This is a genomic window from Pseudomonas hydrolytica, assembly GCF_021495345.1.
GTDB classification, from domain to species: domain Bacteria; phylum Pseudomonadota; class Gammaproteobacteria; order Pseudomonadales; family Pseudomonadaceae; genus Aquipseudomonas; species Aquipseudomonas hydrolytica.
The window spans coordinates 335,365-561,713 of the sequence record NZ_CP099397.1 but is presented as its reverse complement, the minus strand read 5'-3'; the positions used below and the strand labels follow the sequence as shown (position 1 = coordinate 561,713).

The following is a 226,349-nucleotide window of genomic DNA, read 5'->3' as shown; positions in this document are numbered from 1 at the left end:
CTGTCCACCGACCGCATCATCCCGCACTTCCAGAATCTGGCCGACGCCATGCACAAGCACGGCGCCAAGATCATGATCCAGATTACCCACATGGGTCGCCGCTCGCGCTGGGACGGCTTCAACTGGCCGACCCTGATGTCGCCGTCGGGCATCCGCGAACCCGTGCACCGCGCCACCTGCAAGACCATCGAGCCGGAAGAGATCTGGCGCGTGATCGGCAACTACGCCCAGGCCGCGCGCCGGGCCAAGGAAGGCGGCCTGGACGGCGTCGAGCTGTCCGCCGTGCACCAGCACATGATCGACCAGTTCTGGTCGCCGCGGGTCAACAAGCGTACCGACGAATGGGGCGGCAGCTTCGAGGGCCGCATGAAGTTCGGTCTGGAAGTGCTCAAGGCGGTGCGCGCCGAGGTGGGCCCGGACTTCTGCGTGGGCATGCGTATCTGCGGCGACGAGTTCCATCCGGACGGCCTGTCCCACGAGGACATGAAGCAGATTGCCGCCTACTACGACGCCACCGGCATGATCGACTTCATCGGCGTGGTGGGCTCGGGCTGCGACACCCACAACACCCTGGCCAACGTCATCCCCAACATGAGCTACCCGCCGGAGCCCTTCCTGCACCTGGCGGCCGGCATCAAGGAAGTGGTCAAGGTACCGGTGCTGCACGCGCAGAACATCAAGGATCCGAACCAGGCCACCCGTATCCTCGAAGGCGGCTACGTGGATATGGTCGGCATGACCCGCGCGCATATCGCCGACCCGCACCTGATCGCCAAGATCAAGATGGGCCAGGTCGACCAGATCAAGCAGTGCGTCGGCGCCAACTACTGCATCGACCGCCAGTACCAGGGCCTGGACGTGCTGTGCATCCAGAACGCCGCGACATCCCGTGAATACATGGGCGTGCCGCACATCATCGAGAAATCCACCGGGCCCAAGCGCAAGGTGGTGATCGTCGGCGGCGGCCCGGCCGGGATGGAAGCGGCGCGCGTCGCTGCCGAGCGTGGCCACGACGTCACCCTGTTCGAGAAGAAGGATGCCCTGGGCGGCCAGATCACCACCGCCTCCAAGGCCCCGCAGCGCGACCAGATCGCCGGCATCACCCGCTGGTACCAGTTGGAGCTGGCACGCCTGGGCATCGATCTGCGCCTGGGCACCGCCGCCGACGTGGCGACCATTCAGGACATGCGCGCCGACATCATCATTCTGGCCAACGGCGGCCATCCGTACCTGGAGCAGAACGAGCACTGGGGCGCGGCCGAAGGCCTGGTGGTGAGCAGCTGGGACGTGCTCGACGGCAAGGTGGCGCCGGGCAAGAACGTACTGGTCTACGACACCATCTGCGAATTCACCGGCATGTCGGTGGCCGACTTCATGGCCGACAAGGGCTCGCAGGTCGAGATCGTCACCGACGACATCAAGCCGGGCGTGGCCATGGGCGGCACCAGCTTCCCCACCTACTACCGCAGCATCTACCCCAAGGAAGTGATCATGACCGGCGACATGATGCTGGAAAAGGTCTACCGCGAGGGCGACAAGCTGGTGGCGGTGCTGGAGAACGAATACACCGGCGCCAAGGAAGAGCGCGTGGTCGACCAGGTGGTGGTGGAGAACGGCGTGCGTCCGGACGAGTCGCTGTACTACGCGCTGAAGGAAGGCTCGCGCAACAAGGGCCAGATCGACGTCGAGGCGCTGTTCGCGATCAAGCCGCAGCCCTGTCTGTCCGAGTCGGGCGACGGCTACCTGCTGTTCCGCATTGGCGACTGCGTGGCGCAGCGCAACACCCACGCGGCGATCTACGACGCCCTGCGTCTGTGCAAGGACTTTTAAGCGGCCCCCTCTCCCGCTTGCGGGAGAGGGCGGGGGGAGAGGGTGATCTGCCAACTCGGTAGCGGGCCACTCCCCTCTCCCTAACCCTCTCCCCCAAGGGGGAGGGAACCGGTTCGGCGTAACTCTCTCGGTCCCGCCAAGGAGACCAACCGATGTTGAACACCATCCTCCCCATCCTGCTGTTCGCTGCCCTGGCCCTCGCGGTCATCGGCGCGGCCAGGCGCTTCTTCATGTGGCGCCGCGGCCGACCGGCCAAGGTCGACTGGATCGGCGGCCTGCTGAAGATGCCGCGCCGCTACCTGGTGGATCTGCACCATGTGGTCGAGCGCGACAAGTACATGTCCAAGACTCACGTGGCCACCGCCGGCGGCTTCGTCCTGGCCGCCGTGCTGGCGATCGTCGTGCACGGTTTCGGCCTGCACAACCGTATCCTCGGCTTCGCCCTGCTGGCGGCCACGGTGCTGATGTTCGTCGGCGCCCTGTTCGTCGCCAAGCGCCGGCGCAACCCGCCGAGCCGGCTGTCGAAGGGCCCGTGGATGCGCCTGCCGAAGAGCCTGCTGATGTTCGCGGCGAGCTTCTTTATCGCCACGCTGCCGGTTGCCGGGATTCTGCCGGCCGACTTCGGCGGCTGGATTCTGGCCGCCGTACTGACCGTCGGCGTGGCCTGGGGCGTGTCCGAGCTGTTCTTCGGCATGACCTGGGGCGGGCCGATGAAGCACGCCTTCGCCGGCGCCCTGCACCTGGCCTGGCACCGCCGCGCCGAACGCTTCGGCGGCGGTCGCTCGACCGGTCTGAAAGCCCTCGATCTGGACGATCCGAAGGCACCGCTGGGCGTGGAAAAACCCACCGACTTCACCTGGAACCAGCTGCTCGGCTTCGACGCCTGCGTGCAGTGCGGCAAGTGCGAGGCCATGTGCCCGGCCTTCGCCGCCGGCCAGCCGCTCAATCCGAAGAAGCTGATCCAGGACATGGTCATCGGCCTGGCCGGTGGCAACGACGCCCAGTTCGCCGGTTCGCCCTACCCTGGCAAACCGCTGGGTGAGCACAGCGGCGGCCCGCATCAGCCGATCGTGTCGCTGCAAGGCAAGGCGCTGGTGGATGCCGAGACGCTGTGGTCCTGCACCACCTGCCGCGCCTGCGTCGAGGAATGCCCGATGATGATCGAGCACGTCGATGCCATCGTCGATATGCGCCGCCACCTGACCCTGGAAAAGGGCGCCACGCCGAACAAGGGCGCCGAGGTGCTGGACAACCTGATCGCCACCGACAACCCGGGCGGCTTCAACCCCGGCGGCCGGCTGAACTGGGCCGCCGACCTCAACCTGCCGCTGCTCGCCGACAAGCAAGAGACCGACGTGCTGTTCTGGGTGGGTGACGGCGCCTTCGATATGCGCAATCAGCGCACCCTGCGCGCCTTTGTGAAGGTGCTCAAGGCTGCCGACGTGGACTTCGCCGTGCTCGGCCTGGAAGAGCGCGACAGCGGCGACGTGGCCCGCCGTCTGGGTGACGAGGCGACCTTCCAGAACCTGGCCAAGCGCAACATCGCCACCCTGAGCAAGTACCGCTTCAAGCGCATCGTCAGCTGCGACCCGCACAGCTTCCATGTGCTGAAGAACGAATACGGCGCCCTCGGCGGCCACTACGAAGTGCTGCACCACAGCACCTTTATCGACGAGCTGGTGCGCAAGGGTTCGCTGAATCTGGGCCAGAGCAAGGCCACCAGCGTGACCTATCACGACCCCTGCTACCTCGGCCGCTACAACGGCGAGTACGAGGCGCCGCGCGCCGTGCTCAAGGCCATCGGCATCGAAGTGAAGGAAATGGAACGCTCCGGTTTCCGTTCGCGCTGCTGCGGCGGTGGCGGCGGCGCGCCGATCACCGACATCCCCGGCAAGCAGCGGATTCCCGACATGCGCATGGTCGACATCAAGGAGACCGGCGCCGAACTGGTGGCCGTGGGCTGCCCGCAGTGCACGGCGATGCTCGAAGGCGTGGTCGCCCCGCGTCCGGAGATCAAGGACATCGCCGAACTGGTGGCCGAAGTGCTGATCGAGCCCGTCGAGGTGGCGGCAAAAAAGCCGGCAGCCAGGCGTGAACTGGCGGAGGTGCAGTGATGAAACGACTGCATACAGACGTAGGGCGGGTGCAACCCGCCAACACCTGTCCGGCGGGTTGCACCCGCCCTACGCAAGCGCCTGATCAGGAGATCGCAGCATGAGCGACATCATCCGCCGCGACCCGCGCGCCGAGTGGATCGCCCGCAACCGCCTGCATCCGCTGCATGCGGCCATGCAGAGCCAGAACCAGACCAGCTGGATGGGCCCCAACGGCATCATCCGCAAGAACCCGCACGCCATCGCTGCCGGCTTTATCGGCCCGGCCGGGCTCAAGCGCATCGACCGCAGCGGCGCTCAGCAGGGCACCGCCGGCAAGCGCAGCAGCGCCAGCGTCGAAGTCCAGCTGCCGCTGCATGTGATCGAGCAACCGGCCTTCCACGTCTGCGTGGTGCCGGACATGGTCGGCGGGCGCCTGTCCAGCCATGACAAGGACCTGCTCGGCCTGGCCCGCAAGCTGGCCGGCGAGAGCGGCGCCGTGGTCGCCGTGGTGTTCGGCGAGGACAAGGAAAGCGCCTTCGACACGGCCGGCGTCGACCGCTTGCTGCGCATCGCAGGCGATGCCTTCGACGGCTACGCCCCGGAAGCCCGCGTACTGGCCCTGAGCGCCGTGGAAAGCCAACTGGCGCCGCGTCACTGGCTGCTGCCCGACAGCCGCACCGGTGGCGGCGAACTGGGCCGCCGCCTGGCCGCCAAGCTGGGCGAGCGCCCGGCCACGCGCGTCTGGCAGGTCGCCGGCGAGCAGGCCATCGGCCGCGCCGGCAGTGGCCAGCAGGATATCCAGCGCGCCCTGCCCCGCTTGATCCTGGCCGCGGCCGAATGCGCCGAGCCGGTCAGCGAAACCCGCCATGAAGCTCGCCCGCTGGAGCTGGGCGAGAAGGTCGCCCACAGCCTGCCGCGCATCGAGGATCTCGGCCCGGTGGCCGTGGACCCGGCGCAGATTCCCATGGCCGAGGCCGAGTTCATTCTCTCCGGCGGCAACGGCGTGAAGGACTGGGAGCTGTTCCACCAGGCCGCCGTCGCCCTCGGCGCCACCGAAGGTGCCTCGCGCGTGGCGGTGGACGACGGCTTCATGCCGCGTAACCGCCAGGTGGGCGCCACCGGTACCTGGGTCACCGCCCGCGTCTACCTGGCGGTCGGCATCTCCGGCGCCATCCAGCACCTGCAGGGCATCGGCGCCTGCGACAAGGTGGTGGCGGTGAACATGGATCCCGGCTGCGACATGATCAAGCGTGCCGACCTCTCGGTGATCGGCGACTCGGCGGCGATCCTGCGCGCGCTGATGGAACGCGTCGCCGCCTGGCGCCAGGAAGGAAAACGTGATGCGGCGTAGCCCGGATGAAATCCGGGTTCACCACCAGCTTTCCCGGATTGCATCCGGGCTACGGGGACACCATGACTGATCTGAATATCGTCGCCCTGGTCTCGGTCGGCGCCCACCCGACCTCCGGCCGCTCGCGCCGCGCCGAACAGGACGCCCGCGCGGTGGAGCTCGGCCTGCGCCTGGCCGGGCAGAATCTGCAACTGCTGCATGCCGGCGACCCACAGGCCGACGCGCTGCGCGGCTACCTGGGCATGGGCCTGGAACAGCTCGACGTGCTGGAGCAACCCGAAGGCGCCGACGCCCTGCCGCTGCTGGTGGACTATCTGCAAGGCAGCCGTACGCAGCTGGTACTCACCGGCAGCCAGGCGGAAACCGGCGAAGGCTCGGGCATGCTGCCGTTCCTGCTGGCCGAGCGCCTGGGCTGGCCGATGGTGGTCGGTCTGGCCGAGGTGGAGAAAGTGGAGAATGGCGTGGCCCAGGTGCTGCAGGCGCTGCCGCGTGGCCAGCGCCGTCGCCTCAAGGTGCGTCTGCCCTGCGTGGCCAGTGTCGACAATGCCGCCCCGGTGGCGCGCCAGAGCGCCTTCGGCCCGGCCCGCCGCGGGCAGATCGAAGCCCACGAGGTGACGGTGGTGGATGACCCGCTGCTGGCCGAGGCCAGCCTGCAACCGGCCAAGCCGCGGCCCAAGCGCCTGAAGGTGATCAAGGCCAAGACCGGCGCGGAACGCATGAAGGCCGCCACGGCCAAGGCCAGTGGTGGCGGCGGTCAGGTGCTCAAGGATGTCTCGCCACAGGACGGCGCGGAGGCTATCTTCAAACTACTTATCGAGGAAGGCGTCTTACGCTGACGCCCCAAGCCCAGGAGCCACGACCATGATGCACGCCGATCTGATCGACCAGGAAGACTTCCGCGAGCGCCTGATCGCGCTGGGCCTGAGCATTCCGGCGGGGGCCTCGCCGGAGCAGGCCTGCGAACTGGCCGTCAGCGGTCTCAGCCCGGAGCGTGCCGTGGCCCTGCGCCACCTGGTGGAGGAACTGCTCGGCGGCAGCGCCACCCTGCTGCCCAACGTGCGCGAAGCCATCAGCCGGCATCTGCTGCCGGCGCTGGTGCCGAAGCCGGCCTGATACTCCTCGGTGCGCACGGCGCACCCTACGGACGGGCGCCACTGGGTGGGGTGCGCTGTGCGCGCCAATCTTCTACAGAGCCGTAGGGTGGGCGAAGCCCACCCTACACCTGATGCAGACGGCTTTAGCCGCGACCCAAATACAACGGGGCGCCACTGGCGCCCCGTTTTCATTGCGGCTCGATTCAGATGCGCACGCTGGCGAAGGTCGATTCGCCCTGGGCGCGATTGAGCGCCAGCACGGCACTGGAGTTGATCTGCTGCTCGGGAATCGGCAGCAGCACCACCAGGTTGTGGCCCTGCTGACCGGCGCGCTCGTCGCGCGGCGGAATGCCGAAATACTCGCGGTAGCACTTGGAGAAGTGCGGGGTGGAGACGAAGCCGCACACCGACGCCACCTCGATGATCGACATGCTGGTCTGCTTGAGCAGCTGGCGGGCGCGGATCAGGCGCAGCTTGAGGTAGTAGCGCGACGGCGAGCAGTGCAGGTACTTCTGGAACAGACGCTCGAGCTGGCGGCGGGAAATGTCGACGAAGCAGGCCAGCTCGTCGAGGTCGATCGGCTCCTCGAGGTTGGCCTCCATCAGCGCGACGATTTCCTGCAGCTTCGGCTGGTTGCTGCCGAGCATGTGCTTGAGCGGCACGCGCTGGTGATCCTGCTCGTTGCGAATGCGCTCGTAGATGAACATCTCGGAGATGCCGGCGGCCAGTTCGCGACCGTGCTGCTGGCCGATCAGGTGCAGCATCATGTCCATCGGTGCGGTGCCGCCGGAGGAGGTGTGGCGGTTGCGGTCGATGGAGAACAGCCGAGTGGTGATGGCGGCGCGCGGGAAGGCTTCCTGCATCGAGGCCAGACACTCCCAGTGCACGCTGCAATCGTAGCCGTCGAGCAGACCGGCCTTGGCCAGCGCCCAGCTGCCGGTGCACACCGCGCCGAGCTGACGGCCCTGGCGCGCCTGCAGCTGCAGCCAGCTGACGTGCTCGCGCTTGACGCTGTGCTGGATGTCGACGCCACCGCAGACGATTACCGCATCCAGCGCCGGCGCGCTGTGCATGGCGGCATCCGGGGTGATCTGCAGACCATCGCTGGCGCTGACCGGGAGGCCGTCGTGCGTGAGGGTGTGCCAGCGATACAGCTCCTTGCCGGAGAGCTGGTTGGCCATGCGCAGGGGCTCCACCGCCGACGCGAGGGAAATCAGGGTGAAGTTGTCCAGAAGCAGAAAGCCGATGGACTGGGCGACACGGTTCTGGGGTTGCGCCCCTTGAGTGAACTGCGACATCGATGAAACCCTCACGCTAAGCACGGTATGAGCCCAACTTCGAAGTGGGCCTCGGTTTTATTCTGGCTCTGGTTCAAGGGAACCAGATGGCTATCCATACCCAGGCAAAGGTCATGCCTAAATTGATCGCGCGTTCAATAAAAGCGCATCCCTCGCCGAGCAGCGCACCAGACAGGTCTTCCCTGAGCGACGACAGAGCCGACCGGGTCCTCTCCAGACCGCATGCCAGTGGGGCCCTGAGCATTTCGGTAGCACTGTCCGCGGGCGGTGCTACATACCCGTTGCCCGGCAGTAACGGATGGATGGTAACGATCATGACCCATCAGTCACGACTCGTGCTAGCGACACTCGTCGCCTTCGCACCAAAACCTCGCAGATCGCGTCCTGTGCCGGGCTTTCTGCACCAGCAGGGATCAACGCCGCGGCGTTGTTCGTCAGCCCAAGGCTCGCGAGATGCCTGGCTGGATCAGCCGATTCAATGATCAAGTTTTCACCACCTCGACCACGTCTGAAATCGACTCGCGCATATCCAATTGCGTCGTTTTGCTCCGTGCCGGCCACGTCTTTTTCTGGCATGTCGAGGTCGCTTCTCATTCACGGAGCGGCCCGCCTCTTGCTGTGAAATAGCCATTCGCCATTCCCTGGATCTTCCATCCGGCTCCGGCCGCCCGAACAGAGGCATTCCATGAACGGACTTTCTCGTTGGCTGCTCGCTTCTACCCTTGCCTCCTGCGCCACGTTGCAGGCGGCCGAATCGGAACGCTGCGAACTGGTACGCCTGAGCGACGTCGGCTGGACCGACATCACCATGACCACCACGGTGGCGCGCCTGGTGATGAGCGAAATCGGCTACCGCACGCAGGTCAGACGCCTGACGTTACCCGACACCTACCGCGGCCTGTCCGAAGGCCACCTGGACGTGTTTCTCGGCAACTGGATGCCGGCACAGGCCGAACTGGTCCAACCCCTCCTGGACAGCGGCAGAATCGAGAAGCTGAACACCAATCTGCCGACGGTGCGCTACACCCTGGCGGTGCTGACGCCGGGCTACGAGGCCGGGCTGAAGGACTTCGCCGACATCCAGCGTTACAAGAACGAACTCGGCGGGCAGATCTTCGGTATCGAACCGGGCAACGAAGGCAACGAAATGCTCAAGGGCATGATCCGCGACAACACCTTCGGTCTGGGGGGCTTCAGCCTGGTGGAGACCAGTGAGAGCGGCATGCTCAATCACGTCGAACGCGCCCAGCGGCTGGGCAAGTGGGCCGTGTTCCTGGGCTGGGAACCGCACCCGATGAACGAGCGTCTGAAGATGAACTATCTGTCCGGCGGTGACGATTATTTCGGCCCCAACTATGGCGCGGCACAGGTCAACACGGTGGCGCGAGGCAACTTCAGCCAGCAATGCCCCAACCTGGCCCGGCTGTTTCGCAACATGACCTTCACCATCACGGCGGAGAACCAGCTGATGAGCGCCGTGCTGGAGGGCAATACCAACCGCCGCCGCGTGGCCAAGCGCTGGATCGAAGACAACCCGCAGATGATCGCGGCCTGGCTCAAGGGCGTGACCCGCTACCAGGGCGGCCCCATCGACAGAGCCTTCGACATGCCGCTGGCAGCGAACAACTGAGAACCATGGCGGAAAGCCAGGAAAAGACGGCAACGATGGCAGAACCCGCAGAAACTTCGAAGCGCCGATGCGTTGCTCGCTCGCCTCGGCGAACACCCCGTCCAGGCCGGCCCGTCAACCCGACCGTGACCGCACGGTCATCTTGCGCCCAGCGCTACCTTTTCGGCGCCTTTCGGCACATCCCGACCCGTCCTTGTAAATTTTTTTCAACATCGCCACAGCCCCCGCGGCATGCCGCCTGCGCCTCGCTTGGCGAGCCGCGAAGCAAGCCCGGCGCGGCTTTGAGCCTTGGCCAAGGGACAAAAAAGTCTGTTAAGGTTTTTAAAGCGCGTTCTCGATATCCCTTTCCGTCAGCTGCGACAGGGCCCGCTCGAAACGACAAAACGAGCAGCCCGGCCAAGGCCGGAAAGAGGGGAGAACAAGCGGCGTGACGAGGCATGTCGTCGCCCAGCACGTCAGGGTCGCAAACCGATAATTGCGCAGACCCCAAGACTATATCGTTGAGTCAGCCGACAACGTCGCTGCCGCGCTCACCAGAGGCGGCAGACCGGGGCCCACCGCCCCGGACCGAAGAACATATAAGCGCTGGCCCACCTTCGAATCGGGCGCCAGCCCAACAAGAAATTTCGGATGTACGCATGCTCCAGGAAGGAGCATGAAATCCCAAGGGAATGGGCTTCGAAACACTGCCAGAGGGTTCGGAAAGCGGTTTGCAGCACGGCAAGGCCAAGGTCACTCACCAGGGAAATCGACAACGCAGCGAGCAGGCTCGGCCTCGGGTCGCGTGCGTTGCAGCGTGCCCGAGTGTCTCAGTCCCTGCCTGCCGCCAGGCCCCTTCCAACCCCCGACATTCAGCAAACACCCACACAGGTATCAGAGGCCTGACGCAGCTGTTCTACGCTTCGACGATGCGTACCCGGCCGTGTCAGCGCGAACTGGATATCGATTGAAGGGGAAACGTCCCATGCAGTCTGGAAAGATCGTGGTCGAACACCTGTACAAGGTTTTCGGCCCCAACCCACAAGAAGCCATCGACCTGCTCAAGGAAGGCTGGAGCAAGGAGCGGATTCTTGCCGAGAAAGGCGCCGTGATCGGCGTGAGCGATGTGTCGTTCAGCGTCGAGGAGGGCGAGATCTTCGTTCTCATGGGCTTGTCCGGTTCCGGCAAGTCCACCCTGATCCGTCTGATCAACCGCCTGGTCGAACCCAGCGCCGGCGACGTCTACATCGACGGACAGAACGTGGCCAAGCTGCCGCAATCGCAACTGATCGACCTGCGTCGCCGTGACATGAGCATGGTCTTCCAGTCCTTTGCCCTGATGCCTTCGCGCAGCGTGCTGGACAACGCCGCGTTCGGCCTGGAAGTGGCCGGCGTCGGCCGCAAGGAGCGCGAGAAGCGCGCCATGGAAGTACTCAAGCAGGTCGGCCTGGATACCTTCGCCCACAAGTATCCGCACGAGCTGTCCGGCGGCATGCAGCAGCGCGTCGGCCTGGCCCGCGCACTGACGGTGAACCCGTCGATGATCATCATGGACGAGGCCTTCTCCGCCCTCGATCCGCTCAAGCGCCGCGAGATGCAGGACGTGCTGCTGGAGCTGCAGAAGACCCACCGCCGCACCATCATCTTCGTCTCCCACGACATCGAGGAAGCCATGCGCATCGGTACCCGCATCGGCATCATGGAAGGCGGCAGGCTGATCCAGGTCGGCACCCCGCAGGAGCTGATCGAGAAGCCGGCCAACGAGTACGTGCGCAACTTCTTCGACACCGTGGACACCAGCCGCTACCTCACCGCCGGCCAGCTCAAGGCCGACAGCGTGCCCACCTACGTGCACAACGGCAGGGCGCCGGACGCAGCGAAGATCTGCAAGGAGCTGCAGGCGCTGGACAAGCACTACGCCTTCATCGTCGACGAGGACAACCATTTCCAGGGCTCCATCAGCCTGGAGAAGATCGCCCTGATGGTCGACGGCGACGAGCCCAGACCTCTTGAAGCCAACGTCCTCAAGCAGGTGGTGCCGGTGCCGGAAGACATGCCGCTGGAAGACGTCATCAGTCGCCTGGTGGACAACGAGGGGCCGATTCCGGTGGTCGATGCCGAAGGTCATTACTGCGGTGCCATCAGCAAGGGCCGTCTGCTGACCCGCCTGCAGGGGGAATCCCATGAGTGACAAGAAACTCGACCTGGGCAGCTGGGTCAACGACGTGGTCCAGCACCTGCTGGACAACTACAGCGGCGCCTTCGACAGCATCGGCAAGCTGGTCAGCGGCTTCTCCGAGGGTATCGAGAACCTGCTGATGCTGCCGCCGGCCTGGCTGCTCATCGCCATCTTCGTCGGCCTCGGCCTGTGGCGCATCGGCATGCGCTTCGCGATCTTCACCGCGGTGGCCTTCATCCTCATCGTCATGACCGGCTTCTGGGAGCAGACCGTGGTCACCCTCGGCCTGACCTTCTCCTCCACCCTGATCAGTCTGTTGCTGGGCATCCCGCTGGGCATCTGGGCAGCCAAGAGCGAGCGCGTGGCCACCATCATCCGGCCGGTGCTCGACTTCATGCAGACCATGCCGGCCTTCGTCTACCTGATCCCGGCGGCCATGCTGTTCGGTCTCGGCCGCGTCCCCGGCATCATCGCCACGGTGATCTTCGCCATGCCGCCGGCCGTGCGTCTGACCAGCCTGGGGATTCGCCAGGTGAACAAGGAAATCGTCGAGGCGGGCCAGTCCTTCGGCTGCACCAGCCGCCAGCTGCTGTTCAAGGTGCAGCTGCCCAACGCCATGCCGTCGATCATGGCCGGGGTCAACCAGACCATCATGATGGCCCTGTCGATGGTGATCATCGCCTCGATGGTGGGCGCCGGCGGCCTGGGCAACGATGTGCTGGCGAGCATCCAACGTCTGGACATCGGGCTAGGCTTCGAGAGTGGCATGGCCGTGGTGCTGCTGGCGATCATCCTCGACCGCATCACCGAGAGTTTCGGCACCAAGCAGACCGCCAAGCGTGGCGTGTTCGCCTGGTTCAGCGGCAAGCTGCAGCGCCAGTCCTCCTAATCCGTTTCACTTCACAGGGAACCGCAGATGAAAACGATCAAGACCACCGCCGCCTTCGGTCTGCTGGCCTGCCTGCTGATGCAGGGCGCCATGGCCGCCGAGCCGGCCAGCTGCAAGCAGGTGCGCTTCGCCGAAATCGGCTGGGCCGATATCGCCGCCACCACTGGCGTGGCCATGACCCTGGTCGAAGGCCTGGGTTATCAGCCGCGCAAGATCATGGCCTCGGTTCCCATCGCCTTCACCGGGGTGAAGAACGGCCAGGTCGATGCCTTCCTCGGCTACTGGGCGCCCTCGATGGACGCGGTGATCGAGCCGTTCCTCAAGGACGGCGGCGTCAAGGTCCTGGAGAAACCCAACCTCGAAGGCGCCAAGTACACCCTGGCGGTGCCCACCTATGCCGCCGAGGCCGGTCTGAAGAGCTTCCAGGACATCGCCAAGTTCAAGGATCAGCTGGGCGGCAAGATCTACGGCATCGAGCCCGGCAATGACGGCAACCTGCTGATCGAAGGCATGATCAAGAGCGATCAGTTCGGCCTCGGCAGCTTCCGCATGATCGAGTCCAGCGAAGCCGGCATGCTGGTGCAGGTATCGCGCGCCATCAAGAAGAAGGAGCCGGTGGTGTTCCTCGGCTGGGCGCCGCACCCGATGAACACTCAGCACGACATCACCTACCTGTCCGGTGGCGACGACGTGTTCGGCCCCGACTATGGCGCAGCCAAGGTCTACACCGTGGTGCCGCCGGATTACGAAGCGCGCTGCGCCAACGTCGGCAAGCTGCTGAACAACCTGCAGTTCACCGTCGAGATCGAAAGCCAGCTGATGGAAAAGGTGCTGGAGAAGGAAAACCCGCAGAACGTCGCCAAGGAGTGGATCAAGGCCAACCCGGCGATCCTCGACCAGTGGCTGAGCGGCGTTACCACCTTCGACGGACAGGACGGCGTCGCCGCCGTGAAGAAACACGTCGGGCTGTAACCGGCCACGACCCGATTCGGGCTCGCAAGAGCCCGGAAACCTCCTCGCTGAACCTTAGCGGCCGATTTGGCCGTGACGGGGGAGGTTATGCCCGCGAACCGGCAACCTGCTGCGCAACACGGTTCGCAAGGCCCGCAATGAGAACGAGCCAGTCAACGATTTTGCAACTGCCACTCAACTGACGGAGCACCAAAACATGCGCGTATTCAAACACCTCTGCCTTGGCGCTGCCGCCCTGGCCATCGGCATGGGCAGCGCCCTGGCCGCCGACAAACCCACCTTGAAGATCGGCTACGTCAACGGCTGGGACGACAGCGTCGCCGTCACCCACGTCGCCGGTGAAATCCTGCAAAGCAAACTCGGCTACACGGTCGAACTGAAGCCGGTCGAACCCGCCATCATGTGGCAGGGCGTGGCCCGCGGCGACCTGGACGCCACCCTCTCCGCCTGGCTGCCGGCCACCCATGGCGAGTACTACGAGAAGCTCAAGGACAAGGTGGAAGTGCTTGGCACCAACTACTCCGGCGCCAAGATCGGCCTGATCGTGCCGGATTACGTCGAAGCCAAGACCATCGAAGACCTGGAGAAGTACGCCAAGGACTTCGACGGCAAGATCACCGGCATCGACGCCGGCGCTGGCGTGATGCGCCGCACCGAAGACGCCATCAAGGAATACAACCTGGCCAGCATCAAGCTGATGCCCAGCTCCGGCCCGGCCATGGCCACCGCCCTGACCCGTGCCGAGAAGGCGCAGAAGCCGATCGTGGTCACCGGCTGGATCCCGCACTGGATGTTCGCCAAGTGGAAGCTGCGCTTCCTCGAAGACCCGAAGAAGGTCTACGGCGATGACGAACGCGTCGACACCGTGGCCAACCCGGAACTCAAGGGCAAGGCGGCCGATGCCGCGGCCTTCCTCGCCAAGCTGTCCTGGAGCGGCGAAGAAGTCGGTGCGGTGATGCTGGCCATCCGCGAAGGCGCCAAGCCGGAGCAGGCTGCCAAGGACTGGATCGCCGCCAACCCGGAGCGCGTCGACAGCTGGCTGAAGTAACGCCGCCCCGGTAACGCGACAAAGCGGGCTGCGGCCCGCTTTGTCGTTTCCGCAGCCACGGGTACCCGATAAGCCCGTGCGCACGGCAAAGGTGGCCCGCGACTCCCTCTCCCGCCTCCCTTGATTGATCGAACGATCAAAATCCGCCTAGACTCCGGCGCAACTTTCCTCGCTGGAGATCCCCATGCCCAAGGTCGGCATGCAGCCCATTCGCCGTTCGCAACTGATCGCCGCCACCCTGGAAGCCGTCGACCAGGTCGGCATGGCCGATGCCAGCATTGCCTATATCGCCCGCCTGGCCGGGGTGTCGAACGGCATCATCAGCCATTATTTCAACGACAAGAACGGGCTGCTCGAGGCGACCATGCGCCACCTGATGCAGGCGCTCAGCGCCGCGGTGGGCAAGCGTCGTCGTGCATTGGACGAAGACAGCCCGCGCGCCCACCTGCGCGCGATGATCGACGGCAACTTCGACGACAGCCAGGTCAGCGGGCCGGCGATGAAGACCTGGCTGGCGTTCTGGGCCAGCAGCATGCACCAGCCGGCCCTGCGCCGCCTGCAGCGGGTCAACGACCACCGCCTCTATTCCAACCTGTGCGGCCAGTTCCGCCGGGTTTTGCCGCAGGACCAGGCCCGCTTCGCCGCCCGCGGCCTGGCCTCGCTGATCGACGGCCTGTGGCTGCGCGGTGCGCTTTCCGGCGAAGCCTTCGACACCGAACAGGCACGCCGCATCGCCTACGACTACCTCGACCTGCAGTTGAACAAAGCCCGCTAGCCTGTGGCGAAGGCGCGTCGGGGGCGGCGGTCCACTTTGGGTTTGATGGGCTGAAGCCCACCCTACAGCCCACCCAGGCCAATCCACGGGCTGCGGGCAACGCTCCGTAGGGTGCGCTGTGCGCACCAGCCTCCCCCCAAATCCCCCAGCACACTCCCGCACAGAAGGTGCGCGACCTCGCGACATCCTGCAGACGACTGGCGCCCGCCATGTCGCTTTTGGTCACGCCGGGTCGCTTTTATTGATTGATCGTTCAATCTAAATAAAATAGGCTGTTTTCTAGCCAATCATTCGCGCCAGAGGACAGCCCATGCCCCGTTTCGCCGAACAGCAGCTCTACATCGGTGGCCAGTACGTCGCCGCCAGCAGCGGCCAGACCTTCGACAGCATCAACCCGGCCACCGGTGAAGTGCTGGCCAAGGTGCAGCGCGCCAGCCAGGCCGATGTCGACCGCGCAGTGGCCAGCGCTGCCGAGGGGCAGAAGGTGTGGGCGGCGATGACCGCCATGCAGCGCTCGCGCATCCTGCGCCGCGCCGTGGACATCCTGCGCGAGCGCAACGACGAGCTGGCCGAGCTGGAAACCCTCGACACCGGCAAGCCGCTTTCCGAAACCCGCTACGTCGACATCGTCACCGGCGCCGACGTGCTGGAGTACTACGCCGGCCTGATCCCGGCCATTGAGGGCGAGCAGATCCCCCTGCGCGAATCCTCCTTCGTCTACACCCGCCGCGAACCGCTGGGCGTGGTCGCCGGTATCGGCGCGTGGAACTACCCGATCCAGATCGCCCTGTGGAAATCCGCCCCGGCCCTGGCCGCCGGCAACGCGATGATCTTCAAGCCCAGCGAAGTGACCTCGCTGACCGCGCTGAAACTGGCCGAGATCTACACCGAGGCCGGTCTGCCCGCCGGCGTGTTCAACGTGCTCACCGGCAGCGGCCGCGAAGTCGGCCAGTGGCTGACCGAACATCCGGGCATCGAGAAGGTGTCCTTCACCGGCGGCACCGTCACCGGCAAGAAGGTGATGGCCAGCGCCTCCAGCTCCAGCCTCAAGGAAGTGACCATGGAGCTGGGCGGCAAGTCGCCGCTGATCGTGTTCGAAGACGCCGACCTCGACCGCGCCGCCGATATCGCGGTGATGGCCAACTTCTACAGCTCCGGCCAGGTGTGCACCAACGGCACCCGCGTGTTCGTGCCGCGCATGCTGCAGGCGCGCTTCGAGGCCAAGGTGCTGGAGCGGGTCAAGCGCATCCGCCTCGGCGATCCGCTGGATGACACCACCAACTTCGGCCCGCTGGTCAGCTACGCGCACATGGAGAGCGTGCTCGGCTACATCGAGAAAGGCCGCAGCGAGGGTGCACGCCTGCTGATCGGCGGCGCGCGCGTCAGCGACGGCGATTACGCCAAGGGCGCCTACGTCGCCCCCACCGTGTTCACCGATTGCCGGGACGACATGACCATCGTGCGCGAGGAAATCTTCGGCCCGGTGATGAGCATCCTCATCTACGACAGCGAAGAGGAAGTAATCCGCCGCGCCAACGATACCGACTACGGCCTCGCCGCCGGCGTGGTGACCCGCGACCTGAACCGCGCGCACCGGGTGATCCACAAGCTGGAAGCCGGCATCTGCTGGATCAACACCTGGGGCGAATCGCCGGCCGAAATGCCGGTGGGCGGCTACAAGCAATCCGGCGTCGGCCGCGAGAACGGCCTGGTCACCCTCGGCCATTACACCCGCATCAAGTCGGTGCAGGTCGAGCTGGGCGGCTACAGCTCGGTGTTCTGACCGAACAGCCCGTAGCCCGGATGCAATCCGGGTGCTGCCCGACACTTTCCCGGATCGCATCCGGGCTACAGGAGCGCCCATGTCGCACGAATTCGATTACATCATCATCGGCGCCGGTTCGGCCGGTAACGTCCTGGCCACCCGCCTGACCGAAGACGCCGACGTCAGCGTGCTGCTGCTGGAAGCCGGCGGCCCCGACTATCGCCTGGATTTCCGCACCCAGATGCCCGCCGCCCTGGCCTTTCCGCTGCAGGGCCGGCGCTACAACTGGGCCTACGAGACCGACCCCGAGCCGCACATGAACAACCGCCGCATGGAGTGCGGACGCGGCAAGGGCCTGGGCGGCTCCTCACTGATCAACGGCATGTGCTACATCCGCGGCAATGCCCTGGACTTCGACAACTGGGCCAAGGCCAAGGGCCTGGAAGACTGGACCTACCACGACTGCCTGCCCTACTTCCGCAAGGCGGAAAGCCGCGACATCGGCCCCAACGACTACCACGGCGGCGACGGCCCGGTCAGCGTGACCACGCCCAAGGCCGGCAACAACCCGCTGTTCCACGCCATGGTCGAGGCCGGCGTGCAGGCCGGCTACCCGCGTACCGATGACCTCAACGGCTACCAGCAGGAAGGCTTCGGCCCGATGGACCGCACCGTCACCCCGCAGGGCCGCCGCGCCAGCACCGCGCGGGGCTACCTGGACCAGGCTCGGGCGCGCCCCAACCTGACCATCGTCACCCATGCCACCACCGACCGCATCCTGTTCGACGGCAAGCGCGCCAGCGGCGTCAGCTACCTGATCGGCAACGCCAACGAGCCCACCATTGCCCGTGCTCGTCGCGAAGTGCTGCTGTGCGCCGGCGCCATCGCCTCGCCGCAGATCCTGCAGCGCTCCGGCGTCGGCCCCGCCGCACTGCTGCGCGAGCTGGACATCGCCCTGGTGCACGAGCTGCCCGGCGTCGGCCAGAACCTGCAGGACCACCTGGAGATGTACCTGCAGTACGCCTGCACCCAGCCAGTGTCGCTGTACCCGGCACTCAAGCTGCTCAACCAGCCGGGCATCGGTGCGCAGTGGCTGTTCACCGGCAACGGCATCGGCGCCAGCAACCAGTTCGAGGCCGGCGGCTTCATCCGCACCCGTCCGGAGTTCGCCTGGCCCAACATCCAGTTCCACTTCCTGCCGGTGGCGATCAACTACAACGGCAGCAACGCGGTGAACGAGCACGGCTTCCAGGCCCACGTCGGCTCCATGCGCTCGCCCAGCCGCGGGCGCATCCAGCTCAAGTCGAAAGACCCGCGCCAGCACCCGAGCATCCTGTTCAACTACATGAGTCATGAGCAGGACTGGCAGGAGTTCCGCGACGCCATCCGCATCACCCGCGAGATCATGGCGCAGCCGGCGCTCGACCCCTACCGCGGCCGCGAGATCAGCCCCGGTATCGACTGCCAGAGCGACGCCGAACTGGATGCCTTCATCCGCGAACATGCGGAAACCGCCTTCCATCCGTCCTGCTCGTGCAAGATGGGCGAGGACGACATGGCGGTGGTCGACGGCCAGGGCCGCGTGCACGGCGTGCAGGGGCTGCGCGTGGTGGACGCCTCGATCATGCCGGAGATCATCACCGGCAACCTCAACGCCACCACCATCATGATGGCCGAGAAGATCGCCGACCGGATTCGCGGCCGTCAGCCGCTGCCGCGCAGCAACGCACCCTACTTCGTCGCCGGCGAGCGGCCGGTGCGCGGCCAACCGCAGCGCGCGGTATCGGCGGCCTGAGATGGCAGCGAGGGCCCAAGGCCTTTTGGCCAAGCGATTCGCTCCTGCCGGTCAGAGGCCCGTGTAGGAGCGAATTTATTCGCGTCAGCGCCGTCGAAGGAGAGCACTTCCCGCGATAATGGCGGAGCGGCCACAGCCGCCACTCACTGCCGGACGCCTCATGCAATCCACAGTCAGCCAACTCGACCCACGCACCGCCCGCCTGCTGCCCTGGATAGTCGCCATCGCCTTCTTCATGCAGACGCTGGACGGCACCATCCTCAACACCGCCCTGCCGAGCATGGCCGCCGACCTGGCCGAAGACCCGCTGCGCATGCAGTCGGTGGTGATCGCCTACATGCTCACCGTGGCCCTGCTGATTCCCGCCTCGGGCTGGATCGCCGACCGCTTCGGCACGCGGCGCATCTTCTTCGGCGCCATCGCCCTGTTCAGCCTGGGATCGCTGCTGTGCGCCCTGTCCACCTCCCTGCCGATGCTGGTAGGCGCACGCATTGTGCAGGGGCTTGGCGGCGCACTGATGATGCCGGTCGGGCGTCTGGTGGTGCTGCGCGCCTATCCGCGCTCGGAGCTGGTGCGGATCATGAGCTTCATCACCCTGCCCGGTCTGCTCGGCCCGCTGATCGGCCCGAGCCTGGGTGGCTGGCTGGTGGTGGTCGCCAGCTGGCACTGGATCTTCCTGATCAATCTGCCGGTGGGCCTGCTCGGCTGCTGGGCAGCGCTACGGCATATGCCGGATCTGCGCGGGCCGAGCCGCAGCCGCTTCGATACGCCGGGTTTTCTGCTGTTCGGCGCCGCCATGCTGCTGATCACCGTGGCCCTGGAGGGCCTGGGCGAGCTGCACCTGCCGACCATGCGCGTCACCCTTCTGCTGCTCGGCGGCCTGGCCTGCCTGGCCGCCTACTGGCTGCGCGCCGCGCGCATCGAGCAACCGCTGTTCGCGCCCAGGCTGTTTCACACCCGCAGTTTCGCCGTGGGCATCATCGGCAACCTGTTCGCGCGCCTGGGTAGCGGCGCCCTGCCCTTTCTCACGCCCCTGCTGCTGCAGCTGGCGCTGGGCTACTCGCCGGCGCAGGCCGGCATGAGCCTGATTCCCCTGGCGCTGGCCGCCATGGCGGTCAAGCCGCTGGCCAAGCCACTGATCGATCGTCTCGGCTACCGGCGCATCCTCACCAGCAATACCCTGCTGCTCGGCGCGCTGATCGCCAGCCTGGCGCTGGTCGACGGGCAGACCTCGACGCTGCAGCTGATCGTCCAGCTGAGCCTGATCGGCGCCTGCAACTCGCTGCAGTTCACCGCGATGAACACCGTGACCCTGATCGATCTGGACAACCGCGACGCCAGCAGCGGCAACGGCCTGCTGTCGGTGGTGGTGCAACTGGCAATGGGCCTGGGCGTCGCCTCGGCAGCCGCGCTGCTCGGCGGTTTCAGCCGCGAGTTCAGCGGCGACGAGCAGATTCTCCGGGCGTTTCAGGCCACCTATCTGTGCGTCGGCTTGCTGTCGATGCTGGCAGCGGCGATCTTCCTCCAGCTCGACCCGGCCGACGGCCGCCGCGCCAGGCCGCTCGACGTACCACCGGAAGACTAGGCCGGCCTGCTACACTGCCGGCCTGTTTCGCCAGCCCCGAGCCCCAGTCGTGACCACCAACGCCTTCGCCAGTCTGCCCCTGTCCGCCGCCATGCAGGCCAACCTCGCCGCCATCGGCTATGCCGAGATGACGCCGATCCAGGCCGCCAGCCTGCCGCTGATCCTCAAGGGCCGCGACCTGATCGCCCAGGCCAAGACCGGCAGCGGCAAGACCGCGGCCTTCGGCATCGGCCTGCTGCATCCGCTCAACCCGCGCTATTTCGGCTGCCAGGCACTGGTGCTGTGCCCGACCCGCGAACTGGCCGACCAGGTGGCCAAGGAAATCCGCCGCCTGGCCCGCGCCGCCGACAACATCAAGGTGCTGACCCTCTGCGGCGGCGTGCCCTTCGGCCCGCAGATCGGCTCGCTGGAGCACGGCGCCCACGTCATCGTCGGCACCCCGGGGCGGATCCAGGAGCATCTGCGCAAGGGCACGCTCAAGGTCGACGGCCTCAATACCCTGGTGCTCGACGAGGCCGACCGCATGCTCGACATGGGTTTCGTCGACAGCATCAGCGAGATCATCGAACAGACCCCGGCGCGCCGGCAGACCCTGCTGTTCTCCGCCACCTACCCGGCCGGCATCGAGCAGCTCGCCGCGCGCTTTCTGCGCACGCCCGAGCGGGTCGAAGTCGAGGCGCAGCACGATGACGGGCAGATCGAGCAACGCTTTTACGAAATCGCCCCCGCCCAGCGCATGGAGGCGGTCAGCACCCTGCTGCGGCATTTTCGCAAGCAGCCGGTGGTAGCCTTCTGCGCCACCCGCCAGCAGTGCGACGAGCTGGCCGCGCAGCTGGAGGCGGAAAAGATCTCCGCCGCCGCCCTGCACGGTGACCTGGAGCAACGCGACCGCGACCAGATCCTGGCACTGTTCGCCAATCGCAGCCTCAGCGTGCTGGTGGCCACCGACGTGGCCGCACGCGGCCTGGATATCGCCGGCCTGGAGATGGTGATCAACGTCGAGCTGTCGCGCGATGCCGAGGTGCATATCCACCGCATCGGCCGCAGCGGCCGCGCTGGCGAGAAAGGCCTGGCGCTGAGCCTGGTGGCACCGGCCGAGGCCGGCCGGGCCCAGGCCATCGAAGCCCTGCAGGGCAGGGAACTGGCCTGGTACCCGCTGCCGGCGGCCAAGGCAAGCGGCGAGCCGCTGCTGCCGCCGATGCACACGCTGTGCATCGCGGCCGGGCGCAAGGACAAACTGCGCCCCGGCGACATCCTCGGTGCGCTGACCGGCGATGCCGGGCTGCCCGGCAGCCAGGTGGGCAAGATCGCCCTGTTCGATTACCAGGCCTATGTCGCGGTGGAGCGCGACGTGGCACGCCAGGCACTCAAGCGCCTGAGCGAAGGCAAGATCAAGGGGCGCTCGCTGCGCGTGCGTCTACTGTAAGTCGATACGAGGCCTGACGGCCTGCTGCGGGGAGTCGTGCATGCGCAATATCCTGGTGATCGAAGACAGCCCGCTGGTGCTGAAGATTCTCGAACATCTGTTCCGCCAGGAACCGGATCTGCAACCGGTGTTCTGCGCCTCCCTGGGCGAAGCCGAGGTGATGCTGGAAACCTCCGCCGGGCTGTTCTTCGCCGCCATCGCCGACCTGCACCTGCCGGACGCCCCCAACGGCGAGAGCGTCGATCTGGTGATGCGCTATCACCTGCCGTGCATCGTGCTCAGCGGCAGCTACAACGAGCAGCGGCGCGACGATCTGCTGGCCAAGGGCGTGGTCGATTACGTGCTCAAGGAGAGCCAGCACTCCTACGAATACGCCTTCCGCCTGCTGCACCGGCTCGACAGCAACAGCCATATCAAGATCCTGGTCGCCGACGACTCCGACACCACCCGCCACTACATCCGCAACATCCTCACCCCGCACCGCTACCAGGTTCTGGAGGCGCGCGACGGCAAGGAGACCCTGCGCCTGCTCGGCGAGCAGCCGGACATCGACCTGCTGGTGCTGGACCACGCCATGCCCGGCGTCAGCGGCTTCGAACTGGTCAAGCTGCTGCGGCAGAAGCTCAGGCGCAACGATCTGATCATCATCGGCGTATCCGCCGACCCCAAGGGCTCGCTCAGTGCGCAGTTCATCAAGCACGGCGCCGATGACTTCCTGCGCAAGCCGTTCTGCCCCGAGGAGCTCAACTGCCGGGTGATGTCCACCCTCGAGCGCCGCGACCTGCTGCGCGCGCTGAAACAGGCCGCGCAGTTCGACGCGCTGACCGGGCTGAACAACCGCCGCGCCTTCTACGAGCAGGGTCTGCAGCTGCTGCAGCAGGCGCAGCGCGAGGGCCGTGAAGTCAGCGTGGCGATGCTCGACCTCGATCACTTCAAGCAGATCAACGATGGTTTCGGCCATGCCAGCGGCGACAGCGCCCTGGTGGTGTTCGCCCGCGCCCTGTCCGCGACCCTTCCGCAGATGCTGCTGGGCCGCCTGGGCGGCGAGGAATTCGCCCTGCTCAGCCTGGACGAGGCCGACCGGGTAGAGGCCGCACTGGACGAGCTGCGCCACCAGTGCGCGGCCCTGCATTACGCAGCCGGCGCCCCGCCGCTGTCGTTCAGCGCCGGCCTCTACCGCGGCGAACCGGACGATCTGGAAAGCCTGCTGCACGAAGCCGACGTCCGCCTGTACCGGGCCAAGCAGCAGGGGCGCGCACGCACGGTACGAGGCTGATCAAAAACCGTGGCGTTCGAGCGTCGCGGCGTAGCTGCCATCCTCGCGCATGGTCTGGATCGCCCGGTCGAAGCGCGTGGCGATCTGGCGGTGCTCGGGGTGGCCTAGGCGCACCAGGATATGCAGGCCGTTCTCGCTCAACGGCAGCGGCAGGAACTCCAGTTCGCCGCGAATGGCCCGCAGCTCGCGACCGAGGTGATAGCGCGCCACCAGTTCGTCCTCCAGGGCCAGTTGCACCCGCCCGGCGTGCAGCATGCGCGCGGCGTTCTCGAAGCTGACGGCGCCCACCTTGCGCAGCTGCTCGTCGCTGTCGAATGCCTTGGCGTAGGCATAACCGCGCACTACCGCGATGCGATGGGGATACAGGTCGCTCAGGCTGGCGAAACGGATGCCGCTGCCCTTGCGCTGCAGGAAGCGAACGCGGTTGACCAGATACGGCTGCGAGTAATGCCCGAAGGCTTCGCGATCGGCGCTGTACCAGGCGTTGATCAGCACGTCGTAATCGCCGCGCTGCAGCCCCCAAACCGCTCGCTCCCAGGGCACCTCGGCATAGTGGCTGTCGTAGCCCGCCCGTTTCAGGGCCTGCACCACCAGGTCGCTGGCCAGCCCGTTGGCAGGCAGGCGGCGGTCGGTGAAGGGTGGCCAGGGGTCGGCCACCAGCCGTAGCGGCTCGGCCAGCGCCAGAAGAGGCGGCAACAGCAACAGCGGCAGAAGCCAGGTGCGCACTGCGGGCATCGGCATTGATCCATCCTGAGAAGCCAGCCTGTAGTGATAGCAGGCGCGACGAATAGCGTCACTGTTTCATATTTGATACAGCTGCGCAGCCTTTATCGGTCATTCTCCCGCTGGCCGCCGGAACCGGCGACGCAGAGCGGCTTCGGGTAAACTGCGCCGGTCTTCGCGCAGCCCTGCCTGCGCCCGCGAACCGTCAGAGGAAATGTCGTGTTGCAAACCGAGGTACTGATCATCGGCGCCGGCGCCGCCGGCCTGATGTGCGCCGCTACCGCCGCCGCCCGCGGCCGGCGCGTGCTGGTGCTGGACCACGCCAACAAGGCCGGCAAGAAGATCCTCATGTCCGGCGGCGGGCGCTGCAATTTCACCAATATGTATTGCGAGCCGGGCAACTTTCTCTCGCAGAACCCGCACTTCTGCAAATCCGCCCTGGCGCGCTTCACCCAGTGGGATTTCATCGGCCTGGTGGCCAAGCACGGCGTGCCCTACCACGAGAAGAAACTCGGCCAGCTGTTCTGCGACAACAAGTCCAGCGACATACTCGAACTGCTGCTGGCCGAGTGCAGCGATGCCGGCGCGGAGATTCGCCTGAACACCGCGGTGCACGCCATCGCCAGAACCGAAGGGGGTTTCCTGCTGCAGACCGATCTCGGCGAGGTCACCTGCCAGTCGCTGGTGATCGCCTGCGGCGGGCTGTCCATTCCCACCTTGGGCGCCACCGGCTTCGGTTATCAGGTGGCCAGGCAGTTCGGCCACGAGGTGCTGCCGACCCGTGCCGGGCTGGTGCCTTTCACCCTTACCGATCCGCAGCTCAAGACGCTGTGCACGGAGCTGTCCGGGACCTCGGTGGAAGACTGCCTGGTGAGCTGCAATGGCCAGAGCTTCAAGGAGAACATCCTGTTCACCCACCGCGGCCTGTCCGGCCCGGCGATCCTGCAGATCTCCTCCTACTGGCAGCCGGGCGACACCCTGCACATCGACCTGCTGCCGCATATCGACCTGCCCGAGTGGCTGGCGACGCAGCAGCGCGAGCGCGGCAACAGCGAGCTGAAAACCCTGCTGGCCGAGCTCTTCACCAAGAAGATGGCGGCCCTGCTGGTGGACAGCTGGTTCGCCAACAAGCCGCTGAAGCAGTACACCCCGGGCGAACTCAAGGCGATTGCCGAGCGCTTGTCCGACTGGCAACTGGTACCGGCCGGCACCGAGGGCTACCGCACCGCCGAAGTGACCCTGGGCGGAGTGGACACCCGCGAGGTGTCGTCCAAGACCCTGGAATCGCTCAAGGTGCCGGGGCTGTACTTCATCGGCGAGGTGCTGGACGTCACCGGCCACCTCGGCGGCTTCAACTTCCAGTGGGCCTGGGCCTCGGGCTACGCCGCCGCGCAGTACGTCTGAGGCATCCAACACGGCCTGGCGCCTAGGGTGCGCCGCGCGCACCAGTGCCGCCATCGCCGCCTGGCGAGCAACGGATTACCAAGCGTCCGGTGCGCCCTGCCTCGATCCTCGCCATTCTGCTCGGGGAACTGCCTGCGCGGCGCAAAGTCTGCTGAATACGGCGGGTGTCGTAGGGTGCGCCGTGCGCACCAATGCCCAGGCTCGCCGGCCACGCACAACCGGCATCTTTCGCGCCTCGCACAAGGACAGTTCCGCGCCATGACCCTCGACCAAGGCCTGATCTTCGCCATTCTCGTCGCCAGCATGGGGCTGTTCATCTGGGGCCGCTGGCGTCACGACGTGGTCGCCCTGGGCGCCCTGCTGGCCTGCGTGATCGCCGGTCTGGTGAAGGAGGAGGAGGCCTTCACCGGCTTCGGTCACCCGGCGGTGATCACCGTGGCCTGCGTGCTGGTGCTCAGTCACGGCCTGCAGAGCACCGGCGCGGTCAACCGCCTGGCCCAGCGCCTGCTGCCCAGCGGCGCCGGCGTGCTGCTGTCGCTCGCGGCGCTGACCGGTCTCGGCGCCCTGCTCTCGGCCTTCATGAACAACGTCGGGGCGCTCGCCCTGCTGATGCCCATCGCCCTGCAGATTGCCGCGCGCCTGGAATTGCCACCCGGCCGGGTGCTGATGCCGCTGGCCTTCGGCACCATCCTCGGCGGCATGACCACGCTGATCGGCACGCCGCCCAACCTGATCGTCTCCAGCTTCCGCGCGCAGCATGGCAATGGCCCGTTCGCCATGTTCGATTTCAGCCCGGTGGGCGTGGCGGTGGCGCTGGCCGGCGTGCTGTTCATCACCCTGCTCGGCTGGCGCCTGGTACCCAGACGCGAAGTGGGCAACGCCGCCAGCTTCGATACCGGCCGCTACCTCACCGAGGCGCGCGTCAAGGAAGGCGGCAAGGCCCAGGGCAAGACCCTGCGCGAGATCGAGCAGTTGCTCGACGAGGCCGACGCCCAGGTGGTGGCCATGGTACGCAACAAGCTGCGCCTGAGCGCGCCCAACCCGCGCCGCGTGCTGCAGGCCGACGACGTACTGGTGATCGAGGCCGATCCGCAGGAACTGGGTGAGGTGCTGGGCCAGCTCGACCTGCTGCTGGAGGCCGAACGCGAGGCCAAGGAAGCCGAGCAGCAGCGCAAGGACAACGGCGGCGAAACCGAGAAGAAGGAAGCCAACAGCGAGGAGCGCGGCCTGCTGGAGCTGCTGGTCAAACCCGACTCGCCGCTGATCGGCCGCTCCGCCAGCAGCACGCGCTTGCGCAGCCGTTACTCCATCAGCCTGCTGGCCATCTCCAGACAGAGCCACCGCTCGATCAAACGCCTGCGTTCGACCCTGATCCAGAGCGGCGATGTGCTGCTGATGCAGGGCAGCGCCGAGGACGTCAGCGAGTTCGCCAGCGACTACGGCTGCGTGCCGCTGGCCGCCCGCGCCATCAACATTCCCGATCCACGCCAGGCCAATCTGGCCCTGGGCGTGATGCTGCTGGCCATCGCCACGGCTGCCTTCGGCCTGCTCTCGGCCGCGGTAGCCTTCTCCGCCGGGGTGCTGGCCTACATGCTGCTGCGCCTGATCCCGCTGCGCGCGGTGTACGAAGCGGTCGACTGGCCGGTGATCGTGCTGCTCGGCGCGCTGATCCCGGTGGCCGGCGCCATGTCGGAAACTGGCGCCGCCGATCTGCTGGCGCGCGTGCTGATGGAGCATCTGGCCCAGGGCAATGCCATCGTCACCCTGACCCTGCTGCTGGTGGTGACCATGACCCTGTCGGATTTCATGAACAACGCCGCCACCGCCGCGGTGATGTGCCCCATTGCCCTCAGCGCCGCCAGCCAGCTCGGCGTCAGCCCCGACTCGCTGCTGATGGCGGTGGCCATCGGCGCCTCGTGCTCCTTCCTCACCCCCATCGGCCACCAGAACAACACCCTGATCCTCAGCCCCGGCGGCTTCCGTTTCGGCGACTACTGGCGCCTCGGCCTGCCGATGGAGATTCTCGTGGTGCTGGTCAGCGTGCCGCTGCTGCTCTGGGTCTGGCCGCTGTAGTCCATCGTCATGAGGCCGGGGTGACGCCGAGGACCACATCGAAGCGGGCAATCTGCTGGTTGACCTGCCCGCTCACCGGCACGAAAGGCACGATCAGCAGTTCGCGCAGGCGTGGATCGCGGATGGCGTTGAGCAGACCGTCGCGCTGGTTGCCCGGCTCGCCGCGGATATAGCACTGGGTGGCGAAGCGCGGCATGCCGGGCAGGGTCACCGCCAGGTGGATATGCGGGGTACGTCCGGGATAGGACACCGGGCGAATGGTGCGAAAGCCATAACGACCGTCCGCCGCCGTGACGAAGCGGCCATAGCCCTGAAAACCGGGGTCGAGCCGCTGGCGATCGCCGCCACGGCTGTGCAGATAGATGCCGTTGGCATCGACCTGCCAGATTTCCACCAGCGCCCCGGCCAGCGGCCGACCGCCGGCATCGAGGATCGAGCCGTGCAACTGCACGCGAATGCCGCGCGCCTCCTCGGCCCGGCCTTCGACCTGCACCAGATCGTTGTCGCTATCGAGCGGCAGTTGGTCGGGGTAGAAGGGGCCCAGCGTCTGCCGCGGCGTCAGCAGGCGCTCGGCCAGCACCAGCGAAGGGCTGGCCAGCAGGGCGCCGCCGGCGGCGAGCAGAAGATGGCGACGGCTGGACATGGTGCTTTCCTCCACGGCGCGGGTTCGCCTTCGAAGCGGCCAGCGTGGCCAGACCCGGTGGCGCTGTCTCGCAATCAGCCGCTGCCCGAACGGCTGCGGCCGCCCCATTTACCACCGTTCGCGCAGGTGGTGCGCGCAGCGCACCCTACGGATCGGCGCCCGTAGGGTGCGCCGTGCGCACCAACGCTCGAGATGCATCCTGCCCACCAGCATCGCCCTAATCGGTGCGCAGCGACAAACCGCCGCCAGGCCGCTACAGATGCTCCAGCACCCCGGCCGCCGACTGGAACGGCAAACCGTGAGCCTCGGCCACGCTGCCGCAGGTGATCACGCCCTTGGCCACGTTGAGCCCCGCCAGCAGGTGCGCATCCTCCTCCAGGGCCCGGCGCGTGCCCTTCTGCGCCAGCGCTATGACGAACGGCAGGGTGGCGTTGTTCAGCGCCAGGGTCGAGGTGCGCGCCACCGCGCCGGGCATGTTGGCCACACAGTAGTGCACCACCTCGTCGACCACGTAGGTCGGCTCGGCGTGGGTGGTGGCACGCGAGGTTTCGGCGCAACCGCCCTGGTCAATGGCCACGTCCACCAGCACCGCGCCGGCCTTCATCTGCCGCACCATTTCCGCCGTGATCAGCTTGGGCGCGGCGGCGCCGGGGATCAGCACCCCGCCGATCACCAGATCGGCCGCCAGCACCTGCTCACGCACCGCGGCGCGGGTCGAATAGAGGGTGGTGATGCGGCTGCCGTACAGCGAATCGAGCCGGCGCAGGGCATCGACGCTCTTGTCCAGCACCGTGACATCCGCCCCCAGGCCCACGGCCATCGCCAGGGCATGGCTGCCAACCACGCCGCCGCCAAGGATCACCACCTTGCCTGGCGCCACACCGGGCACGCCGCCCAGCAATACCCCGCGGCCGCCACGGGCCTTTTCCAGGCAGCTGGCACCGGCCTGGATCGACATGCGCCCGGCCACCTCGGACATGGGGGCCAGCAACGGCAGGCGCCCCTGGGCGTCGGTCACCGTCTCGTAGGCGATACAGGTGGCACCGCCGGCCATCAGCTCTTCAGTCTGCGCTCGATCCGGAGCCAGGTGCAGGTAGGTGAACAGGGTGTGATGCGGGCGCAGCTTGGCGCGCTCCACCGCCAGCGGCTCCTTGACCTTGACGATCAACTGCGCCTGCTGGAACACCTCGCCCGCGCTCGCGGCGATCTGCGCACCCGCCTCGCGGTAATCCTGGTCGGCAAAACCGATGGCAGCGCCGGCCAGGGTCTCCACCCAGACCTCATGACCCAGCGCGGCAAGTTCGGCCACTGACTGCGGGGTGAGGCCGACGCGGTATTCGTGATTCTTGATTTCCTTGGGTACGCCGATGCGCATAACGACCTCCGCTGGAAGGGTGCGTTGCCTTATCGAAGTCTAGGAAAGACCTGGCAGTCAGCCATCCGTTTTCATCACCATTTTCAGGGGATAGCCCTGCGCCGCAGCTACTTCTTCTCGGCTATTCCCTGCAACAGCTCCACCGGCAGCGGGAAGACGATGGTCGAGCTCTTGTCACTGGCGATGCTGCCCAGGGTCTGCATGTAGCGCAGCTGCATGGCGCCGCTCTGCCGGCCGAGGATCTCGGCGGCCTGCATGAGCTTCTCTGCGGCCTGCAGTTCGCCTTCGGCGTGAATCACCTTGGCCCGCCGCTCGCGCTCGGCCTCGGCCTGCCTGGCGATGGCGCGCACCATCGACTCATCCAGGTCGACGTGCTTGATCTCGACGTTCGCCACCTTGATGCCCCAGGCATCGGTCTGCGCGTCGAGCACCTGCTGGATGTCCACGTTGAGCCGCTCGCGCTCGGCGAGCATGTCGTCCAGCTCGTGTTTGCCGAGCACGGCGCGCAGGGTGGTCTGTGCCAGCTGACTGGTGGCCGAGTGGTAATCCTCGACCTGGATGATCGCCCGCTGCGGGTCGAGCACGCGGTAATAGACCACCGCATTGACCTTGACCGAGACGTTGTCGCGAGAAATCACGTCCTGGGTCGGCACGTCCAGCACCAGGGTACGCAGGTCCACCCGCACCATCTGCTGCAGACCGGGGATGACCAGGATCAGCCCCGGCCCCTTGACCCGCCAGAAGCGGCCGAGCTGGAACACCACGCCGCGCTCGTATTCGCGCAGGATGCGAAACGCCGAGGCGAGCAGGGCCAGGACGATGATTGCCAGTGACAGAAAACTCAATTCGAAACCCATCAGTTACCTCCTCGGGGCGGCGGCTCATCCACCGCGCTGACCTGTAGATGCACGCCCTCGCGCGCGGTGACTCGTACCTGCTGCCCGGGCTGCAGCGGCGCAGCGCCCTGCACCTGCCAGCGTTCGCCCTGCAGTGCCACCCAACCGGCGCGTGGATCGTCCTCACGCACCGCGGCGATGGCCACCAGGCTGCCGACCAGACCGCTGTCACCGGCCACCTGCTGACGTCGCCTGGCCCTGAGCGCCATGCCGACGATGGCCAGGATCAGCGCGGCGCTGACCAGCGCCAGGGTGATGATCAGCGCCAGCGGGATGCCGAAGCCCGGCACGTCGGTGTCGATCAGGATCAGCCCACCGAAGACGAAGGCCACCACCCCGCCGATGCCGAGCACGCCGAAGCTGGGCAGGAAGGCCTCGGCGGTGATGAAGGCGATGCCGAGCAGGATCAGCGCCACCCCGGCGTAGTTCACCGGCAGCAGTTGCAGGGCATAGAGGGCGAGTACCAGGCTGATGCCGCCGAGCACGCCACCGACGCCGCTGCCGGGATTGGAGAATTCGAAGAACAGGCCATAGACGCCGATCATCATCAGGATCAGCGCCACGCTGGGGTTGGTGATCACGGCCAGCAGCCGGGTGCGCCAGTCCGGCGCGTGGCTGATCAGCGGCGCGCCGGCAGTGGCCAGGGTCCGCTCGACGCCCGCGGCCTGCAGGGTCTTGCCATCGAGCTGGCGCAGCAGATCGGCCGTGTCCCTGGCCAGGTAGTCGATCACCTTCTGCTCCAGCGCCTCCTCGGCGGACAGGCTGACGGCCTCGCGCACAGCCTGCTCGGCCCACTCGGCATTGCGCCCGCGCATGTTGGCCAGGCCGCGGATATAGGCGGCGGCGTCGTTGACCTGCTTGGCGGTCATGGCATCGCCCGTCCCCTTATCGCCTTGCGTGGCCTTGTCCTTCTCGGCCTTGTCATCCCCCTCGGGCTGGCTCGGCGCTCCCGGCATGCCGATGGCCACCGGTGTGGCGGCGCCGAGGTTGGTGCCCGGCGTCATGGCCGCGACATGACTGGCATAGAGGATGTAGGTACCGGCGCTGGCCGCCCGCGCGCCACCGGGCGCGACGTAGCTGGCCACCGGGATGGGGCTGGCGAGAATCGCCTTGATGATGGCGCGCATGGCGGTATCCAGCCCGCCGGGGGTGTCGATCTCGATCACCACCAGCTGCGCGCCCTCGTCCACCGCCTTGGCCAGGCCGCGCACCAGATAGTCGGCGCTGGCCGGGCCGATCACGCCGTCCACCTGCAACTGCACCACCGCCCCCGGCGCCGCACTCACCCCCCCCGATGCGCAGAGGATCAGGGCACACAGACACAGACGCAACCAGCCAGGCAACACGTTCGACTCCCGGGAACCGCATTGATACCGAACCCGTGGCGGCGGTCCCTTTCTGAGCATAGTCCACGCCCCCAGGGGCTCCCGCGCCCGCGCGGACGGATGTGCTACAGGGCATGTAAGGGCAGCGGTGCTGGCGCCGAGGTCGCGAACCGCCGCCAGGGCTCGCAGACGGATACCCAGCGGCAGGCCAGTTCCGGTAGGCTGCTCACATCTTTTCCGCCCAGGTCACCCATGCCTCGCCCTCACCTCAGCCAAACGCTGCGCCGCCTCTGGGCGCTGGACAAGTTCAGCGCCAGCCTGCGGGTATTCATCGCCCTGGCCGGAGCCTTGGCGCTGTGCTGGTGGCAGGGTTGGGTGCACGGGCTGATTCCGCTGTTTCTCGGCATCATCGCCAGCGCCCTGACCGAGACCGACGACAGCTGGCAGGGCCGCCTGGGCACCGTGCTGGTGACCCTGGTGTGCTTCAGTGCGGCGGCCTATGCGGTGGAGTTCCTCTTTCCCTACCCCTGGCTGTTCGTCGTTGCCCTGGCCTGTTCCGCCTTCTGCCTGACCATGCTCGGCGCGCTCGGCGAGCGCTTCGCCACCCTCGGCTCGGGCACGCTGATCCTCGCCGTGTACAGCATGATCGGCCTGGAACAGCGCGGCGGCGTTGCCGGTCTGTGGCTGGAGCCGCTGCTGCTGGTAGCCGGCGCCGCCTGGTACGGCCTGCTGTCGGTGATCTGGCACGCGCTGTTCGCCCACCAGCCGGTGCAGCTCGCCCTGGCCCGGCTGTTTCGCGAACTGGGCAAGTACCTCAAGCTCAAGGCGGCGCTGTTCGAGCCACTGCGCCAGCTGGACGTGGAGCAGCGCCGCCTGGAGCTGGCGCAGCAGAACGGACGGGTGGTGTCGGCCCTCAACGCGGCCAAGGAAATCATCCTGCACCGGGTCGGGGGCGCCCGCCCGGCGCCCAAGGTCAATCGCTACCTGAAGCTGTACTTCCTCGCCCAGGACATCCACGAGCGCGCCAGCTCCTCGCACTACCCCTACAACGAACTGGCCGAAGCCTTCTTCCACAGCGACGTGCTGTTTCGTTGCCAGCGCCTGCTGCGCCTGCATGGCGAGGCCTGTCAGCGGCTGGCCACCGCCATCGAGCTGCGCCAGCCGTTCGAATACCGCGAGCTGTGCAGTCAGGCCCTGGAAGATCTGCACGCCTCCCTCGACCACCTGCATCTGCAGAGCAACCCGGCCTGGCGCCGCCTGCTGCGCTCGCTGGGCGCGCTGGCCGGCAACCTGGCCACGCTCGACCAGCTGCTCGGCAACGCCAGCAACCCCGACGCCCTGGCCGAGGAACAGGACAGCAGCCTGCTGGATCGCGAACCGCATTCGCTGCGCGAGGTCATCGAGCGCATCGGCCAGCAGCTGACGCCCACCTCGCTGCTGTTTCGCCATGCGCTGCGCCTGTCCATCGCCCTGGCTGCGGGTTATGGCCTGCTGCACCTGATCCACCCGACCCAGGGCTACTGGATCCTGCTGACCACCCTGTTCGTCTGCCAGCCGAACTACGGCGCCACGCGCCTGAAGCTGGTGCAGCGCATTCTCGGCACCCTGCTCGGCCTGGGAATCGGCTGGGCGCTGTTCGACCTGTTCCCCGATCCGCGCATCCAGGCGCTGTTCGCCGTGGTCGCCGGGGTGGCCTTCTTCGCCACCCGCGCCACCCGCTACACCCTGGCCACCGCGGCGATCACCCTGCTGGTGCTGTTCTGCTTCAACCAGATCGGCGATGGCTACGGCCTGTTCCTGCCACGCCTGATCGATACCCTGCTCGGCGGCCTGATCGCCGGCCTGGCGGTGTTCCTGATCCTGCCGGACTGGCAGGGCCGGCGCCTGGGGCGCATGTTGGCGAACACCCTGAGCTGCAACAGCGCCTACCTGCGCCAGATCATCGCCCAGTACGCCCACGGCAAACGCGACGACCTCGGTTATCGCCTGGCCCGGCGCAATGCCCACAATGCCGACGCGGCGCTATCCACCACGCTCGGCAACATGCTGATGGAACCGGGGCACTTCCGTAAGGACGCCGATCTGGGCTTTCGCTTTCTGGTGCTGTCGCACACCCTGCTCAGCTACCTCTCCGCACTCGGCGCGCACCGTGGCGAACAGCTGCCGCAGGCCGTCCAGGCGCAGTTGCTGGAACAGGCCGAGCACCTCGCCGCCAGCCTCGACGAGATCGCCGCGGGCCTGCGCGGCGAACGCCCGCTGGCGATTCACAGCGACGAAGAGCAGGAACTGGCCCAGGCCCTGGAGCAGATCGCCGACGACGCCGATGAACGCCAGCGCCTGGTGCAGACCCAACTGGCGCTGATCTGCCGGCAACTGGCGCCGCTGCGCACCCTCGGCGCCCATCTGCACAAGGACGGCTGAGGGGCACTAGCAGGCCGACAAAGCTTTCTGCGAGTATTCGAGCAGGCCTATCACCCAGGCACCGCCATGTCCGCCAGCCCATCTTCGTCGCGCACCTTGCCGGTCTCGCTGCCGAGCCTGCTGCTGGCGCTCTGTCTGCTGCTGGCCGGCCCGCAGGCCTGGGCTGGCCTGATGCTGGACGAGACCACGCCACCGCGGAATCTGCACGGGCTGGTGGATTTTCTCGACGATCCACAGGCCGACCTGTCGCTGCTCGACGTCAGCCGCGCCAACGCCCCGTTTCGCCCCTCCAGCGAGCGCCGCGACCTCAGCTTCGGCTACGTGCCGGGCGTGGTCTGGCTGCGCCTGCCGCTGCAGTCCAGCGCGGCCGCAACGCTCTCCTGGCGCCTCGAACTGAACTACGCCTCACTGGACGAGGTACGGCTGTACGACGTGGGCGCCGACGGCGTGCGCGAATCGCGCAGCGGCGATACCGTGCCCTACGCTCAGCGCAGCGTCGGCCATCGCAACCCGGTGTTCGAGATCGTCCTGCGACCGGGCGAGCAACGCACCCTCTACCTGCGCGCCGACTCGCGCGGCAGCATGACCCTGAGCGGTGAGCTGATGTCGGCCCACGCTTTCGAGCAGCACAGTCAGAAGGGCTACCTGGTGCATGCCCTGTATTGCGGGGTGCTCACCGCCCTGGGGCTGTACAACCTGCTGCTGTTTCTTGCCCTGCGCGAACGCCCCTTCCTCAACTACGTGCTGTTCATGTTCGCCTTCGCCGTCAGCGTGCTGTCGCTCAACGGCCTCGGTGCACAATACCTGTGGCCGCATGCCGCGCCCTGGAGCAATCGCATGCTGCCGGTCAGCCTGACCCTGGCGGCGCTGCTCGCCGTGGTGTTCGCGCGCAGTTTCCTGGATACCCGGCAGTGGCTGCCGCGCTGGGACCGGGTGCTGCAGGTACTGTGCGGCGCCACCCTGCTGGCCGTGCTCGCCACCCTGCTCCTGCCGGTGCAGACGGCCCTGCAGACCATGTCGCTGACCGGCCTGATCGTTACCCTGACGCTGCTGCTCACCAGCTTCGTCTGCGTCGGCTACCGGGTGCCCGGTGCGCGTCTGTTCGCCCTGGCCTGGCTGATGCTGCTGAGCGGCGCGGTGCTGCTGGCATTGCGCAACTTCGCCCTGATCCCGTCGAACTTCATCACCCTGTACGCCATGCAGATCGGCTCGGGCCTGGAGATGATCCTGCTGTCGTTCGCCCTGGCGGCCCGCTTCAACGAGCTCAAGCGCCAGCGCGAGGCCGCCCTGCAGCTCAACGAGCAGATCCTCGCCAAACGCGTCACCGAGCGGACCCTGGCGCTGGAGCTGGCCAACCAGCGCCTCAGCGAACTGGCGCTGCAGGACCCGCTGACCGGCCTGGCCAACCGCACCGCGCTGCAGCAGCACCTGGAACAGGCCATCGCCCGCAGTCAGCGGCGCAACGAACTGCTGGCGGTGATGCTGATCGACCTCGATGGCTTCAAACCCGTCAACGACCAGTACGGTCACGGTTTCGGCGATCAGGTGCTGGCCGAGGTTGCCCGGCGCCTCAGGCACTACCTGCGCGACGCCGACCTGCCGGCGCGCCTGGGCGGCGACGAGTTCGTGGTGATCTGCGAGAACGTGCAAACGGCCGCAGACGCCCGCGACCTGGCCAAGCGCGTGCTGGAGGGGCTGGACACGCCCATCTATCTGGAAGAACGGGCCGTGCGCGTGGGCGCGAGCATCGGTATCGCCCTCTATCACGGCGAGGACGACGCCACCGCGCTGATCCGCCGGGCCGACGCCGCGATGTATCGAGCCAAGGCCACCGGACGCAACCGCGTGCACCTCACCGCCGAACCGGACTGACGCGCTGGACAGCCGCCCGTCGGCCTGGGATAACCGCGCCATTTGCAAGCGAAACCGCCACATGAACAAGACCCTGTTGTTGCAAGCCGTGCTCAGCCAGTTGCAGGCCGATCTCGAGCAGGCCAACCTGGCCGCCCTGAGCGCCCACGAAGCGGCCACCCATGAAGAGAACGTCGCCGAGAACAAGTACGACACCCTTGGCCTGGAGGCCGCCTATCTGGCCAGCGGCCAGGCGCGGCGGGTGGAGGAGCTGCGCCAGACGCTGATCACCTGGCGCCAGCTGCGCCCGCGCCCCTTCGACGAAGCGCAGGGCATCGAACTGGGCGCGCTGGTTCTGCTGGCCGGCGAGGACGGCCACGAACAGTGGCTGTTTCTCGGCCCGCAGGGCGCCAGCATGAAGCTGCGGCACGCCGGGCGCAGCATCCAGGTGCTGGGCAATGCCGCTCCGCTGGGGCACCTGTTGCTGGGCAAACGCCCCGGCGATGAAATCAATCTGCCGATGGGCAAGCGACTGCAGCTATTCGAAGTGCTGGCGGCCGAGTGAAGGGAACTATCTGAGCTAGGGTTGGGTAATTAACCATGAACCCCACGTTTGGAGAGCCCACCATGGAAGCGCCCGTCCACAGCCTGCCCGCGCTGTTCAAGCAACTCGGATTGCCCGACGATGCCGCCAGCATCAACGCCTTCATCAGCACCCACTCGCCGCTGCCGGACGCGTGCAAGCTGTCCGAGGCCCCGTTCTGGACGCCGGCGCAGGCCGCGCTGCTACGCGAGGAAATTCTCGAAGACGCCGACTGGGCACCGGTGGTCGACCAGCTCAACGTGCGCCTGCACGGCTGAGCATCCAGGGTGCGCCGTGCGCACCTCGAGTGAAAGGACGATGTCCGTGGTGCGCCTAGCGCACCCTACGGTCGCGTCGTGCCGGTGATCTTGCACGCTTTCATGCCGAGCCCGTCATCTCGCGCCAGGTCAGGTACATGCGCAGGTCGAACTCGATCTGCGCATAGCCCGGCAGCATGTGATCGCAGAGCTTGTAGAAGGCCTTGTTGTGTTCGGCCTCCTTCAGGTGCGCCAGCTCGTGCACCACGATCATCTGCAGGAAGGCCGGCGCCGCGTCGCGAAACAGCGAAGCGACACGGATTTCCTTCTTCGCCTTGAGCTTGCCGCCCTGCACCCGCGAGATCGCCGTGTGCAGACCCAGCGCCCGATGGGTAAGGTCGAGGCGGTTGTCGTAGAGCACCTTGTCGATGGCCGGCGCGTTCTTCAGATGCTCCTGCTTGAGCGCCATCACATAGCCGTACAGCGCCTTGTCGCTCTGCACCTCGTGGCGGCCGGGGTAACGCTGCGCCAGGTAGTCGCCCAGTCGATCATCGGCGATCAGCTGGCGAACCTGTTGCTGCAAGGCGACGGGATAACCCTGGAGATATTTCAACGCGACCGATCCGAACTCATCAAAGGCCTCCAGTGTAACGGATGACGCAGCCCGCTCAGTCGCCGGGCACCACCCGCAGCAGACGACCATCGGCGTTGTCGGTCAGCAGATAGAGCGCGCCATCCGGGCCTGCACGCACATCGCGGATGCGCTCGCCGAGCTCCTCGAACAGAATCTCCTCGCCCGCCAGCATCCCCTCGTGCAGGCGCACGCGGCGCACGCTGCGCTCGGCCAGGGTGGCGGCGAACAGGTCGCCCTGCCAGTCCGGGAACAGTGCGCCGCGGTACTGGGTCAGGCTCGCGGGCGCCACCGAAGGCGTCCAGTGCAGCAAGGGCTGGGTCAGGCCCGGCAACTCGGTGTAGGGGCTGACCCGCGCGCCGGTGTAGTCGATGCCGAAGGTCGCCAACGGCCAGCCGTAATTGGTGCCGGCCTCGATCAGATTCAGCTCGTCGCCACCGCGCGGGCCATGCTCGTGGCTGTACAGGCGCCCGGCCTCGGCGTCGAAGACGATGCCCTGCACATTGCGGTGGCCGAGGCTGTAGATTTCCGCCGCGGCGCCGGTCTGCCCCACCAGCGGGTTGTCCGCCGGCACACTGCCGTCGCGATTGAGGCGAACGATCTTGCCCAGGTGGTTGCCGGGGTTCTGCGCCTCTTCGCGCCAGTCGAAACCATCGCCCAGGGTCAGCACCAGGGTCTTGTCGGCGAGAAAGGCGATACGCCCGCCATAGTGGGAAGCCCCGGCCTTGAGCGGCTGGGCGGTGAACAGCACTTCGAAGTCGCGCAATTCGTCGTCTACCAGCCGGGCGCGGGCCAGACGTGTGTTGTTGGCCTGCGTCGTGCCATGGGCGTAGCTGAGGTAGAGCCAGCGATTGCTGACGTAGTCGGGGTCGAGCGCCACCTCCATCAGACCGGCCTGCGCCGCGACGAAGATCTCCGGCAGCCCGGCCACCGGGTCCGGGTCCAGGCTGCCGTCGGCTTCGACGATACGCAGGCGGCCGACCCGCTCGGTCACCAGGATGCGCCCGTCCGGCAGGAAGGCCAGCGACCAGGGGTGTTCCAGTCCTTCGCTGAAAGTCTCGATGCGATAGGCCTGCGCCTGCGCAGGCACGCTGGCGAGCAGGGCGCCAACCAGCAGCGCACGAATGAGTCTGGACATGGAAGGGGCCTTATGAGGGTAAATCGGAGGACGTCGGCTGCGTCAGATAACGCACCCGCCGCGCCAGAAGAGCGAACAGCAAGGCACCAGCACTGCCACTCGCCATGAGGCCAAGTGTGCCGATCAGGGTGCGATTGGCTGCGATCAGCGTTGGCATGGGCGCCAACATGTTGGCCAGCGCCAGCGCCACCCAGATCGCCAGCGCACCGGCCAGCAGAAAGATCATCCAGCGCAGCGGCGGCAGGCGCTGCGCGCACCAGGTCGCCAGCGGCAGCGCGAAGAGAAAGCCCAGTGCAGCCAGTAGGGCGAAGACCGGGGCGAAGCCGAGCAGGTCCAGGCAGGTGGTGCCGACGCGCACCTGCAGCGGCATCGGCGCGCCGAGCGCCTGCAGCGCGGCGAGGTTGGTCTGGGTCTGGAAGATCGAGGCGAGCAGCGCAGCCAGCAGCACGGCGAGAACGAAGGCGAGCAACAGGCGAGGCTTGCTGGACATGGGTGACGGCATTCCCGAAACGACAGTTCGAGGATTATGGCGCAGCCCGCCAAGCCCCATGCCCCCAGGTGTTTTACAGGGTTTTACCTGCCGCTGCGCAGCCGTCGGTTAAGCGCAGTTACCGCCGGCTTGCGGGCAATTGGACGCCCTATTGGAACCGCTCTTTTTTGCGACCATATATTGACGTCAATAATGCGACGAACGGTGCTCACGCAATGCCCGAAATTGCCGTTATAAAGCGCGCCAGCAGAGCACTTCCGCTCTGCTGTCACGGGCAGTCCTGCTCACCCTTCTAGTTCGCGTGTGTCACCCGCTGGAACGCCAAGTAAGCCGTTACTGACTCCTGGATGAGATGTGCCATCGACTGAAGTTTCCGTCTTTCAGGAGCTTTGATCATGATCGAACTCGCCATGTGGAATCTCAGCGTTCCAGTGGGCGTACCCGCCACCACCATCGAGACACGCGTACTGGCCGGTGGCTACCAGGATCACTATTTTCAGTCCAAGGAAGGTGCGATCTTCTTCTGGGCACCGGTCAATGGCACCACGACCGAGAGCGCCAAGTATCCCCGCACCGAACTGCGCGAAACCTTTGCCGACGGCCGCCTGCGCAACTGGACCTACCCGGAGGCGGACCATTTTCTGCGGGCGTCGCTGAGCGTCAGCCAGGTGCCGTCCACCGGCAAGATCGTCATCGGCCAGATTCACGCCCTGAAGAGTTCCGAGCCGCTGCTCAAGCTGGAGTACCAGTACAAGACCAAGACCGCCGATGGCAACATCGTCGCCAAGGTCCGTCCGAGCCCGGACGCCGCCATCCAGACCGTGACCGTGGCCAGCGGCATCCGCCTGAACCAGCCGTTTCGCTACGTGATCAACCTGAAGCCCGATGGCACCCTGGCCATCAGCCTCAACAGCATCAACTGGAGCGCGCGGATGGACCCGACCTGGGCGGCGAGGCCCCTGTACTTCAAGGCCGGGGTCTACACCCAGGACAACACCGGCTATGAAACCGAAGCCGGCGCCGCGCGCTTCGATCAGCTCAGCATCGAGCACCGCTCGCTGCTCGGCTCGGCGAAGTAACACGGCCCGAGCGCAGGCCATAAAAAAACGCCGCGGCTCCGTGAGGAGCCGCGGCGTTTTTCGTGCAGCGCGCCTGGCTTAGTTGACCTTGGCGGCCAGCTCGCCACTGGCGTAGCGCTTGTACATGCCTTCCAGGGAGATCGGCTTGATCTTCGAGGCGTTGCCGGCAGTACCGAAGGCTTCGTAGCGGGCGATGCAGATGTCACGCATGGCTTCGATGGTCTTGGCGAAGTATTTGCGCGGATCGAACTCAGCCTTGTTCTGCTCGAGGAAGCGACGGATGGCACCGGTGGAAGCCAGGCGCAGGTCGGTGTCGATATTCACCTTGCGCACGCCGTGCTTGATGCCTTCGACGATCTCTTCGACCGGCACGCCGTAGGTTTCCTTGATGTCGCCACCGTACTCGTTGATGATCGCCAGCCAGTCCTGCGGCACCGAGCTGGAGCCGTGCATCACCAGGTGGGTGTTGGGGATGCGCTTGTGGATTTCCTTGATGCGCTCGATGGAGAGCACGTCGCCGGTTGGCGGCTTGGTGAACTTGTAGGCGCCGTGGCTGGTGCCGATGGCGATCGCCAGGGCATCGACCTGAGTGGCCTTGACGAAGGCCGCCGCCTCTTCCGGGTCGGTCAGCAGCTGGCTGTGGTCCAGCACGCCTTCGGCGCCGACGCCATCCTCTTCACCGGCCATGCCGGTTTCCAGGCTGCCCAGGCAGCCCAGCTCACCTTCCACCGACACGCCGCAGGCGTGGGCGAAGGCTACGGTTTGCTGAGTGACGCGGACGTTGTAGTCGTAGTCGGCCGGGGTCTTGCCGTCTTCCTTGAGCGAGCCGTCCATCATTACCGAGGAAAAGCCCAGCTGGATGGAGCGCTGGCACACGTCGGGGCTGGTGCCGTGGTCCTGGTGCATGCACACCGGGATATGCGGGAATTCTTCGATGGCAGCCAGGATCAGGTGGCGCAGGAAAGGCGCACCGGCGTATTTGCGGGCACCAGCGGAGGCCTGGACGATGACCGGCGAATCGGTCTTGTCGGCGGCTTCCATGATGGCGCGCATCTGCTCGAGGTTGTTGACGTTGAAGGCCGGCACGCCGTAGCCGAATTCGGCGGCGTGGTCGAGCATCTGGCGCATGCTGATAAGTGCCATGGTGAAGCTCCCAATCTGGGTTGTTTAATGTACAAGCCTGCCGCAGGGGCAGGCTCGGTTCAAGCTTGAATACCGCTGTAAGTCTAAAGCCGCTGCTCTACTGCGCCTTGCAGCCGCGACCGATCAGATCGTCGGTCGCGGTCCAGTAGACCAGGCCTTCCTCGCCCTTGGTGTGAAACGACAGGCGTCCATCGCTGTACAGCGCGCCGGACGCGGCCGGCTCCTGGGTCAGGCGATAGACGATGTCGTCGCCCCCCAGGCGCAGGTCAACCTGATCGTAGCCGCCATTGGCGAAGCGCCACTGCACCTCGGCCTGGCTGTCGCATACCCAGCGATTCCAGTGATCCGGCACCGCGGGCTGACTGCTGCACGCAGCGAGCAGCACTGCCAGGGCGGAAAGTCCCGCCAATCTGATTCCGATCATTGCCTCTCCTTGTCAGCAACGCTGTTCCGCTGCCGGGCCAGTGGGTTCGCCACTGCTTTGCTCGACACGCTGATCATCCTGAGTGGTCGGCGTGTCGATCTGCGCGGGGCTGAACACCTCGCAGGCAGCTTCCCGTCCACCGCTGGCGCAACCGGCCAGCAAAACACCCATGACTGCAAGAGCGACCCACTTTTCCATGACATGACTCCTTGTGCGATGGTCCAGTCTGTACAGACCATCCGATCACGCCAGGGTTTAATCCAGCGGGTGAAACCCCTTGGCGATGCGCCGCTCACTTGGAAAGGCCAGCGCCTCTCTCTGGCGCGCATGGCGCATCGCCGATTGCCCGAGCCTTACTTGGCGCGCTGCTCCAGCACCTCGACTGCCGGCAGCACCTTGCCCTCGACGAATTCGAGGAAGGCGCCGCCGCCGGTGGAAATGTAGGAAATCTGCTCGCTCACGCCGTATTTGTCGATGGCCGCCAGAGTGTCGCCGCCGCCGGCAATGGAGAACGCCGGGCTTTCCGCGATGGCCAGGGCCAGGGCCTTGGTGCCATTGCCGAACTGATCGAACTCGAACACGCCGACCGGGCCGTTCCACAGGATGGTCTGCGAGGCCTTGAGCATCTCGGCGAACTGCTTGGCGGTCTGCGGGCCGATGTCGAGGATCATGTCGTCGTCAGCCACGTCCTTGACCGACTTGACGGTGGCTTCGGCGTCCTCGGCGAAGGCCTTGGCCACCACCACGTCGACCGGCAGCGGCACGCTGACCTTGGCGGCGATGGCGCGGGCAGTGTCGACCAGGTCGGCCTCGTACAGCGACTTGCCGACCGGCAGTCCGGCCGCGGCGAGGAAGGTGTTGGCGATGCCGCCGCCGACGATCAGCGAGTCGCAGATATCGGCCAGGGAGTTGAGCACGTCGAGCTTGGTCGACACCTTGGAGCCGGCGACGATCGCCAGCATCGGCCGCGCCGGCTTGTCCAGGGCCTTGCCCAGGGCCTCCAGCTCGGCGGCCAGCAGCGGGCCGGCGCACGCGACTTTGGCGAACTTGGCCACGCCGTGGGTCGAGCCCTGGGCGCGGTGGGCGGTACCGAAGGCGTCCATCACGAACACGTCGCACAGCGCCGCGTACTGCTGGGCCAGCTCATCGCTGTTCTTCTTCTCGCCCTTGTTGAAGCGCACGTTCTCCAGCAGCACCAGCTCACCGGCCTTGACCTCGACACCGCCGAGGTAGTCCTTGACCAGCGGCACTTCGCGGCCGAGCGCCTTGCTCAGGTAGGCGGCGACCGGCGCCAGGCTGTCTTCCTCGCTGTACACGCCCTCTTCCGGACGGCCGAGGTGCGAGCAGACCAGCACCGCCGCGCCCTTTTCCAGCGCCAGCTTGATGGTCGGCAGCGAGGCGAGGATGCGCGCATCGCTCTTGACCACGCCATCCTTCACCGGGACGTTGAGGTCTTCGCGGATCAGCACGCGCTTACCGGCGAGGTCGAGGTCGGTCATCTTCAGAACGGTCATGGCATCAGTCCTTCACGGGGGCTGGTTGTACGGAGGAAGTGGATACAGCGAGAAAATGTTCGGCGACATCGAGCATGCGGTTGGCGAAGCCCCACTCGTTGTCGAACCAGGCCAGCAGGTTGACCAGGCGCGGGCCGGACACGCGGGTCTGGCTGCCGTCGACGATGGCCGAGTGCGGGTCGTGGTTGAAGTCGCAGCTGGCGTGGGGCAGCTCGGTATAGGCCAGCAGGCCCTTGAGCGGACCGGCCTCGGCGGCCTGACGCAACACGCTGTTGATCTCGGCGGCACTGGTGTCGCGCGCGGTCTGCAGGGTGATGTCCAGGCAGGACACGTTCACCGTCGGCACGCGTATGGCCTTGGCCTGGACGCGCCCGGCCAGCTCCGGCAGCAGGCGCTCGATACCGCGGGCCAGACCGGTGGACACCGGAATCACCGACTGGAAGGCCGAGCGCGTACGGCGCAGGTCTTCGTGGTGGTAGGCATCGATAACCGGTTGATCGTTCATCGCCGAGTGAATGGTGGTAATGGAGACGTATTCCAGACCCACCGACTCGTCGAGAAGTTTCAACAGCGGCACGCTGCAGTTGGTGGTGCAGGAGGCGTTGGACACCAGCAGCTCGCGGCCGCTCAGGCAGGCCTGATTGACCCCGTAGACCACCGTGGCGTCGATATCCGCCTCGCTGGCCATGGGCTGCGACAGCAACAGACGCGGCGCCCCGGCGTCGATGAAACGCTGCGCCTCGGCACGCGTGACGTACTGGCCGGAGCATTCCAGCAGCAGATCGATATCCAGCGCCGCCCAGTCGATGGCCTCGGGCTCGCGCTGGCGCAACACCTTCACGCAGTCGCCGTTGATGTGCAGACAGTCGCCGTCCACCTTCACCTCACCGGGAAAGCGCCCGTGGGTGGAGTCGAAACGGGTCAGGTATTCGATGCTGGCCTGATCGGCCAGGTCGTTCAGCGCGACGATTTCCAGGCCCGCCCCGGCGCCGCGCTCGTGCAGCGCGCGCAGCACGCAGCGACCGATGCGGCCATAGCCATTGAGGGCGACGCGGTAGGGACGGTTGGACATGGTGTCTCGCAGGTTCGGAGTTCAACCCCTCGCCCGTTGACGGGAGAGAGCTGGGGAGAGGGCCGCCGACAGCCACAACCCTCTTCCCGGCCCCCTCCCGCAAGCGGGAGAGGGGCGACAAGGCATCAGGCGTCCAGCAGCTCTTCGGCGGTAACGACGATGTTCTCGACGGTGAAACCGAAGTGCTCGAACAGCGCCGGGGCCGGGGCCGACTCGCCGAAGCTGGTCATGCCGATGATGCGGCCGTCCAGGCCCACGTACTTGTACCAGTAGTCGGCATGCGAGGCTTCGATGGCGATGCGCGCACCGACCTGCAGCGGCAGCACGGCCTGCTTGTAGGCGGCGTCCTGGGCGTCGAACACGCTGGTCGACGGCATGGAAACCACGCGCACCTTGCGGCCCTGCTCGTCCAGCTTGGCGGCAGCCTGCATGGCCAGGGCGACTTCCGAACCGGTGGCGATCAGGATCAGTTCCGGCTCGCCGGCGCAGTCCTTGAGCACGTAGCCGCCACGGGCGATGTCGGCCAGTTGCTGGGCGTCGCGCGCCTGGTGGGGCAGGTTCTGGCGGCTGAACACCAGGGCGCTGGGGCCGTCGGCGCGCTCGATGGCGTGCTTCCAGGCTACCGCCGATTCCACCGCGTCGCATGGACGCCAGGTGTCGAGGTTGGGCGTGCCGCGCAGGCTGGCCAGCTGCTCGATCGGCTGGTGGGTCGGGCCGTCTTCGCCGAGGCCGATGGAGTCGTGGGTGAACACGTAGAGCACGCGCTGCTTCATCAGCGCCGACATGCGCACGGCGTTGCGCGCGTATTCCATGAAGATCAGGAAGGTCGCGCCGTACGGCACGAAGCCGCCGTGCAGGGCGATGCCGTTCATGATCGCGCTCATGCCGAATTCGCGCACGCCGTAGAACAGGTAGTTGCCAGCAGCGTCCTCTTCGGTGACGCCCTTGCAGCCCTTCCACAGGGTCAGGTTGGAGCCGGCCAGGTCGGCCGAGCCGCCGAGGAACTCCGGCAGCAGCGGACCGAAGGCGTTCAGCGCGTTCTGGCTGGCCTTGCGGCTGGCGATGGTCTCGCCCTTCTCGGCGACGTCCTTGATATAGGCGGCGGCCTTCTCGGCGAAATCGGCCGGCAGCTCGCCAGCGATACGGCGCTTGAACTCGGCAGCCAGCTCGGGGAACGCAGCGGCGTAAGCGGCGAATTTTTCGTTCCAGGCGGCTTCGGCGGCAGCACCGGCAGCCTTGGCGTCCCACTCGGCGTAGATCTCGGCCGGGATCTCGAACGGGCCATGGTTCCAGTTCAGGGCCGCACGGGTCAGGGCGATTTCGTCATTGCCCAGCGGCGCGCCGTGGCACTCTTCCTTGCCCTGCTTGTTCGGCGAGCCGAAGCCGATGGTGGTCTTGCAGCAGATCAGGGTCGGCTGGTCCGCGCTCTTGCGCGCGGTGTCGATGGCCATCTTGATCTCGTCGGCGTCATGGCCGTCGACGTTGCGGATCACCTGCCAGCCGTAGGACTCGAAGCGCTTGGGCGTGTCGTCGGTGAACCAGCCCTCGACCTCGCCGTCGATGGAGATGCCGTTGTCGTCGTAGAAGGCGATCAGCTTGCCCAGGCCCAGGGTGCCGGCCAGCGAGCAGACTTCATGGCTGATGCCTTCCATCATGCAGCCGTCGCCGAGGAACACGTAGGTGAAGTGATCGACGATCTGGTGGCCGTCGCGGTTGAACTGCGCACCCAGCACCTTCTCGGCGATGGCGAAGCCGACCGCGTTGGCGATGCCCTGGCCGAGCGGACCGGTGGTGGTCTCCACGCCCGGGGTGTAGCCGTATTCCGGGTGGCCCGGGGTGCGGCTGTGCAGCTGGCGGAACTGCTTGAGATCCTCGATGCCCAGGTCGTAACCGGTCAGGTGCAGCAGCGAGTAGATCAGCATCGAACCATGGCCGTTGGACAGCACGAAGCGGTCACGATCGGCGAAATTCGGGTTGCTCGGGTTGTGCTTGAGGTAGTCGCGCCACAGCACCTCGGCGATGTCCGCCATGCCCATGGGGGCACCCGGGTGGCCGCTGTTGGCTTTCTGCACGGCATCCATGCTGAGGGCACGAATGGCATTGGCTCGCTCACGACGGCTGGGCATCGCTCAAATCTCCTACGGGGGCTGCTTCTTGATGAAGGGGGCGAAAAAGACGGCCATTTTCGCCCAGCCGGCCCCCGCGGGGCAATGACAGATGGTCGTAGATCGTCGCGAATCAGCTCGCCTGCTCGCTCAGCACGCCGACAGCGGGGCTGCCCGGGCCGCCCAGACAGGGCGCCTGGAACAGTTCGCCATGCCAGACTCCGGCCAGGGTCCGGCTCAGCACCAGCGACCAGACAGCCGCCAGCTGCACCGTCAGCAGCACGCCGACGAAGGCGAAGAAGGCCAGACCGGTCAGCGCCTGCAGCTCGAAGGTGGCCAGGGTGAATACCCCCAGCGGAAAGGTGAAGCCCCACCAGCCGAGGTTGAACGGCATGTTGTCGCGGATGTAGTGCCGGGTGAACAGCGTGGCGATCACCAGCCACCAGAGCCCGGCGCCCCACAAGGCCAGACCGCCGATCAGGCCGAGGTCGCGGGCCAGCTCGGCGGCACCGCTCAGCGGCGTGCCGGCGAAGGCCAGGGGCGCCGCCTGGCCCATGCTCAGCAGGCCGAGGCAGCCGGTGGCCAGTGGCCCCAGCGGCAGCCAGCTGGTGGCGGCGAAATCGGTGTCCGGCAGCTTGTGCAGGGCCAGGCGCAGCAGCACCAGAGTAATCAGCGAGAAGGCCAGCGACAGCGACACGCCCCAGAGGACGAAGCCGGCCACCAGCAACAACTGGGCGTCAGTCGCCGCCAGGTGCGGCGCCAGCGAACCCGCGGTGCTGGCGGCCACCTCCGGCGCGACGATCGGCAGCAGCCAGACCGCGGTGAGCTTTTCCAGCGCATGGTGCTGGCGGGTGAACATCAGGTAGGGCACCAGCAGCGCGCCGAGCAACGCCAGCGCCGCATCCAGCCACCACAGCGCATGCGCCAGGGCGTAGACACCCTCGCCCCAGCGCGGCGCACCGAACAGCAGCAGGCCCTTGATCAGCACCGCCAGGCCCATGGGAATCGCGCCGAGGAACATCGACTGCACCGGGTGCAGCAGCATCGGCGCGATGGTCTCGCGAAACAGCGCCACACGCAGCATGAACAGCAGGCTGAACAGGGCGAACAGCGCCACGCCGAACAACCACAGGCCTTCGGCCAACAGCAGCAGGCCGGGCAGCTGCCACGGCAGATGGGCGACCACCAGCGCCAGTACGCCGGTGCCCATGGTCACGGCGAACCAGCTGGGGGTGAAGTGGCGGATGACGGCCAATGGCTCGGGCAGACGGCTGAAGGGGCGCGGCATGAGTCGGGTGGTCCCGTGGCATGAATGACGAGCACAGGGTAAGAATCGACTTGCCATATGAAAAATACATATTCAGCATCTAAAACATGCCTTCTATTTATGCAAAGCCATGAACCTTCACCACCTCAAGGTCTTTCTCGCCGTCGCCGAGGCCGGCAGCATCAGCGCCGGTGCCGAGCGCCTGCATATCAGCCAGCCGGCAGTGACTCGGGAGATTCGGGAGCTGGAGGCCAGCCTCGACCTGCGCCTGTTCGACCGTCTGCCGCGCGGCGTGCAGCTGACCGAAGGCGGCCAGCGTCTGCTCGATTACGCGCGGCGCATCTTCGTCCTGGAACAGGCGGCCGAGCGCGACCTGCGCGATTTCGCCCAGCTGGAGCAGGGCGAGCTGCACCTGGGCGCCAGCGCCACGCTCGGCGCCTACCTGCTGCCGCCGCTGATCAGCCGCTTCCGCGCCCTGCATCCGCAGATCTTCGTCAGCCTGGAGGTGAGCAATACCGAGGCGGTGACCCGCCAACTGGATGACGGGCGCATCAGCCTCGGCTTCGTCGAAGGGCCTTTCGCCCAGGCCGATTACGACCATCGCCTGCTGGCTCGCGACGCCTTGCTGCCGGTGGTGGCGCCCCGGCATCCGCTGGCCAGAACAGCCGCGCCCTTGCAGGCCAGCGAGCTGCAGGCCTACCCGCTGTACATGCGCGAACCCGGCTCCGGCGCGCGCGCCAGCGTCGAGCAGGCCTATCGCGTCCATGGTCTGGAGCCTCGCGCCGGCATGGCCATCGGCAGCACCGAAGCGCTCAAGCGCCTGCTTGCCGACGGCCAGGGCATCGCCTGGCTGTCGCAGCGGGTGGTCGAGCGCGAACTGGCCAGCGGCGAACTGCAGCGCCTGACCGTGCTGGACCTGCAGATCGAGCGCGAGCTGCACGTGCTGTGGCGCCCCGGTGCCAGCCTGAGCCCGGCGCCGGCGGCCTTTCTGGCGCTGAGCGAGCCGCCGCACTAGCCACACAGCAATATCAAAACTTTTTGATATTGCTGTTGCTGTATGAAAAATGACCGACTAGACTGCGCCACCATGACCCTGCGCGCCCCCCAGCTGGACTTCGACCCCTGCGACGAGCTCGCCGCCCTGTGCAAGGCCGGCGGCGATGCGCTGCGCCTGAACGTTCTGCGCGCGCTGAGCAACGACTCGTTCGGCGTGCTGGAGCTGGCGCAGATCTTCGCCATCGGCCAATCCGGCATGAGCCACCACCTCAAGGTGCTGGCCCAGGCCGGCCTGGTGGCCACGCGGCGCGAAGGCAACGCCATCTTCTACCGCCGCGCCCTACCCGGCGGCCGCCTGCATGCGGCGCTGCTGGACGACATCGACGAGCTGCCGCTGCCAGGCGAGGTGCAGGCACGCATCGCCACCGTGCATCAGCAGCGCGCCACCGTCAGCCGCGACTTCTTCGCCCGCATGGCCGCCAGTTTCCAGGCCCAGCAGGACCTGATCGCCGGCCTGCCGCAATACCGCGACAGCCTGCTGGCGCTGCTCGATGCGCTGCAGTTCACGCCCGATGCCAGTGCCCTGGAGATCGGCCCCGGCGACGGCGCCTTCCTGCCCGAGCTGGCCCGCCGTTTCACCCGCGTCACCGCACTGGACAACAGCCCGGCTATGCTCGAGCTGGCCAGCCAGCGCTGCGCCGCCGAAGGCCTGGCCAACGTCGAGCTGAAGCTGGCCGACGCCCTGCAGGATGAGCAGCCGCCGGCCGATTGCGTGGTGCTGAACATGGTGCTGCACCATCTCGCCACGCCGGCCGAGGCGTTTCGCCAACTGGCGCGACTGGTCGCTCCCGGCGGCAGCCTGCTGCTCAGCGAGCTGTGCAGCCATGACCAGAGCTGGGCCAGGGAAGCCTGCGGCGATCTCTGGCTCGGCTTCGAACAGGACGATCTGGCGCGCTGGGCGACGGCCGCCGGCCTGGTCCCTGGCGAAAGCCTCTACATCGGCCTGAAGAACGGCTTTCAGATTCAGTTACGGCACTTCGCCAAACCCATCATGCGACCTGCCACCCGTTACGGCACACAAGGAACCCACCCATGAGCGAATACTCCCTGTTCACCTCCGAGTCCGTGTCCGAGGGGCATCCGGACAAGATCGCCGATCAGATTTCCGATGCCGTGCTCGACGCCATCATCGTCCAGGACAAGCACGCCCGCGTGGCCGTGGAAACCCTGGTGAAGACCGGCGTGGCCATCGTCGCCGGCGAAGTCACCACCAGCGCCTGGGTCGATCTGGAACAGATCGTCCGCGACGTGATCTGCAACATCGGCTACACCAGCAGCGACGTCGGCTTCGACGGCAACACCTGCGGCATCATCAACATCATTGGCAAGCAGTCCCCGGACATCAACCAGGGCGTCGACCGCGCCAAGCCGGAAGACCAGGGCGCCGGTGACCAGGGCCTGATGTTCGGCTACGCCAGCAACGAGACCGACGTGCTGATGCCGGCGCCCATCGTGCTGTCGCACCGCCTGGTCGAGCGCCAGGCAGAGGCGCGCAAGTCCGGCCTGCTGCCGTGGCTGCGCCCGGATGCGAAGTCCCAGGTCACCTGCCGCTACGAGAACGGCAAGGTGGTCGGCATCGACGCCGTGGTGCTGTCCACCCAGCACAACCCGGAAATCAGCCAGGCCGACCTGCAGGAAGCGGTGATGGAGCTGATCGTCAAGCACACCCTGCCGGCCGAACTGCTGCACAAGGACACCCAGTACCACATCAACCCCACCGGCAAGTTCGTCATCGGCGGTCCGGTCGGCGACTGCGGCCTGACCGGGCGCAAGATCATCGTCGACAGCTACGGCGGCATGGCTCGCCACGGCGGCGGCGCCTTCTCCGGCAAGGACCCGTCCAAGGTCGACCGCTCGGCGGCCTACGCCGGTCGCTACGTGGCCAAGAACATCGTTGCCGCCGGCCTGGCCGAGCGCTGCGAGATCCAGGTGTCCTACGCCATCGGCGTGGCCCAGCCGACCTCGATTTCGGTGAACACCTTCGGCACCAACAAGGTCAGCGAAGAGACCATCATCAAGCTGGTGCGCGAGGTGTTCGACCTGCGTCCCTACGCCATCACCCGCATGCTCGACCTGCTGCACCCGATGTACCAGGACACCGCGGCCTACGGTCACTTCGGCCGTACCCCGCAGCAGAAGACCGTGGGCGAAGACAGCTTCACCACCTTCACCTGGGAGCGCACCGACAAGGCTGCCGACCTGCGCGCCGCGGCCGGCCTGTAAGGCATCGGCACAACCCAGAAGCCCCGCCATGCGGGGCTTTTTGTTGGGCGCCGGGCAGGCGGCACACCGCTTCCTGAGCCCTGCGCCATTCGCGCCTCAGACCCGTTTCGTCTAGGCTCAATCCCACCTCCCAAGCATGGATGCTTGCCATGAAGCGCTGGATCGCTCCGCTCCTCCTGCCCCTCATCGCCCTGGCCGAACCCTGCCCCGACTGGCCGGACAGCCGCGCCCAGGTGGAATTCGCGGCGCTCAGCCAACAGATCGCGCAGTGGGATGACGCCTACCACAACCAGGGCCGCTCGCCGATAGCCGACGAGCTCTACGACCAGGCCCGCGAGCGCCTGCAGCGCTGGCAGCAATGCTTCGCGCCTGCACGACAGCCCCTGCCGGCCCCCCTCACAGGCAGCGCAGGGCCAATCGCCCATCCCGTCCCGCAAACCGGTCTGCGCAAGCTCAACGACGCGGCGATCGGCGAATGGATCGGCAGTCGCGACGACCTGTGGATCCAGCCCAAGGTCGATGGCGTGGCCGTCACCCTGGTCTATCGGCAAGGCCGCCTGCACCAGGCCATCAGCCGTGGCGACGGCCGCCACGGCCAGGACTGGAGCGCACGCGCCCGACAGTTGCCTGCTGTCCCGACGCGGCTGCCCGAGCCGCTCGACCTGGTACTGCAGGGCGAGCTGTACTGGCGCCTCGAGGATCACCTGCAGGCGCGCGATGGCGGCGCCGGAGCGCGCGGCAAGGTGGCCGGAATGATGGCCAGGCACGAGCTGAGCGACCCGGACGGCGCCGCCATCGGCCTGTTCGTGTGGGACTGGCCGGACGGCCCGGCGAGCATGGACGAACGCCTGAGCCAGCTGCAGGCGCTGGGTTTCGCCGACAGCCAGCACTACAGCAAGCCGATCCGCAGCGTCGAAGAAGCCAGGCAATGGCGTCAGCATTGGTATCGCCATCGCCTGCCCTTCGCCAGCGATGGCGTGGTGCTGCGCCAGGGCACGCGCCCCGCCGGCGCGCGCTGGCAGGCGGAGGCCCCGCACTGGGCGGTGGCCTGGAAGTACCCGGCCAGTCAGGCGCTGGCGGTGGTGCAGGCCGTGGACTTTCGCATCGGCCGCAGTGGGCGCATCACGCCGGTGCTACGCCTGCAGCCGGTCGATCTCGACGACAGGCGCATCAGCCGCGTGGCCCTCGGCTCGGTCCCGACCTGGAAGAGCCTCGACGTCCGCCCCGGCGACCAGGTGGCGATCCGCCTGGCCGGCCTGACCATCCCACGTCTGGACAGCGTGATCTGGCGCAGCCCGCACCGGGCGCCGGTCGAGGTACCGCGCAGCGCGGACTACCATGCCCTCAGCTGCTGGCGCAGCAGCCCGTCCTGCCAGCAACAGTTCCAGGCCCGTCTGGCCTGGCTGAGCAGCAAGCAGGGGCTGGCGCTGAGCGGGGTGGGCCCGGGCACCTGGAGCAGTCTGCCCTTGCAGGGGCTGCTCGACTGGCTGGAGCTGGACCAGGCCCAGCTGCAGAGCCTGCCCGGCATCGGCCCGCACCGCGCTGCACAGCTGCAGCAGGCCTTCGCTCAGGCCAGGGACCGACCGCTGCGGCAATGGCTGCGTGCCCTCGGCGCACCTCCGGGTTTCGACGCCGGCGGGCTCGACGACTGGCCCAGCCTGATCGAGCGCCAGCGAGACGACTGGCTGCGTCGCCCCGGAATCGGCCCCAAGGGTGCCGATCGCCTGCTGGCGTTCTTCAGCCACCCCGAAGTTCAGCGCCTGGGCAGGCAACTGCAGCAGGCCGGTGTCGCCGGTTTCCAGCCCCAAGCAGGCCCGCCACGCAGCTGAACCAGGCCAGGTGATCGGTCACCTGGGCCGAACCTCGTGCATCTGCCACGGTCACTCGAAATAGGCACCCACGAGGAAACACCATGATTCGTCAAGCCACCTTGCTCGGCCTGCTGCTGGCCGCCGGGCTGCACGCCACCCCTCTCCTGGCCGCCGAGGCCGACGCCGACGTCGACGTCGACTGCCCGACCAAGCGCCAGATCCTGCAGGAGAAGATCGAGACCGCCCGCGCGCAGGGCAACTCGCAGGAACTGGATGGCTTGCACCGGGCCCTGGGCAATGTCGAAGCCCATTGCGATGAAGCCTCGCTGCACCGTCAGCGCCTGGCCGGCGTGGAAGAAGCACGTCAGGAGGTGCAGCGGCGGGAGATGGACCTGCGCGACGCCATGGGCAAGGGCGACCAGGAGAAGATCGCCAAGCGTCAGGCCAAACTGGCCGAGGCGCGCTCCGAGCTGGAGCAGGCCGAAGCCGAAGCGCGGGCCGATCAGTAAGCGCGGAATGCCTTGTGGCAGGCCTCGCAACTGTCCTCGACCTCACGTACCGCCGGCTCCAGCCGGGAACGCCTTAGCGGCGGCGAGACGGTAGCCTGCACCAGCGCGGCAGTGGCCTGTTCCAGGTCGCGCGCCATCTGCTGGAACTGCTCCTGGCGCTGCCAGAGCTCGGGATTGGCCTTGCTGCGCTCGTCGTCACGGACGTCGGGAAAGTGCTGCCAGGGCTCGCGCGACAGGCGATCGAGCTCGGCCGCACCGGCAACGAAGCGGGCCTCGTCATAGGCGATGCGCCCGCGCAGCATGCCACCGAGATCCTCGCTGACCTTGAGCATCTGCTTGAACAGCGCCTGACGCTGGCCCAGCGGCGAGTCGGGATCGACGCCACCGCAGGCAACCAGAAACAGGCAGGCGCAGGCCAGCAGCAGGGCTTTGAATTTCATCGTGACGCGTCCGGCTTGAAAAACGGTCCGCCAGTATCGCCACTGATCCCCATCAGGCCAAGCGCACTGTTTTACCGCGGGTGTCCCGATGTCCCTGACGCAGGGCATAGGGCGACCAGGCAGCGCCAGCCTGGCCCCACCCCATGGCGCCGCGACTCAGGCAGAGACCACGAACAGCGCGACAATCAGCCCCATGCCGGCGAACCATACCAGCGAGCGCACCGGCCCCCAGTCGGCCAGGTAGCAGATGAGATACAGCACGCGGCTGACGATGAACGCCATGGCCAGCTGATCGAGCAGCCCCTGCTCGGCGCCACCCGCCTGATGGGCGATGATCACTGCCGCGGCGAAGGCCGGAGTCACCTCGAAGCCATTGAGCTGGGCATTGTTGGCGCGCTTGCGCCAGCCCTCGAGGCCGGCGAGGAAGGCGCGCGGGTCGCTGTTGGCCCGCGGCCCGTAACCGGGCCCGAAGAACTTGGCGGTTGTGGTGGCCAGATAGGGCAGGAGGATGGCGATCAGCACGCACCAGTAGGCAAGGGTCATGGAAGCTCCGCATTCGGATGATGGAATGCGCAGCCTGAGCCGTGACCCGGCTGGCGTCCATGGCCCGAAGCGGGGTATGTGAGCGGCGATCCGGCCAATCCCTCGGTGGCAGGTGCCAGCAGCGCGTGGGGCGACGGAAAACCTTGGGCTGCGCCTCGCTGGCAGCTATAATCCGCGAGTTTCACACGGCCGGCACCGCTCCGGTCGTTCCCGCCACCCGTCCGAGGGGCGCTGCAGCAGGTCGGTCGACACCGGTTTGTCAGGCTCGGATGGGGCGTTAACCATACGCATCAACGGCGCCCATTCGCAGACAACGAATGGAGAACTCATTATGAGCGCTGTACTGACGCCTGCCGGCTTCACCGACTACAAGGTCGCCGACATCTCCCTGGCCGACTGGGGCCGCAAGGAACTGATCATCGCCGAATCCGAGATGCCGGCACTGATGGGCCTGCGCCGCAAGTACGCTGCCAGCCAGCCGCTGAAGGGTGCGAAGATTCTCGGCTGCATCCACATGACCATCCAGACCGGCGTGCTGATCGAGACGCTGACCGCCCTGGGCGCGGAAGTGCGCTGGTCGTCCTGCAACATCTTCTCCACCCAGGATCAGGCCGCTGCCGCCATCGCCGCAGCCGGCATCCCGGTATTCGCCTGGAAGGGCGAGACCGAGGAAGAGTACGAGTGGTGCATCGAGCAGACCATCCTCAAGGACGGCAAGCCGTGGGACGCCAACATGGTGCTGGACGACGGCGGTGACCTGACCGAGATCCTGCACAAGAAATACCCGCAGATGCTCGAGCGCATTCACGGCATCACCGAAGAAACCACCACCGGTGTGCACCGCCTGCTCGACATGCTCAAGGCCGGCACCCTGAAAGTCCCGGCGATCAACGTCAACGACGCCGTGACCAAGAGCAAGAACGACAACAAGTACGGCTGCCGTCACAGCCTCAACGACGCCATCAAGCGCGGCACCGACCACCTGTTGTCGGGCAAGCAGGCGCTGGTCATCGGCTACGGTGACGTGGGCAAGGGCTCGGCGCAGTCGCTGCGTCAAGAAGGCATGATCGTCAAGGTCTCGGAAGTCGACCCGATCTGCGCCATGCAGGCCTGCATGGACGGCTTCGAGCTGGTATCGCCGTACATCGACGGCATCAACGATGGCAGCGAAGCCAGCATTGACAAGGCGCTGCTGGGCAAGATCGACCTGATCGTCACCACCACCGGTAACGTCAACGTCTGCGATGCCAACATGCTCAAGGCCCTGAAGAAGCGCGCCGTGGTATGCAACATCGGTCACTTCGACAACGAGATCGACACCGCCTTCATGCGCAAGAACTGGGCATGGGAAGAGGTCAAGCCGCAGGTGCACAAGATCCACCGCACCGGTGCCGGCAGCTTCGATCCGGCCAACGATGACTACCTGATCCTGCTGGCCGAAGGCCGTCTGGTGAACCTGGGTAACGCAACCGGCCACCCGAGCCGCATCATGGACGGCTCCTTCGCCAACCAGGTACTGGCGCAGATCTTCCTGTTCGAGCAGAAGTTCGCTGACCTCTCCGCCGAGAAGAAAGCCGAGCGTCTGACTGTCGAAGTGCTGCCGAAGAAGCTGGACGAAGAAGTGGCACTGGAAATGGTCAAGGGCTTCGGTGGCGTAGTCACTCGGCTGACCAAGCAGCAGGCCGAGTACATCGGCGTGTCCGTGGAAGGCCCATTCAAGCCGGACGCTTACCGCTACTAATGCGTAGGGTGGATAAGCCTCTGGCTTATCCACCGCCGACTTCCCGCAAGGTGGATGGAAAAACGCCATCCACCCTACGTCTCCAAGGCTAGAAACCTATGAGCCAAGAACGCCGCTACAGCTTCGAGTTCTTCCCCACCAAGACCGAAGCCGGGCATGAAAAACTGATGGACGTGGCGCGCCAACTGGCGGCCTACAAACCCGATTTCTTCTCCTGCACCTATGGCGCCGGCGGTTCGACCCGCGACCGCACGCTCAACACCGTGCTGCAACTCGATGGCGAGGTGAAGGTGCCGACCGCGCCGCACCTGTCCTGCGTCGGCGACAGCAAGGCCGAGCTGCTCGAACTGCTCAACCTGTACAAGAATGCCGGCATCAAGCGCATCGTCGCCCTGCGCGGCGACCTGCCGTCGGGTATGGGCATGGCCAGTGGCGAGCTGCGCTACGCCAACGAACTGGTCGAGTTCATCCGCAGCGAAACCGGCGATCATTTCCACATCGAGGTGGCCGCCTACCCGGAGATGCATCCGCAGGCGCGCAACTTCGAAGACGACATCGCCAACTTCGTGCGCAAGGCCAAGGCCGGTGCCGACAGCGCCATCACCCAGTACTTCTTCAACGCCGACAGTTACTTCTACTTCGTCGAGCGCGTGCGCAAGCTGGGCGTGGACATCCCGGTGGTACCGGGCATCATGCCGATCACCAACTACAGCAAGCTGGCGCGCTTCTCCGACGCCTGCGGCGCGGAAATCCCGCGCTGGATACGCAAGCAGCTGGAAGCCTATGGCGACGACGCCGAGAGCATTCGCGCCTTCGGCGAGCAGGTGATCACCGAGATGTGCGAACGCCTGCTGCAAGGCGGCGCGCCGGGCCTGCACTTCTACAGCATGAACCTGGCCGGCCCCAGCCTGGCCATCTGGAACAACCTCGATCTGAAACGCTGACGGGCAGGGAGCCGCGCAGCGGCTCCCGCGCTCAAGGATGAGCCCATGACATTCAAGCGCCTCCTTCCCCTCGCCCTGCTCACGGGGCTGCACGCTGCCCCTGCCCTGGCCAGCTCCGACATGACCTGCGCACCGAGCTGGAAACTGATCTCGGACCAGCTCTCGGCGTGCAACAACCTCGCCTTTCTCAGCCCCGGCAACGACAGCCGGGTCAACCTGCAGCTGCTGCTCGACGATGCCGGCCACCTGAAGCTGACGCGCGAACCGCTGGCACTCGACGGTTACGAGTACGGCTACGGCCTGGTGCCCTTCAGCCTCGGCATGCTCGATGCGAGCCGCGCCCGTAGCGAGGCGACCGAGGCCGACGAGCAAGGCGTCGACCCGGACCTGGCGTACCTGACCCAGGCTTTGCAGCGCCTGGGCATCGACAGCGAAGCGGATGCCTTGGCTGTACAGCGCTTCGCCGAAGGCGAAGGCAATCGCTGCCGCAGCAACGACCTGCAGGCCATGCGCGGCTTCGTCGATGCACTCGGCGCCACGCCGGATCTGGCCGCGAGCGAAGCGCAGGCACTGGCCCGCTCGCGGCGCAGCCTGCTGAGCCTGTGCGGAGAGGGCGATCCGCAAGCAGAGGACATCCTGCCGCCGCCGACGCAGCTGCAATCGCCCGCGGCCCGGGCCTTCGGCGACTACCTGCGCGGCGCCGACGCCTTCTATCGCGGCGACTTCGACCACGCCCATGAGCGCTTCGCCCAGCTCGCGAGCAGCGAACAGCCCTGGCTACGCGAAACCGCCCAATACCTGCTCGGTCGCGTCGCGCTGAACCAGGCGCAGCTGAACGCCTTCGACGAGTACGGTTTCTTCAGTCCGGAGCAGGTGGATAAACCCAGCCTCGACGCCAGCGCGAAGGCCTTCAAGCAGTACCTGAGCAACTATCCGCAGGGCCTCTACAGCGACTCGGCGCGCGGCCTGCAACGTCGCGTGTACTGGCTTGCCGGGGACACCCGGCGCTTTGCCGAGGCCTTTGCCCGGCAATTCGAGCGTGGCGCGCAGCAGGTCGACATGCCCGCACTGATCGAGGAGCTGGACGCCAAGCTGCTGCCCAGCCTCGCCCCGGATGCCATCGAAGACCCGCTGCTGCTGGCCATGCTCGACCTGATCCAGCTGCGCGATCCCGGCAGCAACCGCGAGCCGCGCCTCAGCCTCGAACAACTGCAGGCGCAGCAGCCGCGCTTCGCCAGCCAGCCCGGCCTGCACGCCTACCTGGTCGCTGCCTGGCATTTCTACCGCGGCGGCGATGCCCAGCAGGCGCTCGCCGCCCTGCCGGATGCCGGTTCCGAGCCGATGAACGCCCTCGCCTTCAGCCAGGAAACCCTGCGCGGCCTGGCGCTGGAAGCCAAGGGTGAGAACGCCGCAGCCTTGCAGCACTGGCAGGCACTGCTGGCGCGCAGCCAAGACCCGCTGCAGCGCGCCCAACTGCAACTGGCCCTGGCCTTGAACCATGAGCGCAGTGGCGCACTGGAGAAGGTGTTCGCCACCGACTCGCCGATCAGCACCGCGCCGATCCGCGAGCGCCTGCTGGCCTATGGCGCCGGCCCCGAGCTGCTGCGCCAGCAGGCGGGAAACGAGCAGACTCCGGCAGGCGAGCGCGCAACCGCGCTGTACACCCTGCTCTATCGCGATCTGGATTACGGTCGCTACGCCGACTTTCTCCGCGATTTCGCGCAGTTCCCGTACAAGCCGACACAGCCAGCGCAGCGCCTGGATCCTGGCCTGTTCGCCTGGAGCGGTGGCAGCGATGCCGGCTATGCCTGCCCGAGCCTGGTCAGGATCGCCGAACGCCTCGCCGCCAATGCCGAGGACGCCCAGGGCATGCTGTGCCTGGGCGACTTCATCCGCATCCACGGCCTCGACGAGCACTGGCTGAACCGCCCGCCGGCCGCCGGCGAACTGGGCAGCGCACCGAGCCAGTTCCAGGGCGCATCCTTTTCCCGCCTGGCCGCCTACCAGCTGCTGCTGACTGGGCCGCAGGTCAGCCGCGAGGACAAGGCCTACGCCCTGTTCCGCGCAATCAACTGCTATGCGCCCAGCGGCTATAACAGCTGCGACGGCCAGGACATCAGCAAGGACCAACGCAAGCAGTGGTTCCAGACCCTCAAGCGCAGCTACGCGGACACCCAGTGGGCGCAGCGACTCAAGTACTACTGGTAGGCCTGCTCCTGCTGGCAGCCGGCCTGCCGGCGCAGGCCACGCGCGTCGACGCCGGCGAGCATCAGGCGTTCTGGCTGTGGGCGGGCGTGACGCCACAGCCGGTGCTGGCCCAGGCCCGTACGCTGTACGTGCTGCAGGGGCAGATCGACGGCCCGCGCCGCGCCGGCGATCCCGCGGCGCGCATGCTGGCACAGAACCCGGCCACGCCCAGGCTGTCGAAAGACGTCGAGCTCTGGGTGGTGTATCGCGCGCATACCCTGGACTGGAACGACGAGGTATTCGCCCTGCTGCTCAGCCAGTTGCAACGCTGGCAGCGTGCCGGCAACCGGGTCAGCGGGGTGCAGATCGACTTCGATGCGCAAACGCTGCACCTGAGCCGCTACGCCGTCTTCCTCGAAGACCTGCGCCAGCGTCTGCCTAGGCAGTACCGCCTGAGCATCACCGGCCTGCTGGACTGGGCCGGCAATGCCGACCCGGCGGCGCTGAACCGCCTGGCCGGGGTGGTCGACGAAGTGGTGATGCAGACCTACCAGGGCCGCAGCAGCATCGCCGACCACCAGCGCTACCTGCCGAGCATCGCACGGCTGCAGTTGCCGTTTCGCATCGGCCTGATACAAAACGGCGAATGGCAGGCGCCGGATTACCTGCAAAGCAGTCCCTGGTTCCGCGGCTATGTGGTATTTCTGCTGAACCCGAGCGAACCCGCAACCGACACGCCATCCGCCAGACACTGACCGCCAGCCACCGACAAACACAACACCTGCTTCCGACAACGCATTCGAACTCCCCTCCGCGCCGGCCTTCGTCGCGACCTTGCCACCAGGACCACTTCATGCTCAAACGCCCCCGCATCAACGCCTCCGTCAGCCCCAAGGGCAGCCTGGAAACCCTCTCCCAGCGCGAAGTGCAGCAACTGCGCGAAACCGGCTCCGGCAGCGTCTACCGCCTGTTCCGCCAGTGCGCCCTGGCGATCCTCAACACCGGCTCGCACAGCGACAACGCCAAGACCATTCTCGAGGCCTACCCGGACTTCGAAGTGAAGATCCACCAGCAGGATCGCGGCATCCGCCTGGAGCTGATCAATGCGCCGGCCGATGCCTTCGTCGACGGCGAGATGATCGCCAGCACCCGCGAGATGCTGTTCAGCGCCCTGCGCGACATCGTCTACACGCAGAGCGAGCTGGAGAACAAACGCATCGATCTGGAAAGCTCCGAAGGCATCACCGATTACGTCTTTCACCTGCTGCGCAACGCGCAGACCCTGCGCAGCGGCGTCGAGCCGAAGATGGTGGTGTGCTGGGGCGGCCACTCGATCAGCACCGAGGAATACAAGTACACCAAGAGGGTCGGCCACGAGCTGGGCCTGCGTGGCCTGGACATCTGCACCGGCTGCGGCCCGGGCGTGATGAAGGGGCCGATGAAGGGCGCCACCATCAGCCATGCCAAGCAGCGCAACCTCACCGGCCGCTACCTGGGCCTGACCGAGCCGGGCATCATCGCCGCCGAGGCGCCCAACCCGATCGTCAACGAGCTGGTGATCCTGCCGGACATCGAGAAGCGTCTGGAGGCCTTCGTCCGCGTCGGCCATGGCATCATCATCTTCCCGGGCGGCGCCGGTACCGCCGAGGAATTTCTCTACCTGCTGGGCATCCTCACCCACCCGGACAACAAGGACCTGCCCTTCCCGGTCATCCTCACCGGCCCGAAGAGCGCCAGCACCTACCTGCAGCAGCTGCACGACTTCATCGGCGCCACCCTGGGCGAGGCGGCGCAGCAGCGCTACCGCATGATCCTCAACGACCCGGCCGAAGTGGCCCGCGAGATGGCTGTCGGCATCAAGGCCGTGCGCCAGTTCCGCCGCGAGCGCAACGACGCCTTCCACTTCAATTGGCTGCTGAAGATCGACGAAAGCTTCCAGCATCCGTTCGAGCCGACCCACGCAGCCATGGCCGGCCTGCAGCTGACCCGCGAACAACCGCTGCATGAACTGGCTGCCAATCTGCGTCGCGCCTTCTCCGGCATCGTCGCGGGCAACGTCAAGGAGAACGGCATTCGCCTGATCGAGGAGCACGGCCCGTACGAGATCCGCGGCGAGGCAAGCATCATGCGTCCGCTGGATCGCCTGCTGCAGGCCTTCGTCGAACAGCATCGGATGAAACTGCCCGGCGGCAGCGCCTATGAGCCCTGCTATCGGGTGGTGGAATAGGCAGATCGCCTGTGCTTTCACCGCGCGGGCAAAATCGCTAATCTGGCGCTATGCCATTATTCAAGCGCCAGATTATCGCCATCTTCCTGCTGTGCGGCCTCGCCTTCGCCGCACGCGGCGAGACCTTGCGCGTGGTCACCGAAGCCTGGCCGCCCTACGTCTTCGAGGAGAACGGCCAGCCGGCCGGTCTCGACTACGAGATCAGCCGCGAGGTGCTGCACCGGCTGGGTATCGAACTGGACCTGCAGTTCATGCCCTGGAAGCGCTGCCTGCTGGCGCTGGAACAGGGACATGCCGACGGCATTCTGGACATCTTCCATCTGCCCGAACGCGAGGCGAGCATGCTCTTCGTCGAAGAGCCGCTGAGCGAAGTCGAGTTCGTGCTGTTCCACGCACGCAATCGCCCCTACCCCTATGAGCGCCTGGAAGACCTGCGCGATCTGGTGATCGGCATCTCGCCCGGCTACTGGTACAACAACGAAGCCTTCCGTAACTCGACGCTGTTCAGCCGCGAGGAGGCGCCAACTCACGAAGCCAACCTGGGCAAGCTGGTGCGTCACCGTGTCGACCTGGTGGTCAATGACCGCCGTGCGGGCCTCTTTCTCAGCGCGCAGCTGGGCCTGCTGGATCAGGTCGACTACAACCGCAAGGCCATCGGCCACGACCGCATGTACCTGGCGCTGCGCCGCGACCCGGCGCTGCAGCAGCTGGCGACCGACTTCGCTCGCGAGCTGCGCCGCTTCAAGCGCGAACCCGCCTACGCACGCCTGCAGGCGCGCTACGCCAGGCCCGAAGATTCCAGGCCGTGAACCAACCGACAGGCTGGTAGCTGCGCAGGCCATCAGCTCTGTTATACTCGGGCCTTCCCGCCAGGCTTGCGCCCGGATGCTAGCTCCCAGAAGCCAGCAGTACCGGACGGGATCACGCGCCCCACGCATGATTCAAGCCAGGCAATATCACCCCATAGGGCCACGCCCTCACTACGTACAGGATTGCCCATGTCCTTTGCTTCCCTCGGTCTCTCCGAGGCTCTAGTCCGTGCGATCGAATCCGCCGGCTACACCCAGCCCACTCCGGTGCAACAGCGGGCCATTCCCGCCGTGTTGCAAGGTCGCGATCTCATGGTGGCGGCCCAGACGGGCACGGGTAAGACCGCAGGCTTCGCCCTGCCGATTCTCGAGCGTCTGTTCCCCGCCGGTCACCCGGACCGCGAACAGCGCCACGGCCCGAAACAGCCGCGCGTGCTGGTGCTGACCCCCACCCGCGAACTGGCCGCCCAGGTGCACGACAGCTTCAAGATCTATGCGCGTGACCTGAAATTCGTCAGCGCCTGCATCTTCGGCGGCGTCGGCATGAACCCGCAGGTCCAGGCCCTGGCCAAGGGCGTCGACGTACTCGTCGCCTGCCCGGGCCGCCTGCTCGACCTGGCCGGCCAGGGCAGCGTCGATCTGTCCCACGTGGAAATCCTGGTACTGGACGAAGCCGACCGCATGCTCGACATGGGCTTCATCCATGACGTGAAGAAGGTCCTCGCCCGCCTGCCGGCGCAACGCCAGAACCTGCTGTTCTCGGCGACCTTCTCCAAGGACATCACCGACCTGGCCGGCAAGCTGCTGCACAACCCGGAGCGCATCGAGGTCACGCCGCCGAACACCACGGTCGAGCGCATCGAGCAGCGCGTATTCCGCCTGGCCGCCAGCCACAAGCGCGCCCTGCTCGCCCACCTGATCACCCAGGGTGCCTGGGAACAGGTGCTGGTATTCACCCGCACCAAGCACGGCGCCAACCGTCTGGCCGAGTACCTCGACAAGCACGGTCTGCCGGCTGTCGCGATCCACGGCAACAAGAGCCAGAACGCGCGCACCAAGGCCCTGGCCGACTTCAAGGCGAACAAGGTACGCATCCTGGTCGCCACCGATATCGCCGCCCGTGGTCTGGACATCGACCAGCTGCCGCACGTGGTCAACTTCGAGCTGCCCAACGTCGAGGAAGACTACGTCCACCGTATCGGCCGTACCGGTCGCGCCGGCCGTAGCGGCGAGGCCATCTCGCTGGTCGCCCCGGATGAAGAGAAGCTGCTGAAAAGCATCGAGCGCATGACCAAGCAGAAGATCCCCGATGGCGATCTGATGGGTTTCGATGCCAGCGCCGTGGAAGCGGAGCGCCCGGAAGTGCGCGAACCGCGTCAACCACGCAATGCCGGGCAGAAGAAGCAGAAGGCCGAAGGCGGCGACAAGCCCAAGGGCGAGCGCCACGGCAGCGGCCGCAAGGATAAGGGCAAGGACAGCGGCAAGGAGCAGAAGGCCAAGCCGCAAGGGCAGAAGCGCCGTGGCCAGGGCCCGCGCAACGATGGCCCGAGCCAGCCCGCCGCAGCGATTCCACCGTTGCCTCCGGATCGCGATCCGGAAGAATTTCTCGACGACGAGATCGACAACTTCGGCAACCGTGTCGACTACGTCAGTCCCAACCAGAACAAGCAGCAGGGCCGCGGGCGTCGTCCCGGCGCCGCACCCGCCAATGGCGCGCCGCAGGGCCAGCGTCAGAACGGCAAGGGCCCGCGCAACAACAATGGCGGCGGCAATGGTGCGGGCAAGAACCGTCGCCAGGGCAGCGGCCAGGGCGGACAACCCGGCCAGGGCCGCAACGGCAGCAATCGTGGTCGTGGCCGTCCCGCCCATGACGGTCGCATCACCTCGCTCGACCGCGACGAACTGCCTCGCACAGAGGCCGCCGTGCGCAATCCGCGTGAGAAGCAGCCCGTCATCGTGCACAAGGGTTCGCGCCTGGATCGCTTCCCCACCGCCGAGCAACTCGACGAGCTGAGCAACAGCACGCGCCCGCGCGGCGAGAAGCCGGCACTGCTCACGCGCAATCGCGACGAGTAAGCTGACGCGCAAACGAAAACGCCGCCCGATGGGCGGCGTTTTTGTTTAGGGGGAGAGGCCAGTGGAGAACCAGCCCTCTCCCGCCCTTCGGGCACCCTCTCCCATAAATGGGAGAGGGTCATCAGCTGGGCCGCAAGCGGCCGCTTTCTTTACTGACGAATACCTTCGACCGAGATGATCAGCTCGACGGTTTCCGAAGCCGGGCCGAGATCCTTGGTGATGTCGAAATCCTTCAGCTTCAGCGTGGTGGTGCCTTCGAAACCGGCACGGTAGCCGCCCCACGGATCCTTGCCTTCGCCGATGAACTTGGCGGCGATGACCACGGGCTTGGTCACCCCGTTAAGGGTCAGGTCGCCAGTGATGTCGGCAGTGCCTTCGCCGGTGGACTTGACCGAAGTCGACTCGAAGGTAGCGGTGCCGTGCTTGGAAACGTTGAGGAAGTCGGCGCTGCGGATGTGCTTGTCACGCTCGGCGTGGTTGGTGTCGACGCTGGCGGTGTTGAGGGTGACGCTGACCTTGCTGGCTTCCGGGTTGGCGGCATCGAAGCTGAACTTGCCATCGAAGTCCTTGAAGGTGCCGTACAGCCAGCTGTAACCCAGGTGGCTGATCTTGAAGTTGACGAAGGCATGCTGGCCTTGCTTGTCGATGGCGTAGTCGGCCGCCATGGCCTGGCCGCCGATCAGCGCGGAACCCAGAACCAGTGCAGCGAGGGCGTTCTTCAACATGGGTGTTCTCCTTGCGAGGTTGTCGATCTAGATGGGCCTTGGCCCGGTTGTGAATGACTTCAGCGCCCGAACATCCGCAGCAGGGTGCTGTCACGGTCGATGAAATGGTGCTTGAGTGCCGCCAGGCCATGCAGCCCGGCGAAGATCACCAGCCCCCAGGCCAGGTATTCGTGGATGGCGCCAGCGATGTCTTCCTGTTGTGGGATACCGGTCAGGGTTGCCGGCACACTGAACAGCCCGAATACGTTGATGCCACGGCCATCGGCGGTCGAGATCAGATAGCCGGAGATCATCACGCCGAACAGGCCCAGATAGAGCAGGCCGTGGCCCAGTCTGGAGGCCAGGCGAGTGAGCCGGCCGTGACTGGCCAGCGCTGCGGGAGCCGGGCTGAACAGACGCCACAGCAGGCGCAGCAGCATCACGGCGAACAGCAGGATGCCAATGCTCTTGTGCAGATCGGGCGCGCTCTGCCGCCAGGGGTCGTAATAACTCAGGCCCACCATCCAATACCCCAGGGCGAACAGGCCGAACACGACCAGCGCCACCAGCCAGTGCAACAGCACGCTGACCAGACCATAACGAGCAGAGGTGTTACGCCATTGCATGGGGGCTTCCCTAATCCAGTTTCCGAGCAAGACTAACGGCAAATCTATCGATTTAAAGCGGAAAATTTCGCTATGAAATATCGAGAAATACGATATTAAAAAGGCGTGATTCCAACCCGCCAGCTTAGTCCAGCGCAGCGCCGGGGAAGTTCGTCATACGGGGCCGGACGGCCGTATCCGGCGGATCGGCGGGCGCGCCTTCTGGTAGGCTGTTGCGCTGATGATTGGGAGACGCACCATGAGCTTGAACGACCACTGGATGCAGCGCGACCTCGAGGTCCTGTGGCATCCCTGTACCCAGATGAAGGATCACGAGCGCCTGCCGCTGGTGGCGATTCGCAAGGCCTCCGGCGTATGGCTGGAGGACTTCGACGGCAAGCGCTATCTGGATGCGGTCAGCTCCTGGTGGGTCAACGTCTTCGGCCATGCCAACCCGCGCATCAATGCCCGCATCCGCGAGCAGCTGGAAAGCCTCGAGCACGTGATGCTCGCCGGCTTCACCCACCAGCCGGTCATCGAACTGTCCGAGCGCCTGGTGCAGATCACCCCGCCTGGCCTGAACAAGGTGTTCTACGCCGACAACGGCTCCTCGGGCATCGAGGTGGCGCTGAAGATGAGCTTCCACTACTGGCTCAACAACGGCCAGGCCGGCAAGAAGCGCTTCGTGACCCTGAGCAACAGCTACCACGGCGAAACCGTGGCGGCGATGTCGGTGGGCGACGTGTCGCTGTTCACCGATACCTACAAGGCGCTGCTGCTCGACACCCTCAAGGTACCCAGCCCGGACTGCTACCTGCGTCCCGAGGGCGTGAGCTGGGAGGAGCATTCGCGCGTCATGTTCGCTCATATGGAGCAGACGCTGGCCGAGCACCACCATGAAGTAGCCGCGGTGATCGTCGAGCCGCTGATCCAGGGTGCGGGCGGCATGCGCATGTACCACCCGATCTACCTCAAGCTGCTGCGCGAAGCCTGCGACCGTTATGGCGTGCACCTGATCCATGACGAGATCGCCGTGGGCTTCGGCCGCACCGGCACGATGTTCGCCTGCGAGCAGGCCGGCATCACTCCCGATTTCCTGGTGCTGTCCAAGGCGCTGACCGGCGGCTATCTGCCGATGGCCGCGGTGCTGACCACCGACGAGGTATACGGCGCCTTCTACGACGACTACGCCACCCTGCGCGCCTTCCTTCACTCGCACACCTACACCGGCAACCCGCTGGCCTGCGCCGCCGCCCTGGCGACTCTGGACATCTTCCGCGATGACGATGTGATCGAACGCAACAAGGCGCTGAGCGCGCGCATGGCCAGCGCCACCGAGCATCTCAAGGATCATCCGCATGTCGCCGAAGTGCGCCAGACCGGCATGGCCCTGGCGGTGGAGATGGTGCAGGACAAGGCCAGCAAAGCCGCCTACCCCTGGCAGGAGCGGCGCGGCCTGGCGGTGTATCAGCACGCACTAACGCGCGGTGCGCTGCTGCGCCCGCTGGGCAGCGTGGTGTACTTCCTGCCGCCTTACGTGATCACCCCGGAGGAGATCGATTTCCTCGCCGAGGTGGCCAGCGAAGGCATCGATATCGCCACCCGCGACACTGTCAGCGTGGCCGTGGACAATCGCTATCCCGATCATCGCGATCCGGGTTGAGCGAGCCATAAACGAAGCCCGGTGCGCACGGCGCACCCTACGAAGAAGCGGCGCCATCGCAGTAGGGTGCGCCGCGCGCACCACCCCTTTACACTTGCCGCTTCGAACTTGCCGCCTGCAGCCCTCCCTATGCGCCTTTCCCGTTTCTTCATCGACGCCCCGCTCTCTCTCGGCCAGCATGAGCTGCCCGAAGCCCAGGCCCACTACATCGGCCGCGTGCTGCGACACGCCGCGGGCGACGCGGTGCAGCTGTTCGACGGCAGCGGCCGCGAGTTTCTCGGCGAGCTGATCGAAGTGGGCAAGAAGACGGTACGCGTGGAGCTGCGTGAAGCGCTCGACGGCCTGGCCGAATCGCCGCTACGCATTCACCTGGGCCAGGGCCTGTCACGCGGCGAGCGCATGGACTGGGCGATCCAGAAGGCCACCGAGCTGGGCGCCAGCGAGATCACCCCGATCGTCAGCGAGCGCTGCGAGGTGCGTTTGAAGGACGAGCGCGCCGACAAGCGCCTGGCCCACTGGCGCCAGGTGGCGATCAGCGCCTGCGAGCAATGCGGTCGCTCGGTGCTGCCAGTCATTCACCCGCCGCTGGAACTGTCCGCCTGGCTGCAGCAGATCGAAGCCGACCTGAAGCTGGTGCTGCACCCGGTCGCCGAAGCCCTGCAGAGCCACGACAAACCGAACAGCCTGGCCTTTCTGATCGGTCCGGAGGGCGGCCTGAACGAGGGTGAAGTCGCTCAGGCGAAGCTGGCCGGCTTTCATGCGGCCCGCCTGGGCCCCCGCGTGTTGCGCACGGAAACGGCTCCCGTGGTCGCCCTGAGCGTCGCCCAGCAGCTGTGGGGCGATCTTCAGGCGTAAAATGTCGCCTTGACGTAACAAAATGTGACCTCAAGAGATTGCAAGACGGGCAGTCTTTGTCATGCTCTGCGCGCCGCGTGCGCGACCCGCTCTACCAGCAACCCGCGTCCGGCCGAGGCCGGCGCCCCGCTGCGTCGTTCTCTTCCAATAACAAATCAACGGGCTTCGGTCCCGCCCAAAAGGCGGCCGTGTGCCCAGGAGCATTGCATGAACGAACTGGTCTCGACCCTAAACGGTCTGGTCTGGAGCCCGGCGCTGATCTACCTCTGTCTCGGCGTCGGTCTTTACTTCTCTGTGCGCGGCCGCTTTCTCCAGGTTCGCCACTTCAAAGAAATGATTCGCCTGATGTTCAAAGGGCGTACCGATGAACACGGCATCACCTCCTTCCAGGCCCTGACCATGACCCTCGCCGGTCGCGTCGGTACCGGCAACATCGCCGGTGTGGCCACCGCCATCACCTTCGGTGGCCCGGGCGCCGTGTTCTGGATGTGGATGGTGGCCTTCCTCGGCGCCAGCTCGGCCTTCGTCGAGTCCACCCTCGGTCAGGTCTACAAGGAAAAGCTCAACGGTGAATACCGCGGCGGTCCGGCCTTCTACATCGAGAAGGGCCTGGGTCTGAAGTGGTACGCCTGGCTGTTCGCCGTGGTCACCGTGTTCGCCTGCGGCCTGCTGCTGCCGGGCGTACAGGCCAACTCCATCGCCTCCAGCGTCAACACCGCCTTCGGTATCGACCCGAACGTGACGGCCGCCGTACTGGCCGTACTGATCGGTCTGATCATCTTCGGTGGCGTCAAGCGTATCGCGCATTTCACCCAGGTAGTGGTGCCGTTCATGGCGCTGGGCTACATCATGGTGGCGCTGGTGATCATCCTGCTGAACATCGAGAAGCTGCCGGAAGTCGTGCTGCTGATCGTCAAGAGCGCCTTCGGCCTCGAGGCCGGTTTCGGCGCCATCGTCGGCATGGCCATCCAGTGGGGCGTCAAGCGTGGCGTGTACTCCAACGAAGCAGGTCAGGGTACCGGCCCGCACGCGTCGTCCGCTGCCGCCGTCAGCCACCCGGCCAAGCAGGGCCTGGTACAGGGCTTCTCGGTGTACATCGACACCCTGTTCGTCTGCTCTGCCACCGCCTTCATGCTGCTGATCACCGGTCAGTACAACGTGCAGGCGCCTGACGGCAGCGCGATGTTCACCGGTATCGCCGGTGTCGCCGCAGGCCCGGGCTACGTGCAGACCGCGATGGAGAACATGATGCCCGGCTTCGGCAACGCCTTCGTCGCCATCGCCCTGTTCTTCTTCGCCTTCACCACCATCCTGGCGTACTACTACATCGCCGAGACCAACATTGCCTACATCAACCGCAAGGTGAAGCGCCCCATTCTCACCCTGCTGCTGAAGTTCGGCATCATCGCGGCTACCGTCTACGGCACCGTGCACACTGCCACCTTCGCCTGGGACCTGGGTGACCTCGGCGTGGGCCTGATGGCCTGGCTGAACATCATCGCCATCGTGCTGATGCACAAGGTCGCCTACAAGTGCCTGAAGGACTACGAGCAGCAGCAGGACGAGGGCAAGGACCCGGTCTTCCACCCGGAGAAGCTCGGCATCAAGAATGCCGACTACTGGGGCGGCCACACCTCCGAGGACAATCTGGAAGTCGAGAAGCTCTCAGGTGAAACCTCGCAGCGTTGATACCCCATCGCTGACATGAAAAAGCCCCGGCCAATGCCGGGGCTTTTTTATTCTCCTGTCGAAAGCGGGCTCAGATCAGGCCGGCATCGGCGAGCAGTTGTTCCAGCCCGGCCAGATCGGGGATGCGCACCACTTCGTCGCCGACACGTGCCGCGCCCAGCTCCAGCGGCGCCAGCTCGACGTCGGCGGCGGGCAGATCGCTGGCCACCTTGAACGAACGCGGAATGCCCTGCACCAGCAAGGCGAGGAACTTGACCTTGGGCCGTCCGCCCAGGGCGTTGATCACCGCCACCCGCGCGCCGCTGGCGATCTGCGCCTGGCCGCCGCTGGCGGCCTCGAACGAGAGCAGCGGCAGACGCAGGTCACGCCAGGCGATCTGACCGAGAAACCAGTCAGGCGCGCCATCGCTGGTCTGCGGCGCGCGGTAGGGGATCAGCTCGGCCACCGCCACGTTGGGCAGCAGCAGGGTGCGGTCGGCCAGGGGAACCAGCAAGCCGGTCAGGCTGGCAGCGCTGTTCTGGGTAGCGACGGTTTGACTCATGAAAACGTCCTAGGCGGGCAGGGCCCGATCAACTGCAATGTTCGGCCAGGTGATTGACCAGAGCCACGGCCAGCTCGCGCGGATCGGCACTGAAACTGCTGTAACCACCCTCGCGCAGGCTGTCGGGCATGCTCGGGCAGGCGCAGCTGTCGCCGCGCTGGGTCCAGATGATCCCGCCCTGGCGCTTGACGTAGGCCGCGGCCGCGCTGCCGTCGCTGCCCATGCCGCTGAAGGCGATGACCCCGCACTGGGCGCCGAACTGCTGCGCCAGGTTGAGCATCATCTGGTCGATGGAAGGACTGTAGGGCTCGGGCCAGCCGCGCTCGCTGATCTGCATCGCGCAGTCGTCGGCAAAGCCCATCTCATGGGCGATCGGCACCACCACCACCTCGCCGCAACGCACCGGATCGCCGTGGCGCGCGGTATTGACGTGCCACTGGCTGTGCCGGCCCACGGCCTGCGGCAGCGCCGCCTCGAAACTGGCATCGATATGCTGGGCATAGAGGAAGCCGATCGGCAGCCCGCCCGGCAGCGCATCGAGGAATGCCTTGACCGCCGCCGGACCGCCCAGCGAGGCGGCCAGCAGCCAGACCTGGCGCGCCGGCTCACCCGCCTTGAAAGGCGTGTCGGCCAATGCCTGCGGCAACTCCAAACGCGCCGGACGTTGCGTCTCGTCGAGCAGCGCCTGCAGGCTCGGGCCGACCGCCTGGGTCGGGTCACCGACCAGGCGCTTGAGCTTGCCGAACAGGCTGCGCTCCCAGCGCGGATAGTTTTCCGAATGACGCTCCGGCGCGTGGCCTTCGCCGAACAGCACCGGGGCGCTGGCGCGCTCCAGCAGGCTGTCGACCAGCGGCGAGTCTTCCGACTGGGCCAGGTCCACCAGCCACAGGTCGGTGTCGCAGGCCGCCAGCGCGTCCTCGTCGAGGCGCGCCGGGTCACTGTTGAGCACCACCTGGTAACCGCCACCGGCCAATGCCTGCTGCAGCACATGGCGCTGCAGCGAGGTGTCGGCGATTACGGCGATACGTGCCGCGGATTTGTCTGTCATGTCCGTTTGCCCCGCTGACTATCGACCAACTGCGCGATGGTTTCGAGCAGCAAGGATTCCTGATAGGGCTTGCCGAGGTACTGGTTGACGCCGATGGTCATGGCCCGCTCACGGTGCTTCTCACCGGTACGCGAGGTGATCATGATGATCGGCAGATCCTTGAGGCGCTCGTCGTGGCGCACCAGGGTGGCCACCTCGAAGCCGTCCATGCGCGGCATCTCGATATCCAGCAGCATGATGTCGGGCTTGTGCTCCTGCAGCTGGGCGATGGCATCCACCCCGTCCTTGGCAGTCATCACGTTCATGCCGTTACGCTCGAGCAGACGACTGGTGACTTTGCGCACGGTGACCGAATCGTCCACCACCATGACCAGCGGCGGCCGGTCGACCTCGACTTCCTCGCTGATCGCCAGCTGGCGCGAAGCCAGGCGCGGGGTCAGCTGGTTCTGCAGGTGCGCATGCAGCACGCGGATGGTCGCCAGCAGGTCGAGAATCACCACCACGCGGCCGTCACCGAGGATGGTCGCACCGGAAATGCCGTGCACCCCGGCGAACTGCGGACCGAGGCTCTTCACCACGATTTCGCGCGAGCCGGCCAGGCTGTCCACCTGGACCGCCACCGCGTGCTCGCTGGAACGCACCAGAATCACCGGCAGCGGCAGGCTCTGCCCCACCAGCTTGGGCTGCTGACCGTTGTTCAGCAGGTCGCCCAGGTACTTCAGTTCGTAGGCCTGCCCGGCATACTCGAAACGCGGCGCATCCGGCGCGTAGTAGGCCTCCAGCTCGTACGGAGACACGCGCACGATACCTTCGATGGTGTTCAGCGGGATGGCGTACAGATCCTCACCGGAGTAGACCATCAGCGCGCGGTTGACCGACACGGTGAACGGCAGGCGAATGGTGAAGCGGGTGCCCTGGCCGACCGTCGAGTCGATGCTCATCGAGCCGCCGAGCTGCTTGACCTCCGAATGCACCACGTCCATGCCGACGCCGCGCCCGGAAATCTGCGTGACCTTCTCGGCGGTGGAGAACCCAGCCTCGAGAATGAACTGCAGCACCTCGTGATCGCTCAGGTCGCTGTCGGCATCCATCAGGCCACGTTCGATGGCCTTGCGCCGCACGGCCTCCAGGCGGATACCGCCGCCGTCGTCGACCAGGGTGAGAACGATGTCGCCGCCCTCGCGGCCGAGATCGAGGCGGATGGTGCCGCTATCGGGCTTGCCGGCCGCGCGACGCACCTCGGTCGGCTCGATGCCATGGTCGACGGCGTTACGCAGCATGTGTTCCAGCGGCGCGACGATGCGCTCGAGCACGGTACGGTCCATCTCGCCTTCGGCGTTGCCGACGACGAACTCGACCTGCTTGCCCAGCTCGCCGGCCACCTGCCGCACGATGCGACGCAGACGCGGCACCAGGCGGTCGAACGGCACCATGCGGGTGCGCATCAGGCCTTCCTGCAGCTCGGTGTTGACCCGCGCCTGTTGCAGCAGCAGGGTCTCGGCATCGCGGTTCTTCGCCGCCAGGGTTTCCTTCAGGTCGAGCAAGTCGGAAGCCGATTCGAACAGCGCGCGCGACAGCTGCTGCAGTTGCGAATGGCGGTCCATTTCCAGCGGGTCGAAGTCCTCATAGCCGGCGCGCTCGGCCTCGGCCTGATAGCGGCTGAGGATCTGCGCCTGGGTCTCGGTATCGAGGCGGCGCAGCTGATCGCGCACCCGGTCGATGGTGGCTTCCATCTCGCTCAGGGTGAAGCTGACGTCGCTGACCTGCTGTTCGACGCGGCCCCGGAAGATCGAGGTTTCACCCGCCAGGTTGACCAGGCCTTCGAGCAGCTCGGCCGGAACCTTGACCAGCTCCTGCGGAGCACGACGGGACGCGGCCTCGGCAGCCGCCTCTTCGGCGCGCCGTACGAACGGCAACACCTTGGGCGACTGTACCTGGGCAGGCTGTTCGCTGGCCGCGATGATCGGGTTGACCAATGTCGGCATCGTTGCCGGCTGCGGCTCGACGGGCAGCTCAGGCGCTGGCGCCGCTTCGTTGAGGCTGGTGCTCAGACGCTGACGCAGCTGATCGAGCTCCTTCTGCAGGCCCTCGAAGCCGGACTGCACGTCGAGGAACAGGCTTTCCGGCCAGGGAGCGCCCTGTTGCAGCGCTTCGCTCAGGTGCTGCTCCAGGTCATGGCTCATGTCGCCCAGGCGCTTCTGCCCGGCCAGTCGCGCCCCGCCCTTGAGGGTGTGCAGGATGCGCAGCATTTCATCGACCGCCGCGCTATCGTCGCGCTGAGCTTCCCAGCGGCCCATGGCGGCTTCCATCGCCTCGAGCAGGTCGTCGCCCTCCTCGAGGAAGATATCGAGGATATCGCTGTCGGCCTCTTCCGCGTCGTCGCTCTCGACCACGGCCTTCAGCTGCACGGCCGAAGGCATGCTCAGTTGCTCGTCGGGGTTGGCGCGGAAACGCTTGATGGTCTCGATCAGCGCATCGCCGGAGGGCACCGCGCGCTGGCCGCGCACGGCATCGAGCATCTCAGCCAGGCGGTCGTGGCAGGTCTGCAGCAGGGCGAACAGCTCGGGGCTGGCGCGCAGGCGACCGCCGCAGAGGCCTTCGTAGAGGAACTCCAGTTCGTGCGCCAGATCACCGATCTCGCGAATCTCGGCCATGCGCGCACCACCCTTGAGGGTGTGCAGGTCACGCTGCAGGGCTTCCAGCTCCAGGCTGTTGTCGACGTCGGCCATCCAGCGCTGCAGGGCACCGCCGGCGCTGTCGATGATGTCGAAACCTTCCTCGAGGAAGATCTCCACCAGCTCCGGGTCGCGCTCCTCGTGCCAGCTGGCCGGCGCCGCAGGCTCGGGCTCGGGCTCGGGTTCGGGTTCGGGTTCGGGTTCGGGTTCGGGTTCGGGTTCGGGTTCGGGTTCGGGTTCGACGGAAGCGTCCTCCAGCGCTGGCAGTTCTTCCACCACCCATGCGTCAAGCGGCAGCTCCGCAACAGGCTCGGCTGGCGTCGGCTCGTCGTCGAGCGGCACCTCGGCAATCTCGTCGAGTACGTCTTCATCCTCGACCAGAGCCAGAGGTGGCAGCTCTTCTACTTCGAACTCGTCCAGCTCGACAACCGCCGGCGCCGCTGGCGCTTCGTGAACAGGCTCGACCACGGCGGCCGAACCGCCCTGACGGAACGTGCGGATCTGTTGAATCAGGTCATCACCGGAAACCAGTGGCTGACGCGCCTGCAACTGATCGAGCATCTGCGCCAGGCGGTCATGGCTACGCTGCAGCAGGTCACCCAGCGCAGCAGAATAGTTGTAACGACGGTCGACCAGCCCTTCGTAAAGCGACTCCAGCTCGTGCCCGAGATCGCCGATCGGACGAATCGCCGCCATCCGCGCACCGCCCTTGAGGGTGTGCAGGTCGCGCTGCAGCGACGACAGCGGCAAGGTGTTGTCGGGCTCGCCTAGCCAGCGCTCCAGGGCCTGGCCGGCGCTCTCGAGGATATCCACCGCCTCTTCGAGGAAGATTTCCACCATTTCCTCATCGAGGTCGGACTCGACGGGATCGAAACCCGCTTCCAGCTCGGGCTCGGGCTCGGGCTCGGCAATGCTGTCCTGCGCCTGCTCGAACGAGACAAGCTCCAGCGTCGGCTCCTGCGCCTCCGGCATCGCCTCGCTGTGCTCCAGCGCGGCGGTGGCCTGGTCCAGCTCGATGACCTCGAAGCCTTCCGAGCCAGGGGCAAGCAACGCCAGGGTCGCCGGGTCGATGGCTTCGGCAAGCAGGTCGCGCAGCGCCTGAACGCGCTCGGGCTGGGCGCTGACCTGCAGCGCGGCAGCGACCTGATCCATCATGCCGATCAGCGCTTCATGGGCCTTTTCCGCCTCGTCGAAGAAGCGCTCGCTGACCGCCAGACTGCCCTCTTCGACGGCGCCGTAGAGGTCCAGCAGAGCCTCGCACAGCTCGTCGATCTGCGGCAGCTCGGCCATCTCGGCGCCACGGCCGAGGGTAGTCAGTTCCTCCAGCAGCGCGGACAGTTCCTGGCGCTCGGACGGATGCTCGCGCCATTTGCGCAGCAGGTCCTCGGCGTCCAGCAGGATATCCATGCCTTCGGCGAGGAAGATGCTGATCAGTTGCGGGTCACGGCTTTCGCCGTGCTGCGCCATGCGCTCGTCTTCGAGGTTGGCGAGCCGCTCCTGATGCAGCGCTTGGACGCGGGCGAGAAACTCGCTGGCGCCGGGGATGGCAGCCAATGGCTGGCTTTCCAGATTCTCCAGACCGGCGCGGAACAGCCGCTCGGCGCTGCTGAGCAGCTCGGCAGCGGACAGGTCCACCTGAATCAGGTTGGTCTTGAACTCCTTGACCAGCTTCTCCAGCGGCGCGGCAATTTCCGCCACCGGCAGGATGCCGGCCATGTAAGCGCTGCCCTTGAGCGTATGCAGGGCGCGCTGCAGGTCATCGGTCACCGGTTGCGGCAATTCCTGCGCGCAGTCGGCGAGAAAGCCCACCAGGGTGTCCAGATGGGTTTCCGCTTCGTTGCGGAAGATCTCCAGCAACTGCGGGTCGAGGGGCTCACCCTCGAGGGATTCGCCATCGAGGGTCTCACCCCCGTGAAGCCCGACGTCGGTGAGTTCGTCGACGAGGCTTTCGCCCTCCTCGACGGCAGCGGTAGCCTCGGCAACGCCCGCGGGCTCGGCTACCTGCTCGGCGGCCGGGGCGTCAGATTTTGGGGGCGTCAGGCCCTTGGCCAAGGCATGCGCGGTGGCGGCCAACAGGTCGACGTCGTCGCGCTGGCGCTGCGCCTTGGCGGCGAACTCTTCGACCAGCGCCGGCATCAACGCCACCACGTCGAGCACCACCTGCTGCACCGGCTCGCTTGCAGCGATGCTGCGATCCAGCACGCGATTGAGCAGGTTCTCGATGGACCAGGCCAGCTCGCCGATGATCAGCGCACGCACCATGCGCCCGCTGCCCTTGAGGGTGTGGAAGGCGCGACGGACTTCGATCAGCGCATCCTTGTTGTCGGTATCGGCCTGCCACTGCGGCAGGTATTCGGCGATGGTTTCCAGCACCTCGCCAACTTCTTCGATAAAGACTTCCAGCAGCTCTTCATCCACCGGCTCTTCGTCCGCCGGCGGCGGCAGCAGGCTCGGCGGCACATCGGCGGCAGGCGGGTTGATCGCCTGCACCGGCGCGGCCATCACATCGGCCATCGACAGCGGCTTCTCTGCGGCCGGCGCCTCGACCTCGGGCTCGGGGGCGCTGGGCAGTTCGACTTCCGGCAATTCCAGCTCCGCCAGCTCAAGCTCGTCCCACTGTGGCGTTGCAGCCAGCTGATCCAGGCTCAGTTCTTCGAGTTCCAGCGCAGGCTCGGACTCGGCATCGAGCAAGGGCGCGGCAACGCTCTCCTCAGCCTGCAGCGCCGGCAGCTCCTCGAGCTCTTCCAGCTCGAAGGTGAAGGTATCGGCCGTCTCGCTGGCGGCCGGCAGTTCGGGCTCGGCATCGGGCAGTGCGAGATCGGCAACGGCTTCGCCGGACGTCTCGCCCGGCTCAAAGGCCAGCGGCTCGATCTCGGCGAGGGGCTCTTCGAGATGCTCGTCCTCGGCACTCAGCAGCTCGATCTCCTGTAGCGGGTCGGCCAGCGGTGCCAGGGGTTCTGCCTGCGGTTCGACGCGGTCGAGGATCGAAGGCTTCTCCTTGAGCGGGTAACCCAGGGCCTCCAGGCTCTCCTCGGCCACGTCGAGAATCAGATCGCCCTGGGTGCCATGGTCTTCGGCCAGACGCTCGAGGTAGTACTCGACGCTGGTGATGGCATCGGCCAGGGTGTCCAGGCTCTGCCAGTTGGGCACGGCCTTGCGCGCCAGCAGCTGTTCCTGGATATAGCGGTTGCAGGCGTTGAGCAGGTCGGCAGCGCGCTGCAGCGGAATCATCGCCAGGCCGCCACGGACCTGAGTCAGCAGCTCGGGTACGCGCGCCAGGTGCTCGTGGTTCCACTGCGAGGCAATGAACTCGATGATCGCGTCCTTGGCCTGCTCCAGGCCATTGCGCGCTTCCTTGATCACCAGCTGGTGGATCTGCGCCACGTCGGTGGTCGGCAGGTGGCTCTGTTCGTTCTGGCTGTCGTCGCTCGGACCGACCATACCGGCCAGGGTCGCCTCGACGTAGAGCAGCGCACCGGCGACGTCCATCAGCACCGCGTCGTTGGGCTCGCGCTGACCCAGGGACAGGCTGTGGACCACGTCGATCTGATCGAGGATGACCTTGCGCGGCTGACCGAAGCCCAGCACCGCCAGGGTATCGGCGATCTGCTTGAGCGGCGCCAGCAGGGCGTCCAGCTCGCCGGGTTGGCTGCGATCGCTGCGCACGAACAGGTCCAGGCTGTCCTTGACCCGTACCAGCTCCTCGCACAGCGCGGCGACCACCGAGCGCATGGCGTCGCGGTCGGGGCCGGCCAGACGGGCACGCTCTTCGTCCACCACTTCGGTGTCCGGCAGCGCTTCGTCGAGACGGTACTGTTCCTTGAGGGCGCGGATACGCGGCGACTGCGCCGGCGCCTTGGCCACGTAGAACAGCAGGTTCTTGGTCAGTTCATCCGGCGCAGACTGGTTGATGCCATCGGCGCCCTGTTCGACCAGGCGCTTGAGTTCCTTGTCGACCTGACGCAGCAGGGTGCGCACGGAGGTGCCGTTGACCACGCTGCCGTTGGCCAGGCCTTCGACCATACCGGAGGCGATCTGCCACAGGCTGCCCAGCGGAGCGTCCTTGCACAGGGTTTCCAGGCGTGCGAAAACACGCGCCATGTAGCCGAGGTTGGTGGCCAGATCCTGATTGCGGATCACGCCGACCAGTGCCATCTGCAGCATCTGCCGCAGCTTGCGCAGCAGCACCGGCAATTCGGCGGTGCGCAGGCGCGCCAGGCTGTCCGAGGGCAGCGCGGGCAGGCGCGCGGACATGTCCGGGGAGAACAGGCTGGTTTCCGACAGCAGCTTCTCGCCGCGGGCGGCGCGCAGGTCGTTGAGCAGCGGCAACACCACCATGGGCAGGTCGCGGCGGGCGGTCTGGATGCGGTCGAGGTACACCGGCAACTGCAGGATGGCCTGCATCAGCACTTCCAGGGCTTCGCCCTGGTTGGCCACGCGACCTTCCATCAACGCCTTGGCCAGTTGCTCCATTTCCTCGGCGAGCAATGCGGCGCCGTAGAACTCGACCATCTGCAAGGTGCCGTGAACCTGGTGCACGTAGGTCAGGCAGAAACGCATGCGCGTGGGGTCCTGCGGGTTCTCGACGAACGCCTCCAGGGCCTGCCGCGCCTGCTTCAGGGTTTCCCCTATCTCGCCTTTGACCCACTCCAGGGCGACATAATCATGCCGATCACCCATAGCCACTCCACTCATAAACTTGGCCTTATCCCTTGCGGGTAAACGCCAGAACTCGCTCGTCGGCCACCGGCACCAACTGCGGGTGCTGCCAACCGGCTACTTCGCCCACGCCCACGACCAGCAGGCCACCCGGCGCCAGGCTCTCGGCCAGGCGGTTGAGGATGTCGCGGCGACGCCAGCGGCGGAAATAGATCAGCAAGTTCTGACAGAAAATCACATCCATGCCGGACATTGGCGCCTTGGCCAGTTCCAGCACATTGAGCTTGGCGCAGCACACGCGCGCCGCCAGGCTCGGTACCACCTTGAAACGTCCATCGGCCTGGGCGAAAAAGTAGCGCTCGCGCAGCTCACTGCTCACCTGCTCCAGACGCCGTGCCGAGTAGCAGCCCTCGCGGGCCTTGCTCAGTGCGCCCTGACTGATATCGGTACCGGTCACCGCGAAATGCTCGGGCGACTCGGTGCCTTGCAGAGCCTCGGCGGCCAGAATCGCCAACGAGTAAGGTTCTTCACCACTGGAGCAACCCACGCTCCACAGTTCCCAGGGTTTATCCAGACCAGTCGCCAACCGTTCCTGCAGATACTGCGACAGCACTTCGAAGGACGGCGGATGGCGGAAGAAGCGGGTTTCCTGTACGGTCAGACGGTCCAGCAGGGTCGACCACTCCACCGCGCCACGCGGGCCATCGGTTACCTGGCGGTAGTAGCTGGCGTAATCCGCCACGCCCAGTTCGCGCATGCGCGCGGTCAGGTTGGTCTGCAGGAAGGCGCGCCGCTGCTCGCTGATCACCACGCCGGTGCGCGCCTCGAGCAGCGCCTGCCAGTCGTGGAAATCGGCCTGCGACATATCGGTCACCGGGCGCAAAGCCCACACGCCCGCTGACTGCATACCTTCGCCCTGGGTCATGGCTGTGTTGCGCTGACTGCCGGCAGCCAGCGCACTCCTTTATCAGGCGTCCGGGAGGGTAAAGCCGGACACCGACTTGCGCATCTCACTGGCCATCTTGGCCAGGTTACCAATGCTCTTGGCGGTGGCGGTGGTACCCGAGGACGTCTGCGAGGTGATTTCCTGGATTACATTCATGGTGTTGGAAATATGGCCGGCCGAAGAGGCCTGCTGACGTGCGGCGTTGGAAATGTTCTGGATGAGGGCCGCGAGGGTCTTCGATACCTTCTCGATCTCTTCCAGTGCCACACCGGCGTCCTGCGCCAGGCGGGCACCGCGCACCACTTCGGAAGTCGTCTGCTCCATGGAGATAACGGCTTCGTTGGTGTCGGTTTGAATGGTCTTTACCAGCGCCTCGATCTGCTTGGTCGCCGCCGAGGAACGTTCCGCGAGGCGTTGTACTTCGTCCGCTACCACGGCGAAGCCGCGGCCCGCATCACCGGCCATGGACGCCTGGATCGCGGCGTTCAGTGCGAGGATGTTGGTCTGGTCGGCAATGTCGTTAATCAGGCTAACGATGTCACCGATCTCCTGGGACGATTCACCGAGGCGTTTGATCCGCTTCGAGGTGTCCTGAATCTGCTCACGGATGTTGTCCATGCCGGTGATGGTGTTGTGTACGACTTCGTTGCCCTTGTTGGCGATCGCTACGGAACGTTCCGCTACCGCGGAAGATTCCGAGGCGTTCGCCGATACCTGGTCAATCGACACGGCCATTTCGTTGATCGCCGCGGAGGCACCGGCAATTTCCTGCGCCTGGTGCTCGGAAGCCTCGGCCAGGTGCATCGCCGTGGCCTGGGTTTCCTGGGCCGCACCGGCTACCTGAACGGCGGTCAGGTTGATGGTGGCCACCAGGTCGCGCAGCTGGTCGATGGAGTAGTTGATGGAGTCGGCGATGGCACCGGTGAAGTCTTCGGTTACCGTCGCGGCCACGGTCAGGTCACCGTCGGCGAGGTCGGCGATTTCGTCGAGCAGACGCAGAATCGCCGCCTGGTTACGTTCGTTCTTCTCGGCGGTTTCGGCCAGACGACGGTTGGTCTCACGCACCATCACCAGACCGATGAGAATGATCGAGCCCAGCGCCAGGGCGCCCAGCAGGTAGCCGAACAGGGTATTGAGGGCACGCCCCGAGGCCAGGTCGTCAAAACCGGTAGCCAGTTGCGAGGCCTTGTCCAGCAGGGTCTGCGACACGGTAAAGATCGCGTTCGCCGATTCACGCACCTGGAACAGTTCCGGCGAGGTTTCGAGAATCTCGTCCACCGAACCGGATACGAATTCGAACAGCTCGGAAATCTCCGCCAGACGCTCGAGGGCTTCCTCGTCGGTCACCTGGCTGATTTCCATCGCCGCATTGCCTTCGAGCATGGCGGCCAGTACGCGGCCGAACAGGCTGGCGTCGCGACCGAACATGTCGGCGGCCTGGACCGAGTCTTCGTCACCGGCCAGTACCTTGTTCACCGAGCCGAGAATACGTTCGGCCAGCAGCGACTGACGCTGGGCCACGGAAACCTGGGCTGCCGGTGCACCACTCTCCAGCAGGATGTCGACCACCTCTTCGTACTCGACCTGCAGCTGCGGAATGGTTTCCGCCAGGGTGGCGGCTACCTGGTGCAGAGACAGTACGGTCTGCTCACTGGCAAGAATGGCGTCGGTGTTCTGCCGCAGCGCATCCCAGTCCTGCTGCACCGCAGCCATCTGCGCCTGCACGGCTGCCGGCGCCGGCGGCAGGCCGGTGCTGGCATCGCCATCGGTCAGATAGCCCCAGCGCTGCTGGAAGTCGTTACGGGCTTCGCGCAACAGCCCGAAGGCCGCGGCGGTACCCGCTGCCGCTTCGGTGGCGTCCTTGGCGATACGCTGGGACAGTACGCGCAGCTCACCGGAGTGGCTGATGTACTCGGTATCGTAGCTGGACTGGGTGTTGATGTAGGCGAAGTTCGCGAACAACAACACGATGGAAACGATGAGCACGACGAACAGCGCTGCAATCAGCGTACTGCTGCGCGCCCCCGCCAACAAATTGCCTGCATTGAGTTTTTTCATTATCTGGCCCCCGCCTGGACCGACCGCACTACGGTTCCCATGTAACGCCAAAGGGTCGGCAGAACCGACCCAACCGAAAATCTGTTAGTAAGCCACATCGAGAAAGCCCGGATCGGTAGCCAGCGCACGAGGGCTGAACACCAACCAGGGCTGTTCCCGCTGAAAGACACCGTGGATGAACGGCGCAATGCTCGCCTCGAGGGGCGGCAGTTGTTCTGAAAAGGCATCCACGGGGAAATGCTGCATACCGAAAACCTCGTCGACCGTGAGGCCGGCGAAGATTTCCTGGTGGTCGACCACCAGCACCCGCCGCAGCTTGCGCAGCGGCGACAGTTCATTGCCGAAGAACCCGCACAGGTCCATCACCGGCAACAGGCGGCCACGCACGTTGGCCACCCCCTTGACCCAGCTTTTCACACCCGGCAGCAGGGTGTAACGCGGCTCGTGCAGGACTTCGCCCACCTCCCCCATGGGAGCGACGAACAGTCGCTCGCCCATGCGAAAACCGATACCGCTCCAGGTCTGCACCGCCGCCTGTTGCGACGGCAAGCCGGCCGCCAGGGCGCGACAACGCTGGTCGATCTCGAGGAGAATCTGGAAAGGAGTCTGCACGGACATGCCAGCCTTGGCCTTCTTTTTATTTAGTTAGCGGCCAGCACGGCATCAGCCGGCCAGCACAGCATTGAGGGTTTTCAGCAAGGTTTCTTCGTCGACCGGCTTGGTCAGGTAATCCTTGGCACCCTGGCGCTTGCCCCAGACCTTGTCGGTTTCCTGATCCTTGGTGGTGACGATGATCACCGGAATATGGCTGGTCTCGGCGTCCTTGGTCAGCTGACGGGTCGCCTGGAAGCCATTGAGGCCGGGCATGACGATATCCATCAGCACCGCATCGGGCTTTTCCTGGCGCGCCAGGGCCACGCCGTCGGCGCCGTTTTCCGCCTTGAGCACCTGATGACCATGCTTTTCCAGCATGGCGGTCAGCTTGTACATCTCGGTCGGGGAGTCATCAACAATCAGAATTCGAGCCATGGTGTTTCCCAATACAGAAGTGGCGTGCGGCCGTCAGGCCGGAACGTCAGGAGGCTTGTTCCACCGGGGTGAAGTCAGGCACGTGAGCCTTGATCGCACCGAGCAGCTCTTCCTTGCTGAAAGGCTTGGTCAGATATTGATCGGAGCCGACGATACGCCCCTTGGCCTTGTCGAACAGGCCGTCCTTGGAGGACAGCATGATCACTGGCGTGGACTTGAAAGCACTGTTGTTCTTGATCAGGGCACAGGTCTGATACCCATCGAGACGCGGCATCATGATGTCGACAAAGATGATGCTGGGGTGAGTGTCGGCAATCTTGGCCAGGGCATCGAAGCCATCGACCGCGGTGATGACGTCACAACCCACTTTTTTCAGCAGAGTTTCCGCGGTGCGACGAATCGTTTTCGAATCGTCGATCACCATAACTTTCAAACCGTCGGAATGCTGTTCCATGTTCGCCCTACCATCGCCTCGGTGAGTCGTTATATTCGCGTTATCAGTATGCCTGAGGCCCAGTCTTCGATGGGGCTTGACCCAATCGTCGGGCCTTTTTAGCACACTCTCCAGATGCAATCTATAAGCCTGCCAGAGCAGCTCCAGCCCTTGACCGAGGCCCCGGCCGGCGCCACCCTGACAGCTATCGTTCGGCACGGCCAGCCCGGCCTTCGCCCTCTATCTCGCGGAGTTCTACCCCCATGAGCCTTCGTCTCGGAATCGTCATGGATCCGATTGCCAGCATTTCCTTCAAGAAGGACAGCTCGCTGGCCATGTTGCTGGCCGCTCAAGCACGCGGCTGGTCGCTGTTCTACATGGAACAGCAGGATCTCTACCAGGCCCGCGGCGTGGCTCATGCCCGTATGCGCCCCGTGGAAGTGTTCAATGATCCTCAACGCTGGTTCGCCCTGGGCGCTGAGCAGGACACGCCGCTCGCCGAACTCGACGTGATCCTGATGCGCAAGGATCCGCCCTTCGATAACGAATTCGTCTACTCCACCTACCTGCTCGAGCAGGCTGAGCGCGACGGCGTACTGGTGGTCAATCGGCCGCAGAGTCTGCGCGACTGCAATGAAAAGTTGTTCGCCACCCAGTTTCCCCAATACACACCACCGACCCTGGTCAGTCGGCGTCCCGACATTCTGCGCCAGTTTGCCGATGAGCACCGTGACATCATTCTCAAACCCCTGGATGGCATGGGCGGATCGATGATATTTCGCCACCGCGATGGCGACCCGAACCTGTCGGTGATTCTCGAGGCCCTCACGCAACACGGCCGGCAACAGATCATGGCACAGGGTTACCTGCCCGCCATCAAGGATGGCGACAAACGTATCCTGATGATAGACGGCGAACCGGTGCCCTATTGCCTGGCACGCATCCCGGCCATGGGTGAAACGCGCGGCAACCTGGCCGCCGGCGGGCGCGGCGAGGCCCGCCCACTGACCGAACGCGATCGCGAGATCGCCGCCGGAGTCGGCCCGACTCTACGCGAAAAAGGGCTCATCTTCGTCGGCCTGGACGTGATCGGCGACCATCTGACGGAAATCAACGTCACCAGCCCGACCTGCATCCGCGAGATCGATACCGCCTTCAACACCCGCATCGGCGAACGCCTGATGGACTGCATTGCCAGCAAGCGCGGGCTAAAAGCTTGACGCAGGTGGCAGCCTGGCGCCTGCAACTTGCAGGCGCCCACCGCTACCCGGCAGACTGCGCCCCATTCGAAAGCAGACCCGATACGCGATGAACGCAGCAGCCACCCCACCGACCATGTCCTCCGCCACCGTCCGTCCGGCGGATCGCCTGGGGTTCACCCTGTTTCTCGCTGCTGCGTTGCACGTGGCGCTGATTCTGGGCGTCGGATTCACCCTGGAATCGCCGCCGGAAATCAGCAAGACGCTGGAAATCACCCTCTCCACCTTCAAGAGCGAAGAAAAGCCCAAGGAGGCCGACTTCCTCGCGCAGGACAACCAGCAGGGTAGCGGCACGCTGGAACATGCCGCCGCACCGAAGACCACCGAGCAGGCACCCTTCCAGGACAGCGAGGTGCGCAAGGTCACGCCGCCCGCCACCCCGCAGCAGCCGGCCACCAGGCAGGAAGCGCCCAAGGCCGCCGTCGCCACGCGCGCACCGCAGCAACAGAAGACACCGGTCAAGCGCGAGGAAGCCAAGCCGGTTGCGGAAACGCGCCCGGCGCCAGTGTTCGACGCTGCCCAGCTGTCGGCAGAAATCGCCAGCCTGGAAGCCGAGCTGGCGCAGGAAGTTCAGGCCTACGCCAAGCGCCCGAAGATCCACCGCCTCAACGCCGCCTCGACCATGCGCGACAAGGGCGCCTGGTACAAGGACGAGTGGCGCAAGAAGGTCGAGCGCATCGGCAACCTCAACTACCCGGACGATGCCCGTCGCCAGCGCATCTACGGCAGCCTGCGCCTGCTGGTGTCGATCAACCGCGATGGCTCGCTGTATGAAGTGCAGGTGCTGGAGTCCTCGGGCCAGGCGGTACTCGACCAGGCCGCGCAGCGCATCGTGCGCCTGGCCGCGCCCTACGCCCCCTTCACCGGCGACCTGGCCGATATCGACCGTCTGGAAATCATCCGCACCTGGCGCTTCGAGCGCGGCGATCGACTTTCAAGCAACTAGCGACAACGGCACTGGCCCGACGCAGGGTGCGCTGTGCGCACCATTTTTCAAACGACAGCAGTGGCCGGTGCGCACGGCGCACCCTACGGGATGGCTTGTAGCCCGAGGCTTGTCGTTCCAAACTAGGCGCCATGAAGAATTCAGCCCCCATCTCGCTCAAGCACCACTTCCTGATCGCCATGCCGCACATGGCCGATCCGAATTTTGCGCAGACCGTCACCTACCTGGTCGAACACAACGAACAGGGCGCCATGGGCCTGGTGATCAACAAGCCCAACGGCCTCAACCTGGCCGATGTGATGGAGCAACTGCGCCCCGAGGAAGAGCCGGCGGCGCTGTGCCACAGCCTGCCGATCTTCGCCGGCGGCCCGGTGCAGACCGATCGCGGCTTCGTCCTGCATCCGGCCGGCATGCAGTTCCAGGCCACCCTGGAGCTGGGTGAGCTGGGCCTGTCCACCTCGCAGGACGTGCTGTTCGCCATCGCCGACGGCATCGGCCCGGACCGTTACCTGATCACCCTCGGCTACGCCGGCTGGGAAGCCGGACAGCTGGAGGCGGAGCTGGCCGACAACGCCTGGCTGACCTGCCCCGCCGACAACAGCATCCTCTTCGACCTGCCCTACGATCAACGCCTCAACGCGGCGGCGGCGCGCCTGGGGGTCAACCTCAGCCTGCTCACCTCGCAGGCCGGGCACGCCTGATGAGCGACAAGCCGCTACGCCTGCTGCTGGGCTTCGACTACGGTACCAAGCAGATCGGCGTCGCCGTCGGCCAGGTGATCACCGGCCAGGCCCGCGAGCTGTGCGTGCTCAAGGCGCAGAACGGCGTACCGGACTGGAACCGCGTCGAGGCGCTGATCAAGGAGTGGCAGCCGGACGCCGTGGTGGTCGGCCTGCCGCTGAACATGGACGGCACATCCAGCGAGATGAGCGCCCGCGCCGAGAAATTCGCCCGCCGCCTCAATGGCCGCTACAACCTGCCCGCCTACACCCACGACGAACGCCTGACCACCTTCGAGGCCAAGGGCCAGCGCCTGCGCGAGGGCCAGAGTGGCGGCTACCGCGAGCGCCCCGTCGATGCCATTGCCGCCGCTCTGCTGCTGCAGGGCTGGCTCGAGGAAAACTGTCCGGGCTGAGCGACTCGGCCCGCCACATGGAGTTTCGCCATGCTACCCAACCCCAACGACCTGCTGCCGGCCATGGCCAGCGCCCTGACCCAGCACCTGAACCAGCGCCAGATCGCTGAGCCGCGTTTCATCGGCATTCGCACCGGCGGCGTCTGGGTCGCTCAGGCCCTGCTTGCCGCCCTGGGTCGCGACGATGCGCTGGGCGTGCTCGACGTGTCCTTCTACCGCGACGACTTCACCCAGAACGGCCTGCACCCGCAGGTGCAACCGTCCGAACTGCCGTTCGAGATAGAAGGCCAGCACCTGGTGCTGATCGACGATGTACTGATGAGCGGGCGCACCATCCGCGCCGCGCTGAACGAGCTGTTCGACTACGGTCGCCCGGCCAGCGTGACCCTGGTCAGCCTGCTCGACCTGGGCGCCCGCGAACTGCCGATCCGCCCCGACGTGGTCGGCGCCTGCCTGTCGCTGGCGGCCAACGAGCGGGTAAAATTGTCCGGCCCCACGCCGCTGACCCTCGAACTCCAGACGCTCGCCAACTGAGACTCCCCGCGATGACGCCACTCGCCGCCAAGCGCCCGCTGCAGCTGAACGACCAAGGTCAGCTGCGTCACTTCCTCTCACTCGACGGCCTGCCCCGCGAGCTGTTGACGGAAATTCTCGACACCGCCGACTCCTTCCTCGAAGTCGGCGCACGCGCAGTGAAGAAGGTCCCGCTGCTGCGCGGCAAGACCGTGTGCAACGTGTTCTTCGAGAACTCCACGCGCACCCGTACCACCTTCGAACTGGCAGCCCAGCGCCTGTCGGCCGACGTCATCAGCCTCAACGTGTCGACCAGCTCCACCAGCAAGGGCGAGACGCTGTTCGACACCCTGCGCAACCTCGAGGCCATGGCCGCCGACATCTTCGTCGTGCGCCATGCCGACTCCGGCGCCGCGCACTTCATCGCCGAGCACGTGTGCCCGAACCTGGCGATCATCAACGGCGGCGACGGCCGTCACGCGCACCCGACCCAGGGCATGCTCGACATGCTCACCATTCGCCGCCACAAGGGCGACTTCGAGAACCTCTCGGTGGCCATCGTCGGCGACATCCTGCACTCGCGGGTGGCGCGCTCGAACATGCTGGCCTTGAAGACCCTGGGTTGCCCGGATATCCGCGTGATCGCGCCAAAGACCCTGCTACCCATCGGCCTGGAGGAAAGCTACGGCGTGCGCGTGTTCACCGACGCCAACGAAGGCCTCAAGGACGTCGACGTGGTGATCATGCTGCGCCTGCAGCGTGAGCGCATGCAGGGCGGCCTGCTGCCCAGCGAGGGCGAGTTCTACCGCCTGTTCGGCCTCACCGAGCAGCGCCTGAAGCTGGCCAAGCCCGATGCCCTGGTGATGCACCCGGGGCCGATCAACCGCGGCGTGGAGATCGAGTCGGCGGTGGCTGACGGCCCGCAGTCGGTGATCCTCAACCAGGTCACATACGGCATCGCCATCCGCATGGCCGTGCTGTCGATGGCCATGAGCGGGCAGAACGCCCAACGTCAACTCAACGCCGAGGAGGCCAACTGATGCGTACCGCAATCCTCGGCGCACGCGTGATCGACCCGGCCAGCGGTCTGGACCGGGTCGCCGACCTCTATATCGACGGCGGCAAGCTGGCCGCCATCGGCCAGGCCCCGGCCGGTTTCACTGCCGACAAGACTCTCGACGCCCAGGGCCTGATCGCCGCCCCCGGCCTGGTCGACCTGTCGGTGGCCCTGCGCGAGCCGGGCTACAGCCGCAAGGGCAGCATTGCCAGCGAGACCCTGGCCGCCGCGGCCGGCGGCGTCACCAGCCTGTGCTGCCCGCCGCTGACCAAGCCGGTGCTGGACACCCCGGCGGTGGCCGAACTGATCCTCGATCGCGCCCGCGAAGCCGGGCACACCAAGGTCTTCCCAATCGGCGCACTGAGCAAGAATCTCGCCGGCGAGCAGCTGGCCGAGCTGGTCGCCCTGCGCGATGCCGGCTGCGTGGCTTTCGGCAACGGCCTGGACAACTTCCGCAGCGCCCGCACCCTGCGCCGCGCGCTGGAATACGCGGCCACCTTCGACCTGCAGGTGATCTTCCACTCGCAGGATGCCGACCTGGCCGAAGGCGGCCTGGCGCATGAAGGCCCGACCGCCAGCTTCCTCGGCCTGGCCGGCATCCCGGAAACCGCCGAGACCGTGGCCCTGGCCCGCGACCTGCTGCTGGTGGAACAGAGCGGCGTGCGCGCGCACTTCAGCCAGATCACCAGCGCCCGTGGCGCCGAGCTGATCGCCAATGCTCAGGCCCGCGGCCTGCCGGTGACCGCCGATGTGGCGCTGTACCAGCTGATCCTCACCGACGAGGCGCTGATCGATTTCTCCAGCCTCTACCACGTGCAGCCGCCGCTGCGCTCGCGCTTTGATCGCGACGGCCTGCGCGAGGCGGTGAAGGCCGGGGTGATCTCGGCCATCGCCAGCCACCACCAGCCGCACGAGCGCGACGCCAAGCTGGCGCCCTTCGCCGCCACCGAGCCGGGCATCAGCAGCGTGCAGTTGCTGCTGCCGCTGGCCATGAGCCTGGTACAGGACGGCCTGCTCGATCTGCCGACGCTGCTCGCGCGCCTGTCCAGCGGCCCGGCCGCGGCCCTGCGCCTGCCGGCCGGCAGCCTGGGCGTCGGCAGTGCCGCCGATATCGTGCTGTTCGATGCGCAGGCTTCCACCGTCGCCGGCGAGCAGTGGTACTCCAAGGGCAGCAACTGCCCGTTCATCGGCCATTGCCTGCCCGGCGCGGTGCGCTACACCCTGGTCGACGGGCATATCAGCTACCAGGGCTGAGCCCTTCGAGCCCGCCAGCCGGCGGGCTCGTCAGCGAAATACGCTGTCCCGTAGGGTGCGCCGTGCGCACCAACCTCTGAGGGCAGCGGTGCGCACGGCGCACCCTACCCGCTAACGACCTTCCCACCTGCGACACGCCTTGCACTCGCCACGACATTGGACGAATGAGTGACTCGACAGTCATGATCCACGTCAGGTTAGGCAGCCGAATATTTCCAAACGCCACCGCCCTATGACTCCGCTCGCGCCCACTGGCGCCGGCCTGGCGTCGCGCTGGCCTTGTTCAGGAGCTTTTGAGTTATGTCGCGCTTACCTGTGATCGTGGGTTTTGGGGGTTACAACGCAGCCGGGCGCAGCTCCTTCCACCATGGTTTCCGTCGTACCGTGCAGGAGTCGCTCGAGCCCCAGGCACGCCAGGAAACCCTGGCCGGGCTGGCGCAGATGATGAAGCTAGTACGCGTGGTCGACGGCCAGTACCGCGATCAGGACGGCCAGCCACTGAGCCTGGCCGACATCGAAAGCCGCTACGGCAAGGACATTCTCGCCGGCACCCTGGTGCGCCGCATCGAGAAACAGCATCTGGATCCGGACGCCGCCCACTGGCAGAAGAGCATCGGCCTGGCTCCCGGCCACAGCGGCAGCCTTAGCTTCATCACCCAGCGCAAGCAGCTGCCCGAGCCGCTGCCGGCCAACTGGTCGGTGCAGGAGCTCAACGCCAGCGAGGTGCAGGTCACCCTGCATGACAGCTGCGAATTCAAGGTCGACAGCTACCGCCCGCTGGCGGTGAAGTCCGCCGGCCAGCTGCCCACCGGCTTCGAGCCGAGCGAGCTGTACAACTCGCGCTTCCACCCGCGCGGCCTGGCCATGACCGTGGTCGGCGTCACCGACGCCCTGCGTTCGGTGGGTATCGACTGGCAGCGCATCGTTCAACATGTCGCCCCGGACGAGATCGCCGTGTTCGCCAGCTGCATCATGAGCCAGCTCGACGAGAACGGCTTCGGCGGCATGATGCAGTCGCGTCTGAAAGGCGGCCGCGTCACCGCCAAGCAGCTGGCCCTGGGCCTGAACACCATGCCGGCGGACTTCATCAACGCCTACGTGCTCGGCAGCGTCGGCACCACCGGCAGCATCACCGGCGCCTGCGCCACCTTCCTCTACAACCTGCAGAAGGGCATCGAGCAGATCGCCTCGGGCAAGGCGCGCGTGGTCATCGTCGGCAGCAGCGAGGCGCCGATCAACCAGGAGTGCATCGAGGGTTATGGCGCCATGGGCGCGCTGGCCACCGAGGAAGGCCTGCGCCAGATCGAGGGCAAGCAGGACGTGGATTTCCGCCGCGCCAGCCGCCCGTTCGGCGACAACTGCGGCTTCACCCTGGCCGAAGCCTGCCAGTTCGTGGTGCTGATGGACGATGAACTGGCCCTGGAGCTGGGTGCCGACGTCCACGGCGCGGTGCCGGACGTGTTCATCAACGCCGACGGCTTCAAGAAGTCCATTTCCGCTCCCGGCCCGGGAAACTACCTGACCGTGGCCAAGGCCGTGGCCAGCGCCGTACAACTGCTCGGCCTGGACGCCGTGCGCAGCCGCAGCTTCGTGCACGCCCATGGCTCCAGCACCCCGGCCAACCGCGTCACCGAGTCGGAGATTCTCGACCGCGTCGCGGCCGCCTTCGGCATCGAACAGTGGCCGGTCACGGCGGTGAAGGCCTTCGTCGGCCACTCCCTGGCCACCGCCAGCGGCGACCAGGTGATCGCCGCCCTCGGCGCCTTCAAGTACGGCATCGTGCCCGGCCTGAAGACCATCGACGCGGTCGCCGGCGACGTGCATCAAGAGCACCTGAGCCTGTCCACCGTCGATCGCAAGGTGGGTGAGCAGGCAATGGAGGTGGCCTTTATCAACTCCAAGGGTTTCGGCGGCAACAACGCCAGCGCCCTGGTGCTGGCCCCGCACGTGGTCGAGCGCATGCTGCGCAAGCGCCACGGCCAGGCCGCCTTCGACGCCTACCTGGCCCGCCGCGAAGCCACCCGCGCCGCGGCCGCGGCCTATGACCAGCAGGCGCTGCTGGGCCAGCTGGACATCATCTACAACTTCGGCAACGACATGATCGACGACCAGGCGATCTCCATCACCACCGAGGAAGTGAAGGTGCCCGGCTTCGACCAGCCGCTGGTGTTCAGGAAGGACGAGCGCTACAGCGATATGCTCGATTGAGCCGTAGGGCGGGTGCAACCCGCCATGGACGATGTGGCGGGTTGCACCCGCCCTACAATGTCCGCGCCAACTCGATCAGCTCGCCACGCCACTCGGCAGTGGCCGGCAAGGCCAGGAACGACGGATTGAGAAAGGATTCGCGCGCCTCGTAGGTGAGCACTTCGCCGGCCAGATTCAGCACCTCGCCGCCCGCCCCTTCCAGCACGCCCTGCGCCGCGGCGGTGTCCCACTGCGAGGTGGGCGCCAGACGCGGGTAGCAGTCGGCATTGCCCTCGGCCAGCAGACAGAACTTCAGCGAACTGCCGATATTGGCCAGCGCCGGCTCGCCGAAGCGCGCGACCAGCTCACCGAGCAAGCGCTCCTGCGCCGGACTCGAATGGCGCTTGCTGGCCACCAGGGTAAAGCCCTGCGCCGGCGCCAGACGCACGCTGATCGGCTGCTCATCGCCCGGCGCTTCGCTGCGCCAGGCGCCCAGACCGGCACCGCCGTAATAGCAACGGCCATTGGCCGGAATGCCGACCACGCCGAAGACCACGCGGCCACGCTCGATCAGCGCGACATTGACGGTGAACTCCTCGGAACCGGCGATAAATTCCTTGGTGCCATCGAGCGGATCGACCAGCCACCAGCGTGTCCAGGCCGCGCGTTCGGCCAGCGGAATGTCGGCGGCCTCTTCCGACAGCACCGGTACATCCGGCGCCAGCGCGCGCAGGCCATCGAGCAGGATGTGGTGGGCGGCCAGGTCGGCGGCAGTGACTGGCGAGGCATCGGCCTTCTCCGTCACGGCCACGTCGCTGCGCCAGTACGGCAGGGTCGCCGCACCTGCGGCACGTACCAGCTCGATCACCTGGGGAATATGGGGATGACTCACTGCACGAACTCCCCGCGCTGACTCAGCAGGTCACGCACCAGGTACAGCGCGGCCAGGGCGCGGCCCTCGCTGAACTGGGCGTGCTGGGCCAGGCTGGACAACTCGCGCAGGTTGATGCGGTCGACCCGCATCGGCTCCGGCTCGTCGCCGGGCAGGCGCTCTTCGTACAGATTGCGCGCCAGTACCACCTGGATCTTCTGGCTCATGTAGCCGGGCGACAGGCTCAGCTCGGTGATGTACTCCAGCTCATGCGCACCGAACCCCGCCTCCTCCTTGAGCTCGCGATTGGCCGCCACCAGCACGTCCTCGCCCGGTTCGATCAGCCCCTTGGGCAGCGACAACTGGTAGTCGTCGGTGCCGCCGCAGTATTCCTCCACCAGCACCGCGTGCTCGGCATCGAGCATGGCCACCACCATCACCGCGCCGTAGCCGGCGCCCTTGCCCACCAGGCGTTCGTAGGTACGCTCGACCCCATTGGAGAAGCGCAGCTGCAGTTCCTCGACGCGGAACAGGCGACTGCTGGCGACTATTTCACGGGCGAGCACCGTGGGCTTCTGACGCATGGGGCAACTCCTTGGCGTGACCTGGCGGGTTATCATACCGCGGCTTTTGCGATTATCCCCGGCGCAGATTGCATGATCGCGACGCGGGCCGGCAGATTCACGACTCTCATCACTGGGCGCGCCCATGCCTTCACTCCCCTGGCACCAGATCGACACCGTCCTGCTGGACATGGACGGCACCCTGCTCGACCTGCATTTCGACAACCATTTCTGGCTCAAGCACCTGCCGCAGCGCTATGCCGAGCACCATGGCACCAGCCTGGCGCTGGCCGAGGCCGAGCTGTTGCCGCTGTTTCGCCAACATGCCGGTACGCTGAACTGGTACTGCACCGATTTCTGGAGCCGCGAGCTCAAGCTCTCGATCCGCGATCTCAAGCGCGAGGTGGCCCATCTGATCGCCCTGCGTGAGGATGCCGAGCTGTTCCTGCGCGCCCTGCGCGAAGCCGGCAAGCGTGTGGTGCTGATCACCAACGCGCATCGCGATTCGCTGTCGTTGAAGATGGAACGGGTCGAACTGGCGCCCTGGTTCGAGCGCCTGATCAGCTCTCACGACTACGGCTTTCCCAAGGAGAACCAGCAGTTCTGGTTCGCCCTGCGTCAGGACGTCGGCTTCGATCCGGCGCGCAGTCTGTTCATCGACGACAGCCTGCCGATCCTGCGCAGCGCCGGACAGTTCGGCGTCGCCCACCTGCTCGCCGTGCGCCAGCCGGACAGCCAGGCCGGGCCGAAGGACACCGAGGAATTCGCCGCCGTGGAGGATTACCGCGAACTGCTGCAGGGCCTGTAGCCCGGATGCAATCCGGCAATAGCCTCGAGGCGCAAGGCTGGTACGCACGGCACACCCTACGACGCCGGGCTATAGACCCGCGGTGGACTATGGTGCGGCAGGTGAATGAGGTTGAGGCGGTGCCGACGCGCCCAGCGCACGCACAGGTCGGTGGGCGCCGACAGGCTGACCAGGCTGGCGAAGCCGGCGCGCACCGCCTTGTGGATCAGCTCCAGGCTGCAGCGGCTGGTGACCACGGCAAAGCCGCGACGGGCGTCGCGGCTTTCACGGTTTAGCGCGCCGATCAGCTTGTCCAGCGCGTTGTGCCGGCCAATGTCTTCGCGGCACAGGACGATCTCGCCAGACTCATCGACGAACAATGCCGCATGCAGCGCGCCGCTCTGGCGCGCCAGCTTCTGCACCTGGCCGATGCGCGTACGCAGGTCGGCCAGGTGCGCGGCCGGTGGCAGCGGGTTGAGGCTCAGGGTGTCGAGTTGCGGCAGCGCCTGCTCCAGCGCCTCGACGCCGCACAGGCCGCAGCCACTGGTGCCGGCCAGATTGCGCCGCTGCTGCTTGAGCGCCCAGAAGGCGCGGCTGGCGATCTGCACCTCGGCGCTGAATGCCTCCCCCGCGCGCTTGAGCTGGATGTCGTAGATGTCCTCGGCCGCCGCCACGACTGCAGAAGTCAGGCTGAAGCCGACGACGAAATCCTCCAGCGCGCTGGGCGAAACCATCATCACCGCTTGAGCGACGCCGTTGTAGGCGATGGCCAGGGCGCATTCCTCGGCCAGCACGGCGTGACCATCGTGCGCCGCCTCGTCCAGCTCGACATAGGCGTAACCGTCCGGTGCCGGAGCGGCGGCGCGATCATCGGTAAGCGGGTCGGCGGTACGGCGTGACATGGATGCGGATTCCTCGCGGTCGTAGGGTGCGCCGTGCGCACCAGCCCCTAGCACCTCACGAGACACCCAAAGGCCATGTGCAGTTCATGGAGCGTTCAGACACTAGCAGCCTGTGGCTCGATCTGCCCGCGCAAATCGCGCAGCACCTGCAGCGCGAACTCGCTCAGACCCTCGCCGTCGCTGGCGTCCAGGTGGGCGTAAAGCGCCGTGCGCATCTGCGGGTCCCATTGGCGCTTGAGATGCTGGGCGTATTCAGTGCGCGCCTGGGCGGGGTCAGGCTGGGACGCGAAGAAGGCGCCGATCTGGTTGGCCATCTTGATCAGTTGGGTGGCGTTCATGCCCATGGCTGTGCTCCGCTGAATAACCGGGAAGCCGCAAAGAATAGGCCGGCGTGGCAGTGGTGCGCACGGCGCACCCTACGAACCGGTGCCGGGGCCAGCGGCATCATAACTGCACCACCGGCAGCAGGCTGACCTGCTCGCGGGTGAAGCTATCGAACTCCTGCTGCCACTGCGACGGGACTTCGACCTTGCGCACCTGGACCGCGGTGACCTTGTACTCCGGGCAGTTGGTGGCCCAGTCGGAGTTGTCGGTGGTGATCACGTTGGCACCGGATTCCGGGTGGTGGAAGGTGGTGTACACCACACCCGGCTGCATGCGCTCGGTGACCTTGGCGCGCATCACCGTCTCGCCGGCACGGCTGTTGATGCCGACCCAGTCGCCGTCCTTGATGCCGCGATCCTCGGCGTCCACCGGGTGCAGCTCGAGGATGTCCTCGGCGTGCCAGGCCTTGTTGGCGGTACGCCGGGTCTGCGCGCCGACGTTGTACTGCGAAAGGATGCGCCCGGTGGTCAGCACCAGCGGCCGCTTGCGCGAGGTGCGCTCCTCGGTGGGGATGAACTCGGTGACCACGAAGCGCCCCTTGCCACGCACGAAGGCGTCCTCGTGCATGATCGGCGTGCCTTCCGGGGCCTCGTCGTTGCACGGCCACTGGATGCTGCCCAGGCGGTCGAGCTTGGCGTAGCTGACGCCGGTGAAGGTCGGCGTCAGCGCGGCGATCTCGTCCATGATCTCGGACGGATGCTTGTAGTTCATCGGGTAGCCGAGGGCGTTGGACAACGCCACGGTCACTTCCCAGTCTTCCTTGCCGGCCAGCGCCGGCATCACCTTGCGCACCGGCGAGATGCGCCGCTCGGCGTTGGTGAAGGTGCCGTTCTTCTCCAGGAAGGAGGCGCCAGGCAGGAACACGTGGGCGTACTTGGCGGTTTCGTTGAGGAACAGGTCCTGGATCACCACGCACTCCATGGCCTTGAGTGCATCGGTGACGTGCTGGGTGTCGGGGTCGGACTGCGCCGGGTCCTCACCCTGGATGTACATGCCCTTGAAGGTGCCGGCATGCGCCGCGGCGAGCATGTTGGGGATGCGCAGGCCCGGCTCGTCGAGCAGCTTGACGCCCCAGGCGGCCTCGAACTGCGGCCGTGCCACCGGATCGGAAACGTGGCGGTAGCCCGGCAGCTCGTGGGGGAAGGAGCCCATGTCGCAGGAGCCCTGCACGTTGTTCTGTCCGCGCAGCGGGTTCACACCGACACCCGGACGGCCGATATTGCCGGTGGCCATGGCCAGGTTGGCGATCGCCATCACGGTGGACGAGCCCTGGCTGTGCTCGGTGACGCCCAGGCCGTAGTAGATCGCCGCGTTGCCACCGGTGGCGTACAGGCGCGCGGCAGCGCGCACCGAAGCGGCCGGCACGCCGGTCAGGGCCTCCATGGCCTCGGGGCTGTTGCGCTGTTCGCTGACGAAGGTGCGCCATTGCTCGAAGGCTTCGGCCTCGCAGCGCTCGGCGATGAACGCCTCGTTGATCAGGCCCTCGGTGGCGATCACATGGCCCAGGCTGTTGAGCAGGGCGACGTTGCTGCCCGGACGCAGCTGCAGGTGATGCTCGGCGCGGATGTGCGGGCTGCGCACCAGGTCGATGCCGCGCGGGTCGGCGACGATCAGCTTGGCGCCCTCGCGCAGGCGGCGCTTGAGCTGCGAGCCGAACACCGGGTGGCCGTCGGTGGGGTTGGCACCGATCACCAGCACCACGTCGGCGGACAGCACCGAGTCGAAATCCTGGGTACCGGCGGACTCGCCGAGGGTCACCTTGAGGCCGTAGCCGGTCGGCGAGTGGCAGACGCGGGCACAGGTATCCACGTTGTTGTTGCCGAAGGCAGCGCGCACCAGCTTCTGCACCAGGTAGGTTTCCTCGTTGGTGCAGCGCGAGGAGGTCAGCCCGCCGACCGCATTACGGCCGTACTGTGCCTGGATCTCCTTGAAGCGCCGGGCGGCGTAGCCGATGGCCTCGTCCCAGCTCACCGAGCGCCACGGCTCGTGGATGCTGTCGCGGATCATCGGGGTCTTGATGCGGTCCGGGTGGGTCGCGTAGCCCCAGGCGAAGCGGCCCTTGACGCAGGCGTGGCCATGGTTGGCGTGGCCGTTCTTGTTCGGCACCATGCGCACCACGGTGTTGCCCTTGACCTCGGCGTTGAACGAGCAGCCAACGCCGCAGTAGGCGCAGGTGGTGGTGACGCTGCGCTCGGCCTGGCCCAGCTCAATCACTGATTTTTCCATCAGCGTGGCGGTCGGGCAGGCATTGACGCAGGCACCGCAGGACACGCACTCGGAGTCGAGGAAATCCTCGGCCTGGCTGGCGGCCACGCGCGAGTCGAAGCCGCGGCCGTCGATGGTCAGGGCGAAGGTGCCCTGCACTTCCTCGCAGGCGCGCACGCAGCGGTTGCAGACGATGCACTTGGACGGGTCATAGCTGAAATAGGGGTTGGACTCGTCCTTGGTTTCGGCCAGGTGGGTCTTCACCGGGTCGTAGCGTACTTCGCGCAGGCCGACCACACCGGCCATGTCCTGCAGCTCGCAGTTGCCGTTGGCCGAGCAGGTCAGGCAGTCCAGCGGGTGGTCGGAGATGTACAGCTCCATGGTGCCGCGACGCAGTTCGGCCAGTTTCGGGCTCTGCGTGCGCACCACCATGCCCGGCTCCACCGGGGTGGTGCAGGACGCCGGGAAGCCGCGGCGGCCTTCGATTTCCACCATGCACAGGCGGCATGAGCCGAACGGCTCCAGGCTGTCGCTGGCGCACAGCTTGGGCACGGCGATGCCGGCCTCCTGAGCCGCACGCATCAGCGAGGTGCCGGCCGGCACGGTGATGGCGTTGCCGTCGATTTCCAGGGTTACCGGAGCACCGCTGCGAGCAGGGGTGCCATAGTCGAGTTCACGATACAGGGCCATGGGGACGCCTCCGGATCAGCGGGCTTCGGCGCTGTCTTGCGACACGCCGAAGTCCTCGGGAAAGTGGTTGATGGCGCTCATCACCGGATAGGGTGTCATGCCGCCAAGGGCGCAGAGCGAGGCGCCGAGCATGGTGTCGCAGAGGCTCTTGAGCAGTTCGATGCGCCCCGGCTGCGGGCCTTCGGAACGGGCCACGATGATCTGCGACAGCAGCTCCTCGCCGCGGGTCGAGCCGATCCGACAGGGCGTGCACTTGCCGCAGGATTCCACCGCGCAGAACTCCATGGCGTAGCGCGCCATGTCGGCCATGTCGACGGTGTCGTCGAACACCACGATGCCGCCGTGGCCGAGTACCGCGCCAAGGGCGGCGAAGGCCTCGTAATCCAGCGGGGTGTCGAACTGCGACTCGGGCAGGTAGGCGCCGAGCGGGCCGCCGACCTGCACCGCGCGGATCGGCCGGCCACTGACCGAACCGCCGCCGTATTCATACAGCAGCTCGCGCAGGGTGATGCCGAAGGCCTTCTCGATCAGGCCGCCGCGGGCGATGTTGCCGGTCAGCTGGATCGGCAGGGTGCCGAGCGAGCGGCCCATGCCGTAGTCCTTGTAGTAGGCGCCGCCCTTGTCGAGGATGATCGGCACCGACGCCAGCGAGATCACGTTGTTGATCACCGTCGGCTTGCCGAACAGGCCCTCGATGGCCGGCAGCGGCGGCTTCGGCCGCACGGTGCCGCGCTTGCCCTCGATGCTTTCCAGCAGCGCGGTTTCCTCGCCGCAGATATAGGCGCCGGCGCCGCGGCGCAGCTCCAGATGGAAGGCCTTGCCGCTGCCGAGCACATCATCGCCCAGGTAGCCGGCGGCCGTGGCGCGGGCAATGGTTTCGAGCAGCACCGCTTCGGCGTGCGGGTATTCCGAACGCAGGTAGATGTAGCCGCGCGTAGCTCCAACTGCGAGGCCGGCGATGGTCATGCCCTCGATCAGCACGTAGGGATCGTCTTCCATCACCATGCGGTCGGAGAAGGTGCCCGAGTCGCCTTCGTCGGCGTTGCAGACGATGTACTTCTGCTCGGCCTGGCAACCGAGCACGGTGCGCCACTTGATGCCGGTGGGGAACGCCGCGCCGCCACGGCCGCGCAGGCCGGATTCGGTGACCTCGGCAACGATCGCTTCGGGCGTCATGCCGAGGGCGCGCTTGAGGCCGCGGTAGCCGTCGTGGGCGATGTAGTCCTCCAGCGACAGCGGGTCGGTGATGCCGACGCGGGCGAAGGTCAGGCGCTCCTGGCGCTTGAGGTATTCGATCTCCTCGGTCAGGCCATGGCCCAGCGCATGTGCCTTGCCCTCGTGGAAACCGGCGTCGAACAGGCCGGCAACGTCGCGTGCCTTGACCGGCCCATAGGCGACACGACCGGCCGGCGTGGCAACCTCGACCAGCGGCTCGAGCCAGAACAGCCCGCGCGAGCCGTTTCGCACCAGTTGCACCTCGATACCGCGCGCCGCGGCCTCGGCGACTATGGCCTTGGCTACCTTGTCGGCGCCCAGGCTGAGCGCGGTGGCATCGCGCGGGACGAAGATCTTGATCGGTTCGCTCATGCCTGGGCCCCCTGTTCGGCCAGCAGCGCCAGCACTTCCTCGGCGTCGACACGACCGTGTAGTTCGCCATTGAGCATCACGCTCGGTGCGCAGGCGCAGTTGCCCAGGCAGTACACCGGTTCGAAACTGAGGCTGCCATCCTCGCGGGTCTCACCCAGCGGCAGGCCGAGCTTGCTTTCCAGTTCAGCGGTCAGCGCCTTGACCCCCATCGACTGGCAGGCCTCGGCCTGACACAGCTTGAGCACCTGGCGGCCGGGCGGCGTGGCGCGAAAATCGTGATAGAAGCTGACCACCCCGTGCACCTCGGCGCGCGACAGGCAGAGGTCCTCGGCGATCAGCGGCAACAGCTCGGGCGGTACGGCGCCGAGGCGGTCCTGGATGTCGTGGAGGATGGGCAGCAGGGCGCCGGGCTGGCCGCGGTGGGCGGCGAGCACCTCACGGGTGACGGCCTCGCATTGCTCGGGGGCGAAGCGCTGGGGAAGAAGGGCCATGTTCGATGCTCCAGCCGGCGGCTATACCGGTACTGTCAGGAGATAAGCCGGCCAGTCACGGCTGCCGGTCGGCTTATCCCAGGCGGAGCCATTGGGCTCGCCATATATGAAGTAAAGTTCTTATACTCGGACGAAAAATCGCCCATGAAAGGCAAACTAACATGGGAAATTGGCCACACAAATATGAAGTATTGAGCATATGATCCGTATCGACATCCAGCCGCGCTGGCGTTTCCACCAGCGCGACGGCAGCAGCCTCGACCCGCAGGGCCTGGAACTGCTGCAGGCGGTGCACGACACCGGCAAGCTGACCGAGGCCGCCGCCCGCGTCGGCTACTCCTACCGCCATGCCTGGAACCTCTTGGGCAAGTGGCAGGCGTTCTTCGGCAGCCCTTTGATCGAGCTGGAACGCGGCAAGGGCGCACGCCTGGCGCCGCTGGGAGAGAAACTGCTGTGGGCCGACCAGCGCATTCGCGCGCGGCTGTCGCCACAGCTGGATAACCTGGCGAGCGAGCTGGAACTGGAGCTCAACCGGGTGCTGCAGGCCAGCAATCCCGGCCTGCGCATCCACGCCAGCCACGGTTTCGCCGTGGCGGCGCTGCGCGAATGGCTGGAACGCGACCCCAGCTGGCAGTGGGAGGTGCAATTTCGCAGCGGCAGCGAGGCGATGATCGCCTTGCAGCGCCACGACTGCGAGGTGGCCGGCCTGCACGTGCCGGCCGGGCCGCTTGGCACCCTGAGCATGAGCCGCATCCAGCCCTGGCTGCGCCCCGATCAGCGGGTGATCACCTTCGTCGTGCGCACCCAGGGGCTGATGCTCGCCCCCGGCAACCCGCACGGCGTGCGCGGCCTGGCGGACCTGGCGCGCGGCGAGCTGCGCTTCGTCAATCGCGAACCGGGTTCGGGCACACGCCTGCTGCTGCAGGACCTGCTGCAGCAAGGTGGCCTGGACAGCGCGACCATCAAGGGTTTCCACAACGAGGAGTTTACCCACGCGGCAGTGGCGGCCTTTGTAGCCAGCGGCATGGCCGATGTCGGCTTCGGTGTCGAAGCCGCGGCGCGCCAGTTCGGCCTGGACTTCATTCCCATGGCGCGCGAGCACTATTGCCTGCTGTGCCGCGAGGACAGCCTAGAGCTGCCGGCCATGGCCGCGCTGCTGCGGGTGCTGCAGAACCCGGAGTTTCAGGCACGTATCGGCCAGTTGCCCGGCTACGCCCTGAGCCGCCCCGGCGAGGTGCTGCCGCTGACCCTGGCGCTGGAGCAGTGGGGCCGCGAAAGCCTGTTGTGAGTCGCTGCGCGAAACTGTGAACCCGTTCCGCTTGCCGGCAGACTGCCGACGGAAGGTCGGGAACCAGAGGCGAGCCGCTTCGGTCAATGGAGCAACTCCGCTGCAAAGCGGCTCCCGTGATCGAGGTGTCTATGAAATCTCTGCAGTTGCTCCTCCTCTCTCTGGGTCTGACCAGTGGCGGCGTCGCCCTGGCGGGCAATACCGAAGCCGGCCTTGGCGGTGCTCTGGGCGGCGCAGTGGGCGCCATGGTCGGCCAACAGGTCGGCGGCAATACCGGCGCGGCAGTGGGTGCTGGCCTCGGCGGCGCGGCCGGCAGCATGGTCGGCGCGGATCGCCGCAGCCGTACCGAGGCGGCCATCGGTGGCGCGCTAGGCGCAGCAGGCGGCAACGTGATCGGTCAGCAGGTTGGCGGCAACACCGGCGGCGTGGTGGGTGCAGCAGTCGGTGGCGGCGCCGGCGGCGCGTTGGGCAACCACATGGGTAACGCCAGCTATCGGGATGATCGTCGCGGCTATCGCGAAGTGCATCACCACCACTATCACGGCAAGAAGAAGCACAAGAAGCACTGGCATCGTCATCACTGACGGATGCTGAGCACCCAGGGTTCATGACGACGACCGAAGGCGACTTCGACCTGCGCCTTGAACCCTGATTGCTCGTAGCTACGCTCCCAGCCACGCGCCAGCTCGCGGTAGGCATGGGGCACGCTGAGGCGATCGTTTTCCAGGCGAATGCTCGCGCCATAGCCGGCCTCCGCGCCGTGACGATAGGGCTCCATGCGCCCGACCAGCACGACCTGACGCTGCCGATCCGGCCAGCGCTGGCGCAGCACCTCGGCATCCACCCCCGCATCCACCAGAATCAGACGACTGGCCTGCTGTTGCTCATGCAACAGGCGACGCCGGTGTTCGTCGCGCTCCTGCTGCAACACCTCGCTTTCGGGCCGGGCCCGCAGTTCGGCCTCAGCTGCCTCCAGCGCCTGGCGCGCCTGTTCGACCTGACGCCGATGAACGGGGCCGTCGAGCTCCAGCACCAGCCAGACCTCGCGGGCCGGTTGCCGGCCCCAGGCCTGCTCGTCGGTGCCAGCGGCGAAACCCAGCTCGCGCAGCTTGGCCTCGTCCAGCCAGGGCAGTTGCCAGCCCTCCCCCGCATGCCGCCAGCTCAGCTGCAGGCGCAACACCCCATCGTCCTGCTCACGCAACCAGCCACCGTAGACGCGCTGCAGCTCGCGCTCGCTGAGCAGCAGCTGCGCCTCGGGCGCGCCGCTGCGGTTGTACCAGACGCCGCCCAGCGCCACTGCGTTGCTCAGCAGCACCACGCCGAGCCCCAGCCACAGGGCGCGCTTCATTGCACACCGCCCGGCACGCTACGCCGCCAGCGTTGCAGCATCACCAGCAACAGCACGGCGATCAGCCCGAGCAGGAGGAAGAACAGGTAGCGCGGCAGCAGTTGCCACCACCAGTCGAACAGCTTGGCGAAGAGCATGATCAATGCGAAGACCAGACCGGTATTGACCACCTCGCCCCAGCCGCGGCGAATGCCGAGCCACAGGGTCAGCCCGGCGAGCACGAAACCGAGGGTCTGGTAGAAGGCCTCGATCCAGCCGGTCGGCCAGGCGAGGTAGCTGCCGCTGCCCCAGTAAGACAGCACCAGCACCGGCCCGAGCAGGTAGAGCAGTCCCATCACCCGATAGCAGGCGGCGAAACCCGCATGGCGCCGCTGATCGAGCCATTGCGGCACCAGCATCAGCGCCGCCAGCGGCATGAACAGCTCCGGCCGCTCGCCCAGCGTCCACCAGTGCCAGCCGGCCCAGTCGCCAAGGCGCGCGGCGACGAACAGGCCGAAGCACAGCAGCGCCACCACCAGCAGCAGGCGCTGACGACACTGGTAGGCCAACAGCAGGGCCAGCGCCGCCCAGGGCAGCAGCGCCTTGTCCGAGGGGGTGATATTGAAGATCTGCCCGAGCATCGACAGGTTCAGCACGAAGCAGACGAACGCCAGCACGGCCGCCAGCTTGGCGTAGTAGCCCGAGCTGTCGCGGGCCTGCAGCCAGAAGCAGAGCAGCAGGCTGCCCAGGCTGCTACCAAGCAGGATGGCGACCTGAGCGGGCACGTCGAACAGCCCCCAGAACTGGTAGAACAGGAAGAACAGTCCGGCCGCCAGTGCCAGCGCGCCGAACAGCGAGGCCAGGCGCATGCCCAGCGACAGCTGGCGCGCGCGGGCATCGGCGTCGATGTCCAGGGTCTGCCGGTAGTGCGTCAGCAACTGGCGATGATGGGCGGCGACCGCCTGTTCCTGCGCTTCGCTCAGTTGCAGCACCTGCTCGCGGCGTAGCTCGTCCAGCTCCTCACGGAAGGCGGTGATGCGAGCGGCGCGCTGCTGCGCCTGCTCACGTTCGGGATCGGACATGGACACTACCTGGCAGATGACTGCGCACAGCCTAGCAGGCTGCTCGACCCAGGCGAACCCGCATTAGGCCAGCAGGCGTTCCAGCACTGCGCGCAGGGCCGGCGGAATCGACACCGGCCGATTGCTTTGTCTATCCACGAACACGTGGACGAAACGCCCGGCGGCGCAGGCCTGCTCCTCGCCGGCCCTGAAGATCGCCAGCTCGTACTGCACCGAGCTGTTGCCCAGCTTGCCGACGCGCAGGCCCACCTCGATGGCATCGGGGAAGGCGATGGAGGCGAAGTAGTCGCAAGCCGAGCTGACCACGAAGCCGACCACCTCGCCGGCATGGATATCCAGGCCGCCCGCGGCGATCAGGTAGGCATTCACCGCGCTGTCGAAGTAGCTGTAGTAGGTCACGTTGTTGACGTGGCCGTAGATATCGTTGTCGTGCCAACGTGTGGTGATCGGCTGGAAGTGGCGGTAGTCGCCACGCAGATGTTGGGGTTGGCTCATCAAGGGTCCTTGGGGTGGCTTCGGTGCGCGCGGCGCACCCTACGGCGAAATAACGCCGAGCGTAGGGTGCGCCGTGCGCACCAATGGCAATCTGGTTTCAATAAGCAGCCTGGTAAATGGCCAGCGCCTGCTGCTCGTTCATCTCGCGCGGATTGTTCACCAGCAGGCGCTGCTGCAGCATGGCGTCCGCCGCCAGCGTGGGCAACATGACCTCGCTCACTCCGGCATCGCGCAACCGGGTCGGCAGGCCGCTGCGCTGACTGAAGCCGGCCAGAGCCTCGATCAATTGCTCGGTCTGCGCCGCCGCACTGCCGGCCCGCAACTGTTCGCCCAATACCAATGGCGCCAGCTCGGCATACAGCGGCGCAGCCGCTGGTGCGTTGAACGCCAGCACCTGCGGCAGCACCAGGGCATTGGACAGCCCGTGGGGAATGTGGAAATGCCCGCCCAGCGGGTAGGCCAGCGCATGCACCGCCGCCACCGGGGCGTTGGCGAAAGCCTGCCCGGCCAGGCAGGCGCCGAGCAGCATGGCCTGGCGCGCCTCGCGGTTGCTGCCGTTGCGCACCACCTCATCGAGATTGGCCGCCAGCAGACGCAGGGCTTCGCGCGCCAGCAGATCGGAAAGCGGGTTCTTCTTCAGCGCGCTGGTGTAGGCCTCGATGGCATGCACCATGGCGTCGATGCCGGTGGCGGCGGTGACCGCAGGCGGCAGGCCGAGGGTCAGGTCGGCGTCGAGCAGGGCCAGATCCGGCAGCAGCAGCGGCGAAACCACGCCCATCTTGGTGGTCTCGCCGGTGGTGACGATGGCGATAGGCGTCACCTCGGAGCCGGTGCCGGCGGTGGTCGGCACCTGGATCAGCGGCAGGCGCCGGCCGCGGGCATTGCCCACGCCGTAAATCTCGCTCAGCGCCTGGCCACAGTCGGGATGCGCCAGCAAGGCCACCAGCTTGGCCACGTCCATCGAGCTGCCGCCGCCGAAGCCGACCACCAGCTCCGCCTGCAGCTCGCGGGCCTGGGCCACGGCGGCCAGCACCACGGCCTCGGGCGGATCGGCCAGCACCTGGTCGAACACCTGCACGCCCATGCCGGCGCGGGCGAAGCCCGGCAGCAGGGGTTCCAGCAGGCCCAGGCGGGTGATGCCGGGATCGGTGACGATCAGCACGCGCTGTGCGCCGCGCTCGCGGCACAGTTCGGCCAGACGCAGGCTGGCGCCGGATTCGCAGAGGATCTGCGCGGTGGTGGCGAAGCTGAAGGGATGCATGGGGTGCTCCTCTTGTTGTAGCCCGGATGCAATCCGGGGTTGATCGTGCAATCGGTGGCAGATGGTGCGCACAGCGCACCCTACGTACGAGGCGCACCCTGAAGACGCAGGGTGCGCCGCGCGCACCCATAACCCGCGCTAGAACGCGAAACTGTCCTCATCCATGGCCATCAGGCACTGCGCGCCGCCCAGCAGGGCTTCGCGGTGCGCACTGGCGCGCGGCAGCACGCGGCGCAGGTAGAACTCGGCACTGTGCAGCTTGGCCTGGTAGAACGCCGCCTCGCCGCTCTCTGCCTCGAGCGCATCCTGCGCCCGCGCCGCGGCCTGCAGCCAGAAACCGGCGAGCAGCACATAGGCCGAGTACTGGAGGAAATCCACCGAAGTGGCGCCAATCTCCTGCGGGTCGCGCTGGCAGGCGGCGAGCACTTCCGTGCTCAGCTCACGCCATTCGCCAAGACGCACCTGCACGACGGTCGCCATTTCCTTCAGCGCCGGGCGCGTGGCCTGGGCATCGCACAGCGCGCTAAATTCGGCCTGCAGTGCGGACAACTCCGCACCACCGTCGCCCAGCAGCTTGCGCCGGATATAGTCCAGCGCCTGGATGCCGTTGGTGCCTTCGTACAGCTGGGTGATGCGGCTGTCGCGCATCAGTTGCTCCATGCCCCACTCGCGGATGAAGCCATGCCCGCCATAGACCTGCACGCCATGGCTGGCCACTTCCTGGCCCATGTCGGTGAAGAACGCCTTGACGATGGGAATCAGCAGCGCCGCGCGCTTGCCGGCCGCCTTGCGTGCCTCGGCCGACTCGGCGCCGTGCTCCAGGTCGAGCTGGCGCGCGGTGTAGGCGGCGAGCATGCGGCTGCCCTCGACCAGGGTCTTCTGCGTCAGCAGCATGCGCCGCACATCGGGGTGAACGATGATCGGATCGGCCGCCTTGTCCGGCGCCTGCACACCCGCCAGGCCACGCGACTGCAGGCGCTCACGGGCATAACGCAGCGCGCCCTGAAAGGCCGCCTCGCCTATCCCCAAGCCCTGCAAGCCAACCTGAAAGCGCGCGTCATTCATCATGGTAAACATGCAGGCCAGGCCCTGGTTGGCTTCGCCCACCAACCAACCGGTGGCGCCGTCGAAGTTCATCACGCAGGTGGAGGCACCCTTGATGCCCATCTTGTGCTCGATAGCGCCACACGACAGCGTGTTGCGTTCACCCGGTGTGCCGTCGGCGGCAGCGATAAATTTCGGCACCAGCAGCAGCGAAATGCCCTTCACGCCAGCAGGCGCATCCGGCAGGCGCGCCAGCACCAGATGGATGATGTTTTCGGAGATGTCCTGTTCGCCGCCGCTGATAAAGATCTTGCTGCCACTGACCTTGTAGCTGCCATCGGCCTGCGGCTCGGCGCGGGTGCGCAGCAGGGCCAGGTCGGTGCCGGCCTGCGGTTCGGTGAGGCACATGGTGCCGGTCCACTGGCCGCTGACCAGCTTGCCCAGGTACTGCTGCTTGAGCGTTTCGCTGCCGTGCTTGTGCAGTGCCAGCACGGCGCCCTCGGTCAGCCCGGAGTAGACGCGGAAGGACAGCGACGCGCCCATCAGCATTTCGTGGAAGGCGAAGGCCACCAGCTGCGGGAAGCCCTGGCCGCCGTACTCCACCGGCCCGGTCATGCTCGCCCAGCCGTTGTCCACGTACTGCCGGTAGGCCTCGGCAAAGCCCCTGGGCGTGCTGACCTGGCCATTCTCCAGACGGCAGCCCTCTTCGTCGCTGTTGCGATTGAGCGGCGCGACCTCGCCCGCGGCGAAAGCCGCCGCCTCTTCCATCACGCCGTCGATCAGCTCGCGATCCAGGCCGTTGCCCAGGCGCTCGCAGTGGCCGGCGGCGTCGAACAGTTCGTGCAGCACGAAGCGCATATCGCGCAATGGCGCCTGATAGCTCATACCCGGCCCTCCTGTACGTCGGCAAATTGCTTGTTCTCCGCGGCCAGGCGCTCGATCAGCGCCGCCGGCTGCCAGTGCGCGCCGAAACGCTCGGTCAGTTGCAGCAGGCGCCGATGAATCGCCGCGACACCCTCGCCGTCGGCCCAGCTCATCGGCCCGCCACGCTCGGCGGGAAAGCCGTAGCCGTTCAGATACACCAGATCGATGTCGCGGCTGTTGGCGGCGATGTTCTCCTCGAGAATCTTCGCCCCCTCGTTGACCAGCGCCAGCAGGCAGCGCTCGAGAATCTCCTCGGTGCCGATATCGCGGCGGGTGAAGCCCAGGCGTTCGGACTCGGCCTGCACCAGCGCGTCCACCTCGGGATCGTGCTCGGCCTGGCGGCTGCCGGGTGCGTAGCGGTAATAACCCTGGCCGCTCTTCTGGCCGAAGCGACCCAGCTCGCACAGGCGGTTGTCCACCTGCACCGCCGCATCGTCCTGGCCCTGGCCGGCCAGCTCGCGGGCGCGCCATTCCAGGTCGATGCCGACCACGTCATACATGCGAAACGGCCCCATGGCGAAGCCGAAGCCCTGCAGCGCCGCATCCACCTGATGCGGCCAGGCGCCCTCGAGCAGCAGCATGCGCGCCTCGCGCACGTAGGTATGCAGCATGCGGTTGCCGATAAAGCCGTGGCAGTTGCCGGCCACCACCGCCACCTTGCCCATGCGCTCGCCCAGCTCCTGCGCGGCCTGCAGCACGGCCGGCACGGTCTTGCCGCCACGCACGATCTCCAGCAGCTTCATGATGTGCGCCGGGCTGAAGAAGTGCAGGCCCAGCACGGCTTCCGGCCGCGCGGTGACAGCGGCGATGGCGTCGATATCCAGCGCCGAGGTATTGCTGGCGAGGATGGCGCCGGGCTTCATCACCGCGTCCAGCTCGCGGAAAATGCGTTGCTTGAGCTCGAGATTCTCGTACACCGCCTCGATCACCAGATCGGCGTCGGCCAGCGCCGCGTAGCCGTCCACCGCCTCGACCCGCGCCCGCCGCGCTGCGGCCTCGGCCGCATCGATACGGCCCTTGGCGACGTTGTGCGCCCAGGTGTCCTCGGCCATCACCAGGCCCTGCTCGACCATCTGCGGGTTGTTGTCCAGCCACAGCACACGCAGGCCGGCATTGGCCAGGCTGATGACGATGCCGCGGCCCATGGTGCCGGCGCCGATCACGGCGGCACAGCGAAGCGGCGAGACGACTTGAGTCATTGTTGTTCCTCTCGAGCACCAATAGAAAAGCTTGGGTCACGATAAGCAAGCCGCTACTATTTTTGAAATTTAGTCTTGTGATACGACGTATTCAGTAGATGAATTTCACCAACTTCGACCTCAACCTGCTGCGCGTGCTCGATGCCCTGCTGCGCGAACAGAACGTCTCGCGCGCCGCCGAGCACCTGGCGCTGAGCCAGCCGGCGGTCAGCAATGCCCTGGGCCGTCTGCGCGAACTGCTCGGTGACCCACTGCTGGTGCGCGTGGGCCGGCGCATGCAACCCACCCCGCGGGCCCTGGCGCTGGAGGCGCCGATCCGCAGCGCGTTGCGTCAACTGGAGCAGAGCCTGAGCGCCGGCGAAGCCTTCGAGCCGGGCGAAAGCCGCCAGCGCTTTCGCATCGCCGTCACCGATTACGTCGAGCTGGTGTGCATGCCGCGCCTGCTCGACCGCCTCAGCCACAAGGCACCGGGCATCGGCATCGATATCCGCCACCTCAGCCCCAGCCTGCCGATGGAGGCGCTGGACAAGGGCGAGCTGGACCTGGTGCTGGGCCGTTTCGACGAGATGCCGGCGCGTTTCGCCCGCCGTCGCTGGATGAGCGAGACGCTCAAGCTGGCGGTACGCCGTGAGCATCCGCTGCTGCACCAGCGCAGCCTGGATCTGGAGACCTTCCTGCGCCTGCGCCACCTATGGGTGCACGGCGGGCAGACCCGCGGCATGGTCGATCAGTGGCTGGGCGAACAGGGCCTGTCGCGGCAGATCCTCTACACCACGCCGAACTACCTGCAGGCGGCGCACATAGTCGCCGGCAGCGAGCTGGCGGCAGTGCTGCCCACCGCCCTGGCCCGGCATTTCGCTACCCTGCTGCCGCTTGAGCTGTTCGACCTGCCATTCGCCTTGGGCCCCTTCCACCTCGAGATCGTCAGCCTGGCGCAACGTCAGCGCGACGCCGCGCTGCAGTGGCTGATCGAGGAAATCGTCGCAGTGGGGTAGGGCGGGGCCCTGCAATGGCGGTTTCACCCGCCCGACCTTTGCGCCTGGTGATCGGCGCGCCCGCCCAGGTACCAGCCGAGCACGCCCCACAGCGCGGCGCACAGCGCACCGACCATGGCCACCAGCCAGGCACCGTGGCCGAGCATGTCCAGCCCCGCCTTGGCCCAGCCGCTGAGGGCATCGCCGCCGCGGTAGACCACGGTGTCGATGAAGTTCTTCGCCTTGTACTTGCTCTCGGCATCCAGCGGCGCGAACAGCATCTCCCGCCCCGGCCGGACGAAGGCGTACTCGCCGATGCGCCGCACGATCATCAGCCCCGCCAGCATGGCGAAGGTCGGCGCCAGCGCCAGGCCGATAAAGCCCAGGCACACCAGCGCCGGCACGGCGGACAGCAGCACGCGCACGCCGAGCTTCTGCGCCACGCGGCCGGTGATGAACAGCTGCGAGGCCAGGGCGCCGGCCTGCACGATGAAATCGATCACGCCGAACACCCGTACCTGCGCGGCGCGATCCGGGAACAGTTCGGCCACCAGGCGCGCCTGCTCGAAGTAGAGGAAGGTGCTGACCGAGGTCAGCAGCAGGATGAATGCGCCGATGCCCAGCAGATAACGCGAGCCGAGCATGCGCGTCAGCCCGCTGAAGGGATTGCCCGGCACCGGCCTGCGCGGGCTCTCGCTGGGCGCCGCTCCCGGCCGCCCGGCGCCCTGGCGTTCACGCCAGGCCATCAGGTAGCGCTTGAGTGCCATGGCCGCAGCGAGCAGCACGGCGGCCATCAGCATCAGCCCGGATTCGCCGATGGTGCCGATCAACAGAGCGCTCAGCAGCGGCCCGCACAACCCGCCGACGCTGGCGCCCGCGGCGATGAAGGCGAACAGCCGGCGGGCCTGCGCACCGTCGAACACATCGGCCATCAGGCTCCAGGCCACCGAGACGACGAACAGGTTGTAGACCGAAATCCACACGTAGAACACGCGCGCCAGCCAGACGCTGTCGTGATCGAGGCGAAACAGCAGGACGAAGACCAGCAGATTGAGGCAGAAGAAGCCGTACACCCAGTCGATGAAATGGATGCGCGGCACCTTCGAGTTGAGCCAGGCCAGCAGCGGCACGGCCAGCAGCATGGCGACGAAGGTGGCGGTGAACAGCCATTGCAGGTTGTTCACCCCGCCGGTGATGCCCATCGCCTCGCGGATCGGTCGCAGCATGAAATAGCCGGAGAACAGGCAGAAGAACAGGGCGAAGCCGGCCAGCACCGCCGCCAGCTCCTGCTCCTCGGCATTGATCGCCCGCGCCAGGCGCCGGGTGAGCGCCTGCATCTCAGGCGAACAGCTCGATGATGCGCTGGCGCTGCGCCGCGTCGGGCAGGCGGCCCTGTCCGGCGAGAATGTTGTCGGCCATGTAACGCGGGTTGGAGGTGGCCGGAATCACCGCCGTCACGGCGGGGTTGGCGAGGATGAACTTGAGCATCAGCTGCGCCCAGGAATTAGCATCCAGCTCCACCGTGGCCCAATCCGGCAGCTCCTTGCCGCGCACCCGGTCGAACAGCGCCGAGCGCTGGAACGGTCGGTTGATCAGCACCGCGATGCCCTTGTCGGCGCAGTAGGGCAGCAGCTCGCGCTCGGCATTGCGCTCGCCGATGGAATAGTTGAACTGGACGAAATCCACCGGCTCCTGGCGCAACACCTCGAGCAGGCGCTCGTGGGCGGAATCCAGGTAATGCGTCACGCCGATGTAGCGCACCCTGCCCTGCTCCTTGAGCTCGCGCAGCAGGCCGAGCTGAGTGCGGGTGTCCTGCAGGTTGTGCACCTGCATCAGGTCAATGGTGTCGGTCTTGAGCGCAGCGAAGCTGGCCTGTACCTGACGCTCGCCCGCCGCGCGCCCGGAAGACGACACCTTGCTGGCCAGGAACAGCTTGCGACGCAGATCGTTTTCGGCGGCAAGGGCACCGCACACCGCCTCGGCACGGCCGTAGCTGGGCGCGGTATCGACCAGGCTGGCGCCACCGTTGACCAGCTCGCGCAGCACGTCGCGCAGGGGCTCCAACGCCTCGTCCGTCATGGCCACGTCGTGCGTGCGCGAGGTCCCCAGCCCGATGACCGGCAGGGGCTCGCCACTGCTGGGAATGGTGCGCGTCATCAGCGTGCTGGAGGCCAGGGCGGATGATGGCAACCAGGGGGCCAGGGCGGCTAACGCCGCCAGGCTGGCGCTGCCGTGAAGGAATCGACGACGGCTGGGCATGGCGTGGCTCCTCTTGTCTGCAACCGGTTCGTTATAGGCACAGACCGCACCCGGACCAAGGCGTTACATCGACTTCGATCAGTGATTCGCCCAGGCAGGCGCAGCGTGGAAAACGGCCACAGCCCCGAAAGGACGGGAGCGAGAGGAAAGATGACGATGGCTACCGAGGCAACATGCGGTAACCAAAAACACCGCTGCGCCAGGGCGGGATGGGCGGCGCAGCGGTCGGGAAAGCGAGATCAGGCGGCGCGCGATGGCGACTCGCTGATCAGCATGCCGTGGGACACCAGATAGCAACGGCTGCCGTTGCGCAGCGTCATGGGGCTGCGGCTGGCGATGACCCAACCTTTGCTCAGCAACTGCTCGATATGTGCACGCAGTGCGGGTAGATGGCGCTGTTCCTTCATGGCCGACTCCTCATGTGATGGGTGACGCGGCACCCGCTGGCTCATCCGTGACACAGATCGCAAAATGGTAGTGGCGCAATGCCAGGAAAGAAAGCGGCGCGATTGTGCATTTTTTTGTAGGACATTCGCTATAGGCGGGGCGAATCAGAGCTGAGCGACCGCCGCCTGCTGCGCGGCGTGCGGCGCGGAAAACATCAGATAACCGTCGTCCACCCGGCCATAACGCAGCAGCGCCAGGTCGAGCAGGTAGTTCTGATGCAGCTTCCAGGGCGCGCGGTCGCCCTGCGCCGGCAACAGGTGCGCGGCGCGCTCGATGTAGCCCGACTGCAGATCAAGAAAGGGCTCGGGGCGCACCGTGCCTTCGCCGGCCCGCGGCGTCACCTGGCGCCTGCCGATGGCGTCCATGTGCCTGATCAGGCGGCAGAAGTACTCGCTGGAAAGATCGGCCTTGAGCGTCCAGCTGGCATTGGTGTAGCCCATCACCACTGCCAGGTTGGGCAGATCGCGCAGCATGATGCCGCGGTAGCCCATGCTTTTGGGCGCCTCGAAGGGCACGCCGTCGACCTGCACCTCGATGCCGCCGAACAGCTGCAACTGCAGGCCGGTGGCGCTGACGATCACGTCGGCAGCCAGCTCTTCGCCGTTCTTCAGGCGAATCCCCTGCGCGGTGAAACGCTCGATCTCGGCGGTGACCACCTGCGCCTTGCCCTGGCGCAGCACGCGGAACAGGTCGCCATCGGGCACCGCACAGACGCGCTGGTCCCAGGGCTTGTAGGACGGGCTGAAATGGCGCAGATCGACCCGCTCGCCCAGCTGGCGTCGCACCAGCCCCAGCAGGACGCGTCGCACCAGGTTGGGAAAACGCTTGGCCAGCTTGTAGAAGACCAGCTGCAGGGTCACGTTGCGCCCACGTGCCAGGCGATACACCCACTTCTCCGGCAACACGCGCCGCAGCGCATTGGACAGCGCATCGCGCTGCGGCAGGTTGATCACGTAGCTGGGCGAACGCTGCAGCATGGTGACCTGCGCCGCGCGTTCGGCCAGCGCCGGCACCAGGGTCACCGCCGTGGCGCCGCTGCCGATCACCAGGATGCGCTTGCCGCTGTAGTCGAAACCCTCGGGCCACAGCTGCGGATGGATGAAGGTGCCCCGGTAGTCCTCTAGCCCGGCGAACTCGGGGGTGTAGCCGGCCTCGTAGCGGTAGTAGCCGGTGCACATCATCAGGAACTGGCAGCTCATGCGCAGCGGCTCGCTGTCCTCGCCGCGCTGCACCAGCAACTGCCAGGTGGCGCTGGCGCTGCACCAGTCCGCCTTGAGTACCCTGTGCCGATAACGAATCAGGCCATCGATGCCATACTCGCGGGCGGTTTCCTCGATGTAGCGACGGATCGACGGGCCGTCGGCGATGGCCTGCGGATCGGTCCATGGCTTGAAGTTGTAGCCAAGTGTGTACATGTCCGAGTCGGAGCGGATGCCCGGATAGCGAAACAGATCCCAGGTGCCACCCATGGCCTCGCGCCCTTCGAGAAGGGCGAAACGCTTGCCCGGGCAAAGGCGCTTGAGATGGCAGGCGGCGCCTACTCCGGAGAGGCCGGCGCCGATGATCAGGACATCCAGATGTTCGACGGACATGGCGCACGCTCGCTAGGCTCGGGACGATGAGCATCACCTTAGCCCATGCACCCGTCATCCGGTCTTTAGTGCGGTTCGCCGCTCGAACGCAGCGACGGCTCAGGTAGCCGGCGGCGGCGCGACTGGCCTGGCGCCCCCCGGCAGCGCTAAGCTGTCGCCATGACCACGCCATACCTGACCCCGCTCCAGACCAGCAGCACGGACGCCGCCAGCGGCCTGCGCATCGGTGGCGACTGGACGCTGGCCCATTACAGCCGACTCGAACCCCAGGTGCTGGCCCTGCGCGAACGCCTGCACGGCCAGGAAAGCGTCGACCTCGACGACCTGGCCGCGCTGGATACCGCCGGCGCCGCGCTGCTGGTGGAGCTGCTGGGCAGCGAGCGCCTGCGCCAGCTGGCGCAACAGGACAGTCTGAGCACCGAGCGCCGCGCCCTGCTGCTGGCGGTGGCCGATGCCATGGCCGGCAGTCAGCAGGTGCAGCAACACGCCACGCCTTCGGCGCTGCGCGAGGTGCTCGGGCATATCGGCGAAGCGGTGGAAACCACCTGGTGTCACGGCCGGGAACTGCTCGGTTTCATGGGCCTGACCCTGAGCGGCATGCTCACCATCCTGCTGCGCCCGGCGCGCTGGCGCCTGACTTCGCTGGCCGCGCACCTGGAGCAGTGCGGGCTCAATGCCGTGCCCATCGTCGCGTTGCTGACCTTCCTGGTCGGCGCCGTGGTGGCCTTTCTCGGCGCCACCATCCTCGCCGACTTCGGCGCCAGCATCTACACGGTGAACCTGGTGGCGTTTTCCTTCCTGCGCGAATTCGGCGTGCTGCTCACCGCCATCCTCATGGCCGGCCGCACCGCCAGCGCCTTCACCGCGCAGATCGGCTCGATGAAGGCCAACGAGGAAATCGACGCCATCCGCACCCTGGGCCTGAGCCCGATCGAACTGCTGGTGCTGCCGCGGGTGTTCGCCATGCTCATCGCCCTGCCGATCCTCACCTTTATCGCCATGCTCAGCGGCATAGTCGGCGGCGCAGTGGTGTGCGCCGTGTCCCTGGACATTCCGCTGACGATGTATCTGTCGATCCTGCAGGACAGCGACCTGCTGCGGCACTTTCTGGTCGGCCTGCTCAAGGCGCCGATCTTCGCCTTCCTGATCGCCCTGATCGGCTGCCTGGAGGGCTTCAAGGTCAGCGGCAGCGCGCAGTCGGTGGGCGAGCACACCACCTCGGCGGTGGTGCAGTCGATCTTCGTGGTGATCCTGCTCGACGCCCTGGCGGCGCTGTTTCTGATGGAGATGGGCTGGTGAGCCGCGACACCATCATCGAAGTGCGCGGCCTGTGCAACCGTTTCGGCAGCCAGGTGGTGCACGAGCACCTGGATTTCGACCTCTATCGCGGCGAGATACTCGGTGTGGTCGGCGGCTCGGGCACCGGCAAGTCGGTGCTGCTGCGCAGCATCGTCGGCCTGCGCCAGCCCAATGCCGGCACCGTGCGGGTGTTCGGCGAAGAGCTGCTGAGCCTGTCGGCCGAGCGCCGCTCGCAGCTGGAGCGGCGCTTCGGCGTGCTGTACCAGCGTGGCGCGCTGTTCTCCTCGCTGACCGTCAGCGAAAACATCGCCCTGCCGCTGATCGAGCACGCCGGCCTGTCGCGCGCCGCGGCCGAGCGCCTGGCACGGGTCAAGATCGCCCTGGCCGGGCTGCCGAGCAACGCCGCCGACAAATACCCCAGCTCGCTGTCCGGCGGCATGGTCAAGCGCGCCGCCCTGGCGCGCGCCCTGGCGCTGGACCCGGATATCCTGTTTCTCGACGAGCCCACCGCCGGCCTCGACCCCATCGGCGCGGCGGCCTTCGACCAGTTGATCCGCACCCTCAGCGACAGCCTGGGTCTGAGTGTATTTCTGGTCACGCACGATCTGGACACGCTCTACAGCATCTGCGACCGGGTCGCGGTGCTGGCGCAGAAGAAGGTGCTGGTGGCCGATCGCCTGGAGGCGGTGGCCGCCACCGACGACGCCTGGATTCAGGACTATTTTCACGGCCCGCGTGGACGCGCGGCCGCACAGGCCGCCACCGCGGCAGGGAGTCAATGAATGGAACCCAGAGCCCATCACGTGCTGATCGGCCTGTTCACCGTGCTCACGGTGGGCGCCGCGCTGCTGTTCGCCCTGTGGCTGAACAAGGCCGGTGCCGATCGCGCCTTCACCGATTACGAAGTGATCTTCAACGAAGCGGTCAGCGGCCTGTCGCAGGGCAGCGCGGTGCAGTACAGCGGGATCAAGGTCGGCGACGTGATCAGCCTCGGCCTCGACCCGGAAGATCCGCGCACGGTGCGCGCGCGCATCCGCATCGCCGGCCATACGCCGATCAAGCAGGACACCCGGGCGCGCCTGTCGATCACCGGCATTACCGGCCTGGCCGTGATCCAGCTGTACAGCGGCAGCCCGGAAAGCCCGCCACTGGAAGGCAAGGATGGTCAGCCAGGGATCATCATCGCCGACCGCTCGCCGCTTTCCCGGCTGATGGCCAATGGCGAGGACCTGGTGAGCAACATCACCCGCCTGCTCAACCGCGCCAACCGCATGCTCTCACGCGAGAATGCCGAGCGCGTCTCGCGCACCCTGGAGAACCTGGAGCAGGCCACGGCCGGTATCGCCAGCCAGCGCGACGAACTCAGCGCCGCTCTGCAGCAGGCCGGCGCCGCCACCCGCGAAGCGGCCGAACTGATGCGCACCGCCAACCGCCTGCTCAACGGCCAGGGTAGCCAGGCCCTGGACAACGCCGAACGCCTGATGGCCTCGCTGGAGCGCAGCAGCCGCAGCATCGAGCAACTGCTGGAAAGCAACCGCAGCGCCCTGGACAGCGGCATGCAGGGCCTCGGCGAACTGGGCCCGGCGATTGGCGAGCTGCGCGACACCCTCAGCGCCCTGCGCGGCTTCTCCCGTCGCCTGGAACAGGACCCCACCGGCTACCTGCTGCGCAGCGACAGCATCAAGGAGTTCCAACCATGAAGCGTCTCACCCTGTTGCTGGCCGCCACCCTGCTCGGCGCCTGCTCGATCCTGCCGCAGAGCGAGCCGCTGGACATCTACCTGCTGCCGGCGGCGCAACTGCCGGCGCAGAGCCAACAGGTCGACTGGGCGCTGCGGATCAACAGCCCCAGCAGCAGTCAGCTGCTCGACGGCACGCGCATCGTCGTGCTGCCCGAGCCCGACCGGGTCAACACCTACCAGGGCGTGCGCTGGAGCGAGCGCACGCCGCAGCTGCTGCGCAACCGCCTGCTCGATGCCTTCCAGGACGACGGCCGGATTCAGGCCCTGAGCAACGAGGAGCAGCGCCTGCAGGCCGATCTGGAACTGGTCAGCGACCTGCGCAGCTTCCATAGCGAATATCGCAACGGCATCCCGTACGCGCTGATCCGTCTCGAGGTCAACCTGGTGGATGCGCGCGATCAACGCATCCTCGCCAGCCGCCGCTTCAGCATCAGCCAGCCGGCGAGCGATACCTCGGTGCCGGCGGTGATCGCCGCCTTCGGCCAGGCGGGGGATCAACTGTCCCGCGAGCTGGTGGACTGGACGCTGAACCAGGGGCAGCGCGCTACCCCGTAGGGTGCGCCGTGCGCACCAATGCCTGCGCGTAATCCGGTGCACACGCCCAGGCGTCCCTACGCGAACGACGCCGTCAACCAACCGCGCACTTCGGCATAGGGGTACTCCTCCAATGCAGCGAAGCCGGCCAGCTGGCGCCCCTTGAGCTTGGTCAGCAGCGGCGTGGTCACGCCGCAGAGAAAGCGCGTCAGGCACTCTTGGCTCGGTGTGCAACCGGCATGCTGCAGGTGCTTCTCGACGAAGGCGGCGCACAACGCCTGGGCATTTCGTCCGCTCAAGGGCGGTAATTCCGGTGGTTGCGGCAGGGTCGCGACGCGCCCCTGACACACCGAACAATGCCCGCAGCGTTCGGGCGCCCGTTCGTCGCCGAAGTACAGCGCCAGACGGCGGCTCAGGCATTCGCGGCTCTCGAACAGGGCGAGCATGGCCTGGATACGGGCGATCTCGCTGGCTTCATGGGCGCGGAAGTGCGCATGCAGATCATTGGCCAGGGCTTCGACCTCGAAGCCGCCATCGAGCACGGCGTAAACCTCGGTCATCTGCTTGCTTTCCAGCTCCAGCCAGCCCCTTTCCTGGAAGTAATCCAGCGCCTTGACCACCCGCGCGCGCTCGGCGCCGTACTGTTGATACAACGCGTCGAAGTCCAGCGTCGACCAAGTACGCGCGCGCTTCGAGCAGGCGAGGATCGCCTCGACGAACTGGCGCCGCTCGCCCTCGAACTGTGCCAGCAAGGCTTCGTCCTCCAGCAGCAGCTTGAAGCGGTACTCGGCGAAGTAGGCGTAGCGCGGCGCGATGATGCCGCGCAGCTCCAGCTGTACCAGCAGGGTCTTGAGCGGCAGCGCGCGGATATTGCTGTGCTCCGAGAGCTGGCCGAGCATCAGCTCCCACTGCCCGCCCGTGCCGACCGCGCGCAGGTCGTCGAGCACGGCACGAATGCCGGCGAGCTCCGGGGTATCGCCGTAGACGAAGTTCTCCAGCACGCTGAGACCGTCGCGACTGGCCAGCACCAGGCAGTCCGAGGCCTGGCCATCGCGCCCGGCGCGGCCGATTTCCTGGCTGTAGTTTTCCACCGACTTAGGCAGGTCGAAGTGCACCACGTTGCGGATATCGCGCTTGTCGATGCCCATGCCGAAGGCGATGGTGGCGACGATGCATTGCAGCTCGCCGGCCATGAAGCGGCGCTGGATCGACTCGCGCACCTCGTGCGCCATGCCGGCGTGATAGGCGCTGACCGCCAGACCGTCACGCGCCAGGCGCTCGGCGACCTGCTCGGCAGTTTTCTGCTGGGTGACGTAGACGATGCTCGCCTGACCGCGCCGCGGCGCCAGCCATTGCTGCAGGCGCTGCGCCTTGGCACCGCCAGGCACCGGTTCGACCAGCAGGTTGAGGTTGGGCCGGTAGAAACCGGTGGTGACCACGTCCGCCTCGGCGATGGCGAATTTCTCGCGCATGTCGGCGATCACTTTCGGCGTGGCCGTGGCAGTGAGCAGCAGCACCTGGGCGATGCCGAACTGGCGCTGATAGTCCGGCAGCTTGAGGTAATCCGGGCGGAAGTTGTGGCCCCACTCGGAGATGCAGTGCGCCTCGTCGACCACCAGCAGGGAGATCGGCACCTGGGCGATGAAATTTCGGAAACGCTCGTTCTTCAGGCGCTCCACCGAGATCATCAGAATCTTCAGCTCGCCGCTGCGCGCGCGATTCATCACCTCCATGCTCTGCTCGCGGCTCTGCGCCGAATCGATGCTCGCCGCCGCGATGCCATGGGCATGCAGGAAGGCCAGCTGATCCTGCATCAGCGCCAGCAGCGGCGAGATCACCAGGGTCAGATGCGGCAGGTGCAGCGCCGGCAGCTGGTAGCACAGGGACTTGCCCGAACCGGTGGGGAAGATCGCCGCCGCCGAGCGACCGGCGAGCACGGCGCTGATCACCGCCTCCTGGCCGGGACGCAGCTGATCGAAACCGAAGACGCGTTTGAGGGTGGACATGCGCTGTCACTCCATTGACCGCCGAATGGCCCCTGACCATAACGCGGTTGGGTAGGGTGCGCCACGCGCACCGCAAATAAACAAGGTGCGCACGGCGCACCCTACCCGAAAACGACAAAGCCGCCCGAAGGCGGCTTTGTCAGAGACCACAGGCCAGCTTAGAGCTGCGGGCCGGCGTTCTTGATCGCCTCGCTGACATCGAACTTGGCGAAGTTGTCGATGAACAGCTTGGCCAGGCCCTTGGCGGCTTCGTCGTAGGCGTTCTTGTCTGCCCAGGTGTTGCGCGGGTTGAGCAGGTTGGTCTCGACGCCCGGAACCGACTTCGGCACATCCAGGTTGATGATCGGCAGGTGCTCGGTCTCGGCACCGATCAGCGCACCGCTCTGGATGGCAGCGATCACACCGCGGGTGGTGGGGATGTTGAAACGCTTGCCGACGCCGTAGCCGCCGCCGGTCCAGCCGGTGTTGACCAGGTAGACCTTGGAACCGAAGGCATTGATGCGCTTGATCAGCAGCTCGGCGTAGACGCCGGCCGGACGCGGGAAGAACGGCGCGCCGAAGCAGGTGGAGAAGGTCGACTTGATGCCGCCGCCCGAACCCATTTCGGTGGAACCGACCAGCGCGGTGTAGCCGGACAGGAAGTGGTAGGCCGCCTGCTCGTTGTTGAGGATCGACACCGGCGGCAGTACGCCGGTCAAGTCGCAGGTCAGGAAGATCACGGCATTCGGTTCGCCGCCCAGGTTCTTCTCGCTGCGCTTTTCGACGTACTCCAGCGGGTAGGCAGCGCGGCTGTTCTGAGTCAGGCTGTCGTCGCTGTAGTCGGGGGTGCGCTGCTCGTCGAGCACCACGTTCTCCAGCACGGTACCGAACTGGATGGCTTTCCAGATTACCGGCTCGTTCTTCTCGGACAGGTCGATGCACTTGGCGTAGCAGCCGCCTTCGATGTTGAACACCACGCCCTCGCCCCAGCCGTGCTCGTCGTCACCGATCAGGTAACGCGATTCGTCGGCGGACAGGGTGGTCTTGCCGGTGCCGGACAGACCGAAGAACAGGGTCACGTCGCCTTCTTCGCCGATGTTGGCGGCGCAGTGCATCGGCAGCACGTCCTTTTCCGGCAGCAGGAAGTTCTGCACGGAGAACATGGCCTTCTTCATCTCGCCGGCGTAACGCATACCGGCGATCAGGACTTTCTTGGCGGCGAAGTTGATGATCACGCAGCCGTCGGAGTTGGTGCCGTCACGCTCCGGCACGCACTCGAAGTTGGCGACGTTGAGGATCTCCCACTCGGCCTTGCCGGCCGGGTTGTAGGCGCTCGGGTTGATGAACAGCTGACGGCCGAACAGGTTCTGCCAGGCGGTGGCGGTGGTCATCTTCACCGGCAGGTAGTGCGCCTCGGCGGAGCCTACGTGAACGTGGGAGACGAAATGCTCCTGGGCGTTGTTGAACGACGCGACGCGATCCCACAGGGCATCGAACTTGTCGGCCGGGAATGGACGGTTGATGGCACCCCAGGCGATCTGCGCCTCGGTGCTCGGCTCCTGAACGATGAAGCGATCAGCCGGCGAGCGGCCAGTGCGATGACCAGTGCGTACGACCAGCGCGCCGTTGGCGGCCAGTTCCCCTTCACCACGGCGGATGGCTTCTTCGACCAGTTGCGCGGCGCTGATGTCGGTGTACACGGCGTTGTTGGCTTGCGTCATGAGGGTCCCCGTCGGCCGCTGGCCGAGTCTTCCGAACGTTGTGTAGTGCAGGGGCAACTGCACTACACGGTAAAAAAGTCGCGGGAGTATGCCAGAAAAGCGAACTGCTTGGCAGCCTCCGATCTGATAGAGAACGCCTATCGTTCAGAAAAGTTCATCAATGGCGTGTCTGCGACGGCGCTTCGCTGCCGGCACCGGCGAACAGCTGGGCGATATCGGCGGCATCGAAGGCATAGCGCTCGTTGCAGAACTGGCAATCGATCACCACGCTGCCGCCCTGCTCGGCCAGCAGCAGCTCGGCGTCGGCCTGGCCGAGGCTGGCCAGGGCACTGGCCGAGCGCTCGCGCGAGCAGCTGCAGCGAAACTGCAGCGGCTGCTCGTCGAACAGGCGCACGTTCTCCTGATGATAGAGGCGATGCAGCAGGGTCGGGTTGTCCAGCCCGAGCAGCTCTTCGGCGGTCAGGGTATCGGCCAGGGTCAGCACGTGGTTCCAGCTTTCCTGCCGCTCTTGCGGCTCGCTCTGGTGGTGCGGCGGCAGCTGCTGCAGCAGCAGGCCGCGGGCGCGCTGGCCGTCGGCCTTGAGCCAGAAGCGGGTCGGCAGCTGCTCGGAGCTGGCGAAGTAGTTGGACAGGCACTCGGCCAGGTCGACGCCGTCGAGGTCGACGATGCCCTGGTAACGCTGACCGCGGCTCGGATCGATGGTGATGGCCAGCACGCCGTTGGGCATCAGGCTCTGCAGGTCGGCGTCGGCGCCGATCTGCTCGGCGTCGTAGCGGGCGATGCCGCGCAGCTCACGAGCGCTGGAGCACTCGACCATCAGCAGCGACAGCGGGCCTTCGGCGCGCGCCTGCAGCACCAGCAGGCCGTCGAACTTGAGGGTGCCGACCAGCAGCGCGGCGGCGGCCATCATCTCGCCGAGCAGTTGCGCCACCGGCTGCGGGTAGGCGTGCTTGGCCAGCACATGGGCGTAGCTCTCGCGCAGCGCGACCATCTCGCCGCGCACGTCGGTGTCGTCGAAGAGAAAGCGTTGACTGAAGTCATTCATGGCGGCGGGCTCGAGGTCTGCAAAAAAGGCTGGCGATTTTATGCACAAACGCCCCGCTAACCAAGGCCCGAGTGTCACACCGGCCGCCACTCGTCGCGCCAGGCTGAATAACCGCTGAACCAAAATTGCGAGCCGCTTGCATGGGGGGCGCACACACCTATGATCCGCGCGCCCGAGTCGGGCCGTCGCCAATCAGCAAAGGGAATTCCCATGTCGAACACCTTCATCAACAGCCAGTGGCGCCCACGGGCCCTGCTGGCCTGCCATCTGCTGGCGGCGCTGCTGCTGCTCAGCTGGCTGTGGCAGCCCACTCGCGACCTGTGGGACGGGCTCGATCTGTGGCTGTTCCAACTGCTCAACGATCCGGTGCATGCCGCCGGCCTCTGGGCCAAGGTCTGGGCCATCGGCAGCATGCGCCCGGTGGACCTGGGCGTGGGCGTGGTGATGCTGGCGGTGATGCTCAAGGCCGACCTGGTGTTCCAGGGCCATCAGGTGCGCCGCGCCCTGTTCGCTTTTCTGACTGCCCTGCTGGCTCTGCTGCTGCTGCGTGTCGGCTTCGCCGAACTGGTCAAGGTCATGGGCTGGCAGCGCCCGAGCGCCTCGCTGGTGGTGGAGGGCAGCGCACGTCTGACCGAGCTGTTCCCCGACTGGGAGGAACGCTGGGACATGAAGGACAGCGCCAGCCGCAGCTTCCCCGGCGATCACGCCTCGGTCTTGCTGATCTGGGCCCTGTTCATGAGCTTCTTCGCGCGCAACTGGCGCCTGCTGCTGGTCTGGGCGATTGCCGTGATCGGCATGCTGCCGCGCCTGGTGGCCGGCGCCCACTGGGGCTCGGATGCCTTCGTCGGCGGCGTGTTCCTCAGCCTGCTGGCGCTGGCCTGGAGCTGCTACACGCCACTGGGCTATCGCGCCAGCGAGTGGCTGGAGAAGGTCACCCTGCCGCTCACCTCGCGCCTGGCCAAACTGCCGCTGCTGGGCCGCATGAGCATCGTCAGCGGGCGCTGAAACCTAGGGCTCGCCGTACGCACCGACATCGATCAATGAAGATCCGGTGCGCCTAGCACAGCCTACGGACAGGCGAGGCTATTCGTCCTCATCCGCCCAGGGGTGGCGCAGGCCACCCTCCTGCTGTTCGTTGAACTGATGGATCTGCCGGCGCTGCTTCTTGCTCGGCCGGCCGTCGGTCTGCATGCCAAGGGCGCCGGCCTTGCGCAGGGCAGCAGCCTGCTCGCGGCGGGCGATGCTCTCGTCGGTTTCGCGATACAGCAGCTGCGCCTCGGGGGCGCCGCGGCGCACCGCCGACAGCGCCAGCACGACCACCGTGCGCTCGTCGAAGCCGGTACGCAGCACGTATTCGTCGCCGATCCTCGGCTCCTTGCCCGGCTTGCAGCGCTCGCCGCGGTGATGCACCTTGCCCCCTTCTATGGCCGCCTTGGCCAGCGCACGGGTCTTGTAGAAGCGCGCGGCCCACAGCCATTTGTCCAGGCGCACCTTGTCGTCGTCTTTTTCGCTCATCTGACTCTCTGATGGATTTCGCATCCGGCACGGCCGCCTGATGCAGTTGTCATACGGCACAACTAGAATGCGCGGAATCATAGGCCGTGTAGGCCGCAGGGGACACTCTCACCTTGAAGACTTTCGACCAGCTCAGCGTGATCGGCCTGCGTGAGTGGATCAATCTGCCCGAGCTCGGCATCATCGGCTTGCGCGCCAAGATCGACACCGGTGCCAGCACCTCGAGCCTGCACGCCAGCGACATCCAGCCCTTCCAGCGCGATGGCGAGGACTGGGTGCGCTTCACCGCCTACCTCGGCACCCAGGTGCAGCGCCGCCATCGCTGCGAGGCGCCGCTGGTATCGGTCAAGCGCATCAAGAGCTCCAACGGCCAGGCGCAGAGCCGCTACGTGATCCGTACCGATCTGGCCCTGGGCGATCGCCTGTGGCCGGTGGAATTCACCCTGGCCTGCCGCAAGACCATGCGCTATCGCGTGCTGCTCGGTTCCAAGGCACTGATCACCGGCCAACTGGTGGTCAATCCGGCACTCAGCTACGTGCAGGAAAAACCCTCTCTCTCCTCGTCCCTTCCAGGTGCCCAATGAAGATCGCCGTGCTGTCGCGCAATCCGCGTCTGTATTCCACCCGACGCCTGGTGGAGGCCGGTCAGCAGCGGGGCCATGAGATGCAGGTGATCGATACCCTGCGCGCCTACATGAACATCGCCAGCCACAAGCCGCAGATCCACTATCGCGGCCGGGCGCTGGAAGGCTTCGATGCGGTGATCCCGCGCATCGGCGCCTCGGTGACCTTCTATGGCTGCGCGGTGTTGCGCCAGTTCGAGATGATGGGTGTCTACCCGCTCAACGAGTCGGTGGCCATCAGCCGCTCGCGCGACAAGCTGCGCGCCCTGCAACTGCTGTCGCGCAAGGGCATCGGCCTGCCGGTGACCGGTTTTGCCCACTCCCCCGACGACATTCCCGACCTGATCCAGATGGTCGGTGGCGCGCCGCTGGTGATCAAGGTGCTGGAAGGCACCCAGGGCATGGGCGTGGTGCTGGCCGAGACGACCAAGGCCGCCGAATCGGTGATCGAAGCCTTCTTCGGCCTCAAGCAGGACATCATGGTCCAGGAGTACATCCAGGAAGCCGGCGGCGCCGACATTCGCTGCTTCGTGGTCGGCGACAAGGTGATCGCTTCGATGAAGCGCCAGGCCAAGGCCGGCGAGTTCCGCTCCAACCTGCATCGCGGCGGCAGCGCCAGCCTGATCAAGATCACCCCCGAAGAGCGCATGACTGCGGTGCGTGCGGCCAAGGTCATGGGCCTGAACGTCGCGGGGGTGGACATCCTGCGCTCCAACCACGGCCCGCTGGTGATGGAGGTCAACTCCTCGCCCGGCCTGGAAGGCATCGAAACCACCACCGGCAAGGACGTCGCCGGGATGATCATCCAGTACCTGGAAAAGAACGCCGAACCCGGCCAGACCCGCACCAAGGGTCGCGGATGAGCCGAGCGTTCGACGGCCGCCTGGCGCTGATCGCCCCTGCGGCGGCCATTGCCGAAGACGTACTCGAGGCGACCCTGGCGCAGCTCGACGTGCTGGGCGTGCGCTATCACCTGGGCCGCCACGTGCGCGCCCGTCATCGCTACCTGGCCGGCACGCCGGAGCAGCGCCTGGATGATCTGCACCAGGCCTTCAGCCTGCCCGATATCGCCGCCGTCTGGTGCCTGCGCGGCGGCTACGGTTGCGCGCAGCTGCTGGCGGATATCGACTGGGCCTTGCTGCGTCAGGCCAGCCCGCGCCCGCTGATCGGCTTCTCCGACCTGTCGATTCTGCTCAGCGCCTTCGCGCAGCACGGGCTGCCGGCCATTCACGGTCCGGTGGCCACCGCGCTCGGCCATCAGGTGCTGTCGGCGCCCGGCGGTCAGCGCGAACGCCTGGCCTCGATGCAGGCGCTGTGGAGTCTGCTCAAGGGCCAGCACCGGCAGCTGCCGCTGCGCCATATCAGCGGCCCGCAGCATGCCATCGAGGGCACCCTGCAGGGCGGCAACCTGACGGCGCTGGCCAGCGTCTGCGGCACGGGCGCCGCACTGCACCTGGCCGAGGATTCGATCCTGATCCTGGAAGACGTCGGCGAGCCCTACTACCGCCTGGAACGCAGCTTCTGGCAACTGCTGCACAGCTTCGCCGGGCAAAGGCCGCGGGCGGTGTGCCTGGGCAGCTTCACCGACTGCCCGCGGCGCGGCGTGCACCACAGCCTGGAGCAGATCATCGGCGAATACCTGGCCCCGCTCGGCGTGCCGCTGTACGGCGACCTGCCGAGCGGGCATGGCGACAGCAATTTCCCCTGGCCCTGCGGCAAGAAGGCGCGACTGAGCCCTGGCAGCCTGAGCTGGTAGGCCGCCTCAGCCCTGACGCGCCTGCAGCCAGGCGAGAAACTCGGCCTCGACCATCGGCTTGCCGAACAGATAGCCCTGGCCCAGCGCGCAGCCCTGCTCACGCAGCAGCGCCAACTGGCTGGGCTGCTCGATGCCCTCGGCCACGCATTCGAGATCCAGGTTGCGCGCGATCATCAGGATGGTCTGCACCAGCATGCGCCCGCTGGCATCGCCATCGAGATCGGCAACGAAGCTGCGGTCGATCTTCAGGCGGTCCAGCGGCAGGCGCTTGAGGTAGGTGAGCGACGAGTAGCCCGTGCCGAAGTCGTCGATGGCAAAACGCACGCCCTGCGCCTTGAGCTGCTGCATGTTGCCGATGCAGCGGTCGACATCCTCCAGCAGCACGCCCTCGGTGATTTCCAGCTCCAGCGCCTGCGCAGCTACGCCGTGGCGACGCAGGCAATCCTCGACGCGCGCCACGCAACCGGCCTGGCGCAACTCGCGCGGGCTGAGATTGACCGCCAGCACCAGTTGCGGCCATTGCGCCTGCCAGCGCGCCAACGTCGCGCAGGACTGCTCCAGCACCCACTGGCCGATGTCCTGGATCAGCCCGGTCTCCTCGGCCAGCGGAATGAACTGGTCGGGGGAAATCTCGCCGCGTTCGGGGTGCAGCCAGCGCAGCAGCACCTCGGCGCCAGCCACCGTGTCGTCGGCCAGGACCAGCTGCGGCTGGAACACCAGTTGCAATTGCTGACGGGCAATGGCCTGGCGCAGCTCGCCCTGCAGCTGCAGACGCTGATCGATGGCCGCCTGCATCTCCGGGGCGAAGAAGTGCAGCGCATTGCGTCCGGCATGCTTGGCCCGGTACATGGCGGTGTCGGCCTGCTTGAGGATATCGGCGGCGCGCTGCAGGCCCAGCGGATGCAGGGCGATGCCGATGCTGGCGCTGATGGCCAGCTCGTGCCCCTCGATCAGGCAACTGCCCTGCAGCCCGCGCAGCAGCTTTTCGCCCACCGCGGCGGCATGCTCGGCAACGGCCTGCGGCTCGCTACCCAGCGCCTCGAGCAGCACCACGAACTCATCGCCGCCGAGGCGGGCCAGGGTGTCTTCGGTACGCAGCTCCCGAGCCAGGCGGGTGGTGACTTCGCACAGCAGCGCATCGCCGATCAGGTGGCCGAGGCTGTCGTTGACCGTCTTGAAGTGGTCCAGGTCGATGAACAGCAGCGCGCCCAGGCTGCCTTCGCGGTTCTCGCGATCCATGGCGTGCTGCAGGCGATCGAGCAGCAGACGGCGATTGGGCAGACCGGTCAGCTCGTCGCTGTAGGCCAGCCGCTCGATCTCGCGCTGGTAGCGCTGGCGCTCGGAAATGTCGAGCACGCTGGCGCGGATCAGCAGCTCCTCGCCGGGCATGCGCACCAGGCGCACCTCGCATGGCAGCTGGCGTCCGGCACTGTCGCGATGGGTCCACTCGAACACCGGCGTGTCGCCGGCGATGGCCCGCTGCAGATGCTCCCTGCCGACGCGCGAGGACAGACTGCCGTCCGCCTGGCGCGGCGGGCTGATGCTCTGGATGGTCTTGCCCAGCAGGTCTTCGCGGCGGTAACGCAGCAGTTGCAGCGCGTTCTCGTTGCATTCGACGATGCCGCCCTCCGGGCTGAACAGCAGGATCGCCTCGGGCGCGTGCTCGACCAGGGTGTGGTAACGCGCCTCGGCCTCGCGCCGCGCGCTGGTGTCTTCCACCAGCAGCAGAAACAGCGTCTGCCGGCCTGCACCGCCGCGAACCGCACGCAGGCTGAGGCGGGTGAACACCACCTGGCCGTCGGCCCGCAGAAAACGCTTGTCCATCTCGAAACCGTCGCTGCTGCCCAGCAGCACCTCCTCGAGCCTGGCCTGTTCGCCTGCCAGGTCGTCGGGATGCGACAGCTGGTGCCAGCTGCTGGCCATCAGCTCGTCGCGGCTACGCCCGAGGATGCTGCACAGCTTCTGGTTGACCTCTTCCCAGCCGAAGCTCTGGGTAGTCAGCGCCATGCCGATCAGCGGCGCCTCGAAAAACAGACGCAGGCGCTCGTCGCGCTCGCGCAGTTGCGACTCGGTGCGCTTGCGCTCGCTGATGTCCTGCACCACGCCGTACACCCGCACCAGGCTGCCGTCATCGTCGCGCTCGGCCATGCCGCGCACCCGCACCAGGCGCCCGCCGAGGCGCGCCGCCAGACGCAGCTCCACATCGACCTCATCCAGCCCGCCCAGCGCCGCCTGCAGGGTCTCGATGATCAGCGTCTGGCTCGGCGCGTCGTAGTAGTGCAGCGCCTGCTCGAAACTCGGCGGCCCCAGATGGATGTCGCGCTCGACGATGCGGTAGCAGCCATCGCTCCAGAACATGCTGGAATCGCCGAGTTCGAACACCCAGCCGCCAAGGTTGGCGATGTCCTCGGTCTGGCTGAACAGGTGGTTCTGGCGCAACAGCTGCGCGCGCTGCTGCTCGACCTGCGCCGCCAGCTCCACGCGTTCGGTGACATCCTGCTGCAGGCCGACGAAATGGCTGATGCCCCGCTCGTCGCGCATCGGCGCCAGCACCACTTCGTTCCAGAACGGCCGGCCGTCCTTGCGGTAGTTGCGCACCACCGCATGCCCGCTGCGCCCTTCGCGCAAGGCGCTGCGCAGGGGCTGCAGCTCCAGCTGGGCATGGTCGTCGGCAACGAGAAAGCGGCAGTTGCGCCCCAGTGTCTCGTCTGCGCTGTAGCCGGTGATCTGGGTGAAGGCGGCGTTGCAGTAGACCAATGGCAGGTCCGGCTGGCGGGCGTCGGCGATGGTCACCCCCAGCGGGCTGGCCTCCATCGCCAGGTTGGCGCGGGCCAGTTGCTGCTGCATGCGCGCGCTGCGGCTCAGCGCCTGGCGCAGGTCACCCAGGGCCCGCCCTACCAGCAGGGCGGCGCCCATCAGCAGCAGCACGGCCAGCTGCAACTGGCTGCGCGGCAGATCCAGCATGGCGAAACCGGGATCGCCGCGCAGCAACGGCAGCGGCAGGGTCGCGGCGAACACCAGAACGGCGCCGTAAAGCGCACCGGCGAAGGCATAACGCAGGGCCAGGGCGAGCATGCCGATGCCGAGAAAGGGCAGAGCGACCAGCAGAGGCAGGCTGCCGACCAGTGCCATCAGCGCCAGGAAGATGCCGAACGCGAGCAGCCAGCCGCGCCAGGAACGGCTGATGCTCAGGGCTTGCGCGTCGGCCGCCGTGCTCTCGGGCAGCCAGCCGCGCGCACGCAGCAGCGGGCTGCCGAACACCAGCAGCGGGGTGGCCAGCGCCAGCAGGTTGATGGCGTCGTTCAGCCACACCGCCAGGCTGGCCTGCGCCCAGTGCTCGCCGAGCTGCAAGCCGGTCAGCCACAGGTTGGCCTGCAACCCCAACGCCACCAGCGCCGCCGGCGCCAGCACGCCGAATGCGAGAAAACGCAGCAGATCGGCCAGGCTGCCCAAGGCCGGGTCGAAGCTGTGGCGCCGCAACAACCACCAGCCCAGCGCCACGGCGGCCGTCTCGGGCAAGGCATACAGCGGCGCCCATTGCCAGGGCAGGCCCCACAACGGGACGCTGAGCAGGGCGTTGAGGTAGAGCGCCGGCAGCACGCGCGGGCCCCACCACAGGCACAGCACCAGGCCCAGCACCAGCGGCAGGTAACACAGCGCCACCCCGTCGTTCAGGCGGGTAGCCAGAGAAATCCAGGTTCCCAGGTGGAAAAGCGGTAGCGGCAGCCACCAGCTCCATCTGGGCAGGCGGTGGGAAAAAGCGGTGGGCATGCGGGCCTCGAGTGAGTGCGCCGGCACAGCATAGCCCAGCGCCAGGGCCCTTGGCAGCAGATGGCCAGCACTCGGGCCGCCGCGAGGACGGCCGGTCGTCAGCTAGACCGCATCGCGCGGCAGCAGCAGCCCCAGCGGCAGACGCACACGTGCCTCCAGCCCCCCGCCACTGCGGTTGCGCAGCTCGACGCTGCCGCCATGCAGCGCGGCGATGCGCTTGACGATGGCCAGCCCCAGGCCGGTACCACGCCCGCCGCGGGCCCGATCACCGCGGATGAAGGGGTTGAAGATGCTGTCCAGCTCCGCCGGATCGATGCCGTTGCCGCGATCCAGCACGCTCAGCACCACATAGGGCGCACTGTGATCGCCAGCCAGGCTGGCCACCACCTCCACGGCATCTCCACCACCGTGGTTGAGCGCGTTCTCCACCAGATTGGTGAGCAGGCGCTTGGTCGACACCCGGCGCAGCGGGAAAGGCGGGATCGGCTCGAGGCACAAGCGCACGCGCTCGCCGTTCTGGTTGTAGGGCGCCAGGGTTTCGCGTACCAGCTCGGCGAAGTCCAGCTCCTCCACCGGCTCGTCACGCCCGTCGCGGATGAAGGCGAGGAACTGATCGAGAATGGCGTCCATGTCCTCGATGTCGCGCACCATGTCCTCGGTCAGTTCGGAGTCGCTCTGCATGAATTCCAGGGCCAGACGCAGGCGGGTCAGCGGCGTGCGCAGGTCGTGGGACACGCCGGCCAGCATCAGCTCGCGCTCGCGGCCGGCCTGCTCGACATCCTCGGCCATCTGGTTGAAGGCGCGGTACACCTCGGTCATCTCGCTCGGCGTATCGCCCACCGGCAGCCGTACGCTGCGCCCCTGGCCGAGCTGGCGCGCGGCGAAGACCAGACGCTTGAGCGGTGCGTTGAGCTGGCGCACGAAGATCCAGGCCGCTGCGGTGGACAGCAGGCCGATGCCGAGGAACCAGCCGAGCACGCTCCAGATCCGCTGACCGCGCAGCGGGTGCGGGTACATGGGCACGCGCACCCAGCCATCGCCGAGGCTCGGTGCATGCACCCACAGCGCCGGCGGCGAGGTCGCGCGCACCCGCGTTTCCGTGTCCGGGCCGAGTTCGGTCTGCATCTGCCGCTGGAAGATTTCGCTGTAGGGCCAGTGCTGCTCGCTGGCCGGCACCTTGTCACGCGGGATGCGCTTGAGCCCGGCGGCCTGGGCGATGTGATCGCGATCCTCGGGGTTGGCCGCCCAGTAGGCCCGCAGGGTCAGGGCCGCGCCATGGCTGTACTGGCGGTCGACCAGCACGTCCTCGTTCATCATCAGGTACACCAGGGTCAGCGCCTTGGAGAACAGCACGACGATGAGCACCAGCCACAGGGTGCGGGCGAAGAAGCTTTGCGGGAACCAGTAGGGGGCTTTCATCAGCACAGAACCGTAGGAGCGAGCGCGGCTCGCGGAAACGTTACTTCAATTCGCGAGCCGGGCTCGCTCCTACGCGTCACTTGTTGCCGTCAGGAACGAACACGTAACCCACACCCCAGACGGTCTGGATATAGCGCGGCTTGGACGGGTCCGGCTCGATCAGGCGACGCAGGCGGCTGATCTGCACGTCGATGGAGCGCTCCAGGGCGTCCCACTCGCGGCCGCGGGCCAGGTTCATCAGCTTGTCGCGGGTCAGCGGCTCGCGCGCATGCTGCACCAGCGCCTTGAGCACGGCGAATTCGCCGGTGGTGAGCATGTGCACCTGATCGCCCTTCTTCAGCTCTCGGGTGGCCAGCGACAGCTCGTATTCACCGAAGCTCACGCTCTCGTCCTCGGTACCGGGTGCGCCCGGCACCACCGGCACCTGACGACGCAGCACGGCCTTGATCCGCGCCAGCAGCTCGCGCGGGTTGAAGGGCTTGGCCAGGTAATCGTCCGCGCCCAGTTCCAGGCCCTGGATACGGCTGGATTCGTCGCCCTTGGCGGTGAGCATGATGATCGGGATCTGGTTGTTCGACTCGCGCAGGCGGCGGCAGGCGGACAGGCCATCCTCGCCGGGCAGCATCAGGTCCAGCACCACCAGATTGAACAGTTCGCGAGCCAGCAGACGGTCCATCTGCTCGACGTTCTCCACTGCGCGTACCCGGTAGCCCTGCTCGTCGAAGAAGCGCTCGAGCAGGCGGCGCAGACGGGCGTCGTCATCGACGATGAGAATTTTCTCGCCTTCGGCGACAGTAGCAGCGGACTGGGTCATGGCGTCTCCTTGGACAGCCGTACTAAGGACGGCAAGTGGCGGCATTATCGCTCAGGCGCTTGAGTGGGCGCTTTAGCCATTGTTAGCAGATTTTTCCCCGAACGGTTCCCAGCACCCCTGAACGCGGTGTTTATAATGCGCCGCTTTCGTATCTGGCCTGCATCCCTGCGGCCACCCTAGTCGTTCCAGTGTGGGTAGCTTTATCTATGGACAGCATCAACAACCGCATCGCCGAAGAGCTGGGCGTGCGCCCGCAACAGGTCGCCGCCGCCGTGGCCCTGCTCGATGAAGGCTCCACCGTGCCCTTCATCGCCCGTTACCGCAAAGAAGTGACCGGCAGCCTCGACGACACCCAGCTGCGCCATCTGGAAGAGCGCCTGCGCTACCTGCGCGAGCTGGACGAGCGCCGCGTGGCGATCCTCGCCAGCATCGAGGAACAGGGCAAGCTGACCCCCGAACTCAAGCGCGAGATCGACCTGGCCGACACCAAGACGCGCCTCGAAGACCTGTATCTGCCGTACAAGCAGAAGCGCCGCACCAAGGGCCAGATCGCCCTGGAAGCCGGCCTCGGCGAGCTGGCCGATGCGCTGTTCAACGATCCGAGCCTGACCCCGGAGCAGGAAGCCGAGCGCTTCATCGATGCCGAGAAAGGCTTCGCCGATGTGAAGGCCGTGCTCGAAGGCGCCAAGTACATCCTCATGGAGCGCTTCGCCGAAGACGCGAGCCTGCTGGACAAGCTGCGCAGCTTCCTCAAGGACAACGCCACCCTCAGCGCCCGCCTGGTGCCGGGCAAGGAGAACGAGGGCGCCAAGTTCAGCGACTACTTCGAGCACGACGAGCCGCTCAAGGGCGTGCCGTCGCACCGCGCGCTGGCGATCTTCCGCGGCCGCAACGAAGGCATTCTCAGCGCCAGCCTCAAGGTCGGCGAAGAGCTGCCCGGCGCCCTGCACCCCTGCGAGCTGATGATCGGCGAGCGCTTCGGCCTGCAGAACCAGGGCCGCGCCGCCGACAAGTGGCTGGCCGAGGTGGTGCGCTGGACCTGGAAGGTCAAGCTGTACAACCACCTGGAAACCGACCTGCTCGGCGAGCTGCGCGAGAAGGCCGAGGACGAGGCGATTGCCGTGTTCGCCCGCAACCTGCACGACCTGCTGCTGGCCGCGCCGGCTGGCCCGCGCGCCACCCTGGCGCTGGACCCGGGCCTGCGCACCGGCTGCAAGGTGGCGGTGGTCGATGCCACCGGCAAGGTGCTGGACACCGCCACCGTCTACCCGCACGCCCCGCGCAACGACTGGGACGGCACCCTGGCGATCCTCGCCAAGCTGTGCGCCAAGCACGGCGTCGACCTGATTTCCATCGGCAACGGCACCGCCAGCCGCGAGACCGACAAGCTGGCCGCCGAGCTGATCAAGAAGGTGCCGGGCCTGAAGCTGACCAAGGTGATGGTCTCCGAAGCCGGCGCCTCGGTGTATTCGGCCTCGGAACTGGCCGCCCGCGAGTTCCCCGATCTCGACGTGTCGCTGCGCGGCGCAGTGAGCATCGCCCGCCGCCTGCAGGATCCCCTGGCCGAGCTGGTGAAGATCGACCCGAAATCCATCGGCGTCGGCCAGTACCAGCACGACGTCTCCCAGCTCAAGCTGGCGCGCAGCCTGGACGCCGTGGTCGAGGATTGCGTGAACGCCGTCGGCGTCGATGTGAACACCGCCTCCGCCGCCCTGCTGGCGCGCATTTCCGGCCTCAACGCCACCCTGGCGCAGAACATCGTGCAGTACCGCGACGCCAACGGCGCCTTCGCCTCGCGCGCCGAGCTGAAGAAGGTGCCGCGTCTGGGCGAGAAGACCTTCGAGCAGGCCGCCGGCTTCCTCCGTGTGATGAACGGCGACAACCCGCTAGACGCCTCGGCGGTGCATCCGGAAACCTACCCGCTGGTCGAGCGCATCGCCCAGGACACCGGCCGCGATATCCGCTCGCTGATCGGCGACTCGGCCTTCCTCAAGCGCCTCGACCCGGCCAAGTTCACCGACGAGCGCTTCGGCCTGCTCACCGTCGGCGACATCCTCAAGGAACTGGACAAGCCCGGCCGCGACCCGCGCCCGGAATTCAAGACCGCCGAGTTCCAGGAGGGCGTGGAAACCCTCAATGACCTCAAGCTGGGCATGGTGCTCGAAGGCGTGGTCACCAACGTCACCAACTTCGGTGCCTTCGTCGACATCGGCGTGCACCAGGACGGCCTGGTGCACATCAGCGCGCTGTCGGAGAAGTTCATCAAGGACCCGCACGAGGCGGTCAAGGCCGGCGACGTGGTCAAGGTCAAGGTGATGGAAGTGGACATCCCGCGTAACCGCATCGCCCTGTCCATGCGCATGGGCGACACCCCGGGCGAGAAGGTAGAGGGTGCACGCGGTGGTGCGCGCGGCGGCAACCGTGGCGGCAACACGCCGCGCAGCGAGCGCCATTCCAGCCAGGACAAGCCGGCACCGGCCACCGGGGGCATGGCCGCGCTGTTCGCCAACGCCAAGCAGCTCAAGCGATGAGCAGCGCACAGGAGGTGGGCGCGAGCAGCGCCTTCTCCCGCCTGCTCGGGCTGGAGATTCTCCAGGTCGGCGGCGGCGAGGCGCGCGTGCGCCTGGCGCTGACCGACGAGCTGCGCAACCTGCACGGCAAGCTGCATGGCGGCGCGCTGTTCTCGCTGATCGACACCGCCATGGGCCAGGCCAGCCACAGCCTGGGCGATGGCGGCCCGAGCAGCGTGACCCTGGAGTGCAAGATCAACTACATCCGCCCCGTTTCCGAGGGCAGCGTGCTGTGCCACGCCAAGGTGCTGCACGCCGGGCGCCGCACCCAGGTGGTGGAAGCGGAAGTGCTGCAGGGCGACAAGCTGGTCGCCAAGGCACAAGGCACCTTCGCCTGCGTGTAATCGACCGGGAGCGACGTCGTCTAATGTGGGGACATCGTCGCCCCCTTGCAGAGTGCGGGGGCGATCCCCATATTGTGGCGACTGCCCAGTTAGGAATTGCATCTTGAGCGATCTTCTCTCCCGCCGCCTGGCTCAGCTCGGCGAGCTGGCCAACCTGTCCCTGCTGGGCGAGTGTCTGCACGGTATCGAGCGCGAATGCCTGCGCGTCGACCACGATGGCCAGCTGGCCCTGACCCCGCACCCGCAAGCCCTGGGCTCCGCGCTGACCCATGCGCAGATCACCACCGACTATTCCGAGTCGCTGCTGGAGTTCATCACCGGCACCGCCACCGATCCAGCCGCCACTCTGGCCGAGCTCGAGAGCATCCATCGCTTCGCCTATGACAAGCTGGGCGGCGAATTGCTGTGGAGCCCGTCGATGCCCTGCGCCCTGCCGGACGAGGAGACGATTCCCATCGCCCGCTACGGCAGCTCCAATATCGGCCGCCTGAAGTATGTGTACCGCAAGGGCCTGGCGCTGCGTTACGGCAAGACCATGCAGTGCATCGCCGGCATCCATTACAACTTTTCCCTGCCCGAGGCCCTGTGGCAGTTGCAGCAGCGCAGCGAGGGCAACGCACAGAGCACGCGTGACTACCAGTCGGCGCGCTATATCGCGCTGATCCGCAACTTCCGTCGCTACAGCTGGCTGCTGATGTACCTGTTCGGCGCCTCGCCGGCCCTGGACAAGGGCTTCATGCGCGGCCGTCCGCACCAGTTGCAGGAGCTGGACGCCAGTACCCTGTACCTGCCCTATGCCACCAGCCTGCGCATGAGCGACCTGGGCTACCAGAGCAGCGCGCAGTCCGGCCTGACCCCCTGCTACAACGACCTGGCCAGCTACACCGACAGCCTGCGCCTGGCGGTCGGCACGCCCTACCCGGCCTATGTCGAAGCCGGCACCAAGCGCGGCGACGAGTGGCTGCAGCTCAATACCAACATCCTGCAGATCGAGAACGAGTACTACTCGAGCATCCGCCCGAAACGCGTCACCTACAGCGGCGAACGCCCGATCCAGGCGCTGACCAGCCGTGGCGTGCAGTACGTGGAAGTGCGCTGCCTGGACATCAACCCCTTCCTGCCGCTGGGCATCGATCTGCCCCAGGCGCGCTTCATCGACGCCTTCCTGCTGTTCTGCGCACTGGAAGACAGCCCGCTGCTGGAAAGCGGTGAATGCGGCGCCTGCACCAGCAACTTCCTCAAGGTGGTCAAGGAGGGCCGACGCCCTGGCCTGCACCTGCAGCGTGACGGCCGCTCCATCGAGCTCAAGACCTGGGCCAGCGAACTGCTCGAGCGCATCCACCCGCTGTGCGAACTGCTCGACCGCAGCCAGGGCGGCAACGCCCATATCGAGGCGCTGGCGCAGCAGCAGGCCAAGGTGGCGGATGTCGAGATGACGCCGTCGGCCCAGGTGCTGGCGATTCTGCGTCAGGGCCAGAGCTTTACCGAGTTCGCCCTGCAGCAGAGCCTGCGCCATGCCGAATACTTCCGCGCCGAGCCGCTCAGCGCCGAGCAGCAGCAAGCCTTCGAGCAGGCCGCTCACGACTCGCTGGCCGAGCAGGCGGAGCTGGAAGCGCAGCCCAAGGGCGACTTCGACGCCTTCGTCGCGGCCTATCAGGCCAGCATCCTGGCGTTGGCCGTGTAGATCTCCCGTCTGCCGGACGCGCCGGGCGGCGTTCCGTTTCAGCCCGGCGCACGGCGCTACGTACTCGTAAGCCAAGGCGCCGAAAAGCGCCGACTGCGTCACAAAGCCAACCAGCGGAGCAAAAGCCGGGATGGGCGGCCATACTCGCCACCGACCGAGCGGCTAGCATGGCGAATGTAAAGAACGGAAGACGAGCAGCGCCCATGGCCGAAGACGCCACGCCGCAATGGAGCCTGGAGAGCCTGACCAAGGCCTACCAGCAAGGCTATATGGCCGGCCTCACGGGCCAGGCCAGAGACCGCCAACCCTACCCCGAGGAAATCCCCGCCGCCGCCTGGGAGGCCGGCTGGGACGACGGCTTCGAGCAGATGCGCCTGCAGCAGCACAGCGCCTGAGGTGGATGCCGCCTTTCACGCCCATCCACCGGCGGATCGACGCAGCGCGCTCCCCCCTTACCCCTGACAAGCCCGTAGCCCCGATGCAAGCCGGGGCTTTTCCGTCCTGATGCGGCGCGCGCAGCGCACCCTACAGAGCCTTTTCGAACACCTTGGAGTTGCGCTGGTAGTTGTACAGCGAGGCGCGCGCCGCCGGCATGCGCTCGACGCTGCTCGGCTCGAAGCCGCGTTCGCGGAACCAGTGGGCGGTACGGGTGGTGAGCACGAACAGGGTCTTGAGCCCTTGCGCCCGCGCCCGCGCCTCGATCCGCGCCAGCAGTTCGTCGCCGCGACCGCCGTGGCGGTAGTCGGGGTTGACCGCCAGACAGGCGAGTTCGCCGCAGTCCGAGTCGGCGATGGGATAGAGCGCCGCGCAGGCGATGATCAGCCCTTCGCGCTCGACGATGCTGAACTGCTCGATCTCGCGCTCCAGCACCTCGCGCGAACGACGCACCAGAATGCCCTGTTCTTCCAGCGGGCTGATCAGCTCGATCAGGCCACCGACATCCTCGATGGTTGCCTCGCGCAGCGACTCGAACTGCTCCTGGGCCACCAGGGTGCCGTTGCCGGTGCGGGTGAACAGCTCGCTCAGCAGCGCACCATCGGTGGCGTAGCTGACGATATGACTGCGCCCCACGCCGCCCCGGCAGGCCTGAGCAGCGGAGTCGAGCAGTTCGCCCTGGTAGTTGCTGCCCAGACGCGCCAGGTGCGCCGGCACCTGCTGCGGGCGCAACTCGCGCACCAGTTGGCCGTGCTCGTCGAGCAGACCGTCCTCGGCACCGAACAGCAGCAGCTTGTCGGCGCCCAGGTCGATGGCGGCGCGGGTGGCGACGTCCTCGCAGGCCAGGTTGAAGATTTCTCCGGTAGGCGAATAGCCCAATGGCGACAGCAGCACGATGCTGCGCTCGTCGAGCTGGCGATTGATGCCCTTGCGGTCGATGCGCCGCACCTCGCCGGTGTGATGGTAGTCGACGCCGTCGAGCACGCCGATTGGCCTGGCGGTGACGAAGTTGCCGCTGGTCAGGCGCAGACGCGAGCCCTGCATCGGCGAGGCGGCCATGTCCATCGACAGGCGCGCCTCGATGGCGATGCGCAGCTGACCGACGGCATCGATCACGCACTCCAGGGTCGGCGCGTCGGTGATGCGCAGGTCGCGGTGAAAATGCGGCGTCAGGCCACGCGCGGCCAGGCGCGCCTCGATCTGCGGGCGCGAGCCATGCACCAGTACCAGGCGCACGCCGAGGCTGTGCAGCAGCACCAGGTCGTGGACGATATTGGCGAAGTTCGGATGGGCGATGCCCTCACCAGGCAGCATGACCACGAAGGTGCGGTCGCGGTGGGCATTGATATAGGGCGAAGCGTGGCGTAACCAGGTGACGTAGTCGTGCATGAGCAATCCATTAACTAGAGACGTAGGCCGGCAGGGCCGTCATGTTCGGTCAGAAGGTCGGTCTCATCGTCGCTGCACGTCTTCGCTCCGTGTCAGGCAGTAGTGTTGGATCAGTTGGCGCAGCAACGCCACCGTAGGTTCGATGCGGGCCAGCTCCAGGTGTTCCCCGGGCTGATGCGCGCAGTCGATGTCACCCGGGCCGAGCACCAGGGTCTCGCAGCCAAGGCGCTGAAGATAAGGCGCTTCGGTGCCGAATGCCACCGCCTGCGCCGCATGCCCGGTCAGCCGCTCGGCCAGCCGCACCAGTTCGGCATCGGCGCGCTGCTCGAACGGCGGCACTTCGGGGAACAGCGGGCCATAGTCGATGCGCACCTGATGCTTGAGCGCCAGCGGCTGCAGCTTGCCGCGAATCGCCGCGCGCAGCTGTTCCGGATCCATGCCCGGCAACGGGCGCAGGTCGAACTCCAGCGCGCACTGCCCGCAGATGCGGTTGGGGTTGTCGCCGCCGTGGATGCAGCCGAGGTTCAGCGTCGGTTGCGGCACGCCGAATTGCGGGTTGTTGAATTCGCGCTGCCACTGCGCACGCAGGCCGCGCAGCTCGCCCATCACGTCCTGCATGGCCTCCAGCGCGCTATGCCCAAGACTCGGGTCGGAGCTGTGACCACTGCGCCCGAGGATATCGATGCGCTCCATCATCACACCCTTGTGCAGGCGGATGGGCTTGAGGCCGGTCGGCTCACCGATCACCGCCGCACGGCCCAGTGGCCGACCGGCATCGGCCAGGGCGCGGGCACCGGCCATGGAGCTTTCTTCGTCGCAGGTGGCGAGAATCAGCAAAGGTTGCTGGAAGGGTTGATCGAGCAAGGGCCGCACGGCCTCGATGGCCAGGGCGAAGAAGCCCTTCATGTCGCAGCTGCCCAGGCCCACCCAGCGGTCGCCCACTTCGGTCAGCTTGAGCGGGTCGCTCTGCCACAGGGCGGCGTCGAACGGCACGGTATCGCTGTGCCCGGCCAGCACCAGGCCGCCGGGGCCGGAGCCGTAGCTGGCGAGCAGATTGAATTTGCCGGGGGCGATCTGCTGGGTTTCGCAGGCGAAGCCCAGGTCGCCGAGCCAGGCGGCGAGCAGCTCGATGACAGGCGCGTTGCTCTGATCCCAGCCGGGCTGGGTGCAGCTCACCGAGGGCGCTGCGATCAGCGCGGCGAACTGCTCTCGGAAGGACGGCAAGGGCATCGGCGATCTCCTGGGTCGGAGCCCCATCATAGGAGCATCCAACCTCAGGGGAAACCGCCAGGCGGAATCAGACTCCGCCGAACAGTGCGCGCAGAATGAAGAAGAAGATGATCGACAGGATCGCACCGGCGGGCAGGGTAATGATCCAGGACAGGAAGATCTTGCCGATCATGCCCAGGTTCAGGGCACCAATGCCACGTGCCAGACCAACGCCGAGAATGGCGCCGACCAGCGTATGGGTGGTGGAAACCGGCAGGCCCAGGCCCGAGGCGCTGACCACGGTGGTGGCGGCGGCCAGCTCGGCGGCGAAACCACGGCTGGGGGTCAGCTCGGTGATTTCCTTGCCGATGGTGGCGATCACCTTGTAGCCGTAGGTGGCCAGACCGACCACGATGCCCAGCGCCCCCAGCAGCAGGATCCAGCCCGGCACCAGCGACTTCGCGCCAGCGGCCAGCTCACCACCGCTCTGGATCACGCCGACGATGGCCGCCAGCGGGCCAACGGCGTTGGCCACATCGTTGGAGCCGTGTGCGAAGGCCATGGAGCAGGCGGTGAAGATCATCAGGATGGCGAACACCTTCTCCACGCTGGAGAAATGGAAGGCCTTGTCAGCCTCGACATCGACATGGATGCGGCTGAGCATCGCAATGCCGATGAGCATGACCAGCACACCGATAGCGACCGAAAGCAGGAAACCTTCGGTGCTGGAAAGATTCAGACCAACATGCTTGAGGCCCTTGGTCAAGGTCATCAGCGAGATCACGAAACCGGTGATGAACATGTACAGCGGCACGTAGCGCTTGGCGTTCAGGAAGGGGTTGTCGGTGTCGATGATCAGTTTCTGCACGCTGACGAACAGGCAGAAGGAGATGATCCCGGCCAGCAGCGGCGTAACCACCCAACTGGCGACGATGGGGCCGACGCCGCCCCAGTGCACCGCATCCATCGACACGCCGACCGCAGCGAAGCCGATCACGGCACCGACGATGGTGTGCGTGGTCGATACCGGCCAGCCACGGGTCGAGGCGACCAGCAGCCAGGTGCCGGCAGCCAGCAATGCCGACATCATGCCCAGCACCATGAGGTTAGGGCTGATCAAGTTGGCATCGACGATGCCGTTCTTGATGGTTTCGGTTACCTCACCACCGGCCAGATAGGCACCGGCGAATTCGAAGACCATGGCGATGATGATCGCCTGCTTGATGGTCAGTGCGCGCGAGCCAACGGATGTACCCATGGCATTGGCGACATCGTTGGCTCCAACACCCCAGGCCATGAAAAAACCGAAAAGGCAGGCAAGCACGAGCAGAACCAGCCCGTAGTCCGCAATCAGAGACATAAATTAGTTTCCGTAGATCCCAGAAAGGACACTGGCGCTTAGCGCGCCAGCAGTTGTTCCAGTCGGTTGCCCACTCGTTGGGCACGGTCGGCGACATCGCCGACCCAGTCGATGATCTGATAGAGGAACATCACATCGACCGGGGGAAGGTCCTTCTCCAGCTTGAACAGGTTGCGGCGCACCTCGATTTGCAGGCGGTCGGTATCGTTTTCGATCGAACCGAGCTCCTCGATCAGGGTTTCCACCAGCACCGCTTCACGGCCGGCGAAACCGGTCTCGAGCAGCTCGTCCAATTCGTTCATCGCCTTCAGCGCCTGGGCGCTGGCGTCAACGCTGCGCTGCACGTAGGTGCGCATCAGCGGCTGCAGGGCCTGCGGAATGGCCATCTGACGGCCGAGCATCAGCCCGGCGATGTCCTTGGCACGGTTGGCGACTTTGTCCTGTACACTGAGCAGCTCCAGCAGATCCGAACGCGGCACCGGCAGGAACAGGCTCTTGGGCAGGTGCAGGCGCACGCTTTTCTTCAGCTTGTCGGCCTCATGCTCCAGCCGGGACATCTCCTGTTGCACCTGTTCCACCGTGGCCCAGTCCTCGGCCATCACGGCCTCGAAGAAGGGCACCAGGTTCGCCGCGCACTCGTGGGCCTTGGCGATATGCTGTTGCATCGGGCCGATGGGTGAACGGCCGAACAGGCTGACAAAGGGATTGATAGGCATAGGGTAAGCCCCCGTTTTGAGAAGGCCGCAAGTATAGGGACCGGCTTCGCCAATCGCCAGCGCGCGTCATCGGTCTGTCACATTTTCATAAAGGCGTCATAGCTCTCCACCATGGTCAAAGAAACCGAAATCAAACTGCGCGCCAGCCGTGCCACCCTGGCCGCCCTGCGCGAGCACCCGCTGCTGAAGAAGCGCAACAAGAGCGGCTGGCAGCACACCCCGCTGTTCAATCAGTACTACGACACCCCCGACCGTGACCTGGCCAGCGCCAAGGTCGCGCTGCGCCTGCGCCGCGACGGCGAACAGTTCATCCAGACCCTCAAGAGTCGCGGCCAGAGCGTGGCCGGCCTGTCCGAGCGCAACGAATGGGACTGGTACCTGAGCAAGGCCAAGCTCGACCTGAAAAAGCTCGATGACAGCTGCTGGCCAGCCAGCCTGGCCGAGCTCGACAAGAAAACCCTGCAACCGCTGTTTTCCACCGATTTCGTCCGCGAGAAAGCCGAGATCGCCTGGGGCCGTGGCAAGGCCAAGGTGGTGATCGAGGCCGCGCTGGACCTGGGCAAGGTGATCGCCGGCGAAGGCGAAGAAGAGATTTGCGAGCTGGAACTGGAACTGCGCCAGGGCGAGCCCGCCGCGCTGCTGGAGCTGGCCTGCGAGCTGGCTGCCGAACTGCCGCTGATGCCTTGCGACATCAGCAAGGCCGAGCGCGGCTACCGCCTGTTCGATTCCGGCAGCTACAGCCTGAGCCTGCCGGCACCGCAACTGACGGCCGAGATGAGCCTGGACGACGCTTTCGCGGCGCTGGCCTGGCATCTGCTGGGCACCAGCCAGCGCCTGGCCGAGCAGTACCGCTTCAATGGCCACTGGAGCCTGTTGCAGGACTGGCTGGCGCAGCTGATCGAGCTGCGTGCCCTGCTCGCCAGCCTGGGTCAGGCGGCGCCACGCGCCAGCTCGCGGGAATTGCGCGAGCAGCTCGACGCCCTGCTGGCCGACTGGCGGCCGCGCCTGGCCGCAGGCCAGGACGACGACAGCATGCGCCGCAACGCACCGGCGCTGTTCGCCGCCGAACTGGATGGCTGCCGCTGGGGCCTGCTGTCGCTGAAACTGTCGCTCTGGCTGCTGCAGCGCGGCTGGACGGTGGAGCGCAACAACCGCGGCAATCGCCAGGGCAGCGCGGCCCTGGGCAACTGGCTGCCCACCCTGCTCGCCGAGGAAGGCGCCGCCCTGCAGCTGCGCCGCTACCAGCAGCAGCCGGAGGACCTGGCCGAGCAGATGCCGCGCCTGGAGCGCCTGCTGGTCTGGCTGCGCCTGGCGCGCGGCGTGCTGGAGGTGCCCGAGGTCGACCGCCTGTATGGCGAGCTGAACAAGCTGTACGGGTTGGCTCAGCAGGAACTGGACGACGAGCAGCGCCAAGTGCGCGCCACCCAGACGCAGATCGTGAACAGCCTCAAGGCCTGGAAGGCGTTGGTGAAATAGCGCAGGGCTCGGTGCGCACGGCGCACCCTACAGCATGAAAAACGGGCCCCGCGGGGCCCGTTTTGCTTTCAGCCTGAAGCTCAGTTGCTGCTGGCGCTGCGGCGGCTGTCGACCTCCTGCTGCCAGGACGGGCTGGTGGTTTCGTCCATGGCCTGCTGCAGGGCCTTCTTGCGCTTTTCCTCGGCACGATGGGCGAAGAACCAGGCGAGGAAGGTGGCGAAGGACACCGCCAGCAGGATCAGGCTGGCCACCGCATTGATCTCAGGCTTAACCCCCAGACGCACGGCGGAGAAGATCTCCATCGGCAGGGTGGTCGAACCCGGACCGGAGACGAAGCTGGCCAGCACCAGATCGTCCAGCGACAGGGCGAAGGACATCATGGCACCGGCTGCCAGCGATGGCGCGATCATCGGCACGGTGATCAGGAAGAACACCTTCCACGGCTTGGCCCCCAGGTCCATGGCTGCCTCTTCGATGGACATGTCCAGCTCGCGCAGGCGCGACGACACCACCACCGCCACGTAGGCCGAGCAGAAGGTGGTGTGGGCGATCCAGATGGTGGTCATGCCACGCTGCGCCGGCCAGCCGATCAGCTGCGCCATCAGCACGAACAGCAGCAGCAACGACAGACCGGTGATCACCTCGGGCATCACCAGCGGTGCGGTGACCAGGCCCCCGAACAGGGTGCGTCCCTTGAAGCGGGTGATGCGAGTCAGCACGAAGGCCGCCAGGGTGCCCAGCGCCACCGCCGCGATGGCGGTGTAGCAGGCGATTTCCAGCGAGCGCATCACCGAGTTCATCAGCTGGGTATTGTCCAGCAGGCCGACGTACCACTTCACCGACCAGCCACCCCACACCGTTACCAGCCGCGAGGCGTTGAACGAGTAGATGACCAGGATGACCATGGGCAGGTAGATGAACACCAGCCCCGCCCAGAGCATGATGCTGGAGAAACTGAAACGCTTCATGGGCGGCCCTCCAGCTCTTTCGCTTGGTTACGGTTGAACAGGATGATGGGCACGATCAGGATCGCCAGCATCACCACCGCCAGAGCGGACGCCACCGGCCAGTCGCGGTTGTTGAAGAACTCCTGCCACAGCACCTTGCCGATCATCAGGGTCTCCGGGCCGCCGAGCAGTTCGGGGATGACGAACTCACCCACCACCGGGATGAACACCAGCATGGAGCCGGCGATGATGCCGTTCTTCGACAGCGGCACGGTGATCCGCCAGAAGTTGTTGAAGTTGCTCGAGCCCAGGTCGGAGGCGGCCTCCAGCAGGCTCGGGTCGTGCTTCACCAGGTTGGCGTAGAGCGGCAGGATCATGAACGGCAGGTACGAATAGACCACGCCGATGTACACCGCGGTGTTGGTGTTGAGGATCTGCAGCGGCGTGTCGATCAGGCCGATACCCATCAGCAGGCTGTTGAGCAGGCCGTTGTTGCCGAGAATGCCCATCCAGGCGTAGACGCGGATCAGGATCGCGGTCCAGGTCGGCATCATGATCAGCAGCAGCAGTACGGTCTGGCGCTCCTTCGGCGCCCGCGCGATGGCGTAGGCCATGGGGTAGCCGATCACCAGGCACAACAGGGTGCTGAAGAAGGCGACCTGCAGCGAGCCCAGATAGGCCGAGACGTACAGGGCATCCTCGGTGAGGAAGATGTAGTTGCCGAAGTTCAGCAGCAGCGTCAGTTTGTTGTCCGCCCACTGGTAGATTTCCGTGTAGGGCGGAATCGCCACATCGGCTTCGGCGAAGCTGATCTTCAGCACGATGACGAAGGGCAGCAGGAAGAACAGGAACAGCCAGAGGAAGGGTATGCCGATAACGGCATGCCGCCCGCTGGGCAGATAGCGCGTCAGTTTGCTCGGTTTCATGATTGCAGTACCACGCCGCTGTCGTCTTCCCAGTACACCACCACCGGATCGTCCCAGGTCGGGCGCTTGCCGCGGCGCTCGGCGTTGGCGATGAAGCACTGCACGATCTGCCCGGAGCTGAGCTTGACGTGGTACACCGAATGGCCGCCGAGGTAGGCGATGTCGTGCACGTGGCCACGGCTCCAGTTGTACTCGGGGTGCTCATGGTCGGCCGGCAAGGCGGTGGCCATCAGCAGTTTTTCCGGGCGCAGGGCGTAGCTGACCTTCTTGTCCTCGGCACGGGTACTGACGCCATGGCCGATGTAGATCGGCTTGTCCAGCTGCGGGCAATCGATGATCGCGTGGTCGGCTTCATCGCTGACGATCTGGCCGTCGAACAGGTTGACGTTGCCGATGAACTCGCACACCAGGCGGCTGGTCGGCGTCTCGTAGATGTCCACCGGGCTGCCGGTCTGGGCGATCCAGCCCAGGTGCATGATGGCGATGCGCTGGGCCATGGTCATGGCCTCTTCCTGGTCGTGGGTGACCATCACGCAGGTCACGCCGACGCGCTCGATGATCTCCACCAGCTCCAGCTGCATCTGCGAGCGCAGCTTCTTGTCCAGCGCGCCCATCGGCTCGTCGAGCAGCAGCAGCTTGGGACGCTTGGCCAGGGAACGGGCCAGGGCCACGCGCTGACGCTGGCCGCCCGAGAGTTGATGCGGCTTGCGCTTGGCGTACTGGGTCATGTGCACCAGCTTGAGCATCTCGGCCACGCGCTCGTCGATCTCGGCCTGGGGCAGCTTGTCCTGCTTGAGACCGAAGGCGATGTTCTGCGCCACGGTCATGTGCGGGAACAGCGCGTAGGACTGGAACATCATGTTGATCGGCCGCTGGTAGGGCGGCATGTCGGTGATGTCCACACCGTCGAGGATGATGCGTCCCTCGGTGGGCCGCTCGAAGCCGGCGAGCATGCGCAGCAGCGTGGATTTGCCCGATCCCGAGCCACCGAGCAGGGCGAAGATCTCACCCTTGTTGATGGTCAGCGATACGTCGTCGACTGCCACTGTCTCGTCGAATTTCTTGGTTACCCGATCGATCTTGACCAGCACCTCTTTCGGTGTCTGGTTTCCCTCGAGGGCTTTTTTGTAGGCGCTGGAAGCGACAGCCATTATCGGAAAACTCCCGGAAGATTGTGCCCGGCCCCTGCGGCCGGGCAGAACGATTACTGACCCGACTTGACCTTGGTCCAGGCGCGAGTCATCAGACGCTGCACACGCACCGGCAATTCGGCAGAGATGTACAGTTTGTCCAGTACCGCTTGTGGCGGGTACACGGACGGGTCGTTGCGTACGTCCTGATCCATCAGTTCACCGGCCTTGGTGTTGGGGTTGGCGTAGCCGACGTAGTTGCTGACGTCGGCGATCACCTGCGGATCGAGGAGGAAATTGATGAAGGCATGAGCCTGCTCGACGTTCGCCGCGTCGGCCGGAATGGCCAGCATGTCGAACCAGAGGTTGGCGCCCTCCTTGGGAATGGCGTAGGCGATCTCGATACCCTTGCCGGCCTCTTCGGCACGGTCGGCGGCCTGCAGGATGTCGCCGGAGAAGCCGGCTGCCACGCAGATGTTGCCGTTGGCCAGATCACCGATGTACTTGGAGCTGTGGAAGTAGGTGACGTAGGGGCGCACCTCCAGCAGCTTGGCTTCGGCCTTGGCGTAGTCGTCGGGGTTGGTGCTGTTGGGGTCCAGGCCCAGGTAGTTGAGCATGGCCGGGATCATCTCGTCGGCCGAGTCGAGGAAGGCCACGCCGCACTGGCTGAGCTTCTTGATGTTCTCGGCTTCGAACAGCACGGCCCAGGAGTCGATCTCCTCGACGCCCAGTACGGCCTTGATCTTCTCGACGTTGTAACCGATGCCGTTGGTGCCCCACAGGTAGGGCACCGAGTACTGGTTGCCGGGGTCGTTGGTTTCCAGCTGCTTGAGCAATGCCTGGTCCAGATTGTCCCAGTTCGGCAGCTTGGCGCGGTCGAGCGGCTGGAAGGCGCCGGCACGAATCTGCTTGCCGAGGAAATGGTTGGACGGCACCACCACGTCATAGCCACTGCGACCGGCGAGCAGTTTGCCTTCGAGGGTTTCGTTTGAGTCGAAGACGTCGTAGATCGGCTTGATGCCGGTTTGCGCCTCGAACTTGGCCAGGGTCTCTTCGCCGATGTAGTCGCTCCAGTTGTAGATGTGCACCTTCGGCTGGGCCAGGGCCACACCACAGACGGCGGAGGCCGCCAGGGCGATCAGAGACTTGGGCAGGGTAACTCGCACAGTTTCATCCTCGTTATGGTGTGCCGCCCGAAAAGGCGCGGCACTTTATAGGAAAATCTTCCGCCGATCAGCGTCCGCTCTTGATTCGCGTCCAGTCACGGGTCAGCCAGCGCTGCACCTCGGGGGTACGCTCCTCGGCAACGTAGAGCTTGGCCATGACCTCCGCGCTGGGATACACGCCCGGATTCTCGCGCACGCCTTCGTCGACCAGCTCGGTGGCCTTGAGGTTGGGGTTGGCGTAGGCCACGTAATTGCTGATCTTGGCGATCACGTCCGGGCGCAGCAGGTAGTTGATGAAGGCATGCGCCTCATCGACGTTCTTCGCGTCCTTGGGAATCGCCAGCAGGTCGGCCCACATCGCGGTGCCTTCCTTGGGAATGATGTAGATGATCTCGTCGCTGCGGCCGGCCTCTTCGGCACGGTCGGCGGCCTGCAGCACGTCGCCGGAGTAGCCGAAGGCGGCGCAGATCTCGCCGTTGGCCAGGTCGGAGATGAACTTGGAGCTGTGGAAGTAGGTGATGTACGGGCGCACCTTCATCATCTGCTCGAAGGCTTTGTCGTAGTCTTCGCGCTTGGTGGTGTGCGGCGACAGGCCCAGGTAGTTGACCGTCTGCGGCAGCACTTCATCGCCCGAGTCGAGCAGGGCGATGCCGCATTTCGCCAGCTTCTCGGCGTACTGCGGCTCGAACAGCAGGGCCCAGGAATCCAGCGGGGCATCTTCGCCGAGCACGGCACGGGCCTTGGTGGCGTTCAGGCCAATGCCGTTGGTGCCCCACAGATAAGGCACCGAGTATTCGTTGCCGGGGTCGCCCGCGGCCAGGTTCTGCATGATGGTCGGGTCGAGATTGACCAGGTTCGGCAGCTTGGATTTGTCCAGCTTCAGATAGGTGCCGGCACGCACCTGCTTGGCCAGGTAGTGGTTGGTGGGTACCACCACGTCGTAGCCGCTCTGGCCGGTGGCCAGCTTGCCATCGAGGGTTTCGTTGGAGTCGAAAACGTCATACACCACCTTGATGCCGGTTTCCTTCTCGAACTCGGCGATGGTGTCCGGCGCAATGTAGTCGGACCAGTTGTAGACCTTGACCACACGATTGGCCGCCTGGGCTGCGGACATGCCAATGGCGGCGGCGACAAGGCCGGCCAGCAGGATAGAACGACGCATGACGTTTCCTCTTCTTGCCTGGAGAAAGCCTGGCGGGCGAACCCGCCAGGCGGCGTTGCTGCGTTGCTTAGCGACCGGACTTGATCTTGGTCCAGCTGCGGGTCATGTTGCGCTGCACCGCCGGAGCCAGGTCCGGGAAGGTGTAGATCTTCTTCAGCACTTCCGGCGTCGGGTATACGCCCGGGTCGGTGCGCAGGGCCTCATCCACCAGCGGCGTAGCCGCGGCGTTGCCGTTGGGGAACTGCACGTAGTTGGTGATGTTGGCCATCACCGCCGGCTCCATCAGGTAGTTGAGGAACACGTGGGCAGCCTCGACGTTCTTGGCATCGGCCGGCACCGCCAGCATGTCGAAGAAGGAACCTGCGCCTTCCTTGGGAATGTTGTAGCCGACGTTGACGCCGTTCTTGGCTTCCTCGGCGCGCGCCTTGCTCTGATAGATGTCGCCCGAGTAGCCGATGGCGACGCAGATGTTGCCGTTGGCCAGGTCGGAGATGTACTTGGAGCTGTGGAAGTAGGCCACCGAAGGACGGATGGAGAGGAACAGTTCCTCGGCCTTCTTCAGCTCGTCAGCCTTGCTGCTGTCCGGGGCGTAGCCCAGGTAGTGCAGCGCCGCCGGGAGAATTTCGGTCGGCGAGTCGAGGAAGGACACGCCGCAGGACTTCAGCTTTTCCATGTTCTCCGGCTTGAACACCAGATCCCAGGAATCCACCGGCGCGTCGTCGCCGAGCACGGCCTTGACCTTGTCGACGTTGTAGCCGATGCCGATAGTGCCCCACATGTAGGGGATCGAGTACTGGTTGCCCGGGTCACTCGGATCCAGCGCCTTGAGCAGGTCCTGGTCGAGGTTCGACCAGTTCGGCAGCTTGGACTTGTCCAGCTTCTGGAACACGCCCGCCTTGATCTGCTTGGCCAGGAAGGGGTTGGACGGTACCACCACGTCGTAACCGGAGCTGCCGGCCAGCAACTTGGCTTCCAGCACCTCGTTGCTGTCGAAGACGTCATAGACGACCTTGATGCCGGTTTCCTTCTCGAAGTTGGCCAGGGTGTCTTCGGCGATGTAGTCGCTCCAGTTGTAGACATGCAGCACCTTGCTGTCAGCCTGCGCAGCGCCTGCCACGGCGGCGGTCAGGGACAACGCGAGAAGGGTCTTGCCGAATGTTTTCATGCGTACAGCTCCTGTTGTTGTGTCGGTAATCCGGAGGACGCGCGAGCCGCTCGATTCAGGCTGGCTCACGCACTCCGGCGCAGTCTGGCAAGGTCATGGCACCGCTGACAACTTTCCGTGACTGCGGGCTTTCAGACCGACAGGTCACGCAGGGTGAGATCCAGGCACTTGCGCGCTTTTTCCACCAGTTCGTCGATTTCCGCCCGGCTGATCACCAGCGGCGGGGCAATGATCATGGTGTCGCCCACGGCGCGCATGATCAGACCGTTATTAAAGCAGTGCCCGCGACAGACCATGCCGGCGGCCACGGTGTCCGGGTAACGCTTGCGCGTCGCCTTGTCCTGCACCAGTTCGATGGCGCCGAGCATGCCCAGGCCGCGTACCTCGCCCACCAGCGGGTGCTCTGCCAGTTCGCGCAGGCGTTGCTGCAAATACGGTGCCGTTTCCGCCTTCACCCGCTGGACGATGCCTTCTTCGCGGAGCAGGCGCAGGTTTTCCAGCCCCACCGCCGCCGCCACCGGATGGCCGGAATAGGTGAAGCCGTGGTTGAAGTCGCCATGCGCCTCGATCACCTCGAACACCTTGTCGCTGACGATCAGCCCGCCCATCGGCACATAGCCGCTGGTGAGGCCCTTGGCGATGGTCATCAGATCCGGCTTGAGGTCGTAGTACTGGCTGCCGAACCATTCGCCGGTACGGCCGAAGCCGCAGATCACCTCGTCGGCCACGAACAGAATGTCGTACCTGGCGAGGATCTCCTTGATCCGCGGCCAGTAGGTCTCAGGCGGGATGATCACGCCGCCGGCGCCCTGGATCGGCTCGGCGATAAAGGCGGCAACGTTTTCTTCGCCCAGCTCGAGAATCTTCTTCTCCAGCTGATCGGCGGCCCAGATGCCGAACTCCTCCGGCGACTGGTCGCCGCCCTCGCCGAACCAGTAGGGCTGCGGGATATGAGCGATACCCGGAATCGGCAGGTCGCCCTGCTCGTGCATGAACTTCATGCCGCCGAGGCTGGCGCCGGCCACGGTGGAGCCGTGGTAGCCGTTCTCGCGGCCGATGATGATCTTCTTGTTCGCTTTGCCCTTGCACGCCCAGTAGTGGCGCACCAGGCGCAGCATGGTGTCGTTGCCTTCGGAGCCCGAACCGGTGAAGAACACGTGGTTCATGCCGGCCGGTGCCAGTTGGGAGATGGCGTGGGCCAGCTCCAGCACCGGCGGGTGGGCGGTCTGGAAAAAGGTGTTGTAGAACGGCAGCTGACGCATCTGCGTCGCGGCAGCTTCGACCAGCTCCTCGCGGCCATAGCCCACGGCCACGCACCACAGGCCGGCCATGCCATCGAGGATCTTGTTGCCCTCGCTGTCCCACAGGTGCACGCCCTTCGCTTCAGTGATGATGCGCGGGCCTTTTTCGGCCAGCTGCCTGTAATCACTGAACGGCGCCAAGTGGTGAGCCTGGCTCAGGGCCTGCCAGTGCGCGGTTTGCGGATTGTTCGCTTGCTTGTTCATAACCAACACCTTGCTAGCGCGAGGCGCTCGGCGCCTCGCAGAAATTCGTGGCGCCGGCCGCGACTGGCGCGGCCGGCCGCCCGTTACACCGACAGCAGCAGGAACTCACGCTCCCAGGAGCTGATCACGCGCTTGAAGTTCTCGTGCTCGGCGCGCTTGACCGCGACGTAGCCGCGCATGAACTTCTCGCCCAGGTACTTCTCGGCGGCCTTGCAGGCCTCCATGCGCTCCAGCGCCGCCTCGATGGTCAGCGGCAGACGCAGGTTGCGGCGCTCGTAACCGCGGCCCTTGACCGGGGCGCTGGGCTTGATGCCCTCGACCATGCCGATGTAGCCGCACAGCAGCGACGCGGCCAGCACCAGGTAGGGGTTGGCGTCGGCGCCGGCCAGGCGGTTTTCCACCCGACGGTTTTGCGGCCCGGCCTCGGGTACGCGCAAGCCCACGGTACGGTTCTCCTCGCCCCACTCCACGTTCACCGGCGCCGAGGTATCGGGCAGGAAGCGGCGGAACGAGTTGACGTTGGGCGCGAACAGCGGCAGCAGCTCGGGGATGTACTTCTGCAGGCCGCCGATGTGCTGCAGGAACAGCTCGCTCATGGTGCCGTCTTCGTTGGAGAAGATGTTCTTGCCGGTCTTGATGTCCACCACGCTCTGGTGGATGTGCATGGCGCTGCCCGGCTCGTCGGTGATCGGCTTGGCCATGAAGGTGGCCGCCACGTCGTGCTTGAGCGCGGCCTCGCGCATGGTGCGCTTGAACACGGTGATCTGGTCGGCCAGGTGCAGCGCGTCGCCGTGACGGAAGTTGATCTCCATCTGCGCCGGGCCGTCCTCGTGGATCAGCGTGTCCAGGTCCAGGCCCTGCAGCTCGCACCAGTCGTAGACGTCCTCGAATAGCGGGTCGAATTCGTTGGCAGCGTCGATGGAGAAGGACTGACGCCCTACCTCCGGACGACCGGAACGGCCCATCGGCGCCACCAGCGGGAAGTCCGGGTCGCTGTTGCGCTTGGTCAGGTAGAACTCCATCTCCGGCGCGACGATCGGCCGCCAGCCCTTGTCGGCATACAGCTTCAGCACCGTCTTGAGAATGTTGCGCGGCGACAGCTCGATGGGGTTGCCCTGCTTGTCGAAGGTGTCGTGGATCACCATGGCGGTGGGCTCGATGGCCCAGGGCACGAGGAACACGGCGTTCTCGTCGGGGCGGCAGAACATGTCGATGTCCGCCTCGTCGAGCAGCTCGTAATAGATGTCGTCCTCGACGTAGTCGCCGGTCACGGTCTGCAGCAGCACGCTCTCGGGCAGACGCATGCCCTTCTCGTCGAGGAACTTGTTGGTCGGCGATATCTTGCCGCGGGCAATGCCGGTCAGGTCACTGATCAGGCATTCGACTTCGGTGATTTTGCGTTCTTTCAGCCAGCTGGTGAGCTGGTCAAGCTTGGTACTCATAGAGACCTCAGGGTTGTAGAACCGATATGTTTATAGCCGGTTCAGCGTTGCCCGCCCTCTCCCTGCAAGCCTCACCAAAGGCCTGAGAGAAGGCGAGATATTCGGATGGGATGCTACTAGGGCTGTAGCACCTCCGGCACGAGGCTTTTCGCCCCAGGCACGGGAAAAACTCCGCCCGGGGCGCCAGTCGATGGCATCGATGCCTCGAGCACCGTGGCCGGATACGCAACAACCCGGCCAGGAAGGGTCCGCAGCGGCGTTTCGCTGGCTGCGCTATCGTGCTGATTGAGGGGTATGCTGGCAGCGTGACGAGACGCGCCTGTTACAGGCGGGCTGCCGGGCCGCAGTGAGCCGAAAAGCCACTGCAAACCAGTGTCCTCCGGCCGCGCCACGCGGAGACTCGCAGCGGCGATGACGCGATGAGGAGCGAGACCAAGAGTCTTGGTACAAGCGCTGACGCCGACGCTCGGCAGACAGAACATGGGACACCCGTATTATTGCTGTTATGGGTTTGAACCGAGCTTAGCCTTGTTCATTTTTTTACACAATAGCTCTGTAAAAAATTGAACACACCCCACTGAGCACCCTGTCGGCATGCGGGAAAAGCGCCTCTGAAAGGCCTTGAAACGCCCCAAAAATGGCCATCATGCCCCACTACAGGGCATCACGAGGGCAGCTTGACAGTAAAGTGCGTTTCGGATTGACTCACACCCATGCAGTCGCATGATTGATATATTTAACAAAAAGGTGTTGCATCATGTCGGTACCCCCGCGTGCCGTTCAGCTTAACGAAGCGAACGCGTTCCTTAAGGAACATCCTGAGGTCCAGTTCGTCGACCTTCTTATTGCAGATATGAATGGTGTGGTGCGCGGCAAGCGCATCGATCGAAACGCCCTTCACAAGGTGTACGAAAAAGGCATCAACCTGCCGGCCTCGCTCTTCGCCCTCGACATCAACGGCTCCACCGTCGAAAGCACCGGCCTCGGCCTGGACATCGGCGACGCCGACCGTATCTGCTTCCCCATCCCCAATACCCTGTGCAACGAACCCTGGCAGAAGCGCCCGACCGCGCAGCTGCTGATGACCATGCACGAGCTGGACGGCACGCCCTTCTTCGCCGACCCGCGCGAGGTATTGCGCCAGGTGGTGCAGAAGTTCGACGAACTGGGCCTGCGTATCTGCGCAGCCTTCGAACTGGAGTTCTACCTGATCGACCAGGAGAACGTGAACGGCCGGCCGCAGCCGCCACGCTCGCCGATTTCCGGCAAGCGCCCGCACTCCACCCAGGTCTACCTGATCGACGACCTCGACGAGTACGTCGACTGCCTGCAGGACATGCTCGAAGCCGCCAAGGAGCAGGACATCCCGGCCGACGCCATCGTCAAGGAAAGCGCCCCGGCGCAGTTCGAGGTCAACCTGCATCACGTCGAGGACGCCATCAAGGCCTGCGACTACGCGCTGCTGCTCAAGCGCCTGATCAAAAACATCGCCTACGACCACGAGATGGACTCCACCTTCATGGCCAAACCCTATCCGGGTCAGGCCGGCAACGGGTTGCACGTGCACATCTCGCTGCTCGACAAGAAGACCGGCAAGAACATCTTCGCCGCCGACAACCCGCTGGAGAACACCTCGCTGCGCCATGCCGTGGGCGGCATTCTCGATACCATGGCGGCGTCGATGGCCTTCCTCTGCCCCAACGTCAACTCCTACCGCCGCTTCGGTGCGCAGTTCTACGTGCCCAACGCGCCGAGCTGGGCGCTGGACAACCGCACCGTGGCCGTGCGCGTGCCGACCGGCAGCCCGGATGCCGTGCGCATCGAACACCGGGTGGCCGGCGCCGATGCCAACCCCTACCTGATGCTGGCGTCGATCCTTGCCGGTATCCACCACGGCCTGACCAACCAGATCGAACCGGGCGAACCGATCGAAGGCAACGCCTACGAGCAGCTCGAGCCCAGCCTGCCGAACAACCTGCGCGATGCCCTGCGCGAGCTGGACGACAGCGAAGTGCTGAACAAGTACATCGATCCCAAGTACATCGACATCTTCGTCGCCTGCAAGGAAGCCGAGCTGCAGGAGTTCGAGACCACCATTTCCGACCTCGAGTACAACTGGTACCTGCATACCGTGTGACACCGAGAAAGCCGGCCGCAGAGCCGGCTTCTTTTTGCCTGCCAACTGCCAACCGACAGCTCTGACGCTTCGCGTCGGGACCAGCGGTTCGCCGCACGGCGACTCCGCTGACGTGAACCAACCTCCGGCGACCGAGGCCGCCGGTTATCGTTGCCTTCATCAACGGGGAGCTATTCATGCAACGCGCTCTTGCCGCCGCCCTGCTCGGCCTGACCTGCGCCCTGGCTCAGGCCGCCGACAGCATCCGGGTCTACAACTGGAACGATTACATCGCGCCGCAGGTGCTGGACGACTTCACCCGCGACACCGGCATCGCGGTCGAGTACCACACCTTCGCCAGCGCCGAAGAGCTGAACGCCGCGTTGCACAGCAGCGAGGCCATCGACGTCGCGGTGCCGTCGCACAACGACCTGCCGGCGCTGATCGCCGACGCGCGCATCCAGCCGCTGGACCTGGCCAGACTGCCCAACCGCCAGCACCTGGACAAACAGCTGCTGAGCAAGCTGGCGGCCGTCGACCCGCAGAACGGCTATGCCGTGCCCTATCTATGGGGCGCGGTAGGCCTGGCGATCAACACCCCTCAGGCCGAAGCCGCCTACGGCGGGGCGCTGCCGGAGAGCTGGAGCCTGCTGTTCGATGCCGAGCAGAGCGCACGCCTGGCCAAGTGCGGCATCAGCGTGCTGGATGCACCGGATGAAACCCTGTCGCTGCTGCTCAACTACCAGGGCCGTAGCCTCGCCCGCAGCGCACCGAGCCGCGTCGAGCGTGCCGGCAGCGTGCTCGAAGCCCTGCGTCCGCACCTGCGCTATGTCGACAGCGAGCGCTACATCGACGACCTCAGCAATGGCCGCCTGTGCCTGGCCATGGCCTGGGTCGGCGACGCCCTGGCCGCTGCTCAGGCCGGCCAGCCGGTCAGCTTCGTGGTGCCGCAGGAAGGCTCGGTGCTGTTCATCGACAACCTGGTGATTCCCGCCAGCGCCGCGCGCCCGGACCTCGCCCACCGCTTCATCGACTACCTGATGCAACCGCAGGTGATCGCCCGGATCACCGCCGAAACGCTCTACCCCAACGGCAATGCCGACTCCGTGCAGTTCATCGACAGCGCCCTGCTGCAGCAACCGGGCCTCTATCCGGATCAGGACACCAAACGCCGTCTGTATCCGCTGGAGGTACTCTCGGAAAAGCACGCCCAGGTACGCAGCCAGGTCTGGCAACGCTTCCGTGACGGCAGCTGATGGTTCGGCGAGGCTTGCCTCGCCCACTGCGCCTGACGTCCAATAGCGCCTCGCCCACCGAGGAGCCCGTCATGTCGCGCCCCGCCAGCCCCCGCAAACCGCGCGCCAGCAGCCAGGCACGGATCGCCCAGATTCTCGCCGCCGCCCGCGAACTGCTGGCCGAACAGGGCATGGCCAACCTGTCGATCTACACCGTGGCCGAGCACGCGGGCATTCCGCCGTCGTCGGTCTATCACTTCTTCGCCAGCGTGCCGGCCCTGCTCGAAGGGCTGACCAGCGACGTGCACGCGGCCTTTCGCGCCTGCCTGCTGGAGCCCGTGGATCACAGCGGCCTGCAAAGCTGGCATGACCTGTCACGCATCGTCGAGCAGCGCATGCTGGCGGTTTACGCCGCGGATGCCGCCGCGCGCCAGCTGATCCTGGCCCAGCATGGCCTGGCCGAGGTGACCCAGGCCGATCACCAGCACGACATCGAACTGAGCCGCCTGATGCAGGCGCTGTTCGACCGCCACTTCCCCCTGCCACAACTGCCGGTGGATATCGACGTGTTTGCCCTGGCTATGGAGCTGGGCGATCGGGTCTACGCCCGCTCGGTGCAGTTGCACGGCGAAATCACCCCGCGCCTGGCCGAGGAAGGCATGCGCGTGTTCGATGCCTATCTGGGCCTCTACCTGCCGGCCGCCCTGCCGAAACGAGCCACGCCGCTTACGTAGGGTGCGCCGAGCGCACCAATCTCCCCGATGTCGGAACGTCTGCGATTACGCACGGCCCAGCGCGTGCCTCCTTACGACTCACGCCCGGATTTTTATCCGATAAAAATCTGAATATTTCCCTCATTACGCCTTTCCAGTCTTTTAAATCCGATTTTTATCGGATATAAATCGACTAACCTGCCCTGGTCGATCCACCCGCCACGGCCCCGTCACAGGTCGCCGACTGCCTCGGACGACCGCTTTCCCGCCTACGAGGTGCTTTATGTCCCGTATCGTTACCGTCGCTGCGACCCAGATGGCCTGCTCCTGGGATACCGCCGCGAACATCGCCAACGCCGAACGGCTGGTACGCCAGGCAGCCGCCCAGGGCGCGCAGATCATCCTGATTCAGGAGCTGTTCGAGACGCCCTACTTCTGCCAAAAGCCCAACGCGGACTTCACCCAGCTGGCCACCACGGCGGAGGAGAACCCGGCGATCCTGCACTTTCGCAAAGTCGCCGCCGAGCTGAAGGTGGTACTGCCGATCAGCTTCTTCGAACGCGCCGGGCGCGCCCGTTTCAACAGCATCGCCATCATCGATGCCGACGGCAGCAACCTCGGGATTTATCGGAAAAGCCATATCCCCGACGGCCCCGGCTACCACGAGAAGTATTACTTCAATCCCGGCGATACCGGCTTCAAGGTCTGGGATACCGCCTACGCCAGGATCGGTGTCGGCATCTGCTGGGATCAGTGGTTCCCCGAATGCGCGCGCAGCATGGCGCTGATGGGCGCGGAGATCCTCTTCTACCCCACCGCCATCGGCAGCGAGCCGCATGACCCGACCATCAGCTCGCGCGACCACTGGCAGCGCGTGCAGCAGGGCCACGCTGGCGCCAACCTGATGCCGCTGGTGGCCAGCAACCGCATCGGCCGCGAAGAACAGGACGGTTACGACATCACCTTCTACGGCAGCTCGTTCATCGCCAACCAGTTCGGTGAGAAGGTCGAGGAGCTGGGCCAGCGCGAGGAAGGCGTGCTGGTGCACCGCTTCGATCTGACCGCGCTGGAGAAGGTGCGCACCGCCTGGGGTGTGTTCCGCGACCGCCGGCCGAACCTATACTGGCCACTCTCCACGCTCGATGGTGAAACTCCGTCGACCCCGTAGGTGCGCTGTGCGCACCTAGCCCTCCAGACACTTTGCCGGTGCGCATGGCGCACCCTACGGAACCGAGACATGACCACCCTGACTACCACCCCACGCGCCGATGGTTTCCATATGCCCGCTGAGTGGGCACCGCACAGCCAGACCTGGATGGTCTGGCCGGAGCGCCCGGACAACTGGCGCAACGGCGGCAAGCCGGCGCAGGCGGCCTTCACCGCCGTGGCCAAGGCCATCGCCCAGTTCGAGCCGGTGACCGTCTGCGTCTCCGCCGCGCAGTACGAAAACGCCCGTGCCCGCCTGGACGACGACAACATCCGCCTGGTGGAAATCACCACCGACGATGCCTGGGTGCGGGACACCGGCCCGACCTTCGTGATCAACGGCCGCGGCGACGTGCGCGGCGTGGATTGGACCTTCAACGCCTGGGGCGGCTTCGACGGCGGCCTGTACTGGCCGTGGCAGCGCGACGATCAGGTGGCGCGCAAGATCCTCGAGATCGAAGGCTGCAAGCGCTATCGCACCGAGGGTTTCGTCCTCGAAGGCGGCTCGATCCACGTCGACGGCGAAGGCACCCTGATCACCACCGAAGAATGCCTGCTGAACAGGAACCGCAACCCGCACCTGTCGCGTGAAGAAATCGAGGCCGTGCTGCGCGAGCACCTGGCCATCGACACGGTGATCTGGCTGCCCGACGGCCTGTACAACGACGAGACAGACGGCCACGTCGACAACTTCTGCTGTTACGTGCGCCCGGGCGAGGTGCTGCTGGCCTGGACCGACGATCAGAACGATCCCAACTACCCGCGCTGCCAGGCCGCCATGCGCGTGCTGGAGAGCGTGCGTGATGCCAAGGGTCGCCAGCTGATCGTGCACAAGATGCCGATCCCCGGCCCGATCCACGCCAGCGAAGAGGAATGCGCCGGCGTCGACGCCGCCGAAGGCAGCCAGGAGCGTAGCCCTGCGGTGCGCCTGGCCGGCTCCTACGTCAACTTCCTGATCGTCAACGGCGGCATCGTCGCGCCGAGCTTCGATGATCCGAAGGACGCAGAGGCCCGTGCCATCCTGGAACAGGTCTTCCCGGAGCATCGCGTGGTGATGGTGCCCGGCCGCGAGATCCTCCTGGGCGGCGGCAATATCCACTGCATCACCCAGCAGCAGCCAGCCCCGCAGGGTGCCTGACGGCTCCTCACCGCAGCAGCATGAAAACGCTCGGCAGATGCCGGGCGTTTTTCGTTCAGCTGCATCGAGGCACAGGCTTCATTTCACTTTGCAGGTGTTGATGCCCAGCAAGGGATAGGCCGGGCAGAAACGAAAGACTCCGGTCGCCAGCGGCACCACGCCAATCCAGCCCCACAGACCGATCACGCCGGCCAGGCTGAGAGCGATGAGGATCAGACCCGCGGCGATGCGCAGGCTACGGTCGAGCGTTCCAACATTGGCTTTCATCGAGGTTCTCCAGGTCAACGCCCGCGCCAGCCTTCCAGCGCGGTAAAGATCAGCATGCCGGCGAGCATCGCGGCAACGAACAACAGTGCCTGCCAGTGACCGGTCAGCAGGATGGTCAGCGCCGGCCCCGGACAGATGCCGGCGATGCCCCAGCCAACCCCGAACAGCAGGCTGCCAGTGATCAGCCGGGCGTCCAGATCGCGCCGCGTCGGCAGTTGCATGGCGCCGCCCAGCAAGGCTCTGGCGCGCCGCGGTGCCAGGTTCAGCGGCAGCGCCGCGACACCGACGGCTCCCGCCATCACCAGCGCCAGCGACGGGTCCCAGTCGCCGGCCAGATCGAGAAAGGCCAGCACCTTGGCCGGATCGGCCATGCCCGCCAGCAGCAGCCCGAGACCGAACAGCACACCGCAGGCCAATGCACTGAGTCTGGCCATGTTCAGCCCCTCAGCAGATGACGCAGGACAAAGACCGTGGCGAAACCCGCGGCCATGAAGCACAGGGTGGCCACCAGCGAGCGCGGCGACAGGCGCGAGACGCCGCACACGCCATGGCCACTGGTGCAGCCGGAGCCGTAGCGCGTGCCAATGCCCACCAGCAGGCCGGCGGCGATCAAGCCGAGGCTGCCGGTGCCGAAGTGAACCGGCGGCAACGCGGCGAACGTCGCCCAGAGCAGCGGCGCCAGCAACAGGCCAAGCAAAAAGGCCATCTTTTCGCCACGCCCTTCGCCCTGGGGCTGCAGCAGGCTGCCGAGCAGGCCGCTGATACCGGCCACGCGACCATTGACCAGGGCGAACAGCGCGGCCGCCAGGCCAATCAGGGCGCCGCCGGCCAGGGCACTCCAGGGCGTGAAGGCAGCCCAGTCGATGCTCATTGCCGGCCCTCGCAGAACAGCCGGTAGAGCGTCTCGATCACCGCCAGCGCCGCCGGGCTGCTGATGCGATAGAAGATCTGCTTGCCGTCGCGGCGGGTTTCCACCAGTCCTTCGCGGCGCAGCACCGCGAGTTGTTGCGACAGCGTCGGCTGTTGAATGCCGAGCAGCGTCTCCAGCTCGCTGACATTGCGCTCGTCCTGCGACAGCTGGCACAGCAACAACAGGCGATCCGGATTGGCCAGCGCCTTGAGCAGCTGCCCGGCAGCATCGGCATTGGCGCGCAACTGCTGGATATCGATGGGCTCGTCCATGCAACACCTTCACTCAATACAATATGTATTTTTATATATTGTATTTTGACTAAATGATATCCCCGGCGACCAACGGTCGCAGGCCGGGACGAAACCCCAGGCAACAAAAAACCCGCCGAAGCGGGTTCCTTGCAGATCGATGCGAATCAGGCGTCGGCGTCGGCGGCGGCCTGGTAGGCGCCGGCGTCGAGCAACTTGTCCAGCTCGCTGGCATCGCTCGGCTTGAGCTTGAAGAACCAGCTGCCGTACGGGTCGCTGTTGACGCTCTCGGGGCTGTCGACCAGCGCCTCGTTGATCGCGATCACTTCGCCGCCCACCGGCGCGTAGATGTCGGAGGCAGCCTTGACCGACTCCACCACCCCGGCTTCCTGGCCGGCGTCCAGCTGCTTGCCGACTTCCGGCAGTTCGATGAACACCACGTCGCCGAGGGCTTCCTGGGCGTGGTCGGAAATGCCCACGGTCACGCTGCCGTCGGCCTCCAGGCGCGCCCACTCGTGGCTGGCGGCGTAACGCAGATCGGCGGGGATATTGCTCATGTTCGATTCCTCGTAAACGGTGACGGCAAGTGGGCCGTCAGGACAATTTAGCAGGCCGTGGCGCCAGGGAAAGCCGACGCCGCGACCTGATGATTCAGATAAGGGTTTTGCCGTTGCGCACGAAGCTCGGCCTGACCACTCGCACCGGGTACCACTTGCCGCGGATCTCCACCTCGGCGCGTTCGCCGGTGGCCGTCGGTACGCGAGCCAGGGCGATGGATTTGTTCAGCGTCGGCGAGAAGCTGCCGCTGGTGATTTCACCCTCGCCGATGCCCTCGACACGCACCACCTGATGCGCGCGCAGCACGCCGCGCTCTTCCAGCACCAGGCCGACCAGCTTGCTCGGGCAACCCGCCGCGCGCTGCGCTTCGAGTGCAGCACGGCCGATGAAGGCGCGCGCGGCCGGCTCCCAGGCGATGGTCCAGGCCATGTTGGCCGCCAGCGGCGAAACGCTTTCATCCATGTCCTGGCCGTAGAGATTCATGCCGGCCTCCAGGCGCAGGGTGTCGCGCGCACCGAGGCCGATGGGCGCAATACCGGCGCCGACCAGCTCGTTGAGCAGCGGCACCACCTCGGCCACCGGCAGCACGATTTCCAGACCATCCTCACCGGTGTAGCCGGTGCGCGCGATGAACCAGTCGCCTTCGGCCAGCCCCTGGAACGGCCGCAGCTCGTGGATCAGCGCAGCGCGCGCCTGGGTCAGCAGTTCGGCCACGCGCGCGCGGGCCTTGGGTCCCTGGATGGCGAGCATGGCCAGGTCGCGGCGCTCGCGCAGTTGCACGTCGAAGTCGCCGGCCTGGGCATGCATCCACGCCAGGTCCTTGTCGCGGGTACCGGCATTGACCACCAGACGGTAACTCTGCTCCTGGGCAGAAGAGCCGGTGAGGTAGACGATCAGGTCATCGATCACCCCGCCCTGCTCGTTGAGCATGGCGCTGTACAGGGCCTTGCCGGCGCTGTCCAGGCGCGCCACGTCGTTGGCCAGCAGGCGCTGCAGGAAGGCCTGGGCCTGGCTGCCGGTCACGTCCACCACGCACATGTGGGAGACGTCGAACACGCCGCACTCGCGACGCACCTGATGGTGTTCCTCCACCTGCGATCCGTAGTGCAGCGGCATGTCCCAGCCGCCGAAATCCACCATTTTGGCCCCCAGTGCCAGGTGCAGGTCATAAAGGGGGGTACGCTGTCCCATGGGTGTCTCCTTCCGGGCTTGGCGAAGCGATTCAGACCCCTAGAAGCTATCTGCGTTGCCATTGCTGCGTTACAGCCAGACTCGAAATGCTCATGTGCAGGAGCACACTGCGCTTTCTTGCCTGTCTGCGCCTTGCACTGGCGGCCTCGGCTCGAGCATCCTGCTTCGCTCTATCTCCTGCATCCATGCAGGCGTCGGCAACTTCTAGATGAATCTTGCCGGGTCACCCGGCTCGCGAATGGCGCGCATTGTAGCCGCAAGGTCGGCGGGGGTCATCTGACCAAAGGTCGCCCCCGACAGGGGCCGCCTTCAGCCGATGCCGCGCGCCGAACGACGGATCAGCAGGATCACCGGCAACAGACCGACCAGCACCAGGGTCAGCGCCGGCAGCGAGGCGCGCGCCCACTCGCCTTCGCTGGTCATCTCGAACACCCGCACCGACAGGGTGTCCCAGCCGAAGGGACGCATCAGCAGGGTGGCCGGCATTTCCTTGAGCACGTCGACGAACACCAGCAGCGCGGCCGACAAGGTGCCCGGCAGCAGCAGCGGCAGATAGACCTTGAAGAACAGACCGATGCCGCCCACCCCCAGGCTGCGAGAGGCCTCCGGCAGCGACGGGCGGATGCGCGCCAGGCTGGTTTCCAGCGGCCCGAAGGCCACCGCCATGAAGCGGATCAGATAGGCCAGCAGCAGCGCCGTCAGGCTGCCCAGCAGCAAGGGCTTGCCGGCACCACCCAGTGCCGAGGACAGCGGAATGACCAGCTCGCGGTCGAGAAAGCTGAACGCCAGCATGATCGCCACCGCCAGCACCGAACCCGGCAGCGCATAACCGAGGTTGCCCAGGGCGACGCCAAGGCGCACGCCGCGCGTCGGCGCCTGGCGTCTGGCGAACGCCAGCAGCATGGCCACGCTGACCGTGATCAGCGCGGCCATGCCACCCAGGTACAGGGTGTGCAGGATCAGCCCGGCATAACGCTCGTCGAGGTCGAAGCGGCCGCGCTGCCAGAACCACAGCAGCAGCTGCAGCACGGGGATCAGGAAGGCACAGGCGAACACCAGGCCGCACCAGGCGCTGGCGGCGAAGGCCTTCCAGCCGTGCAGGTGGTACAGCGCCTTGCCGCGCGGGCGCTCGTTGGCCGGACGTGCGGCGCCACGGGCACGGCGCTCGCCATAGAGCACCAGCGCCACCGCGAGCAGCAGCAGGCTGGCCAGCTGGGTCGCGCTGGTCAGGCTGTAGAAGCTGTACCAGGTCTTGTAGATGGCGGTGGTGAAGGTGTCGAAGTTGAACACCGCCACCGCGCCGAAATCGGCGAGGGTTTCCATGATCGCCAGGGCCAGGCCGGCACCGATGGCCGGGCGCGCCATCGGCAGCGCCACGCGCCAGAAGGCCTGCCAGGGACTTTGCCCGAGCACCCGCGCCGCTTCCATCAGCCCCTTGCCCTGGGCCAGGAAGGCGCCGCGGGCGAGCAGGTAGACATAGGGGTAGAACACCAGCACCAGCACGATGATGACGCCGCCGGTGGAACGCACCCGCGGCAGGCGAAAGTCGCTGCCGAGCCATTCGCGCAGCAGCGTCTGCACCGGCCCGGCGAAATCCAGCAGACCGACGAAGACGAACGCCAGCACGTAGGCGGGAATGGCGAAGGGCAGCATCAGCGCCCAGTCCAGCCAGCGCCGCCCGGGAAACTCGCAGAGGCTGGTGAGCCAGGCCAGGCTGACGCCCAGCAGCGTCACCCCGACACCGACGCCGAGCACCAGGGTCAGGGTATTGCCGATCAGACGCGCCATCTGCGTCTGCCACAGGTGCGTCCAGATCTTCGCATCCACCTCGTGCCAGCTCAGCAGCAATACCGACAGCGGCATCAGCACCAGCAGGGCGATGGCGAACACGATGGGATACCAGCGACGCTGGACGGGATGCGGCACGCGGATTCCTCGACGGCGAAAAGGACGACGCCCCGGCTAGCGGGGCGTCGCAGTATAACGGCAGCACGGCGGATCGCCGAAGGCCTGCCGCCAAGCCATAGGATCTGGCGAGTCAGGGCCCGTGCAGGGCCGACACGCAGCAGATCGTTACGGACTTATTGCCAGCCGGCGCGATCCATCAGCATGGTCGCTTCGGCCTGGCGGGTGCCGGCCACTTCGGTGGCGATGGAATCGGCCTTGAAGCTGCCCCAGGCAGCCACTTCATCCGACGGCGCGACCGCCGGGTTGGCCGGGAACTCCTGGTTGACGCCGGCGAAGATGGTCTGCGCTTCCGGGGTGGTCATCCACTCCAGCAGCTTGCGCGCCTGCTCGGCATGCGGCGCGTGCTTGGTCACGCCGGCACCGGCCAGGTTGACGTGCACGCCGCGGTCGTTCTGGTTCGGCCAGTAGGGTTTGACCTTGAGGCTCGGCTGCTGCTTGTGCAGGCGACCGTAGTAGTAGGTGTTGGCGATGCCGACGTCGCACTGGCCGGCGTCGATGGCCTGCAGCAGCGCGGTATCGTCCGGGAACACGTCGGTAGCCAGGTTGTTCACCCAGCCCTTGACGATCTCTTCGGTCTTCTCGGCGCCGTGGGTCTCGATCAGGGTCGCGGTCAGCGACTGGTTGTAGACCTTCTTGCTGGTGCGCAGGCACAGACGGCCTTCCCAGTTCTTGTCGGCCAGGGCTTCGTAGGTGGACAGCTCTTCCGGCTTGACCCGCTCGGTGGAGTAGAAGATGGTCCGCGCACGCAGCGACAGGCCGGTCCAGCTGTCGGTGCTGGAGCGATACTGGGCCGGGATGTTGGCGCTGATGACATCGGACTTGGTCGGCTGCAGCACGCCTTCCTGCTCGGCCTGCCAGAGGTTGCCGGCGTCGACGGTGATCAGCATGTCGGCCGGGGTGTTGGCACCTTCGGCCTTGAGGCGGGCAATCAGCGGCGCTTCCTTGTCGGTGATGAACTTGACCTTGACGCCGGTCTTCTCGGTGTAGAGATCGAATACCGGCTTGATCAGCTCGTCGATCCGGGCGGAGTAGACGACTACTTCGTCAGCAGCCTGAACGGCAGTAGCCAGGGTGCTGAGGGTGAATGCAGCGAGAAGCGCGTTGCGAGCCTTCATGGGACCAGCCTCTTGTGAGTGAGCAAAGTGGCTGAATAGTAGTGAATGTTATTTACCTTCTCAACGTAAATAGCGAGACAAAACTCCATAGTTATTACGGCGTATTTTCACTCGCGAGCGGCCAGCAGGTCGGCGGGCAGAAGCAGGGTATCGATCACCGCGTCCACTGGCAGCGACACCACGACCAGAAGTGGACAGACGATGCTGATCAGGCACATGACGGGCCCGGCATTCCCGCTACCGCTGGGGCCAGGACGCAATCCCAGCAGATGGAGATCGCCATTGACGCTCTTGTAGGTTTCCACCGGCATCGGCTCTGCGGTGCCGCCGCGACCGGCCATGGTGCCGCAGCCCGCAGACAGTGAAAGTGCCGCCACCAGCAGGCATTGCAGTAGGTGCTTCATTGCACGCTCCTCGGTCATCCGTGACAGGTAAAGTGGTGGTCAGGCCTTCGCCAGCTCCGGCAGGTCGCCCGACAGCCCCAGCGCCTGACGCACGAACAGCGCCTTGGCCTCGGCCTGGCCGTCGACCAGATCGAGACCGACGTTGCGCAGCAGGCGCAGGGGCAGCGGGTCGGCCTGGAACAGGCGCTGGAAGCCCTCCATCGCCGCCATCATCGCCAGGTTGTGCGGCATGCGCCGACGTTCGAAGCGGCTCAGCACACGTTCCTCGGCGAGATTCTCGCCGCGCGCCGCGGCATGCAGCAGCACCTCGGCGAGCACCGCGGCATCGAGGAAACCGAGGTTGACCCCCTGCCCCGCCAGCGGGTGGATGGTGTGCGCGGCGTCGCCGATCAACGCCAGCCCCGGCTCGACGTAGCGCTTGGCATGACGCTGGCGCAGCGGAATGCACAGGCGGCGGTCGGCGTGCAGCACCTTCCCGAGGCGGTTCTCGAAGGCCCTGCCCAGCTCAGCGCAGAAGGCCTCGTCACCAAGCGCCATCAGCCGCTCGGCCTCGACCGGCACGGTGGACCAGACGATCGAGCACCAGTGTTCCCCAGCCGACCCCGCCAGCGGCAGGAAGGCCAGCGGGCCATCGTCGGTGAAACGCTGCCAGGCGGTGGCCTGGTGCGGGCGCTCGCAGCGCACGCTGGTGACGATGGCGTGGTGCAGGTAATCCCACTCGCGCGTGGCGCAGCCGGCCAGACGCCGTACCGCCGAGTTGCCGCCATCGGCCGCCACCAGCAGCGGCGCGCGCAGCTGACGGCCACCTTCGAGAGTCAGCAGCCAGTCATCGCCGGAGCGGCGCAGCTGCTCCAGGCGTGCCCCCGGCAGCAGGCCGATCTGGCTGTCGTGCAGGCGTTCGAGCAGGGCGTCCTGCACCACTCGGTTCTCGACGATATGACCCAGCGTCTCGGCATGCACGCTGGCCGCGGCGAAATGAATGCTGCCGGTGCCCGAGCCATCCCACACGCGCATCTCGCCGTAGGGACAGGCGCGCCGTGCGCTGATGCCCGGCCAGACGCCGAGGCGCTCGAGAATGCGCTGGCTGGCCATGGACAGGGCGCTGACGCGTGGCTCGAACGGCGCCTGCGCAGCGAACGGCGATACGCTGAGCGGGCTGCCGTCGACGATCAGGATATCCAGGCCGCTGTGTTCCAGCGCCAGGGCCAGGGTGCTGCCGACCATACCGGCACCGACGATGATCAGATCCGCGCGCATATCCATTTTCTCAATCCATAGGGTGCGCCGTGCGCACCATTCTCGAAACCACGGTGCGCCTGCCTTTTCGGCCCGGCAAGACCGGCGCACGGCAGGTCATGCAGCGCCTCACAGACTACGCGTCCCCATGCCCATGGCCTGGCGGGCGAACCAGCGCTTGGCCGGCGGCAGCAGGTCCAGGCCGAGCAGGCCCAGGTTGCGTCCGGCGGTCAGCAGCGGCTGGGCATTGCTGAACAGCCGGGTGACCCGGTCGGAGAAACCCACGGTCAGTTGCTGGTCCAGCTGCTGGCGCTGCAGGTAGCGCTGCAGCGTGGCGAAATCGCCGAGCGGCGCGCTGCCGTCCTGCAGCACCTCGGCCAGTGCCAGGGTGTCGCGCAGCGACAGGTTGTAGCCCTGCCCGGCGATGGGGTGCAGGCTGTGTGCGGCGTTGCCCAGTACCACCAAATGCGGCCGCACCTGCTCGCTGGCTTCGCTCAGCGCCAGCGGATAAAGATGCCGCACACCGACCTGCTGCAGGGCGCCGAGGCGGTAACCGAAGGCCTGCTGCAGCTCGGCGAGGAAGGCCGCATCGCCCAGCTTGAGCAGACGCTCGGCGTCGGCGCTGGCGCGGGTCCAGACCAGTGCACAGCGGTTGCCTTCCAGTGGCAGCAGGGCCATCGGCCCCTCATCGGTGAAGCGCTCGAAGGCCTGCCCACGATGCGCTTCCAGCGGCGTGACGTTGGCGATCACTGCGCTCTGCCCGTAAGGCCGGTGGCTGACGCCGATGCCCAGCTGCTCGCGCAAGCCGGAACGGCCGCCATCGGCCAGCACGGCCAGGTCGCAGTCGAGCTGGCGCTCGTCGCTGAGGTTCAGGCGATAGCCGTCGTCCAGACGCTGCAGGCTGGCCACCTCGGCCGGGCAGTGCCACTGCACCACCTCGGCGTCCAGCGCCTGCCACAGGCAATGGCCGATCCAGGCGTTCTCCACCACGTAGCCGAGCGCGGGCACGCCCTCCTCCATGGCCAGCAGCCGGGTGGCGCCGAAACGACCGCGGTCGGACACGTGAATCTGCTGGATCGCCTCGGCGCGCTGAGCGATGGCCTGCCATACGCCAAGGCGCTCGTAGATCAGCCGGCTGCCGTAGGACAGCGCCGTGGAGCGCGCGTCGTAACTGGGCTGGTAGTCGCTACCCGGAGCGAAGGGCTCGATCAGGGCGATGCGCCAGCCACGCTGGCGCGCCGTTTCCTGCAGGGCCAGGGCCAGGCTGGCGCCAACCAGGCCGCCGCCGATGATCGCCAGTTGCACGCGACTCATAGGGTCAGGCGGCCTGAGCGCGCGCAGCGGCCATCAGCGCCTCGATCTCGGCCACGGTCTTGGGCACGCCACCGGTGAGAATCTCGCAACCGGTCCTGGTCACCACCACGTCGTCCTCGATGCGCACGCCGATGCCGCGCCACTTCTTGGCGACCTTGTCGTTGTCGGCGGCGATGTAGATGCCCGGCTCCACGGTCATGGCCATGCCTGGCTCGAGCACGCGCCACTCGCCACCGACCTTGTAGTCGCCGACATCGTGTACGTCCATGCCCAGCCAGTGGCCGGCGCGGTGCATGTAGAAGGCCTTGTAGGCCTCGCTGGCGATCAGTTCGTCCACCTCGCCGCTGAGCAGGCCGAGCTCCACCAGGCCCTTGGTGATCACCCGCACGGTGGCCTCGTGCGCCTCGTTCCAGTGCTTGCCCGGGGCGATCTCCTTGAACGCGGCTTCCTGCGCGGCCAGGACCAGCTCGTAGATGGCCTTCTGCTCGGCGGAGAACTTGCCGTTGACCGGGAAGGTGCGGGTGATGTCACTGGCGTAGCAGTCGATCTCGCAGCCGGCGTCGATCAGCACCAGGTCGCCGTCCTTGAGCGGCGCATCGTTCTCGCGGTAATGCAGGATGCAGGCATTCCTGCCGGCGGCGACGATGCTGCCGTAGGCCGGCATCTTCGCCCCGCCCTTGCGGAATTCGTAATCCAGTTCGGCTTCCAGATGGTATTCGGACAGCCCGGCGCGGCTGGCCTGCATGGCGCGCACGTGGGCACGCGCGCTGATCTCGGCAGCCTCGCGCATCACCTTCACTTCCGCCGCGCTCTTGTACAGGCGCATGTCGTGCAGCAGATGGTCGAGGGCGACGAACTCGTTGGGCGGCGAGGCGCCCTGACGGGCCTTGGCACGGATATGGTTGATCCACTCCATCAGCCGGTGGTCGAACTCCTGGTTGCAGCCGATGGCGTAGTAGACGCGCTCGCGGCCTTCGATCAGCCCGGGGAGGATGTCGTCGATATCGCCGATGGGGAAGGCATCGTCGGCGCCGTAGGTGGCGATCGCCCCATCCTGCCCGGCGCGCAGGCCGTCCCACAGCTCGCGCTCGGGGTCACGCTCGCGGCAGAACAGCACGTACTCGCCATGCTCGCGCCCCGGAATCAGCGCCATCACCGCTTCCGGCTCGGGGAAGCCGGTGAGGTACTGAAAATCGCTGTCCTGACGATAGACGTGCTCGACGTCGCGGTTGCGGATGTACACCGGCGCGGCCGGCAGGATGGCGATGCTGTTGGGCTCCATCTGCGCCATCAGCGCCTTGCGCCGACGGGCGTATTCGGACTTGGGGATGCTGATCAAGACGGGCTCCGGGGCAAATCAGTGCAGGGAAGGTTTGGCGGCAGGCGCCGCGGGCTTGGCGCATTCGGTGAACAGCAGCAGCGGTGCCACGCGCAGGTATTCCATCACCTCCATGTAGTCGTTCTCGCCATCCTCGGATTCCTCCAGGGCGCTCTGCACCTGGGCGATGGCGGATAGATCCTGCAACACTTCCATGGCCTCGGCGCTCAAGGCGCCGTCGCGGGCGGTCAGGCCGAAGCCGCCGAGAAAACCCTGGCACCACTGGCCCAGCGCAACGGCGCGCTGCGCCAGCGGCGTTTCATCGTCCGGCAACAGCAGCACCACCGCCATGTCCTCGCTGCACAGCTCGCCCTTGACCATCTCCTGCAGGCCGATCAGCGCCTGGCGCACGCTGTCCTGCGGCTCGCCACCGAGCAGATCGGCAGCATCGAGCAGCCAGGCATCGGCATCGAAGCCGGCACCGGCGCAGCTACGGCCAAGCAGCAGACCATGCAGTTCGGCGGGGGAAACGGAATGCCCGGCGCTGCTCAGCAGAGCGGCGAAGGCGGCGTAGGGGGAGCTGGAAGTCGACATAGATAGCTAGGCGCCAGACAGCGCAATCTCTAGAATGGAGGCCTCGTATCCTAGCACCGGCAGGCGCGGCAAGACCATCCGAGGCCGCCGGGGCGCTACCGTCGTACGCGTCACGCCACTGTCACAGGGTTTGACCCGCCGCCGGGACACGCCTATATAGTCCAGCCATTCCCTCCCGTAGCGAGAGCCCATGGAAGACGCCGATCTGCACGTATTGACCGCCAAGCTGGAACTGCTGATCCAGCGTGTCGAGCAGCTCAAGGCTCACAACCGACTCCTGCTGGCGAATGAACAGGCCTGGCGCGAGGAACGCGCCCATCTGATCGAAAAGAACGAATTGGCCCGGCACAAGGTCGAATCGATGATTTCGCGCCTCAAAGCCCTGGAGCAGGACACATGACCCAGTCGAACACCGTGACCGTCCACATCCTGGACAAAGAATATTGCATCGCCTGCCCGCAGGACGAACGCGCCAATCTGGAGAGCGCCGCCCGCTACCTGGACGGCAAGATGCGCGAGATCCGCACCAGCGGCAAGGTGATCGGCGCCGATCGCGTGGCCGTGATGGCCGCGCTGAACATCACCCATGACCTGCTGCACAAGCAGCAGCGCCTGGACCAGGACGCCAGCTCCACCCGCCAGCAGGTACGCGACCTGCTCGACCGCGTCGACCAGGCCCTGGCCGACGATCAGGCCTCCTGATACCGCGATGCCTGCCACTTCGTCGCAGGCCACCCCGCAAGGCCGGGGTTCGGGTATACTGGGCGCCACTTCCTGGGGTGTGCGCCAGTCGGGGATGTCCCTGAGCCGATACGCACAACCACGGGGGTTGCATGTTGGGGCCGGTGTGCATGTCCGCCTGACGGAAAGCCTTAACGCCTCCTGCATCCTCCACCTTGAACTTTCGGGTTCAAGGGCTAAACCGACAGCGGCACGCTGGGAAGTCACCCTTTCCCCTGGCAGCCCGCAGCGCTGCCACCCGCCTCGCTCCAGCTCCCACTCATGACAACCTCAAGCGCACTCAGCCGTCCGCAACTGCGCCGCCTGCTGCGCCAGCGCCGTCGTGCGCTCAGCGCCAGCCAGCAGCGCCTGGCCGCCCGCAACCTGTATCGTCAGCTGGCGCAAAGCCCGGCGTTTCGCCGCGCCAGGCATATCGCGCTGTATCTGCCCAACGACGGCGAGATCGATCCGCGCCCGTTGCTGGCCGCCGCGCAGAAGCGCGGCAAGCACACCTATCTGCCGGTACTCAGCGCCTGGCCGAGCACCAAGATGGTGTTTCAGCGCTTCACCAGGCACGAGAAACTGGCGCGCAATCGCTTTCGCATCCTCGAGCCACGCCCGCAGCCCAAACGGCAACGCAAGGTCTGGGCCCTAGACCTGGTGCTGCTGCCGCTGGTGGGTTTCGATGACCGTGGCGGACGCCTGGGCATGGGAGGCGGCTTCTATGACCGCAGCCTGGCCTACCTGCACAGGCGCAAAAATTGGCACATGCCGACGTTATTGGGTCTGGCGCACGAGTGTCAGCGGGTGGATGAACTGGCGCTGGCCAGTTGGGACGTGCCCTTGCAGGCAACGGTGACGGACAAGGCGTGGTACTAGAAGATAGATGTGCACCGCGTTCCCTGCGGCGCTTACGCTGGCAGTCCGCGAATCAGGGCTGCTGCGTTACATTGACGGAAGCGTCGCTCTGACGCTCCCAGAGGCTCTGGGTGTAACCCGTGGTAACCACGCCCAGGCTGAAAAGTATGACGAGAACCCATAAAAGATCTGGCTTGCGTTTCATCTATTGCCTCCCCCTTCAAGGCAACTGCGCGCGTGGATCGCGCGTTATTGTTGTGTAATACGACCTCGCCAAGCGTTAAGCCGGGCATTTTCCGTTAGTGCAAGACACTGTGCAATTTCCGACGCTCACCGACCGTCGGAGACGGTACTCAAACAAGCGTTCACCAACGGGCGCAGCTGCTGGAGCAAAGTTCATGCCTTATTGGCTGATGAAGTCCGAACCCGACGAATTATCCATCCATGACCTGCAGCGACTGGGCAAGGCGCGCTGGGATGGCGTGCGCAATTACCAGGCGCGCAACTTCCTGCGCGCCATGCGCCCCGGCGACCAGTTCTTCTTCTACCACTCCAGTTGCCCCCAGCCCGGGATCGCCGGCATCGGCCGGATTGCCGGCGAGACGTACCCGGACCCGACCGCCCTTGACCCGCACAGCCACTACCACGACCCCAAGGCCAGCGCCGAGAAGAATCCCTGGAGCGCGCTGGACGTGGAGTTCGTCGAAGCCTTCGCCGAGGTGCTGCCGCTGCAGCAGCTGAAGAACAACCCCCTGCTGGTCGACCTGGCGCTGGTACAGCGTGGCAGCCGACTGTCGGTGATGCCGGTGAGCGAAGCTGAATGGGCAACGATTCTCGCCATGCGCTGAAACACTGAAGGCACTATGCTATCAGTCAAGTGATCGCCCACGGAGCCGCCCATGCCGGCCTCTTCCGCCTGGCCGGCGCGCCTGGCGCTGGCCTTTCTCCTGCTGGTGCTGAGCGGCGCCAGTGTACTGCTCTGGCGCCAGATCGAAGGCGTGCAGCAACAGCGCCTGGACGAACGTCTCGGCTACCAGGCCCGTACGCTGGCCCGGCAGCTGGAAAGCACCCTGTACCTGGAAGTGGATGGCCTGGAGCGCATCGCCCGGCTATGGAACCGACTCGGTCGGCTGCCGCGCGACAGCTGGGAAGAAGAGGCGCAGCGCACCCTGGCCGGCTTTCCCGCCTACCAGTCGATCCAGTGGCTGGGCGAGGATCTGCGCATGCGCTGGCTGCTGCCGCTGGCCGGCAACGAGGCGGCGCTGAGCTTCCGGCTCACCCCCGACCACCCCAACTATGCGCTGGCCATGGAGGCGCGGGCCACCGGTGAGCAGCGCTTTTCCAACAGCTTCCAGCTGGTCCAGGGCGGCCGTGGCTTCGTGCTCTACACCCCGCTGTACCGCGAACAGGATGGCGTGCGGGTATTCGACGGTTTCCTCCAGGGCGTGTTTCGCGTCGAACCGCTGATGCAGGAGCTGTTGGCCCAGCTCGATCCCGGATCCTTCAATGTGGAGCTGCTGGAGGACGGCCAGCGCCTGTTCCGCCACGGCGCTGTGGAACAGGCGCCGCAGCGCAGCCTGCAGCTGCCGCTGAGCCTGCTCAACAACCAGGCTTTCAGTCTGCGCCTGAGCCCCACCCAGGAGCTGCTCGAGCAGCTGCACAGCCCGCTGCCCGGCGTGGTGCTCGGTGCCAGCCTGGCCATCAGCCTGCTGCTGGTCGCAGCATTGGCCCTGGCCCTGGAGAACAGCCGGCGAGCCCAGGCCCTGCAGGCTGCGAACCGGCGCTACAAGATCGAGGAAACACGCCGCCAGGAGACCGAACAACGCCTGCACGAGAGCCGCGAACGCCTGCAACTGGTGCTCGACCTGACCGATTCCAGCCACGACGGCCTGTTCATCTTCGACACCACCAACCGCGAGCTGCTGCACATGAACCAGGCCACCTACGCCAGCCTGGGCTACCGCCCCGAGCAGTTCGCCCAGCTGCTGCGCAACGATCCGGAAAAGCTGCTGCCCGGCTTTCACCGCTGGCTGGAGCAGGCACGCCAGGCGCAACGCGACAACCTCTCGCGGATCTTCCAGCGCGAACTGATCCGCCGCGACGGCAGCCGCCAGCCGGCCGAGATCAACACCCAGCTGGTGCAGCTGCACGGCCGCGAGTTCCTCATCGCGGTGTCGCGCGACAACAGCGAGCGCCTGCAACTGGAGGCCCAGCTGCAGCGCCTGTCGCAGCTCGACGGCCTGACCGGCCTGTACAACCGGCGCTATTTCGACCAGCAGTTGCCGGCCGAACTGCGCCGCCTGCGGCGCAGCGGCGCGCCACTGGCCCTGCTGATGCTGGATATCGACCACTTCAAGGCCTACAACGATGCCCTTGGCCACCTGGCCGGCGACGACGCCCTGCGCAAGGTCAGCAGCGTGCTACGCGAAAGTCTGCAGCGCGAAGGCGACGCGGCCTGTCGCTATGGCGGCGAGGAGTTCGCCATCATCCTGGCCAACACCGGTTTGGATGGCGGTGAGCATGTGGCCGCACGCATCCACGAGGCCATCGCCAGTCTGGCCATCGCCCACCCTGCCAGCCCGCTGGGGCGCCTGAGCCTGAGCATCGGCCTGACAGTGCTCGACCCGGTCAGCGACGAACAGCCCGGCGAGCTGGTTTCCCGCAGCGACCAGGCGCTTTACAGCGCCAAGCATCGCGGCCGAAACTGCACCTACCTGTGGCAGCCGCCTGCCGCTTGACCTGCATCAAGCCCGGCCCGCCGCGGCCGGACGACAATGGAAGCCTGCCAATGAATGCCCCAGCCAGGGGTTGGCCGAAGGGAAGCAGCGATCATGAAAAAGCCACCTCACCTACCCTATTTGCTTGCCACCGGGCTCGCCGTGCTGGCCGCGCTCGCCTGGTGGCAGCTACGCCCCGACGGCCTGGGCGAAGGGTTCGCCAGCGGTAACGGGCGCATCGAAGCCACCGAAGTGGATGTGGCGACCAAGCTGGCCGGGCGCATCGCCAGCATCGAGGTCGATGAGGGCGATTTCGTCGAGCCAGGCCAGGTTCTCGCGCGCATGGACACCCAGGCGCTCGAAGCCCAGCTGGCCCAGGCCCGCGCCCAGCTGCGCCAGGCCGAGAACGGCCAGAACACCGCGGCCAGCCAGATCCGCCTGCGCGAGAGCGAGAAGCTCAGCGCCGAGGCCATGGTGCGCCAGCGCCAGGCGGAGCTGGAGGCCGCGCGCAAACGTCACGCGCGCAGCGCCACCCTGGTGCAGCGCAACGCCATGGCCCAGCAGCAGCTGGACGACGACCTGGCCCGCCTGCAGAGCGCCGAGGCCGCACTGACAGCCGCACGCGCCCAGGTCAGCTCGGCCGAGGCCGGCATCGCTGCTGCCCAGTCGCAGGCCATCGAGGCGCAATCGGCCACCGAGGCGGCCCGCGCCAGCGTCGAACGGCTGCAGGTGGACATCGACGACGGCCTGCTCAGGGCGCCACGCACCGGCCGCGTGCAGTACCGCGTGACCCAGCCGGGCGAGGTGCTCGGCGCCGGCGGCAAGCTGCTCAATCTGGTGGATCTCACCGACGTCTACATGACCTTCTTCCTGCCCGAGCGCCAGGCCGGCCGCGTTGCCTTGGGCAGCGAGGTGCGCCTGGTGATCGACGCCGCGCCGCAGTACGTGATCCCGGCCAGGGTCAGCTATGTCGCCAGCGTCGCCCAGTTCACGCCGAAGACCGTGGAGACCGCCAACGAGCGCGAGAAACTGATGTTCCGGGTCAAGGCACGCATCGATCCCGAGCTGTTGAGCAAGCACCTGCAGCAGGTCAAGACCGGCGTGCCCGGCATGGCCTATCTGCGCCTCGATCCTGACGCCGAGTGGCCCGCGCATCTGGCGATCAAGGTTCCGCAATGAACGCGCCGGTCGCCCGCCTGAGCGGTGTCGGCCTGCGCTACGGCCAGACCCGCGCCCTCGACGCCATCGAGCTGGCGCTGCCGGCGCAGCGCATGGTCGGCCTGATCGGCCCGGACGGCGTCGGCAAGTCCAGCCTGCTGGCGCTGATCGCCGGGGCGCGCAAGATTCAGGACGGCAGCGTCGAGGTACTGGGCGGTGATATGGCCACGGCGCGCCATCGCCGCAACGTCTGCCCGCATATCGCCTATATGCCGCAGGGCCTGGGCAAGAACCTCTACCCGACGCTGTCGGTGTTCGAGAACCTGGATTTCTTCGGCCGTCTGTTCGGCCAGGACGCCGCCGAGCGCGAGCGGCGCATCGACGACCTGCTGCGCAGCACCGGCATGGCGGCCTTTCGTGAGCGCCCGGCGGGCAAGCTGTCCGGCGGCATGAAGCAGAAGCTCGGGCTGTGCTGCGCGCTGATTCATGACCCGGATCTGCTGATCCTCGACGAGCCGACCACCGGCGTCGATCCGTTGTCGCGCAACCAGTTCTGGGAACTGATCGCGCGCATTCGCCGGCAGCGTCCGCAGATGAGCGTGCTGGTGGCCACCGCCTACATGGAGGAGGCCGAGCGCTTCGACCATCTGGTGGCGATGGACGCCGGCCGCGTGCTGGCCGAAGGCAGCCCAGGCGAACTGCGCGCCCGCACCCATAGCGCCAGCCTGGAGCAGGCCTTTATCGCCCTGCTGCCCGAAGAGCGCCGCCGCGGCCATCAGCAGGTGGTGATTCCGCCCTTGCAAGACAGCAACGAGATCGCCATCGAAGCCAAGGGCCTGACCATGCGCTTCGGTGATTTCGTCGCGGTCGATTCGGTGTCGTTCCGCATCCGCCGCGGCGAGATCTTCGGTTTTCTCGGCTCCAACGGCTGCGGCAAGAGCACCACCATGAAGATGCTCACCGGCCTGTTGCCGGCCAGCGAGGGCGAGGCGCTGCTGTTCGGCCAGGCGGTGGATCCGCGCGACATGGCTACGCGCAAGCGCGTCGGCTACATGTCGCAGGCGTTCTCCCTGTACGGCGAGCTGACGGTGCGGCAGAACCTGGTGCTGCATGCCCAGCTGTTCCACGTGCCGACCGCCGAGATCAAGCCGCGCGTAAGGCAGATGGCCGCGCGCTTCAACCTCGGCGAGGTCATGGACATGCTTCCCGAGCGTCTGCCGCTGGGCATTCGCCAGCGCCTGTCGCTGGCCGTGGCGGTGATCCACAAGCCGGAGATCCTGATCCTCGACGAGCCCACCTCGGGCGTCGATCCGGTGGCCCGCGACGGCTTCTGGCAACTGATGCTCGATCTGTCGCGCCAGGACGGCGTGACCATCTTCATCTCCACCCACTTCATGAACGAGGCGCAGCGCTGCGACCGCATCTCGCTGATGCACGCCGGCCGCGTGCTGGACAGCGACACGCCGCAGGGGCTGATGGAAAAACGCGGGCTGGACAGCCTGGAGGCCACCTTCATCGCCTACCTGCAGGAGGCGGTCGGCGAACAGCCGGTCAGCGAGGCGCCGCCCCTGGAACAGCCCGCTCAGCCGCAGCGTCAGCACTTCAGCCTGCGCCGCCTGCTCAGCTATGCCCGGCGCGAGGCGCTGGAGCTGCGCCGCGACCCGATTCGCGGCGGCATGGCCCTGCTCGGTACGGTGTTGCTGCTGTTTATCATCGGCTACGGCATCAGCCTCGACGTGGAGGATCTGAGCTTCGCCGTGCTCGATCGCGACCAGACCACCACCAGCCAGGAATACCACCGCAACCTCTCCGGCTCGCGCTACTTCCTGGAGAAGGCGCCGCTCTCCAATTACGACGAACTGGAACGACGCCTGCGCAATGGCGACATCAGCCTGGCGGTGGAGATTCCGCCGCACTTCGGCCGCGACCTCAAGCGTGGCGCCAACCCGCAGATCGGCATGTGGATCGATGGCGCCATGCCGACCCGCGCCGAAACCATCAAGGGCTACGTGACCGGCCTGCATCAGCACTACCTGAGCGAGCTGGCGCGGCGTTCGCCGCAGCCGCAAGCGGCCAACGCCGCCACGCTTGCAGTGCGCTACCGCTACAACCCGGACGTGGAGAGCCTCAAGGCCATGGTGCCGGCGGTGATTCCCCTGCTGCTGATGCTGATTCCGGCGATGCTCACCGCCCTTGGCGTGGTGCGCGAGAAGGAGCTGGGTTCGATCATCAACCTCTACGTCACGCCGGTCACCCGCCTGGAATTCCTGCTCGGCAAGCAGTTGCCCTATATCGGCCTGGGCCTGTTCAACTGCGCCCTGCTGGTGCTGCTGGCGGTCACGGTGTTCGACGTGCCGCTCAAGGGCAGTCCCTTCACCCTGGCACTCGGCGCCCTGCTCTATCTGGCCTGCGCCACCGGCCTCGGCCTGCTCATGTCGACCTTCACCAACAGTCAGATCGCCGCCGTGTTCGGCACCGCCATCGCCACCCTGGTGCCGGCCATCCAGTTCTCCGGGCTGATCTATCCGGTGGCCTCGCTGGAAGGGATCGGCGCCTTGGTCGGCCAGCTCTACCCGACCTCGCAGTTTCTGGTGATCAGCCGCGGGCTGTTCTCCAAGGCGCTGGAGCTGCAGGACATGCTCGGCTACTTCGCCGCCTTGCTGCTGACCATCCCGCTGCTGACCCTGCTCAGCGCCAGCCTGCTGCGCAAACAGGAGGTCTGATGGAGAGCCTGGGCAACATCTTCCACCTCGGCATCAAGGAGCTGCGCAGCCTGCAGCACGACCTGGCGCTGGTGCTGCTGATTCTCTGGGCCTTCAGCATGGGCGTGTACTCGGCCGCCACCAGCATCCCGGAGAGCCTGCACAACGCGGCCATCGCGGTAGTCGACGAGGACCAGTCGCAGCTCTCCGAACGGCTGATCCAGGCCTTCCAGCCGCCCTATTTCCGCACGCCCGAGCGTATCGACCTGAGCCAGATGGATCAGGGCATGGATTCCGGGCGCTACACCTTCACCCTGAACATTCCGCCGGACTTCCAGCGCGACGTGCTGGCCGGCCGCAGCCCGGCGATTCAGCTCAACGTCGATGCCACCCAGGTGAGCATGGCCTTCACCGGCGCCGGCTATATCCAGAGCATCGGCGCCAGCGAGGTGGCCGAGTTCGTCCGTCGCTACCGCGGCGAGGCGCAACAGCCGGCCGAGCTGGTCGTGCGGGTGGCGTTCAATCCCAACCTGACCCGCGCCTGGTTCGGCTCGGTGATGGAGGTGATCAACCAGATCACCATGCTGTCGATCATCCTCACCGGCGCGGCGCTGATCCGCGAGCGCGAACACGGCACGGTGGAGCACCTGCTGGTGATGCCGGTGACGCCGCTGCAGATCATGCTGGCCAAGGTCTGGTCCATGGGCCTGGTGGTGCTGACGGCCGCCGCGCTGTCGCTGCTGCTGGTGGTACAGGGCTGGCTGCAGGTACCGATCGAGGGTTCGCTGGCGCTGTTTCTGGCAGGCGCGGCGCTGCACCTGTTCGCCACCACCTCGATGGGCATCTTCTTCGGCACCGTGGCGCGCTCGATGCCGCAGTTGGGCCTGCTGATCATCCTGGTGCTGCTGCCGCTGCAGATTCTTTCCGGCGGCACCACACCGCGCGAGAGCATGCCGGAGCTGGTGCAGCAAATCATGCTGGCGGCGCCGACCACCCACTTCGTCGACCTGGCCCAGGCCATTCTCTACCGCGGTGCCGGGCTGGCCATCGTCTGGCCGCAACTGCTGACCATCGCCGTGATCGGCACGCTGTTCTTCCTCGCCGCGCTTAGCCGCTTTCGCAAGACCCTGGCGCAGATGGCGTAGCCCGTACGCCACCCGGAAATGCCGCGCGGGACTTCATCCGGGCTACGGCCTGCTGCTACTGGATGATCAGGTTGTTGAACAGCAGGTCTTCCACCACCGGCTTGCCCTCTTCCGCGGTCAACGCCTGCTGCACCTGCTTGAGTGCTTCCAGGCGCAGATTCTCACGGCCATCGGGGGCGTTGATGCTCTCGCTGGTCTGCGCCGAGAACAGCAGCACCAGCTGGTGGCGGATCAGCGGGTCGTGATGCTTGATCCGCGCCTCGGCCTCGGCGCCGTTGACGCGCAGGGCCACGTCGGCCTTGAAGAACTTCAGGCGGTTGCCGCCATCGGCAAGGTTGCCGATCAGCGCGGGCACCAGGTTGTAGTAGAGCGTCTGCGGCACCTCTTCCTTCTTTTCCGAAGAAGCCAGGGCAGGCAGGCACAGCGACAGACTCAACAGCAGGGCACTCAGGACTCTCACGGGCGGTCACTCCATCTGGGATGCGCCTAGCATAGCCATCCACGGGCCGGCACCCAAGGCTTATGCCGAGCTATCAGAGGCGGGCATGCTCGTTGACCCCGGCCCCCCCGCTCCTACACTGCCTGGCATCCCGCAAGAGGAACGACCCCATGAAAGCCCTGTTGTGCAAAGCCTTCGGCCCCGCCGAAACCCTGGTTCTGGAAGACATCGCCAGCCCCGAGCCGAAAAAGAACGAAGTGCTGATCGAAGTTCACGCCGCCGGGGTCAACTTTCCCGACACCCTGATCATCGAGGGCAAGTACCAGTTCAAGCCGCCTTTCCCCTTCGCACCGGGCGGTGAGGCGGCCGGCGTGGTCAAGGCGGTGGGCGAGAAGGTCAGCCACCTGCGCCCCGGTGATCGGGTCATGGCGCTGACCGGCTGGGGCGGCTTCGCCGAAGAGGTGGCGGTGCCGGCCTATAACGTGCTGCCAGTGCCCAAGAGCATGGACCTGACCACCGCGGCCGCCTTCGGCATGACCTACGGCACCTCGATGCACGCGCTCAAGCAGCGCGCCGGCCTCAAGCCCGGCGAGACCCTGCTGGTGCTCGGCGCCTCCGGCGGCGTCGGCCTGGCGGCGGTGGAAATCGGCAAGGCCATGGGCGCCAGGGTGATCGCCGCGGCGAGCAGCGCCGAGAAGCTGGAAGTGGCGCGCAAGGCAGGCGCCGATGAGCTGATCAACTACAGCGAGCAGAGCCTGAAGGATGAGGTGAAGAAACTCACCGGCGGCCAGGGCGTAGACGTGATCTACGACCCGGTGGGCGGCGCGCTGTTCGAGGAAGCCTTCCGCAGCATCGCCTGGAACGGCCGCTTCCTGGTCGTGGGTTTCGCCGCAGGCGGCGGCATTCCGGCGCTGCCGGCCAACCTGCCGCTGCTCAAGGGTGCCTCCCTGGTCGGCGTGTTCTGGGGCTCCTTCGCCCAGCGCCAGCCGCAGGACAATGCCGAGAACTTCCAGCAGCTGTTCGCCTGGCACGCCGAAGGCAAGCTGAGCCCCCTGGTCTCGCAGACCTTCCCGCTGGAACGCGGCGGTGAGGCGATAAACGCCCTCGGCCAGCGCAAGGCAGTGGGCAAGGTGGTGGTGCAGGTTCGCTAGGTGCTCAGGGGCGGGAATGACTCGCTCCTGCGACGCTGAGTCTTCAAAGGACGAACTCCCCGGCTCCAACTGACCCTCTGCGAAAACCGGGCGACTGGGGCGAATGGGGCAGCTGCCGGCCCGAGCCGGCCCTCAGCGGCGAGAGCCGCCGAGGGTGCCTGCCTGCGTCAGCGACGCAGGCGCTGGCTCATATGTAACCGAGCAGCAGTAGCACCAGTACTATGACCAGCACCAGCCCAAGGCCACCGGTAGGCCCGTAGCCCCAACTGCGGCTATGCGGCCATGCCGGGATGGCACCAATCAGCATCAGGATCAGAATGATCAGCAGGATGGTTCCCAAGCCCATGGCAATTTCCTCGCATGTCGGTGGCGGCCAACGCTGAGGCGGCGCGCCTGGAGCCGGCAGCCATGTCCAGCTGCCGTTCGTGCGCAGGGCATGAGGCGGCTGCGAAGCCAGCGCCCGGCAAAGCTTGAGGCTTCGCCATCCCTACATCAGTTACGACTCGGCATCGAATCAGAAAGTGCCAACTTTAATCGGTGCGGCGAGCCCGGCCGGGACAGCCAAACCCAAGGGACACAAGGCGGTGGTGAGGGTTTACTGAACCGCGCCGGGCGGTTTGCGCCCGCCCGTGCGGCTACGGCCGCGGCGCGTAGGCGAACACGTCGGCGCGCATCTGGCGCGCGTCCATGCCGGCTTCGACCAGGGCGTCGAGCGTGGCATAGACCATCGCTGGCGAGCCGCTGGCGTAGACGTGCAGCGCCTTGAGGTCGGGAAAGTCCTCGCGCACCGCCTCGTGCAGCAGGCCGCAACGGCCCGGCCAGCCGCGCTGATCGCTGACCACCTGATGCAGGTGCAGATTGCCCAGACGCTGCCAGTCGGTCCAGTGCGGCAGCGCGTAGAAGTCGTCCGCTCGACGCGCGCCCCAGTACAGATGCACCGGATGGGCAAAACCCGTGGCGCGGCAGTGCTCGATCAGGCTGTGCATCTGCGCCATGCCGGTGCCGGCAGCGATCAGCACCAGCGGTCCGTCCGGCAGCTCGGCCAGGTGGGTATCGCCGAACGGCAGCTGCACGCGGGCCAACCCCTGCTCGCGCAGATGGGCGAGCAATGCCCGGGTATTGTCGTCGCGGGCCAGGATATGCAGCTCCAGCTCGCGACCACTGTGCGGCGCCGAGGCCAGGGAGAACGCGGCCATCTCGCCGTCGTGCCGCTGCAACAGCAGGTACTGCCCGGCGTGGTAGCGCGGCACCCTGCCGGCCGGCGCGCGCAGGCGCACACGGAACACGTCGCCGCCCACGTCCTGGCACTCGATCAGCTGGCAGCTCAGTTCGCGCACCGGCAGCTCACCCGGCGCCAGCACGCCATCCCAGTGCAGAACGCAGTCTTCCAGTGGCTCGGCCAGGCAGGTGAACAGCTCGCCGTGATCCAGCTCGGCGCCGTTCTGCCGCACCCGCCCTTCCACCAGCAAGGCGGCGCAGATGTGGCAGTTGCCGTTGCGGCAGCTCTGCGGGCAGTCGTAGCCGAGGCGGCGGGCGCCATCGAGGATGCGCTCGCCCGGCTGCAGGGCCAGGGTGACGCCGGAAGGTTGCAGGGTGACGTTCATCAATCGATTCCCAGCTCGCCCCAGAGTGCATCGATACGTGCCACCACGGCCGGATCCTTCTCGATGGCGCGGCCCCATTCGCGGCTGGTCTCGCCCGGCCACTTGTGGGTAGCGTCCAGGCCCATCTTCGAGCCCAGGCCCGAGATCGGCGAGGCGAAATCGAGGTAGTCGATCGGCGTGTTGTCGATCATCACCGTGTCGCGTTTGGGGTCCATGCGCGTGGTAATCGCCCAGATCACGTCATTCCAGTCCCGTGCGTTGATATCGTCGTCGGTGACGATAACGAACTTGGTGTACATGAACTGTCGCAGGAACGACCACACACCCAGCATTACGCGCTTGGCGTGGCCCGGGTACTGCTTCTTCATGGTCACCACCGCCATGCGGTAGGAGCAGCCTTCCGGCGGCAGGTAGAAGTCGGTGATCTCGGGGAACTGCTTCTGCAGGATAGGCACGAACACCTCGTTCAGCGCCACGCCGAGGATTGCCGGTTCATCCGGCGGCCGGCCGGTGTAGGTGCTGTGGTAGATCGGCTCGCGGCGGCGGGTGATGCGCTCGACGGTAAAAACCGGGAAGGTGTCCACCTCGTTGTAGTAGCCGGTGTGATCGCCGTAGGGGCCTTCCGGCGCGGTCTCGCCCGGATGGATCACGCCCTCGAGCACGATCTCGGCGCTGGCCGGCACCTGCAGGTCGCTGCCGACGGCCTTGATCAGCTCGGTGCGATGACCGCGCAGCAGGCCGGCGAAGGCGTATTCGGAAAGCGTATCGGGCACTGGCGTCACGGCGCCGAGAATGGTCGCCGGGTCCGCGCCAAGCGCAACGCAGACCGGGTAGGGCTTGTCCGGATGCTTCTGGCACCACTCGCGGTAATCCAGCGCGCCACCACGGTGGCTGAGCCAGCGCATGATTACCTTGTTGCGGCCGATCACCTGCTGACGGTAGATGCCGAGGTTCTGCCGTTCCTTGTTCGGCCCCTTGGTGATGGTCAGCCCCCAGGTGATCAGCGGCGCCACGTCGCCCGGCCAGCAGTGCTGGATCGGCAGCCGGTTCAGGTCGACGTCCTCACCTTCCTCGATCACCTCGTGGCAGGGCGCGTCCTTGACCACCTTGGGCGCCATGGAAATGACCTTCTTGAAGATCGGCAGCTTGCTCCAGGCGTCCTTGAGCCCCTTGGGCGGCTCCGGCTCCTTGAGGAACGCCAGCAGCTTGCCGATCTCGCGCAGCTCGGCAACGTCCTCGGCGCCCATGCCGAGGGCCACGCGCTTGGGTGTGCCGAACAGGTTGCCGAGCACCGGCACGGCGAAGCCGGTGGGCTTTTCGAACAGCAGCGCCGGCCCGCCCTTGCGCAGGGTGCGGTCGCAGATTTCGGTCATTTCCAGAATGGGCGAAACCGGGGTCTGAATACGCTTGAGTTCGCCGCGCTTTTCCAGTTCGCGGATGAAGTCGCGCAGATCGCGATACTGCATGCAGTAGCCTCGTGTCGGGCGGGCTTGGGTCGGCCGCAAAGTTTAGCGCCGAAGTCGGGCTTTCAGAAGGCTTGAGAAGCCTGCGGAAACGACAAGGCCGGGTTTCCCCGGCCTCGTGGCAGTGCAATCGGATCGTAGCGAGCGGAGGTCAGGCAAGGCAAAAACAGGCGAGAGAGCGGAGTGTACGACTGTACATGAGCATCTCGAGTCTGTTTTTAACGCAGCATCACCTCCGCGCAGTAGATCCTCTTACTTGCGCTTCATCGATAGGAAGAACTCATCGTTGGTCTTGGTCGCTTTCAGCTTGTCGATGAGGAATTCGATGGCAGCGATCTCGTCCATCGGGTGCAGCAGCTTGCGCAGGATCCACATGCGCGACAGCTCTTCCTCGCCGGTCAGCAATTCTTCGCGACGGGTGCCGGACTTGTTGATGTTGATCGCCGGGAAGGTACGCTTCTCGGCCACGCGGCGGTCCAGGATCAGCTCCATGTTGCCGGTGCCCTTGAATTCCTCGTAGATCACCTCGTCCATCTTCGAGCCGGTTTCGATCAGCGCGGTGGCGAGAATGGTCAGGCTGCCGCCTTCCTCGATGTTGCGCGCGGCGCCGAAGAAGCGCTTGGGCTTCTCCAGGGCGTGGGCGTCGACACCGCCGGTGAGGACCTTGCCGGAGCTGGGGATCACGGTGTTGTAGGCACGCGCCAAACGGGTGATGGAGTCGAGCAGGATGACCACGTCCTTCTTGTGCTCGACCAGGCGCTTGGCCTTCTCGATCACCATTTCGGCGACCTGCACGTGGCGGGTCGGCGGCTCGTCGAAGGTGGAGGCGACCACTTCACCGCGCACGGTGCGCTGCATCTCGGTCACTTCTTCCGGGCGCTCATCGATCAGCAGAACGATCAGGTGCACTTCAGGGTTGTTACGCGTGATGTTCGAGGCGATGTTCTGCAGCATGATGGTCTTGCCCGCTTTCGGCGGGGCGACGATCAGGCCACGCTGGCCCTTGCCGATCGGCGCGCAGAGGTCGATCACGCGGCCGGTGATGTCCTCGGTGGAGCCGTTGCCGGCTTCCATGGTCAGGCGCTTGTTGGGGAACAGCGGCGTGAGGTTCTCGAACAGGATCTTGTTCTTGGCGTTTTCCGGGCGGTCGAAGTTGATGCTGTCGACCTTGAGCAGGGCGAAGTAACGCTCGCCTTCCTTCGGCGGACGGATCTTGCCGACGATGGTGTCACCGGTACGCAGGTTGAAACGGCGGATCTGGCTGGGCGATACGTAGATGTCGTCCGGGCCGGCCAGGTAGGAGGAGTCGGCGCTGCGCAGGAAGCCGAAACCGTCCTGGAGAATCTCCAGCACGCCGTCGCCGGAAATTTCCTCGCCGCTTTTGGCATGCTTTTTCAGCAGGGCGAAGATGATGTCCTGCTTGCGCGAACGAGCCATGTTTTCCAGGCCCATCTGTTCGGCCATGTCCAGCAGTTCGGCAATCGGCTTTTGCTTGAGTTCGGTCAGATTCATAGGAATGACATGATCATCGAGAGGAGAAGAAAGCTGTTAGCTTGAGAGGCCGCGCCGCAGAGAAGGCGACAGGATCGCGAACGAGTTCGAGTAGGAATGAATCGGCGACGGCATGCAGAGGGCTGCATAAGGAAATGCAGCGAGGCCGAATTTAACACCGTGAAAAAACAGCGTCTAGCCCTGAAAACGAAAAAACCCCGCGCAAGGCGGGGCTTCTTCCAGAGCGGCGAAACTCAGATGTTGCTGTCGAGGAACGCAGCCAGCTGCGACTTGGACAGGGCGCCGACCTTGGTCGCTTCGACGTTGCCGTTCTTGAACAGCATCAGGGTCGGGATACCGCGCACGCCGTACTTCGGCGGGGTTTCCTGGTTCTCGTCGATGTTCAGCTTGCAGATCTTCAGCTTGCCCTGATAGTCCTTGGCGATCTCGTCGAGCACCGGCGCGATCATCTTGCACGGGCCGCACCACTCAGCCCAGTAGTCGACCAGAACCGGACCTTCGGCCTGGATGACATCCTGGTCGAAGCTGGCATCGCTGACGTTGGTGATGAATTCGCTCATGATGAGTCTCCGTGATTCGGAAGCAAAAAAGTGGCGCCATCATAGCCCGGCTTGGCTGACACCGAAAGGCGCGGGCGATTGAGCCTCTCAATAGCCGCTAATGTACTCCTCAATCGCCGAGGGTGGCGAATGCGATGCCGGTGCGCAGCGCAGCGGCGCGAATGTGCTGCTGCATGGCCTTTTGCGCCGGGCCGGCGGCATGCCGGGCCAGGGCCTTGAGGATGCGACGATGCTCCTGCCAGGTTTCCATCGCCCGCTCCGGTCGGATGAACGGCAGCTTCTGGCTTTCCAAGAAGATGTCCGCACTGGAGGTCACCAGGGCGAACATCGCCTGGTTGCCGCTAGCGGCGAGGATGCGCTGGTGGAATTCGAAGTCCAGCCGCGCCGCCTGCTCGAAGTCGCCGGCGCGCAGCTCGAGGCGCATCTGCTCGACATTGTCCTCGAGGCTGTCGAGATCCTCGGCGGTCATCATCCCGGCCGCCAGACCGCAGGCGAAGCCCTCCAGGGCGAAACGCAGCTGGAAGGTGTCGGCGGCCGACACCTGGGCGGCGAAGGGCCAGACGAAAGCACCTGCAGCCTCGGCTTTCGGCGCCTGCTGGACGAACACGCCCTTGCCGGCCTGCACGCTGATCAGGCCCAGCGCGCTGAGCGATGACAGCGCCTCGCGCAATGAGGCACGGCTGACGCCCAGGCGCTCGGCCAGATCGCGCTGCGACGGCAGCGCATCGCCGGGGCGATAGCCCTCTTCCTCGATCAGACGGCGGATCGCCTGCAGGGCGTACTCGGGTACCGCGCGGGGAGCAGAAGCGTGCATGACTGTTCGGGCCGGTCAGTCCAGTTGAGCCGCCTTTGTAAGGCCAGAACCCCGCCCCAGGCAAGCGATGCGCCCTTATGGAACAGCGCAGCCCGGTAATGCACCGCGATGGCACAGCAGCCGTCATGACCACTCGGTCAACTACCGCAACTGTTCAGACCAGTAAGACCTTGTTTCCATTCGTCTGCAGCGATGCAAGCCCCGAATTCATTGAATCTGGCACAAGCGATGCACTGTGCAGACCAAGCAAAACGCTTGAGTTTTCCTTCATTGATCGGGAGTTCGACATGGGCAAATTTCACCGCACCCTGCTGGGTACCCTGTTCGCCGCACTGGCCTTCGGCGCGGCCGCTGCGCACGCCGACGCGCTCGAAGACATCAGCGCCGCCGGCGTGCTGAAGGTCGCCGTACCGCAGGACTTTCCACCGTTCGGCTCGGTCGGCCCGGACATGAAACCGCGCGGCCTGGATATCGACACCGCGCAGCTGCTGGCCGACAAGCTGCAGGTGAAGCTGGAACTGACCCCGGTCAACAGCACCAACCGCATCCCCTTCCTCACCACCGGCAAGGTGGATCTGGTGATTTCCAGCCTGGGCAAGAATCCCGAGCGCGAAGCGGTGATCGACTTTTCGGCGCCCTATGCGCCCTTCTATCTCGGCGTGTTCGGCCCGGAAGACGCCGCCATCGCCAGCCTCGACGACCTGGCCGGCAAGACCATCAGCGTCACCCGTGGCTCCATCGAGGACATCGAACTGAGCAATGTCGCCCCGAAGGGCGCCACCATCAAGCGCTTCGAGGACAACAACTCGACCATCGCCGCCTACCTGTCCGGCCAGGTCGAGCTGATCGCCAGCGGCAACGTGGTGATGGTGGCCATCGCCGAGCGCAACCCCAAGCGCATTCCGAGCATGAAGCTCAAGCTCAAGGACTCGCCGGTGTACGTCGGCGTGAACAAGAGCCAGACCGCGCTGCTGGACAAGGTCAACGCCATCATCGCCGACGCCAAGGCCGACGGCAGCCTCGAGGCGCTCAGCCAGAAGTGGCTGAAGCAACCGCTGCCGGCCGACCTCTGAGCCACGCGGGAGCCGAGCCATGGCGTACCAGTTCGACTTCGCCGCCGTCCTGCAGCACAGCGATCTGCTGCTGCAGGGCGCGGCCTTCACCCTCGGCCTGACGGCGATCGGCACCCTGCTGGGCGTCGCTCTCGGCATCGTCGGGGCGATACTGCGCGCCTGGCGCATCCGCCCGTTCGACCGCATCTTCGGCGTCTACGTGGAGCTGATCCGCAACACGCCGTTCATCGTCCAGCTGTTCTTCATCTTCTTCGGCCTGCCCTCGCTCGGCCTGCGCCTGAGCGAGTGGGAGGCAGCCGTGCTGGCGATGGTGATCAACCTCGGCGCCTATTCCACCGAGATCATCCGCGCCGGCATCCAGGCCATCCCCCATGGCCAGCTCGAGGCCGCGGCGGCACTGGCCATGAGCCGCTTCGAGACCTTCCGCCATGTGGTGCTGCGCCCGGCCCTGGGCAAGGTGTGGCCGGCACTGTCGAGCCAGATCATCATCGTCATGCTGGGCTCGGCGGTGTGCTCACAGATTTCCACCGAGGAGCTGTCGTTCGCCGCCAACTTCATCCAGTCGCGCAACTTCCGCGCCTTCGAGACCTACCTGCTGACCACCGCGCTGTATCTGCTCATGGCCATTCTGATTCGCCAGCTGCTGGCCTGGGTCGGTCGCCGTTTCATCATGGGAGAGCGCTGATGGACTTCACCCTCTGGGACATCCTGCGCAACCTGCTTACCGGCCTGCAGTGGACGCTGCTGCTGTCGCTGGTGGCCTTCGTCTGCGGCGGCATCGCCGGCCTGCTGGTGATGCTGGCACGGCTGTCGCCGCTGGCGGCGCCGCGCATGCTCGCCCGCGGCTATATCGAACTGTTCCAGGGCACGCCGCTGTTGATGCAGCTGTTTCTGGTGTTCTTCGGCATCGCCCTGCTCGGTGTCGACGTATCGCCCTGGCTGGCCGCGGCCACCGCGCTGACGCTGTTCACCAGCGCCTTTCTCGCCGAGATCTGGCGCGGCTGCGTCGAATCGATCGGCCGTGGCCAGTGGGAGGCCTCCGAAAGCCTGGCCATGAGCCGCCTGGAAACCCTGCGCCATGTGGTGCTGCCGCAGGCGCTGCGCATCGCCGTGGCGCCCACCGTGGGCTTTTCGGTGCAGGTGATCAAGGGCACCGCGGTGACCTCGATCATCGGCTTCACCGAGCTGACCAAGACCGGCAGCATGCTGGCCAACGCCACCTTCGAGCCGTTCATGGTCTACGGCTTCGTCGCCCTCGGTTACTTCCTGCTCTGCTACCCGCTCTCGCTCGCTGCATACCGCCTGGAAAGGAGGCTGAATGTCACTGCTTAACGTCACCGCCCTGCACAAGTATTACGGCGACAACCATGTGCTCAAGGGCATCGACCTCAAGGTCGAGGAAGGCGAAGTGGTCGCCATCATCGGCCGCAGCGGCTCGGGCAAGAGCACCTTCCTGCGCACCCTCAACGGCCTGGAATCGATCAACGACGGCGTCATCGAAGTCGACGGCGAGTACATCGACGCCGCCCGCGCTGACCTGCGCAGCCTGCGGCAGAAGGTCGGCATGGTGTTCCAGCAGTTCAACCTGTTCCCGCATCTGACCGTCGGCGAGAACGTGATGCTGGCGCCGCAAGTGGTGAAGAAGACCCCGCGCGCCGAAGCCGAGAAGATCGCCCGGCAGATGCTCGAACGGGTTGGCCTGGCGGAGAAGTTCGACGCCTATCCCGAACGCCTGTCCGGCGGCCAGCAGCAGCGCGTGGCCATCGCCCGCGCCCTGGCCATGGCGCCCAAGGTGCTGCTGTGCGACGAGATCACCTCGGCGCTCGACCCCGAACTGGTCAACGAGGTGCTGGCGGTGGTCAAGCAACTGGCCAGCGAGGGCATGACCCTGATCATGGTCACCCACGAGATGCGCTTCGCCCGCGAAGTCGGCGACAAGCTGGTGTTCATGCACCAGGGCAAGGTGCACGAGATCGGCGATCCGAAAGCCCTGTTCGCCGCGCCGCAGACCGAGGAGCTGCGCAACTTCATCGGCTCGGTGAACCTGTGAACGCACCGGCGCCACGGCCGCTGCGTATCGAGCCGCTGACTCGCGCGGCCTTCGCGCCGTTTGGCGAGGTGATCGAAACGGCCGGCGCCAACGCCTTCCCGATCAACGCCGGCACCACCACGCGCTACCACGACCTGGCGCAGGTGGAGCTGGCCGGCGAAGCGCCGCGCACCCTGGTCAACCTGTTCGAGGGCAAGGCCTGGCACGCGCCCATCGAGATCCGCATGCTCGAACGCCACCCGCTGGGCAGCCAGGCGTTCTATCCGGTGGACGGCGCATGCATGCTGATCGTCGTCGCCCCGCCCGGTGAGCTGGACGAGTCGAAAATCCGCGCCTTCATCAGCGCGCCGGACCAGGGCGTGAACTACGCCCGCGGCATCTGGCACCACCCGCTGCTGTGCCTGCAACACCCCGGACGCTTCCTGGTGGTGGACCGTGGCGGCCCGGGGCGCAACTGCGACGAGCAGGCGCTGGAACAACCACTGAGCGTGTTGAACCTGCGGCAGGCACAGGTCTAGACCAGTTTCCTGCGACATCCGTATGCGTTGGCTCATTGGCTCAGTCGTGGCACGATGACGCGGATATCGAACGAGACGCCTTCCCCATGCCCAAAGCTCCTGCCGAGAATTACCCCCTGATCGCCGCCATCGACCTGGGCTCGAACAGCTTTCATATGGTGCTGGCCAAGGCCGACCATGGCGAGATCCGCATCCTCGAACGGCTCGGCGACAAGGTACAGCTGGCCGCCGGTATCGACGAGGAGCGCCAGCTCAGCGAGGAGGCCATGCAGCGCGGGCTGGACTGCCTGCGCCGCTTCGCCCAGTTCACCAACAGCCTGCCGGAAGGCGCCGTACGCATCGTCGGCACCAACGCCCTGCGCGAAGCGCGCAACCGCGCGGTGTTCATCCGCCGCGCCGAGGAGATTCTCGGCCATCAGGTCGAGGTGATTTCCGGCCGCGAGGAAGCGCGCCTGATCTACCTGGGTGTGTCCCACAGCATCGCCGACACCCCCGGCAAGCGCCTGGTCGCCGATATCGGCGGCGGCAGCACCGAGTTCATCATCGGCCAGCGTTTCGAGCCGCTGCTGCGCGAGAGCCTGCAGATGGGCTGCGTGAGCTTCACCCAGCGCTACTTCAAGGACGGCAAGATCACCCCGGCGCGCTATGCCCAGGCCTACACCGCTGCCCGGCTGGAACTGATGGGCATCGAGCAGGCCCTGCGCCGCCTCGGCTGGGAGGATGCCGTGGGCGCCTCCGGCACCATCAAGGCCATCGGCCTGGCGACCAAGGCCGCCGGCCTGGGCAATGGCGAGGTCACGGTCGAGGGTCTGGCCTGGCTCAAGCGCAAGCTGTTCAAACTGGGCGAGGTGGAGAAGATCGACCTCGACGGCATCAAGCCGGATCGCCGCAGCATCTTCCCCGCCGGCCTGGCGATTCTCGAAGCCATCTTCGACGCCTGCGAGATCCAGCGCATGAGCCACTCCGAAGGCGCGCTGCGTGAAGGCGTGCTATACGACCTGCTCGGTCGCCATCAGCACGAGGACGTGCGCGAACGCACGCTGTCGGCCTTCATGGAGCGTTATCACGTCGACCTGGATCAGGCGGCGCGGGTCGAGACCAAGGCGCTCTCGGCACTGGACAAGGTGGCCGACGACTGGGGCCTGACCGACGACTGGCACCGCGAGCTGCTCAGCTGGGGCGCCAGGGTCCACGAGGTGGGCCTGGATATCGCCCACTACCAGTACCACAAGCACGGCGCCTACCTGATCGAACACTCCGATCTGTCCGGTTTTTCGCGTCAGGATCAGCAGATGCTCGCCCTGCTGGTGCGCGGCCACCGACGCAACATCCCCAGGGACAAGTTCGCCGAATTCGGCGAGGAAGGCGTCAAGCTGATGCGCCTGTGCGTGCTGCTGCGCTTCGCCATCCTCTTCCATCACATCCGCGGCACCCAGGACATGCCACAGGTGCAGCTCAAGGCCGGCGAAAACAGTCTGGAAGTGCACTTCCCCGATGGCTGGCTGGCAGCCAACCCGCTGACCCAGGCCGATTTCGAAGCCGAAGCGGAGTGGCTCAAGCGCATCGATCTGACCCTGAGCGTGCGCTGATCATCCGGTGCGCATGGCGCACCCTACGGGCGCGGGCTGGCCTGCAGGGCGGGTGAGACGCGCCAAGAGCTCGAAGCCCCTCGCCCGCCTTTCGGGCACCCCGCTTCGCGTCCCGACCTGATCGCCAGCGAGCAGGCGCTTATCTGCGCATTGCTAGCAAAAGCTACAGCACGCCCCCAACACCCTCTCCCGCCCTTCGGGCACCCTCTCCCGCAAGCGGGAGAGGGCCATCAGATGGCCGCAAGCGGCCTTTTTAACGAGCGCTCACCACCGGTGCAGTCAGTTTCTCCAGCAGCCCGGACTGCGCGCTGCGCGGGTTCTGGTTGCCGGTGGGTTGCTGGCGCAGGTAGCGGCCGTCCGCTTGCAGCACCCAGGCGTGGGTGTTGTCGGTGAGGTAGCTTTCCAGCTCCTTCTTGACCCGGGTGATGAGCTTCTTGCCCTCCACCGGGAAGCAGGTCTCCACGCGCTTGTCGAGGTTGCGCTCCATCCAGTCGGCGCTGGACAGGTAGATCTTCTCGTCGCCGCCATTGAGGAAGTAGAACACCCGCGTGTGCTCGAGAAAGCGGCCGATGATCGAGCGCACCTGAATGTTGTGCGACACCCCGGCGATGCCCGGGCGCAGGCAGCACATGCCGCGCACCACCAGGTCGATCTTCACCCCGGTCTGGCTGGCCTTGTACAGCGCGCGGATCACCTTGGGGTCAGTCAGCGAGTTGAACTTGGCGATGATCTGCGCCGGCTTGCCTTCGGCCGCCGCGGCGGTTTCCTTGGCGATCAGGTCGAGCAGGGTCTTCTTCAGGGTGAAGGGTGCATGCAGCAGCTTCTTCATGCGCAGGGTCTTGCCCATGCCGATCAGCTGGCTGAACAGCTTGGCCACGTCCTCGCCAAGGGCGACGTCGGCGGTAAGCAGGCTGTAGTCGGTGTACAGCTTGGCGTTGCCGGCGTGGTAGTTGCCGGTGCCGAGGTGGGCGTAGCGGACGATTTCGCCGTTCTCGCGGCGCAGGATCAGCATCATCTTGGCGTGGGTCTTGAAGCCGACCACACCGTAGATCACCACCGCGCCGGCCTGCTGCAGGCGGCTGGCCAGTTGCAGGTTGGATTCCTCGTCGAAACGCGCACGCAGTTCGATCACCGCGGTGACCTCCTTGCCGTTACGCGCCGCTTCCACCAGGGCGTCGACGATCTCCGAGTTGGCGCCGGAGCGATACAGGGTCTGCTTGATCGCCAGCACGTGCGGGTCCTTCGCCGCCTGACGCAGCAGGTCGACCACCGGCGTGAAGGACTCGAAGGGGTGCAGCAGGAGGATGTCCTGCTTGCTGACCACGCTGAAGATGTTCTCGGCGTTCTGCAGCAGCTTGGGGATTACGGGGGTGAACGGCGCGTGCTGCAACTCCGGGTGGTTGTCCAGGCCGGTGATGCTGAACAGGCGAGTGAGGTTGACCGGGCCGTTGACCTGGTACAGCTCGCTCTCGGTCAGGCCGAACTGCTTGAGCAGGTGATCGCGCAGGTGTTTCGGGCAGGTGTCGACCACCTCCAGGCGCACCGCATCGCCGTAGCGGCGGCTGAACAGCTCGCCGCGCAGGGCACGCGCCAGGTCCTCGACGTCCTCGGTATCCACCGACAGGTCGGCGTTACGGGTCAGGCGGAACTGGTAGCAGCCCTTGACCTTCATGCCCTGGAACAGGTCGTCGGCATGGGCGTGGATCATCGACGAGAGGAACACGTAGTTGTCGCCGGGACCACCGACTTCCTCCGGCACGCGGATGATCCGCGGCAGCAGGCGCGGGGCCGGGATGATGGCCAGACCGGAATCGCGGCCGAAGGCATCGATGCCCTCCAGCTCGACGATGAAGTTCAGGCTCTTGTTCACCAGCAGCGGGAAGGGGTGCGTCGGGTCGAGGCCGATGGGGGTGATGATCGGCGCGATCTCGTCACGGAAATAGCGGCGCACCCAGGCCTTGAGCTTGGTGGTCCAGAAACGCCGGCGGATGAAGTTGATGTTGTGCTTGGCCAGCGCCGGGAACAGGGTGTCGTTGAGGATGGCGTACTGCCGCTCCACCTGCTCGTGCACCAGCTCGCTGATGCGCGCCAGCGCCTGGTGCGGCTGCAGGCCGTCGGCGCCGGCCTGCTCGCGGGCGAAGTTGATCTGCTTCTTCAGCCCGGCGACGCGGATCTCGAAGAACTCGTCGAGGTTGCTGGAGAAGATCAGCAGGAACTTCAGGCGTTCGAGCAGCGGATAGGACTCGTCCAGCGCCTGCTCCAGCACCCGGATATTGAACTGCAGCTGCGACAGTTCACGGTGAATGTACAGGCTGCTGTCATCCAGGCTGGGAATCGGGGCCGGCGGCGGGGTTTCCACCACGGGCGTCTCGGCGACCACCTCGGCCTGAGGCGGGTTGTTGTCGAGCACTTCGCTGTTGAGTCCTTCGCTGTTCATCGCTGAGTTCCTGAGAGCGTCATCGCCCTTGTTTTAGCAGTTCTGCCGCCCGTACGGCGAAATAGGTGAGGATGCCATCGGCACCGGCGCGTTTGAAGGCGGTGAGCGACTCGAGGATCACTGCCTCGCCGAGCCAGCCGTTCTGGATCGCGGCCATGTGCATGGCGTACTCGCCACTGACCTGATAGACGAATGTGGGCACCTTGTAGGCATCCTTCACCCGCCAGAGGATGTCCAGATACGGCATGCCGGGCTTGACCATGACCATGTCGGCGCCTTCGGCCAGGTCGGCGGCCACTTCGTGCAGCGCCTCGTTGCCGTTGGCCGGGTCCATCTGGTAGCCGAGCTTGTTGCCCTTGCCGAGGTTGGCCGCCGAGCCCACCGCATCGCGGAACGGGCCGTAGTAGGCGCTGGCGTACTTGGCCGAGTAGGCCATGATGCGCACGTTGGGATGGTCGGCCAGCTCCAGCGCCTCGCGAATCGCCTGCACGCGGCCATCCATCATGTCCGAGGGGGCGACCACCTGGGCACCGGCCTCGGCATGCGACAGCGCCTGCTTGACCAGCGCATCGACGGTGATGTCGTTCTGCACGTAGCCGGAGTCGTCGAGGATGCCGTCCTGACCGTGGGTGGTGAAGGGGTCGAGGGCGACGTCGCTGATCACTCCGAGCTCGGGGAATTTCGCCCGCAGGGCGCGGATCGCGCGCTGGGCAATGCCGTCCGGGTTCCAGGCCTCGGCGCCGTCGAGGGACTTCTTCTCCAGGGGGGTGACCGGGAACAGCGCCAGCGCCGGAATGCCCAGTTCGACCCAGTGTTCGGCTTCCTGGAGCAGCAGGTCGATGGACAGGCGCTCGACGCCCGGCATCGACGGCACGGCTTCGCGGCGGTTGTCGCCGTCGAGCACGAACACCGGCAGGATCAGGTCATCGACGCTCAGACGGTGTTCGCGTACCAGACGGCGGGAGAAATCGTCGCGGCGGTTGCGGCGCAGGCGGGTGGCGGGGAACAGGCGATTGGCGGGGGTAACGCTCACGGCAGACTCCAGAGCCCGCACGGGCGGGCCAGTGTGACGGTTATAAGCGACCATTATGACCAAATGATGACGGTCACATGACCGCGTGCGACCGCGGGTCGCACAGCAGTCGCGCATTGTGGCATGGGCCGCCACCTTCCGGGTTCCTCGCGGTCGGAGTAGTCTGCATAACCTGTGTTCATGGGCACGCCACATGCTGCAAGACCTGATCCGCCAGTTCGGCTATCCGGCGCTGATACTCGGCACCTTCCTAGAAGGCGAAGTATCGCTGCTGCTGGCAGCCTACATGGCCGTGCGCAACGTGCTGGAGATCGAATGGGTGGCGCTGTGCGCCTTCCTCGGCACCTTCGCCAGCGATCAGCTGTGGTACTACCTCGGCCGCCGTCACGGTCGCGCGCTGCTGGCCCGCAAGCCGCGCTGGCAGCCGCTGGGCGAACGCGCCAGTGCGCTGATCAAACGCTACCCGGACCTGTGGGTGCTGTGTTTCCGCTTCCTCTACGGCCTGCGTACGGTGATGCCGCTGACCATCGGCCTGTCCGGCTATTCCTGGCGCCGCTACCTGCTGCTCGACGCCATCGGCGCCGGCGTCTGGGCCGGCGGCATCAGCCTGCTGGCCTACAGCCTGGGCCATGCCATGGGCGGCCTGCTGGAAGAGCTGCGCAACTATCAGGTCATCCTGCTCGCCGCCGTGGTACTGCTGCTTGCTCTCGCCTGGCTACACCGGTGGCGTCAGCGCCGGCGCGGCTGAACCGCGCGCCAGCCAGATACCGAGCAGGCTGCTCAGACTGTAGGCGCTCAGCCAGGCCCAGACCGTGAGGTCCAGCGTCAGCATGCCCAGCTCACCGGCCAGCCAGAATGCCGGCAGGTTGCCTGCCAGGCGCAGGCACTCCAGACGCCATGCGTTGCTGCGATTCTCCAGCCACAGGCCGATACTGCACAGGCCCAGGGCCATCCACAGGCAAGCCAGCAGCACTGCGCCTATCGCAAGTGAATCTCCCTGCGCCAGCAGCCACACGCCGGCCAGCAGGTAGCAGACGAACTGCAGCAGTGCGTAGACCTGCGCGCCACGGCCCAGCGCCACCTCGAACTTGCGGAAGTTGCTCAGGTCAGGCTTGGCCTGCGGATGGCGCGCGGCCACGTCGGCCGGGCGCCAGCCGGTGGGCATGAACCAGATGCGCAACCTGTCCCACCAGGAGCCGGCGCGCCGGGCGTCGTGCCACAGGCCGGCATAGACCTGCAGATTGGCCCACAGCGGATTCCAGCTGGCCAGCGGCACGGTCACGCCGAAGATCACCGGCTCCTCGTCGAGCTCCTCCTGGAAGGTGCCAAAAAGCCGGTCCCATACAATGAACACCCCGCCGTAATTGCGATCCATGTAAATAGGGTTCTGTGCATGATGCACGCGGTGATTGGACGGGGTGATGAACAGCCATTCGAACCAGCCCAGCTTGGGGATATGACGGGTGTGCACCCAGAACTGGTAGAGCAGGTTGAGCGCCGCCACCGTGAGAAACACCAGCGGCGGCACACCGAGCACGGCCATCGGCAGGTAGAAGATCCAGCCGAAGACGAAGCCGGTGCTGGTCTGGCGCAACGCCGTGGTGAGGTTGTAGTCCTCGCTCTGGTGATGCACCGCGTGGGCGGCCCAGAGCACATTGCGTTCATGGCCCAGGCGGTGGTTCCAGTAGTAGCAGAAGTCATAGAAGACGAAGGCGAAAACCCAGACCCAGAGGCTGCCTTCGGCGAGTTCGAAAAGCGCCAGATGCTCCCAGGCGAAGGCGTAGGTGAGCAGGCCGACCACCTTGGTCAGCACGCCCGTGGTCTGCGACAGCACGCCGGTGCCGAGGCTGCCCAGGGCGTCGGCCAGGCGATAGGTGCGCATGCCGCGCAGGTGATCGGCGAGCAGCTCGAGAGCGATCAGCAGGAAGAAGAAAGGCACCGCATAGAGAACGTAATTCATGGCCGAGCCGTATCGTTGTGCTTGTCTTGGGGCTAGTCTGTTATTCATCCTAATCCCCGGCCCACAGCGGTTCACGGCGGCAAATGACAGTCTGTGTGGCATTTGGCGACAGCCACCCGTGCCGAGGGGCAACACCGAATTGGCAACATCCCGCCGCCCGCCGGCACCAACTGGTGCAACGAGCGGCGTTTTCCTCATCAGGAGTCGAGCATGAGCAAGAAAGTGGCAGTGATTCTGTCCGGCTGTGGCGTCTACGATGGCGCCGAGATCCATGAAAGCGTGATCACCCTGTTGCGCCTCGACCAGCGCGGCGCAGTGGTGCAGTGCTTCGCTCCCAACGTGCCGCAACTGCACGTGGTCGATCACTACAGCGGCGACGAGATGGACGAAACGCGCAACGTGCTGGTGGAATCGGCGCGCATCGCCCGCGGCAAGATCAAGGACGTCAAGGAGCTGCACGTGGCCGAGTTCGACGCGCTGATCCTGCCCGGCGGATTCGGCGTGGCCAAGAACCTCTCCGACTTCGCCACCAGCGGCGCGGGCTGCACCGTGCAGCCGGACGTGCTGGCCGCCTGCAAGGCCTTCGTCGATGCCGGCAAGCCAGTCGGCCTGATGTGCATCGCGCCGGCGCTGGCGGCGAAGATCTTCGGCGCTGGCGTGATCTGCACCATCGGCACCGACCACGACACCGCCACCGCACTAACCCAGATGGGCGCCGAGCACCACGAGTGCGAAGTCAGCGACATCGTCGAGGATCATGCTCGCAAGCTGGTCACCACACCGGCCTACATGCTCGCCCAGTCAATCGCCGAGGCGGCTTCGGGCATCAACAAGATGGTCGACCGCGTCTTGGAGCTGGCGCACCACTGACCTGGGTGGGCTGAAGCCCACCCTACGAAACTCAACGTTCCAGCCTGTAGGGTGGGCTTTAGCCCACCAATGGCGATCAATGCGGGATAGAGCGGAACGCCGCCCGGCACACCCTACCAGCCAGCGCCACTAAAGGGCGCTTCGGTCATTGGCCAGGGCAGTCTGGCCGTCACGCTGGTCAAGCGGTTCGCGCTGCGGCAGCGTGGCGGCAGATTTCCCGGAGCCCTGCCATGACCCAGCCCTTCGTCCTCAGCCCCGACCTGCAGCAGGCGGTAGCCGCCTTCTTCCAGCGCATCCCCTTCAACCAGGTGCTCGGCATCGAGCTCGATGAGCTGAGCCCGGAGCGGGTGACCATGCACCTGCCGATGAAGCCCGAACTGATCGGCAACTTCGTCCACGGCATCCTCCATGGCGGGGTGATTTCCTCGCTGCTCGACGTCTGCGGTGGCGCCATGGCGCTGATCGGCGCCTTCGCCAACCACCAGCACCTGCCGCCGGCCGAGCGCATGAGCAAGCTGTCCAAGCTCGGCACCATCGACCTGCGCATCGACTACCTGCGCCCCGGCCGCGGTCAGCGCTTCACCGCCACCGCCCTGCCGCTGCGCGCCGGCAACAAGGTGGCGGTGATTCGCATGGAGCTGCACAACGACGAAGGGGTGCTGGTGGCCGTCGGCACCGGCACCTATCTGTGCGGCTGAAGGAGGGCGCGGAGCTCGGATGCGGTTGCCCGCCGTTCCGGATTTCATCCGGGCTACAAGGCTGAAAAAGGGTTTGCCGGCCACCCGTCGCCCGGATGCAATCCAGGGCCGCTAACGGCTCAGCCGCGTGAGAATCCGGTCCAGCGCATTGGCGAAGGCCTGCCGATCCTTCTCCGAATAGGGCGCCTGGCCGCCGCCGACCTGGCCCTGCTCGCGCAGATCGGTGAACAGGTTACGTACCGCCAGGCGCTCGCCCATGTTGCGCTCGTCGAACTCGCGGCCACGCGGATCGAGCGCCGCCACGCCCTTCTTCACCAGGCGGTCGGCCAGCGGTACGTCGCTGCAGATCACCAGCTCGCCGGGCACGGCATGCTCGACCAGGTGATCGTCGGCCGCATCCGGCCCGCTGGGTACCACGATCAGTTTCACGCAGGCGAAATTCGGCCGCGCCACGGCCTGGCCCGCCACCAGCACCACTTCGAAACCCCGTTTGAGGGCGAACTTGACCACCTGATCGCGCGCCGCCCTCGGGCAGGCGTCGGCGTCTATCCAGACACGCATGCAGCACCTTCCAGCAGAAATCGGTCGCCAGTATGCCAGCCCGCGTGGGCAGAGAGGCGCTTCAAGCGTTGTAGAAGGCCTGGCAGCGCTCGCGCACCGCACGCGAGAGGTTGTCGTCGGCCAGTTCGATCAGATCCAGCTCGACCTCATCCGGCAGCAACTCGGCCACCAATGCCGCCAGACGACGTTGCACCTGCACGTTGGCGCCCTCCACCGCCAGCAGCAGACGCGGCTGCGGGCCGATGGCCGGATCGCGCAGGGCGGCCAGATAGGCCTGCTGCACCGAGAGCTCGGCACAGGCTGCGGCCAGCGCCTGTTCCAGGGGCGGATGGCGCAGGGCCGCCAGCGCCAGATCGGGGCTGTCGGCGTAATGGGTGGAATGAACAGTGGAGGACATGCGTGCACTCGTCAGAGGGAAATGAGCTCAGCCTAGGCCCACTCTGACCCTCTGTCGTGGTGACGGTTCACGCTATGGAGGATCGAAGGCACCGCGCGCGCCTCGACCCTCCTTCGCCGGCCTAGGCCTGCTCGGCAAGCCGACGACGCTCGCCGCGCAGGCTGCGCCCATACAGCAGGGCGATGCCGGCCAGCGCCAGCCCCTGCGCCGACAGGCTCCAGGCATCGGCGTGGATGCCCAGCCAGTCGAATTCGAAGAAGGCCACCGGCCGCGTACCGAGCACCCCGGCCTCCTGCAGCGCAGCGACGCCGTGTCCGGCGAAGACCACCGAGAGCACGCACAGCAGCACCGCATTGACGCCGAAGAAGGTCGCCAGCGGCAACTTGCGCGAACCGCGCAGGATCACCCAGGCCAGGCCGATCAGCAGCACCAGCGCCGCGGCGGCACCGGCCAGCACCGCGCCATGCCCGGCCGGGCCGGCCTGCAGCCAGAGGGTTTCGTAGAACAGGATGACTTCGAACAGCTCGCGGTACACCGAGAAGAACGCCAGCACGGCGAAGCCGAAACGACCACCACCGCCGACCAGGCTGCTCTTGATGTAGTCCTGCCAGGCCGCGGCGTGACGGCGATCATGCATCCATACGCCGACCCACAGCAGTACCACGCTGGCGAACAGCGCAGTGGCGCCTTCGAGCAGCTCGCGCTGGGCGCCGCTGATGTCGATCAGGTAGGCCGCCGCCGCCCAGGTCGCGACACCGGCGAGCAGCGCCAGACCCCAGCCAATGTGCACACTGCGTACCGCCTGCTGCTGGCCGGTATTGCGCAGGAAGGCGAGAATCGCCGCCAGCACCAGAATCGCCTCGAGCCCCTCGCGCAGCAGAATCAGCAGGCTGGCGAAGAAGCTCAGGCTGTCGTCCATCGCGCCATCGGCCAGCAGTGCAGCGGACTTCTCCAGCTCCACCTTGGCCTGCTCCAGGGCCTGGGCAGCCTGCGCGACGCTGGCACCATCCTGCAGCGCCTGCCGATAGGCCATCAGCGCGCGCTCGGTGGTCTTGCGCTGCACCGCATCGAGGTTGTCCAGCGCGCTTTCGACCAGTTCGAAGCCTTCCAGATAGGCGCCGACGGAGAGGTCGTAGGCCTGCTCGCGATCACCGTTGCGATAGGCCTGCAGGCTGCGCTCCAGGGTGTCACGGGTATAGCCGATCAGCTGCTGCGGGCCGCGCTGCTCCAGTAGCGGATGCGCGCGCTGAGCGCGGAACGCGGCGACATCGCCACCGGCGGCAGCAATTTCGGCGGGCGTGCGCCCTGCCAGCTCGCTCATGGCGAAGCGTGTGTGGCTCTGCGCCGATGCGGCGGTGAAACCGGCGATATAGGCAGCCAGATCCCAGCGCTGACGCTCGTCGAGCTGATCGGCGAAGGCCGGCATATCGGTGCCTTCGATGCCCAGACCGAGGGTGTTGTAGAGATCGTAGAGGCTCAGCCGATCCAGACGCGCGGCATCACGCAGATTGGCCGGTGCCGGTTCCAGACCGATGCCGGCAGGTCCGTCGCCCAGGCCGGTATCGCCGTGGCACACCGAACAGTGCTGGGCATACAGCGGCGCGCCGCGTTCGGGGTCCGGTGTCAGGATCGGGGTCTGGGCTACCTGATAGAGCTCGGCCAGACGTGCGCCGAGCTGACGCGCGGCACCGGCCACCGCCTCACCGGGTTGGCGCTGAGCGATGGCCTGGCGCAGATCGACCACGCCCCGCTCCAGCTCGTCGCGTCCGGCGCGGGCCGGCAAGGCGACGACCAGGCCCTGCAGCACGTCGAGAAACTCCAGCTGTTCCTGATATTCGCCAGCGTCGATGACCTGGCCGCCCGCCACGGTGGCGGGGTAATCGGCGCCGATGTAGCCGATCAGATGCAGCGCCTGTGCGGCGCCGTCGAGTGGCTCGCCGATGGCGAGAAAGCTGAGCATGGCCAGCAAGGGCAGCGTCAGCCAGGAAAGGGCGAAACGAAAGCGGCTCATCAATGCATCCCAAACGAGAATGGGTGGCATTAAATTGTTGCGTGGCTAAGGAATTCGCACAAGGAGAATCTGAAATATCTGGTAACAATCAGTCGAACGGAGCGTTGCGACTGCATCGCCAGAGCGGCAGCGGCGACATCGCCGCCGCTGCCGAACCCGCGGCTCAGACCGCGGCGCGTTTGACCGTGGCCAGCAGACCGGCAGCGGCGGCGAACAGCGCGGCGAAACTGCGGTTCATCACCCGCTGCTGCCGCGGCGTGCGCAGCGCGCGCAGCACCCGCGAAGCCAGGCCGGTGTAGCCGGCCATGACGATCAGGTCGACCACGATCATGGTCAGGCCCATCACCAGATACTGCGCCAGCAAAGGCGCATGCGGATTGATGAACTGCGGCAGCACGGCGAGCATGAAGACGATGGCCTTGGGGTTGCTGGCATTGACCAGAAAGCCGCGCAGCACCAGGGTCAGCGGCCGCCCGCTGGGGCGCTCGGTGGCACCGGCATCCAGATCGCTGGGAAGGGCGACCCACTGCTTGTAGGCGAGAAACACCAGATAGGCGACGCCGAACCATTTGATCAGGCTGAAGGCCAGCGCCGAGGCGGCGAGGATGGCGCCCACGCCCGCCGCGACGATGGCGATCTGCAGGGCCAGGCCGAGCTGCAGGCCGAGGGCGTTCCAGTAACCGCGCCAGAAGCCGTATTGCAGGCCAGCGGACATCGACGCCACGGCGCCGGCACCGGGCGACAGGCTGATCACCCAGCAGGCGACGAAGAAAGCGAGCCAGGTTTCCAATGCCATGATGCGTACCTCGGGGAGCAGAAATCGGGAGAACGGCTTCACAGCCTACTCCTGCGCCAGCCTCCGAGCCAGACGTTCAGCGCCAGCGGCGCACGGATTTCTGGAAGAACAGGCTGTTGGGCACCTGCAGCAGGGCACCGGCAGCGTCTTCGGCGAGATCCTGCAAGGTGGTGTAGAACAGGTTGATGGCGATCACCCGCCCCTTCACCCCTGGCTTGTCCGCGCTATCGATCACCTCGACCGTATCACCGATACGAAACGGCCCCATGGTGAAGATCAGCAGCGCGCAGAACATGTTCGACAGCACGCTCCAGATGGCGAAGAAGGCCACGGCGGCCACGGCGGTGAACCCGGTCAGGGCTGTCCACAACACCGTTGCCGAGACGCCCAGGCGCTCGAGCACCAGCATGAAGGCACTGCCCATGATCAACCAGCGCAACAGGCCGCGCAGCGGCTGCAGCACCTCCTGCGGCAACAGGCTGTAGCGCGCGCCCAGGCGGCTGATGGCACGGGTGAGAATGCGCTGGGCGATCCACGCCAGCAGGATGATCAACAGCACCTGGCCGGCACGGACCAGCGGCTCGCGCCAGGCCACCAGCAGTTCCAGCTGCTCCATCACTCAGCCTCCTCCAGTTGCTGCTGCAACGCCTCCAGGGTTTCCAGGGCCAGCAGCCAGGCTTCCTCCAGCTCGGCCTCGCGCGCCTTGAGCTGCGCCTGCTCGGCCAGGCGCTCGCGCAGCTCATCCTTGCGTGCGGACTCGTACAGGCCACTGTCGCCCAGCTGGGTTTCCACGGTAGCGAGCCTTTCCTGCACCTTGCCCAGCTCCTGCTCGAGCTTGTCGGCCTGCTTCTTGTGCGGCGCCAGTTGCTGGCGCAGCGCCGCGGCAGCCTGGCGCTGGGCGCGCTTGTCGGTCTTCTCGGCACCGGCGGCCGGCGCTGCGACCGGCTGCTGGCGGGCGCGAAAATCGATCAGCCAACGCGCATAGTCGTCCAGGTCGCCCTCGAACGGCTGGATGCGCCCGTCGGCCACCAGAAGGAACTCGTCGGTGGTGCTCTTCAGCAGGTGACGGTCGTGGGAGACCACCAGCACCGCCCCGGCGAATTCCTGCAGGGCCATGGTCAGCGCCAGGCGCATTTCCAGATCGAGGTGGTTGGTCGGTTCGTCCAGCAACAGCAGGTTGGGCTTCTGCCAGGCGATCAGTGCCAGGGCCAGGCGTGCCTTCTCGCCGCCGGAGAAATTCAGCACCGGCTCGTCGCAGCGCTCGCCACGGAAATCGAAGCCGCCGATGAAGTCGCGCAGGGTCTGCTCGCGCTCGCTCGGCGCCAGGCGCTGCAGATGCAGCAGCGGGCTGGCCTTGGGGTCCAGGGCATCGAGCTGATGCTGGGCGAAGTAGCCGATGGCCAGGTTCTCGCCACGGGCCAGCTCACCGCCGAGCACGGCCAGGTCGCCGGCCAGGGTCTTGATCAGGGTCGACTTGCCCGCGCCGTTGGGGCCGAGCAGGCCGATACGTGCACCGGGTGCCAGGCTCAGCTTGACCTTCTCCAGCACCGTCTTGTCGCCGTAACCCAGGCGCGCCTCGGACAGGTTGAGCAGCGGGCTGGAGACCTTGTCCGCCTCGCGGAAGACGAAGTCGAAGGGCGAATCGACATGGGCCGGGGCCAGCTCCTCCAGGCGCTCCAGCGCCTTGATGCGGCTCTGTGCCTGGCGTGCCTTGGTCGCCTTGGCCTTGAAGCGGCGAATGAAGTCTTCCATGTGCGCACGCTGCGCCTGCTGCTTCTCGTACGCCTGCTGCTGCTGCGCCAGACGCTCGGCGCGGGTGCGCTCGAAGGCCGAGTAGCCGCCGCGGTAGAGGGTCAGCTTCTGCTGCTCCAGGTGCGCCACATGGTCGACCACGGCATCGAGGAAATCACGGTCGTGGGAGATCAGCAGCAACGTGCCGGGATAGCCCTTGAGCCACTCCTCCAGCCAGAGGATGGCGTCGAGGTCGAGGTGGTTGGTCGGCTCGTCGAGCAGCAGCAGCTCGGAGGGGCACATCAGTGCCTGAGCCAGGTTCAGGCGCATGCGCCAGCCCCCGGAGAAGTCGCCGACGCGCCTGTCCATCTGCTCGCTGGTAAAGCCCAGGCCGGCCAGCAGCTTGCGCGCACGCGAATCGGCGCTGTAGCCCTGGGCAATGTCCAGTTCGCTGTGCAGACGGGCGATGGCGCTGCCGTCGTGGGCGGCCTCGGCCCTGGCCAGTTCGGCCTGGATCGCGCGCAGGTGCACATCGCCATCGAGCACGTAGTCCACCGCCAGACGCTCGAGGTTGTCCACCTCCTGGCGCATATGGGCGATGCGCCAGTCCGGCGGCAGCTGGCAGTCGCCCGCGTCGGGGCCGAGCTCACCGCGCAGCAGGGCGAACAGGCTGGATTTGCCGGCGCCATTGGCACCGATCAGACCGACTTTCTGGCCGGCGTGCAGGGTCAGCTCGGCGCCTTCGAGCAGGCGTTGCGGACCACGCTGTAGAGTGAGGTTCTGGAGTCGGATCATAATGGCCGCGGAGTCTACCAAATCGCCCCGGAGGCCGCGTGCAGGATCTGTGGAATTTCGCCCTCGAACTCTATGCCAGACCGGGCGTGGAACAGGCCTGCCTGGATTTGCAGGACGCCGGTAGCGACGTCTGCCTGCTGCTGACCGGCGCCTGGCTGCAGCAACGTGGCGTGCGCTGCATGGATGAGCGCCTGCGCGCACTGACGGAGGTGGCGGGCCCCTGGCAACGTGAAGTGGTCTCGCCCTTGCGGCAGACGCGGCGCCACTGGCGCACGGCCGCAGGTCAGGATGCCGAATTGGCCGCCCTGCGTGAACAGATCAAGAAGCTGGAATTGCAGGCCGAGCGGGTGCTGCTCGAGCGGCTGCAGGCGCTGGCCGCGAACTGGCCAGACGAAGAGGCGCGAAGCGACTGGCTGCTTGCCCTGACCGGCGAGAACAGCGCCGCGCTGCAGGTGCTGCGCGGCGCCACTCGCCTCGCTTAGGACGCGCTCGGAGCAACCGGTGCGGCAGCCCCGTTGGTGGCCGCAGGCGCGGCGGGTGCAGCCGGAGCAGCAGGTGCGGCGGCCGGTTTGGCGGCAGCGGGCTTGGCCGGGGCCTTCTTGGCGGGCGCCTTCGCGGTGGCCGGTTTCTTCGCGGCGACCGGTTTGCTGGCGGGCTTGGCAGCCGGTTTGGCAGGCGCCGACTTGGCAGCGGGTTTGTCTGCTGCAGGTTTGGCGGCGGATGGCTTGGCCGCAGGCTTGCTCGCCACGGGCTTGGCTGGAGCCTTTGCCGCAGCCGGCTTGGCAGCCGCTTTGGGCGCCACCGGTTTAGCCGCCGCTTTCGGCGCTACCGGTTTGGCTGGTGCCTTGGCTGCAGCAGTCTTGGCCGCAACAGGTTTGCCAGCGGCCGGCTTGGCGGCAGGCTTGCTTGCCGCAGCGGGCTTGGCGGCCGGTTTGGCAGGAGCCTTCTTCGCCGGCGCCTTGGCAGCAGCCGGTTTCTTCGCGGCAGCCGGCTTGCTGGCCGGTTTGGCTGCGGGAGCTGCGGCCTTGGCCTCGCGCCCATCGAGCGCCTTGGCAGCGGCTTCCTTCACCTTGCCGACGCCCTGCGCCAGCTTCAGGCTTTCCTGCGCGTCACGCTTGAGCTGGGCGATGTAGCCGCGGGTTTCGCTCTGGCGAGCCTTGAGGGTATCGAGCAGCTCTTCCAGCTCGGCTACCACGTCCTTGGCCTTGGCTTGCGCCTTGGTCTTGCCGGCAACGGCGGCGTCTTGCAACTTGCCGCGCGCCTTGTGCAGTTTTTCCTGTGCCTTGCCGCGTTGCTTTTCCAGCTTGGCGAGCAGTTTCTCGGCATCGACGAGCGCTTGCGAGCAGGCATTTTCCAGATGCTCGAGCAGGCTGGCAGACAGTTGGTGCAGCAGATGCAGGGGGGTACTGATGGTCTTCTTCTTGGCCGACATGGCGCGCCTCCAGGCGGATGTGGATGCGCCCATACTAGACGCAGGCGAGAAGGCTCGCCATAGGCCTTTTGGCAAGCAGAGCGCGGGCACTGCCCGCCTGGCATAATCGCCGGCATATTCACCGGGAGACATCGTCATGAGCCGCGCCGTACTAGCCGCCCTTGCTATCTGCTGCAGCCTGAGCGCGCAGGCCGACCAGCACCAGCAGGATCTGGCCTACAGCCTCGGCGTACGCCTTGGCGAGCGCCTGCATGAAGAGGTACCCGACCTGCCGCTGGGCGAACTGCTCGAAGGCTTGCGCCAGGCTTACGAGGGCAAGCCTCTGCGGCTCGATGCCGCGCGCATCGAGCAGCTGCTCGATGAACACGAAGCCCGTATCGACGCCTCGCCTCAACGTCATGACAAGGCCATCGAATCCGAGCAGCGCTTTCTCGCCGGGGAAAGTCGTCGCCCCAACGTGCGGGAGCTGGGCAATGGCGTGCTGGTGACCGAGCTCAGCCCTGGCAGTGGCCCCAGGCCCACCGCCCGCAGCCGAGTGCAGGTGAGTTATCGCGGCGAGCTGGCCGACGGCAGTGTCTTCGACGAGAGCAGTACGCCACAGTGGTTTCGTCTGGACAGTCTGATCGCGGGCTGGCGCAGTGCGCTGCTGCAGATGCCGAAAGGCGCCCACTGGCGCCTGGTGATTCCATCGAATCAGGCTTACGGAGAAGAAGGCGCGGGAGATCTGATACCGCCCCATGCGCCCCTGGTGTTCGATCTACGCCTGCTGGACGTGACCGACTGAACGTCGATCCAAGACAGACAAGGCCCGGAGTCATCCGGGCTCGTGTGCGTCAGGCCGTCAGAGGGCTTCGGCGGCCTGCTCCTGATGGGCGTTGTGCAACACCTCGATCAGGCAGTCTTCCAGTTCGAAACGCTCGTGCAGCAGCTGACCCAGACGGTTCAGCTCCGCCACCAACGACACGCTGTCACGGCAGTCGCCGTTGTCGCAACGGTCATTGAAGGCCAGCGCCACCTCGGTGATGGCTTCGATGCGCGGGTAGATCTGCTTGGCCAATTCCAGGCCGCGCTTGTCGTTGAATGCCTTGGCCTCGCTGGTGAGCTGCTCGTAGACCTCGAAGTGACCGGCCGATACGTAATCCACGAGGATTTCGCAGAAGCCCTGCAGGGCTTCGCCGTTGATGGCAGGCGCCTGCGGTGCTTTGCTGAGCGCCGTATAGGCCAGCACAAGCTCGCGACGCTCCCCCAGCCAGCGGTCGATCAACTGATGGACCCCACCCCAACGTTCCTGTGCGTTCTGGCAACTCTCAAGCATGATGGACCTCACTTCCCTTCTTGCTAATGCCTGTCGTACGTCCGCTCCCGAGACGTTTTTATGGCCTGCAGCCCCTTGGCGGCCACCCTCTGGGCCGTCGCTGCGCGACGATAAAAATCTATCTCGACGATTTTCTGTCAACCGGTGCTCGGTTTTGGGAAGGCAACCGCAAAACGGCGTTTTTCCGGCGGTGCGTGCGAGCCAGATTATGCCCCTGGGCAACGGCCATCAAGGCACCGCCGCGAGAAATTTCATACGAGCGTTTAATCGACAGACCGCGAGGCCCGCGGCTCCAGGCGTTGCGCCTGATCAGTCGCGGCGCAGCAGCTGAAACAGGCAGAAACCGATCATGCCGATGAAGCCGAGCAGGCTCCATTCCGGGATGCTCATGCCGAACAGCGTCCACTTCACTTCGGCACAGTCGGCGCTGCCCTGGAACACCAGACGCACGATGTCCTGCATCGGCAGGGCCTGCATCATGAATTCCAGGCTAGGCAGGCAGGCCTCGAGCTGGTCGGCCGGCACGCTCTGCAACCAGATCTGCCGACCGGCAGTGGCGGCACCGGCGCCGGCGAACAGCAGCGCCAGCAGCGCATAGATGCGCCGGCCAAGGCGAGCGGGGCCATGAATGGCGGCCAGCAGGCAGATGACGCCGAAGGCGATCACACAGATGCGCTGCAGCACGCACATCGGGCAAGGCTCGAGGCCGACGACGTGCTCAAGGTACAGGGCAGCCGCCATCAGCAGCACGCAGCCGATAAATGCCAGGAAGAACAGGGGACGCGGACTGGCCAGATGCATGACGGCTCCGGGAGGGAAATCGAGGGTCGTAACGGTAGAGGAAAGCGAGGGCGCCTTTCAAGGCGCCCCAGGCTGGGTCAATGGCTGTTCATCCGGCCGCAGCCGCCCTCCGTCTGCTGGCGCCGCCCGCTGCGGCAATCGGCCGCAACCCTTCAGGCGCTCGCGCCCTGCGGTTGCGGCAAGGGTGGCAGGCCCTGATGCAGCAGGCCGAGGCTTTCCAGCAACAGCTGATTGCTGCGCTCCAGCTCACCCAGCTGGGCCAGCAGACGCGCCAGCTCGGCACAGGTCTCGGGATGGCGTTCGAGCTTGAGGCTGGTTTCGAAATAGTCGCGCGCCTTGCCCCACAGCTGGTTCTGCAGGCAGAGCCGCCCCAGGGTCAGGAGCAAGGCCGGGTCCTGCGGATGCTGCTTGAGCCAGAGCTCGGCGGTCTGCAGCTGACGCGCCGGGTCGGCGCCGCGCAGCACACCGTAGAACCGCGCGAGGCGGCTGTCGTAGCTGCGCTTGAGGGTGCTGCGCAGCACCTCCTCGGCTTCTTCCTGGGCTCCCAGACGACGCAGTTGCTCGACATAGGTGGCGACCAGCTCGGGCTCCTGACGCAGGGGCGCGGAGAGCTGCTGCCAGGCCTGGGTCAGCGGCTGCAGCGCCGTTTCGCCCTGGCCCTGACCGGCAAGGCCGGCATCGGCGAGACGGCCGCGCCAGGTTTCGCGCTCCAGCTCGTCGAGTTCGGCCGCCGGCAGCGCCTTCTCCTTGCGCAGCTCGGGCAGCAGCCCCAGCAGAGCCGACCAGTCCTGGCGCTGCAGGTACAGGCGCTGCAGCTGACGCAGCACCAGGTGATGCCCCGGGTGGCGCTGGCGCATCACCTGCAGGGTTTCCAGCGCGGCCTCGCTGTCGCCACGGCTGCGCTGCAGTTCGGCATGGGTGAGGGCGATGGCCAGCTCGGCCTGCGGCTGCTTGTGCAGGGCTCGCTCGAGCAACTCATCGCTCTGTTCGTGCTGACCCAGCTTGTTCGCCGCGCGCGCGGCGCCCAGGTAATACATCAGCGGCTGGCTGTCGGCCTCGGCGGCGCGGGTCAGCTGGCGCTGGGCACGTGCCCAGCGGCCCTCGGCGAGATCCAGCAGGCCCTGTTCGGAGGCCAGACGCACGCGACGATTGCGATGCAGCCGCGACCAGGGGTTGGCCAGGCGAGTCGAGCTGAGCAGCAGGCGCAATGTCCACTTGATCAGGTAGTAGAGCACCACCACGGCCAGGACCAAACCGAGGAACGCCCACAGGCCGGACTGGTAACGAAACCCCTGGTAGGCGAACAGCACGTAGCCGCGATCCGCCTCCATGGCCAGATGGAGCAGGTAGAGGCCGGCTGCGACGGCCAGCAGTACCAGAAGCCAGAGCAGGCGTCTCATTGCGCCTCCTCGGCCGCGGCGGCCCCCTGCCGGCGCTGCGCCTGCTTGCGGTGCAGGTAGGCCTGCAGCGCGTCGAGCGAATCGCTCAGATCCGGCACCTTGACCTCGACGGTGGCGTCCGCCAGTTCGGCGAAGCGCTGGCGCAGGGCACGGCTGTCCGGGTTGTCCAGGTTGAAGTGGGCATCGAGGATCTCCTCGGCCTGCTTCAGCGCCTGCCGGTACACGCCGGTCTGGCCGTGCAGGGCGGCCCACTGCGCCTGCTCCAGCGCCAGCGACAGGCTCAGCCGCACCTGCGACAGGCTCTGCCCGGACAGCAGCGGCCGCACGTTGCGGTCAGCGTCGAACTCGATGCGGAAGTACTCCGACAGTTTCTTCACCCATTCGCCCCACCAGGCGCTGCCATCGCCCTCGGCAGCCAGGTCGGAGAGCACGTCGCCCTGGCCTTCGAAGGTCGGCGCCAGCGGATTGAGCGTGGCAGCCTGCTCGCGCAGCGCGCCCAGTTGCAGGAACAGACCGACGCGGTCCGGGCGCTGCGTGGTGCGCAGCGCTTCCAGGCTGCGGCTGAGCTGCTCACGGGCGGCGAATGCGGCGGGGTCGTCCTGCTCGCGCAGGATGTCATCGGCCGTCAGCACCAGGGCCTCGGCGCTGGCGACGTCCTGCAGGGCGGACAGACGCAGGCTGGCCAGGCGCAGCAGGTGCTCGGCCTCGTCCAGGCGCCAGTCCTGGCGGCTGCCGTCGAGCACCGACTCCAGGCGCTGGCTGAGGCGCTGCTGATCGGACTGCAGGTTGGCCAGCAGGCGGCGCCGTTCGTTCAGTTCGGCGGCACTGGGCAGCTCGGCGAGCCGCGCATCGAGCTGCCGGGCCAGTCCCTGAAGCTGTTTCGCGCTGTCGTCGCGCGTGCGCTGCAGGGCCTCGGCCTGCTGCTGATCCCTGCTCTGCATCTGTTGCAATTGCCAGAGGCTCCAGCCGCCGGCGCCAGCGCCGGCCAGGCCGATCAGCAGAGCGAACGCGGCAAGCCCGGTCGCGGCGCCATTGCGCGCTGGCTTCACGGGCGGGGTCGGGGTGGTGTTCACGGCCTCGCTGGCCGGTTTTTCTTCTGGCGTTTGCGGGGTGGCTGCTTCGCTCACGTATCCGTCCTTTTAGAGGGCGGCAGCCGGAAACTGCTCCAGGGCTGCCAGCAAGGCCGCGGCACTGGCGCCGCGACAGTCCACAACGATCTGCGCACCCGCAGCGCGTGCCTGTTCGGCGACACGCGGGCTGGGTACGAACAAGGGTAGCCGAGCCAACGCCGGCCAGTCATCGCCAGCCAGCTGCAGCAGATGCTCGAAACCCTGTCCACTGCTGACCACCAGGCCGTTCAGGCGTTCCGCCTGCACGCGCCGGCTCAGTTCGCCCGTCGGGTATGGCGGCAGCACGCGGCGATACAGTGGCAGATAGTCGACACTCGCACCTTGGCCGCGCAAGCATTGGCCGAGGAATTCTCGGCCACCCTCGCCACGCAGGATCAGCACCTGCGGCGCGGGCTCGGCGGCCAGCGCGCCCTGCAGGGCCGGCAGCGCAAGCAGGGCTTCGCTGTCGTCGCCGCGCTCGGGGTAGTGGACAGACAGGCCATGCTCGGTGAGCAGCGCTGCCGTGGCGGCCCCGACGGCGAACCAGGGCTGACCGGTCACTGGCTCGGCGCGGTGACGATCCAGCAGCGCCAGGCCGAGGCGCGCAGCAGGTTTGCTGACCACGATAACCGCGCAGTAGCGTTGCAGTTCGGCGAAGGCGATGCGCTGCTCGGCCGTCTCGGGCAGCGGCTCGATACCCAGCAAGGGCATGCAGCTGCCGGTGATGCCGTGTTCGGCCAGCGTTTGCGCCAGCGCCGCACAGTCCTCTGCAGGACGGGTCAGCAGCAGGCGCCAGGCGCTCACGGGTGGCCGGCCTCGCCATAAACGGCCTTGAGGATGGCCTCGGCGCCCTGCGCCAGCAGCGCCTCGGCCACCCGCACACCCAGGGCTTCGGCGTCGCTGCTGGCGGCGCGGTCTTCTGCGCGCAGCAACAGGCCGCCGTCAGGCTGGCCGACCAGGCCGCGCAGCCACAGTTGGTCGTTCTCCAGCAGCGCGTAGCAGGCGATGGGCACCTGGCAGCCGCCATTGAGGCGCTTGTTCAATGCACGCTCGGCGGTCACGCGCAGCGCGGTTTCGCGGTGATGCAGCGGCGCCAGCAGCGCATGGATCTCGGCGTCGGCGCTTCGGCACTCGATGCCGACGGCACCCTGGCCACCAGCCGGCAGGCTGTCCTCGGCGCTGATCGAGCTGCGGATACGGTCCTGGAAGCCGAGGCGGATCAGGCCGGCGGCGGCAAGGATGATGGCGTCGTACTCGCCGGCATCGAGCTTGGCCAGACGGGTGTTGACGTTGCCGCGCAGGAAGTGGATTTTCAGATCGGGCCGGCGGGCCAGCAGCTGGGCCTGGCGACGCAGGCTGGAGGTGCCCACCACGCTGCCGGCCGGCAAGGCGTCGAGGCTGTCATAGGTGTTGGAAACGAAGGCGTCGCGCGGGTCCTCGCGCTCGCAGATGCAGTACAGGCCCAGGCCTTCGGGGAAGTCCATCGGCACGTCCTTCATCGAATGCACGGCGATGTCGGCCTCGTTCTCCAGCAGCGCGGTTTCCAGTTCCTTGACGAACAGGCCCTTGCCGCCGATCTTCGCCAGCGGCGCATCGAGCAGCTTGTCGCCGCGGCTGACCATGGGCACCAGACTCACCAGCAGACCGGGGTGGGCCTGTTCGAGGCGGGCTTTGACATATTCGGCCTGCCACAGGGCCAGGGCGCTCTTACGGGTGGCGATGCGGATTTCGCGGGGCATGATGGGGCAATTCCAGAAAACGATTGCCGCGAATCATAACAGGCTCGCCAGGCGCCAGTGGCGGGAGGCGGCCATAGGCCGCAGCTACAGCGACTGCATCAGCTTGCGCACGCCGGCCACATGGCGCCGGCTGACCACCAGCGAGTCGCCGTCCAGGCCTTTCAGGAACAGCTGGAAATGCCCCAGCGGCGTACGCTGCAGGCGCTCGATGCGCTCACGGGCAACCAGCGCATTGCGGTGGATGCGTACGAAGCGGTCGCCGAATTCGTCCTCCAGCGCCTTGAGCGGCTCGTCGAGCAGCACCTCGCCGCCCTCGTGGCGCAGCGTCACGTACTTGTGATCGGCGATGAAGTAGACCACGTGATCCAGCGGGACCAGCTCGATACCCTTGCGCGTGCGGGCGCTGATGTGGGTCCGCGGGCCGCCGCCACTTTCCGCGGCCGGGCGGGTCAATGCCGCCAGCTGCACGCGGTTGGGCCGCTCGGCCTTCTTCAGCGCCTCGCTGAGATTCTCTGCCCGCACCGGCTTGACCAGATAGCCGACCGCGCTGACCTGGAAAGCCTCCAGGGCGAATTCATCGTGAGCCGTGCAGAAGATCACCGCCGGCGGCGCTTCTCGCTCGCACAGTCTGGCAGCAACCTGCAGACCATCCAGACCGGGCATGCGGATATCCAGCAGGACCACATCCGGCTTGAGGCTATCGATCAGGGTCAGAGCTTCCTCGCCATTGCTGGCGGCGGGCTCCAGGACCCGGTAACCCTCGAGCTCACCGACCATGCGGCTCAGGCGCTCGCGGGCTAGGGGTTCGTCATCGACGATCAGGACATTCATATTGCTCTGGCTTCCTGCGTGAGTCTCGCACAAGGATAGCGTAGACAGCTGTAATGACGGCCGTCACGGCGCTCCACGCTGAGACTCGCGCGCGGCCCGAAAAGTGCCGCCAGACGCGCATCTATATTGCTCAGCGCTTGTTGCGTTCCCCGTGACGGATGCTGCTCGCCCCGCTCTTCATACGGATTGCTGACACACAAGCTGAACACACCATTTTGGTAATCCGCTTCGACTCGCACCAGGCCACCTTCGATGCGTGGCTGGATGCCGTAGATCAGCGCATTCTCCAACAGCGGCTGGAGGGTCAATTGGGGGATCGGCAGATCCTCCGGCACACCTTCGACCTCCCATTGCAACTGTAGACGCTCGCCGAGCCGATAGTGCTCAATCGATAGATATCGTTTCGCCAGCTCCAGTTCCTCCTTCCAAGGCACCAGCGTGCCGGGCTTGGCCAGACTGGCGCGAAACAGATCGGACAGATCCAGCACCGCCTGCTCGGCCTTGTGCGGATCGAGCGTGACCAGGCTGGCGATGCTGTTGAGGCTGTTGAACAGGAAATGCGGGCGGATGCGCGCCTGCAGCGATTCGATGCGCGCGCGCAATTCGGCCTGTTCCTGCCTGCGCCATTGGCTCTGCAGATAAAAATAGCGTAGCAGCAGTGCGGACATGATCAGGCCGATCAGCGCGTGACGCAGGTAGAGATTGACCTCGCCACTGCGCGGCAACGGTCCGCCCAGGTCGTAGTAGTCCGCCACGGCCGTGCAGCCCAGGGTCAGCAGCACCACCAGGGCGCAGCAAAGCCCTCCGGCGATTGCCGGGCGCAGGCGCGCCAGCAGCGGGCGCAGGCGGCACAGCACGGCCGCCGACAGCAGCACGATCCACTGCACGAACAACGAGGTCAGGGCCAGACGCACCCAGTCGAAGCCCGGCGTCATCGGTTGGGCGAGCACCAGCACCAGCACCAGCAGTTCGGCCAGCAGCACCATGCTCAGCAGCGCTTCGGGCTGGCACAGTTCCGGGACGAAGAACTCGTCGGCAGGGTCGTTGTGTTTGTTCTTGGCAAGCGATTGAGTGTGCATCGGCGAAGTTTCCGTGTCGCCCGGCAAGCCGGCAAGCCAGACGGCTCCGGCCGGGCAAAATAAAGCACCGAAATGCCGCCGTCGCGACAAAACTGTGAAGCAGCCGACAACCCCGATGCCTGCCCGGCGGCAAACGCGGCGCGGCGAAAGGAGCGCCGACCCTGTTATTATCGACGCACTTTGTCCGCCATGCCGGCCGCCGATGCGGTCTGCCCGATCCAGAGCCCGAACCATGAGCAGCGAAAAAACCAACCAATCCTGGGGCGGCCGCTTCAGCGAGCCCGTCGACGCCTTCGTCGCCCGCTTCACCGCCTCGGTCGAATTCGACAAGCGCCTGTATCGCCACGACATCATGGGCTCCATCGCCCACGCCAGCATGCTGGCCAAGGTCGGCGTGCTCACCGATGCCGAGCGCGACGCCATCGAAGGCGGCCTCAAGCAGATCCAGGGCGAGATCGAAGCCGGCCAGTTCGACTGGCGCGTGGACCTGGAAGACGTGCACATGAACATCGAGGCACGCCTGACCGACCGCATCGGCGTCACCGGCAAGAAGCTGCATACCGGCCGCTCGCGCAACGACCAGGTGGCCACCGACATCCGCCTGTGGCTGCGCGACGAGATCGACGTCATCCTCGCCGAGATCACCCGCCTGCAGCAGGGCCTGCTGGGTCTGGCCGAGGCCGAAGCGGACACCATCATGCCCGGCTTCACCCATCTGCAGACTGCCCAGCCGGTGACCTTCGGCCATCACCTGCTGGCCTGGTTCGAGATGCTCTCGCGTGATTACGAGCGCCTGGTGGACTGCCGCAAGCGCACCAACCGCATGCCCCTGGGCAGCGCCGCGCTGGCCGGCACCACCTACCCGATCCAGCGCGAGATCACCGCCGAACTGCTGGGCTTCGACGCCGTGGGCGGCAACTCCCTGGACGGCGTGTCGGATCGCGACTTCGCCATCGAATTCTGCGCCGCCGCCTCGCTGGCGATGATGCACCTGTCGCGCTTCTCCGAAGAGCTGGTGCTGTGGACCAGCGCGCAGTTCCAGTTCATCGACCTGCCCGATCGCTTCTGCACCGGCAGCTCGATCATGCCGCAGAAGAAGAACCCGGACGTGCCCGAGCTGGTGCGCGGCAAAACCGGCCGCGTGTTCGGCGCCCTGACCGGCCTGCTGACCCTGATGAAGGGCCAGCCGCTGGCCTACAATAAGGACAACCAGGAAGACAAGGAACCGCTGTTCGACGCCGCCGACACCCTGCGCGACAGCCTGCGCGCCTTTGCCGACATGGTCCCGGCGATCAAGCCCAAGCGCGAGATCATGCGCGAGGCGGCGCTGCGCGGCTTCTCCACCGCCACCGACCTGGCCGACTACCTGGTGCGCAAGGGCCTGCCGTTCCGCGACTGCCACGAGATCGTCGGCCATGCGGTCAAGTACGGCGTACAGAGCGGCAAGGACCTGGCCGAGATGAGCCTGGACGAGCTGCGCCAGTTCAGCGACCAGATCGATGACGACGTGTTCGCCGTACTGACCCTGGAAGGCTCGGTCGGCGCCCGCGACCATATCGGCGGCACCGCACCGAACCAGGTACGCGCCGCGGTGGCACGCGGCCGCGAACTTCTCGCCGCGCGCTGAGGTCGCAGGCAGGGGCGGCATTCGGCCGCCCCGCCAATCGACCAGGAGGCTACATGCGTCATGCGTTGTTTTTGGGGCTGCTGGCCCTCTCGGTTCCGATGGCCCTCGCCAGCGAAGGCGACTACTGGCAGGTGCAGACCAGCGTCTACACCCGCCACTACCACCCCGAGCCGGACCACAACAACCATCAGCGCCTGATCGGCCTGGAGCGCGGCTACGCCTCTGGCAACCTGTGGGGCGGCGCCGTCTTCCGCAATTCCTTCGACCAGAATTCGCAGTACGCCTACCTGGGGCGTCGCTTCGACAGCGAACGCCATCCCTTCTACGCCAAGCTGACCGGCGGGCTGCTGCACGGATACCGCGGCGAATACCGCGACAAGATTCCCCTCAATCGCCTCGGCGTGGCGCCGGCCATCATTCCCTCGCTCGGCGTGCACGGCCACGGCCTGGCCGCCGAACTGGTACTGCTGGGCAATGCCGCGCTGATGGTCAATGTCGGCCTGCGCCTGTAGCGCATCAACACGGAAAACCGCCATGAGCGAACACGACGACAACGACGAAGACTTCGCCGAAGCCACGCTGATCCAGGCCATCGAGAATCAGCTGGAAAGTGGCGAACCTGCCGCCGCCAAGGCGGTGTACAACAAGCTGACGCTGGTCGGCTATGAGCGCGAGGAGATTCTCGAGCTGATGGCGCTGGTGCTGGCTCACGAGGTCGACGCCATGCTGCGCGAGGACCGTCCCTTCGATGGCGCCTGGTACGAGCAGGCCCTGCGCGCGCTGCCAGAACTGCCGCCAGAGGAGCAGAGCGACGATCAATAGGCGCCCGCTCGCCGGGCAAGCCCCGGCACATCCTCTACACTGAGCGAAGGCCATAACAACAAGCCGGAGTCGCCATGAAGTCATTCACTGCCGAACTGATCGACGAGCTGGAAATCCTCGCCCTGTACAATCTGGATAACCATCAGGAAGGGTTGAAGGTGCACAACAACGCCTCGTTCAAGGCCCAGGGCGCCATCACCCGCCTGTACGAGAAGGGCCTGGTCAGCCAGGCCGACGGCGGCTACCTGACCAGCCTGGGCATCGATGCCGCTGAACATGCGCAAGCCCTGCTGACCATCCTCTCGACCCGCCAGACCACCCCTGCTTAATCCGCAACGCCCGTCGGCCGCCCTTAAAGGGACAGGTTCGGCGGGCGATATAGCGTCACAGGCACTGCACTGGCGAGCACGCCGCTGATAGGCTTGCATCATCCCCAGCAGAGTTCGAACATGACGCGCACCCTGGAAATCCGCCCGGACATCGACGACGGCATCGACCGCAAGGTGCTGACGCAGCTGCGCGCGCGTTTTCTCAAGATCAACCAGGGTCGCCTGCAGCGCACCATGCTGGGCCTCTCCAGCCGCCAGCAGCTGGTGCTCAAGCTGTTGCCGTTGCTGCTGCACGTCAACCATCCGCTGCTGCCGGGTTACGTCTCCGCCGCCACACCCGCCGGCCTGAGCGGTTTCGAGCCGGATGACGAGGTGCTCGCCGAGGTCCAGCGCCTGACACGCTCCTTCGTCTACAAGCCACGCCGCGGTCAGGGCAGCGCCCCGCTGCATGGTCTGTTCCTGATGGGCAGCCTGGGCACCGTGGCCCAGGCCGAGCAGAGCGACATGGACCTGTGGCTGTGCCACAGCCCCACCCTCACCGCGCAGCAGCTGCAGGAGCTGCGCAAGAAGAGCGACCTGCTGGAAAGCTGGGCCGCCACCCAGGGCGCCGAGGTGCACGTCTTTCTCGTCGATCCGCAGCGCTTCACCCAGGGCGCGCGCGAGGCGCAACTGACCTCGGACGACTGCGGCACGACCCAGCACTACCTGCTGCTCGACGAGTTCTACCGCACGGCCATCTGGCTCGGCGGCCGCACGCCGCTGTGGTGGCTGGTGCCGGTATACGAAGAACCGCGCTACCACGATTACTGCCGCACCCTGCTGAGCAAGCGCTTCGTGCGCGCCGAGGACGTGCTCGACCTGGGCCACCTGGCGCACATCCCCCCCGATGAGTTCATCGGCGCCGGCATGTGGCAGCTGTACAAGGGCATCGAGTCGCCCTACAAGTCGGTGCTCAAGCTGCTGCTCACCGAGGTGTACGCCAGCGAGCACCCCAGGGTCGAGTGCCTGTCGCTGCGCTTCAAGCAGGCGGTGTTCGAAGGCCGTCTCGACCTCGACGAGCTGGACCCGTACGTCGTGGTCTACCGACGCCTCGAAGAATATCTGAGCGCCCGCGGCGACCTCGAGCGCCTGGAGCTGGTACGTCGCTGCCTGTATTTGAAGGTGAACAAGAAGATCAGCCGGCCGCCGACTCGCGGCCGCGCCAAGAGCTGGCAGCGCCTGCTGCTCGAGCGCCTGACCGCCGAGTGGGGCTGGAACACGCGCCAGCTCAACCTGCTCGACAGTCGCAGCCAGTGGAAGGTGCGCCAGGTCGCCGCCGAGCGTCGCGTGCTGGTCAACGAGCTGACCTACAGCTATCGCTTTCTCTCCCAGTTCGCCCGTAGCGCCCAGGCTGGCAGTTCGCTGAACAACCGCGATCTCAATGTGCTGGGTCGACGCCTGTATGCCGCCTTCGAGCGCAAGGCCGGTAAGGTCGAATTCATCAACCCGGGCATCGCCCCCGATCTGGCCGAGGACATCCTGACGCTCGTCCAGCACCCCAGCCCGGAAGCGCCCAACGATTATCAGTGGGCGCTGTTCACCGGCAGCCTGGGCGCCCAGGAGTGGCCCGATTTCGCACCGCTCAAACGCACGCGCGAACTGGTCGAGCTGCTCGCCTGGTGCCACCGCAACGGGGTCATCGACGCCGCCACCCGGCTGTCGCTGCACCCGGGCAGCAGCGATCTGACCGACTTCGAGCTGTCCAACCTGATTACCAGCCTGCAGCACAGCTTTCCCCTGCCGCAACCCGGCGTCGAGGAGGCGGCTCTTTTGCGCGCCAGCGTTCCCAGCCAGGTATTGTTGCTGGTCAACGTCGGCGTCGACCCGCTGCCGCAGCACAGCCAGATGAATGTGCACATGACCACCGGACGCACCGATGCCCTGGGCTATTCGGGCGTGCGCGAGAACCTGGTGCTGACCCTGGATCAGGTGGTGCTCAACAGCTGGAACGAATTGCAGGTCAGCCGCTACGACGGCAGCGATGCCCTGCTCGACTGCCTGTGCGATCTGCTCAACAGTCTGCCGCCAGGTGGCCCGCAGCCGGGCGTTCAGGTGCGCTGCTACTGCCGCAACCGTGCGCCCGCCATCGCCGAGCGGGTCGAGGAACTGCTGCGCGACCTGCTCGCCACCTATGCCGAAGGCCGCCAGGCGCGCTACCTGGTGCAGGTGCGCCAGCATTACCACGTGCTGCAGCTGACGCCGGGCCAGGTCAGCCATGCCGCCCTAGGCGACCTGCCGGCCCTGCTCGAACACCTGGGGGCCGAGCAGGAGCTCTACAGCCCGCTGCACCTGGATCGCCATGCGCTGGAGGGCGACGATCTGGCGCTGATCCTGCCCATGGGGCGGCCGCAGTGCATCCAGCTGTTCTACCGCCAGCACGAGACCAGCGGCGAAGCCGAGCTGACCCTGCTCGACGAGAACAATGCCCTGTGGCGCCGCCGCCTGCCGTTTCGCGACGAACAGAGCCTGCTGACGCCGCTGCAACGCTTCCTGCAATCGCTGCAGTACCGACGCAACGCCATGCTGCCGCTCGACAGCAGCGACAACCAGGCGCCGCTGGAAATTCTCTACTACCAGTTGCTGCCAGCCGCGCCGCTGCGCGCCCAGCGCCTGGAGCGCAGGCCGGCACCGCAGGCGCAGGTCAGCCATCCGTTCTACGACGTGCAGGCCATCATCGAGCCGGGCGACGGACGCCAGCGCCATGTCACCCTGTACTGCAACCACCGCGAGTTCTCCGAGCTGGAGTACGGGCGCGAGCTGTATCGCGCCGTGGCCCAGCACATCCTGGCCCAGCGCGCCGGCGGCGAACGCTACCCCTGCTACATCACCGACCTCGATCTCTCTGCCGTGCTCGCCGGGCAACAGGCGCAGACCGTGCACTACCTGCGCTACAAGAGCGAACTGGAAGATGCCCTCAATGCGGCGCTGCAGCAGGCCTAGCCGACGTCACCCTGCTAGCCGCGCATCGGCGACTGCGGATTGTTCAGTGCGAAGAGATAACAGCCGCCCATGCTGTGATTGTCGGCAACCCCTGCGTAACTGGCGGTGAAGGTCACCGCCAGGCCGAGATGCTGATAGAGCCAGCCATCGCTGTCCGCCGGTGGTACCTCCGGCACCAGGTCGCTGTCGTTGACCAGCCGATAGGTGGGCACGGCCAGCGCGTTGTAGTAGTTGGCGAACGCCGGCGAGGCCAGCCGCGGGCTGGCGAAGTTGTAGTGCTGCAGCGCCAGAAAGGGCCAGCGTCGCCGCAGATCCGGCACCGCCAGGCTGCTCAGCGCACAGCCCAGGCTGTGGCCGCAGACCCAGAGCATGCCCTGTGGCTGCAGCTGTTCCAGCGCCAGCAACGCCTGGTCGCGCAGGGACGCATACAGCTTGAGGAAACCGTCGTGCACCAGGCCACCACCGGCCTGCCAGGGGTAGGCGCGCTGATCCAGGTCGAGGTCGTCGAGCCAGTCCTGCACCGACTCGGTACCGCGGAACACCAGATAGCAGTCGCCCTGCGCATCGCGCGCGGCGAAGCCGAACGGCTCCGACTCGTCGAGCACGTACCACTCGCTGAGGATGCTCCAGATCGGTGCGGACAGCTGCCAGCCGGCCTGCTGAGGCGGCTGCCAGTGAAACTGCTGGGGCTTGCGCGGGCGCTGCTGCGCCAGCCACTGCGCGTACTGATCGTACGCGAGCACCACCAGCTCGGCACAGCGCAGGGCGCGCGCTAGCTGATAGGTGGGCGGGAAATACAGGGGCAGACTGGACATGGCGAGGCTTCCTTGCCGAAGGCTGGAAACCTCACTCTAGTCCAGACGAATCGGCGCGTCAGCGGTCGTACTCGCCTGCCGCTTCCGGCTGGTACTCGACGGCCAGCAGGGTCAGCTTGAGCTGCTTGCCGCCGGGCGCCGGCCAGTCGATGTGCTGACCGACCGACAGGCCGAGCAGCGCACTGCCCACCGGCGCAAGAATGCTCACCGTCCCCTCGCCCCCGGCGTCCTGCGGGTAGACCAGGGTCAGGTGATAGTCCTTACCGCTGCTCTCTTCACGGCAGTGCACGCGCGAATTCATGGTCACCAGGCCGGCGGGCACCTCGTCGAGGCCCACCACCTCGGCGCGATCCAGCTCGGCCTGCAGCGCGGCCGCGCCGGGGCCGAACTCATCCAGACTGTCGAGCAGACGCTCCAGACGCTGCAGATCGAGACGGGTAATGGTGATGGCAGGTGCATTGTTCATGATGCCGGGCGGACTCCTTGCGTGAGGCTCAAAAAACAAAACCCCGCCCGAAGGCGGGGTTCAGCTGAATGTTGCTCCGACCCTAACACAGCCGGACAAATAAACAAGACCGCTCGGTCAGGGGGGCGACCGGCGCTGACGCAGACGCTGTTCGGCCGCCGCGGCGATCTGCCGGCGCCGTGCGTTGTCGGCCGCGCCCCAATCGAGAATCTCCTGCAGGGTGCGGCCGCAGCCCAGGCACTGGTCGTGCTCGTCCAGGCAACACTGGCGGCGGCACGGCGACTCCAGCGGCCTGTCGGCAGAATCAGAGCTCATCGAACTCCAGCTCGGCACCGGACTGTTCCAGCGTGATGCGCACCAGCATCTCGCCCAGCTGCTCGTCGCTGCTGTCGCAGATCCAGCGCCCTTCGGCCTCGTCGTAATCGAAGTGGTAGCCCCCCGAGCGCGCCGCCAGCCACAGCTGACGGATCGGCTCCTGGCGGCTGAAAATCAGTTGGCTGCCGTTGTCGAAGCGCACCGTGAGTACGCCGGCGCTGTTCTCCAGATCGACGTCCAGACCGCTGTCGTCAAAGATGTCCTCCACCGCCTGCTGGGTGGCATCGACCAGATCGTGGAAGCGGGCTTCGCTCAGGCTCATCGGGTTGTCCTCACAAGGTGCAGCGACTGCAGAAAAATTAGGCGAAAACGCCAGACCGGACTAACCAGCCTAGCCAAGAAGGTGGCGACGGTACTCGCCCGGGCTCCCTCCCGTCCAGCGACGAAACGCCCGCGCCAGCGAACCTGGCTCGCTGAAACCGACCAGAAAGGCGATTTCGGCCAGCTCCAGCGCCGGGTCGCGCAGGTAGTGCAGCACCAGTTGCTGGCGGGTTTCGTCCACCAGCTGGCTGAACGACAGCCCCGCCTCGCGCAGACGCCGCTGCAGGGTACGTGGGCTTAGCGCCAGGGCGCTGGCGATCGTCTCCAGATCCGGTCCCCGCTCGGGCAGTTGTCGCGCCAGCTCCAGGCGCGCCCGGTCGAGCACGCTGTGGCCCTGGTTCAGCTCGGCGAGCAGGCGTTCGGCATAGGCGTCGAGCATGCGACGCACCTGGGCATCGGCCTGCCCCAGCGGCGCGGCCAGCAGACGCTTGGGAAACACCAGGGCGTTGTCAGCCTGATCGAACAGCACCGGACAGCGAAAGATCCGCGCGTGCTCGGAGGTATCGGCCGGCGCCGAATGCTGAAAACGCACTTCGGTCGGTGCGATGTCCAGCCCGCTGATCCAGCGCCCGAAGCTGACCCAGCCGGCCAGCGTCTCCTCGCTCAGCTGGCGCTGCTGCTGCGCCAGCAAGGGTTGCCAGGTGTGCGCCACCTGCGCCTCGCACCCCGGGCGCGGCGGTTCGTCGTCGAGCCCGACCAGGCCCAGATTGCCCACCAGCGAGGCATAGCGCGCCTGCCGGTGCAGTGCGTCGGCCAGCGTCGCGCAACTCATGATCAGGTAGCCGAGCACGCCGTAGTAGCCAGGGCGCACCGACTCGCCCAGATGCAGCCCGAGACAGTCGTCCGCGCTGTAGCGCACCGCTTCGCCGAGCAGCGTCAGGTAGGCGCTGGCGGCGATACGCTGGTCACGCTGGGTCAGCACGTCCGGGGTCAGCTGGGCGTGGGCGAGCAGCGCCGCAGGGGCTACGCCCTGGCGCTGCAGGTGATCGACCAGGCCCTGCAGGTAAGCCACCGAGACCGAACCGGCCAGCGTCGTGGGATTTTCCATCGAGCCTCCTGGGTGTTGGCGAAATGCTAACCCAAGCCGGCGCAAATGCCGCGCGAGGTCGCGTCAGGCCAAGGCGCCAATTGGGCCAGCGCCCCGCCGGGCGGGCGCCGGGCGCATAGGCAAGGTGACGGGGGGTCGGTATACTCGGGCGCAATTCACGCTTATTCAAGGACCGTCCCATGAAGCGACTGACCCTCGCGCTCCTCGCCGCCGTCTGCCTGCTGGCCGGCTGCGGTCAGAAAGGCCCGCTGTATCTGCCGGGCGACGAAAACGCCGGTAACAGCCGAGACCGTTTCGAACTCTGAAGGAGCACCCCATGGAAGCCTTTACCTACCGCGACGGCGAGCTGTTCGCGGAAGGTGTCGCCTTGTCCGCGCTGGCCCAGCGCTTCGGCACACCCACCTACGTCTACTCGCGCGCCCATATCGAGGCGCAGTACCGCGCCTATGCCGATGCCCTGTCCGGCATGCCGCATCTGGTCTGCTTCGCGGTCAAGGCCAACTCCAACCTTGGCGTGCTGAACGTCCTGGCCCGCCTCGGCGCCGGCTTCGACATCGTCTCCAGCGGTGAGCTGGAGCGCGTGCTGGCCGCCGGTGGCGAGCCGAGCCGCATCGTCTTCTCCGGCGTCGGCAAGAGCCGCGACGACATGCGCCGCGCCCTCGAAGTGGGCGTGCACTGCTTCAACGTCGAGTCCAGCGTCGAGCTGGAGCGCCTGCAGAAGGTTGCCGCCGAACTGGGTCTGAAGGCGCCGGTGTCGCTGCGGGTCAACCCGGACGTGGACGCCGGCACCCACCCGTACATTTCCACCGGCCTCAAGGAAAACAAGTTCGGCATCGACATCGAGCAGGCCGAGGCGGTCTACGCCCGCGCCGCCGAGCTGCCGAACCTGGAGGTGGTCGGCGTCGACTGCCATATCGGCTCGCAGCTGACCACCCTCGAACCCTTCCTCGATGCCCTGGACCGCCTGCTGCTGCTGGTCGACCGGCTGGCCGCCCGCGGCATCCACATCAGGCACCTGGACCTGGGCGGCGGCCTCGGCGTGCAGTATCGCGACGAACAGCCGCCGCTGGCCGGCGATTACATCGCCGCCGTGCGCAAACGCCTGGCAGGCCGCGATCTGGCCCTGGTGTTCGAACCGGGCCGCTTCATCGTGGCCAATGCCGGCGTGCTGCTGACCCAGGTGGAATACCTCAAGCACACCGAGCACAAGGACTTCGCCATCATCGATGCGGCGATGAACGACCTGATCCGCCCGGCCTTGTACCAGGCCTGGATGGACGTTTCGCCGGTGCAGCCGCGTGACGGCGAAGCGCGCCACTACGACCTGGTCGGGCCGATCTGCGAGACCGGCGACTTCCTGGCCAAGGACCGCCAGCTGGTGCTGGAAGAAGGCGACCTGCTGGCCGTGCGTTCGGCCGGCGCCTACGGTTTCGTCATGAGCTCCAACTACAACACCCGCGGCCGCGCCGCCGAGGTGCTGGTGGACGGCGAACAGGCTTATGAAGTGCGTCGCCGCGAGACCGTCCAAGAGCTCTACGCCGGCGAAAGCCTGCTGCCGGCCTGAGGGCGACGCCATGCTATTGCGCTTTACCAAGATGCACGGCCTGGGCAATGACTTCATGGTCCTCGACCTGATCAGTCAGCATGCCCACGTGCAACCCAAACATGCCAAGCAGTGGGGCGACCGTCACACCGGCGTCGGCTTCGATCAGTTGCTGATCGTCGAACCGCCGAGCCACCCGGACGTCGACTTCCGCTACCGCATCTTCAACTCCGACGGCTCCGAGGTGGAGCAGTGCGGCAACGGCGCGCGCTGCTTCGCCCGCTTCGTGCTGGACAAGCGCCTGACCACCAAGAAGACCATTCGCGTCGAGACCAAGAGCGGCGTGATCGAACTGCGCGTGCAGAACGACGGCCAGGTCTGCGTCAACATGGGCGCACCGCGTCTGGAGCCGGCGCAGGTGCCGTTCCAGGCCGAGCAGGCGGCGCTGACCTATCGCGTCGACGTCGAAGGTCAGAGCGTCGAGCTGGCTGCGCTGTCGATGGGCAACCCGCATGCCGTGCTGCGCGTCGACAACGTCGACAGCGCCCCGGTGCACACCCTCGGACCGAAGCTGGAACATCACCCGCGCTTTCCGCAGCGGGTCAACGTCGGCTTCCTGCAGGTGCTGGACCGCAAGCATGCGCGCCTGCGCGTGTGGGAGCGCGGCGCCGGCGAAACCCAGGCCTGCGGCACCGGCGCCTGCGCCGCCGCGGTCGCGGCGATTCGCCAGGGCTGGATGGATTCGCCCGTGCAACTGGAACTGCCAGGCGGCAAACTGTCCATCGAATGGGCAGGCGAAGGTCAGCCGGTTATGATGACCGGGCCCGCTGCCCGCGTATACGAAGGACAGGTTCGCCTATGACCGACCAGCAGGATTCGCCCAAACCGCTCGATTCGGAAACCGTCGCGGCCTATCTGCGCCTGCATCCGGAATTCTTCATCGACCATGAGGAGCTGATTCCGGAACTGCGTATTCC

At 66.3% G+C, this 226,349-nt stretch carries 205 protein-coding genes, 1 other RNA gene and 1 riboswitch (2 of these 207 only partly in view); of the genes, 98 read left to right on the top strand and 108 right to left on the bottom strand.

From position 1 onward, the window contains the following. The 5 genes from dgcA to L1F06_RS02620 all read left to right on the top strand — a co-directional run. Nucleotides 1-1,830, top strand: the 3' portion of a protein-coding gene (dgcA, locus tag L1F06_RS02640) for a dimethylglycine demethylation protein DgcA (protein ID WP_129481915.1). 231 nt of this gene lie to the left of the window's left edge; the window shows 1,830 of its 2,061 coding nt (coding positions 232-2,061); its start codon lies off the left edge, out of view; the stop codon is at nt 1,828-1,830. Nucleotides 1,831-1,982: 152 nt separating this feature from the next. Then, nucleotides 1,983-3,944 (top strand): dimethylglycine demethylation protein DgcB, encoded by a 1,962-nt coding sequence (gene dgcB / locus L1F06_RS02635; protein ID WP_129481916.1) that lies wholly within the window; start codon nt 1,983-1,985, stop codon nt 3,942-3,944. A gap of 100 nt (nt 3,945-4,044) precedes the next feature. Beyond that, a complete protein-coding gene (etfA, locus tag L1F06_RS02630; protein WP_004372997.1) occupies nt 4,045-5,277 on the top strand; it encodes an electron transfer flavoprotein subunit alpha in 1,233 nt (410 codons plus the stop codon). A gap of 62 nt (nt 5,278-5,339) precedes the next feature. Then, nucleotides 5,340-6,113 (top strand): electron transfer flavoprotein subunit beta, encoded by a 774-nt coding sequence (gene etfB, locus L1F06_RS02625; RefSeq protein WP_004372999.1) that lies wholly within the window; start codon nt 5,340-5,342, stop codon nt 6,111-6,113. Nucleotides 6,114-6,138: 25 nt separating this feature from the next. Further along, entirely contained in the window at nt 6,139-6,390 is a 252-nt protein-coding gene (locus L1F06_RS02620) for a hypothetical protein (RefSeq protein WP_004373001.1), read from the top strand. A 184-nt stretch (nt 6,391-6,574) separates the two neighbouring features. Here L1F06_RS02620 and gbdR read toward each other — a convergent pair whose 3' ends face one another. Both gbdR and L1F06_RS02610 read right to left on the bottom strand, forming a co-directional pair. After that, nucleotides 6,575-7,669 (bottom strand): choline metabolism transcriptional regulator GbdR, encoded by a 1,095-nt coding sequence (gene gbdR / locus L1F06_RS02615; RefSeq protein ID WP_004373003.1) that lies wholly within the window; start codon nt 7,667-7,669, stop codon nt 6,575-6,577. A 73-nt stretch (nt 7,670-7,742) separates the two neighbouring features. Continuing rightward, on the bottom strand, nt 7,743-7,985 hold the full coding sequence (locus L1F06_RS02610; protein WP_252576723.1) for a hypothetical protein: 243 nt from the start codon (nt 7,983-7,985) through the stop codon (nt 7,743-7,745). Nucleotides 7,986-8,354: 369 nt separating this feature from the next. Here L1F06_RS02610 and L1F06_RS02605 point away from each other — a divergent pair, with 369 nt between their 5' ends. The 11 genes from L1F06_RS02605 to L1F06_RS02555 all read left to right on the top strand — a co-directional run bounded on the left by L1F06_RS02605 (nt 8,355) and on the right by L1F06_RS02555 (nt 22,988). Further along, complete coding sequence (locus L1F06_RS02605; protein ID WP_011920722.1) at nt 8,355-9,299, top strand: ABC transporter substrate-binding protein; 945 nt, start codon at nt 8,355-8,357, stop codon at nt 9,297-9,299. Nucleotides 9,300-10,263: 964 nt separating this feature from the next. Next, nucleotides 10,264-11,469, top strand: a complete 1,206-nt coding sequence (locus L1F06_RS02600; RefSeq protein WP_004373010.1) for a quaternary amine ABC transporter ATP-binding protein — start codon at nt 10,264-10,266, stop codon at nt 11,467-11,469. Next, on the top strand, nt 11,462-12,346 hold the full coding sequence (gene choW / locus L1F06_RS02595) for a choline ABC transporter permease subunit (RefSeq protein WP_004373012.1): 885 nt from the start codon (nt 11,462-11,464) through the stop codon (nt 12,344-12,346). The genes L1F06_RS02600 and choW overlap by 8 nt, the downstream gene beginning before the upstream one ends. A gap of 27 nt (nt 12,347-12,373) precedes the next feature. Then, nucleotides 12,374-13,318 carry a choline ABC transporter substrate-binding protein gene (locus L1F06_RS02590; RefSeq protein ID WP_004373014.1) on the top strand — a complete coding sequence of 315 codons (945 nt, stop codon included), beginning with the start codon at nt 12,374-12,376 and terminating at the stop codon, nt 13,316-13,318. A 196-nt stretch (nt 13,319-13,514) separates the two neighbouring features. Beyond that, on the top strand, nt 13,515-14,366 hold the full coding sequence (locus L1F06_RS02585) for a glycine betaine ABC transporter substrate-binding protein (RefSeq protein WP_129481917.1): 852 nt from the start codon (nt 13,515-13,517) through the stop codon (nt 14,364-14,366). A 184-nt stretch (nt 14,367-14,550) separates the two neighbouring features. After that, nucleotides 14,551-15,141 (top strand): transcriptional regulator BetI, encoded by a 591-nt coding sequence (gene betI, locus L1F06_RS02580; protein WP_004373018.1) that lies wholly within the window; start codon nt 14,551-14,553, stop codon nt 15,139-15,141. Nucleotides 15,142-15,451: 310 nt separating this feature from the next. After that, nucleotides 15,452-16,924 carry a betaine-aldehyde dehydrogenase gene (gene betB, locus L1F06_RS02575; RefSeq protein ID WP_129481918.1) on the top strand — a complete coding sequence of 491 codons (1,473 nt, stop codon included), beginning with the start codon at nt 15,452-15,454 and terminating at the stop codon, nt 16,922-16,924. A gap of 79 nt (nt 16,925-17,003) precedes the next feature. Continuing rightward, nucleotides 17,004-18,701 carry a choline dehydrogenase gene (gene betA / locus L1F06_RS02570; RefSeq protein WP_129481919.1) on the top strand — a complete coding sequence of 566 codons (1,698 nt, stop codon included), beginning with the start codon at nt 17,004-17,006 and terminating at the stop codon, nt 18,699-18,701. 160 nt (nt 18,702-18,861) lie between these two features. Continuing rightward, nucleotides 18,862-20,286 carry a multidrug transporter subunit MdtD gene (gene mdtD, locus L1F06_RS02565; RefSeq protein WP_129481920.1) on the top strand — a complete coding sequence of 475 codons (1,425 nt, stop codon included), beginning with the start codon at nt 18,862-18,864 and terminating at the stop codon, nt 20,284-20,286. 49 nt (nt 20,287-20,335) lie between these two features. Then, nucleotides 20,336-21,712: an ATP-dependent RNA helicase DbpA gene (dbpA, locus tag L1F06_RS02560; protein ID WP_129481921.1), complete on the top strand. Its 1,377-nt coding sequence runs from the start codon at nt 20,336-20,338 to the stop codon at nt 21,710-21,712. Between the two features lie 40 nt (nt 21,713-21,752). Next, entirely contained in the window at nt 21,753-22,988 is a 1,236-nt protein-coding gene (locus L1F06_RS02555) for a diguanylate cyclase domain-containing protein (protein ID WP_129481922.1), read from the top strand. Here L1F06_RS02555 and L1F06_RS02550 read toward each other — a convergent pair whose 3' ends face one another. Beyond that, nucleotides 22,989-23,723: a substrate-binding periplasmic protein gene (locus L1F06_RS02550; protein ID WP_129482041.1), complete on the bottom strand. Its 735-nt coding sequence runs from the start codon at nt 23,721-23,723 to the stop codon at nt 22,989-22,991. Nucleotides 23,724-23,930: 207 nt separating this feature from the next. Between L1F06_RS02550 and L1F06_RS02545 the strand changes: the two genes are divergently transcribed. Together L1F06_RS02545 and L1F06_RS02540 are read left to right on the top strand one after the other, a co-directional pair. After that, nucleotides 23,931-25,115 carry a BaiN/RdsA family NAD(P)/FAD-dependent oxidoreductase gene (locus tag L1F06_RS02545; protein ID WP_011920713.1) on the top strand — a complete coding sequence of 395 codons (1,185 nt, stop codon included), beginning with the start codon at nt 23,931-23,933 and terminating at the stop codon, nt 25,113-25,115. A gap of 258 nt (nt 25,116-25,373) precedes the next feature. After that, the gene (locus tag L1F06_RS02540) at nt 25,374-27,188 is read left to right on the top strand and encodes an SLC13 family permease (RefSeq protein WP_004373038.1); all 1,815 of its coding nucleotides are present in this window, start codon (nt 25,374-25,376) and stop codon (nt 27,186-27,188) included. Nucleotides 27,189-27,195: 7 nt separating this feature from the next. Here the strand turns inward: L1F06_RS02540 and L1F06_RS02535 are convergent, their stop codons facing one another. The 4 genes from L1F06_RS02535 to L1F06_RS02520 form a co-directional block, all read right to left on the bottom strand. Then, on the bottom strand, nt 27,196-27,831 hold the full coding sequence (locus L1F06_RS02535) for a dioxygenase family protein (protein WP_096827581.1): 636 nt from the start codon (nt 27,829-27,831) through the stop codon (nt 27,196-27,198). A gap of 253 nt (nt 27,832-28,084) precedes the next feature. Next, nucleotides 28,085-29,206: an alanine dehydrogenase gene (gene ald / locus L1F06_RS02530; RefSeq protein ID WP_129481923.1), complete on the bottom strand. Its 1,122-nt coding sequence runs from the start codon at nt 29,204-29,206 to the stop codon at nt 28,085-28,087. A gap of 107 nt (nt 29,207-29,313) precedes the next feature. After that, nucleotides 29,314-30,063: a slipin family protein gene (locus L1F06_RS02525; protein WP_004373048.1), complete on the bottom strand. Its 750-nt coding sequence runs from the start codon at nt 30,061-30,063 to the stop codon at nt 29,314-29,316. Continuing rightward, entirely contained in the window at nt 30,063-31,445 is a 1,383-nt protein-coding gene (locus L1F06_RS02520; protein ID WP_252576769.1) for an NfeD family protein, read from the bottom strand. Before L1F06_RS02520 ends, L1F06_RS02525 begins: the two co-directional genes overlap by 1 nt. A 234-nt stretch (nt 31,446-31,679) precedes the next feature. Between L1F06_RS02520 and yccS the strand changes: the two genes are divergently transcribed. From yccS to L1F06_RS02500, 4 genes are all read left to right on the top strand, one after another. Further along, on the top strand, nt 31,680-33,848 hold the full coding sequence (gene yccS / locus L1F06_RS02515; RefSeq protein WP_011920708.1) for a YccS family putative transporter: 2,169 nt from the start codon (nt 31,680-31,682) through the stop codon (nt 33,846-33,848). Nucleotides 33,849-33,914: 66 nt separating this feature from the next. Continuing rightward, on the top strand, nt 33,915-35,720 hold the full coding sequence (locus tag L1F06_RS02510) for a diguanylate cyclase (protein WP_129481925.1): 1,806 nt from the start codon (nt 33,915-33,917) through the stop codon (nt 35,718-35,720). Nucleotides 35,721-35,781: 61 nt separating this feature from the next. Further along, nucleotides 35,782-36,264 carry a GreA/GreB family elongation factor gene (locus tag L1F06_RS02505; protein ID WP_096827585.1) on the top strand — a complete coding sequence of 161 codons (483 nt, stop codon included), beginning with the start codon at nt 35,782-35,784 and terminating at the stop codon, nt 36,262-36,264. A gap of 62 nt (nt 36,265-36,326) precedes the next feature. Continuing rightward, nucleotides 36,327-36,560: a DUF2789 domain-containing protein gene (locus tag L1F06_RS02500; RefSeq protein WP_004373057.1), complete on the top strand. Its 234-nt coding sequence runs from the start codon at nt 36,327-36,329 to the stop codon at nt 36,558-36,560. Between the two features lie 100 nt (nt 36,561-36,660). On the opposite strand, the gene L1F06_RS02495 is transcribed toward L1F06_RS02500, so the two are convergent. From L1F06_RS02495 to L1F06_RS02485, 3 genes are read right to left on the bottom strand one after another with little or no spacing between them, the layout of a single operon-like run. After that, on the bottom strand, nt 36,661-37,152 hold the full coding sequence (locus L1F06_RS02495; protein ID WP_004373059.1) for a YgjP-like metallopeptidase domain-containing protein: 492 nt from the start codon (nt 37,150-37,152) through the stop codon (nt 36,661-36,663). Between the two features lie 55 nt (nt 37,153-37,207). Next, complete coding sequence (locus tag L1F06_RS02490) at nt 37,208-38,308, bottom strand: PQQ-dependent sugar dehydrogenase (protein ID WP_129481926.1); 1,101 nt, start codon at nt 38,306-38,308, stop codon at nt 37,208-37,210. Between the two features lie 10 nt (nt 38,309-38,318). Continuing rightward, nucleotides 38,319-38,798, bottom strand: a complete 480-nt coding sequence (locus L1F06_RS02485; protein WP_129481927.1) for a hypothetical protein — start codon at nt 38,796-38,798, stop codon at nt 38,319-38,321. 395 nt (nt 38,799-39,193) lie between these two features. On the opposite strand from L1F06_RS02485, the gene L1F06_RS02480 reads away from it, so the two are divergent. After that, nucleotides 39,194-39,877: a polysaccharide lyase family 7 protein gene (locus tag L1F06_RS02480; protein WP_129481928.1), complete on the top strand. Its 684-nt coding sequence runs from the start codon at nt 39,194-39,196 to the stop codon at nt 39,875-39,877. Nucleotides 39,878-39,955: 78 nt separating this feature from the next. On the opposite strand, the gene fba is transcribed toward L1F06_RS02480, so the two are convergent. The 7 genes from fba to L1F06_RS02445 form a co-directional block, all read right to left on the bottom strand. After that, complete coding sequence (fba, locus tag L1F06_RS02475; RefSeq protein WP_004373068.1) at nt 39,956-41,020, bottom strand: class II fructose-bisphosphate aldolase; 1,065 nt, start codon at nt 41,018-41,020, stop codon at nt 39,956-39,958. A gap of 97 nt (nt 41,021-41,117) precedes the next feature. Next, the gene (locus L1F06_RS02470) at nt 41,118-41,444 is read right to left on the bottom strand and encodes an MliC family protein (RefSeq protein ID WP_129481929.1); all 327 of its coding nucleotides are present in this window, start codon (nt 41,442-41,444) and stop codon (nt 41,118-41,120) included. 12 nt (nt 41,445-41,456) lie between these two features. Further along, nucleotides 41,457-41,642 (bottom strand): hypothetical protein, encoded by a 186-nt coding sequence (locus tag L1F06_RS02465; RefSeq protein WP_041772788.1) that lies wholly within the window; start codon nt 41,640-41,642, stop codon nt 41,457-41,459. A gap of 155 nt (nt 41,643-41,797) precedes the next feature. Further along, nucleotides 41,798-42,958 carry a phosphoglycerate kinase gene (locus L1F06_RS02460; RefSeq protein ID WP_129481930.1) on the bottom strand — a complete coding sequence of 387 codons (1,161 nt, stop codon included), beginning with the start codon at nt 42,956-42,958 and terminating at the stop codon, nt 41,798-41,800. Nucleotides 42,959-42,962: 4 nt separating this feature from the next. After that, entirely contained in the window at nt 42,963-44,030 is a 1,068-nt protein-coding gene (gene epd / locus L1F06_RS02455) for an erythrose-4-phosphate dehydrogenase (protein ID WP_096827590.1), read from the bottom strand. A gap of 125 nt (nt 44,031-44,155) precedes the next feature. Continuing rightward, entirely contained in the window at nt 44,156-46,156 is a 2,001-nt protein-coding gene (gene tkt / locus L1F06_RS02450; RefSeq protein WP_004373075.1) for a transketolase, read from the bottom strand. Between the two features lie 112 nt (nt 46,157-46,268). After that, nucleotides 46,269-47,423 carry a TDT family transporter gene (locus L1F06_RS02445; RefSeq protein WP_129481931.1) on the bottom strand — a complete coding sequence of 385 codons (1,155 nt, stop codon included), beginning with the start codon at nt 47,421-47,423 and terminating at the stop codon, nt 46,269-46,271. A gap of 109 nt (nt 47,424-47,532) precedes the next feature. On the opposite strand from L1F06_RS02445, the gene L1F06_RS02440 reads away from it, so the two are divergent. From L1F06_RS02440 to L1F06_RS02420, 5 genes are all read left to right on the top strand, one after another. Continuing rightward, nucleotides 47,533-48,417, top strand: coding sequence for a LysR family transcriptional regulator (locus L1F06_RS02440; protein ID WP_129481932.1), 885 nt, complete (start codon nt 47,533-47,535; stop codon nt 48,415-48,417). Between the two features lie 72 nt (nt 48,418-48,489). Next, on the top strand, nt 48,490-49,494 hold the full coding sequence (locus tag L1F06_RS02435) for an ArsR/SmtB family transcription factor (protein ID WP_129481933.1): 1,005 nt from the start codon (nt 48,490-48,492) through the stop codon (nt 49,492-49,494). After that, nucleotides 49,491-50,681 carry a methionine adenosyltransferase gene (gene metK / locus L1F06_RS02430; RefSeq protein ID WP_004373084.1) on the top strand — a complete coding sequence of 397 codons (1,191 nt, stop codon included), beginning with the start codon at nt 49,491-49,493 and terminating at the stop codon, nt 50,679-50,681. The genes L1F06_RS02435 and metK overlap by 4 nt, the downstream gene beginning before the upstream one ends. 149 nt (nt 50,682-50,830) lie before the next feature. Continuing rightward, the gene (gene ligB, locus L1F06_RS02425; protein WP_129481934.1) at nt 50,831-52,510 is read left to right on the top strand and encodes an NAD-dependent DNA ligase LigB; all 1,680 of its coding nucleotides are present in this window, start codon (nt 50,831-50,833) and stop codon (nt 52,508-52,510) included. 83 nt (nt 52,511-52,593) lie between these two features. Beyond that, nucleotides 52,594-53,001, top strand: a complete 408-nt coding sequence (locus tag L1F06_RS02420) for a DUF1090 domain-containing protein (RefSeq protein ID WP_129481935.1) — start codon at nt 52,594-52,596, stop codon at nt 52,999-53,001. On the opposite strand, the gene L1F06_RS02415 is transcribed toward L1F06_RS02420, so the two are convergent. After that, complete coding sequence (locus L1F06_RS02415; RefSeq protein WP_004373090.1) at nt 52,995-53,441, bottom strand: c-type cytochrome; 447 nt, start codon at nt 53,439-53,441, stop codon at nt 52,995-52,997. The two genes, L1F06_RS02420 and L1F06_RS02415, sit on opposite strands and share 7 nt — an antisense overlap. A 156-nt stretch (nt 53,442-53,597) precedes the next feature. Next, the gene (locus L1F06_RS02410) at nt 53,598-53,984 is read right to left on the bottom strand and encodes an MAPEG family protein (RefSeq protein ID WP_004373092.1); all 387 of its coding nucleotides are present in this window, start codon (nt 53,982-53,984) and stop codon (nt 53,598-53,600) included. Nucleotides 53,985-54,201: 217 nt separating this feature from the next. Then, a riboswitch (S-adenosyl-L-homocysteine riboswitch) is annotated at nt 54,202-54,293 on the top strand. A 22-nt stretch (nt 54,294-54,315) separates the two neighbouring features. Here L1F06_RS02410 and ahcY point away from each other — a divergent pair. The 7 genes from ahcY to rhlE2 all read left to right on the top strand — a co-directional run bounded on the left by ahcY (nt 54,316) and on the right by rhlE2 (nt 63,968). Next, nucleotides 54,316-55,725 carry an adenosylhomocysteinase gene (gene ahcY / locus L1F06_RS02405; protein ID WP_129481936.1) on the top strand — a complete coding sequence of 470 codons (1,410 nt, stop codon included), beginning with the start codon at nt 54,316-54,318 and terminating at the stop codon, nt 55,723-55,725. 98 nt (nt 55,726-55,823) lie between these two features. Beyond that, nucleotides 55,824-56,669: a methylenetetrahydrofolate reductase [NAD(P)H] gene (metF, locus tag L1F06_RS02400; protein ID WP_129481937.1), complete on the top strand. Its 846-nt coding sequence runs from the start codon at nt 55,824-55,826 to the stop codon at nt 56,667-56,669. Between the two features lie 45 nt (nt 56,670-56,714). Beyond that, nucleotides 56,715-58,877 (top strand): PA5441 family protein, encoded by a 2,163-nt coding sequence (locus L1F06_RS02395; RefSeq protein WP_129481938.1) that lies wholly within the window; start codon nt 56,715-56,717, stop codon nt 58,875-58,877. Further along, complete coding sequence (locus L1F06_RS02390) at nt 58,847-59,611, top strand: DUF3142 domain-containing protein (protein WP_129481939.1); 765 nt, start codon at nt 58,847-58,849, stop codon at nt 59,609-59,611. Before L1F06_RS02395 ends, L1F06_RS02390 begins: the two co-directional genes overlap by 31 nt. Before the next feature lie 98 nt (nt 59,612-59,709). Continuing rightward, nucleotides 59,710-61,083 (top strand): nucleotide 5'-monophosphate nucleosidase PpnN, encoded by a 1,374-nt coding sequence (gene ppnN, locus L1F06_RS02385; RefSeq protein WP_004373099.1) that lies wholly within the window; start codon nt 59,710-59,712, stop codon nt 61,081-61,083. Nucleotides 61,084-61,133: 50 nt separating this feature from the next. Then, the gene (locus tag L1F06_RS02380) at nt 61,134-61,892 is read left to right on the top strand and encodes a substrate-binding periplasmic protein (protein ID WP_129481940.1); all 759 of its coding nucleotides are present in this window, start codon (nt 61,134-61,136) and stop codon (nt 61,890-61,892) included. A 189-nt stretch (nt 61,893-62,081) separates the two neighbouring features. Beyond that, nucleotides 62,082-63,968 carry an RNA helicase RhlE2 gene (rhlE2, locus tag L1F06_RS02375; protein WP_177491052.1) on the top strand — a complete coding sequence of 629 codons (1,887 nt, stop codon included), beginning with the start codon at nt 62,082-62,084 and terminating at the stop codon, nt 63,966-63,968. Nucleotides 63,969-64,117: 149 nt separating this feature from the next. Here the strand turns inward: rhlE2 and L1F06_RS02370 are convergent, their stop codons facing one another. After that, nucleotides 64,118-64,693, bottom strand: coding sequence for a YceI family protein (locus L1F06_RS02370; RefSeq protein ID WP_129481941.1), 576 nt, complete (start codon nt 64,691-64,693; stop codon nt 64,118-64,120). Between the two features lie 59 nt (nt 64,694-64,752). Next, a complete protein-coding gene (locus L1F06_RS02365; protein WP_004373107.1) occupies nt 64,753-65,298 on the bottom strand; it encodes a cytochrome b in 546 nt (181 codons plus the stop codon). Between the two features lie 238 nt (nt 65,299-65,536). On the opposite strand from L1F06_RS02365, the gene L1F06_RS02360 reads away from it, so the two are divergent. From L1F06_RS02360 to L1F06_RS02350, 3 genes are all read left to right on the top strand, one after another. Beyond that, the gene (locus L1F06_RS02360; RefSeq protein ID WP_129481942.1) at nt 65,537-66,940 is read left to right on the top strand and encodes an adenosylmethionine--8-amino-7-oxononanoate transaminase; all 1,404 of its coding nucleotides are present in this window, start codon (nt 65,537-65,539) and stop codon (nt 66,938-66,940) included. A gap of 129 nt (nt 66,941-67,069) precedes the next feature. Beyond that, a complete protein-coding gene (locus tag L1F06_RS02355; RefSeq protein ID WP_096827600.1) occupies nt 67,070-67,795 on the top strand; it encodes a 16S rRNA (uracil(1498)-N(3))-methyltransferase in 726 nt (241 codons plus the stop codon). Nucleotides 67,796-68,002: 207 nt separating this feature from the next. Further along, nucleotides 68,003-69,484, top strand: coding sequence for an alanine/glycine:cation symporter family protein (locus L1F06_RS02350; protein ID WP_096827601.1), 1,482 nt, complete (start codon nt 68,003-68,005; stop codon nt 69,482-69,484). 70 nt (nt 69,485-69,554) lie between these two features. On the opposite strand, the gene L1F06_RS02345 is transcribed toward L1F06_RS02350, so the two are convergent. The 8 genes from L1F06_RS02345 to pilG all read right to left on the bottom strand — a co-directional run bounded on the left by L1F06_RS02345 (nt 69,555) and on the right by pilG (nt 82,894). Continuing rightward, nucleotides 69,555-70,025 (bottom strand): chemotaxis protein CheW, encoded by a 471-nt coding sequence (locus L1F06_RS02345; protein ID WP_004373117.1) that lies wholly within the window; start codon nt 70,023-70,025, stop codon nt 69,555-69,557. A 28-nt stretch (nt 70,026-70,053) separates the two neighbouring features. Continuing rightward, nucleotides 70,054-71,073, bottom strand: a complete 1,020-nt coding sequence (locus L1F06_RS02340) for a chemotaxis protein CheB (protein WP_129481943.1) — start codon at nt 71,071-71,073, stop codon at nt 70,054-70,056. Further along, complete coding sequence (locus L1F06_RS02335; protein WP_129481944.1) at nt 71,070-78,428, bottom strand: Hpt domain-containing protein; 7,359 nt, start codon at nt 78,426-78,428, stop codon at nt 71,070-71,072. The genes L1F06_RS02340 and L1F06_RS02335 overlap by 4 nt, the downstream gene beginning before the upstream one ends. Before the next feature lie 25 nt (nt 78,429-78,453). Next, the gene (locus tag L1F06_RS02330) at nt 78,454-79,314 is read right to left on the bottom strand and encodes a CheR family methyltransferase (RefSeq protein WP_129482042.1); all 861 of its coding nucleotides are present in this window, start codon (nt 79,312-79,314) and stop codon (nt 78,454-78,456) included. Nucleotides 79,315-79,374: 60 nt separating this feature from the next. Continuing rightward, nucleotides 79,375-81,411, bottom strand: a complete 2,037-nt coding sequence (locus tag L1F06_RS02325; protein WP_004373125.1) for a methyl-accepting chemotaxis protein — start codon at nt 81,409-81,411, stop codon at nt 79,375-79,377. An 84-nt stretch (nt 81,412-81,495) separates the two neighbouring features. Next, on the bottom strand, nt 81,496-82,029 hold the full coding sequence (locus tag L1F06_RS02320; protein WP_004373128.1) for a chemotaxis protein CheW: 534 nt from the start codon (nt 82,027-82,029) through the stop codon (nt 81,496-81,498). Between the two features lie 45 nt (nt 82,030-82,074). Beyond that, a complete protein-coding gene (pilH, locus tag L1F06_RS02315; RefSeq protein WP_004373130.1) occupies nt 82,075-82,440 on the bottom strand; it encodes a twitching motility response regulator PilH in 366 nt (121 codons plus the stop codon). A gap of 46 nt (nt 82,441-82,486) precedes the next feature. Further along, nucleotides 82,487-82,894 carry a twitching motility response regulator PilG gene (gene pilG, locus L1F06_RS02310; RefSeq protein WP_004373132.1) on the bottom strand — a complete coding sequence of 136 codons (408 nt, stop codon included), beginning with the start codon at nt 82,892-82,894 and terminating at the stop codon, nt 82,487-82,489. A 242-nt stretch (nt 82,895-83,136) separates the two neighbouring features. Between pilG and gshB the strand changes: the two genes are divergently transcribed. The 8 genes from gshB to L1F06_RS02270 all read left to right on the top strand — a co-directional run bounded on the left by gshB (nt 83,137) and on the right by L1F06_RS02270 (nt 91,245). Further along, the gene (gshB, locus tag L1F06_RS02305; protein WP_129481945.1) at nt 83,137-84,093 is read left to right on the top strand and encodes a glutathione synthase; all 957 of its coding nucleotides are present in this window, start codon (nt 83,137-83,139) and stop codon (nt 84,091-84,093) included. A gap of 88 nt (nt 84,094-84,181) precedes the next feature. After that, nucleotides 84,182-85,078 carry an energy transducer TonB gene (locus L1F06_RS02300; RefSeq protein ID WP_096827606.1) on the top strand — a complete coding sequence of 299 codons (897 nt, stop codon included), beginning with the start codon at nt 84,182-84,184 and terminating at the stop codon, nt 85,076-85,078. 131 nt (nt 85,079-85,209) lie between these two features. Then, nucleotides 85,210-85,779 carry a YqgE/AlgH family protein gene (locus tag L1F06_RS02295; RefSeq protein ID WP_004373137.1) on the top strand — a complete coding sequence of 190 codons (570 nt, stop codon included), beginning with the start codon at nt 85,210-85,212 and terminating at the stop codon, nt 85,777-85,779. After that, a complete protein-coding gene (gene ruvX, locus L1F06_RS02290; protein WP_129481946.1) occupies nt 85,776-86,213 on the top strand; it encodes a Holliday junction resolvase RuvX in 438 nt (145 codons plus the stop codon). Before L1F06_RS02295 ends, ruvX begins: the two co-directional genes overlap by 4 nt. A gap of 30 nt (nt 86,214-86,243) precedes the next feature. Then, on the top strand, nt 86,244-86,747 hold the full coding sequence (pyrR, locus tag L1F06_RS02285; RefSeq protein ID WP_129481947.1) for a bifunctional pyr operon transcriptional regulator/uracil phosphoribosyltransferase PyrR: 504 nt from the start codon (nt 86,244-86,246) through the stop codon (nt 86,745-86,747). An 11-nt stretch (nt 86,748-86,758) separates the two neighbouring features. Beyond that, nucleotides 86,759-87,766 carry an aspartate carbamoyltransferase catalytic subunit gene (locus tag L1F06_RS02280; protein WP_129481948.1) on the top strand — a complete coding sequence of 336 codons (1,008 nt, stop codon included), beginning with the start codon at nt 86,759-86,761 and terminating at the stop codon, nt 87,764-87,766. Continuing rightward, nucleotides 87,766-89,037, top strand: coding sequence for a dihydroorotase (locus L1F06_RS02275; protein WP_129481949.1), 1,272 nt, complete (start codon nt 87,766-87,768; stop codon nt 89,035-89,037). Before L1F06_RS02280 ends, L1F06_RS02275 begins: the two co-directional genes overlap by 1 nt. 300 nt (nt 89,038-89,337) lie before the next feature. After that, a complete protein-coding gene (locus L1F06_RS02270; RefSeq protein ID WP_129481950.1) occupies nt 89,338-91,245 on the top strand; it encodes a beta-ketoacyl synthase in 1,908 nt (635 codons plus the stop codon). Nucleotides 91,246-91,297: 52 nt separating this feature from the next. Here the strand turns inward: L1F06_RS02270 and cysQ are convergent, their stop codons facing one another. After that, the gene (gene cysQ, locus L1F06_RS02265) at nt 91,298-92,116 is read right to left on the bottom strand and encodes a 3'(2'),5'-bisphosphate nucleotidase CysQ (protein ID WP_129481951.1); all 819 of its coding nucleotides are present in this window, start codon (nt 92,114-92,116) and stop codon (nt 91,298-91,300) included. Next, nucleotides 92,113-92,679, bottom strand: coding sequence for an ADP compounds hydrolase NudE (gene nudE / locus L1F06_RS02260; protein WP_004373151.1), 567 nt, complete (start codon nt 92,677-92,679; stop codon nt 92,113-92,115). The genes cysQ and nudE overlap by 4 nt, the downstream gene beginning before the upstream one ends. A gap of 124 nt (nt 92,680-92,803) precedes the next feature. On the opposite strand from nudE, the gene yrfG reads away from it, so the two are divergent. Then, nucleotides 92,804-93,466 (top strand): GMP/IMP nucleotidase, encoded by a 663-nt coding sequence (yrfG, locus tag L1F06_RS02255; protein WP_129481952.1) that lies wholly within the window; start codon nt 92,804-92,806, stop codon nt 93,464-93,466. 56 nt (nt 93,467-93,522) lie between these two features. On the opposite strand, the gene fdhD is transcribed toward yrfG, so the two are convergent. The 5 genes from fdhD to L1F06_RS02230 all read right to left on the bottom strand — a co-directional run bounded on the left by fdhD (nt 93,523) and on the right by L1F06_RS02230 (nt 99,704). After that, nucleotides 93,523-94,347: a formate dehydrogenase accessory sulfurtransferase FdhD gene (fdhD, locus tag L1F06_RS02250; RefSeq protein WP_129481953.1), complete on the bottom strand. Its 825-nt coding sequence runs from the start codon at nt 94,345-94,347 to the stop codon at nt 93,523-93,525. 95 nt (nt 94,348-94,442) lie between these two features. After that, entirely contained in the window at nt 94,443-94,691 is a 249-nt protein-coding gene (locus L1F06_RS02245; protein ID WP_129481954.1) for a formate dehydrogenase subunit delta, read from the bottom strand. A 100-nt stretch (nt 94,692-94,791) separates the two neighbouring features. Beyond that, nucleotides 94,792-97,626 carry a formate dehydrogenase subunit alpha gene (gene fdhF, locus L1F06_RS02240; RefSeq protein ID WP_129481955.1) on the bottom strand — a complete coding sequence of 945 codons (2,835 nt, stop codon included), beginning with the start codon at nt 97,624-97,626 and terminating at the stop codon, nt 94,792-94,794. Nucleotides 97,627-97,641: 15 nt separating this feature from the next. Next, nucleotides 97,642-99,213, bottom strand: coding sequence for a formate dehydrogenase beta subunit (locus tag L1F06_RS02235; RefSeq protein ID WP_129481956.1), 1,572 nt, complete (start codon nt 99,211-99,213; stop codon nt 97,642-97,644). Then, nucleotides 99,210-99,704 carry a formate dehydrogenase subunit gamma gene (locus tag L1F06_RS02230; RefSeq protein ID WP_129481957.1) on the bottom strand — a complete coding sequence of 165 codons (495 nt, stop codon included), beginning with the start codon at nt 99,702-99,704 and terminating at the stop codon, nt 99,210-99,212. The genes L1F06_RS02235 and L1F06_RS02230 overlap by 4 nt, the downstream gene beginning before the upstream one ends. 199 nt (nt 99,705-99,903) lie before the next feature. Here L1F06_RS02230 and L1F06_RS02225 point away from each other — a divergent pair, with 199 nt between their 5' ends. Both L1F06_RS02225 and L1F06_RS02220 read left to right on the top strand, forming a co-directional pair. After that, entirely contained in the window at nt 99,904-100,992 is a 1,089-nt protein-coding gene (locus tag L1F06_RS02225) for a substrate-binding domain-containing protein (protein ID WP_129481958.1), read from the top strand. Between the two features lie 131 nt (nt 100,993-101,123). Next, nucleotides 101,124-101,576, top strand: a complete 453-nt coding sequence (locus tag L1F06_RS02220; protein WP_096827619.1) for a hypothetical protein — start codon at nt 101,124-101,126, stop codon at nt 101,574-101,576. Here the strand turns inward: L1F06_RS02220 and L1F06_RS02215 are convergent. The 6 genes from L1F06_RS02215 to L1F06_RS02190 form a co-directional block, all read right to left on the bottom strand. Next, nucleotides 101,570-102,340, bottom strand: a complete 771-nt coding sequence (locus L1F06_RS02215; protein WP_129481959.1) for a DUF4824 family protein — start codon at nt 102,338-102,340, stop codon at nt 101,570-101,572. The two genes, L1F06_RS02220 and L1F06_RS02215, sit on opposite strands and share 7 nt — an antisense overlap. After that, nucleotides 102,337-103,401, bottom strand: coding sequence for a DUF2157 domain-containing protein (locus L1F06_RS02210; RefSeq protein ID WP_129481960.1), 1,065 nt, complete (start codon nt 103,399-103,401; stop codon nt 102,337-102,339). Before L1F06_RS02210 ends, L1F06_RS02215 begins: the two co-directional genes overlap by 4 nt. A 63-nt stretch (nt 103,402-103,464) precedes the next feature. Continuing rightward, the gene (locus L1F06_RS02205; protein ID WP_129481961.1) at nt 103,465-103,896 is read right to left on the bottom strand and encodes an acyl-CoA thioesterase; all 432 of its coding nucleotides are present in this window, start codon (nt 103,894-103,896) and stop codon (nt 103,465-103,467) included. A 97-nt stretch (nt 103,897-103,993) separates the two neighbouring features. After that, nucleotides 103,994-105,157: an iron-containing alcohol dehydrogenase gene (locus L1F06_RS02200; protein WP_129481962.1), complete on the bottom strand. Its 1,164-nt coding sequence runs from the start codon at nt 105,155-105,157 to the stop codon at nt 103,994-103,996. Between the two features lie 138 nt (nt 105,158-105,295). After that, nucleotides 105,296-107,086 (bottom strand): acyl-CoA dehydrogenase C-terminal domain-containing protein, encoded by a 1,791-nt coding sequence (locus tag L1F06_RS02195; protein WP_129481963.1) that lies wholly within the window; start codon nt 107,084-107,086, stop codon nt 105,296-105,298. Continuing rightward, nucleotides 107,083-108,324 carry a 3-hydroxyacyl-CoA dehydrogenase gene (locus L1F06_RS02190; RefSeq protein ID WP_129481964.1) on the bottom strand — a complete coding sequence of 414 codons (1,242 nt, stop codon included), beginning with the start codon at nt 108,322-108,324 and terminating at the stop codon, nt 107,083-107,085. The genes L1F06_RS02195 and L1F06_RS02190 overlap by 4 nt, the downstream gene beginning before the upstream one ends. 98 nt (nt 108,325-108,422) lie before the next feature. Between L1F06_RS02190 and L1F06_RS02185 the strand changes: the two genes are divergently transcribed. Further along, nucleotides 108,423-109,319: a LysR family transcriptional regulator gene (locus L1F06_RS02185; protein WP_129481965.1), complete on the top strand. Its 897-nt coding sequence runs from the start codon at nt 108,423-108,425 to the stop codon at nt 109,317-109,319. A 23-nt stretch (nt 109,320-109,342) separates the two neighbouring features. Here the strand turns inward: L1F06_RS02185 and L1F06_RS02180 are convergent, their stop codons facing one another. From L1F06_RS02180 to L1F06_RS02165, 4 genes are all read right to left on the bottom strand, one after another. After that, nucleotides 109,343-110,635 (bottom strand): NTP/NDP exchange transporter, encoded by a 1,293-nt coding sequence (locus tag L1F06_RS02180; protein ID WP_129481966.1) that lies wholly within the window; start codon nt 110,633-110,635, stop codon nt 109,343-109,345. A gap of 1 nt (nt 110,636) precedes the next feature. Beyond that, nucleotides 110,637-111,557 (bottom strand): aldo/keto reductase, encoded by a 921-nt coding sequence (locus tag L1F06_RS02175; RefSeq protein ID WP_096827628.1) that lies wholly within the window; start codon nt 111,555-111,557, stop codon nt 110,637-110,639. A 239-nt stretch (nt 111,558-111,796) separates the two neighbouring features. Continuing rightward, on the bottom strand, nt 111,797-111,964 hold the full coding sequence (locus tag L1F06_RS02170; protein ID WP_004373193.1) for a hypothetical protein: 168 nt from the start codon (nt 111,962-111,964) through the stop codon (nt 111,797-111,799). A gap of 144 nt (nt 111,965-112,108) precedes the next feature. After that, nucleotides 112,109-113,596, bottom strand: a complete 1,488-nt coding sequence (locus tag L1F06_RS02165; protein WP_129481967.1) for a flavin-containing monooxygenase — start codon at nt 113,594-113,596, stop codon at nt 112,109-112,111. Nucleotides 113,597-113,755: 159 nt separating this feature from the next. Between L1F06_RS02165 and L1F06_RS02160 the strand changes: the two genes are divergently transcribed. From L1F06_RS02160 to L1F06_RS02145, 4 genes are read left to right on the top strand one after another with little or no spacing between them, the layout of a single operon-like run. Next, nucleotides 113,756-114,895 carry an MlaE family ABC transporter permease gene (locus L1F06_RS02160; RefSeq protein ID WP_129481968.1) on the top strand — a complete coding sequence of 380 codons (1,140 nt, stop codon included), beginning with the start codon at nt 113,756-113,758 and terminating at the stop codon, nt 114,893-114,895. Beyond that, entirely contained in the window at nt 114,892-115,677 is a 786-nt protein-coding gene (locus tag L1F06_RS02155; protein WP_129481969.1) for an ABC transporter ATP-binding protein, read from the top strand. The genes L1F06_RS02160 and L1F06_RS02155 overlap by 4 nt, the downstream gene beginning before the upstream one ends. Further along, nucleotides 115,678-116,595 (top strand): MlaD family protein, encoded by a 918-nt coding sequence (locus L1F06_RS02150; RefSeq protein ID WP_129481970.1) that lies wholly within the window; start codon nt 115,678-115,680, stop codon nt 116,593-116,595. Next, nucleotides 116,592-117,191, top strand: a complete 600-nt coding sequence (locus L1F06_RS02145; RefSeq protein WP_129481971.1) for an ABC-type transport auxiliary lipoprotein family protein — start codon at nt 116,592-116,594, stop codon at nt 117,189-117,191. The genes L1F06_RS02150 and L1F06_RS02145 overlap by 4 nt, the downstream gene beginning before the upstream one ends. Nucleotides 117,192-117,247: 56 nt before the next feature. Here L1F06_RS02145 and L1F06_RS02140 read toward each other — a convergent pair whose 3' ends face one another. From L1F06_RS02140 to hslO, 3 genes are all read right to left on the bottom strand, one after another. After that, entirely contained in the window at nt 117,248-119,176 is a 1,929-nt protein-coding gene (locus tag L1F06_RS02140; protein ID WP_129481972.1) for a RecQ family ATP-dependent DNA helicase, read from the bottom strand. Nucleotides 119,177-119,334: 158 nt separating this feature from the next. Beyond that, nucleotides 119,335-120,876, bottom strand: coding sequence for a phosphoenolpyruvate carboxykinase (locus L1F06_RS02135; RefSeq protein WP_011920625.1), 1,542 nt, complete (start codon nt 120,874-120,876; stop codon nt 119,335-119,337). Nucleotides 120,877-121,033: 157 nt separating this feature from the next. Next, nucleotides 121,034-121,921, bottom strand: coding sequence for an Hsp33 family molecular chaperone HslO (hslO, locus tag L1F06_RS02130; RefSeq protein WP_004373211.1), 888 nt, complete (start codon nt 121,919-121,921; stop codon nt 121,034-121,036). 210 nt (nt 121,922-122,131) lie between these two features. On the opposite strand from hslO, the gene L1F06_RS02125 reads away from it, so the two are divergent. After that, nucleotides 122,132-122,926: a phosphatase PAP2 family protein gene (locus tag L1F06_RS02125; protein WP_129481973.1), complete on the top strand. Its 795-nt coding sequence runs from the start codon at nt 122,132-122,134 to the stop codon at nt 122,924-122,926. A 78-nt stretch (nt 122,927-123,004) separates the two neighbouring features. Here L1F06_RS02125 and L1F06_RS02120 read toward each other — a convergent pair whose 3' ends face one another. Then, nucleotides 123,005-123,436, bottom strand: coding sequence for an RNA-binding S4 domain-containing protein (locus L1F06_RS02120; RefSeq protein ID WP_096827634.1), 432 nt, complete (start codon nt 123,434-123,436; stop codon nt 123,005-123,007). Nucleotides 123,437-123,549: 113 nt separating this feature from the next. Between L1F06_RS02120 and rimB the strand changes: the two genes are divergently transcribed. From rimB to L1F06_RS02105, 3 genes are read left to right on the top strand one after another with little or no spacing between them, the layout of a single operon-like run. Next, on the top strand, nt 123,550-124,020 hold the full coding sequence (rimB, locus tag L1F06_RS02115) for a retropepsin-like aspartic endopeptidase RimB (protein ID WP_004373217.1): 471 nt from the start codon (nt 123,550-123,552) through the stop codon (nt 124,018-124,020). Next, nucleotides 124,017-124,922 carry a 30S ribosomal protein S6--L-glutamate ligase gene (gene rimK / locus L1F06_RS02110; protein WP_004373219.1) on the top strand — a complete coding sequence of 302 codons (906 nt, stop codon included), beginning with the start codon at nt 124,017-124,019 and terminating at the stop codon, nt 124,920-124,922. The genes rimB and rimK overlap by 4 nt, the downstream gene beginning before the upstream one ends. After that, nucleotides 124,919-125,815 (top strand): S66 peptidase family protein, encoded by an 897-nt coding sequence (locus tag L1F06_RS02105; protein WP_129481974.1) that lies wholly within the window; start codon nt 124,919-124,921, stop codon nt 125,813-125,815. Before rimK ends, L1F06_RS02105 begins: the two co-directional genes overlap by 4 nt. Before the next feature lie 6 nt (nt 125,816-125,821). Here the strand turns inward: L1F06_RS02105 and L1F06_RS02100 are convergent, their stop codons facing one another. The 3 genes from L1F06_RS02100 to ompR all read right to left on the bottom strand — a co-directional run bounded on the left by L1F06_RS02100 (nt 125,822) and on the right by ompR (nt 131,819). Then, nucleotides 125,822-129,586, bottom strand: coding sequence for an EAL domain-containing protein (locus L1F06_RS02100; protein WP_129481975.1), 3,765 nt, complete (start codon nt 129,584-129,586; stop codon nt 125,822-125,824). Between the two features lie 102 nt (nt 129,587-129,688). Continuing rightward, nucleotides 129,689-131,005, bottom strand: coding sequence for an ATP-binding protein (locus L1F06_RS02095; protein WP_004373225.1), 1,317 nt, complete (start codon nt 131,003-131,005; stop codon nt 129,689-129,691). 76 nt (nt 131,006-131,081) lie between these two features. Beyond that, nucleotides 131,082-131,819: an osmolarity response regulator transcription factor OmpR gene (gene ompR, locus L1F06_RS02090; RefSeq protein ID WP_011920620.1), complete on the bottom strand. Its 738-nt coding sequence runs from the start codon at nt 131,817-131,819 to the stop codon at nt 131,082-131,084. A 206-nt stretch (nt 131,820-132,025) separates the two neighbouring features. Here ompR and L1F06_RS02085 point away from each other — a divergent pair, with 206 nt between their 5' ends. The 4 genes from L1F06_RS02085 to rmf all read left to right on the top strand — a co-directional run bounded on the left by L1F06_RS02085 (nt 132,026) and on the right by rmf (nt 136,812). Further along, entirely contained in the window at nt 132,026-134,350 is a 2,325-nt protein-coding gene (locus L1F06_RS02085) for a Tex family protein (protein WP_129481976.1), read from the top strand. Further along, complete coding sequence (locus tag L1F06_RS02080) at nt 134,347-134,733, top strand: PaaI family thioesterase (protein WP_004373229.1); 387 nt, start codon at nt 134,347-134,349, stop codon at nt 134,731-134,733. The genes L1F06_RS02085 and L1F06_RS02080 overlap by 4 nt, the downstream gene beginning before the upstream one ends. Nucleotides 134,734-134,836: 103 nt before the next feature. Further along, nucleotides 134,837-136,417 carry a glutamate--cysteine ligase gene (gene gshA, locus L1F06_RS02075; protein ID WP_129481977.1) on the top strand — a complete coding sequence of 527 codons (1,581 nt, stop codon included), beginning with the start codon at nt 134,837-134,839 and terminating at the stop codon, nt 136,415-136,417. Nucleotides 136,418-136,620: 203 nt separating this feature from the next. Further along, a complete protein-coding gene (rmf, locus tag L1F06_RS02070; protein ID WP_004373233.1) occupies nt 136,621-136,812 on the top strand; it encodes a ribosome modulation factor in 192 nt (63 codons plus the stop codon). A gap of 130 nt (nt 136,813-136,942) precedes the next feature. Here rmf and argA read toward each other — a convergent pair whose 3' ends face one another. The 4 genes from argA to L1F06_RS02050 all read right to left on the bottom strand — a co-directional run bounded on the left by argA (nt 136,943) and on the right by L1F06_RS02050 (nt 141,526). Continuing rightward, on the bottom strand, nt 136,943-138,241 hold the full coding sequence (gene argA, locus L1F06_RS02065; protein ID WP_129481978.1) for an amino-acid N-acetyltransferase: 1,299 nt from the start codon (nt 138,239-138,241) through the stop codon (nt 136,943-136,945). A gap of 63 nt (nt 138,242-138,304) precedes the next feature. Beyond that, complete coding sequence (gene argE / locus L1F06_RS02060) at nt 138,305-139,471, bottom strand: acetylornithine deacetylase (protein ID WP_145972586.1); 1,167 nt, start codon at nt 139,469-139,471, stop codon at nt 138,305-138,307. A gap of 67 nt (nt 139,472-139,538) precedes the next feature. Continuing rightward, nucleotides 139,539-140,810, bottom strand: coding sequence for an inorganic phosphate transporter (locus tag L1F06_RS02055; protein ID WP_004373238.1), 1,272 nt, complete (start codon nt 140,808-140,810; stop codon nt 139,539-139,541). Between the two features lie 38 nt (nt 140,811-140,848). Continuing rightward, on the bottom strand, nt 140,849-141,526 hold the full coding sequence (locus tag L1F06_RS02050) for a TIGR00153 family protein (protein ID WP_004373240.1): 678 nt from the start codon (nt 141,524-141,526) through the stop codon (nt 140,849-140,851). A 111-nt stretch (nt 141,527-141,637) separates the two neighbouring features. On the opposite strand from L1F06_RS02050, the gene L1F06_RS02045 reads away from it, so the two are divergent. Further along, entirely contained in the window at nt 141,638-143,002 is a 1,365-nt protein-coding gene (locus L1F06_RS02045) for a CYTH domain-containing protein (RefSeq protein WP_129481980.1), read from the top strand. 80 nt (nt 143,003-143,082) lie between these two features. On the opposite strand, the gene L1F06_RS02040 is transcribed toward L1F06_RS02045, so the two are convergent. The 8 genes from L1F06_RS02040 to L1F06_RS02005 all read right to left on the bottom strand — a co-directional run bounded on the left by L1F06_RS02040 (nt 143,083) and on the right by L1F06_RS02005 (nt 152,445). Further along, complete coding sequence (locus tag L1F06_RS02040) at nt 143,083-143,970, bottom strand: ABC transporter permease subunit (protein ID WP_129481981.1); 888 nt, start codon at nt 143,968-143,970, stop codon at nt 143,083-143,085. Then, nucleotides 143,967-144,875 carry an ABC transporter permease subunit gene (locus L1F06_RS02035; protein WP_435301309.1) on the bottom strand — a complete coding sequence of 303 codons (909 nt, stop codon included), beginning with the start codon at nt 144,873-144,875 and terminating at the stop codon, nt 143,967-143,969. Before L1F06_RS02035 ends, L1F06_RS02040 begins: the two co-directional genes overlap by 4 nt. Further along, the gene (potA, locus tag L1F06_RS02030) at nt 144,872-146,026 is read right to left on the bottom strand and encodes a polyamine ABC transporter ATP-binding protein (RefSeq protein ID WP_004373247.1); all 1,155 of its coding nucleotides are present in this window, start codon (nt 146,024-146,026) and stop codon (nt 144,872-144,874) included. Before potA ends, L1F06_RS02035 begins: the two co-directional genes overlap by 4 nt. Before the next feature lie 53 nt (nt 146,027-146,079). Next, complete coding sequence (locus L1F06_RS02025; RefSeq protein ID WP_011920614.1) at nt 146,080-147,171, bottom strand: polyamine ABC transporter substrate-binding protein; 1,092 nt, start codon at nt 147,169-147,171, stop codon at nt 146,080-146,082. Between the two features lie 67 nt (nt 147,172-147,238). Then, a complete protein-coding gene (locus tag L1F06_RS02020) occupies nt 147,239-148,333 on the bottom strand; it encodes a polyamine ABC transporter substrate-binding protein (protein ID WP_004373251.1) in 1,095 nt (364 codons plus the stop codon). Nucleotides 148,334-148,400: 67 nt separating this feature from the next. After that, on the bottom strand, nt 148,401-149,498 hold the full coding sequence (locus L1F06_RS02015) for a polyamine ABC transporter substrate-binding protein (RefSeq protein WP_004373252.1): 1,098 nt from the start codon (nt 149,496-149,498) through the stop codon (nt 148,401-148,403). Nucleotides 149,499-149,629: 131 nt separating this feature from the next. After that, complete coding sequence (locus L1F06_RS02010; protein ID WP_129481982.1) at nt 149,630-151,003, bottom strand: aspartate aminotransferase family protein; 1,374 nt, start codon at nt 151,001-151,003, stop codon at nt 149,630-149,632. Between the two features lie 83 nt (nt 151,004-151,086). After that, nucleotides 151,087-152,445 (bottom strand): glutamine synthetase family protein, encoded by a 1,359-nt coding sequence (locus tag L1F06_RS02005; RefSeq protein ID WP_004373256.1) that lies wholly within the window; start codon nt 152,443-152,445, stop codon nt 151,087-151,089. Between the two features lie 757 nt (nt 152,446-153,202). Between L1F06_RS02005 and L1F06_RS02000 the strand changes: the two genes are divergently transcribed. From L1F06_RS02000 to aguA, 5 genes are all read left to right on the top strand, one after another. After that, nucleotides 153,203-154,582: a glutamine synthetase family protein gene (locus L1F06_RS02000; RefSeq protein WP_004373258.1), complete on the top strand. Its 1,380-nt coding sequence runs from the start codon at nt 153,203-153,205 to the stop codon at nt 154,580-154,582. A gap of 176 nt (nt 154,583-154,758) precedes the next feature. Beyond that, nucleotides 154,759-155,817: a polyamine ABC transporter substrate-binding protein gene (locus tag L1F06_RS01995; RefSeq protein WP_129481983.1), complete on the top strand. Its 1,059-nt coding sequence runs from the start codon at nt 154,759-154,761 to the stop codon at nt 155,815-155,817. 71 nt (nt 155,818-155,888) lie between these two features. Further along, on the top strand, nt 155,889-156,530 hold the full coding sequence (locus L1F06_RS01990; protein ID WP_129481984.1) for a TetR/AcrR family transcriptional regulator: 642 nt from the start codon (nt 155,889-155,891) through the stop codon (nt 156,528-156,530). A 262-nt stretch (nt 156,531-156,792) separates the two neighbouring features. Then, a complete protein-coding gene (gene aguB / locus L1F06_RS01985) occupies nt 156,793-157,677 on the top strand; it encodes an N-carbamoylputrescine amidase (protein WP_096827645.1) in 885 nt (294 codons plus the stop codon). 69 nt (nt 157,678-157,746) lie between these two features. Further along, the gene (gene aguA / locus L1F06_RS01980; RefSeq protein WP_129481985.1) at nt 157,747-158,853 is read left to right on the top strand and encodes an agmatine deiminase; all 1,107 of its coding nucleotides are present in this window, start codon (nt 157,747-157,749) and stop codon (nt 158,851-158,853) included. A 78-nt stretch (nt 158,854-158,931) separates the two neighbouring features. Here aguA and L1F06_RS01975 read toward each other — a convergent pair whose 3' ends face one another. From L1F06_RS01975 to L1F06_RS01915, 13 genes are all read right to left on the bottom strand, one after another. Further along, the gene (locus tag L1F06_RS01975) at nt 158,932-159,120 is read right to left on the bottom strand and encodes a YgaP family membrane protein (RefSeq protein WP_004373268.1); all 189 of its coding nucleotides are present in this window, start codon (nt 159,118-159,120) and stop codon (nt 158,932-158,934) included. Nucleotides 159,121-159,134: 14 nt separating this feature from the next. Further along, nucleotides 159,135-159,554: a DUF6691 family protein gene (locus tag L1F06_RS01970; protein WP_129481986.1), complete on the bottom strand. Its 420-nt coding sequence runs from the start codon at nt 159,552-159,554 to the stop codon at nt 159,135-159,137. Between the two features lie 2 nt (nt 159,555-159,556). Further along, complete coding sequence (locus tag L1F06_RS01965; RefSeq protein WP_129481987.1) at nt 159,557-159,991, bottom strand: YeeE/YedE family protein; 435 nt, start codon at nt 159,989-159,991, stop codon at nt 159,557-159,559. Continuing rightward, complete coding sequence (locus tag L1F06_RS01960) at nt 159,988-160,302, bottom strand: ArsR/SmtB family transcription factor (protein ID WP_129481988.1); 315 nt, start codon at nt 160,300-160,302, stop codon at nt 159,988-159,990. The genes L1F06_RS01965 and L1F06_RS01960 overlap by 4 nt, the downstream gene beginning before the upstream one ends. A 146-nt stretch (nt 160,303-160,448) precedes the next feature. Then, nucleotides 160,449-160,838, bottom strand: coding sequence for a glycine cleavage system protein GcvH (gcvH, locus tag L1F06_RS01955; protein WP_004373276.1), 390 nt, complete (start codon nt 160,836-160,838; stop codon nt 160,449-160,451). 94 nt (nt 160,839-160,932) lie between these two features. Beyond that, nucleotides 160,933-162,030 (bottom strand): glycine cleavage system aminomethyltransferase GcvT, encoded by a 1,098-nt coding sequence (gene gcvT / locus L1F06_RS01950; RefSeq protein WP_004373278.1) that lies wholly within the window; start codon nt 162,028-162,030, stop codon nt 160,933-160,935. 309 nt (nt 162,031-162,339) lie between these two features. Further along, entirely contained in the window at nt 162,340-163,956 is a 1,617-nt protein-coding gene (locus L1F06_RS01945; RefSeq protein WP_011920605.1) for an ABC transporter permease, read from the bottom strand. A 155-nt stretch (nt 163,957-164,111) separates the two neighbouring features. Then, a complete protein-coding gene (locus L1F06_RS01940; protein ID WP_004373281.1) occupies nt 164,112-165,113 on the bottom strand; it encodes an extracellular solute-binding protein in 1,002 nt (333 codons plus the stop codon). A gap of 107 nt (nt 165,114-165,220) precedes the next feature. After that, a complete protein-coding gene (locus L1F06_RS01935; protein WP_011920604.1) occupies nt 165,221-165,517 on the bottom strand; it encodes a YceK/YidQ family lipoprotein in 297 nt (98 codons plus the stop codon). 39 nt (nt 165,518-165,556) lie between these two features. Beyond that, a complete protein-coding gene (locus tag L1F06_RS01930; RefSeq protein WP_177491066.1) occupies nt 165,557-166,774 on the bottom strand; it encodes a 2-octaprenyl-3-methyl-6-methoxy-1,4-benzoquinol hydroxylase in 1,218 nt (405 codons plus the stop codon). 108 nt (nt 166,775-166,882) lie between these two features. Then, nucleotides 166,883-168,067 (bottom strand): 2-octaprenyl-6-methoxyphenyl hydroxylase, encoded by a 1,185-nt coding sequence (gene ubiH, locus L1F06_RS01925; RefSeq protein ID WP_004373286.1) that lies wholly within the window; start codon nt 168,065-168,067, stop codon nt 166,883-166,885. A gap of 4 nt (nt 168,068-168,071) precedes the next feature. Then, nucleotides 168,072-169,406: a Xaa-Pro aminopeptidase gene (gene pepP, locus L1F06_RS01920; RefSeq protein ID WP_096827651.1), complete on the bottom strand. Its 1,335-nt coding sequence runs from the start codon at nt 169,404-169,406 to the stop codon at nt 168,072-168,074. Nucleotides 169,407-169,424: 18 nt separating this feature from the next. After that, complete coding sequence (locus L1F06_RS01915; protein ID WP_011920601.1) at nt 169,425-169,979, bottom strand: YecA/YgfB family protein; 555 nt, start codon at nt 169,977-169,979, stop codon at nt 169,425-169,427. Nucleotides 169,980-170,169: 190 nt separating this feature from the next. On the opposite strand from L1F06_RS01915, the gene L1F06_RS01910 reads away from it, so the two are divergent. From L1F06_RS01910 to L1F06_RS01870, 9 genes are all read left to right on the top strand, one after another. After that, a complete protein-coding gene (locus L1F06_RS01910; RefSeq protein ID WP_004373292.1) occupies nt 170,170-170,379 on the top strand; it encodes a TIGR02449 family protein in 210 nt (69 codons plus the stop codon). Next, on the top strand, nt 170,376-170,681 hold the full coding sequence (locus tag L1F06_RS01905) for a cell division protein ZapA (protein WP_004373294.1): 306 nt from the start codon (nt 170,376-170,378) through the stop codon (nt 170,679-170,681). Before L1F06_RS01910 ends, L1F06_RS01905 begins: the two co-directional genes overlap by 4 nt. A 66-nt stretch (nt 170,682-170,747) precedes the next feature. Further along, a non-coding RNA gene (ssrS, locus tag L1F06_RS01900) (6S RNA) lies at nt 170,748-170,926 on the top strand. Between the two features lie 55 nt (nt 170,927-170,981). Continuing rightward, nucleotides 170,982-171,578, top strand: coding sequence for a 5-formyltetrahydrofolate cyclo-ligase (locus L1F06_RS01895; RefSeq protein WP_004373296.1), 597 nt, complete (start codon nt 170,982-170,984; stop codon nt 171,576-171,578). Nucleotides 171,579-171,955: 377 nt separating this feature from the next. Then, entirely contained in the window at nt 171,956-172,405 is a 450-nt protein-coding gene (locus L1F06_RS01890) for an EVE domain-containing protein (protein ID WP_129481990.1), read from the top strand. Between the two features lie 51 nt (nt 172,406-172,456). Next, nucleotides 172,457-174,295 carry a sensor domain-containing diguanylate cyclase gene (locus L1F06_RS01885; RefSeq protein WP_129481991.1) on the top strand — a complete coding sequence of 613 codons (1,839 nt, stop codon included), beginning with the start codon at nt 172,457-172,459 and terminating at the stop codon, nt 174,293-174,295. Between the two features lie 93 nt (nt 174,296-174,388). Beyond that, nucleotides 174,389-175,453: an HlyD family secretion protein gene (locus L1F06_RS01880; protein WP_129481992.1), complete on the top strand. Its 1,065-nt coding sequence runs from the start codon at nt 174,389-174,391 to the stop codon at nt 175,451-175,453. Continuing rightward, on the top strand, nt 175,450-178,155 hold the full coding sequence (rbbA, locus tag L1F06_RS01875) for a ribosome-associated ATPase/putative transporter RbbA (protein ID WP_129481993.1): 2,706 nt from the start codon (nt 175,450-175,452) through the stop codon (nt 178,153-178,155). Before L1F06_RS01880 ends, rbbA begins: the two co-directional genes overlap by 4 nt. After that, nucleotides 178,155-179,279, top strand: a complete 1,125-nt coding sequence (locus tag L1F06_RS01870) for an ABC transporter permease (protein ID WP_129481994.1) — start codon at nt 178,155-178,157, stop codon at nt 179,277-179,279. Before rbbA ends, L1F06_RS01870 begins: the two co-directional genes overlap by 1 nt. A 55-nt stretch (nt 179,280-179,334) precedes the next feature. Here the strand turns inward: L1F06_RS01870 and L1F06_RS01865 are convergent, their stop codons facing one another. After that, the gene (locus tag L1F06_RS01865) at nt 179,335-179,739 is read right to left on the bottom strand and encodes a flagellar basal body-associated protein FliL (RefSeq protein WP_129481995.1); all 405 of its coding nucleotides are present in this window, start codon (nt 179,737-179,739) and stop codon (nt 179,335-179,337) included. 149 nt (nt 179,740-179,888) lie between these two features. Between L1F06_RS01865 and L1F06_RS01860 the strand changes: the two genes are divergently transcribed. Next, nucleotides 179,889-180,869: an NADPH:quinone oxidoreductase family protein gene (locus L1F06_RS01860; protein ID WP_129481996.1), complete on the top strand. Its 981-nt coding sequence runs from the start codon at nt 179,889-179,891 to the stop codon at nt 180,867-180,869. 187 nt (nt 180,870-181,056) lie between these two features. On the opposite strand, the gene L1F06_RS01855 is transcribed toward L1F06_RS01860, so the two are convergent. The 6 genes from L1F06_RS01855 to L1F06_RS01830 all read right to left on the bottom strand — a co-directional run bounded on the left by L1F06_RS01855 (nt 181,057) and on the right by L1F06_RS01830 (nt 186,822). Then, nucleotides 181,057-181,215 (bottom strand): DUF3309 family protein, encoded by a 159-nt coding sequence (locus L1F06_RS01855; RefSeq protein WP_004373322.1) that lies wholly within the window; start codon nt 181,213-181,215, stop codon nt 181,057-181,059. A gap of 289 nt (nt 181,216-181,504) precedes the next feature. After that, entirely contained in the window at nt 181,505-182,473 is a 969-nt protein-coding gene (locus L1F06_RS01850; protein WP_129481997.1) for a CDP-6-deoxy-delta-3,4-glucoseen reductase, read from the bottom strand. Next, nucleotides 182,473-183,939: a 4-hydroxy-3-polyprenylbenzoate decarboxylase gene (ubiD, locus tag L1F06_RS01845; protein ID WP_129481998.1), complete on the bottom strand. Its 1,467-nt coding sequence runs from the start codon at nt 183,937-183,939 to the stop codon at nt 182,473-182,475. The genes L1F06_RS01850 and ubiD overlap by 1 nt, the downstream gene beginning before the upstream one ends. A gap of 249 nt (nt 183,940-184,188) precedes the next feature. Beyond that, the gene (gene rho, locus L1F06_RS01840) at nt 184,189-185,448 is read right to left on the bottom strand and encodes a transcription termination factor Rho (protein ID WP_004373327.1); all 1,260 of its coding nucleotides are present in this window, start codon (nt 185,446-185,448) and stop codon (nt 184,189-184,191) included. Nucleotides 185,449-185,681: 233 nt separating this feature from the next. After that, nucleotides 185,682-186,008 carry a thioredoxin TrxA gene (gene trxA, locus L1F06_RS01835; RefSeq protein WP_004373332.1) on the bottom strand — a complete coding sequence of 109 codons (327 nt, stop codon included), beginning with the start codon at nt 186,006-186,008 and terminating at the stop codon, nt 185,682-185,684. Between the two features lie 109 nt (nt 186,009-186,117). Then, entirely contained in the window at nt 186,118-186,822 is a 705-nt protein-coding gene (locus L1F06_RS01830) for a FadR/GntR family transcriptional regulator (protein WP_011920591.1), read from the bottom strand. A 287-nt stretch (nt 186,823-187,109) separates the two neighbouring features. Between L1F06_RS01830 and L1F06_RS01825 the strand changes: the two genes are divergently transcribed. From L1F06_RS01825 to ppx, 6 genes are all read left to right on the top strand, one after another. Continuing rightward, nucleotides 187,110-187,895: a transporter substrate-binding domain-containing protein gene (locus tag L1F06_RS01825; RefSeq protein ID WP_011920590.1), complete on the top strand. Its 786-nt coding sequence runs from the start codon at nt 187,110-187,112 to the stop codon at nt 187,893-187,895. A 19-nt stretch (nt 187,896-187,914) separates the two neighbouring features. Then, nucleotides 187,915-188,580, top strand: a complete 666-nt coding sequence (locus L1F06_RS01820; protein WP_129481999.1) for an amino acid ABC transporter permease — start codon at nt 187,915-187,917, stop codon at nt 188,578-188,580. Further along, a complete protein-coding gene (locus tag L1F06_RS01815) occupies nt 188,577-189,227 on the top strand; it encodes an amino acid ABC transporter permease (protein ID WP_177491068.1) in 651 nt (216 codons plus the stop codon). Before L1F06_RS01820 ends, L1F06_RS01815 begins: the two co-directional genes overlap by 4 nt. Beyond that, entirely contained in the window at nt 189,214-189,945 is a 732-nt protein-coding gene (locus L1F06_RS01810; protein ID WP_129482000.1) for an amino acid ABC transporter ATP-binding protein, read from the top strand. Before L1F06_RS01815 ends, L1F06_RS01810 begins: the two co-directional genes overlap by 14 nt. Then, nucleotides 189,942-190,463, top strand: coding sequence for an ureidoglycolate lyase (locus tag L1F06_RS01805; RefSeq protein WP_129482001.1), 522 nt, complete (start codon nt 189,942-189,944; stop codon nt 190,461-190,463). The genes L1F06_RS01810 and L1F06_RS01805 overlap by 4 nt, the downstream gene beginning before the upstream one ends. A gap of 86 nt (nt 190,464-190,549) precedes the next feature. Beyond that, nucleotides 190,550-192,052 carry an exopolyphosphatase gene (ppx, locus tag L1F06_RS01800; RefSeq protein WP_011920585.1) on the top strand — a complete coding sequence of 501 codons (1,503 nt, stop codon included), beginning with the start codon at nt 190,550-190,552 and terminating at the stop codon, nt 192,050-192,052. A 253-nt stretch (nt 192,053-192,305) separates the two neighbouring features. On the opposite strand, the gene ppk1 is transcribed toward ppx, so the two are convergent. Further along, a complete protein-coding gene (gene ppk1 / locus L1F06_RS01795; RefSeq protein ID WP_004373351.1) occupies nt 192,306-194,489 on the bottom strand; it encodes a polyphosphate kinase 1 in 2,184 nt (727 codons plus the stop codon). 19 nt (nt 194,490-194,508) lie between these two features. After that, nucleotides 194,509-195,522 carry a porphobilinogen synthase gene (hemB, locus tag L1F06_RS01790; RefSeq protein WP_011920583.1) on the bottom strand — a complete coding sequence of 338 codons (1,014 nt, stop codon included), beginning with the start codon at nt 195,520-195,522 and terminating at the stop codon, nt 194,509-194,511. Nucleotides 195,523-195,715: 193 nt separating this feature from the next. On the opposite strand from hemB, the gene L1F06_RS01785 reads away from it, so the two are divergent. Then, nucleotides 195,716-196,270, top strand: a complete 555-nt coding sequence (locus L1F06_RS01785) for a DedA family protein (RefSeq protein ID WP_011920582.1) — start codon at nt 195,716-195,718, stop codon at nt 196,268-196,270. On the opposite strand, the gene L1F06_RS01780 is transcribed toward L1F06_RS01785, so the two are convergent. Further along, nucleotides 196,238-197,482 carry a sterol desaturase family protein gene (locus L1F06_RS01780; protein ID WP_129482002.1) on the bottom strand — a complete coding sequence of 415 codons (1,245 nt, stop codon included), beginning with the start codon at nt 197,480-197,482 and terminating at the stop codon, nt 196,238-196,240. The genes L1F06_RS01785 and L1F06_RS01780 overlap by 33 nt on opposite strands. Before the next feature lie 210 nt (nt 197,483-197,692). Here L1F06_RS01780 and elbB point away from each other — a divergent pair, with 210 nt between their 5' ends. Together elbB and L1F06_RS01770 are read left to right on the top strand one after the other, a co-directional pair. Then, nucleotides 197,693-198,352 carry an isoprenoid biosynthesis glyoxalase ElbB gene (elbB, locus tag L1F06_RS01775; protein WP_004373360.1) on the top strand — a complete coding sequence of 220 codons (660 nt, stop codon included), beginning with the start codon at nt 197,693-197,695 and terminating at the stop codon, nt 198,350-198,352. Between the two features lie 230 nt (nt 198,353-198,582). Then, nucleotides 198,583-199,050: a thioesterase family protein gene (locus L1F06_RS01770; RefSeq protein WP_011920579.1), complete on the top strand. Its 468-nt coding sequence runs from the start codon at nt 198,583-198,585 to the stop codon at nt 199,048-199,050. Between the two features lie 111 nt (nt 199,051-199,161). Here L1F06_RS01770 and L1F06_RS01765 read toward each other — a convergent pair whose 3' ends face one another. The 6 genes from L1F06_RS01765 to L1F06_RS01740 form a co-directional block, all read right to left on the bottom strand. Beyond that, nucleotides 199,162-199,611 (bottom strand): YaiI/YqxD family protein, encoded by a 450-nt coding sequence (locus tag L1F06_RS01765; protein ID WP_004373364.1) that lies wholly within the window; start codon nt 199,609-199,611, stop codon nt 199,162-199,164. 61 nt (nt 199,612-199,672) lie between these two features. Next, complete coding sequence (locus L1F06_RS01760) at nt 199,673-200,008, bottom strand: enhanced serine sensitivity protein SseB C-terminal domain-containing protein (RefSeq protein WP_004373366.1); 336 nt, start codon at nt 200,006-200,008, stop codon at nt 199,673-199,675. Nucleotides 200,009-200,129: 121 nt separating this feature from the next. After that, nucleotides 200,130-202,019, bottom strand: a complete 1,890-nt coding sequence (locus tag L1F06_RS01755; RefSeq protein WP_129482003.1) for a cytochrome c/FTR1 family iron permease — start codon at nt 202,017-202,019, stop codon at nt 200,130-200,132. A gap of 163 nt (nt 202,020-202,182) precedes the next feature. Continuing rightward, nucleotides 202,183-202,815, bottom strand: coding sequence for a LysE family transporter (locus L1F06_RS01750; protein ID WP_004373370.1), 633 nt, complete (start codon nt 202,813-202,815; stop codon nt 202,183-202,185). A 76-nt stretch (nt 202,816-202,891) separates the two neighbouring features. Next, complete coding sequence (locus L1F06_RS01745) at nt 202,892-203,431, bottom strand: mechanosensitive ion channel family protein (protein WP_129482004.1); 540 nt, start codon at nt 203,429-203,431, stop codon at nt 202,892-202,894. Beyond that, entirely contained in the window at nt 203,431-205,341 is a 1,911-nt protein-coding gene (locus L1F06_RS01740; protein WP_129482005.1) for an ATP-binding cassette domain-containing protein, read from the bottom strand. Before L1F06_RS01740 ends, L1F06_RS01745 begins: the two co-directional genes overlap by 1 nt. A 38-nt stretch (nt 205,342-205,379) precedes the next feature. On the opposite strand from L1F06_RS01740, the gene L1F06_RS01735 reads away from it, so the two are divergent. Then, nucleotides 205,380-205,823, top strand: a complete 444-nt coding sequence (locus tag L1F06_RS01735; protein WP_129482006.1) for a TIGR02444 family protein — start codon at nt 205,380-205,382, stop codon at nt 205,821-205,823. Here L1F06_RS01735 and L1F06_RS01730 read toward each other — a convergent pair. Beyond that, nucleotides 205,820-206,773 carry an AlgP family protein gene (locus L1F06_RS01730; protein WP_129482007.1) on the bottom strand — a complete coding sequence of 318 codons (954 nt, stop codon included), beginning with the start codon at nt 206,771-206,773 and terminating at the stop codon, nt 205,820-205,822. The two genes, L1F06_RS01735 and L1F06_RS01730, sit on opposite strands and share 4 nt — an antisense overlap. Nucleotides 206,774-206,909: 136 nt before the next feature. Here L1F06_RS01730 and L1F06_RS01725 point away from each other — a divergent pair, with 136 nt between their 5' ends. Next, complete coding sequence (locus tag L1F06_RS01725; protein WP_129482008.1) at nt 206,910-207,557, top strand: FKBP-type peptidyl-prolyl cis-trans isomerase; 648 nt, start codon at nt 206,910-206,912, stop codon at nt 207,555-207,557. Nucleotides 207,558-207,614: 57 nt separating this feature from the next. Here L1F06_RS01725 and rsd read toward each other — a convergent pair whose 3' ends face one another. The 8 genes from rsd to L1F06_RS01685 form a co-directional block, all read right to left on the bottom strand. Beyond that, nucleotides 207,615-208,088 (bottom strand): sigma D regulator, encoded by a 474-nt coding sequence (gene rsd, locus L1F06_RS01720; protein ID WP_129482009.1) that lies wholly within the window; start codon nt 208,086-208,088, stop codon nt 207,615-207,617. 309 nt (nt 208,089-208,397) lie between these two features. Further along, a complete protein-coding gene (locus L1F06_RS01715) occupies nt 208,398-208,889 on the bottom strand; it encodes a disulfide bond formation protein B (protein ID WP_129482010.1) in 492 nt (163 codons plus the stop codon). A gap of 152 nt (nt 208,890-209,041) precedes the next feature. Next, complete coding sequence (locus L1F06_RS01710; RefSeq protein ID WP_129482011.1) at nt 209,042-210,289, bottom strand: heme biosynthesis HemY N-terminal domain-containing protein; 1,248 nt, start codon at nt 210,287-210,289, stop codon at nt 209,042-209,044. Next, entirely contained in the window at nt 210,286-211,416 is a 1,131-nt protein-coding gene (locus L1F06_RS01705; RefSeq protein ID WP_129482012.1) for a uroporphyrinogen-III C-methyltransferase, read from the bottom strand. Before L1F06_RS01705 ends, L1F06_RS01710 begins: the two co-directional genes overlap by 4 nt. A gap of 12 nt (nt 211,417-211,428) precedes the next feature. Further along, nucleotides 211,429-212,202: a uroporphyrinogen-III synthase gene (locus tag L1F06_RS01700; RefSeq protein ID WP_129482013.1), complete on the bottom strand. Its 774-nt coding sequence runs from the start codon at nt 212,200-212,202 to the stop codon at nt 211,429-211,431. Continuing rightward, nucleotides 212,199-213,140: a hydroxymethylbilane synthase gene (hemC, locus tag L1F06_RS01695; RefSeq protein ID WP_085986032.1), complete on the bottom strand. Its 942-nt coding sequence runs from the start codon at nt 213,138-213,140 to the stop codon at nt 212,199-212,201. The genes L1F06_RS01700 and hemC overlap by 4 nt, the downstream gene beginning before the upstream one ends. A gap of 81 nt (nt 213,141-213,221) precedes the next feature. Then, a complete protein-coding gene (locus L1F06_RS01690) occupies nt 213,222-213,968 on the bottom strand; it encodes a LytR/AlgR family response regulator transcription factor (RefSeq protein WP_003242397.1) in 747 nt (248 codons plus the stop codon). Beyond that, on the bottom strand, nt 213,965-215,047 hold the full coding sequence (locus tag L1F06_RS01685) for a sensor histidine kinase (protein ID WP_011920567.1): 1,083 nt from the start codon (nt 215,045-215,047) through the stop codon (nt 213,965-213,967). The genes L1F06_RS01690 and L1F06_RS01685 overlap by 4 nt, the downstream gene beginning before the upstream one ends. Before the next feature lie 232 nt (nt 215,048-215,279). Here L1F06_RS01685 and argH point away from each other — a divergent pair, with 232 nt between their 5' ends. From argH to L1F06_RS01660, 5 genes are all read left to right on the top strand, one after another. Next, nucleotides 215,280-216,674: an argininosuccinate lyase gene (gene argH, locus L1F06_RS01680; protein WP_129482014.1), complete on the top strand. Its 1,395-nt coding sequence runs from the start codon at nt 215,280-215,282 to the stop codon at nt 216,672-216,674. A 53-nt stretch (nt 216,675-216,727) separates the two neighbouring features. Then, a complete protein-coding gene (locus tag L1F06_RS01675; protein ID WP_129482015.1) occupies nt 216,728-217,186 on the top strand; it encodes a sn-glycerol-3-phosphate transporter in 459 nt (152 codons plus the stop codon). Nucleotides 217,187-217,208: 22 nt separating this feature from the next. Beyond that, nucleotides 217,209-217,496 carry a hypothetical protein gene (locus L1F06_RS01670; RefSeq protein WP_003242393.1) on the top strand — a complete coding sequence of 96 codons (288 nt, stop codon included), beginning with the start codon at nt 217,209-217,211 and terminating at the stop codon, nt 217,494-217,496. Between the two features lie 74 nt (nt 217,497-217,570). Then, nucleotides 217,571-217,825, top strand: a complete 255-nt coding sequence (locus L1F06_RS01665; protein ID WP_003242392.1) for a TIGR02647 family protein — start codon at nt 217,571-217,573, stop codon at nt 217,823-217,825. 120 nt (nt 217,826-217,945) lie between these two features. Beyond that, nucleotides 217,946-220,804, top strand: coding sequence for a class I adenylate cyclase (locus L1F06_RS01660; RefSeq protein ID WP_011920564.1), 2,859 nt, complete (start codon nt 217,946-217,948; stop codon nt 220,802-220,804). A gap of 14 nt (nt 220,805-220,818) precedes the next feature. On the opposite strand, the gene L1F06_RS01655 is transcribed toward L1F06_RS01660, so the two are convergent. The 5 genes from L1F06_RS01655 to L1F06_RS01635 form a co-directional block, all read right to left on the bottom strand. Further along, nucleotides 220,819-221,619: a lipase family protein gene (locus L1F06_RS01655; RefSeq protein ID WP_129482016.1), complete on the bottom strand. Its 801-nt coding sequence runs from the start codon at nt 221,617-221,619 to the stop codon at nt 220,819-220,821. A gap of 58 nt (nt 221,620-221,677) precedes the next feature. Then, on the bottom strand, nt 221,678-222,085 hold the full coding sequence (gene rnk / locus L1F06_RS01650; RefSeq protein WP_003242388.1) for a nucleoside diphosphate kinase regulator: 408 nt from the start codon (nt 222,083-222,085) through the stop codon (nt 221,678-221,680). A gap of 117 nt (nt 222,086-222,202) precedes the next feature. Then, nucleotides 222,203-222,400, bottom strand: coding sequence for a DUF1289 domain-containing protein (locus L1F06_RS01645; protein ID WP_129482017.1), 198 nt, complete (start codon nt 222,398-222,400; stop codon nt 222,203-222,205). Beyond that, nucleotides 222,390-222,722 carry an iron donor protein CyaY gene (gene cyaY, locus L1F06_RS01640; protein ID WP_003242383.1) on the bottom strand — a complete coding sequence of 111 codons (333 nt, stop codon included), beginning with the start codon at nt 222,720-222,722 and terminating at the stop codon, nt 222,390-222,392. Before cyaY ends, L1F06_RS01645 begins: the two co-directional genes overlap by 11 nt. A gap of 69 nt (nt 222,723-222,791) precedes the next feature. Beyond that, nucleotides 222,792-223,829 carry an AraC family transcriptional regulator gene (locus L1F06_RS01635; protein WP_129482018.1) on the bottom strand — a complete coding sequence of 346 codons (1,038 nt, stop codon included), beginning with the start codon at nt 223,827-223,829 and terminating at the stop codon, nt 222,792-222,794. A gap of 179 nt (nt 223,830-224,008) precedes the next feature. Here L1F06_RS01635 and lptM point away from each other — a divergent pair, with 179 nt between their 5' ends. The 4 genes in view from lptM to L1F06_RS01615 are tightly spaced (at most 11 nt apart) and all read left to right on the top strand, a layout consistent with a single transcriptional unit that may run on beyond the window. Continuing rightward, nucleotides 224,009-224,134 carry an LPS translocon maturation chaperone LptM gene (lptM, locus tag L1F06_RS01630; RefSeq protein WP_003242379.1) on the top strand — a complete coding sequence of 42 codons (126 nt, stop codon included), beginning with the start codon at nt 224,009-224,011 and terminating at the stop codon, nt 224,132-224,134. An 11-nt stretch (nt 224,135-224,145) separates the two neighbouring features. Beyond that, nucleotides 224,146-225,393 carry a diaminopimelate decarboxylase gene (gene lysA / locus L1F06_RS01625; RefSeq protein WP_129482019.1) on the top strand — a complete coding sequence of 416 codons (1,248 nt, stop codon included), beginning with the start codon at nt 224,146-224,148 and terminating at the stop codon, nt 225,391-225,393. A gap of 10 nt (nt 225,394-225,403) precedes the next feature. Beyond that, nucleotides 225,404-226,234: a diaminopimelate epimerase gene (gene dapF / locus L1F06_RS01620; protein WP_011920560.1), complete on the top strand. Its 831-nt coding sequence runs from the start codon at nt 225,404-225,406 to the stop codon at nt 226,232-226,234. Continuing rightward, nucleotides 226,231-226,349, top strand: partial view of a DUF484 family protein gene (locus tag L1F06_RS01615; RefSeq protein WP_011920559.1) — the 5' end (the start) only. Its footprint extends 580 nt past the window's final position; the window shows 119 of its 699 coding nt (coding positions 1-119); its start codon is at nt 226,231-226,233; its stop codon lies beyond the right edge, outside the window. Before dapF ends, L1F06_RS01615 begins: the two co-directional genes overlap by 4 nt.

What these genes read in the sequence shown, in the direction of transcription:
- L1F06_RS02200 (WP_129481962.1), bottom strand. Translation starts at nt 105,157, where the DNA reads ATGCATCCCTTCAGCTTCGCCACCACCGCGCAGATCCTCTGCGAATCC.
- L1F06_RS02010 (WP_129481982.1), bottom strand. Translation starts at nt 151,003, where the DNA reads ATGAACAAGCAAGCGAACAATCCGCAAACCGCGCACTGGCAGGCCCTG.
- L1F06_RS02590 (WP_004373014.1), top strand. Translation starts at nt 12,374, where the DNA reads ATGAAAACGATCAAGACCACCGCCGCCTTCGGTCTGCTGGCCTGCCTG.
- L1F06_RS02320 (WP_004373128.1), bottom strand. Translation starts at nt 82,029, where the DNA reads ATGTCCGTGCAGACTCCTTTCCAGATTCTCCTCGAGATCGACCAGCGT.
- ubiD (WP_129481998.1), bottom strand. Translation starts at nt 183,939, where the DNA reads ATGCAGTATCGCGATCTGCGCGACTTCATCCGCGAACTGGAAAAGCGC.
- L1F06_RS01670 (WP_003242393.1), top strand. Translation starts at nt 217,209, where the DNA reads ATGAGCGAACACGACGACAACGACGAAGACTTCGCCGAAGCCACGCTG.
- L1F06_RS02500 (WP_004373057.1), top strand. Translation starts at nt 36,327, where the DNA reads ATGGAAGCGCCCGTCCACAGCCTGCCCGCGCTGTTCAAGCAACTCGGA.
- L1F06_RS02245 (WP_129481954.1), bottom strand. Translation starts at nt 94,691, where the DNA reads ATGGGCATGAACGCCACCCAACTGATCAAGATGGCCAACCAGATCGGC.
- metK (WP_004373084.1), top strand. Translation starts at nt 49,491, where the DNA reads ATGAGCGAATACTCCCTGTTCACCTCCGAGTCCGTGTCCGAGGGGCAT.
- L1F06_RS01635 (WP_129482018.1), bottom strand. Translation starts at nt 223,829, where the DNA reads ATGGAAAATCCCACGACGCTGGCCGGTTCGGTCTCGGTGGCTTACCTG.
- L1F06_RS02440 (WP_129481932.1), top strand. Translation starts at nt 47,533, where the DNA reads ATGAACCTTCACCACCTCAAGGTCTTTCTCGCCGTCGCCGAGGCCGGC.
- L1F06_RS02180 (WP_129481966.1), bottom strand. Translation starts at nt 110,635, where the DNA reads ATGCAGGCGCTCACCCGGCGCCTGGCGCGGGCGATCAATGCCGAGGAG.
- L1F06_RS01810 (WP_129482000.1), top strand. Translation starts at nt 189,214, where the DNA reads ATGTCACTGCTTAACGTCACCGCCCTGCACAAGTATTACGGCGACAAC.
- fdhF (WP_129481955.1), bottom strand. Translation starts at nt 97,626, where the DNA reads ATGGCCCTGTATCGTGAACTCGACTATGGCACCCCTGCTCGCAGCGGT.
- L1F06_RS02135 (WP_011920625.1), bottom strand. Translation starts at nt 120,876, where the DNA reads ATGACGCAAGCCAACAACGCCGTGTACACCGACATCAGCGCCGCGCAA.
- L1F06_RS01710 (WP_129482011.1), bottom strand. Translation starts at nt 210,289, where the DNA reads ATGAGACGCCTGCTCTGGCTTCTGGTACTGCTGGCCGTCGCAGCCGGC.
- L1F06_RS02470 (WP_129481929.1), bottom strand. Translation starts at nt 41,444, where the DNA reads ATGATCGGAATCAGATTGGCGGGACTTTCCGCCCTGGCAGTGCTGCTC.
- L1F06_RS02335 (WP_129481944.1), bottom strand. Translation starts at nt 78,428, where the DNA reads ATGGGTGATCGGCATGATTATGTCGCCCTGGAGTGGGTCAAAGGCGAG.
- L1F06_RS01995 (WP_129481983.1), top strand. Translation starts at nt 154,759, where the DNA reads ATGCAACGCGCTCTTGCCGCCGCCCTGCTCGGCCTGACCTGCGCCCTG.
- L1F06_RS01860 (WP_129481996.1), top strand. Translation starts at nt 179,889, where the DNA reads ATGAAAGCCCTGTTGTGCAAAGCCTTCGGCCCCGCCGAAACCCTGGTT.
- L1F06_RS02275 (WP_129481949.1), top strand. Translation starts at nt 87,766, where the DNA reads ATGCGTACCGCAATCCTCGGCGCACGCGTGATCGACCCGGCCAGCGGT.
- L1F06_RS01885 (WP_129481991.1), top strand. Translation starts at nt 172,457, where the DNA reads ATGCCGGCCTCTTCCGCCTGGCCGGCGCGCCTGGCGCTGGCCTTTCTC.
- L1F06_RS02355 (WP_096827600.1), top strand. Translation starts at nt 67,070, where the DNA reads ATGCGCCTTTCCCGTTTCTTCATCGACGCCCCGCTCTCTCTCGGCCAG.
- L1F06_RS02485 (WP_129481927.1), bottom strand. Translation starts at nt 38,798, where the DNA reads ATGTCCAGCAAGCCTCGCCTGTTGCTCGCCTTCGTTCTCGCCGTGCTG.
- L1F06_RS01765 (WP_004373364.1), bottom strand. Translation starts at nt 199,611, where the DNA reads ATGCGTGTCTGGATAGACGCCGACGCCTGCCCGAGGGCGGCGCGCGAT.
- L1F06_RS02105 (WP_129481974.1), top strand. Translation starts at nt 124,919, where the DNA reads ATGAGCCGAGCGTTCGACGGCCGCCTGGCGCTGATCGCCCCTGCGGCG.
- L1F06_RS02005 (WP_004373256.1), bottom strand. Translation starts at nt 152,445, where the DNA reads ATGAGTACCAAGCTTGACCAGCTCACCAGCTGGCTGAAAGAACGCAAA.
- L1F06_RS02345 (WP_004373117.1), bottom strand. Translation starts at nt 70,025, where the DNA reads ATGAGTCAAACCGTCGCTACCCAGAACAGCGCTGCCAGCCTGACCGGC.
- L1F06_RS02610 (WP_252576723.1), bottom strand. Translation starts at nt 7,985, where the DNA reads ATGATCGTTACCATCCATCCGTTACTGCCGGGCAACGGGTATGTAGCA.
- L1F06_RS02190 (WP_129481964.1), bottom strand. Translation starts at nt 108,324, where the DNA reads ATGACTCAAGTCGTCTCGCCGCTTCGCTGTGCCGCCGTGATCGGCGCC.
- L1F06_RS02555 (WP_129481922.1), top strand. Translation starts at nt 21,753, where the DNA reads ATGCGCAATATCCTGGTGATCGAAGACAGCCCGCTGGTGCTGAAGATT.
- argH (WP_129482014.1), top strand. Translation starts at nt 215,280, where the DNA reads ATGAGCAGCGAAAAAACCAACCAATCCTGGGGCGGCCGCTTCAGCGAG.
- rhlE2 (WP_177491052.1), top strand. Translation starts at nt 62,082, where the DNA reads ATGTCCTTTGCTTCCCTCGGTCTCTCCGAGGCTCTAGTCCGTGCGATC.
- L1F06_RS02170 (WP_004373193.1), bottom strand. Translation starts at nt 111,964, where the DNA reads ATGAAGGAACAGCGCCATCTACCCGCACTGCGTGCACATATCGAGCAG.
- cyaY (WP_003242383.1), bottom strand. Translation starts at nt 222,722, where the DNA reads ATGAGCCTGAGCGAAGCCCGCTTCCACGATCTGGTCGATGCCACCCAG.
- rmf (WP_004373233.1), top strand. Translation starts at nt 136,621, where the DNA reads ATGGCCGAAGACGCCACGCCGCAATGGAGCCTGGAGAGCCTGACCAAG.
- L1F06_RS02380 (WP_129481940.1), top strand. Translation starts at nt 61,134, where the DNA reads ATGCCATTATTCAAGCGCCAGATTATCGCCATCTTCCTGCTGTGCGGC.
- L1F06_RS01755 (WP_129482003.1), bottom strand. Translation starts at nt 202,019, where the DNA reads ATGAGCCGCTTTCGTTTCGCCCTTTCCTGGCTGACGCTGCCCTTGCTG.
- L1F06_RS02150 (WP_129481970.1), top strand. Translation starts at nt 115,678, where the DNA reads ATGGAACCCAGAGCCCATCACGTGCTGATCGGCCTGTTCACCGTGCTC.
- L1F06_RS01970 (WP_129481986.1), bottom strand. Translation starts at nt 159,554, where the DNA reads ATGGCCAGACTCAGTGCATTGGCCTGCGGTGTGCTGTTCGGTCTCGGG.
- L1F06_RS02145 (WP_129481971.1), top strand. Translation starts at nt 116,592, where the DNA reads ATGAAGCGTCTCACCCTGTTGCTGGCCGCCACCCTGCTCGGCGCCTGC.
- L1F06_RS01750 (WP_004373370.1), bottom strand. Translation starts at nt 202,815, where the DNA reads ATGGCATTGGAAACCTGGCTCGCTTTCTTCGTCGCCTGCTGGGTGATC.
- L1F06_RS02410 (WP_004373092.1), bottom strand. Translation starts at nt 53,984, where the DNA reads ATGACCCTTGCCTACTGGTGCGTGCTGATCGCCATCCTCCTGCCCTAT.
- L1F06_RS01660 (WP_011920564.1), top strand. Translation starts at nt 217,946, where the DNA reads ATGACGCGCACCCTGGAAATCCGCCCGGACATCGACGACGGCATCGAC.
- L1F06_RS01665 (WP_003242392.1), top strand. Translation starts at nt 217,571, where the DNA reads ATGAAGTCATTCACTGCCGAACTGATCGACGAGCTGGAAATCCTCGCC.
- rimK (WP_004373219.1), top strand. Translation starts at nt 124,017, where the DNA reads ATGAAGATCGCCGTGCTGTCGCGCAATCCGCGTCTGTATTCCACCCGA.
- L1F06_RS01655 (WP_129482016.1), bottom strand. Translation starts at nt 221,619, where the DNA reads ATGTCCAGTCTGCCCCTGTATTTCCCGCCCACCTATCAGCTAGCGCGC.
- L1F06_RS01910 (WP_004373292.1), top strand. Translation starts at nt 170,170, where the DNA reads ATGGAAGACGCCGATCTGCACGTATTGACCGCCAAGCTGGAACTGCTG.
- L1F06_RS02365 (WP_004373107.1), bottom strand. Translation starts at nt 65,298, where the DNA reads ATGCAATGGCGTAACACCTCTGCTCGTTATGGTCTGGTCAGCGTGCTG.
- L1F06_RS02420 (WP_129481935.1), top strand. Translation starts at nt 52,594, where the DNA reads ATGATTCGTCAAGCCACCTTGCTCGGCCTGCTGCTGGCCGCCGGGCTG.
- L1F06_RS02175 (WP_096827628.1), bottom strand. Translation starts at nt 111,557, where the DNA reads ATGCCCAGCCGTCGTCGATTCCTTCACGGCAGCGCCAGCCTGGCGGCG.
- L1F06_RS02510 (WP_129481925.1), top strand. Translation starts at nt 33,915, where the DNA reads ATGTCCGCCAGCCCATCTTCGTCGCGCACCTTGCCGGTCTCGCTGCCG.
- L1F06_RS01730 (WP_129482007.1), bottom strand. Translation starts at nt 206,773, where the DNA reads ATGTCGGCCAAGAAGAAGACCATCAGTACCCCCCTGCATCTGCTGCAC.
- pyrR (WP_129481947.1), top strand. Translation starts at nt 86,244, where the DNA reads ATGCTACCCAACCCCAACGACCTGCTGCCGGCCATGGCCAGCGCCCTG.
- L1F06_RS01740 (WP_129482005.1), bottom strand. Translation starts at nt 205,341, where the DNA reads ATGATCCGACTCCAGAACCTCACTCTACAGCGTGGTCCGCAACGCCTG.
- L1F06_RS02205 (WP_129481961.1), bottom strand. Translation starts at nt 103,896, where the DNA reads ATGAGCCAACCCCAACATCTGCGTGGCGACTACCGCCACTTCCAGCCG.
- L1F06_RS02160 (WP_129481968.1), top strand. Translation starts at nt 113,756, where the DNA reads ATGACCACGCCATACCTGACCCCGCTCCAGACCAGCAGCACGGACGCC.
- yccS (WP_011920708.1), top strand. Translation starts at nt 31,680, where the DNA reads ATGCCTCGCCCTCACCTCAGCCAAACGCTGCGCCGCCTCTGGGCGCTG.
- L1F06_RS02035 (WP_435301309.1), bottom strand. Translation starts at nt 144,875, where the DNA reads ATGAAACCGAGCAAACTGACGCGCTATCTGCCCAGCGGGCGGCATGCC.
- L1F06_RS02350 (WP_096827601.1), top strand. Translation starts at nt 68,003, where the DNA reads ATGAACGAACTGGTCTCGACCCTAAACGGTCTGGTCTGGAGCCCGGCG.
- L1F06_RS01855 (WP_004373322.1), bottom strand. Translation starts at nt 181,215, where the DNA reads ATGGGCTTGGGAACCATCCTGCTGATCATTCTGATCCTGATGCTGATT.
- L1F06_RS02525 (WP_004373048.1), bottom strand. Translation starts at nt 30,063, where the DNA reads ATGGGTTTCGAATTGAGTTTTCTGTCACTGGCAATCATCGTCCTGGCC.
- L1F06_RS02220 (WP_096827619.1), top strand. Translation starts at nt 101,124, where the DNA reads ATGAAATCTCTGCAGTTGCTCCTCCTCTCTCTGGGTCTGACCAGTGGC.
- L1F06_RS01915 (WP_011920601.1), bottom strand. Translation starts at nt 169,979, where the DNA reads ATGTCGACTTCCAGCTCCCCCTACGCCGCCTTCGCCGCTCTGCTGAGC.
- hslO (WP_004373211.1), bottom strand. Translation starts at nt 121,921, where the DNA reads ATGAATGACTTCAGTCAACGCTTTCTCTTCGACGACACCGACGTGCGC.
- L1F06_RS02465 (WP_041772788.1), bottom strand. Translation starts at nt 41,642, where the DNA reads ATGGAAAAGTGGGTCGCTCTTGCAGTCATGGGTGTTTTGCTGGCCGGT.
- rho (WP_004373327.1), bottom strand. Translation starts at nt 185,448, where the DNA reads ATGAATCTGACCGAACTCAAGCAAAAGCCGATTGCCGAACTGCTGGAC.
- dgcB (WP_129481916.1), top strand. Translation starts at nt 1,983, where the DNA reads ATGTTGAACACCATCCTCCCCATCCTGCTGTTCGCTGCCCTGGCCCTC.
- L1F06_RS01760 (WP_004373366.1), bottom strand. Translation starts at nt 200,008, where the DNA reads ATGTCCTCCACTGTTCATTCCACCCATTACGCCGACAGCCCCGATCTG.
- betA (WP_129481919.1), top strand. Translation starts at nt 17,004, where the DNA reads ATGTCGCACGAATTCGATTACATCATCATCGGCGCCGGTTCGGCCGGT.
- L1F06_RS01745 (WP_129482004.1), bottom strand. Translation starts at nt 203,431, where the DNA reads ATGGAGCAGCTGGAACTGCTGGTGGCCTGGCGCGAGCCGCTGGTCCGT.
- L1F06_RS02125 (WP_129481973.1), top strand. Translation starts at nt 122,132, where the DNA reads ATGTCGAACACCTTCATCAACAGCCAGTGGCGCCCACGGGCCCTGCTG.
- rnk (WP_003242388.1), bottom strand. Translation starts at nt 222,085, where the DNA reads ATGAACAATGCACCTGCCATCACCATTACCCGTCTCGATCTGCAGCGT.
- ald (WP_129481923.1), bottom strand. Translation starts at nt 29,206, where the DNA reads ATGCGCATCGGCGTACCCAAGGAAATCAAGAATCACGAATACCGCGTC.
- L1F06_RS01780 (WP_129482002.1), bottom strand. Translation starts at nt 197,482, where the DNA reads ATGAATTACGTTCTCTATGCGGTGCCTTTCTTCTTCCTGCTGATCGCT.
- L1F06_RS01880 (WP_129481992.1), top strand. Translation starts at nt 174,389, where the DNA reads ATGAAAAAGCCACCTCACCTACCCTATTTGCTTGCCACCGGGCTCGCC.
- L1F06_RS02015 (WP_004373252.1), bottom strand. Translation starts at nt 149,498, where the DNA reads ATGAAAACATTCGGCAAGACCCTTCTCGCGTTGTCCCTGACCGCCGCC.
- L1F06_RS01905 (WP_004373294.1), top strand. Translation starts at nt 170,376, where the DNA reads ATGACCCAGTCGAACACCGTGACCGTCCACATCCTGGACAAAGAATAT.
- nudE (WP_004373151.1), bottom strand. Translation starts at nt 92,679, where the DNA reads ATGCGTCAGAAGCCCACGGTGCTCGCCCGTGAAATAGTCGCCAGCAGT.
- ompR (WP_011920620.1), bottom strand. Translation starts at nt 131,819, where the DNA reads ATGACCCAGTCCGCTGCTACTGTCGCCGAAGGCGAGAAAATTCTCATC.
- mdtD (WP_129481920.1), top strand. Translation starts at nt 18,862, where the DNA reads ATGCAATCCACAGTCAGCCAACTCGACCCACGCACCGCCCGCCTGCTG.
- L1F06_RS02195 (WP_129481963.1), bottom strand. Translation starts at nt 107,086, where the DNA reads ATGAGCTATCAGGCGCCATTGCGCGATATGCGCTTCGTGCTGCACGAA.
- gcvT (WP_004373278.1), bottom strand. Translation starts at nt 162,030, where the DNA reads ATGGGACAGCGTACCCCCCTTTATGACCTGCACCTGGCACTGGGGGCC.
- L1F06_RS02040 (WP_129481981.1), bottom strand. Translation starts at nt 143,970, where the DNA reads ATGAAGCGTTTCAGTTTCTCCAGCATCATGCTCTGGGCGGGGCTGGTG.
- L1F06_RS02000 (WP_004373258.1), top strand. Translation starts at nt 153,203, where the DNA reads ATGTCGGTACCCCCGCGTGCCGTTCAGCTTAACGAAGCGAACGCGTTC.
- metF (WP_129481937.1), top strand. Translation starts at nt 55,824, where the DNA reads ATGAGCCAAGAACGCCGCTACAGCTTCGAGTTCTTCCCCACCAAGACC.
- L1F06_RS02300 (WP_096827606.1), top strand. Translation starts at nt 84,182, where the DNA reads ATGAACGCAGCAGCCACCCCACCGACCATGTCCTCCGCCACCGTCCGT.
- L1F06_RS01715 (WP_129482010.1), bottom strand. Translation starts at nt 208,889, where the DNA reads ATGCATCTGGCCAGTCCGCGTCCCCTGTTCTTCCTGGCATTTATCGGC.
- gcvH (WP_004373276.1), bottom strand. Translation starts at nt 160,838, where the DNA reads ATGAGCAATATCCCCGCCGATCTGCGTTACGCCGCCAGCCACGAGTGG.
- L1F06_RS02490 (WP_129481926.1), bottom strand. Translation starts at nt 38,308, where the DNA reads ATGTCCAGACTCATTCGTGCGCTGCTGGTTGGCGCCCTGCTCGCCAGC.
- rbbA (WP_129481993.1), top strand. Translation starts at nt 175,450, where the DNA reads ATGAACGCGCCGGTCGCCCGCCTGAGCGGTGTCGGCCTGCGCTACGGC.
- L1F06_RS01960 (WP_129481988.1), bottom strand. Translation starts at nt 160,302, where the DNA reads ATGGACGAGCCCATCGATATCCAGCAGTTGCGCGCCAATGCCGATGCT.
- fba (WP_004373068.1), bottom strand. Translation starts at nt 41,020, where the DNA reads ATGGCACTTATCAGCATGCGCCAGATGCTCGACCACGCCGCCGAATTC.
- L1F06_RS02370 (WP_129481941.1), bottom strand. Translation starts at nt 64,693, where the DNA reads ATGTTGAAGAACGCCCTCGCTGCACTGGTTCTGGGTTCCGCGCTGATC.
- L1F06_RS02280 (WP_129481948.1), top strand. Translation starts at nt 86,759, where the DNA reads ATGACGCCACTCGCCGCCAAGCGCCCGCTGCAGCTGAACGACCAAGGT.
- aguB (WP_096827645.1), top strand. Translation starts at nt 156,793, where the DNA reads ATGTCCCGTATCGTTACCGTCGCTGCGACCCAGATGGCCTGCTCCTGG.
- L1F06_RS01770 (WP_011920579.1), top strand. Translation starts at nt 198,583, where the DNA reads ATGACCCAGCCCTTCGTCCTCAGCCCCGACCTGCAGCAGGCGGTAGCC.
- lptM (WP_003242379.1), top strand. Translation starts at nt 224,009, where the DNA reads ATGAAGCGACTGACCCTCGCGCTCCTCGCCGCCGTCTGCCTGCTGGCC.
- lysA (WP_129482019.1), top strand. Translation starts at nt 224,146, where the DNA reads ATGGAAGCCTTTACCTACCGCGACGGCGAGCTGTTCGCGGAAGGTGTC.
- pilH (WP_004373130.1), bottom strand. Translation starts at nt 82,440, where the DNA reads ATGGCTCGAATTCTGATTGTTGATGACTCCCCGACCGAGATGTACAAG.
- L1F06_RS01820 (WP_129481999.1), top strand. Translation starts at nt 187,915, where the DNA reads ATGGCGTACCAGTTCGACTTCGCCGCCGTCCTGCAGCACAGCGATCTG.
- pilG (WP_004373132.1), bottom strand. Translation starts at nt 82,894, where the DNA reads ATGGAACAGCATTCCGACGGTTTGAAAGTTATGGTGATCGACGATTCG.
- L1F06_RS02085 (WP_129481976.1), top strand. Translation starts at nt 132,026, where the DNA reads ATGGACAGCATCAACAACCGCATCGCCGAAGAGCTGGGCGTGCGCCCG.
- L1F06_RS02550 (WP_129482041.1), bottom strand. Translation starts at nt 23,723, where the DNA reads ATGCCCGCAGTGCGCACCTGGCTTCTGCCGCTGTTGCTGTTGCCGCCT.
- L1F06_RS01685 (WP_011920567.1), bottom strand. Translation starts at nt 215,047, where the DNA reads ATGCACACTCAATCGCTTGCCAAGAACAAACACAACGACCCTGCCGAC.
- L1F06_RS02095 (WP_004373225.1), bottom strand. Translation starts at nt 131,005, where the DNA reads ATGAAAGCCCCCTACTGGTTCCCGCAAAGCTTCTTCGCCCGCACCCTG.
- L1F06_RS02330 (WP_129482042.1), bottom strand. Translation starts at nt 79,314, where the DNA reads ATGCAGTCAGCGGGCGTGTGGGCTTTGCGCCCGGTGACCGATATGTCG.
- ubiH (WP_004373286.1), bottom strand. Translation starts at nt 168,067, where the DNA reads ATGAGTCGCGTGCAACTGGCGATCATCGGCGGCGGCCTGGTTGGCGCC.
- dapF (WP_011920560.1), top strand. Translation starts at nt 225,404, where the DNA reads ATGCTATTGCGCTTTACCAAGATGCACGGCCTGGGCAATGACTTCATG.
- L1F06_RS02210 (WP_129481960.1), bottom strand. Translation starts at nt 103,401, where the DNA reads ATGTCCGATCCCGAACGTGAGCAGGCGCAGCAGCGCGCCGCTCGCATC.
- L1F06_RS02055 (WP_004373238.1), bottom strand. Translation starts at nt 140,810, where the DNA reads ATGTCTCTGATTGCGGACTACGGGCTGGTTCTGCTCGTGCTTGCCTGC.
- L1F06_RS02605 (WP_011920722.1), top strand. Translation starts at nt 8,355, where the DNA reads ATGAACGGACTTTCTCGTTGGCTGCTCGCTTCTACCCTTGCCTCCTGC.
- L1F06_RS02230 (WP_129481957.1), bottom strand. Translation starts at nt 99,704, where the DNA reads ATGGCCCTTCTTCCCCAGCGCTTCGCCCCCGAGCAATGCGAGGCCGTC.
- argA (WP_129481978.1), bottom strand. Translation starts at nt 138,241, where the DNA reads ATGCACGACTACGTCACCTGGTTACGCCACGCTTCGCCCTATATCAAT.
- L1F06_RS02295 (WP_004373137.1), top strand. Translation starts at nt 85,210, where the DNA reads ATGAAGAATTCAGCCCCCATCTCGCTCAAGCACCACTTCCTGATCGCC.
- tkt (WP_004373075.1), bottom strand. Translation starts at nt 46,156, where the DNA reads ATGCCCAGCCGTCGTGAGCGAGCCAATGCCATTCGTGCCCTCAGCATG.
- L1F06_RS02020 (WP_004373251.1), bottom strand. Translation starts at nt 148,333, where the DNA reads ATGCGTCGTTCTATCCTGCTGGCCGGCCTTGTCGCCGCCGCCATTGGC.
- L1F06_RS02460 (WP_129481930.1), bottom strand. Translation starts at nt 42,958, where the DNA reads ATGACCGTTCTGAAGATGACCGACCTCGACCTCGCCGGTAAGCGCGTG.
- rsd (WP_129482009.1), bottom strand. Translation starts at nt 208,088, where the DNA reads ATGCTTGAGAGTTGCCAGAACGCACAGGAACGTTGGGGTGGGGTCCAT.
- L1F06_RS02480 (WP_129481928.1), top strand. Translation starts at nt 39,194, where the DNA reads ATGATCGAACTCGCCATGTGGAATCTCAGCGTTCCAGTGGGCGTACCC.
- L1F06_RS01825 (WP_011920590.1), top strand. Translation starts at nt 187,110, where the DNA reads ATGGGCAAATTTCACCGCACCCTGCTGGGTACCCTGTTCGCCGCACTG.
- L1F06_RS02620 (WP_004373001.1), top strand. Translation starts at nt 6,139, where the DNA reads ATGATGCACGCCGATCTGATCGACCAGGAAGACTTCCGCGAGCGCCTG.
- L1F06_RS02505 (WP_096827585.1), top strand. Translation starts at nt 35,782, where the DNA reads ATGAACAAGACCCTGTTGTTGCAAGCCGTGCTCAGCCAGTTGCAGGCC.
- L1F06_RS01785 (WP_011920582.1), top strand. Translation starts at nt 195,716, where the DNA reads ATGCTGCAAGACCTGATCCGCCAGTTCGGCTATCCGGCGCTGATACTC.
- L1F06_RS01935 (WP_011920604.1), bottom strand. Translation starts at nt 165,517, where the DNA reads ATGAAGCACCTACTGCAATGCCTGCTGGTGGCGGCACTTTCACTGTCT.
- ppx (WP_011920585.1), top strand. Translation starts at nt 190,550, where the DNA reads ATGCCCAAAGCTCCTGCCGAGAATTACCCCCTGATCGCCGCCATCGAC.
- L1F06_RS02360 (WP_129481942.1), top strand. Translation starts at nt 65,537, where the DNA reads ATGAGCTTGAACGACCACTGGATGCAGCGCGACCTCGAGGTCCTGTGG.
- L1F06_RS02540 (WP_004373038.1), top strand. Translation starts at nt 25,374, where the DNA reads ATGACCCTCGACCAAGGCCTGATCTTCGCCATTCTCGTCGCCAGCATG.
- L1F06_RS01965 (WP_129481987.1), bottom strand. Translation starts at nt 159,991, where the DNA reads ATGAGCATCGACTGGGCTGCCTTCACGCCCTGGAGTGCCCTGGCCGGC.
- L1F06_RS02165 (WP_129481967.1), bottom strand. Translation starts at nt 113,596, where the DNA reads ATGTCCGTCGAACATCTGGATGTCCTGATCATCGGCGCCGGCCTCTCC.
- L1F06_RS02120 (WP_096827634.1), bottom strand. Translation starts at nt 123,436, where the DNA reads ATGAGCGAAAAAGACGACGACAAGGTGCGCCTGGACAAATGGCTGTGG.
- fdhD (WP_129481953.1), bottom strand. Translation starts at nt 94,347, where the DNA reads ATGTCACGCCGTACCGCCGACCCGCTTACCGATGATCGCGCCGCCGCT.
- L1F06_RS02185 (WP_129481965.1), top strand. Translation starts at nt 108,423, where the DNA reads ATGAATTTCACCAACTTCGACCTCAACCTGCTGCGCGTGCTCGATGCC.
- etfA (WP_004372997.1), top strand. Translation starts at nt 4,045, where the DNA reads ATGAGCGACATCATCCGCCGCGACCCGCGCGCCGAGTGGATCGCCCGC.
- L1F06_RS02235 (WP_129481956.1), bottom strand. Translation starts at nt 99,213, where the DNA reads ATGAGCGAACCGATCAAGATCTTCGTCCCGCGCGATGCCACCGCGCTC.
- L1F06_RS02600 (WP_004373010.1), top strand. Translation starts at nt 10,264, where the DNA reads ATGCAGTCTGGAAAGATCGTGGTCGAACACCTGTACAAGGTTTTCGGC.
- L1F06_RS02270 (WP_129481950.1), top strand. Translation starts at nt 89,338, where the DNA reads ATGTCGCGCTTACCTGTGATCGTGGGTTTTGGGGGTTACAACGCAGCC.
- L1F06_RS02435 (WP_129481933.1), top strand. Translation starts at nt 48,490, where the DNA reads ATGACCCTGCGCGCCCCCCAGCTGGACTTCGACCCCTGCGACGAGCTC.
- argE (WP_145972586.1), bottom strand. Translation starts at nt 139,471, where the DNA reads ATGCCCTTGCCGTCCTTCCGAGAGCAGTTCGCCGCGCTGATCGCAGCG.
- L1F06_RS01690 (WP_003242397.1), bottom strand. Translation starts at nt 213,968, where the DNA reads ATGAATGTCCTGATCGTCGATGACGAACCCCTAGCCCGCGAGCGCCTG.
- ppnN (WP_004373099.1), top strand. Translation starts at nt 59,710, where the DNA reads ATGCTCAAACGCCCCCGCATCAACGCCTCCGTCAGCCCCAAGGGCAGC.
- L1F06_RS02445 (WP_129481931.1), bottom strand. Translation starts at nt 47,423, where the DNA reads ATGCCGCGCCCCTTCAGCCGTCTGCCCGAGCCATTGGCCGTCATCCGC.
- L1F06_RS01675 (WP_129482015.1), top strand. Translation starts at nt 216,728, where the DNA reads ATGCGTCATGCGTTGTTTTTGGGGCTGCTGGCCCTCTCGGTTCCGATG.
- L1F06_RS01940 (WP_004373281.1), bottom strand. Translation starts at nt 165,113, where the DNA reads ATGAAGGCTCGCAACGCGCTTCTCGCTGCATTCACCCTCAGCACCCTG.
- L1F06_RS01830 (WP_011920591.1), bottom strand. Translation starts at nt 186,822, where the DNA reads ATGCACGCTTCTGCTCCCCGCGCGGTACCCGAGTACGCCCTGCAGGCG.
- L1F06_RS02140 (WP_129481972.1), bottom strand. Translation starts at nt 119,176, where the DNA reads ATGTCCACCCTCAAACGCGTCTTCGGTTTCGATCAGCTGCGTCCCGGC.
- etfB (WP_004372999.1), top strand. Translation starts at nt 5,340, where the DNA reads ATGACTGATCTGAATATCGTCGCCCTGGTCTCGGTCGGCGCCCACCCG.
- L1F06_RS02395 (WP_129481938.1), top strand. Translation starts at nt 56,715, where the DNA reads ATGACATTCAAGCGCCTCCTTCCCCTCGCCCTGCTCACGGGGCTGCAC.
- betB (WP_129481918.1), top strand. Translation starts at nt 15,452, where the DNA reads ATGCCCCGTTTCGCCGAACAGCAGCTCTACATCGGTGGCCAGTACGTC.
- L1F06_RS02080 (WP_004373229.1), top strand. Translation starts at nt 134,347, where the DNA reads ATGAGCAGCGCACAGGAGGTGGGCGCGAGCAGCGCCTTCTCCCGCCTG.
- L1F06_RS01990 (WP_129481984.1), top strand. Translation starts at nt 155,889, where the DNA reads ATGTCGCGCCCCGCCAGCCCCCGCAAACCGCGCGCCAGCAGCCAGGCA.
- L1F06_RS02535 (WP_096827581.1), bottom strand. Translation starts at nt 27,831, where the DNA reads ATGTCCAGCCGTCGCCATCTTCTGCTCGCCGCCGGCGGCGCCCTGCTG.
- L1F06_RS01725 (WP_129482008.1), top strand. Translation starts at nt 206,910, where the DNA reads ATGAGCCGCGCCGTACTAGCCGCCCTTGCTATCTGCTGCAGCCTGAGC.
- betI (WP_004373018.1), top strand. Translation starts at nt 14,551, where the DNA reads ATGCCCAAGGTCGGCATGCAGCCCATTCGCCGTTCGCAACTGATCGCC.
- L1F06_RS02325 (WP_004373125.1), bottom strand. Translation starts at nt 81,411, where the DNA reads ATGAAAAAACTCAATGCAGGCAATTTGTTGGCGGGGGCGCGCAGCAGT.
- L1F06_RS01975 (WP_004373268.1), bottom strand. Translation starts at nt 159,120, where the DNA reads ATGAAAGCCAATGTTGGAACGCTCGACCGTAGCCTGCGCATCGCCGCG.
- gbdR (WP_004373003.1), bottom strand. Translation starts at nt 7,669, where the DNA reads ATGTCGCAGTTCACTCAAGGGGCGCAACCCCAGAACCGTGTCGCCCAG.
- ppk1 (WP_004373351.1), bottom strand. Translation starts at nt 194,489, where the DNA reads ATGAACAGCGAAGGACTCAACAGCGAAGTGCTCGACAACAACCCGCCT.
- L1F06_RS02415 (WP_004373090.1), bottom strand. Translation starts at nt 53,441, where the DNA reads ATGAAATTCAAAGCCCTGCTGCTGGCCTGCGCCTGCCTGTTTCTGGTT.
- yrfG (WP_129481952.1), top strand. Translation starts at nt 92,804, where the DNA reads ATGCCTTCACTCCCCTGGCACCAGATCGACACCGTCCTGCTGGACATG.
- L1F06_RS02045 (WP_129481980.1), top strand. Translation starts at nt 141,638, where the DNA reads ATGGTCAAAGAAACCGAAATCAAACTGCGCGCCAGCCGTGCCACCCTG.
- L1F06_RS02100 (WP_129481975.1), bottom strand. Translation starts at nt 129,586, where the DNA reads ATGCCCACCGCTTTTTCCCACCGCCTGCCCAGATGGAGCTGGTGGCTG.
- choW (WP_004373012.1), top strand. Translation starts at nt 11,462, where the DNA reads ATGAGTGACAAGAAACTCGACCTGGGCAGCTGGGTCAACGACGTGGTC.
- epd (WP_096827590.1), bottom strand. Translation starts at nt 44,030, where the DNA reads ATGTCCAACCGTCCCTACCGCGTCGCCCTCAATGGCTATGGCCGCATC.
- L1F06_RS01890 (WP_129481990.1), top strand. Translation starts at nt 171,956, where the DNA reads ATGCCTTATTGGCTGATGAAGTCCGAACCCGACGAATTATCCATCCAT.
- aguA (WP_129481985.1), top strand. Translation starts at nt 157,747, where the DNA reads ATGACCACCCTGACTACCACCCCACGCGCCGATGGTTTCCATATGCCC.
- elbB (WP_004373360.1), top strand. Translation starts at nt 197,693, where the DNA reads ATGAGCAAGAAAGTGGCAGTGATTCTGTCCGGCTGTGGCGTCTACGAT.
- L1F06_RS01850 (WP_129481997.1), bottom strand. Translation starts at nt 182,473, where the DNA reads ATGAACGTCACCCTGCAACCTTCCGGCGTCACCCTGGCCCTGCAGCCG.
- gshB (WP_129481945.1), top strand. Translation starts at nt 83,137, where the DNA reads ATGAGCCTTCGTCTCGGAATCGTCATGGATCCGATTGCCAGCATTTCC.
- L1F06_RS02215 (WP_129481959.1), bottom strand. Translation starts at nt 102,340, where the DNA reads ATGAAGCGCGCCCTGTGGCTGGGGCTCGGCGTGGTGCTGCTGAGCAAC.
- L1F06_RS01645 (WP_129482017.1), bottom strand. Translation starts at nt 222,400, where the DNA reads ATGAGCTCTGATTCTGCCGACAGGCCGCTGGAGTCGCCGTGCCGCCGC.
- L1F06_RS02225 (WP_129481958.1), top strand. Translation starts at nt 99,904, where the DNA reads ATGATCCGTATCGACATCCAGCCGCGCTGGCGTTTCCACCAGCGCGAC.
- L1F06_RS01895 (WP_004373296.1), top strand. Translation starts at nt 170,982, where the DNA reads ATGACAACCTCAAGCGCACTCAGCCGTCCGCAACTGCGCCGCCTGCTG.
- ligB (WP_129481934.1), top strand. Translation starts at nt 50,831, where the DNA reads ATGAAGCGCTGGATCGCTCCGCTCCTCCTGCCCCTCATCGCCCTGGCC.
- L1F06_RS01930 (WP_177491066.1), bottom strand. Translation starts at nt 166,774, where the DNA reads ATGCGCGCGGATCTGATCATCGTCGGTGCCGGTATGGTCGGCAGCACC.
- ahcY (WP_129481936.1), top strand. Translation starts at nt 54,316, where the DNA reads ATGAGCGCTGTACTGACGCCTGCCGGCTTCACCGACTACAAGGTCGCC.
- L1F06_RS02340 (WP_129481943.1), bottom strand. Translation starts at nt 71,073, where the DNA reads ATGACAGACAAATCCGCGGCACGTATCGCCGTAATCGCCGACACCTCG.
- potA (WP_004373247.1), bottom strand. Translation starts at nt 146,026, where the DNA reads ATGGCTGTCGCTTCCAGCGCCTACAAAAAAGCCCTCGAGGGAAACCAG.
- L1F06_RS02585 (WP_129481917.1), top strand. Translation starts at nt 13,515, where the DNA reads ATGCGCGTATTCAAACACCTCTGCCTTGGCGCTGCCGCCCTGGCCATC.
- L1F06_RS01870 (WP_129481994.1), top strand. Translation starts at nt 178,155, where the DNA reads ATGGAGAGCCTGGGCAACATCTTCCACCTCGGCATCAAGGAGCTGCGC.
- trxA (WP_004373332.1), bottom strand. Translation starts at nt 186,008, where the DNA reads ATGAGCGAATTCATCACCAACGTCAGCGATGCCAGCTTCGACCAGGAT.
- L1F06_RS02050 (WP_004373240.1), bottom strand. Translation starts at nt 141,526, where the DNA reads ATGCCTATCAATCCCTTTGTCAGCCTGTTCGGCCGTTCACCCATCGGC.